Origin of the sequence: Streptomyces sp. R-07 (assembly GCF_049913175.1) — a bacterium.
In the GTDB taxonomy this organism is placed as follows: domain Bacteria; phylum Actinomycetota; class Actinomycetes; order Streptomycetales; family Streptomycetaceae; genus Streptomyces.
Genome location: NZ_CP183978.1, coordinates 3,067,742 through 3,292,869, shown reverse-complemented (window position 1 = coordinate 3,292,869; position 225,128 = coordinate 3,067,742). Strand labels below are relative to the sequence as shown.

The window sequence follows — 225,128 nt, the reverse complement described above, 5'->3', positions numbered from 1 at the left end:
GGCAAGGCGGCCTGGGTCCTCGGGGCCTCGTTCATCTCCGAGGGCGCGATCCCCTTCGCCGCCGCCGACCCGCTGCGGGTCATCCCGGCGGCGATGGCGGGCGGCGCGGTCACCGGCGCCCTGTCGATGGCCTTCGAGTGCACCCTGCGGGCCCCGCACGGCGGCGTCTTCGTGATCCCGCTGATCGGCAACCCGTTCCTGTACCTGCTGGCGATCGCGGCCGGCACGGTCGTCGCCGCCGGTCTGGTGATCGTCCTCAAGAGCGCGCGGAAGACCGCTCCCGAGGCGGCCCCCGCGGGCGAGCCGACCCGGGCCGACACGAAGGTGACCGTGGCGGCCTGACCCCGGCTCCTGGACAGGAGGAGCCGGACGAAGAGGGGCGGTGCGCACCGCGAGCGCACCGCCCCTCCGTCGTGTCACCTGTCCGTCAGGGGCGCTTCAGGACCGGGGGACGAGGTTGCGGGCCGCGCCCGGAGGCAGGGCGCGCTTGAACTTGCCCGCGCGGAGTGCCGCCGGGGTGGGCGTCGTCTGCTTGAACCAGCCTTCGGTCCAGTTGAAGACCTGTCCGTTGATGTCGCCGTGGGTCTGCCACACCTCGCCGTTCGTCCGGACGATCTTGACGAAGGCGTCGATGCCCTGTGCCTCGATGGAGATCCCGCACGCGTTGCCGGGGAAGGCGGTCCCGGCCGCCACGGAGCCGTTGGCGGGATCGGTCATGGTCGCGGTCAGGTTGGTGAGGTCCTGCCAGGCGATCGTCCCGCCCGGCACGGACGCCTTCCCGGCATACGCCTTCCCGCCGGTGAGCACGGCCTGGAAGTCCTCGTCGTTCGAGGGGCTGTAGGTGTCGATGTCGGAGCAGGGCCCGGTGGGCCCGGTGGCGCCGGTGTCACCCGTCGCACCGGTGTCACCCGTGGCTCCGGTGTCTCCGGTCGGGCCGGTGTCGCCGGTCGGTCCGGTGTCGCCGGTCGGTCCGGTGTCTCCGGTGGCTCCGGTCTCGCCGGTGGCGCCCGTGTCGCCCGTCGGGCCCGTCGGTCCTGGCGGGCCCGTCGGGCCGACCTTGCAGTCGTCGTCCCCGTATCCGTCGCCGGCCAGGGCAGCCGCGGTCAGGGCGCGGGGCTCGTGCTTCTCCACCAGGGGCTGGATCTGGTGGTCCAGGAAGGCCGTGAGGTCACCCTGCGGGGACGGGTCCTGCTCCCAGGGCGGCGGGCCGTCCTCCTTGCCCGGCGTCGGTCCGTCCTGCTCCCACGGGGGAGGACCGTCGTCGTGGCCCGGCGGCGGGCCGTCCTCGTGGTGCGGCGGTCGCTCCTCGCAGGGGGCGCCCGTCGGGGGGCCCGCCGTCGTCACGCCCTGGGCGCCGAGTTCGGGGGAGTCCCCCCACGTGGCGGCCGTGGCCGGTGACGCGAAGCCGGTGAGGACGAGCGCGACCGAGGCGACGGCCCCGCCGCCGAGCCATGCGCGCCGCCGGGGCAGCGGGCCGAGCGGGGACCTTGTCCTGGGGTCAGGACGCATGCATGCTCCTTCCTCCACCGGCGCCGCGGCCGGTGCGTGTGAGGTCGAGGGGGAGTCGTTCTCGCTCCCGTTAGTCGGATCATCGGATCGCGCATGCAAAGACTTGATGATTTCTCAACACTCTCAACGCCATGGCCTAGCACGGACAGTCGAATGGATGCGTACGCAACGGCGAACTTCGAACGGCCCGTCGGCGCGTCAGCGCGGCACTTCTGGAGCCCGTACGTAGGGTCGCCCCCCACCGACCGCCCCGACCGCTCCCCCGACCCCCACCGGAAGTGGTGTTGCCGTGCGTCCGTCCATCTGCCTGTGCATGATCGTCAAGAACGAGGCCGCGGTGATCGAGCGCTGCCTCGCCTCCGTCCGCGGCCTCGTGGACACCTGGGTCATCTCCGACACCGGCTCCACGGACGGCACCCGGGAGCTCATCCGCACCGCCCTCGACGGCATCCCGGGGGAGCTGCGGGAGGAGCCGTGGGTGAACTTCGGCCACAACCGCAGCCTGAACATCGCGCACGCCCGGGGCCGGGCCGACTACCTGCTGCTCCTCGACGCCGACCACGTCCTGCGGCAGGACGGCCCGCTGCCCGCCGCCGGCGGCCCGCTGGCCGACGCGTACATGATCCGCCACCGGGGGAACGTCGAGTACCGCATCAAACGCCTGGTCAGAGGCGATCTGCCGTGGCGGTACGAGGGCGTCACCCACGAGTACCTGACGGCCGACCGGGACCATCGTCAGGAGAACCTGGACGCCCTCGTCATCGAGGACCACGCCGACGGCGGCTCGCGCCACGACAAGTTCGAGCGCGACGCCCGCCTCCTGGGCGCCGAGCTCGACCGGGACCCGACGAACCCCCGTACGGTCTTCTACCTCGCGCAGACCCTGCGGGACATGGGCCGCCCCGAGGAGGCCGTCGCCCTCTACGAGCGGCGCGCGGCCATGGGCGGCTGGGGCGAGGAGGTCTACTTCGCCCTGCTCCAGTCCGGCGTCCTGCGGGCCGAGGCCGGCGACTGGCCGGCCGGGATGGACGCCCTCTCCCGGGCCTGGGAGGCACGGCCGGCACGTCTGGAGGCCTGCTACGAACTGGTGGCGCGGCTGCGGAAGATGCGGCGCCACCACGCCGCCCACGCGATCGTCTCCGCCGTCCTGGACCGGGAGCCGCCGGACGACGTGCTGTTCACCCAGCCGTGGGTGTACCGGTGGGGGCTGCTCTTCGAGTACTCGATCACCGCGTACTGGGTCGGTGACCACGCCGCCTCGCTCGCCGCCTGCGACCGGCTGCTCGCCCTGCCGGACCTGCCGGAGACCTACCGCGAACAGACCCGCGCCAACCGGGTGTTCGCCGTCGAGCGCCTGACGGAGGCCACCCCCGCCCTCGTCCCCTGAACGGACGGAGCGGGGGCGCGCGGCCCGGTCACGGGCCGATCCCCGTCAGCGGACCCGGGAGCGGGACTGCCCGTCAGCGGACCCGGAGCGGGACTCCCCGTCAGCGGACCCGGGAGCGGGACTCCATCGCGCCGCGGGCCGCGTGCTCGTCCTCGTACACCTCGCACATGTGCCGGCCGTCCGGCGTCGCCGTGTGCTCGACCTCCCAGAGACTGACCTCGCTGCCGTCGAGCAGCAGGAACTGGTGCTCGTAGAGGGTGAAGCCGGCGTCCCGGCCGCCCTCCACCGGGCAGTGCCGCCCGAAGGCCTGCGTGATGTGGTGCGCGAAGGCCAGTCTGAGGCGGCGGGCCGTCCGCTCGCCCGGCCGGTCCGCGTTCTCCGCGCGGCGCAGGACACGGCGCGCGTGGTCGGCGGAGTTGTCCGGCACGTACATCCGGGGCTGGGCGGGTATCGGGCGGGCGAGCAGGGCGCTCAGCAGCTCCAGGTCGTCGTCCTCGTCGGGGGCGCGGCCGTCGGAGCGCTCCGCGGTCCAGCCCGGCAGCGGTCCGGTCGGCAGACGGGAGGCGGCGAGCCGCGCCTCCGACTCCTCCGCGTACAGCTCGTGCTGCTCGGTGCCGTCCCGGCCGGCGTTGTGCGCGAGCTCCCAGAGGCTGAGCGCGCTGCCGTCGGCGAGGAGATAGGTGTGGCGGTGGGTCGTGCGGTGCAGCGACGCGCTGTGGTGCGAGGAGTGCAGCGCGCTGGAGTGAGCGAGCGCCGTGCCGAGGCGCTCGACGGTCGAGTCGGGCAGGTCGAAGGAGTTGAGCGCCCGGCCGAGGAGCCGCTCAAGGTGCGTCTCGGTCGTCTCGTACGGATCGTGAGGATCCTGCGGATCGTTCAAGAGGGTCTCCAGGCCGTCGCCGCATGTCACTTGGTGCTTGCTTAACGTAGTCCCTGGGTCTGACATCGTGTCCGGGTTCCGGAAAACGAAGGGCCCGCGCGCGAAGTTCCCGCCCGGTTCCGCCAACTCCCGTGGGCTTACCGGAAGTACGCGTCCGCATCCGCTCCGTACAGCTCGCGGTACGAGGGGAAGTCGCCGCCCGGTCCGCGCCGGCCGCCCGGGGCCGCGAGGACCGCCCGGACGATCGCCCGGGTCACCAGGTCCGCGCCCGCCGCCAGGATCTCGTTCAGGGCGAGCGGGCCCGGCCCCTCCGGCAGCTCCCGCACCCCGGTGGCGAGCGCGAAGACCGTGTCCCCGTCGTTCATCAGGTGCACCGGACGCACCGCGCGCGCGATGCCGTCGTGCGCCGTACCCGCGACCTTCCGGGCCTGCGCCCGGGTCAGCACCGCGTCGGTCGCGACGACGGCGAGCGTCGTGTTCAGCGGGGGCGGGGCGGACGCCTTCCGCGCCTCCGCGAGCCGCCGAAGGGCCGCCTCGTGGACCGCGGTGTCCGGGAAGTCGGGCCTGCCGGCCTCGAAGTAGCTGCCGTACGGGACGCCCGTCGTCGGGTCGACGGGCGAACCCACCGCGTTCACCACCACGAGCGCGCCGACGGTGATCCCCGACTCCAGAACGGTGCTCGCCGTCCCCACCCCGCCCCGCAGACCGCCGGCCACGGCCCCGGTGCCCGCGCCGACCGCGCCCGTCTCCACGCGCGCGTGGTCCCCGCTCGCCGCGGCCTCCTCCACCGCCGCCCGTCCCGTCGCCGCGTCCGGACGGGCCGTGAAGTCGCCGCCCCGGCCCAGGTCGAAGACGCACGCGGCGGGCACCACCGGCACCACGTGGGACGGGTCGGGGCCCACCCGCACGCCCCGGTTCCGCTCCTCCAGCCACGCCATCACCCCGCCGGCGGAGTCGAGGCCGTACGCGCTGCCGCCGGTGAGGACGACCGCGTCGATCCGCTGGACCACGTTCCGCGGGTCCAGGGCGTCCGTCTCCCGCGTGCCCGGCCCCCCGCCCCGTACGTCCACGGCGGCGACGACCCCGCCCTCCGGGGCCAGGACCACCGTCGTGCCGCTCAGCGCCCCCGGCCCGGCCACGCGCGCGTGGCCCACGCGAAGCCCCCCGACGTCGGTGATCGCGTCCTGACCGCTCGCCTGTCCGGGAAGTGTCATGTCCCCTGCCTACCACGAGGCTTGGCTCAGCGCTTGGGTCCGAGGTAGGTGCCGCCCGAGGCGTCGATGACGGTGCCGGTGACCCAGCGGCCGTCCTCCGAGGCCAGGAAGGCGACCGGGTCGGCGATGTCCTCCGGCTGCCCGACCCACGGCAGCGCCTGGCCGCCGATCAGCATCCCCTCCAGCGCGGGCATCGCCGCCATGGCGGCGGTCAGCGAGGCGGTCTGCGTCGGGCCGGGGGCGACGGTGTTGACGGTGATCCTGCGCTCCCCGACCACGTTGGCGAGCGTCCGCGTGAAGGTCTCCATGGCCCCCTTCGTCATCGCGTAGGCCAGCTCGTCGGCGAGTGCGATCCGGGTGACGGCCGAGCCGATGTTGATGATCCGGCCGCCGTCCCGCAGCACCGGCAGCAGCCCCTGCACGAGGAAGTACGGCGCCCGCACGTTGACCGCGAAGACCCGGTCGAACTCCTCCGGGGTCTCGTCCGCGAGGTGCCCTCCCGAGCCGGTCGCGGCGGCGTTGTTGACCAGGACGTCGAGCGCCGCCTCGCCGGTGTGCGCGGCGAGCCCGGCCCGGACGCCCTCGACCAGCGCGAGCACGCCGTCGTGCGTGGCCAGGTCGGCCCCGACGGAGAACGCCCGCCCGCCGTCCCGGACGATCAGGTCCACGGTCTCCTGCGCGGCGGCGGCGTCCCGCCCGTAGTGCACGGCGACGACCATCCCGTCGGCGGCGAGCCGCCGTGCGACGGCCCGCCCGATCCCCCGGGAGGAACCGGTGACGAGGGCGGTACGGATGGTGGTCGTGGTGCCGGCGATGTGCTGCTGCATGACGGTCTCCTCGGGCTTCCCCTGCGGCCCGGGGCGACTCCCCGGGGCACGGGAAGAACACTCGCGCGGGGCACTGACGAACCACTGACGGAGGACTGACGGCGGCGGTCAGGGGCCCACGGTGAGGGAGCCAGCCCACCCCGTTGTGGGCACCCCCATCGCCCCTGCGGGACGATCGCCCACACGGCGGGTGGGCGCCGCTCCGTGGGCGCGCGTCCACGCGGTGGGGGCGGTTCGGCCGGGTGGGCGTGGCCCACACGGCGGATGGGTACCGCCCCACGGGCGGTGGGCGTTCAGGGACCCGGCGGGTGGGCTGGGGGCAGGAGCGTGCTGGTCTTTGCCGTCAGTGTGGCGAGCGTGTCCGCCGGGACCGGCCGGGTCGTGTCGACGACCAGCGGGCCGTCGCCGAGGCCGAGCGGACCGGGGCGGGCGGTCCAGGCGGTGACGCGCTCCGCGAGCTCCGCGGGGGAGAGGTCCTGGTCCAGGTGGCCCGGGTGGCGCCGGCGGGCCCGGAACCGCTCCGCGACCAGCGCGGGGTCGCACGCGCAGTGCACCTCGACGAGGCGGGCGCCGAGCGCGTGGAGGCGGGCCGGGGCGGTGTCGGGGCGCCACCAGTTGACGAGGACGGCACGCCCGGCATCGGCGGCCAGCGCGTACAGCACGTCGTCTGCGGCCCGGCTGAGCCGCCGCCGCCACGCCTCGTCGCCGACGCCGAGCGCGTCGTACAGCGACTCCAGGATCACGTCCTTGTCGACGAGCGGCAGCCCGAGCCCGGCGGCGAGCCCCCGCGCCAGGGTCGTCTTTCCACTCGCGGGGAGGCCCGAGACGATCACGAAGGCGTTGTCGTTCACGTGGACAGGCCCGCCCGGCGGGCCGTATCCGTCGCGCGGGCGCGGTCGGTCGCCGCCGACGTGGGGTCTCCGGCGGCCTCGTGGACGGCGGCGCGGCGGTGGAGGAGGTCCACGACGTCCTCGGCGACGCCCAGCGACTCGAAGAGTTCCAGGGCCTCCGCGAGCAGGGGCAGCGGCTCGGCGGAGTGCGCCGCGAGTCCCTCCAGGGCGGTCGCCGTCCCCCACCGCTCCCCGAGCGCCCGGAATCCGGCGAGGGCCTTCGTGAAGAGCGCCTCCGCGGTCGCGGGCGCGGACGCCAGGTGGGCGTGACCCACCTGGCCCAGGGCGCGGGACCAGGGGTCGTCGCCGAGGCGGAGGCCCTCCAGGGGGCCGATGGAGGTCGACCAGAGGAAGGCCGTGTACGGCTGCCGGAGCGGAGCCGTACGGGCGGCGAGGAATCCCCGGGCCCGGTCGACGGGTTCGCCCTCCCGCAGGCCCGCGGCGAGCACGCACAGCGCGTACTCCTCGCCCAGTTCCGCCGTCGGCTCCACCCGGTCGAGCAGCTCCGCGACCGGCGCCGCGACCCGGCCCCGGAGCCCGCGCAGCCACCAGTACGGACTGAGCGCGGCCACCATCCGCAGTCCGTCGTCCGCAGTGCCGCGCCGCAGCGCCGCCCGCAGGTTCGCGTCCTCCGCGTCCAGCCGGGCCAGCCACTCCAGCTGCCCGGCCCCGCGCAGTTCGGGGTCGGCGGCGACGGCCAGGTCCCGGTAGTACGCGTGGTGGGCGGCGAGCGCCGGATCGGCGTCCGGCAGCCGCTCGGCGGCGTACGCGCGGATCGTCTCCAGCATCCGGTACCGGCCGTCGTCCCGTACCTCCACCAGCGACTTCTCCACGAGCGAGGCCAGCGGGCCGGCGCCCGCCCCGCACACCCGGGCCACCGCCTCCGCCGTCGCGCCGCCCCGGAACACCGAGAACCGCGCGGCGAGTTCCCGCTCGCCGGGTTCGAGAAGCGACCAGCTCCACTCCACCACGGCCCGCAGCGTGCGGTGCCGTTCCGGCGCCGTGCGGTCCCCGCGCGACAGCAGCTCGAACCGCGCGCCGAGCCCGTCCGCGAGCTCCTCCACGGACAGCGTCCGCAGCCTGGCCGCCGCAAGCTCGACGGCGAGCGGCAGCCCGTCGAGCCCCGCGCAGAGCTCCGCCACGCGCGCGTGGCCCGTGAATCCGGGCCGGACCGCCGCCGCCCGCCGGACGAACAGCTCCTCCGCCGCGTCCGGTGCGAGCGCGCTGAGCGGCAGCAGCGACTCGCCGGTGATCCCGAGCGCCTCCCGGCTCGTCGTCAGCACCCGCAGCCCCGGGCAGGCCGCGAGGAGACGCCGTACGAGGACCGCCGTCTCCCCGACGACGTGCTCGCAGTTGTCCACGATCAGCAGCACCGGCCGCCCGGCCAGGGCCGTTTCGAGCCGCGCCGCCCCCCGTACCCCGAGCGCCGCCGCGAACGCCTCGGCGACCTCCCCGGACGAATCGCCGGTACGCGCGCGCGTACGTGGGGCCTCCGCACCTGCGCCGCCCGGTGCCACCGCGCCCGCCCCCGGCGCCCCCGCCACCGCCCCCAGGTCCACGAAGCGCACCTCCCCCGGCAGCCCCGCGCCCACCTCCAGCGCGAGCCGGGTCTTGCCCGCGCCGCCCGGGCCCACCAGGGTCACCAGGCGGGCGGCCGCCACCAGGGAGGCCAGGTCCTCTCGCTCCCGCGCGCGGCCCACGAAGTCCGTCAGGGGCGCCGGCAGCGGCGGAGACGTTCGCTCCGGCGCCCGGACCGCGCCCCGCAGCAGCTCCAGGTGTACGGCGGACAGCTCGGGCGACGGATCGGCCCCCAGCTCCTCGGCGAGGGCCGCCCGCACCTCCTCGTACACGGCGAGCGCCTCCGCCTGCCGCCCCGCCGCGCCGAGCGCCCGCATCTGCAGCCCGCGCAGCCGCTCCCTCAGCGGCTGCTCCCGGGCCGCCCCCGCCAACTCCCGCACGACCTCGGACAGGTCGCCGCCCGCGGCCAGTACGGCCGCCGCCCACTCCTCCGCCGCGTCGAGCCGCAGCGCGTCGAGCCGGGCCGCCTGGCCCGCCGCGAACGGCGCGTCCCGTACGCCGGCGAGCGCGGGCCCGCGCCACAGCCCGAGCGCCTCCCGCAGCAGACCGGCCGCGCGGGCCGGGTCGGCCGCCGCGCGGGCCCGCGCGCCCTCCCGGGCCAGGGCCTCGAACCGCAGGACGTCCACGGCCCCGGCGGGGTCCCCGACCGTCAGCCGGTACCCGGTGGGCGAGAACTCCACCGCCACGCCCGGCGGGAGGGCCCGGCGGAGCCGCGAGACCTGGGCCTGGAGCGCGCCCTGGGCGCCGGCCGGCGGCTCGTCCCCGTACAGCCCGTCGACGAGCCGCTCCACCGGGACGGTCCTGCCCGCGTCGAGGAGGAGCCGGGCGAGCAGGGCGCGGACCTTGGGGCCGCCGACGGCGGGCACCGGGGCGCCGGTGGTGTCGGTCACCGTGAGCGGCCCGAGGAGACGGAAGATCATGTGCCGGATTGTGTCCCAGCGGACGGCGGCCCCTCCAGGGGCCGTTCGTCAGGACACGCTTTGGTCCGACACCGCGCGCGTGCTCGGGTTGCGGGCGGTCAGGGTGACCCCGACGGCGACCGTGGCCGCCGCGACGAGCCCGGCCGCGAGGACCGCCCAGCGGCCCGCGAACGAGCACATGAGGATCGCCAATGACGAGACCGGAAGGACCAGTTGCTGGGCGATGCCGATCTTGAAGTAGCGGGCGTGCAGCAGCCACACCGACAGCAGGAACACCGCCGACGGGATCGTCACTGCGGCGGAGGCGGCCAGCGTGGAGATGTGGGCCTTGCCCACGGCCTGCTCGACGGCGATCTCCAGACCCGCGCCGACGGCGGCGGCCGACGCGAAGATCACGTAGTGGCCGTAGCCCCACAGGAAGCCCTGGCGGCTGGAGGTCAGCCGGTCGTGGGCGGGCACGACGAAGTAGATCCACCAGGCGGCGAAGACCAGCAGCAGACCGCCCGCGGCGATCGGGAGCACCTCGCCGAGGGCGTCGTTCTCGACGATGCCCGTCTTCACGGCGACGGTCGCGGCGGCGACGGTCTCACCGAGCACGATGATGGTGAACAGGCCGTACCGCTCGGCGATGTGGTGCGGGTGCCAGGCACTGGGGGCGTCCTTCTCCGCGTACACCGGTACGGCCATCTCGGCGAGCGCCATGACCAGGAAGACCCACGGGCGGGCCGACTCGGGCGCCAGGAGCAGCGCCAGCCAGCCGACCTGACAGGCCAGGACCCCGCCCGCGTACCGGCGGCACATCGTCCGCTCGGCCGGGGCGGTGGCGTGGTGGGCGGCGCGCAGCCACTGCGAGGCCAGCGCGAGCCGCATCACGAGGTAGCCGAGGTACACGACGAGGAACTCGTGCTCCTCGAAGGCGCGCGAGACGCCGGCGGCGAGGATGAGCACGCCGGCGATCTGGACGAGGGTGACGACCCGGTAGAGGACGTCGTCGTTGTCGTAGGCCGAGGCGAACCAGGAGAAGTTCATCCAGGCCCACCAGATCGCGAAGAAGATCATCGCGTAGTTGATGATCCCCTCGCCGGCGTGACCCTCGGCGACCGCGTGCACGAGCTCGGCGCCGGCCTGGGCGACGGCCACGACGAAACACAGGTCGAAGAAGAGCTCCAGGGGCGTGGCGGCCCGGTGCGACTCCTCGCGGGAGCGAGCGGTGAGGGGCAGGAACGGTTGTGTCATGCACCCCAGCACAGCAGAGCGGGCGGCGGGCCATGTCGCATGCCACGCCCGGGGTGTTGCGTCCCCGCGCACCGGGCGGCCACGAGGCCGCCGGGAGCGGGTTGGCCGGCGAGCGGCTCCGTGACCGCCCAGGCGCCCGGGACGCCGGCCAGGGTGCCGTTTCGTGAGGTCCGCCGGTGACGGGATCCAGGCCCGCCGATGACGGACCAAGGCCCGCCGGTGCCGACGACCCGCCGGTGACGGGACCAAGGCCCGCCGGTGCCGACGACCCGCCGGTGACGGGACCAGGCCCCGTTGGTGCCGACGACCCGCCCATGACGGGACCAAGGGCCGCCGGACCGGACGACCTACGCCCGCCCGTCCGGCGACCATCGGCACTCACGTCCCCCTCATGCCGCGGCGCAGCCTGGAAGAGCAAGGAAAGCCCCGCAGCATCAGGGCCCCCAGAAGTCAGGGAAGCGCCATGAGTTCCGTAGTCCAGGACAGCAGAAGGACGGGCGGGCACGCCCCCGCCTCGTACGACACGGAGCAGTACCGCCCCGGCAAGCCGATCACCGACTGGGAGCCGGAGAACGAGCTCTTCTGGAAGTCCATCGGCAAGAAGGTCGCCGCCCGCAACCTGTGGATCGCGGTGCCGGCGCTGCTCGTGGCCTTCGTCGTCTGGCAGGTGTGGTCGGTCACCGCGACCAACCTGAAGGACGTCGGCTTCGGCTTCTCGACCTCACAGCTGTTCTGGCTGACGGCCATCCCCGGCCTGACCGGCGGCACGGCCCGGATCCTCTACACGTTCCTCGGCCCGATGATCGGCCAGCGCCGCTTCACCGCGCTGTCGACGGCCGTCCTCGTCGTGCCGCTGATCTGGCTCGGCATCGCCATCCACGACCCGACGACCCCGTACGGCGTGATGGTCGCCATCGCCGCCCTCTGCGGCATCGGCGGCGCGAACTTCGCCTCCTCCCTCGCCAACATCGGCTTCTTCTTCCCGAAGGCGAAGAAGGGCAGCGCGACCGGCATCAACGGCGGTCTCGGCAACCTCGGCGTCTCCGTCGTCCAGCTGCTCACCCCGATCGTCATCACCTGGTCGACGATCGCGATCGGCTCCGCCCAGCACAAGGCCGACGGCACCCCCGTCTTCCTGCAGAACGCCGCGTTCCTGTGGGTCCCGGTGCTGCTCGTCCTCGCCGCGATCGCCTGGTTCGGGCAGAACGACCTCAAGGTGGCCTCCACCCCCTTCCGCCAGCAGAAGATCATCTTCAAGCGCAAGCACAACTGGCTGATGACCTGGCTGTACGTCGGCACCTTCGGCTCCTTCATCGGCTTCGCCGCCGCCCTGCCGATGCTGATCAAGACCACGTTCCCGGACCACTCGGTCGCCACCTACGCCTGGATGGGCCCCGCCGTGGGCGCCCTGGCCCGCTGGGGCGGCGGCTGGATCGCGGACAAGTGGGGCGGTGCCCGGGTCACGATCCTGTCCTTCGTGGGCATGGCCGCCTCGATCGTCGGAGTGATCACCTTCCTGCCCTCGGGCGGTGACGGCGGCAACTTCTACGGCTTCTTCTTCTGCTTCCTCGCCGCGTTCTTCTTCTCCGGAATCGGCAACGGCTCCACCTTCCGACAGATCCCGGTCATCTTCCGCGGCACCCACCTCAAGGGCCTCGACGAAGGCACCCCGGAATACGCCAGGGCCCTGAAGCAGGCGGAGATGGAATCCGGCGCGGTCACCGGCTTCACCTCGGCCATCGCCGCCTACGGCTTCTTCTTCATCCCGGCCCTGTTCGGTTCGGTGGCCGTGACCAGCGCGATGTGGGGATTCGTCGCCTTCTACCTCAGCTGCACGGTCGTGGCCTGGTGGTTCTACGCCCGCAAGAACGCCGAGGCGCCCAGCTGAACCGGAACTCCCGTGAAAGGCCCCGCCGTGAAAGGCCCCGCCACGGCGGGGTCTTTCCGCATGCAGGGGACGGGACCAAAGCCCGTCGACCGGTGACCAATGGCGCCCGAAATGATCGATCAAAAGGGGTGGAATGAAGGTGGGCAACGACGCGATCGAATGATTCGAAGAAGGCGGTGCGGGCAGTGACTGCGACCCCTGCTGAGGCAACGGTGAACGAGCGGGCCTGGAAGGGCTTCAAGGGCGGACTCTGGCGCGACGCCGTCGACGTCCGCGACTTCATCCAGCAGAACTACACGCCGTACGAAGGTGACGACTCCTTCCTCGCCGGGCCCACCGAGCGGACCACCGCCGTGTGGAAGGCCATCACGGACAGGTTCCCCGAGGAGCGCGCCAAGGGCGTCCACGACGTCTCGTACGACATCCCCTCCACCATCACCGCCCACGCCCCCGGATACATCGACCGCGACAAGGACCTGATCGTCGGCCTCCAGACCGACGCCCCGCTGAAGCGCGCGATCATGCCGTACGGCGGCTGGCGCATGGTCGCCGGCGCCCTGGAGACCTACGGCTACCCCGTCTCGCCCGACCTGGAGAAGGTCTTCACCGAGTACCGCAAGACCCACAACGCCGGTGTCTTCGACGCGTACACCCCCGAGATCCGCGCCGCCCGCACGGCCGGCGTCGTCACCGGACTCCCCGACGCCTACGGCCGCGGCCGCATCATCGGCGACTACCGCCGCGTCGCCCTCTACGGCGTCGACCGCCTCGTCGAGGTGAAGAAGGAGGAGAAGGAGGAGCTCAACTCCCTCCCCGCCGGCAACCGTTCGATCGAGGAGACCATCCAGCTCCGCGAGGAGCTCGCCGAGCAGATCCGCGCCCTCGGTGAACTCAAGGCGATGGCCGCCTCCTACGGCCACGACATCTCCGGCCCCGCCACCACCGGCCGCGAGGCCATCCAGTGGCTGTACTTCGCCTACCTCGCCGCCGTGAAGGAGCAGAACGGCGCCGCGATGTCCCTCGGCCGCACCTCCACCTTCCTCGACGTCTACCTCCAGCGCGACATCGAGGCCGGACTCCTCACCGAGGAGCAGGCGCAGGAGCTCGTCGACGACTTCATCATCAAGCTCCGCATCGTCCGCTTCCTGCGCACCCCCGAGTACGACCAGGGCTTCTCCGGCGATCCGACCTGGGTCACCGAGTCCCTCGCCGGCATCGGCGAGGACGGCCGCCCGCTGGTCACGAGGACCTCCTTCCGCTACCTCCAGACCCTCTACAACCTCGGCCCGGCCCCCGAGCCGAACATGACCGTCTTCTGGTCGCCGCGGCTTCCCCAGGGCTTCAAGGAGTTCTGCGCGAAGGTCTCCATCGACACCTCCTCCGTGCAGTACGAGTCGGACGAGCTGATGCGCCCCCGCTTCGGCGACGACACCGCCATCGCCTGCTGCGTCTCCGCGATGCCCGTCGGCAAGCAGATGCAGTTCTTCGGCGCCCGCGTGAACCTCGCCAAGACCCTCCTGTACGCGATCAACGGCGGCCGCGACGAGAAGTCCGGCGTCCAGGTCGGCCCCGCCACCGGCGCCATCACCGCGGACGTCCTCGACCACGACGAGGTCATGGCCAGGTTCGACGAGCAGATGGAGTGGCTCGCGAGCGTCTACGTCCACGCCCTGAACGTCATCCACTACATGCACGACAAGTACGCGTACGAGCGCATCGAGATGGCGCTCCACGACCGCGACGTGCGCCGCACCATGGCCTGCGGCATCGCCGGCCTGTCGGTGGCCGTCGACTCGCTGGCCGCGATCAAGTACGCCGAGGTCACCGTGCACCGCGACGAGACCGGCCTGGCCACCGACTACACCGTCGAGGGCGACTACCCGGCCTACGGCAACAACGACGACCGCGCCGACGCGATCGCGGTCTGGCTGGTCGAGGAGTTCATGAGGAAGGTGCGCAAGCACCCCACCTACCGGAACGCCGAACACACCCAGTCCGTCCTGACCATCACCTCCAACGTCGTCTACGGCAAGAAGACCGGCAACACCCCGGACGGGCGGCGCGCCGGAGAACCGTTCGCCCCGGGTGCCAACCCGATGAACGGCCGCGACACCCACGGCTACGTCGCCTCGGCCCTGTCGGTCGCCAAGCTGCCGTACGAGGACGCGGAGGACGGCATCTCGCTGACCAACACCGTCACCCCCGACGGCCTGGGCCGCACCCCCGAGGAGCGGATCAGGAACCTCGCGGGCGTCCTCGACGGCTACATGGCCAGTGACGGCTTCCACATGAACGTCAACGTCCTCAACCGCGACGTCCTGCAGGACGCCATGGAGCACCCGGAGAACCACCCGCAGCTGACCATCCGGGTCTCCGGCTACGCGGTCAACTTCGTCCGCCTCACCCGCGAACAGCAGCTGGACGTCCTGAACCGCACCTTCCACGGGTCGCTGTAGGCATCCCCTCCTCGCACCGCACCGCACCGCACCCGGGGCCGGTGGCCCTCACCCCGGCCCCGGGTCGCCCCACTCCCACGAAGGAGGCCCCGCCATGACCAGCCTCGCCCTCGGACCCACCCGGCCGGCCACCACCCGGGCCACCACACCGGCCGTTGAGCCGACCGCCACCCGGGCCACCACGCCGGCGACCACGCCGGCCGCCGCGCCGACCGCCACCCGGGCCACCACGCCGGCCGCCACCCCCGCCGCCGCGGCCACCCGGCGGCCCTCCGAGGGCTCGGTGCACTCCTGGGACCTGTCCACCGGTGTCGACGGTCCCGGCACCCGCTTCGTCACCTTCCTCTCCGGCTGCCCCCTCACCTGCCTCTACTGCCACAACCCCGACACCTGGAACATGCGCGACGGCACGCGCACCTCCGCCGACGCCGTGATCGCCGAGGCGTCCAAGTACGTCCGCTTCATCTCCGCCTCCGGCGGCGGCGCCACCGTCTCGGGCGGCGAGCCCCTCCTCCAGCCCGTCTTCACCGGCGAGCTGCTGCACCGCATGAAGCACGAGCTCGGTCTGCACACGGCCCTCGACACCTCGGGCTTCCTCGGCGCCCGCGCCACCGACGCGCTGCTGCGCGACACCGACCTGGTGCTTCTCGACATCAAGTCCTGGGACCCGGACACGTACAAGAAGGTCACCGGGCGGCCGCTGCGGCCCACCCTGGACTTCGCCCGGCGTCTCGCCGACCTCGGCCAGGAGGTCCACGTCCGCTTCGTGCTCGTCCCGGGACTCACCGACGACCCCGCCGACGTGGAAGGCGTCGCCGCCTTCGCCGCCGGCCTCGGCAACGTGTCCCGCGTGGACGTCCTGCCCTTCCACAAGCTCGGCGAAGCGAAGTGGCAGGCACTCGCCAAGCCGTTCACCCTGCACGACACGCCGTCCCCGACCCCCGAACAGCTCACCGCGGCCCGCGAGGTCTTCCGGTCCCACGGCCTGAACGCGGCCTGAGCGACGCCCTCACCCTCTTACCTGTCAAAACAGGGCGAAATGGGACGCACGGCCTTACCGTGGCCGCGTGACCGAGCCACCGCAGACCGCCGAGCCGACACCCCCGCCGAGCGAACCCACCCCCGCGGCTCCGCCCCAGAGCGCCCCGGCTCCGCCCCAGAGCGCGGGGGCTCCGCCGCAGACCCCCGCCGCCGTGCGCCGCCGCGCCTCCCTCGCCGGCGCGGTCGTCTCCGCCCTGCTGATCCTCGCGATCGTCCTCGGCAGCCGCCTGCTCCGCGACTTCGACTCGGCCCTCCTGCCGTACGCCGTGGCCACCGTCTTCCTCGCCTTCGGCGTCGCCTACCGCTACACGGTCTGGGTCTCCGCGCCGGGCGCCCGCCGCCTCTTCCGGCAGGGCCGGCGCTCCTTCTTCTCCGCCGCGAACTTCCGCAAGGCGCCCACCGCCCTGCCGAAGATGATCGCCACCTACCTCGGCTTCCAGAAGTTCCTCGGCGCCCGCTCGCACGCCCGCTGGGCCGCCCACCAGCTCATCTTCTGGGGCTGCATCCTGGCCGCGCTCATCACCTTCCCCCTCACCTGGGGCTGGTTCACCTTCACCTCGTCGACCGGCTCGGGCCCCGGCTACGAGATGCGGATCTGGGGCTTCAAGGTCCTCGGCTTCGACGCCCTCAGCGTCCCCGGCTGGCTCATGTTCCACGGCCTCGACATCGCCGCCGTCCTCGTCATCGCGGGCGCCGCCTACTTCCTGTGGCGCCGCTTGAAGGACCGCGGCGCCATCACCGGCCAGCGCTTCGCCTACGACCTGATCCCGCTGCTCGCCCTCATCGTCATCTCGGTGACCGGGCTGCTGCTGACCTTCTCGTCGATCTTCCTGCACGGCGGCGGCTACGAGTTCCTCGCGATCCTCCACATGGTGTCCGTGGTCTTCACCCTCATCTACATCCCCTTCGGCAAGTTCTTCCACATCGTCCAGCGGCCCGCCGCCGTCGGCATGCAGCTCTTCAAGTACACCTCCCGCCGCGCGGACGAGGAGGTCCTCACCTGCCGCCGCTGCCACGAGCCCATCGACACCGCCCCGTACGTGGAGAACCTCCAGGGCACCATGCGCGACCTCGACCTCGGCTTCGACGAGTGGGCCGAGTACTGCCCCCGCTGCAAGCGCGTCCTCCGCGGCACCGCCTACCTCGACCACGTCAAGAAGGGCTTCAAGTGACCGCGACCGACCCCGCGACCACCCCCGGACGGCCGCTGCCGCTCGACCCCTCCCTCGCCCCGCCCGGCACCCGTAACTTCCGCGACGCCGGAGGCATCCCCGCCGACCGCTGGCACGCCGACCAGAACGGGGAGACGCTCGTCCCCACCCACTGCTGCTTCTGCGGCGTGCAGTGCGGCATGTACCTCCGTGTCGACCGCCACGGCAAGGTCTTCGGCGTCGAGCCCCGCAACCACGACATCAACCGCATGCGGCTCTGCCCCAAGGGCATCAACGCCTACCAGCAGGTCAACCACCCCGACCGGCTCACCGCACCCCTCATGCGCAGGAACCGCGACGAGGAGTTCCGCGAGGTCAGCTGGGAGGAGGCCCTCGACCACACCGTCGCCGAGATCCGCCGCATCCAGGGCGCGTACGGCAACGACTCCTTCGGACTCCTCGGCGGCGCCAGCCTCTTCTCCGAGAAGACCTATCTCGTCGGCAAGTTCGCCCGCGTCGCCCTCAAGTCCCGGCACGTCGACTACAACGGCCGCCTCTGCATGGTCTCCGCCGCCGGAGCCAACAAGCTCGCCTTCGGCATCGACCGCGCGGGCAACCCCTTCTCCGACATCCTCCTCACCGACTGCCTCCTCATCGCAGGATCCAACGTCGGCGAGTGCTTCCCCGTCATGACCCAGTACCTGTGGGGAGCCCGCGACCGGGGCGCCACCCTCATCGTCGTCGACCCGCGCGAGACCGCGATCGCGCGCACCGCCGACGTCCACGTCGCCCTCAAGCCCGGCACCGACGCCGCCTTCTTCAACGCCGTCCTGCACGTCGTCGTCGCCGAGGGCCTCACCGACGAGGCCTACCTCGCCGCCCACACCACCGGCTGGGACGAGGTCAAGAAGACCGTCGCCGCCTACCCGCCCGCCCGGTCGGCCGAGATCTGCGGCGTCCCCGAGGAGCAGATCGTCCAGGTCGCCCGCATGTTCGCCGGCGCGGGCAAGGCCATGGCCTGGCACGCCCGCGGCGTCGAGCACCACTCCCAGGGCGTCGAGAACTGCCTCACCATCATCAACCTCTGCGTCGCCACCGGGAACATCGGCAAGCCCGGCGCCGGCTACGGCACCATCACCGGCCAGGGCAACGGCCAGGGCGGCCGCGAGCACGGCCAGAAGTCCGACCTCCTGCCCGGCGGCCGCTCCATCACCAACCCCGACCACCGCCGCCAGATCTGCGAGATCTGGGGCATCGACGAAGCCGAACTCCCACCCGCCGGCACCTCCATGATGGAGATGGTCTGGCAGATGCAGCGCAAGGAGATCCGCGGCCTCGTCGGCATCTGCAACAACCCCTTCGTCTCCCTCCCGAACTACGCCACCGTCAAGGACGGCTACGACACCCTCGAATTCCACGCCCAGTTCGACTTCTTCCTCTCCGAGACCGCCGCCAACGCGCACGTGGTCTTCCCCGTCACCGTGTGGGCCGAGGACGAGGGCGTCATGGCCAACGCCGAGGCCCGGGTCGTCAAGCACAACAAGGCCCAGGAACCACCGGCCGGCGTCCGCACCGACACCTGGGTCATCTGCGAACTGGCCAAGCGGCTCGGCGCCGCCGACAAGTTCGCCTTCCCCGACTCCCGCTCCGTCTTCGAGGAGCTCCGCATCGCCTCCGCCGGCACCGTCAACGACTACTACGGCATCACGTACGAGCGCCTGGAGGAGACCGGCGGCATCGCCTGGCCCTGCCCCACCACCGAACACCCCGGCACCCCCCGCCTCTTCGAGGACGGCCGCACCTACCACCCCGACGGCAGGATCCACCTGCAGGTCGTCGAATGGCACCCGCCCATGGACCCGTACAGCGAGGAGTACCCCCTCTCGCTCACCACCGGCCGCACCGTCGCCCACTTCCTCTCCGGCAACCAGACCCGCCGCCTCGGCGCCCTCGTCGAGCAGACCCCCCGCCCCTGGGTCGAGGTCCACCCCTCGCACGGCTTCCGCAACGGCGACCCCGTCCGCGTCGTCACCCGCCGCGGCAGCGAGGTCTTCCCCGCGCTCGTCACCGAGGCCATCCGCCCCGACACCGTCTTCGTGCCGTACCACTGGCCCGTCCCCACGGCGGCGAACGCCCTCACCATCGACGCCCTCGACCCGCGCTCCAAGATCCCCGAGTACAAGGTGTGCGCCGCCCGCATCGAAGCCGCCGAACGCATCGACGAGGTCCCCGCCCCGCCCACCGCCCCCGGACACCAGGCATACCCGGAGACCCAGGTCTCCCGCACCGACCCGCTGCCCCCCACCTCCCCCCAGGGCCGCGGCACCGGGGAGAGGAGCTGACCGCACATGATGGGCCGCACGATCTTCATCGACCCGGGCCGCTGCATCGGCTGCCAGGCCTGCGTATCCGCCTGCCGCGAATGCGACTCCCACCGCGGCAAGTCGATGATCCACCTCGACTACCCCGACGAGGGCCGCTCCGTCGCCTCCCTCCCCACCGTCTGCATGCACTGCGAGGACCCCGTCGCCCCCTGTGCCGAGGTCTGTCCCGCCGACGCGATCCTCGTCACCGCCGACGGCGTCGTGCAGCAGGCCGACACCACCCGCTGCATCGGCTGCGCCAACTGCGTCAACGCCTGCCCCTTCGGCGTCCCCAAGATCGACCTCCAGGCGAAGCTCCAGATGAAGTGCAACCTCTGCTACGACCGCACCGCCTACGGCCTCGCCCCGATGTGCGCCACCGTCTGCCCCACCGGCGCCCTCTTCTACGGAACCCTCGAAGAGCTCCAGGCCGAGCGTCCCGGCGTCCAGGTCGCCGACTCCTTCACCTTCGGCAGCACCACCGTCACCACCGGAGTGGCGATGGTCGTCCCCGCCGACAAGGTCCAGTGGCCGGTGCCGGGCGGGCTTCCCGTCGTCGAGATCAACGGAGTGGACGTGAGCGAAGCGAACTCGAACAAGGGTGGCGGCGGGCGACGGGAGGGCGTCCGTTGAGCGTCACCGACCCCCAGCCGCCCGCCCCGGACGCCCACGCCGACGCGGCCCAGGAAGCGCTCCACGACCGGATCGCCGCCGACTCCCTCACGACCCGCCGCGACTACCTGCGGATCGTCGCCACCGTCTCCGGCGGCCTCGCCGTCGGCGGCATCGCCGTCGCCTCCGGCATCCTGCACCGGCACGGCGACCCCGACGGCCTCCCCGCGATCAAGAAGATCGCCGACCGGATCGAACCCGGTGAGTCGCTCGCCTTCCGCTACCCCGGCGACGAGGACCGGGCGATCGCCGTCCGCATGGACGACGGCACCCTCGCCGGCTACTCCGCCGTCTGCACCCACCTCGCCTGCGCCGTGCTCTGGCGCAAGGAACGGGGGAGCGAGGGCGAGCTGTACTGCCCCTGCCACGAGGGGATCTTCGACGCCCGTACGGGAGAGGTCACCGCCGGCCCGCCCCCGCGCGGCCTGCCGAAGGTGATCCTGATCGAGCAGGTCGACGGCAGCGTCTGGGCCATCGGCACCGCCCGCTCCGGCGAGAGCCTCCAGGAGGGCTACTGCCGCCAGCGCGGCGTCGGCAGCCCCCTCTGCGCCCGCCTGGAGGGCGAGGCCACCGACACGCGCAAGGAGCGCGCGGCCACCGAGACGGGCAAGAAGCGCGCGGCCACCGACACGGGCAAGAAGCGCGCGGCCACCGACACGGGCAAGGAGCGCGCGGCCACCGACACGCGTGGCGGGGCCGAGAGGAGTGAGCGCGCATGACCGAGACGCCGTTCCCGAAGGACCCGGAGAGTCCAGGGGGGCCCTCCCCCTCCCCCTCCGCCCCCCTCCCGCCCCGCCCCTCCTACACCCCGGGCAGCGCTCAGCCCCGGTTGAACCGGCCCGTGCACGAGCGCTACCCCCAGATCCGGCCCACCAGCGGATACGGCGATCCCCGGATCCGGCACACCGGTCCGGGCCCCGGGGCCGGTACGGAGCAGGAGCCGGAGCGCTCCTCGAAGCTCTCGGCCCGCCTGACGCTGGCGCTCACGGTGGTCATCGGCCAGCTGTGGGGCCTGACGATCGTGGTGGACGAGTGGATGGCGGGCGACACCGGCACCGCCTGGTGGGGCGCGGGCTTCCTCGTCCTGTCGTTCCTGGTGGTGCTGGGCCTGTGGCTGATCGACCCGAAAGACCGCTGATCAGGGGGGTACGGGGCGGGCGAGCGGGCGTACCCTGAAGAGATGAGCACCGCCCCCGCCCACGGACCGCGAGACGCGAAGCAGCCCGGCCTGTCATCCAGCCCCGAGAACAGTCCGAAGCCGGTACTCGTCTTCGACGATCCGCTGGACCAGCAATCCGCGGACGACACGGACCGCGGGTGGGGAGAGCGGCCTCCGGCCGGCGGCAGCGCCGCCGACCTCGCGCGCTTCCTCGACGAGAAGCCGCCGCACCACCTCTGAAACCGGCCTCCGCCGGTCAGGAGGTGGAGTGCGCCTCGGCGCCCCCGCCGCCGACGACCCCGGAACCCGGAACCGGGGTGTGGTTCAGGGACGGGCCGCGCTGGGAGACCAGGTGGTCGCGGATCTCCTTGAGCACCTCCAGCTCGCTGACCTCCAGGGTCTCCTGGACTCCTTCCTTCACCTTCTCGTGCGCGGCGCGCTTGGCGAGGATCTTCGCCATCGGCAGGACCATGAGGAAGTAGACGACCCCCGCGGTGATCAGGAAGCTCAGCACCGCGCTGAGGACCAGACCCCACTGGATCTGGACGCCCTGCATCTCGCCGTTGACCACGACACAGTCGCCCTTGATGCAGGACGCGTAGCTCTCCAGGTCCTTGGTGCCGAAGGCGCCGACGATCGGGTTGATGATGCCCTTGACCACCGAGTTCACGATGTTCGTGAAGGCGGCACCGATGACGACCGCCACCGCCAGGTCGATCACGTTGCCCCGCATCAGGAAGGCCTTGAAGCCTCCCAGCAAACTTTCCTTCTTCTCGGCCACCGAGGTGCCTTTCGTCGCGTGAGATGTCGCGTGAGATGCCGCGTGTGAAGTCGCGTGTGAAGTCGCTTGTACCGCTGTGTGCGGAGCCATTAGGCCGTGAACGGCGCAGAGGCGTCCAATCCGTACACACGGGACGGTGACTTGACAGTGTGCCAGTGCGAATCAGCACACCGTCACCGCCAGTTGGGACGTGACTCCGGCACCTGCCAGCGTGGCCGCCGTCGACCGCGGCACGGACAGGACGACGAGCGCCCCTCCGTCCGATCGAGTCTCGCCCGGCGGCGGAACTTCGGCCACTCGGGCGCCCGTGGCGACCACCCGGGCCTCACCCTCCCCGCCGAGCGGGGAGTTGGGTGCGGCGATCACGTCGACCCGGTCGCCGGGCCGGAGCAGCCGTACGGTCGCGGCGTCGGCGATCCGTACCGGCGCGGACACCAGGGGCACGGCGGCGGGCGGCCGCGCGCGGGCGGGCGCCTGCGGGGGCGGCGCGGCCGGAGCGGCGCCCGTGTTCGCGACGGCCAGCGCGCCCGCCGTCAGGGCCAGGAGCAGCGCCGGTGCGCGCCGGCCCCGCCGGAGCGCCCGTCGTAGGCGGTGCCGGGCGCCCCGGACCCGTAGCGGCTCGAAGGCGGGCACCGTGCAGGGCGCGGGGACGGAGGAGGAGAGGGTCGTCGTCATGCGGGACACCGCCTGTCCGGTAGGGCTCGGGAAGAGGGACGCCTCCACTCTCCCGACTCCGCCACCGCCCCGCTCCGGCCTGGGGATCACCGCGCGCCTGTGGACAACTTCCCCACTCCAGGGGGTGGTTTACGGCAACCCGGGGGCATTGCGGCACCCCCCGGGCGTACGGCAACCCGGGGGCATTGCGGCACCCCCCCGGGCGCATTACGGCAGTTCGATCCCCAGGTCCCAGCCCTCGTGCGCCCGCGTGCACAGGCAGTCCCGGTCCACCGTCGCCGGCAGCGCCCCCACCGCGTCGAAGAGCACCTCCCGCAGCCGTCCCACGTTCTCGCCGAAGACCCGCAGCACCTCGGTGTGGGAGACGCCGTCGCCGGTCTCGGCGCCCGCGTCCAGGTCGGTGACGAGCGCGAGCGAGGTGTAGCAGAGGCCCAGCTCGCGGGCGAGGACGGCTTCGGGGTGCCCGGTCATGCCGACGACGGACCAGCCGGCGGCGGCGTGCCACCGGGACTCGGCGCGGGTGGAGAAGCGCGGGCCCTCGATGACGACCATCGTGCCGCCGTCGACCGGTTGCCAGCCCCGTCCCCGGGCGGCCTTGACCGCGACCCGTCGTCCGTCCGGGCAGTAGGGGTCGGCGAAGGTCACGTGGACGACGTTCGGCACGGCCCCGTCGGCCCGCCGCTCCCCGTCGAAGTAGGTCTGGTCCCGGCTCTTCGTACGGTCGACCAGCTGGTCGGGCACGACGAGGGTGCCGGGCCCGTGCTCCGTACGCAGGCCGCCGACGGCGCAGGGCCCGAGGACCTGCCGTACGCCCAGGGAGCGCAGCGCCCAGAGGTTGGCGCGGTAGTTGATCCGGTGCGGCGGGACGGTGTGGCCGCGGCCGTGCCGGGGGAGGAAGGCGACCTGCCGGCCGGCGATCTCGCCGACGAAGAGGGAGTCGCTGGGGCTGCCGTACGGGGTGTCGACGGACACCTCCGTGACGTCCTCCAGGAACGAGTAGAAGCCGGAGCCGCCGATCACGCCGATGTCCGCGTACACGTCATGGTTCGCCATGCGGGTCACCCTACGCACCGTGTACGGAAACGCCGAGGGCCCCGTCGCGCGCAGCGACGGGGCCCTCGGCGGAAGAACTAGGCGGCCGAGCTTCCGGTGCCCGACGAGGACGTCGAGGAGGAGGAAGCGGACGACGAAGCGGCCGGCTTGGAGTCCGACGACGAGGTCGACGGAGTCGACGTCGAGGTGGTCGAGGACTTCGACGAGGCCGGCGAGCTGCTGGACGACGAGCCGCGGCTGTCGTTCCGGTAGAAGCCGGAGCCCTTGAAGACGATGCCGACGGCCGAGAACACCTTCTTCAGGCGTCCCTTGCAGTTCGGGCACTCGGTCAGGGCGTCATCGGTGAACTTCTGCACCGCCTCGAGGCCTTCGCCGCACTCGGTGCACTGGTACTGGTAGGTCGGCACTTGACTTCCTCCTGGCACTCACACTCATCGAGTGCTAACGACGATCCATACTGACGTATTCCGTGGGTTCAGTCCACCGCCACCGGCACGCGGTGACCGATACCACGTGCCGCGACCCGGCTCGCCTCGCGCGGCTTCAGCCGCGACCGCAGGGCGAGCAGCGTGGCCAGGGCGAGGGCCGTGCCCGCCATCGGCACCAGGAAGCCGGTGCTCGCGCCGTGTGCGTCGGCGAGGCGTCCGGCGACCGTGACGGCCGCGGCCTGGCCGAGTGCGACGGCGCCGGTGAGCCAGGTGAAGGCCTCGGTGCGGGACGAGGCCGGGATGAGGGTCTCGACGATGGTGTAGCCGGTGATCAGGGCCGGGGCGATGCACAGGCCGACGACCAGGCCCAGGGCGCCGAGGAGCAGCACCGAGTGCGTGGTCCACAGCAGGGAGGCGGCGACGGTGAGGCCCGCGTAGCCCAGGATCAGGCGGCGGCGGGGGCCGGTCTTCCAGGCGACGGCGCCCATGGCGATGCCCGCGAGCATGTTGCCGGCGGCGAAGACCCCGTACAGCAGGCCGTTGGCGCCGGGGTTGCCGATCTCCTCGGTGAAGGCGGTGAGGGAGACCTGCATGCCGCCGAAGACGGAGCCGATGCCGAGGAAGGCGACGACGAGGACGCGGACGCCGGGGATGGACAGGGCGGACCGGCGGGGCTCGGCGGCGGCCGTGGTGGACAGGCCGTACGCGGGCTGGGTGGCGCGCTGCGCGGCGAAGAACAGGCCGCCGACGAGGGTGAGGACGGCCTCGGCGATCAGGCCGGCGGCCGGGTGGACGCCGGTGCACAGGGCGGTGGCGAGGACGGGGCCGACGACGAAGGTGAACTCGTCCGTGACGGACTCGAAGGCGGCGGCCGTCGGCATCAGCGGGGTGCCGTCGAGCTTGGCGGCCCAGCGGGCCCGGACCATCGGCCCGACCTGGGGCACGGAGGCACCGGCGGGGACGGCGGCCAGGAACAGTGCCCAGAGCGGGGCGCCGGCCAGGGCGAGGGCGACGAGCAGGGAGACGGAGGCCGTGTGGACGAGGACGCCGGGGATCAGGACGGCGCGCTGGCCGAAGCGGTCGGCGAGCTTGCCGCTCTGCGGGGCGAAGAGCGCCATGGAGACGCCGGTGACGGCGGCGACCGCGCCGGCGCTGCCGAAGGAGCCGGTGGTGTGCTGGACGAGCAGGACGATGCCGATGGTCAGCATCGCGAAGGGCTGCCGTGCGGCGAAGCCGGGGAGCAGGAAGGACAGTGCGCCGGGGGTGCGCAGCAGCTGCCCGTAGCCGGGCCGCTTGTCCGAGATGACCGTGGACGCCACGGTCCTGGCCTTTCTGCCGCCTGGTAGCGCGCCCTGGCACGGTGGTGCGGGTGTCGCCGAGAGCTGTCCTCATGCGCGTTACTGCGGTAGATACCGGGCCGGCCCCACTGCGGAGGGGCGCCACGGCCGCCATACGGTCGCGCCAGCTCTGCGTCAGGCAGAGTTGGTTCGATCAGGTGTGCCTTCATGGTACAGGGAAGAGCGTCTTCTCGCCTGGGAAAACGCTCCCGCACCCGAATTAATGCCTGGGATTAACCCTAGGTTTCCTTGTGGCGGTCGCTGCTCGGCAGGTGGAAGCGTCCCGTGGCGGCCGGCGGGGAGCTCGCCGTCGCGCCTCCCGTCCCGAGCCAGCCGGCGAGCTTGCCGCCCTGGCCGACGGCCCGCAGGCGCCGCTCGGTGGCGTCCCGCACGGGGTCGGTGGCGACGACGAGGAGCTCGTCGCCGTGCCGCAGGACGGTCGCGGGCCCCGGTACGAAGCTGCTGTCCTCCCGTACGACGAGGGTGACGGCGGCTCCGGCCGGGAGGCGCAGCTCGGCGACCTCGACGCCGTGCATCCGGGAGCGCTCCGGGATGGCGACGGAGAGCAGGTGTCCGCGCAGCCGCTCCAGCGGGGCGGACTCGACGCCGAGGTCGGCGGCCTCGGCGGAGTCGCCCAGCTTGAGGGCCTTCGCCAGCCAGGGCAGCGTCGGGCCCTGGACGAGGGTGTAGACGACGACGAGGACGAAGACGATGTTGAAGATCCGCTCGCTGCCCTCGATCTTCGACACCATCGGGATGGTGGCGAGGATGATGGGGACGGCTCCGCGCAGGCCGGCCCAGGACATCAGGGCCTGTTCCTGCCAGGGGATCCGGAAGGGCAGCAGGCTGACCAGGACCTCCATGGGCCGCGCGACCACCGTCAGGACGAGGCCGATGACGACGGCGGGCCAGAAGTCGTGGCCGAGCTCGTGCGGGGTGACGAGCAGGCCGAGCAGGACGAACATGCCGATCTGGGCGATCCAGCCGAGTCCCTCGGCGAAGCCGCGGTTCGCGGGCGCGTGGGGCAGCTTGGCGTTGCCGAGGATCATCGAGGCCAGGTAGACCGCGAGGAAGCCGGAGCCGTGGGCCATGGCGCCCGCGGCGTACGCGACGACGGCGATGGCCATGACGGCGATCGGGTACAGGCCGGAGGCGGGCAGGGCGATGTGCCTGAGGCCGTAGGCGCCGACGAAGCCGACGGCGAGGCCGACGGCGACGCCGATGGCGAGTTCGAGGGCGATCTCGGCGACGAGCAGGTACCAGTGGTCGACGGGTCCGGCCGTGGAGAAGGCGACGACGAGGATGACGACGGGGGCGTCGTTGAAGCCGGACTCGGCCTCCAGGACACCGGTGACCCGCGAGGGGAGGGGCACCTTGCGCAGTACGGAGAAGACCGCGGCGGCGTCGGTGGAGGAGACGACGGCGCCGATGATCAGGGCCTGTCGCCAGTCGAGACCGACGAGGTAGTGGGCGCCGGCGGCGGTGATGCCGACGCTGACGGCGACGCCGACGGTGGAGAGGACGACCGCGGCGGGCAGCGCCGGCTTGATCTCCTTCCACTTCGTGCCGAGACCACCCTCGGCGAGGATCACGACGAGGGCGGCGTAGCCGATGACCTGCGTGAGTTCCGCGTTGTCGAAGGCGACGTTGCCGATGCCGTCCTGCCCGATGGCGATGCCGATGCCCAGGTAGAGCAGGAGGCTGGGGAGCCCGCTCCGGGAGGAGATCCGCACGGCCGCGACGGCCACGAGCAGGACGAGGGAGCAGACGAGCAGGAGTGCGTTGAGCTGGTGGACAGTCAGTGGCCGTTCCTTCCCCTCACGTGCGGCTGGATCGTTCCTCCAGCGGCCGGTACTTCGTTACCTTACCTAATCTTTAACGTTTTCTTGACGCGATCTTTGCGTCCCCTCGCTCATCAGTACGGTTCTCTTCCTGACACCGCGTCCGGGCCGTCCGGACGCTGCGCCTAAGGTTGCTCCCGTACTCCAGGACCACCCTGCCCCTCGAAGGACAGCGATGCCCTCCAACACGTCCGCGCCCCCCGGCAAGAAGACCGCCAAGAAGAAAGGGCGGCGTGCCCGCCTGCTCCTCCTCGTCCTGGTCCTCGCACTGGTCGTGGGCATCGGCTTCGGCGGGTACTGGGGGGTCAGCACCGTCCGGGCCTCGTTCCCGCAGACGACCGGCGAGATCCGCCTCGACAGCCTCTCCGCCGACGTCGAGGTGAAGCGGGACGCGAACGGCGTCCCGCAGATCTACGCCGACAACGAGACGGACCTCTTCCGCGCCCAGGGATACGTCCAGGCGCAGGACCGGTTCTACGAGATGGACGTCCGGCGGCACGTGACCGCGGGCCGGCTCTCCGAGATGTTCGGCGAGAGCCAGGTCGACACCGACGCGTTCCTGCGCACCCTCGGCTGGCGCCGGGTCGCGCAGGAGGAGTACGACAAGGTCCTGTCGCAGGAGACGAAGAAGTACCTCCAGGCGTACGCGGAGGGCGTCAACGCCTATCTGAAGGACCGCGACCCGGCGGACGTCTCCGTCGAGTACGCGGCGCTCGCGTTCACCGGCGACTACACGATCGAGCCGTGGACCCCGGTCGACTCGGTGGCCTGGCTCAAGGCGATGGCCTGGGACCTGCGCGGCAACATGCAGGACGAGATCGACCGCTCGCTGATGACGAGCCGGCTGAGCGCGAAGCAGATCAAGGAGCTCTACCCGGAGTACCCGTACGCGCTCCATCAGCCGATCCTGGACAAGGGCACGGTCGACGGGTCCACCGGCAAGTTCGACCCGAAGGCCGACGCGACCGAGGGCGACGGCACGACCACCGGGGACACCCCCGGCACGGGCCCCGGCGGCTCCTCCGGCGGTGTGGCGTCCCAGCTCGGCGCGCTCTCCGAGGTCCTCGACACCGTCCCGGCCCTCCTCGGCCCCAACGGCAACGGCATCGGCTCGAACTCCTGGGTCGTCTCCGGGCGGCTCACGACCTCCGGCAAGCCGCTGCTCGCCAACGACCCGCACCTCGCGCCCCAGCTGCCGTCCCTCTGGTACCAGATGGGCCTGCACTGCCGCTCGGTCTCGGCCACCTGCCGCTACGACGTCGCCGGCTACACCTTCTCCGGCATGCCCGGCGTGATCATCGGCCACAACGACAAGGTCGCCTGGGGTCTCACCAACCTCGGCGCCGACGTCACCGACCTCTACCTGGAGAAGATCGGCCCGGACGGCTACCTCGTCGACGGCAAGGTCAAGCCGTTCACGAGCCGCGAGGAGACCATCAAGGTCGCCGGCGGCGCCGACCGCAAGATCACCGTCCGCTCCACCGAGCGGGGACCGCTGGTCTCCGACCGTTCCTCCGAGCTGGAGAAGGTCGGCCAGAAGGCCCCCGTCGGCAACGCCGCCCCCGACCGCGGCACCGGCTACGGCGTCTCCCTCCAGTGGACCGCGCTCCAGCCGGGCAGGTCGATGGAGGCGATCTTCGCGCTCGACCGCGCCAAGGACTTCAGCACCTTCCGGGCCGCCGCCAAGAACTTCGAGGTGCCGTCCCAGAATCTGATCTACGCCGACACCGAGGGCAACATCGGCTACCAGTCGCCGGGCAAGATCCCGCAGCGCGCCACGGGCGACGGCACCCTCCCGGCGCCGGGCTGGGACTCGAAGTACCGGTGGAAGGGCTACGTCCCCTTCGAGAAGCTGCCGTACGAGTTGAACCCGGACCGCGGCTACATCGTCACCGCCAACCAGGCCGTCATCGACCAGAAGACCTACCCCGACCTGCTCACCAAGGACTGGGGCTACGGCTCGCGCAGCCAGCGGATCAACGACCTCATCGAGTCGAAGACCAAGGACGGCGGCAAGATCTCGCCGGACGACATGCGGACCATGCAGACGGACAACCGCAGCGAGATCGCGACCCTGCTCAACCCGCTCCTGCTGAAGATCGACATCTCCGACCCGTACGTCCGCGAGGCGCAGAAGCTCCTCGAGGGCTGGGACTACACCCAGGAGCCGGACTCGGCCGCCGCCGCCTACTTCAACGCGGTCTGGCGCAACGTCCTCAAGCTCGCCTTCGGGAACAAGCTGCCCAAGGAACTGCGCGCCGAGGGCGACTGCATCAACGTCCGCCCGGCCGACGCCACCGGCCCGGTCGACGAGCAGAACAAGCTCGTCCGCGAGTGCGGCCAGCGCGACCCCGACTCGGCGCAGCCCGACGGCGGCGACCGCTGGTACGAGGTGGTCCGCCCGCTCCTCAAGCAGGAGAAGAACGAGTGGTGGACGACCCCCGGCAACCGGCTCGACCAGGCCACCGAGACCCGTGACCAGCTGCTCGCCCGCGCCATGAAGGACGCCCGCTGGGAGCTGACCGCCAAGCTCGGCAAGGACGTCTCCACCTGGAGCTGGGGCCGGCTGCACCAGCTGACCCTGAAGAACCAGACCCTCGGCACCGCGGGACCCGGTTTCGTGCAGCAGCTCCTCAACCGCGGCCCGTGGAACCTGGGCGGCGGCGAGGCGGCCGTCGACGCCACCGGCTGGAACGCGGCCGGCGGCTACGAGGTCATCTGGGTGCCGTCGATGCGGATGGTCGTCAACGTCGGCGACTGGGACAAGTCCCGGTGGGTCAACCTGACCGGCGCCTCCGGCCACGCCTTCCACTCGAACTACACCGACCAGACGGACGCCTGGACCAAGGGCGAGCTGTACGACTGGGCCTACGGCAAGGCGGCGGTCGACGCGACGGCGAAGGACACGCTCACGCTGAAGCCCTGAACCGGGTGACCCCCTCCGGGGTCACCACCGCGTGCACGGGGTGGTCGTGCGGTTCCTCCGGGACCCGGGCGACCACCTCGTCCGCGTAGAGGAGCACCACCAGGGCCGGATCCACGCCCGCGCGTGCGAGCCGGGCGAGGACCCGGTCGTACGAGCCGCCGCCCCGTCCGAGCCGCATCCCGCGCCCGTCGACCGCGAGGCCCGGAAGCAGCACCGCGTCGGCGGCGCACACCGCCTCGGGGCCGAGCCGGGGTCCGGTCGGTTCGAGCAGGCCGCGGCCGGCCTTCGCCAGCGACTCCCGTCCCTCGTACACCGCCCAGTCCAGGTCGTTGTCGGGGAGCAGGACGGGGAGCAGGACCCGGACCCCGCGCGCGTGGAGGGCGTCGAGCAACGCGCGCGTGCCCGGTTCGCGGCCCACGGACACATAGGCGGCGACGGTGGCCGCCTCCGCGAGTTCGGCGAGTTCCATGCCCCGCCGGGCGAGGGATCCGGCCGTGTCCGCGAGGGAATCGGGGGTCAGGGCGGCGCGGGCGGCCAGAAGTCGGCTGCGCAGCAGGGTCTTTTCGGACATCTCAGGTGTCATGGCGGCCTCATGTACAGGTACGAAATTCTTGTAAGTGTCTTTATGTGAAGGAAGTTAACCGAAGCCACATCTTCTTCTCATTCCGAACGACTAAGGTGCACCGCATGAATCAGTCGCTCCCCAGGCTCGGCCGGATCAGCAAGGCTGTCATCCCCGCCGCCGGTCTCGGTACCCGCTTCCTCCCGGCGACCAAGGCGACGCCGAAGGAGATGCTGCCGGTCGTCGACAAGCCGGCGATCCAGTACGTCGTCGAGGAGGCCGTAGCGGCCGGCCTCTCGGACGTTCTGATGATCACCGGCCGGAACAAGCGTCCCCTGGAGGACCACTTCGACCGGAACTACGAGCTGGAGGAAGCTCTGATCCGGAAGGGCGACGAGGAGCGCCTCTCCAAGGTCCAGGAGTCCAGCGACCTCGCCACCATGCACTACGTCCGCCAGGGCGCCCCGCGCGGCCTCGGCCACGCCGTGCTGTGCGCCGCCCCGCACGTCGGCGACCAGCCCTTCGCGGTGCTCCTCGGCGACGACCTGATCGACCCGCGCGACCCGCTGCTCGCGCGGATGGTGGAGGTCCAGGAGCGGGAGGGCGGCAGCGTCATCGCCCTGATGGAGGTCGAGCCCTCGCAGATCCACCTCTACGGCTGCGCGGCGGTCGAGGCGACCGTCGACTCGGACGTCGTCAAGGTGACGGACCTGGTGGAGAAGCCGGACCCGGGCGAGGCGCCCAGCAACTACGCGATCATCGGCCGTTACGTACTGGATCCGGCCGTCTTCGACACGCTGCGGGAGACCGAGCCGGGCCGCGGCGGCGAGATCCAGCTGACCGACGCCCTGCAGAAACTCGCCTCGGACGAGAAGATCGGCGGCCCCGTGCACGGCGTCGTGTTCAAGGGGCGCCGCTATGACACCGGTGACCGCGGGGACTATCTGCGTGCCATTGTCAGACTCGCGTGCGAACGTGAAGATCTGGGACCGGACTTCCGGGCCTGGCTCCGGAGATACGTCAGCGAGGAGATGTAGCACTTTGAGCAGCAGCGCGGCACCGTCGCCGTCCCACGACGACCACGACCACGAGGCCGGGGCGGCCGACCCCTGCGCGGGCCCGGCCCGCGGCCTGTGGTCGGTGGACGAGCACCTCGCCGACATCCTCGCGACGGTCGGCCCGCTCGAACCCATCGAGCTGCAACTCCTCGACGCCCAGGGCTGCGTCCTCGTCGAGGACGTGACGGTGCCGGCCGCGCTGCCCCCCTTCGACAACAGCTCCATGGACGGGTACGCGGTGCGGGTCGCCGATGTCGCCGGTGCCACCGAGGAGTTCCCCGCCGTCCTCACCGTCGTCGGCGACGTCGCGGCGGGCGCGGGCGGCCTGCCCGAGGTCGGCCCCGGCGAGGCCGCCCGGATCATGACCGGCGCCCCGCTGCCGCCCGGCGCCGAGGCCGTCGTCCCCGTCGAGTGGACCGACGGCGGCACGGGCGGGGGCGCGGCCACCGGCATGACCGCCGCGAGCACCGCCCCCGAGGGCGCCGGGGGCGAGGTCCGGGTCCACCGGGCCGCCGAGGCCGGCGCCCATGTCCGCAGGGCGGGCAGCGACGTACGGGCCGGGGAGCTCGCCCTCGCCGCGGGCACGGTCCTGGGGCCGCCGCAGATCGGCCTGCTCGCCGCGATCGGCCGCGGCACCGTGAAGGTCCGCCCCCGCCCGCGGGTGGTCGTCCTCTCCACCGGCAGCGAGCTGGTCCAGCCCGGCGAGCCGCTGGGCGAGGGCCAGATCCACGACTCCAACAGCTTCGCGCTCGCCGCCGCCGCGCGGGACGCCGGCGCCCTGGCCTACCGGGTGGGGGCCGTCGCCGACGACGCGGAGTCGCTGCGCTCCACCATCGAGGACCAGCTCATCCGGGCCGACCTGATCGTGACCACCGGTGGGGTGAGCGTCGGCGCGTACGACGTGGTGAAGGAGGCGCTGACCGCTGACGGGCAGGTCGACTTCCGCAAGCTGGCCATGCAGCCGGGCAAGCCGCAGGGCTTCGGCGCGATCGGCGCCGAGCAGATCCCGCTGCTCGCCCTGCCGGGGAACCCGGTCTCCTCGTACGTCTCCTTCGAGCTGTTCGTGCGCCCCGCGATCCGCGCGCTGATGGGCGTCGAGGACCTGCACCGGCCCCGGGTGCGGGCGGTGCTCGACGCGGAGAAGGCCCTGTCGTCGCCGGCCGGCCGCCGCCAGTTCCTGCGCGGCAGGTACGACCGGGAGGCGGGCACCGTCACACCCGTGGGCGGTGCCGGTTCCCACCTGATCGCGGCCCTCGCGCACGCGGACTGCCTGCTCGTGGTCCCGGAGGAGACGGAGAGCGTGGAGCCGGGCGCCGAGCTGGAAGTGGTCCTCCTCGGCTGAGGGGGCGACGCTGGGGGTACGGTGTCGTCCTTCACACAGCGACCGGGAGTGTCACGGCCATGAGCACGCAGCAAGGTCTCACCCACATCGACGAGGCGGGCGCGGCCCGCATGGTCGACGTATCGGCGAAGGACGTCACGTCCCGCACCGCCCGCGCCAGCGGGCGGGTCCTCGTCTCGCCGCGCGTGATCGAGCTGCTGCGCGGCGAGGGCGTCCCGAAGGGCGACGCGCTCGCCACCGCCCGCATCGCCGGGATCATGGGCGCCAAGAAGACCCCGGACCTCATCCCGCTCTGCCACCCGCTGGCCGTCTCGGGCGTCACCCTGGACCTGGCGGTCACGGACGAGGCGGTCGAGATCCTGGCGACCGTGAAGACCACGGACCGCACGGGCGTCGAGATGGAGGCCCTCACGGCCGTCTCGGTGGCCGCCCTCACCGTCGTCGACATGATCAAGGCGGTCGACAAGGGCGCGGTCATCTCCGACGTACGGGTGGAGGAGAAGACGGGCGGCAAGTCGGGCCACTGGACGAGGGCCGAGGCGTGACGCGCGCGGGCCGGGTGGCCGGGGCGCACGAGCACCAGGAGCAACCGGTCTCGGCCGGGGAGGCCCCGGCGGTGGCCTACCGCGCGCTCGTCGTCACCGCCTCCAACCGGGCGTCGGCCGGGGTGTACGAGGACAAGGGCGGTCCGCTGATCGCCGAGGGCCTGACCCGGATGCGCTTCGCCGTGGAGGGCCCGCAGGTCGTCCCGGACGGGGCGCCGGTCGAGGCGGCCCTGCGCGCGGGGGTCGCCGCCGAATACGACGTGATCGTCACCACCGGCGGTACGGGCATCTCGCCCACCGACGAGACCCCCGAGGCGACCCGCCGGGTCCTGGAGCGGGAGATCCCCGGCATCCCGGAGGCGATCCGCGCGTACGGCCGCGAGAAGGTCCCGACGGCGGCGCTCTCGCGCGGTCTGGCCGGGGTCGCGGGAGGCACGCTGATCGTGAACCTGCCGGGCTCCCCGGGCGGGGTGCGCGACGGGCTCGCCGTCCTGGAGCCGCTCCTGCGCCATGCCGTCGACCAGATCCGCGGCGGCGACCACCCGAGAGCGTCGTGATCCCGTCCTGGCCGGTGATCCTCGTCGACGGCGAGGTGCTGCTCCGACCGATAAAGATGCGCGACCAGGCGGCCTGGCGCGAGGTGAACCGGCGCAACCGCGAGTGGCTGCGGCCCTGGGAGGCGACGGTTCCGCCGGCGCCTCCGGGCGCCCCGGTGGCGCACCGGCCCACGTACCGTCAGATGGTGCGCCATCTGCGGTCGGAGGCGAACGCCGGGCGGATGCTGCCGTTCGTCATCGAGTACCGGGGGCGGCTCGTCGGCCAGTTGACGGTGGCCGGGATCACCTGGGGCTCGATGTGCTCGGGGCACGTGGGGTACTGGGTGGACAGCGAGGTGGCCGGGCGCGGGGTGATGCCGACGGCGGTCGCGCTCGCCGTCGACCACTGCTTCCGGGTGGTCGGGCTGCACCGCATGGAGGTGTGCATCCGCCCGGAGAACGGGCCTTCGCGCCGGGTGGTGGAGAAGCTCGGCTTCCGCGAGGAGGGTCTCCGCCCCCGCTATCTCCACATCGACGGCGCGTGGCGGGACCATCTGGTGTTCGCGCTGACGGCGGAGGAGGTGCCGGAAGGGCTGCTGAGGCGCTGGCACCACGCAAGAATGCAATAAGTGTTCGAATTTAATCGCCAGTTGGCGGTCAATCGATCTGAACAATCACAAAAAAGTTCAGTGATATCAGCCAGATCGTGCGACACACCGGGCCAATTGGCCGATGCGTGTTACGGAACCCCTCTACCGTGTGAGGCGTGAGCAGCAGCGGCCTCATCTACGCAGTCATCGTCGGGGCCTGGGCCGCCTACTTGGTGCCGATGTGGCTCCGCAGGCAGGACGAGCTGAACGAAGCCCGTCCGACGGAACGCTTCAGCACCGCCATCCGGCTGCTTTCCGGACGGGCGGGCATGGAGCGCCGGTACGCCAAGGAGCTCAAGGAACGGGACCGTACGGCCCAGGGACCGACGCCCGACGTGGACCCGGACGCGGAGACCGAGCATCTGAGCTCGGTCGACGTCCGGGCCTTCTCCGCGCCCGCGGCCAGGACGGAAGCGCGCCTGGAACTCCCGGAACCCGAACCGGAACCGGCGCCGAACCCCGCGCCCGCCCACCCCGCACCGGCCCGGCCCGCCCAGGGCGCCGCCGCCCAGGGGGCCGCCGCCGAGCGCGCCCGCCGCGGCAAGGTCCTCGCGCGCCGCCGCCGCACCACGACGCTCCTCTTCGCCGGCTTCACCCTCGGCGCGGTCGTCGCGGCCGTCGGCGGCATCGCCTTCCTGTGGGCCCCGGCTGCCCCCGCCCTGCTCCTCAGCGCGTACATCGTGCACCTGCGGATCCAGGAGCGACGCCGCTTCGTGTACGTGATGGACCGGCGCCGCGCCGAAGCGGCCGCCGCCCGGCTGCGCGAGAGCCGGCGGCCCGCCCCGACGCCGGAGCCGGAGGCCGACCCGTCCCCCATGGCCCCGGCGGTCTCCCCGCAGGAGGCGGACCGGCGGGCCCTGGTCGAGCAGACCGACCACGCGGAGTGGGTGGACCAGCAGCGCGAGCGCGGCCCGGCCCGCGGCGACAGCTGGGACCCGGTCCCGGTGCCGCTCCCCACGTACGTCACCGCCCCGGTCGCCCCGCGCGCCACGAGCGGCATCGACATCACGGACCCGGAGACCTGGAGCGCGGCCCGCTCCTCCACGGCGGCCGACCCGGCCCCCACCCCGTCCCCGGCCCCCCGCCAGCGCACCGCCCCGCCCCGCCGGGGCCGCGACCACGGCCGCACCCCGCTCTTCGACCAGTACGCGGACGACGACCGCCCCCGCGCGGCCAACGAATGACCCCGGCCGGGGGCCCGCGACGGCCCCCGGCTGACCTGCGGCGGAAGCGATTTTTGTTCTCCGCGATCGGGATGCTAATGTTTCACACGTCGCAAGGGCCTGTGGCGCAGTCTGGTAGCGCACCTCGTTCGCATCGAGGGGGTCTGGGGTTCAAATCCCCACAGGTCCACAGACACGGAAATCCCGTCCGATCGAAAGATCGGGCGGGATTTCTGCTTTCCCGTGAGGGAGCCGGACTTCTTGCCGGTGCGGACGGAGTGACACGGTCGGCCGCGACCTGACGGCCGGTCGGGCCGTTGGACGGGCATGATCACCGCATATGCCTCCGCACCTCACCCGTTCACGGAGCCGTCCGGTCCGGGCGGATTCCCCGACGCGTTGTTCGTGTCCGGGCTGGAGTGCGTCGAAGGTCTTCCATGACCGGGATGAGCCCGCTCGGCGTCGTCAGGTCCGTGAAGGCGTACGAGGCGGCGCGGGCCGCCCTGCGTCGCCTTCCCGCGCGGTACCGGCTCGGTGCCGGGCATCTCATCGGGTACGCCCCCGACCTCGTCGCCCGGGAGGCCTGCCGGAGGCTTCTGCCCGTGGCCGGCCCGCACGACGAGCGGTCGCGCTTCGACTGGCACGGCGTCATCGAGCGGCGGCTGCCGATCGAGGTCGAGCGCACGGCCGTCGATCTCGTCCGGCGCTACGTGGTCGTGCACGAGGGGCTCGGGGGCAAGCAGCGCTACACGGGCGAGGTCGACCGACTCGACGTCTGGCAGGCGATCCTGGCCCAGAAGTGACAGGTCACGTCAGGGCAGGGCAGGGCAGGTCACGTCAGGGCAGGTCGGTCAGGTCAGCGGCTTCGCGAAGCAGCGGCTCGTGGGGTAGGTGCGGTAGTGGCCGAACTTGGGGCAGGGGGCGTAGCCGCTGGAGGTGTAGAGGGCTATCGCCTCCGGCTGGGCGATGCCCGTCTCGAGGACCATGCGGGTGCGGCCGGCGGTGCGGGCGTCGGATTCCAGGGCGGCGAGGATGCGGCGGGCCAGGCCCAGGCCGCGGGCCTCGGGGACCACGTACATGCGCTTGAGTTCGGCGTCGCCGTCCTCGTAGCCCTCGGCGTTCTTGTTCTGGGTGCGCCAGCCGCCCGTGGCGACCGGGCGGCCCTCGGGGTCGTACGCGAGGAGGTAGAGGCCCCGGGGCGGGACGAACATTCCGGCGTCCAGCGGTGTGGCGTCGCCCTCGTCGCCGTAGCGGACGGCGTACTCCGCCTGGACCGCGTCGTTGAGCTTGACGGCGTCGGGGTGGTCATACGGCGTGGGCTGAATTTTCATACGATGAAGTGTATAGGTGTGCATCGGGGGCGTGTCTGTATTCTCCCGGGATGCTCACTGTCACGACCGCGAATGTCAATGGTCTCCGCGCCGCCGCCAAGAAGGGCTTCGTCGAGTGGCTGGCCGGCACCTCCGCCGATGCCGTCTGCCTCCAGGAGGTCCGCGCCGAGGAGACGCAGCTGCCCGCCGAGGTGCGAAGCCCCGAGGGCTGGTTCACCGTCCACGCCCCCGCCGCCGCCAAGGGCCGCGCCGGAGTCTCCCTCTACACGCGGCGCGAGCCCGACGCCGTACGCATCGGCTTCGGGTCCGCCGAGTTCGACTCCAGCGGCCGGTACGTCGAGGCCGAACTCCCCGGCGTGACCGTCGCGAGCCTCTACCTGCCCTCCGGCGAGGTCGGCACCGAGCGCCAGGACGAGAAGTACCGGTTCATGGCCGAGTTCCTGCCGTACCTGAAGGAGCTGCGCCAGAAGGCCGCCGCCGACGGGCGCGAGGTCGTCGTCTGCGGCGACTGGAACATCGCCCACCGCGAGGCCGACCTCAAGAACTGGAAGGCCAACAAGAAGAACGCCGGATTCCTGCCCGAGGAGCGGGAGTGGCTGAGCCAGGTCCTCGACGCGGGTGACGGCGGGTACGTCGACGTCGTGCGGGAGCTCCACCCCGAGCAGGAAGGGCCCTACTCCTGGTGGTCCTACCGGGGGCGCGCCTTCGACAACGACAGCGGCTGGCGCATCGACTACCAGATCGCCACCCCCGGACTCGCCGCCAAGGCCGTCAAGGCCTACGTCGAAAGGGCCGCGACCCACGAGGAGCGGTGGAGCGACCACGCACCCGTGACCGCCGTCTACGAGATGTAGTCCCTTTTCGCGCGGTACCGTGCTCGTGAATTGCCGAACCGGGTGGGGGCATCGTTGAACGCGCGCATTCTCATCGCCGAGGACGACGAAAAGCAGTCACGGCTGATACGGATCTATCTGGAGCGGGAGGGGAATAGCGTCCAGGTGGTCGGCGACGGGCGTTCCGCATTGGAACGCGTCCGTTCCGTACGGCCGGATCTCGTCGTGCTCGACGTGATGCTGCCCTTCGTCGACGGGCTCGACGTGTGCCGCATCCTGCGCTCCGAAGGTTCCGACGTACCGATCCTGCTGCTCACCGCCCGCAGCACCGAGGAGGACATGCTCCTCGGCCTCGACCTCGGCGCCGACGACTACCTCACCAAGCCGTACAGCCCGCGCGAGCTCACCGCCCGGGTCCGCGCGCTGCTCCGCCGCTCCCGGGCGGCCGGCGCCGCCGCCCGGGACGAGCTGCTCCGGGTCGGCCAGGTCGAGCTCGACACCGCCCGCTTCGAGGTCCGGGTCGCCGGCCGGCCGGTGGCCCTCACCTCCAAGGAGTTCTCCCTCCTGGAGGTCCTCGCACGCGAGCCGGGCCGGGTCTTCACCCGGGCGCAGATCATCGAGCGGGTCTTCGGCTTCGACAGCGACGTCCTCGCCCGCACGGTCGACGTCCACGTCCGCAACCTGCGGCTGAAACTGGAGGCCGACCCGGCCCGGCCCCGGCATCTGGAGACCGTGTACGGGCGGGGATACCGCCTCTCCGAAGGGCCGTGACGGCGTGAGTTTCCGGCTGCGGGTCTTCGCCCTCGTCCTGCTCGTCGCCGTGGCCGCCACCGCCGCCACCGCCTGGCTGACCCTGCGGCAGGTCACCGACCAGCTCCGCGAGTCCGCCGCCGCCGACCGCCAGTCCGTGGCGGCCATCACCGAGGAGCTGCGCGCGTACGGCGCCGATCACGGCGCATGGGACGGTGTCGCCGCGACCGTGCGCACCCTCGCCGAGCGGACCGGGCAGCGCATTCGGATCAGCACCGACCGGCAGGGCCAGATCGCCGACTCCGACACGCTCCTCGGCCGCGACCCGCGCCCCGGCGGCACCGCGCCCCCGCTGCTCGTCGACCCCCGACCCACGCTGGCCTTCCCCTCGGGCTGGGACGCCGGATCGATGCGCAAGGTGACGCCCACCTTGATCGGGCGCTACACCTCCAACGTGACCTACGCGGCCTGCCTGACCCGGCTCGGACAGCCGGTCACCGTCCTGCCCGGCAAGTTCGGCATCCCGTTCTTCCAGGACGGCGGGAACGCCCCGGGCGGCACACCGTGCGCCGAGACCGGCTCGAACGCCCTGCACCGGGCCGACGTCGCCGCGGCCGAGACCTGCCCCACCACAGGGAAGGCCGCGGCGCTCGCCTGCCTCCAGCGGGTCTTCACCGAACGGACCGCCGCCGTCGGCCCACAGCCCCTGACCGTGCGGCTCGGCGCGGTCGACGACGCCGGGCAGACCCTGGCCGCGGGCCCCACCGCGCTCGTCGCCGCCGGGGTGGCCGCCGCCGCGCTCGCCTGCGCGCTGCTCCTCAGCCGGGCCGTCCTGCGCCCCGTACGCGCCCTCACGGCGGCCTCCCGGGGCCTCGGCGAGGGCGACCTGGGGCGCAGGGTGCCCGCCGCCGGCAAGGACGAGATCGGGGAGCTCGGCCGGTCCTTCAACCGGATGGCCGGCTCCCTCCAGGACAGCGAGGAGCGGCAGCGCCGGCTCGTCGGGGACATCGCCCACGAACTGCGCACCCCGCTCGCCAACCTGCGCGGCTACCTGGAGGCCCTCCAGGACGGGGTCCTGGACGCCGACGCCGAACTGTTCGACTCGCTCCACGAGGAGGTGCTGCTCCAGCAGCGGATCGTGGACGACCTCCAGGACCTGGCGCTCGCCGAGGCCGGCGCCCTCACCTACCACCGCAGGACGCTGGACGCGCGGGAGCTGGTCGAGGCCTGCCGGACCGCGCACAGCGCCCGGGCCGCGGCGGCCGGGGTCGCCCTGGAGGTGGTGGGCGCCCGGCCCGGCACCGTACGGCTGCACGGGGACCCGGACCGGCTGCGGCAGGCGCTCGGCAACCTCGTCGGCAACGCGGTGCGGCACACGGCCCCCGGGGGCGGGGTGCGGCTCGAACTGGACGAGCGGGACGAGCGGGTGCGGATCGCCGTCAGGGACACCGGCAGCGGCATCCCGGCCGCCGACCTGCCGCACCTCTTCGACCGCTTCTGGCGGGCGGACGCGGCGCGCGGGCGGGCCACCGGCGGCAGCGGGCTCGGGCTGTCGATCGCCCGGCAGATCGTGGCGGACCACCACGGGGCCGTCGAGGTGGCCTCCGAGGTGGGCGTGGGGTCCGTGTTCACGGTGGTGCTGCCGGCCCCGCGGGGCGGGACCGGCAGCGGGGTGCGGGATCAGCACGGAACGCTGGACCCGTAACCGTTCAGCAGGCTGTCCTTGATCCAGCCGGAGACGCCGGTGCTGTTGTCGCGGACGTGCGACCACGTGCCGTCCTGACCGGACACCCAGCAGTGCAGGGTGAGGCCGTGGCTCGCCTGCGCCTGGCCGAGCGAGACGCACTCGGTCGTCGGGCCGGTGCGGATGTTCACGTAGTTCGTGTTCGTGCTGCCGGCACTGCCGTCCCTGTTGGCCCAGCCGGGGCTGTAACAGGCGGCGGCACCCTCCGGCGCGGCCACGGCCCCCGTGGCCGGCAGGACCAGGCCGCCGGTGGCCGCGACGGCACCGAGGGCCACCGCGGCGAGCTTCGTCCGAAGACGCATCGATCTCTCCTGAACTCTTGGTCGTTCCCGCCCGGCGCTGCGCCGGGCGGGCCGGTTCGTTCGAGTGCGGAGAAAGAATTGCCCGCCGGAGAGAAATCGTTCAATGGGCGGACGCGGTGTCGGCTCTTTTTCGGCGGTGGATATCCGGTGCGGGATGGGGGAGCGTTTCAGGACTGTCGCCCGAGGAGTCGGAACGCGTTCTCCGGCTCCGGTCGCGGGGCTTCCGGAGACCGTGACGGGGGCGCGGAGAGAAAGGAATCGGATTCCGGTCCGCCGGATCTACCGATTCCGTCCGGGCGGGAAAAGACGGGAAACGGCGGGGAAACAGCGGTAAGCCGCCAACCCGGTCCCGTGCGGTACCCGGACCAGGTTGGCCGCTTCCAGAGGGGCGCTTTCAGGGGGCGCGCGTCAGGTGCCGGACAGCGCCACCGTCGGCGCCAGGCGGCTCGCCCGTACCGCCGGATAGAGCCCCGCGATCATCCCGATCACCAGCGTCGCGCCCACCCCGGCCGCCGTCGCCCACACCGGGACGACCGTCGGCCAGCCCCGGCTCAGCGCGTACGCGGCGGTGATCAGCGTCCCCAGGACGGTGCCGCCGAGACCGCCGATCACCGACAGGAGCAGCGACTCCGTGACGAACTGCGTGCGGATCTGGCCCCGGGTGGCGCCGAGGGCCCGGCGCAGTCCGATCTCCGGGCGGCGTTCGAGGACCGAGATCACCATCGTGTTCCCGACACCGACCCCGCCGACGAGGAGCGCGACCCCGCCGAGGCCGAGGAGCAGACCGGTCAGCGCCGACTCGGTGGCCTCGCGGGCCGCGAGCGCGTCCGAGGGCCGGGAGACCTGCACCTCCGCGGGCTTCTCCGGGTTCGCCGTCGCCGGGAGCACCGCCCGTACCGCCGTCACGGCGCTGTCCTCCGTACGGACGTACACCGTCGAGGGATGGCCGTCGAACCGCAGGTACGTCCGGGCCGCCGGCCGGCCGACGAGCGCGGCGCCGTCCAGCTCCGGAGCGAGCGGTACGGGGTCGAGGACGCCGACCAGCGAGAACCAGCGGCCGCCGATCCAGAGCCGGGTCCCCGGGGTGTACACGTCGAGCCGCTGGGCGGCCGTCGCGCCGAGCACGACCGCCGGATAACGCTCGGTCGCCGCGTCCAGCCAGCGGCCCCGGCGCACCTGGCCGCCGACGGCCGGAAGCAGACCGTCGTCCGCCGCAAGCACGGTGAGCGAGCCGGTGCGGCCGACCGCGATCCGCTCGTTGCGGTAGACCTTCGCGTCGGTCGTGCCGGTGGCGGCGACCTCACGGACCGGCGGGATGCGGCCGATCATCCGCACCGCCTCGACCGGGAGCCTCGTCTTCTGCCCGCCCAGGGTGGCGCCGGGCGAGACCCTGAGCAGATTGGTGCCGAGCGCGTCGAGCCGGCGGTCCACCTCCGCCTGGCCCGAGCCGGAGATGCCGACCACCGCGATCATGGCGGCGACGCCGATCGCGATGCCGAGCGCGGAGAGGAACACCCGCAGCGGGCGGGTGCGCAGGCCGGTGCCGCCGAGCCGGACGACGTCGGCGGGGCGCAGCCGGGCGGGGCGGAGGAGGGTCCGCCGCTGCCCGTCGCGTCTGTCTCGGGGGGCGGGGATCATCCGTGCGCTCCGATCGCGGGGAACCGGCCGGGTGTCGACGTGTCCGCGACCACCCGGCCGTCGCGCATCTCGATACGGCGGGGGAGCGCGGCCGCGATCTCCCGGTCGTGGGTGATGACGACGACGGTCGTGCCCGAGGCGTGGAGCTCCCGCAGGAGCGCCAGGACGGCCGCTCCCGACGCGGAGTCCAGGTTCCCCGTCGGTTCGTCGGCGAGCAGGACGGCCGGTCCGCCGACCACCGCCCGCGCCACGGCGACCCGTTGGCGTTCGCCGCCGGAGAGCTGGTGCGGCAGATGGTGGACGCGGTGGCTGAGCCCCACCCGGGCGAGGGCCGCCGCCGCCCGGGCCCGGCGGCGGCGCAGCGGGATCCCGGCGTAGAGGAGCCCGTCGGCGACCGAGTCCAGGACCGGAACCCCGACCGCCAGATGGAACTGCTGGAAGACGAAACCGATCCGGGTGGCCCGCAGCGCCGACACCTCCCGGTCCGTCAGCTCCGCCACGTCGTGGCCGTCGACCAGGACATGGCCCGACGAGGGCCGGTCCAGGCTGCCCATCAGGTTCAGCATGCTCGACTTGCCGGAGCCCGACGGGCCCACGATCGCGACGAGTTCGCCCCGCCGGACCCGCAGGCTCACGTCCCGGACCGCGGCCACCCCGCCGGGATACGTCTTCGAGACCGCCCGGAACTCCACGACGGCGGCACCGGTGTCGTCGGCGCTCACTGCGGGATCCTCACCCTCAGGCCCGCGCGGAGCGCCGGGCCGCTCACCTCCACCATGCCGTCGGCGAAGAGGCCCGTGCGGGCGGTGACGAACCGGCCGTCCTCGGTCTCCAGGCCGTGCCCGCCCTCGGCGAGCGCCACCAGGGCGGCCACCGGGACGGCCAGGACCTGCTCGCGCTTCCGGCCCACGTACTCGACGGAGACCGGGCCCCGCTCCAGGCGGCCCAGGGAGTGCTGGTCGGGGACCGTGATCGTGACCGGGACCGTGGGCGGCGCGCCGTCGCCGCCGCCTCCCTCGGGTGCGCTCGCCTGCCTGCCGACCGAGGCGACCTCGCCCTTCACGGGGGTGCCGTCGGGCAGGCCGATGGTGACCTCGGCGCCGCGCACGGCCCAGGAGGCCTCCTGGGTGGAGGCGTTGACGACGACCTTGCGGGTCGTGCCGGTGTAGCCGAGGACGTTCTCGCCGGCCGCCGCGCCCAGCCGGACGCTCGCCTGGCCGAGGCGGATCCGGCCGGAGGCGTACACGACGTCGCCGAGGCCGACCCGGCCGGTCTCGGGCAGGCCCAGGGACTTCTGCCAGCGCTTGACGGCCCGTTCGGTGCCGGAGGTGAACCGCTCGTCGACGGTGAAGCCGGTGTAGCCGAGCGCGGCGAGGTTGGACTCGAACTGGAGGACGTCCATGCCTCGTTGAGGTCGGGGTTGGGGCTGTGGCGGCGGTTGCGGGAGCGTCGATGTCGGGGGCGCGGGGGTCGGGCCCGTGCCCTTGCCCGTACCCCTGCCCGTTCCCGTACCGCCGTCCGTGCCGCCGTCCGCGCCCGTTCCCGTACTACCGTCCGTGCCGCCGTCCGCGCCCGTTCCCGTACCGCCGTCCGTCCCCGCCGTCATGCCCAGCTCGCGGTACATCGGCAGGGCCCCGTAGAGCAGGACCACCGGCCGGTCGTCCACGCGGAGCAGGGTGTCCCCGCGCTCGGCGACCGTGCCCGCGTCCGGGAGCCAGGTGACGGTGCCGGAGGCCTTGGCCGGCAGCGGGATCTCCGTCCCGTACCCCAACTCACCGTCCACCTTGGTGCGTTCGACGAGGGTGGTGCGGGTGACCGCGACCGTGGAGCCCGCCCTCGGCGGGGCGGTGGAGCCCTCGTCGCCGTCGCCGCCGAGGCCGAGCGCGCCGACCGCGGCGACCGCCGTGACCGCGACGACGGCGGCGGCGACGAGGACGGTACGACTCCGCCGGCGGCCCGGGGCACGCGGGGGAGCCGTCCCCTCCTGCACCGGCTCCCCCTCCGCCCCGCCGGATCCGGCCTCGTCCGTGTCCCTCTCCGTGAACATCCCGCTCATCGCTCAGCCCTTGCCCGGGCCCTGCTCGACGGGGTCGCCGATGATCGGCGCGCACGTGCGGGCGGCCTGCTTGGCGGCGGCGGTGGTGGAGTCCCACTGGACGTCCCCGTACACGTTGCCGTCGGCCTCGGGGTCGGGGAAGTCGGGGGCGCCGTGCTTCTGCATGCACTCGGCGTACGCGAACTGGGTCTTGATCTGCTCGGGCGTGAGTCTGGGGGCGAGCCTGCGCTCGATCTCGGCGGGGACCGGCGGGTTGAGCGGGGAGCATTTCTCCGAGGCCTTGACGAAGACCGGGTTCTTCTTGAGGGTCCTGGCGTCGCCGAGTTCGACCTGGCCGTTCGCGTCGGGGTCGGGGGCGTCGATGTGGTTCTCGCGCAGGCACGTCACCCAGGCGCGCTTGGCCTCGACGTACGCGGCGACTTCGTCGTTGCCGCCGCCGCTGTTCCCGCCCCCGGCGGTGGTCCTGCCCGTGCCGGTGGAGGCGGTCCCGTCGGCGGCCGTCGGGATCCTCCCGGCCCCGGCCCCGTCGCCTCCGCCACCGCCGCAGCCGGTCAGCGCGAACGCCGTGACCGCCGCGGCGGCCAGCAGCACCCGGTTCGTCCTCATCGGTTCTCCCGTTCCTCGGTGGGTGCGGCGACCGTAGGACGGAGGTGATGAAGAACTTTTGAAGAACCTGTCAGGCGATCATGAGGCCGGTTCGCCGGGGTTCAGCCGCCGGTCGAGCGCCATCGACAGTTCGGCCTCCACCACGCTCTTGGCGAGCGGGCGCAGCCGCCACAGGTCGTCCTCGGCCGTGTGGGTGCGCAGGAGGTCGGTGAAGAGCTCGGCGAGGGCGTCTGCGTGTTCGCGGACGCGGGCGCCCGCCTTGAGGACCTCGGCGAGCGGGACGCCCTCCCGGACGAGGGCGGCGGAGACGTCGAGCAGCCTGCGGCTGATGTGGATGATCTCCTCGCCGTCGGTGACGAGGTAGCCGAGGTCGAGCGCGGCGGCGAGGTTCTCGGCGGTGACCTCGCCGGCGAAGTGGTCGGCGAGCTCCTCCGGGGTGAGGCGGACCGGCTCCTCCTCGGAGGGCGCGGGGAGGGCGAGGACCTCGCGGACGTTGCGGCCGCTCTCGAAGGCGGTGGTGAGGTCGGCGATGCCGTTGAGGGTGTGACCGCGCTCCAGGAGGGCGGCTATGGTGCGCAGCCGGGCCAGGTGGCCGTCGTCGTACCAGGCGATCCGGCCCTCGCGGCGGGGCGGCGGGATCAGGCCGCGTTCGCGGTAGAAGCGCAGGGTGCGCACGGTGATGCCGGCGGCGGCGGCCAGCTCCTCCATGCGGTACTCGCGTACGCCGTCGTCCGCGCTGTCCTGTGTGCCCGTGTCGGGACGTGATCCTTCTGCCACACCCGCCAGCCTATGTTGTACCGCCGGTAACTTTCCCTCGTCGTACCCCTACCGCTCGGTATGGAGCTGCTCTACAGTCCCGACTGTGCCAGTGATTGCTGGCGGAATGGGCCAGGCGCACGGGAGGCGGCATGGCGAAGCACGAGCACGTACGGGTGGCGGTGATCGGGTCGGGATTCGGCGGCATCGGGGCCGCCGTCCGGCTGCGCCGCGAAGGGATCACCGACTTCGTCGTCCTGGAGCGGGCCGACTCCGTGGGCGGCGCGTGGCGCGACAACAGCTACCCCGGCTGCGCCTGCGACGTCCCCTCCCACCTCTACTCCTTCTCCTTCGCGCCCAACCCGGACTGGCCGCGCACCTTCTCCGGACAGCGCCACATCCGCGCCTACCTGGAGCACGTCACGGACACCTTCGGGATCCGTCCGCACCTCCGCCTGAACCACGAGATGCTCCAGGCGCGGTGGGACGCGGAGGCGCTGCGCTGGGAGATCGAGACCAGTGGCGGCACCTTCACCGCCGAGGTCCTCATCGCCGCCGCAGGACCGCTCTCCGACCCCAAGATCCCCGACATCCCCGGTCTCGCCGACTTCCCCGGCAAGGTCTTCCACTCGGCGCAGTGGGACCACGACTACGACCTCCGGGGCAAGCGCGTCGCCATGGTCGGCACCGGCGCCTCCGCCATCCAGATCGTGCCCGAGATCCAGCGCGAGGTCGGGAGGCTCACCCTCTTCCAGCGCACGCCCCCGTGGGTCATGCCCCGCATGGACCGGGCGATCAGCGCCCCCGAGCGCTGGCTCCACCGCACGCTCCCCGCGACGGCGACCCTGCGCCGGGGCATCCTCTGGGGCATCCGCGAGCTCCAGGTCGGCGCCTTCACCAAGCACCCGAACGAACTCGGCCTCGTCGAGAAGCTCGCCAAGGCCAACATCGCGCGGGCGGTCAAGGACCCCGAGCTGCGGGCCAAGCTGACGCCCTCGTACCGCATCGGCTGCAAGCGCATCCTGCTCTCCAACACGTACTACCCGGCGCTCGCCCAGCCCAACGTGGACGTCGTCGCCTCCGGGCTCCGCGAGGTCCGCGGCTCGACCGTGGTCGCCGCCGACGGCTCCGAGACCGAGGTCGACGCGATCGTCTTCGGCACGGGCTTCCACGTCACCGACATCCCGATCGCCGAGCGCGTCGTCGGCGCCGAGGGGCACACGCTCGCCGAGTCCTGGAAGGACGGGGTCCAGGTGCTGCGCGGGGCCACCGCCGGCGGCTTCCCCAACCTCATGATGATCATCGGCCCGAACACCGGCCTCGGGAACTCCTCCATGATCCTCATGATCGAGTCCCAGCTGAACTACATGGCCGACTACCTCCGCCAGCTCAAGGTCCTGGGAGGCCGCGCCGCCCTCGCCGTCCGCCCCTCCGCCGTCGGCGCCTGGAACCGCAAGGTCCAGTCCCGGATGGAGCGGACCGTGTGGAAGGCCGGCGGCTGCAACAGCTGGTACCTCGACGCCAGCGGCCGCAACACCACCCTGTGGCCGGGCACCACGGCCGAGTTCCGGCGCGAGACCCGCCAGGTCGACCTCTCGGAGTACGAGGTGATCCGCGCCGCCAGGGCCGAACCCGCCGCCCGTCGTACCGCCAAGAAGAAGGAGGCCGCCCAGTGAGCCGGCACCTGACCTCGCTGCCCGAGTCCCGCGCCCTCACCGCCGTCTCCGCCGACGGCACCCCGATCCACGTCGAGGTGTACGGCCCCGAGGACGCGCCCGCCGTCGTCCTCTCCCACGGCTGGACCTGCTCGATCGCCTTCTGGGCCGAGCAGATACGGTCCCTCGCAGCCGATCACCGGGTCATCGCCTACGACCAGCGCGGCCACGGCCGGTCTCCCGCGCCCGCAGCAGGGGGCTATTCGACCACCGCGCTCGCCGACGACCTGGAGGCGGTGCTCGCGGCCACCCTCGGCCCCGGCGAGCGGGCCGTCCTGGCCGGCCACTCCATGGGCGGCATGACGATGATGGCGGCCGCCGGGCGGCCCGCCTTCCGGCAGCACGCCGCCGCCGTCCTGCTCTGCTCCACCGGGCCCTCGCGGCTGACCGCCGAGGCCACCGTCGTACCGCTCCGGCCCGGCGGCCCGCGCACCCGGCTGACGAAGGCGGTCCTCGGCGCGAAGGCGCCGCTCGGCCCGGTCAGCGCCGTGTCGAAGAAGGTCCTGAGGTACGCGACGATGGGACCGGGTTCGGCACCGGAACGGGTCGAGGCCTGTGCCCGGATCGTGCACGCCTGCCCACGCGGCGCCCGCTACGGCTGGTCGCAGGTCCTGGCCGGACTCGACCTCGAAGCGGGGCTGCGGGAGCTCCGGCTGCCGGTGGCCGTGCTCGTCGGCACCGCCGACCGGCTCACCCCGCCCGTCCACGCCCATGTGATGGCGGAGGCGCTGCCGCACTGCACGGGGCTCGTCCAGCTGGCCGGCATGGGCCACATGACGCCGGTGGAGGCCCCCGAGGCCGTCACCGCACAGATCCGTGAACTGACCCTCACGTACCTGGGCGTGAAGGAGAACGAGGAGGCAGGGGCGTGAGCAGGGTGAGCCTGGAAGGACAGGTCGCGGTCGTCACCGGAGGTGCCCGCGGTGTCGGGGAGCTCCTCGCCCGCAAGCTCTCCGCACGCGGCGCGAAGATCGCGCTCGTCGGTCTGGAGCCGGAGCAGCTCAAGGAGGTCGCCGGGCGTCTGGACACCGAGGCCGACTGGTGGCACGCCGACGTCACCGACCACGAGGCGATGGCCCGGGTCGCGGCCGAGGTGAAGGAACGGTTCGGGAAGGTCGACATCGTCGTCGCCAACGCCGGTGTCGCGGCGGGCGGTCCCTTCGTCGACTCCGACCCGGCCGCCTGGCGGCGGGTCATCGAGGTCAACCTGATCGGCGGCGCGGTGACGGGCCGGGCGTTCCTGCCGGTCCTCATGGAGTCCCGGGGGTACTTCCTCCAGATCGCCTCGCTCGCCGCTCTCACGCCGGCCCCGATGATGACGGCGTACTGCGCCTCCAAGTCGGGCGTCGAGGCCTTCGCGCACAGCCTGCGCGCCGAGGTCGCGTACAAGGGGGTGAAGGTCGGCGTCGGCTATCTGTCCTGGACCGACACGGACATGGTGCGGGGCGCGGACCAGGACGACGTGATGAAGGAGCTGCGGCAGCGGCTGCCGTGGCCCTCGAACCGCACGTACCCCCTCGGCCCGGCCGTCGACCGGATCGTCGCGGGCATCGAGCGGCGCTCGGCCCATGTGTACGCGCAGTGGTGGCTGCGCGGGATGCAGTCGGTCCGCGGCTACCTGCCGGGCCTGATCGCCACGGTCGGGCAGCGCGAGATGCGGCGCTTCGAGCCGCGCCTGAGCTCGGTCTCCAAGGGCCTGGTGGGCGCGGGCGGCGCGGCCGACGAGCAGGCGCGGACGGGCGGGGCCGCCGCGGGTAACCGTCCGTAACTGATCGAAATGCGTGGAATGTTCGCTCGTGCAAGGCTGATCGAGGCCCGAGGAGCACATCGCCCCGGGCCCCCTCACACCCTTCTAGGAGTGAACCCTCATGGGCATGCAAGACCAGATCAAGGGCAAGACGAAGCAGGCCGCGGACAAGGCCAAGCAGGCGATGGACGACGCGAAGGGCAAGGCGTCCGATCGTGCCCAGCAGGGCCGCGAGCGCTCCGAGGAGGAGACCCGCCGGGCCCAGCAGGAGGCCCAGGACCGCATGGACCAGGACTACGACGCCTGACCTCGGCCCGTCCTTGACGGAGGCGCACCCGGGAGACCGGGTGCGCCTTCGTGCGTGCCCGAGAGCTGCGCCCGGGATGCCGGGTGCGCCTTCGCGCGTGCCCGAGAGTGGCGCCCGGGATGCCGGATGCGCCGCCTTCGCGCGTGCTCGAAAGCGGATCTTGGCCAGTAACTCACGCGCGCCCGCGGCCGGATCTTCGTACCGTGACCGCCATGGCCGTACTTGAGCGACTCCGACCCGACCACGCGCCCGCCCTGCTCGTCTTCGAGCGGGAGAACCGGGGGTACTTCGCCGCGTCCGTGCCCGACCGGGGGGACGCGTACTTCACCGACTTCGCGGAGCGGCACCAGGCGCTGCTCGACGAGCAGGAGACCGGGACCATCCGATTCCACGTGCTCGTGGGGGAGGGCGGGGAGATCCTCGGGCGGTTCAACCTGATCGACGTCGCCGACGGGGGCGCCGAGCTCGGGTACCGGGTGGCGGAGAGGGCGACCGGGCGCGGGGTGGCGACGGCCGCGGTGCGGGAGCTGTGCCGGCTGGCCCGGGAGGAGTACGGGCTGAGCCGGCTGACCGCCGTCACGACCCTCGACAACGCGGGGTCGAGGGCCGTGCTCGGGCGGGTCGGCTTCGGAGTGGTCGGGAGCGTGACGCTCGACGGGCGGGCCGGCGCCGCCTACGAACTCGACCTCGGACTGGCCTCCTAGGGGGTCTCCGGCCTCGGCGGCAGTTTCGGGCGGGAGCGGTCCGGGAGGGACTCGTAGCCCGGGGGGCTCGCCGCCGGGGTCTCGTCGAGGAGGGCGAGGGCGACGTGGACCGCGTCGTCGAGCTGGGCGTGCCTCCCCTCGGCCCAGTCCAGCGGCGTGCGGAGCACCGCGAGGTCGGGTTCGACGCCGTGGTTCTCCAGGGACCAGCCGTACTCGGGGAACCAGGCCGCGTTCATCGGGACGGTGATCTGGGTGCCGTCGCCGAGCCGGTGGCGGCCGGTCATGCCGACGACCCCGCCCCAGGTGCGCTGCCCGACGACCGGGCCGAGGCCGAGGAGCTTGAAGGCGGCGGTGATCATGTCGCCGTCGGAGGAGGTGGCCTCGTCGGCGAGGGCGACGACGGGGCCGCGCGGGGCGTTGGAGGCGTACGACACGGGCTGGGCGTTGCGCGTGAGGTCCCAGCCGAGGATCCGGCGGGTCAGCTTCTCGACGACGAGTTCGCTGATGTTGCCGCCGGCGTTGCCGCGCACGTCGACGATGAGGGCCGGCCGGGAGACCTCCATGCGCAGGTCGCGGTTGAACTGGGCCCAGCCCGAGCCGCCCATGTCGGGGATGTGGAGGTAGCCGCAGCGGCCGCCGCTGATCTCGCGGACCACCGCGCGGCGTTTGGCGACCCAGTCCTGGTAGCGCAGCGGGCGTTCGTCGACGAGCGGGACGACGGCGACGCGGCGGGCCCGGCCCTCGCCCTCGGCGGGGGTGAAGGTGAGCTCGACGGTGGTGCCGCCGGTGCCGGAGAGCAGGGGGTACGGGCCGGCGACGGGGTCCACGGGCCGGCCGTCGACGTGGGTGAGGACGGCGCCCTCGCGGATGCCGGTGCCGGCGAGCGGGGAGCGGGCCTTGGAGTCGGAGGACTCGCCGGGCAGGATCCGCTTCACGGTCCAGCCGGCCTCGCGGGGCACGAGGTTGGCCCCGAGGAGGCCCATGGGCCGCTGGTAGTGCGGTGGGCCCTCGTTGCGGCGGGCGGGAGTGACGTACGCGTGCGAGGTGCCGAGTTCGCCCATCACCTCGCGGAGCAGGTCGGCGAACTCGTCGGGGGAGGCGACCCGTTCGACGAGCGGCCGGTACTGGTCGAGGACGGCCGTCCAGTCGACCCCGCCCATGCCGCGCTCCCAGAAGTAGGCGCGGACGATCCGGCCGGCCTCGTCGAAGGCCTGCCGCCACTCGGCGCCCGGGTCGATCTCGTGCAGGATGCGCCGCAGGTCCAGGTAGACGGTGGAGTCGCCGTCGCCGGACTCGGTGGCGGGCACGGCCCGCAGTTCGCCCTCGTCGGCGACGACGAGCCGGGTGCCGTCGCCGCTGACCGCGAACCAGTCGAGGTCCTTGGCGAGTTCGCTCTTGCGGGCCTTGGTGATGGAGAAGTGCTCCAGGGTGGGTTTGCCGGAGGTGTCGGCCGGGTTGGCGAAGGTCTCGCCGAGCGCGCCCGAGATGGGCCAGCGCAGCCAGACCAGGCCGCCGCCGCTGACCGGGTGCAGCGCCGAGTACTTGGAGGCGGCGACGGGGAAGGGCGTGACCCGGTCGGGGAGCCCTTCGATCTCGACGGTGACCGTGCCGTCGGCGGTCTCCGTGTCGTCGTCGGCGGGGTCGAGGCCGCCGGCGGCCGGGCGTCCGTCGGGGAGCAGCGCGAAGGGGGAGGGGGTGGCGGAGGAGAGCGGGACGAGGTAGGGGCGGCAGCCGAGCGGGAAGGACAGGTCGCCGGTGTGCACGTCGTACACCGGGTCGAAGCCCCGCCAGGAGAGGAAGGCGAGGTAGCGGCCGTCGCGGGTGAAGACGGGGTTCTCGTCCTCGAAGCGGCCGTTGGTGACGTCGACGACGGTGCGGGCGCCGGGGCCGGAGATGCGGGCCATCTTGATGGAGCGCAGGGAGCGGCCGATGCCCGGGTGGGACCAGGTGAGCCAGTCGCCGTCGGGGGAGAAGGCGAGGTCGCGGACGGGCCCGTTGACGGACCTGATGAGTTCGGTGACCTCGCCGTTGGAGTCCTCGGTGGCGTCGAGGAGGAGGAGCCGGCCGTCGTGGGCGGCGATGGCGAGGCGTTCGCCGTCGGGGTCGGCGATCAGTTCCTCGACCCGGCCGAGGTCGCCGGAGGCGAGGCGGCGCGGGGGCCGGTCGCCGCTGGCGCGCGGCAGGTAGGCGACCTCGACGGCGTCCTCGCCCTCGGCGTCGGTCACGTATGCGACCTGGCCGCCGCTGCCGAGCATCTCGGGCAGCCGGACCCGGACGCCCGGGGTGTCGATGATCGTGCGGGCGGGGCCGTCGCGGTGCGTCAGCCAGTACAGGCTGCCGCGCACGGAGACGGCGGAGGCCCGGCCGGTCTCGTCGACGGAGAGGGCGTCGATGTGGTGGGCGGCCGGCACCTGGTAGGAGCGGCGGCCGACGCGCTGCCCGCCGAGCCGGACCTCCAGCCTGCGGGGGCGGGAGTCGGCGGTGAGGGCGTCGACGATCCACAGCTCGCCCGCGCACTGGTAGACGACGCGGTGCCCGTCGCTGGAGGCGTGCCGGGCGTAGAACTCGTCGTGGTCGGTGTGGCGGCGCAGGTCGGTGCCGTCGGGCTGGCAGGAGTAGAGGTTGCCGACGCCCTCGTGGTCGGAGAGGAAGGCGATCCGCCCGCCGACGGCCATCGGGGCGTCGAGGTGGCCGCCGATGTCGGGCAGCAGCCGCTCCCCGTGGAGCCAGAGGCGGCCGGTGGCGCCGCCCAGGTAGCGCTTCCAGGCGGCCGGTTCGTGCGGGGGCTTCCCGGTGAGGAGGAGGCTGCGGCGCTCGCCGTCCTGTCCGGTGATCGCGGTGTCGTCGGTCACGGCTATGTCCGAGACGGGGCCCCAGGGCAGGCGGAGGCCGGGGGCGCCGTCGGTGGGGACGGTGTAGGCCCAGGAGTAGTACGAGAAGGGCTGGCCGTGCGAGGAGACGGCGAGGATGTCGGAGCGGCCGTCCTTGTCGGGGGGCGTCCAGCCGCAGACCCGGGTGTCGGTGGAGCCCCAGTAGGTGAGCCGCCGGGCGGGGCCGCCGTCGATGGGGACGAGATGGATCTCTGGGTCGAGGCTGCGCCAGTTCGTGTACGCGATGTGCCGGCCGTCCGGCGAGAAGCGCGGGTGGCCGACCCGCGTGCGGTCGACGGTGAGGCGCCAGGCCCGGCCGGGGCTGTGGCCCTCGGGGACGAGCGGTGCGAGCCACAGGTCGTCCTCGGCGGCGAAGCACAGCAGGTCGTCGTGGAGGTGCGGAAAACGGAGATACGCGACGTCGTCACTCACCTCCTCATGCTTTCCGCGCGGAGGGGGTGAGGCAACTCGTACGTGTATGCGGGCGTCCTGTGGGGTGGGGACGCCGTGTGGCCCAGGACACGTACGAAACGGTTTCGTTTCGCTGGGGGCGGGGGTATCTTCGTACTGTACGAAACCGTTTCGTTCGGTCCGGAGGTTCCGCATGGCCCGCAGCAGACTCACCCCCGAGCGGGAGTCCGAGCTGCACGGAGCCGTGCTCGACCTCCTCCGCGAGGTCGGCTACGACGCCCTCACCATGGACGCCGTCGCCGCCCGCACCCACTCCAGCAAGGCCACCCTCTACCGCCAGTGGGGGAGCAAGCCGGAGCTGGTCGCCCGGGCGCTGCGCGCCAACAAGCCGGCCGATCTCTCCGAGATCGACACGGGCTCGCTGCGCGGCGACTTCCACGAGCTGATGGCGAGGACCGACGACTGCCAGATGGAGAAGGACTCCGCGCTGATGCGGGGCCTGGCCCATGCCGTCCACACCCACCCCGAACTGCACCGGGCACTGCGCGAGCTGCTCATCGAACCCGAGATGAACGGCCTCGACGAAGTGCTGCGCAGAGCGGTCCGCCGGGGCGAGGTCGACGCCGACAACCCGGCGCTGAAACTCGTCCCGCACATGCTGATCGGTGCGTTCATCGCCCGGCCGCTGATCGACGATCAACCGGTCGACCGCGCGTTCCTCAGCGCCTACATCGACGCCGTCGTGCTCCCCTCACTCGGCGTCTGATCCCGCACCACCTCTGATCCCGCACCACCGCTTTCTCTCCACCTGACGTCGAACCGCTCACGCCGTCGGGCCGGCTCCCCATGCCCTGTCCCGCCCCACACTGGGAGTACGCCCCCGTGGCCACGTTCCTCTACAAGTTGGGCCGCACCGCCTTCCGGCGCCGACGGCTCGTCGCCCTCCTCTGGGTGGCGCTCCTCGCGATCGCCGGCGTCGGTGCCGCCACCGCGCCCACCCCCACCTCCAGCTCCTTCTCGATCCCCGGCACCGAGGCCCAGCGCGCCTTCGACCTGCTCGAAGAGCGCTTCCCGGGCGCCGGAGCCGACGGGGCCACCGCCCGCGTCGTCTTCAAGGCCCCCGAGGGCGAGAAGATGACCGACGCCGCGCACAAGGCCGTCGTCGAGGAGACCGTCGCCGCGCTCAAGTCGGGCTCGGACCAGATCGTCTCGGTGACCGACCCGTACACCGCGCACGCCGTCTCGCAGAACGGCTCCACCGCCTACGTCTCGGTCTCCTACAAGGTCAACGCCATGGAGCTGACCGACGAGACGCGCGAGGCCCTCAAGGAGGCCGGACACAACGCGCAGGGCAAGGGGCTGACCGTCGAGGTCGGCGGCGACGCCCTCCAGACCATGCCCGAGCAGGGCGCGAGCGAGGCCATCGGCATCGTCCTCGCGGGCATCGTGCTCGTCATCACCTTCGGCTCGCTCGTCGCGGCCGGACTCCCGCTGCTCACCGCGGTCATCGGCGTCGGCATCGGCGTCTCCTCGATCACCGCGCTCGCGAACGTCCTGGACCTCGGCACCACCACCTCCACGCTCGCGTCGATGATCGGCCTCGCCGTCGGCATCGACTACGCCCTCTTCATCGTGTCCCGCTACCGCGCGGAGCTCGCCGACGGCCGGGACAACGAGGAGGCCGCGGGCCGCGCGGTCGGCACGGCCGGCTCCGCCGTCGTCTTCGCCGGACTCACCGTCGTCATCGCCCTCGTCGGCCTGGCCGTCGTCAACATCCCGATGCTGACGAAGATGGGCTTCGCCGCCGCCGGCACGGTCGTGATCGCCGTACTCATCGCGCTCACGCTGATCCCCGCCCTGCTCGGCTTCGCCGGGAACAAGGTCGTCGGCCGCAAGCAGCGCAAGGGGCTCGTGAAGGACGAGGGCAAGCCCAACGGCGGCACCCGCTGGGCCCGCTTCGTCATCCGCCGCCCGCTGATGGTGCTGATCGTCGGCGTCCTCGGCCTCGGCGCGATCGCCGTGCCCGCCGCCTCCCTGGAGATGGGCCTCCCGGACGACGGCGTCAAGCCGACCTCCACCTCCGAGCGCCGCGCGTACGACACGCTGTCCGACGGCTTCGGCCCCGGCTTCAACGGCCCGCTGCTCGTCGTCGTGGACGGCGACAAGGCGACCGCCGACAGGACGGTCTCCACGATCAAGGGCCTCGACGGCTGGGCGGCGGTCACCCCGGCGACCCCGAACAAGGCCGGCGACGCCGCGATGATCACCGTGGTCCCGAAGGACCGGCCGTCCTCCGCCGAGACCGAGAACCTGGTCCACGACATCCGGGACGCCACCGGCGACGACGTCCTCGTCACCGGCGCCACCGCGCTGAACATCGACTTCTCGCAGAAGATGAACGACGCCCTGGTGCCCTACCTGGCCCTCGTCGTCGGCCTCGCCTTCGTGCTCCTGACCCTGGTCTTCCGCTCGGTCCTCGTCCCGCTGAAGGCGGCCCTCGGCTTCCTGCTCTCGGTGGTCGCGGCCCTCGGCGCGGTCGTCGCGGTCTTCCAGTGGGGCTGGCTCGGCAGCCTCTTCGGGGTCGAGCAGACCGGCCCGATCATGTCGATGATGCCGATCTTCATGGTGGGTGTCGTCTTCGGTCTCGCGATGGACTACGAGGTCTTCCTCGTCACCCGGATGCGCGAGGCGTACGTGCACGGCGAGCGTCCCGGCGAGGCGATCGTGACCGGCTTCCGGCACAGCGCCCGGGTGGTCACCGCCGCCGCGGTGATCATGATCGCGGTCTTCTCCGGCTTCATCGGCATGACCGACCAGATGATCAAGATGATCGGCTTCGGCCTGGCCGTCGCGGTCCTCTTCGACGCCTTCGTGGTCCGGATGGCGATCGTCCCGGCCGTCCTCGCGCTGCTCGGCCACAAGGCCTGGTGGCTGCCGAAGTGGCTGGACCGGATCCTGCCGAACGTGGACGTGGAGGGCGAGGGGCTCGCGAAGTCCGCCGACGGGCCCGGCGCCGAAAGGCCGGACCTCGTGAAGGTCTGAACCTCCCGGTCCTGAGGCCGTACGCCGTCAGTGTGTCGTCATCGACGTACTGGCGGCGTACGTGTGCTTCAGGAAGCGGAGGAGGGCCGTCGTGTCGAACTGCACGACGGTGACCCCGTCGTCCGTGTGGAGCTCGACGACCGTCTGGACCCGGCCGCAGGGCCAGACCCCGATGTCGCCGCGACGGGTAGGCGCGCGCAGGCCGGTCTCCAGGAGCGCGCGCGGGAAGGACCACTCGACGGCGCCGGGGAAGCCGAGACGGACGGTCGCGGGGGAGGACTCGGGGTCGTAACGGAGGGACACCGGGACGGGCCGGGAGAGTGGGGCGTCGCTGATGATCCGTCCCTTGGCGTGGTCGTCGACTTTTCGGTCGTGCGCGCCGGCCATCGGGGGCTCCTCACGTTTTGTCCTCTTATCGACTAATGTCCCACTCCTTCCCGGTGACCGCCGGGTGCATGCGTGTACGGCGACGGGTGTGCGCGGGGTCACGTGCGTCCCTGCGCCGCCGTCCTGTGACCCATGCGCTCTTGCAAGCTCTTTGCAGGAGCGCTCTATCATTCGGGACGTGCATGTACCTGACGGATTCATCAACGCCCCCGTATCGGCGGCCGCCGGTGTCGTCGCCGCCGGCGCCGTCGCCGCCGGCCTGCGCGGAGCCCGGCGCGAACTGGACGAGAGGACGGCGCCCCTCGCCGGCCTCGTCGCGGCCTTCATCTTCGCCGTCCAGATGCTGAACTTCCCCGTCGCCGCGGGGACCAGCGGACACCTCCTCGGCGGTGCGCTCGCCGCGATCCTCGTCGGGCCCTGGACCGGCGTCCTGTGCATCGCCGTCGTCCTCCTCATGCAGGGCATCCTCTTCGCCGACGGCGGCCTCACCGCCCTCGGCGTGAACATCACCGTCATGGGCGTCGTCACCGTCGTCGTGGCCTACGCCCTCTTCCGCGGCCTGGTCCTCGTCCTGCCGCGCACCCGCCGCTCGGTGACCGCCGCCTCGTTCGCCGCCGCGCTCGTCTCCGTACCGGCCGCGGCCGCCGTCTTCACGCTCATCTACGCGATCGGCGGCACCACCGACGTACCGGTCTCCAAGGTCCTCACCGCCATGGTCGGCGTGCACGTCCTCATCGGCGTCGGCGAGGCCGTCATCACCATGCTGACCGTCGGCGCCGTCGTGGCCGTCCGCCCCGACCTCGTGTACGGCGCCCGCGGCCTCACCGCCCCCCTCAAGCTCCGCGTCGACGGCGAGCTGATCGACGCGACCCCGGCCCCGGTGGCCGCCCGCCCCCCGAAGAAGCTGTGGATCGGCGGTCTCGTCACCGCCCTCGTCCTCGCCGGCTTCGTCTCCTTCTACGCCTCCGCCAGCCCCGACGGCCTGGAGAAGGTCGCCGCCGACAAGGGCATCGACGCCAAGGCCGAGGACCACGCCGCCGCCGACTCCCCGCTCGCCGACTACGGCGTCAAGGGCATCGAGGCCCCCCGGCTCTCCGGCGGCCTGGCCGGCGTGATCGGCGTGGGCGCGACCCTCGCCGTCGGCACCGGCGCCTTCTGGATCGTCCGCCGCCGCAAGACCGCTGTGAACGCCTGACATGGGAGCGGGGCACGCGCACAAGCTCTACCGGCACGCACCGTCGCCGGTCCACGAGCTGCCCCCGCACACCAAGCTCGTCGCCGTCCTCGGCTTCGTCGTGGTCGTCGTCTCGACGCCCCGCGAGGCCGTCTGGGCCTTCGCCCTCTACGCCGCGCTCCTCGCGGCCGTCGCGGCGAAGGCCCGGATCCCGGCCGGCTTCCTGCTCAAGCGGCTGCTCATCGAGATCCCGTTCGTCGCCTTCGCGCTGCTCATGCCCTTCGTGGTCCCCGGCGAGCAGACGACCTTCCTCGGGGTGTCGCTGAGCGTCCCCGGCCTGTGGGGCGCCTGGAACGTCCTCGCCAAGGGCACCCTCGGCGTCGCCGCCTCCGTGCTCCTCGCCTCCACCACCGAACTGCGGGCCCTGATCCTCGGCCTCCAGCGGCTGAAGCTGCCGCCGCTGCTCGTCCAGATCGCCTCGTTCATGATCCGGTACGGGGACGTCATCACCGACGAGATGCGCCGCATGTCCGTCGCCCGCCGCTCGCGCGGCTTCGAGGCGAAGGGCGTCCGCCACTGGGGCGTCCTCGCCAAGTCCGCCGGCGCCCTCTTCATCCGCTCGTACGAGCGCGGCGAACGCGTCCACCTCGCCATGGTCAGCCGCGGCTACGCCGGCACCATGCCGGTCATCGACGAGGTGACCGCCACCCGCGCCCAGTGGACGTACGCCGCCGCGCTGCCGCTCACCGCACTCCTGATCTGCCTCCTGGGATGGACCCTATGACCGCCCCCTCGCTCGACGTCACCGGCCTCGCGTACGCCTACCCCGACGGCCACCAGGCCCTCTTCGGCGTGAACCTGACCGTCGGGCGCGGCGAACGGGTCGCCCTCCTCGGCCCCAACGGCGCCGGCAAGACCACCCTCGTCCTCCACCTCAACGGCATCCTCACCGGCGGCGCGGGCACGGTCACCGTCGCCGGGCTGCCGGTCGGCAAGAAGCACATGGCCGAGATCCGACGCAAGGTCGGCATCGTCTTCCAGGACCCCGACGACCAGCTGTTCATGCCGACCGTCCGCGAGGATGTGGCCTTCGGCCCGGCGGCGGCCGGTGTCCGGGGCGCCGAGCTGGAAGCCGTCGTGCGCAGGGCCCTGGACCGGGTCGGCATGGCGGAGTTCGCCGACCGGCCCCCGCACCACCTGTCCTTCGGACAGCGCCGCCGGGTCGCCGTCGCGACCGTCCTCGCGATGGAGCCGGAGATCCTCGTCCTCGACGAGCCGTCCTCCAACCTGGACCCGGCCTCGCGCCGCGAGCTCGCCGACATCCTCCGCACCCTCGACGTCACCGTCCTGATGGTCACCCACGACCTGCCGTACGCCCTGGAGCTCTGCCCGCGCTCGCTGATCCTCAGCGAGGGCGTGATCGCGGAGGACGGTCCGACCGCCGCGATCCTCTCGGACGAGGAGCTGATGGCCCGGCACCGCCTTGAGCTGCCGTTCGGCTTCGTGCCGAGTTCCGTGGCCTGACTTTGCTCCGACCGGCTGGACATGCCGGTGGGTCGTGCCGGGAAGCTCCGAGCGGTGGCGGCGCCGAGGTTATGAAGGGAATCGGATGACAGTTCGTCGTTCGATCCCCTTCATGGACATCACCCTCAGGAGTCGCACTATGCGCCCCATCAGAGCCGCCTGTCTCGGCACGGCCACACTGGTCGCCCTTCTCACCTGCACATCTGTAGCGGGCGCCGCCGCGACGGACACCGGTTCCGCCCAGACCACGGGCAAAGCCCGGGTCATCACCCTCACGGGCGTGGTGCAGGAGGTGCACCGCTTCCCCGTATCGACCACCCCCGGCGTCGTCTCGCAGGGCGATCGGGTCGTCGTCCGCTCGATCCTCTCCGACCTGGACGGCAACGAGGTCGGCGAGACCAACGGCACCTGCACCACCACCCGGGGCGGCAGCGATGAAGCCGAGCAGTGCCTCGTGACCTACACCCTCGCGGACGGCCAGCTCGTCGTGGCGGGCATGTTCTACAACTACCTCGACCCGGACGCTTCCTTCGACAACGCGATCACCGGCGGCACCGGGAGGTACGACAAGGCTCGTGGCTCGGTCCACGCCGAGCTGCTGAATGGCGTGAGGACGTTCACGATCAGCCTCGTCTGAGGCCCCCCCGGCGTCCACCTGACCCCGGAATCCGACCGTCCCCCCTCGCGTTGCACCATGGGAGCCGGTCGAACGAAAGAGAGTGTGGGTCAGGTGGACGTCCAGGGCACGGTGGCGGCGGGCTGGGAGCCGGTCAGGGACGCGTTCCTGCGCAACTTCGAGCAGCGGGGGGAGCGCGGCGCGGCCGTCGCCGTCCACCGGGACGGCGTGAAGGTCGTCGACCTGTGGGCGGGCACCAAGGATGCCGACGGCCAGGACATGTGGTCCGAAGACACCGCCCAGGTCGTCCGCTCGGCCACCAAGGGCGTCGCCGCCGCCGTCCCGCTGCTCCTGCACCAGCGCGGCCTGCTCGACCTGGACGCCCCCGTCGCCTCGTACTGGCCCGAGTTCAAGGCCGCCGGCAAGGACCGGGTGACCGTACGGCAGCTGCTCGCCCACCGGGCCGGGGTGCCCGTGCTCGACCGGCCGCTCACCCTCGCCGAGGCCGTCGACCTGCCGACGGCGACGGCCGCGATAGCCGCCCAGGCCCCCGTCTGGGAGCCCGGCACCGCCCACGGCTACCACGCCCACACCTTCAGCTGGCTGCTCTCCGGCCTCGTCCAGCGGGTCACCGGCCGCACCATCGGCCAGTGGGTCGCCGAGGAGATCACCGGCCCCCTCGGCCTCGACCTGTGGATCGGCCTGCCCGAGGCCGAGGCCCACCGGGTCGGCCGGCTCGGCCCCGTCGAGGAGATCGACCCGCCCGGCAGCGGCGCGCTCAAGCTCCGCCCCAAGCGCTCCGTCACCGAGGCCTACCAGGACCCGGACTCCCTCACCCGGCGGGCCTTCGGGGTCATCGACCCCAAGCCCGACGAGAACGACCCCGTCTACCGGGCCGCCGAACTGCCCGGCTCGGCGGGCGTCGCCACCGCCCGCGCCCTCGCCCGCTTCTACGCCGCCACCCTCGGCCCCGTGGACGGCGCCGAGCGCCTCCTCACCCCGGACACCCTCACGCTCGCGCGGACCGAGGAGTCGGCGGGCCTGGACAAGGTGCTGCTCGTCGGCACGCGCTTCGGCCTCGGCCACATGCTGCACGGTCCGGCCTCCCCGCTCCTCGGCCCGTCCTCCTTCGGCCACCCCGGCCGCGGCGGCTCCCTCGGCTTCGCCGACCCGGACGCGGGGATCGCCTTCGGGTACGTCACCAACGGCATGCGGAAGACGGTCACGGCCGACCCGCGCGCCCAGGCGCTGATACGGGCGGTGCGGTCGGTGACGGGGGCCTGAGTTCCGGGCCTCACCCACCGGGACGGGCGACCTGACATTGTGAGCGGTCGCCGGCAGTCGACCGGCCACCTGGCCGATACCGTGTGGCCGCTCCACCGACCGATGGAGCGGGCACGGGGGTGCAGGGTGATCGAGATTCCGCCGCGGCGGACCGGGTACGGGACGGTCCGGATCGCCGACAGCCGACTCTGGGAGACGTACGGCAGCATCGGGCTGCTCTCCACACGACAGGGGCTCGCGCCCTGGCCGTACACCAACTGGGACCGGGCGGCCCGCCGTTCACTGACCCGGGCCGGGGTGACCATCCCGGGCTGGCTCGCCCCTCTCTACCGGATCCGCGGTGGCGCCCTCCCGTCCTTCCTCCTCGTCGTCCCGTCCCCCGCCTTATCGGCCGGGCGCGACCTCGCGGCGGACCTCGCCCCGCTCCGCGCCGTCTCCCCGGCCCGTGTCCGGGAGGAGCTCGACCAGTGGTTCCCGCAGGGCGTGCCCGCCGAGGTGCGCCCCCTGTACGAGGACCCGCGGGCGCGCCTCGCCGAACTCTGCGAGTTCCTGCCCCGGTACTGGCACGCCGCCCTGGCCCCGTACGCGGCACCCCTGCGGGTCGCGACGGAGGAGGACATCCTGCTGCGCGCCCGGATCCTCGCCACCCAGGGGCCGGAGCGGCTCCTCGGCTCCCTGCGCGGACGGCGGCTCGCGCGACACGGCGACACGCTGAGGCTGCACGTCGCCGGGGCGAGCGGCCGGATCGCGGTGCCGGACGTCTCCCGACTGGTCCTCGTCCCCCTGGTGTTCGGCCGGGGAGCCCCGTACGCGGCGTCCGCGCCGGACGGGACGGCGGCCGTGGCGTACCGGGCCGAGGGGGCCGCCGTACTCGTCGGGGAGACGCCGCCGGACCGGCGGGGCCCCGCCGGCGGCCCGGCGCGGGGCGACCGCCTGGAGATCCTGCTCGGCCGCAGCCGGGCCGGCGTCGTCCGCGGCCTCGTCGCGCCCACCACCACCTCGGACCTGGCCGCGACCCTGGGCCTCGCCCCGAGCACCGTCTCCGAACACCTCGCGTCCCTGGTCGCCGCGGGCGTGGTGCGGCGGCGCAGGGAGGGCGTGCGGGTGCTGTACGAGCTGGACGGCCCGGGTGTCGCGCTGCTCCGGCACATGGACACCAGGCGTAGGGTCAACGCACCGGAAAACCGAACCAGTTGAAACCAGTTGAATCCAGGAGGAACAGAATGACCACGGATGCCACGGGTGTCGAGGCGGACACGTACGGGAAGCTGCTCGCCCTCCTCGACGAGCGCGGCGCGGCCTACCGGGTGATCGAGCACGCCCCCGAGGGCGCCACCGAGGCGGTCAGCGCGCTGCGGGGCCACGAGCTCGACCGGGCGGCCAAGTGCATCATCGCCATGGTGAAGATCGGCAAGAAGGAGAAGCGCTTCGCGCTCGTCGTCGTACCGGGCGACCGGCGCATCGACCTGGGCGCCGTGAAGGCGCTGTACGGCGGCACGTACGTCTCCTTCGCCTCCCCGGAGATCGCCGAGGAGCTCGCGGGCTCCCCGAGCGGCACGATCCTCCCGTTCGCCTTCGACGAGCGGCTCGAACTGATCGTGGACCCGGACCTGCTGGTCCACCCGGAGTTCTTCTTCAACGCGGCCCGGCTCGACCGCTCGATCGCCCTCTCCGCCGAGGACTACCGGGCGATCGCCGAGCCGCGCGTGGAAAAGGTCTCGGCCGTCTGACCCCTGGGCTCAGGCGACGGCCGGGGTGAGGGCGAGCACCATCCCGAGCCCGACGAGCACGGTCCCGATGACCTTGTTGAGCACGCGCTGCCGCTGCAACAGCCGGGTGCGCAGGCTCTGGTTGGAGAAGAGCACCGCGGCCAGCGCGAACCACACCAGGTGCGCGAACGACATGAACAGGCCGTAGCCGATCTGCTGGAAGACCGGGGTGTCGGCGCTGACGACCTGGGTGTAGGTGCTCAGTACGAAGAGCATGGTCTTCGGGTTGAGCGCGTTCGTCAGGAATCCGGTGCGCAGCGCCCCCGCCTTCGAGAGACCGGCATCGGCCGACAGGTCGATGTCCACCTGGGCCTTGGCGACGAAGGTCTTGTATCCGATGTACACCAGGTACGCCGCGCCGATCAGTTTCATCGCGGTGAAAAGCATCGGGGTCCGCGTCACCAGAAGTCCCACGCCCAGCATGGTGTAGGTGACATGGACGAGAACACCCAGGGAAATACCGACGGCGGCGAGAACGCCGGCGGTCCGCCCGTACAAATAACTGTTCCGGACGGTCATCGCGAAGTCCGCGCCGGGACTGATGACTGCCAGAATGGTGATGACCGCTACGGCGATGAGCTGACCCATTTTCCCGTCTTCTCACTCGGGTGGAATGCGGGCGCGGGGGACGCCGTAGTGGCCGCCCCCCGCGCCGCACCGGACACTTACGGCTTGTGACGGTAGGTGATCACGAGCACGTCGCGCGAGGCCGGGAGGGCGGGATCGATCTGCTCGATGGGCGTGACGCCGTGGAAGACCCGCTCGTCGTTGACGAGCGCCACGTCGAGGACGTCGGTGAGGGAGAACTTCTCCACCGGCTGCTTGTCCAGGTTGAAGACGGTGCTCTCGCCGCCGGTGGCGTTCGAGCGGCCGATCATCGCCATCAGGACGAAGGTGACGCCGTCGCGGTGGACGCCCTCGGGGGTCGGCAGGCCGACCTCCTCGCCGTTCACCTCGATGCGGAACTGGTGGGCCTCGATGTGCCAGCCCGAGTAGGGGGCGAGGCGGCCGAAGACGTCGCAGCCCAGCGTGAGCAGGCTGTCCATGGTGCGGCCGCGCAGGCTCTGCTCCTCGAACGGCTCGTAGTGCCGGGCGACGCCGCCGTTGAGGTTGTTGTAGTCGAGGCCCTGGTAGTGCGGCTGGTGCTCCTCGATGCGGTAGTCGGCGCTCGCCCGGGGCGCGCTGAGCGTCGCGTGGCGGCGACGGCGGTAGCGCCCGCCGTCCGCCATGTACCCGTCGAGCGGCATGCGGGACCAGCTGTCGCGGAAGGACTCCAGGTCGTCGATCGCGGTCTCGGAGCGGCGGAGGAGGAGCTGCTTCACCTTGTCACCGGTGATCAGGTCGAAGCTCCGGGAGGAAAGCGATGCGCAGATCTCCTCGACACCGGATTCATACGAGCCGTACGTATCGTGTGCATGCTGCTGCGAAGCCATTTCTTCCCCCTGGGTCAAAAAGTGATCGTCGACGGGGTCGATCGTGGTATTCGCATCGGGTGGGTGTCAAAGTCTTTCGGCCCTGGCCGAATCGCCGAGAGTCCGCTTTCTCTGGGTATTCGTCCGCGAATTCGGTGAACGCCATGTTGCGAAAAGGTTTCCTGGGGTGCTGGGATCGGCCCATGGGCATCGGCGAACGCTTCGACGGGTACGCGGTACTGATCACGGGCGCGGCGCGCGGCATCGGCGCGGCCACCGCACGGCGGCTCACGGCGGAGGGCGCCCGGGTCCTCGTCACGGACATCGACGAGGAAGCGGCCCGGAGGACGGCCGGGGAACTCCCCGGGGCGGTGGCGGCGCGCTGCGACGTGGGCGACCAGGAGTCGGTGGACGCGGCCGTCGCGTGCGCGGTGGAGACCTTCGGCGGCCTCGACGTCCTCGTCAACAACGCCCTCGCCCCCGTCGCCGCCGACCGGGACCGCTTCGAGGACGAACCCGACACGGGCTGGTCGGGTCAGCTGGACGTCACGCTGATGGGCGCCGTCCGCTGCTCCCGCGCGGCCCTGCCCCACCTCGCGGCGGCCGGCGGGCGCGGGGCGATCGTCACGATCGGCTCGGTCAACGCGGAGGCGGACTTCGGCAACCACGCCTACAGCGCCTCCAAGGCGGCCCTCGCCTCCCTCACCCGCACGCTGGCGGGCGACGCGGCACCGCGCGGAGTCCGGGTCAACCAGATCAACCCGGGCACGATCGCGACCACGGCCTGGGCGGGCCGGGAGGCCGACCTCACGGCCCTCGCCACCCGCGTCTACCCGCTGGGCCGCGTCGGCACCCCGGAGGACGTGGCGGCCGCCGTCGCCTTCCTCGCCTCCCGGGACGCGTCCTGGATCACGGGCACGACCCTCCGTGTGGACGGCGGCCTGCTGGCGGTGAACACCCACTTCGCGGAGGTGCTGGGCGAGCGCTAGGGCCTGAGCGCGCGCAGCACCCATTCGATCGCGGGGGCGGGACTCTCGGGCGGGGCCCATCCGTTGACGACGGCGAGCAGCTCGAAGTACCGCTCGCGACGAGGATCGACGAGCCCCTCGAGCCGCCGCACCAACTCGACCCGATCGACCGCGCAACGGTCCAGCACATTCCGTACGACGGGCTCGGCCCCGGAGGACCGGGGATCGAGCCCGGTGGCGAGGGCGGGCCCGGCCACGTCCCGTACGACGGCGGCGAGCCCGGGCCGGGGCACGCCGCCGAAGCCCTCCGCCTCCCCCACGGCCGCCCGGCGCACGGAGTCCCGGAACCCCGGCTCCTGGCACAGCTCGGCCAGTTCGACCCAGGCGCCGATCTGCTCGGGCCCGGGATCGTCGGGCAACTCGGGCGTCAGGGACCGCCTGACCCCCGCGAACACGGTCTCGGCGCCGAGCCCGCCGAAGACGGAGTCGAGGAAGTCCCCGACGAGACGGCGACGTTCATCCTCGGAAAGCCGGGCGAGCCTGTTCATGAGTTCCGTCTCCTCGGGAGTAGATCCACGCGAGGCCACCGCCGTCAGCACGGCCCGCCGCAACCGCAGGGCCCTGATCTGCACGTCGAGCGCCTCGGCATGCAGCGCGGCGACCTCCGGCAGCGCGACCTCCCGGTCCAGCACCCGCCGGATCGTGGGCAGATCGATCCCCAGGTCCCGCAGGGTCCGCACGAACGCGAGCCGCGCGACGGCGTCGGCGCCGTACAGCCGGTACCCGGCGGCACTGCGCCCGGCGGGCCTCAGGATCCCCTCGTCGGAGTAGAACCGCACGGTCTTCACCGACACCCCACCCCGCCGCGCCAGCTCCCCGATCCCCAACCCGGTGTCCTCGTCCATGCCCCCACCCTGGGGTCTCCCCCTACGGGAGACGCAAGTCCGGGTCAGGAGCGGGACGTCGGCCGAGGCACCGTCAGGTTCTCGGGCTCACCCCGCGTGCAGCATCAGCCCGATGCCGACCACCATCAGGCCCGCCGCCGCGACCCTCGGGGCGCCGAAGCGTTCCTTGAAGAAGAGGGCGCCGATGGCCGCGCCCACGATGATCGAGGACTCGCGCAGGGCGGCGATCGGGGCCAGCGGGGCCTTCGTCTGGGCCCACAGGACCAGGGCGTACGCCGCGACCGAGAGGGCCGCGCCGAGGAGGCCCCGGGCCGCGTACGGGCGGAGCTGGGGAAGGAGGGCCGCGCGGCGGGTCCACAGGGCGTACGCCGGGATCGCCAGGCCCTCCATGATCATCAGCCACCCGATGTAGCCGAGCGGCGTGCCGGAGGCGCGGACGCCGACCCCGTCGACGACCGTGTACAGCGCGATCGACAGGCCCGTCGCGCCCGCCGCCAGCAGCGCCGGCCAGTGCGGACGGCTCCCGCCGCCCCGGATGCCCCACAGCGCGAGGCCCGTCAGGCCCGCGCACGCCACCGCCACCCCGAGCAACTGCCAGCCGCCCGGCACCTCGTGCACGAAGACCGCCGCCAGGACGGTCACGACCAGCGGGGCCGTACCGCGCGCGATCGGATACATCTGGCCGAAGTCGCCGAGCGCGAACGAGCGCATCAGCAGGACGTAGTAGCCGATGTGGAGCAGCGCGGAGGCGAGCAGGTACGGCCACGCCCCCGCCGCCGGCAACGGGACGAACAGCGCCACGGTCAGGCCGATCAGCGCCCCGCCGCCCGAGATCAACGTGAACGAGAGCAACTGGTCCTTGATGCCGTGCGCGATCGCGTTCCAGCCGGCGTGCGTGACCGCCGCGACGAGGACCGCGAACGTGACGAGCGGCGTCACGCCGACGGCTCGCGGACGTCCACCAGCGTGCCGCCCGCGTGCGCCACCAGCGACTTCGGGTCCATCGCGAAGACCGTGTGCGGGGTGCCCGCCGCCGCCCACACCACCTCGTGGTCCAGGACGCCCCGGTCGGCGAGGACCCGCGTCCGGGTCCGGTGACCGAACGGCGGCACGCCCCCGATCGCGTACCCCGTCGTCTCCCGGACCACCTTCGCGTCCGCCCGGGTCACCTTCTCCGCGCCCAGCTCCTGCCGTACCCGCTCCACGTCCACCCGCGAGGCGCCGTCCATCAGGACGAGGACCGGCACCCCGTCGGCCGCGAAGATCAGCGACTTCACGATCTCCGCGACCTCGCAGCCGATGGCCTCGGCGGCCTGCTGCGCGGTGCGCGTCTCGTCCGGGAAGCGCCGGATCTCGACGTCGAGCCCCAGCTCCCGGAGGGCTGCGGCGAACTGGGGGTGGGCATCAGCGTGTGGGGTCGTCATGGCCCGCACGCTAGCGGTCGGTGTACGGGACACGCGACCGGGTTCCGGAGGTCTCAGTCCGCGTTCAGCACCCGCGCCACGATCGGGCCGGCGGCCGTCGACCCGTGACCGGCGCCCTCCACGAAGGCCGCCGCGGCGAGATCGTCCGCGAACGCCGTGAACCAGCTGTCCGACGTCGTCTGGCCGCCGACCTCCGCCGAACCGGTCTTGGCGCCCTTGTCGCCGCGCACCGAAGCCATCGGGCGGACCGCCGTGCCATAGCTCGCCGTCGCTGTGGTGCGCATCATGGCGCGCAGCTGCCGGGCCACCGACGCCGGCAGCTCCCGCTCGGCCTCGGCGAAGGTCCGGTCGTCCAGGTCCGCCGCGACCAGGTACGGCTGCCGGAACCGTCCGTCCTTCGCCGTCGCGGTGATCGAGGCCATGGTCAGCGGGTTCATCTGCACCGTGCCCTGGCCGATGTACTGCTCGGCCGCCCCGCCGCCCGTCGCCTCGGGGACCTTGCCGTCGAACGACCGGATGCCGGTCTTCCATTGGAGATCGATGCCGAAGACCTCCTTGGCCTCCTTGCCCAGCGCGGAATCGTCGCCGACGTCGTCGATCTTCTTGATGAAGGCGGTGTTGCAGGAGCGGGCGAAGCTCTCCCCGAAGGTCGCGCCGTTCCGCGAGAAGCCGTTCAGGTTCTCGATGGTCCGGCCGTAGTACATGGCGTTCGGCGGGCACTCGGCGACCTGGTCCGCCTTCACCAGCCCCTTCTCCAGGAGCAGCGCCGCCGTGACGATCTTCATCGTGGAGCCGGGCATCTTCTGGCCCTCGAACGCCGCGTTGAAGCCGCCCGCCGGGCTGTTGGCGACCGCCCGTACGGCCCCCGTCGACGGCTGGACCGCGACCACCGACGCCTTGTCGTACTGCTTCACCGCCTTCTCCGCCGCCGCCTGCACCCCCGCGTCGATCGTGGTCCTCAGCGTCCCCGGCTTCCCCTTCGCCAGGACGAGGAGCGTGGTGTCGGCGACGGCCTCGTTGCCCGAGTCGATGTACGTCTCGACGCCGGTCGAGCCGTCGACCTTCGCCCCGTACCGCTTGCGCAGCTCGTCCAGGACCGGTCCGAGCGAGGGGTACTTCTCCGCCGTCAGCTCGACCCCGTCGTGGTCGACGGCCTTGATGGCGGGGGTCTTCGCCTCACCCGTCCGCAGCGTGCCCGTCGCCGTCAGCCTCGGGTGCAGCACCGTCGGCTGCCACTTCACCAGCGGCCGGCCGGTGGTCTGCCCCCGCACCACGGTCAGTTCGGAGGCGTACGACCAGTCCTTCGACACGCCCTTGTACGTGACGGTCGCCTTCACCGTGAACGGCACCTTCGCCCCGACGGGCGCGCCCGGCGTGATGACCGCCTTCGAGACGCCCGCGCCCGCCCGGTAGCCGGCGACCGCCGGTCCCGCCGTGACCGGGTCGTTCGTCAGCTGTGCCGCCCGGTCCGAGTCCCCGGACGCCCAGGCGGCCAGGAAGTCCTTCGCGGTGGCCGTGACCTCGTCGGTGGTGACGGGTCCCGTCTTCGGCGCGTCACCGGCCTTGGTGTCCACGGAGGTCTCGCCGCCCGTGACCCCGTTCCAGAGGTTGTAGCCCCCGTACCCGACCCCGCCCGCCACGACGGCGAACACGCCTCCGACGATCGCGACCTTGGCTCCACTGCGCATGGCTGCGCCTCCCCTCCCCAGGTGGACCCAAGAGTCAAGCAGCGGTCACCTGCGGGTGTCGAGCAACTTCCACGTCATCCGTCACACCGGAAGCACTCGACGCACTCGACGCACTCGACGCACGCGACGCACGCGACAGAATTTCACCGTGGATCACGTACAACCGTTCGTGGCGCACGTGTGTCTTACGGGTGAATGAGAGCGCGGCGGGGGGTCTGCCCGCTCTCCCCAACACACGTGAATCCGGGGGGATTTCCATGGCACGCATGCGTTCGGCAGTGGTGGCGGCGACGGCTCTGGTGGCCGCTGTCGCACCGGTGGCGCTCGGAGGAGCGCAGGCCGTCGCGGTCACCGTTCCGGTGCCGGCCGCCGCGGCGGCCGAGGCCCAGGACATCGGCGGCATCACCCAGCCGGGCGGCCGGCTGACGGTGCCCGCCGGTGCCGAGGGGCCCGTGACGCTCAAGTTCACGGCCTCGCTGATGCCCGACACGACGGGGCAGCTGAAGGCCCGCGTCACGCTGCCCATCACCAACTGGCCGGTCGGCGGCTGGACCGACTACCGCACGGCCGCGCAGATCAAGTCCACCTGCTCGGTCGACGGCGCCGCCGCCGCGCCGTGCTCCTGGAAGGGCACGAGCCTCGACGAGGACGGCCCGGCCCGTGTCGTCCTCGACCTGCCCGTGAAGCCGGCCGCGGACCGGATCTTCTACGCCGTGACGCTCGACCTGCCCGACACCCTCGCCTGGATCGGCTCCCTCGACGCGCCCGTCACCCTCACCGACGAGACCGGCAAGGTCGTCGCCGACGGCACGGTCGGACTCGACGTCGTCCAGGGCACCCCGGACGCCTGGCGCCGCGCCGCCCTCCACGCCCGTGACAAGGACGGCGTCCTGTGGCGGTACGAGGGCACGGGCAAGCTGAACAGGCCGTTCGGCACCCGTACCAAGGTCGGGGGCGGCTGGGGGGCCTACACGGCCGTCACCCCGGTCACGACCGCCACGGCGGACGGCCGGGGCGACCTCGTCGCCCGCGACAGGTCCGGAGTCCTCTGGCTCTACAAGGGCACCGGCAAGCCCTCCGCGCCCTTCGCGCCCCGCGTGCGCGTCGGAGGCGGCTGGAACGAGTACACCGCCCTCGTCGGCCGCGACGGCCACCTGGTCGCCCGCGACAGGTCCGGGGTGCTGTGGCTCTACAAGAAGACGGGTGACGTCACCAAGCCCTTCGCTCCCCGTGTCCGGGTCGGCGGCGGCTGGAACACGTACGACGCGCTGACCCCGCAGGACGGTGGCGCCCTCGCCCGAGACACGACCGGCGTGCTCTGGAAGTACGCTCCCGAAACGGTCACGCCGTCCACCACGCAGCCCTACAAGGCGCGCCTGCGCGTCGGCGGCGGGTGGAACACGTACACGGCGATCGCGGGCACCGCGGACCTCGGTGTGTACAGCGCCCCGGACGTCGTCGCCCGGGACGCCTCCGGCACGCTCTACGCGTACGAGGGCATCGTCAGGGGAGGCACCGTGGTGCCGGGCGGCCGCACGCTGGTCGGCGGTGGCTGGAACATGTACGACCTCATCTTCTGAATCTTCTGACGCCCTCGCGGTACCTCCGCACGAAAGGCCGCGGGCCCCGGGAACTCCCCGGGGCCCGTGGCCTTTTCATGACTCAGAAGATCAGGTCGTACGCGTTCCAGCCGCCGCCTACGAGGCTGCGGGTGGGGCCGGGAACGACGCTGCCCCAGGACGAGTAGGGCGAGGGCTTGCGCACTCCCTGGTAGAGCCAGAGCCTGCCGGCGGCGTCGCGGGCGACCAGGTCGGGATTCTCGTCACGTCCGAGTTCCGTCGTGCCGGCGAGGGCGGTGTAGACGTTCCAGCCGCCACCGACGCGCTGCCTCGGCTCGAAGGGCGCACAGGGGGCGCAGCCTTGGCGTTCGTACTTCCACAGCACGCCGTCCTTGTCACGGCCCACGATCCCTTCGTACCCGCCCGGCATGGTCAGCGCCGTGTACGTGTTCCATCCGCCGCCGACCCGCTGTCGCTGTTCGAACGGGCCTTCGTACCGCCACAGCACGCCGTCCCCGTCCCGGGCGACCAGACCCCGGTAGCTGTCCCCGACGAGGGAGGTGTAGATGTTCCAGCCGCCGCCGACCCGCCGCCGCGGTGCGAACGGGGCGTCGGGCTTGCCGGTGCCCTCGTAGTACCAGAGCACCCCGGCCCGGTCGCGGGCCACGAGGCCGCCGGTCCCCCCGGCGGTGGGGCCCTCCACCGGAGTGACGGCCGTGTACGCGTTCCAGCCGCCGCCGACGCGCTTGCGCGTCGCGAACGGCCGCGTGACGTCACCGGTGCCCTCGTACCGCCACAGCACGCCGTACTTGTCCCGGGCGTGCAGCGCGCCGCGCTGGTTCGGAGGGGGCGTCCCGGGGACGAAGTCGAGGCCGACCGTCCCCTCGGCCACCACCGCGCCCGTGCTGTCCTTCAGCTCGACCAGGGTGTCCGGGTGGCCCAGGACCAACGCGGTCCGGTCCGCGTCCATGGTGACGGCGTAGGCGAGGGTGCCCGCGGCCGTCACGGTCGGAAGGGCGAGGGACGGCGGAGGCTTCTCCTCTCCTCCGTAGCGCACATAGGGCATGTCCCACAGACACTCGCCGTACGCCACGCCGTTGACCGAGCAGGTGGAACGGATCACGTTCTCGCTCACCGGCGAGCCGCCCGCGACCGCGGCCAGCGTGTAGGGCAGGCGCAGGACCGCGGTCACCGGCCCCCGGACGCCCGCCGGCAGCGAGGCCGTGAACCGCAGCGTCACCGGCCCTTCCTCACCCGCCGGGACCTTCAGCCGGCCGCCCTCCTGGACGACGGTCCCGACCGTCCCTGCCTCCGCCGCCGTCCCGGTGACCGCCGCCGTCGCGGGCGCGGCGACGGCCGCCGCTCCCCCGAACGCCGGCGGCGCCAGGGCCGCGACCAACGCCGCCGCGACCACGGCCGTACGCACTCGTGCCACGAAGTCCTCCAAGCCCTCGGATGCTGTACACCCGTTCGACCCCGTGACGCCGCGAAAGGTTGTACTAGACCCAGGTGTCGAGCCACATCCGGTTGCGCCATTGGTCCAGCGGAATGGGCGTGCCGGTGTAGAGGGGCCAGAAGTAGATGAAATTCCAGACGATGAGCAGGACGAGACAGCCCGCCGCCACCGCGCCGAATGTGCGGCGTCTTTCCGATGAACCCGCGGGGCCGATGATCGCGCCCAGCATCATCGCCACCGCCAGGCACAGGAAAGGCACGAACACGACCGCGTAGAAAAGGAAGATGGTGCGTTCCTGGTAAAGGAACCAGGGGAGCCAGCCGGCCGCGATGCCGCAGGCGATCGCGCCCGCGCGCCAGTCGCGGCGGAACGCCCAGCGCCACAGGACGTACAGGATCGCGAAGCACGCCGCCCACCACAGGAGCGGGGTGCCGAGGGCCAGGACCTCCTGGGCGCACTTCTCCTTCGCGGTCGCCGGGCAGCCCGCCGTGCCCGGGGCGGGGGACTCGTAGAAGTACGAGACGGGGCGGCCGAGGACGATCCACGACCAGGGGTTCGACTGGTAGGTGTGCGGCGAGGTCAGGCCGACGTGGAAGGTGTACACCTCGGACTCGTAGTGCCAGAGGCTGCGCAGCCAGTCCGGGAGCCAGCCCCAGGTGCCGCCGCCGACCGCCTTGTCGTGGTCCTCCGCCCAGTGCCGGAAGTAGCCCTTGTCGGAGACGAGCCAGCCCGTCCAGGTCGCCAGGTACGTCGCGATCGCCACCGGCACCACCGACACGAACGCCGGGACCAGGTCCTTCTTGAACACGGAGGCGTACGGGCGGACCGCGCCCGACGTGCGCCGGGCACCCACGTCCCACAGCACCGTCAGCAGGCCGAAGGCGACCATCACGTACAGGCCGTTCCACTTGGTGGCCGCCGCGAGGCCGAGGGACACGCCGGCCGCGAGCCGCCACGGCCGCCAGCCGAGGCGCAGGGTCTCCGCGATCTCCGCGTCGGGCCGCAGCACCCCCTCCTCGTCCTCCGGGAGCGCCGCCGCGAGCCGCGCGCGCGTGCGGTCCCGGTCGAGGACGAGGCAGCCGAAGGCGGCGAGCACGAAGAACATCAGCACCTGGTCGAGGAGCGCGGTGCGGCTCATCACGAAGTGCAGTCCGTCGACGGCGAGCAGCAGGCCCGCCAGGCAGCCGAGGAACGTGGAGCGGAAGAGGCGGTGGCCGATCCGGCACAGCATGAGCACCGACAGGGTGCCGAGCAGCGCCACCATGAAGCGCCAGCCGAAGGGCTCGAAGCCGAAGAGCTTCTCGCCGACGCCGATCACCCATTTGCCCATCGGCGGGTGGACGACATATCCCGGGTCGGTCGGGATCAGGACCGACCCGGGGTCCTTCAGGATCGTCTTGTCGATGTCCTTCGGCCAGGCCCCCTCGTACCCCTGGTTGATCAGGGCCCAGGAGTCCTTCGCGTAGTACGTCTCGTCGAATATCACCGCGTGCGGCTTGCCCAGGTTCCAGAACCGGAGCAGGCCCGCGACCGCCGTGACCAGGAGCGGACCGCCCCAGGCCATCAGCCGCCACAGCCGCTCGGCCAGGTGGGGGCCGATGCCGAGGAGCGACCACGTCCGCTCGGACGGGCGGGTGTACGGGGGGACGAGCCGCTCCCGCAGCCCGACGGGGGTGGCGTCCGGGGCGGGCGGCGCGTAGCCGAAGCGCCGCAGCCTCTGCTGCCATGAAGAGGGCTCTGCCACGGGCGCCGCCATGGGGTGCTGGCCCTCCAGGGCCTCGGGTGCGGTACTGGTCACCGCGCCATCGTAGGGAACGCGCCTGTGCGCGTCGCCTGTCCGGGCTGGGAGGATGTCCCGTGTGACAGGAACGCTGGTACTCGCAGGGACCCCCATCGGCGACATCGCGGACGCCCCGCCCCGGCTCGCCACCGAGCTGCAGAGCGCGGACATCGTGGCCGCCGAGGACACCCGGAGGCTGCGCGGCCTCACCCGGGCGCTCGGCATCCACACCACGGGCCGGGTCGTCTCGTACTTCGAGGGCAACGAGTCCGCCCGTACGCCGGAGCTGGTCGAGGCCCTGGTCGGCGGCGCGCGGGTGCTGCTCGTGACCGACGCGGGCATGCCGTCCGTCTCGGACCCCGGCTACCGGCTGGTCGCCGCCGCCGTCGAGCAGGACATCAAGGTGACGGCCGTCCCCGGCCCGTCCGCCGTGCTGACCGCGCTCGCCCTCTCCGGTCTCCCCGTGGACCGCTTCTGCTTCGAGGGCTTCCTGCCGAGGAAGGCCGGCGAGCGCCTCGGGCGGCTGCGCGAGGTCGCGGACGAGCGGCGGACCCTCGTGTACTTCGAGGCCCCGCACCGCCTCGACGACACCCTCGCCGCGATGGCCGAGGTCTTCGGCGCCGAGCGCCGGGCCGCCGTCTGCCGCGAGCTGACCAAGACGTACGAGGAGGTCAAGCGCGGCCCGCTGGCCGAGCTGGCCGCCTGGGCCGCCGAGGGCGTGCGGGGTGAGATCACCGTCGTCGTCGAGGGTGCCCCGGAGACCGGGCCCGCCGAGCTCGACGCGGAGGAGCTGGTGCGCAGGGTGCGGGTGCGCGAGGAGGCGGGGGAGCGCCGCAAGGAGGCGATCGCCGCGGTCGCCGCGGAGGCGGGACTTCCCAAGCGGGAGGTGTTCGATGCCGTGGTGGCGGCAAAGAATGCGGACGCGTCGGGCCCCGGAAACGGTAAAGGACTAATCTGAAAGGCAAAGCCGAACCCGGCGCCGGGACCCTCTTCTGGGCGCTTGGCAAGGGAAGGGCCAAAAGCCTTCCATGGTTCTTCCCCCGCTGATGCGCTCGGGCCCGAAAAGGCGTCCACTGATCAGTGGAGAGGAGCTGGCATGAGCGAGATCACCGGCACCGGCATATCCGTCGCCCATGAGGCGTACGCCTTCGCCTGCATGCGCTGTGGATACGGCTGGGAGCAGGCGTACGACATCGAGCACCACGTCGACGCCGCCGGCCAGGAATTCGTCGTCTACAAGGCCGACGGAGAGCGGGTCCCGTCCCCGCTGTCCAGCCCCACCTGCATGAACTGCGGCGGCCACGTCGTCCGCATCATGCGCGCGGGGCAGGTGTCGTCGGTGCTCGACCTGATCGCCGCGACCGAGAAGCACCAACACGGGGCGCGGGCGACGAAGCCCGTCTCACCGGCCGGACCCATCGGCCAGGAACTGACCGAGGACACTCCCGAGAAGCCGCCGGTACCGCACCACTGGCACCTGTCGGACCTCTTCCACCCCTTCCGGCGTCACCAGTAGGCCACGCGCCGGCACTCATGGTCCTCGTACGATCGGGGCCATGAGTGCCAAGGACGCCCCGCCGCCGCTGCCCGAACCCCTCCTCGTGGAGGTCGCGGACTCGCACACCCACATGGACCTGCAGTCCGGGACCGTCGAGGAGGCCCTCGTCAAGGCCGCCGCCGTCGGCGTGACCACGGTCGTCCAGGTCGGCTGCGACGTGAAGGGCTCGCAGTGGGCCGCCGAGACGGCCGCCGCCCACGAGAACGTGCACGCCGCCGTCGCGCTGCACCCCAACGAGGCTCCGCGGATCGTGCTCGGCGACCCCGACGGCTGGTCCCGCCAGGGCGCCCGTCAGGGAGGCGGAGACGCGGCCCTCGACGACGCCCTCGACGAGATCGACCGGCTCGCCGCCCTGCCGCACGTCCGCGGGGTCGGGGAGACCGGCCTCGACTTCTTCCGCACGGGACCCGAGGGCATCGCCGCGCAGGAGCGTTCCTTCCGCGCCCACATCGAGATCGCCAAGCGGCACGGCAAGGCCCTCGTCATCCACGACCGCGAGGCCCACGCCGACGTGCTGCGCGTCCTGGACGAGGAGGGCGCCCCCGAGCGGACCGTCTTCCACTGCTACTCCGGCGACGCCGCCATGGCCGAGATCTGCGCCGCCAAGGGCTACTACATGTCTTTCGCCGGCAACGTCACCTTCAAGAACGCCCAGCCGCTGCGCGACGCCCTCGCGATCGCCCCGCTGGAACTGGTCCTCGTCGAGACCGACGCCCCCTTCCTCACCCCCGCGCCCTTCCGGGGCCGCCCGAACGCCCCGTACCTGATCCCGGTCACCGTCCGGGCCATGGCCGAGGTCCGCGGCATCGGGGAGAACGAACTGGCCGGGGCGATCGCCGTGAACACGGCCCGCGCCTTCGATTACTGATCCATAACGGTTACGTGTCGTAGCCGGGTCGCCGCACGGAGTGATCGGCGCCCCGGCTAGGGTCCCGGCCTCGTGAGCACTTCCCAGGGCAGTCACCGCGCCGGACGGCGGGCCGCGACCCTGCCCGTCCACGAGCAGCCGACCCAAGCAGCGCCGCTCGTCGTCCCAGGTCCGGTCCCCGGGGGCACCGTCCCCGGAGGCACCGTCCCCGGGCAGGGCTCCCGCGCCGGGGCCCGCCGTGCCGCCCGGCGCCGCAGGACCTCCGGCGGCGGCACCGCGGCGGACGGGCTGCGCAGGCTCGTCCCGCAGGCCCTCGTCGTCGCCTTCCTGGCCGGCGGCACCAGCGCCTTCCTCGCCGACGACAAGGCCGTCGAGCTCACCGTCGACGGCGTCCCGCGCACCCTCCACACCTTCGCCGACGACGTGCGGGAGCTCCTCGCCGACGAGGGCGTCGCCGTCGGCGCGCACGACATCGTCGCCCCCGCCCCTGGGGAGGCCCTGGCCAGCGGCGACGAGATCGTCGTCCGGTACGGGCGGCCGGTCTCCCTCACCCTCGACGGGCAGCGCCGCCAGATCTGGACGACGGCGGAGACCGTCGACGGCGCCCTGCGCCAGCTCGGGGTCCGCGCCGAGGGCGCCTTCCTCTCGGTCTCCCGCGCCGCCCCCATCTCCCGCCAGGGCCTCGCCCTCGACGTCCGCACCGAGCGGGCCGTCACCTTCCTCGCCGACGGGCGCGAGCGGACCGTCCGCACGAACGCCGCCACCGTCCGGGAGGCCCTCGCCGAGGCCGGGATCACGCTCTCCGCGCAGGACACCACCTCCGTGGCGGGCGGCTCCTTCCCCCGTGACGGCCAGACCGTGAACGTGCTGCGGATCACCGGCGCCACACAGGTGCGGGAGGAGTCCGTCCCGTACGCCGTCGAGCAGGTCCGCGACCCGGAACTGTTCGCCGGCACCGAGGTCGTCGAACGGCAGGGCGTCCCGGGCGTCCGCCGCGTCACGTACAGCCTGCGCACGGTCAACGGCGTCCGGCAGCGGCCCCGCAGGACCGGCGAGGAGATCGTCCGCGAGCCGGTGAGCCGCAAGGTGCGGCTCGGCACCCGGCCGCTGCCCACCTCCGTCGCCGGCGCCGACGGCCTCGACTGGGGCGCGCTCGCCGCCTGCGAGTCCGGCGGCCGCCCGAACGCGGTCGACGCCTCGGGGACGTACGGCGGGCTCTACCAGTTCGACCCCGGCACCTGGCACGCCCTCGGCGGCAGCGGCACCGCGCAGAACGCGCCCGCCGCCGAGCAGACGTTCCGGGCGAAGAAGCTGTACGTGCAGCGGGGGGCGAGTCCGTGGCCCCACTGCGGCCGCCGGCTCACCAGTGGGTAGCCATCCGCAGTCGTTCGGTGACATGTTGTCACGTGCGCCCGGCGCCCAGGCGACGTCGGGCACCCTCCTCAGTCGGGCCACGCGGCTTGATCGACCAGCGTCCGGGGGGACGTGCCACGAGGGCTGACGGCGCCTGCCGCACAGCACCAGGGCACGAAGGCGATCTGCTCGTACCTTGCGCAACGCTCAAGGGCACTGAGCCAATCAGAGACGCCGTACCGGTGAGCGCCGACGGCCTCGCGGCGGCCTGTACGGCTGGTCGGGGCCGGGCAGGGCCTACGCTGTACCGGTGAGCACCACCACCGGCCCCGAAAGCCCCGACGCCCTCCTCGGCCCCGCCGACATCCGTGAGCTGGCCGCCGCCCTCGGCGTGCGCCCCACGAAGCAGAAGGGCCAGAACTTCGTCATCGACGCCAACACCGTCCGGCGGATCGTCCGCACGGCCGAGGTCCGGCCCGAGGACGTGGTCGTGGAGGTGGGTCCCGGACTCGGCTCCCTCACCCTGGCCCTCCTGGAGGCCGCCGACCGCGTGACGGCCGTCGAGATCGACGACGTGCTCGCCGCCGCGCTGCCCGCCACCATCGCCGCCCGCATGCCCGCGCGCGCCGACCGCTTCGCGCTCGTCCACTCCGACGCGATGCACGTCCAGGAGCTGCCGGGCCCGCCGCCGACCGCGCTCGTCGCGAACCTGCCGTACAACGTGGCCGTGCCCGTCCTGCTCCACATGCTGGAGCGGTTCCCGAGCATCGAGCGGACCCTCGTCATGGTCCAGGCCGAGGTCGCCGACCGGCTCGCCGCCAAGCCCGGCAACAAGGTGTACGGCGTCCCGTCGGTCAAGGCCAACTGGTACGCCGAGGTCAAGCGCGCCGGCTCCATCGGCCGCAACGTCTTCTGGCCCGCGCCGAACGTCGACTCCGGCCTCGTCTCCCTCGTCCGCCGCACCGAACCCCTCGCGACCACCGCCACCCGCCAGGAGGTCTTCGCGGTCGTCGACGCGGCCTTCGCGCAGCGCCGCAAGACCCTGCGCGCGGCCCTCGCGACCTGGGCGGGCTCCCCGGCGGCGGCGGAGGAGGCCCTGGTGAAGGCCGGGATCTCGCCGCAGGCGCGGGGCGAGTCGCTGACGGTGGAGGAGTTCGCGCGGATCGCGGAGGCGAAGCAGCAGTGAGCGTGACCGTACGGGTACCCGCCAAGGTCAACGTGCAGCTCGCGGTGGGCGCGGCCCGCCCCGACGGCTTCCACGACCTGGCGAACGTCTTCCTCGCCGTCTCCCTCCACGACGAGGTCACCGCCACCCCCGCCGACGAGCTGACGGTCACCTGTGAGGGCCCGGACGCCGACAAGGTGCCGCTGGACCGCACCAACCTCGCCGCGCGCGCCGCCGAACTGCTCGCCGCCCGGCACGGCATCTCCCCGGACGTGCACCTGCACATCAAGAAGGACATCCCGGTCGCCGGCGGCATGGCGGGCGGCAGCGCGGACGGCGCGGGCGCGCTGCTCGCCTGCGACAGGCTCTGGGGGCTGGACACGCCCCGTGACGTGCTCCTGGAGATCTGCGCCGAGCTCGGCTCCGACGTGCCGTTCAGCCTGGTCGGCGAGGCGGCGCTCGGTACCGGGCGAGGCGAGAAGCTGACGGGGCTGCCCGTCGGCGGCACCTTCCACTGGGTGTTCGCCGTCGCCGACGGCGGGCTCTCGACCCCGGCCGTGTACGGCGAGTTCGACCGCCTCGCCGAGGGCGTCGAGGTCCCCGAGCCGGCCGCCTCCCCGGCCCTCCTGGAGGCCCTGCGCACCGGCGACCCGGCCGCCCTCGCGGGCGCCCTCGCCAACGACCTCCAGGCTCCGGCGGTCTCCCTGCGGCCCTCGCTCACCGCGACCCTGACGGCCGGGACCGAGGCGGGCGCCCTCGCGGCCCTCGTCTCCGGCTCGGGCCCGACGACGGCGTTCCTCGTGAAGGACGCGGAGGCCGCCGAGCAGGTCGCGGCGGCCCTGACCGCGTCCGGCACGTGCCGTGCGGCGCGGGTGGCGACCTCCCCGGCGGCGGGTGCGACGGTCCTGTAGGACCTACAGCTTGTTCTTGGAGATCCTGGCCAGGAGCAGGTTCGGGTCAGGGTCCGTGGTGTCGAAGAAGGCCGAGCTGTTCACGTAGACGGTCTTCGCGCGCACGGCCACGGAGGTCGGGTTGTCGAGCCCGTCCGCCGCGGTGAGCACCGTCTTGTGCGTGCCGTCCGGGCGGACGAGCTCCAGCAGGTTGGCCGAGTTGAGCGCGGCGAGGGCCGTGTCGCCGTGGCCGGTGAACGCGAAGTCGTCGATGCCGTCGAGCCCGGTGGCCCTGGTCTCGATCGGGCCGGCGGTGTCGTCCTGCCCGAACGGGATGCGGAGCAGCGTGCCCTGGGCGGTGTTGGACACCCAGACGGCGCCGTCGTGGAGCTTGAGGCCGTTGGCGCCGAAGGGGAGCTCCGGGGACGGCGCGAGGGCCGCGCCCGAGGCCCAGACGGCGGGGTCTCCGCCGTCCAGCGGGATGCTCCACACCTCGCCCCGGGCCGAATCGGCGGCGTAGAGGGTGCTGCACTTCTCGTCGAGGGCGATGCCGTTGGGGAACGCGTCGGCCGGCAGCTGGGCGATCTGCTCCGGTGCGCCGCCGCCGGGGACGACACGCCAGATGCCGGTCTCGGCCGTGCCGGTGGCGTAGGCGACGTACAGGGTGCCGTCGTGGGCGCGTGCGATCCCGAGGGCGACGGCCGCGCCGATGTTCGGCGTCTGCGGGTTCGCCACCTCGGGGAGCGTGGCGACGATCGTCGTGGTGCCGTCCTTGGCGACGCGGGCGACCTGATGGGCGAACGCGAAGGTGATGTCGGCGGAGCCGTCGGGTTCGAGGGCGATGTTCTCCGGGGTCTGACCGGTGGCGAAGTCGAAGTGGGCGACGATGCGCGGGTCCGACACGGTGGGATCGACCGCCGACGCGGGGCCGGCGGCGAGCACGGTGAGGGCGGCGGTGGCGGTGGCGACGGCGGCCAGACGGGGAAGGCGGCGCATGAGCCTCTCCTCGGGAATCGGTGACATGGGACGACCATGGCGACCCACCGCCCCGGCAGCGGTGCAGCCCCGCCCGGGCGTCGCCCGCGTGGCCGACGGCATGGGGCCGGTTGGCACTGCGGACGACCGGCGTCGGGCCGGCGCACGCCCACGGGCCGGTCTCGTGCCCATGGGCCGGCGCGCGCCCATGGGCCGGCGTCGCGCCCACGGGCACCGCGCCCACCGGCTGGCGTCGCGCCCACCGGCCGGTCTCGCGCCCACCGGCTGGCGTCGCGCCCACGGGCCGGTCTCGTGCCCATGGGCCGGCGCGCGCCCATGGGCCGGCGTCGCGCCCACGGGCATCGCGCCCACCGGCCGGCGTCGCGCCCACCGGCGTCGCGCCGGGCGGCCGGCCCTGCGCCCGGCGGGCGCCCCGCCCCGTACTCAGCCGCCGGTTGAGTACCCGCGCCCTGTCGCCCCGTGGGGCCCGCGCGGGACCGTGCCCGTATGGGAATCAGCGCGCGTGAACTCGCCGCCGCCACGCCGGCGACGCGGGACCGGTACGTCGATCTGCTCCGGGTCGCCTCGCTCGCGGTCGTGGTCCTCGGCCACTGGCTGATGGCGGCGGTCGGCGGGGACGGGCAGGTGGGGAACCTGCTCGCCGTGGTGCCGGAACTGCAGGTGGTGACCTGGGTGTTCCAGGTGATGCCGGTGTTCTTCTTCGTCGGCGGGTTCTCGCACGCCCTCGCCCACCGCTCGCGCCCGCGGTACGCGGCGTTCCTGCGGGCCCGGCTCCAGCGGCTGCTGCGGCCGACGATGGTGTTCGTCGGGGTGTGGGGCGCGGCCGCCCTGGTGCTCCAGTCGTCCGGCGGGGACGGGGGGCTCACCGGGGTCGCGCTGCGGCTCGTCACACAGCCGCTGTGGTTCATCGGGATCTACCTGGCGATGGTGGCCTTCACCCCGCCGCTGCTGCGGCTGCACGAGCGGTGGGGCTGGGGCGCGTTCGGCGCGCTCGTGGGCGGGGCGGTCGCGGTGGACGTGCTGCGGTTCGCGGCGGACGTCCCCTTCGTCGAGTTCCTGAACTTCGCGTTCGTGTGGCTCGCGGTCCACCAGCTCGGCTTCCTCCGCGCCGACGGCATGATCCGCCGCCCGGCCCTCCTCGCCGGCGCGGGCCTGGTCGGCGCGACCGCGCTCGTCGCCCTCGGGCCGTACCCCCTGTCGATGGTGGGGATGCCCGGCGAGAAGGTGTCGAACATGGCCCCGCCGACCCTCGCCCTGCTCTGCCACGGCCTGTGGCTGGTCGGCGCGGTCGAGCTCCTGAAGGGCCCGGGGGCGCGGCTCGTCGCCCGCGCGGGGGTGTGGCGGGCGGTGGTCGCCGCCAACGGCATCGCGATGACGGCGTTCCTGTGGCACCTGACGGCCATGCTCGGTGTGTACGGGGCGATGCTCGGGTCCGGTCTCGAGCTCCCGGCCCCGGCCTCGGCCGCCTGGTGGGTCCAGGTGCCGCCGAGGTTCCTCGCGGCGGCCGTGCTCACGGCCCTGCTCGTCGCCGTCTTCCGCCGCTTCGAGGCCCCGGTCCCGGCCGCCCCGGCGACCGACGGCGGCGGGCCCCTCGCCGCCCTCGGCATCACCCTCGCGCTCTTCGGCGTCCTGGGCCTGTCCCTGACGGGCTTCGCCGGGCTCCTCGACGGTCACACGGCGACCCTGATCGCCGTCCCCGTCACCGCCCCGGCGGCCGTCGGCCTGGCCCTGGCGGGCTGGCTGCTGGTGGAGCGGGCGGGGAGGATCAGATCGCGATGACGGTCGCCCGGCGGCCACAGAGGGCCAAGAGGTCCTCGGGGTCCGAGGTCAGTACCGTGACGGGGCCGGGCGCCGTGAGGGCCGTCGCGGCGACCATCGCGTCGATGGCGTACTTGTGCCCGTGCAGCCCGGTCTCGGCGAGGAGGGCTGCCGCGCGGCGGGCCACGGCGTCCGTCACGGGCTCGACGACGAGACGGGACAGGGTCCATTCCAGGGCCGCGCGGTTGATCCGCGGGTGCATCACCTCCACCAGTGTGGCCGCGCTGGTCACGACCCGCAGGTCGTCCGCCCGGGCCAGGGCCAGCCAGCCGGTGACGCCGCGGTCGCGCGACACAGCCTTGGCGAGTCCTTCGCTGTCGAGCACGAGCGTGCCGCCGGGGACGGCCTCGGCACGAGGAGGGGTCACGCCGCGCTCGCCTCGCCCGGCGTCGCGCCGCCCTGCTCCTCGCGTGCGCGCCTCAGCTGGTCGCGCCGGGCCTGGATCTCCTCGTCGGTGACGGGGCCGTGCTCGGCCTCGGCCACCGCGATGAGCTCGTTGAGGTCGTCCCGCTCGATCTGCCGGGCGACCGCCGCGGCGACGTAGGCCGAGAGCCCGGACGGGCCACCGCGCGCGCGTGCGGCCTCGGCGACGTCCCGGGGCATGCTGATCGAGTACTTCTGAGTAGGCTCGCTCATACTCCTCATGCTACCGCTCATGCCACCCGTCCGTGGGGGAGGATGCGGCGACGTACCCTGGGACGTCGATCGATCCCCCGTACAGGAGTCAACGTGGCCGTCAACCTGGTCAATGTCGAGGCCGTCAGCAAGGTGTACGGCACCCGTGCCCTGCTCGACGGAGTCTCGCTCGGGGTCTCCGAAGGGGACCGGATCGGGGTGGTCGGACGCAACGGCGACGGCAAGACCACCCTCATCCGCATGCTCGCCAAGCTGGAGGAGGCCGACACCGGCCGCGTCACCCACAGCGGCGGGCTCCGCCTCGGGGTGCTCACCCAGCACGACTCCCTCGACCCGAAGGCCACCATCCGGCACGAGGTCATCGGCGTCATGGCCGACCACGAGTGGGCGGGCAGCGCCAAGATCCGCGACGTGCTCACCGGACTCTTCGGCGGGCTCGGCCTGCCCGGCTTCGAACAGGGCCTCGACACCGTCATCGGCCCGCTCTCCGGTGGCGAGCGCCGCCGCATCGCGCTCGCCAAGCTCCTCATCGAGGACCAGGACCTGCTCGTCCTCGACGAGCCCACCAACCACCTCGACGTCGAGGGCATCGCCTGGCTCGCCAAGCACCTCCAGGAGCGCCGCTCCGCGCTCGTCTGCGTCACCCACGACCGCTGGTTCCTCGACCAGGTCTGCACCCGCATGTGGGACGTGCAGCGCGGTGACGTGCACGAGTACGAGGGCGGCTACTCCGACTACGTCTTCGCCCGTGCCGAGCGCGAGCGGATCGCCGCCACGGAGGAGACCAAGCGGCAGAACCTGATGCGCAAGGAGCTGGCCTGGCTGCGGCGCGGCGCCCCCGCCCGTACGTCCAAGCCGCGCTACCGCATCGAGGCCGCGAACGAACTGATCGCCGACGTGCCGCCGCCGCGCGACACCAGCGAGCTGATGAAGTTCGCCAACGCCCGCCTCGGCAAGACGGTCTTCGACCTGGAGGACGTGACCGTCACCGCCGGACCCAAGGAGCTGCTCAAGCACCTCACCTGGCAGCTCGGGCCCGGCGACCGCATCGGCCTCGTCGGCGTCAACGGCGCCGGCAAGACCTCACTCCTGCGGGCTCTCGCCGATGCGGCCGTCAGCCAGGGCGAGAAGCAGCCCGCCGCCGGGAAGATCGTCGTCGGCAAGACCGTCCGGCTCGCTTACCTCTCGCAGGACGTCACCGAACTCCCCGCCACGCTGCGCGTCCTGGAGGCCGTGCAGCAGATCCGCGACCGTGTCGACCTCGGCAAGGGCCGTGAGATGACGGCCGGACAGCTCTGCGAGCAGTTCGGCTTCAGCAAGGAGAAGCAGTGGACGCCGGTCGGTGACCTCTCCGGTGGCGAGCGCCGCCGTCTCCAGCTGCTGCGCCTGCTGATGGACGAGCCGAACGTCCTCTTCCTCGACGAGCCCACCAACGACCTCGACATCGAGACCCTGACGCAGCTCGAGGACCTCCTCGACGGCTGGCCGGGCTCCATGGTCGTCATCTCCCACGACCGGTTCTTCCTCGAGCGCACCACGGACCGGACGTTCGCGCTGCTCGGCGACCGGGCCCTGCGGATGCTGCCGCGCGGCATCGACGAGTACCTGGAGCGGCGCCGGAAGATGATCGAGGCGTCGGTCCCGGCGCCCGCCGCCGCGCCCGCGCAGCAGAAGGCGGGCGTCTCCGCCTCCGATACCCGCGCCGCGAAGAAGGAGCTGCAGAAGGTCGAGCGGCAGCTCGACAAGCTCTCCGACAAGGAGACGAAGCTGCACGCGCAGATCGCCGACAACGCCACCGATTTCGAGAAGGTGGCGAAGCTCGACGCGGAGCTCCGGGAACTCGCGTCGGAGCGGGAGGAATTGGAGATGCGCTGGCTCGAACTGGCCGAGGACGCGTAGCCCTCCGCCGGGCCTGGACGCATAACGAGGGCATCACAGGCCGGTCCTCCCTTGGGTACAAGGGGCGGACCGGTCGCTTTTGTGTCATCGCGTGAGTGGTAGAAAGAAAACCCGTTCACGTCAAGGGGGAAACCGCTGATGACCCAGCCGCCCAGCAACCAGCCGCCGGGGGGCTTCGGAGCCCCTCAGGACCCGAACCAGGGTGCCGGCCAGAGCATGCCGCCCGTGCCGCCGGTCCCGCCGCAGGCACCGCAGACCCCGCCCGCGCCGCAGTCCCCGCCGCCCGCCGCGCCGGGACCGTACGGGCAGGCACCGCAGCCTGGTTACGGATACCCGCAGCAGCCGGGCCAGGCCCCGCAGCCCGGCCAGCCCCCGTACGGGCAGCCGGGCCAGCCCGCTCAGCCGCCGTACGGCCAGCCGCCGCAGGCCGGTCCGTACGGTCAGCCGGCGCCGCAGCCCTACGGCTACCCGCAGCAGGGCCAGCCGGGCCAGCCCGGCCCGTACGGTCAGCAGCAGAACCCCTACGGCGGCTACCCCACCCAGCCCGCGTACCCGGGCGGCCCGACCCCGCCCCAGGGCCCCGGTGGCGGCGGCCCGTTCAAGGGCAGGACCGGTGTGGTCGCCGGCGTGGCCGCCGCGGCCGTCCTGATCGCCGCCGTCACGACCTGGGCCGTCGTCGGCGGCGACGACGACAAGGACCCGGTCGCCAAGCCGACCGCCACGGCCACCTCCTCCTCCGGCGCCCCCAAGCCCACCGAGTCGGTGGACGAGGGCGACGGCACGGGCGACGGCCGCAACGGCGAGGACGACCTCAACGCGGGCCGCCAGGCCGGCGAGGCGAAGGTCGACTGGCTGCTCAAGAACAACGTGGACCTGCCCCGCAACGGCTCCGACGTCTTCGGCCCGTGGATCGTCGGCGACACCGTCGTCAAGGCGATGTACAAGGGCGTCGACGGCTACGGCCTGACCGACGGCAAGCCCAAGTGGCACGTCGACCTGCCGTTCGAGCTGTGCGCCGCCCCGCCGGAGCCGGGCGCCGACGGCTCCATGGTCTTCGGCTACGCCGAGAGCGCCAAGGACGGCGCCAAGTGCACCCAGCTCCAGAAGATCGACCTCAAGACCGGCAAGGCCGGCTGGAAGAAGGCCGTCCCGAAGGCCACGGGCCTGTTCGCCTTCTCCGACAACACCCTGTCCATCAGCGGCAACACGGTCACCGCGGCCGGCTCCAGCAGCGCGTACGGCTTCTCGATGACCGACGGCCGGCAGCTCTTCAAGGGCGCCACCACCGGCTGCAAGCCCTTCGCCTTCGCGGGCGGCAGCAAGCTGATCGCCGCCATGGACTGCCCGTCGGGCAGCACCACCAAGAAGATCCAGGCGGTCGGCCAGGTCGACCCCAACACCGGCAAGCCGAAGTTCACCTTCCAGCTGGAGGCGAACTGGGAGGTCGACAAGGTCTACTCGGTCGACCCGCTGGTCGTCTCGGCCACCCAGCGCGAGCAGAAGAAGTGGACCATCTTCGCGCTCGACGGCAACGGCAAGCTCCGCTCGCAGATCCAGGGCGGCAAGGACAAGTTCGCGCCCTCGTGCGGCGGCAGCTTCGTCATCTTCGGCAAGAACCTCCAGGGCTGCACGGGTGTCGCGGCCGACGCGAACACCTTCTACATGGCGACCGAGACCGGCTACGGCACGCCCAACGAGGTCGTCGCCTTCGACCTGAAGACCGGCAAGCAGAAGTGGCGCTCGAAGGCCCCCGGCGACCAGTCGATGACGCCGCTGCGCATGGAGGGCGGGCAGGTCCTGCTGTACGTGGACCCGTCGTACGACAAGGGCGGCGCCGTCGCCACCCTCGCCCCGACCGGCGGCGCGCCGAAGATCCTGCTCCAGCACCCGGCCTCGACCGCCGAGATCGAGAGCAGCTTCTACAGCGCGGGTTACGCCTACGGCAGCGGCACCTTCGTGGTGGCGGCCGGACGTGTGTCGGCGTCCAACGACAAGGACGAGATGCAGGTCAAGACGATGATGGCCTTCAGCAAGTGAGGTACACGGACCGATGACGCAGCCACCCCCGCCCCCGCCGAACCAACCGCCGGACCCGCAGGGAGGCTTCGGCGCCCCGACGCCTCCGCCGCCGCAGCAGCAGCCGGAGCCGGGCTACGGCTACCCGCAGCAGCCGGAGCCGGGTTACGGCTACCCGCAGCAGCCGCCGACCCAGGCCGACCAGGGTTACGGCTACCCGCAGCAGCCCCCGACCCAGCCCGACCAGGGCTACGGCCAGCCGCAGCAGCCGCCGGCGCCGCAGCAGCCGTACGGCTACCCGGCCGCGCCCCAGCAGCCCCAGCAGCAGCCGTACGGCGGCTACCAGCAGCCCCAGCAGCCGGGCCAGCCCCCGTACGGCTACCCGACGCAGCCTCAGCAGCCGCAGTACGGCGGCTACGCCCAGCCCACCCCGCCCCCGGCCCCCGGCGGCGGCAAGAAGCTGTCGGCGCAGCTGCAGATCGTCATCGCGGCCGTCGTCGCCGTCGTCCTGATCGTCGGCGTCGGCTTCTGGTACGCCAACTCCGACGGCGGTGACGAGGGCAACGAGGCCAAGGGCACGGGCGGCACCTCGCAGGGCTCCACGGGCGGTGGCGACACCGGCGGCAAGGGCCTCGGCGGCGGCGGCAAGGAGAAGCCGGCGGCCGACACCCAGGCGAAGATGGCCTTCCAGGTCGCCCAGCCGAAGGTCCCGGACGTCACCGACGTCTCCGGTTCCTGGATCACCGACAAGGCGTTCGTGAAGTCGGGCGTGAACTCGATCGTCGCCTACGACCTGGACAAGGGCAGCGTCCTGTGGACGCTGCCGCTGACCGGCCAGGTCTGCGGCGCCTCGCGCCACGTCACCGCCGACAACAAGGTGCCGATCCTCTTCGAGGCCACCAAGCGGGTCGCGCCGCGCTACTACCAGGCGTGCACCGAGGTCGGCCTGGTCGACCTGAACACCGGCAAGCTGCTGTGGTCCACCTCGGTCACCGGCGGCTCCGCCGGCGACCAGAAGGCCCGGTTCGGCGAGGTCACGCTCAGCGGGACGACCGTCGCGGCCGGCGGCACCGACGGAGGCGCCGCCTTCGACCTCGCCAACGGCAACCCGCGCTGGAAGCCGCAGGCCAACGACCAGGGCTGCTACGACCTGGGCTACGGCGGCGGCGAGGGCCTCGTCGCGGTCCGCAAGTGCGGGACGTACGACAGCCCGAGCGTGATGATCCAGAACCTCAACCCGACCACGGGCGCCCCGGTCTCGCAGTACAAGATGCCCGCCGGCGTGAAGTACGCCTCGGTCGTCTCCACCAAGCCGCTGGTCGTCGCGGCCGACGTCGGCGACACCGCCGGTGACGGCAGCGGCATCTCGGACTTCTTCTCGATCGACGAGAAGACCGGGAAGCTGAAGGCGAAGATCACGGCGGACGCCGACCAGTACGCGGCCCGCTGCCGCTCGACCAAGGTCGAGGCCTGCTCGCAGGCGCTCGTCGGCAACGGCCGGCTGTACGTGCCGACCGAGGAGCACGAGGGCAGCACCGGCGAGTACGGCGACGAGACCAACGAGATCATCGCCTTCGACCTCGCCACCGGGCGCACGGTGCCGGAGAAGGCCGACGCGGGCGACAAGTACACCTTCGTCCCGCTGCGGATGGACGGCGGCAACCTCATCGTCTACAAGGCCCCGCCCTACGACAAGGGCGGCCGGATCGTCTCGGTCGACGGCGGCACGATGAAGGAGACGCTGCTCCTGGAGAACCCGGCGGACAAGACGGTCCACAACGCCGAGAACAGCTTCAGCCTGAACGGCGCCGAACTCCTCTACGGGGACGGCCGGTTCTTCCTCTCGGAGACGATGGTCAGCAAGCCCCGGGAGTCGTCCTCGTCCAGTGACATCAAGGAGTACCTGATCGTCTCCTTCTCCGTCGGGCACTGACGACCCGCCAGACGGCCGTGGGCCCCTCCGGTGATCCGGAGGGGCCCACGCGCATGTCGGCGGCCGGGGCGGGGGAGCGTGTAGCTTGCCGGTTCGGGCCGCCGGGGCGTCCGGCCGGCCAGGTCGAGGGGGGATGACCGGGATGGGCGTACGCCTCGTGGTGGTGGACGACCACCGCCTGCTCGCGGAGGCGCTCGCCTCGGCGCTGAAGCTGCGCGGGCACCGGGTGCTCGCGGCGGCCGCGCCGGTGGCGGGGGCCGCGGAGCTGGTGGTGAGCCGGGCGCCGGAGGTCTGCCTCCTGGGCACCGCGGCGCCGGACGCGCCGGGAGCCTTCGACCCCGTCGTACGGATCAAGCGGGAGCGGCCGCAGGTGGCCGTGGTGGTGCTCGGCCCGGTGCCGTCGCCGCGCGGGATCGCGGCGGCGTTCGCGGCCGGGGCCTCGGGATACGTCCGGCACGACGAGCGCATCGAGGGCGTCGAGCGCGCCCTGGTGAAGGCCCGGGCGGGGGAGTCCGCGGTGGCGCCGCAGCTGCTCCAGGGGGCCTTCGCGGAGCTGCTCAACCCCTCGGCGCAGCCGGACGACGAGGCGCAGCAGTTGCTCCGGCTGCTGACGCAGCGGGAGGTGGAGGTCCTCGTGCGGGTCGCGGAGGGTGAGGACACCCGGCTGATCGCGGTGGGCATGGGGATCGCGCCGAGCACGGCCCGGACGCACGTCCAGCGGGTCCTGATGAAGCTCGGGGTCGGCTCGCGCCTGGAGGCGGCGGCGCTCGCGGCCCGTACGGGACTGCTCGACCGGGCGGTGCCGGGGCAGCGCGGCCCGCACTGAGGTGTCTCTTCGGCCCGGCCCGTCCGTGTGACGGGCCGGGCCTCGCCATTGACGCGTATGTTGGAATGTGATTCTTTGTGCGTGGTTCTGTTTGATCGCGCCCGGAGGGCACCCCCGTGAAGAAGACCGTCACCACGCTCGCCGACGGGCGCGAGCTGATCTACTACGACACCCGCGACGACACCGTCCGCACCGCCGTCGACCCCCGCCCCCTCACCCCCGTCGTCTCCCGCTCCGAGATCCGGTACGACGAGCTCACCGGCGACCCCGTCGCCGTCGCCTCGCACCGGCAGGCCCGCACCTACCACCCGCCGGCCGACGCCTGCCCGCTCTGCCCCGCCAAGGACGGCCACGAGAGCGAGATCCCGGAGGAGAGCTACGAGGTGGTGGTCTTCGAGAACCGCTTCCCCTCCCTCTCCGGCGGCGTCGGCCGCTGCGAGGTCGTCTGCTTCACCGACGACCACACGGACTCCTTCGCCGACCTCACCGAGGAGCGCGCCGCCCTCGTCCTCGACGCCTGGGCCGACCGGACCGCCGAACTCTCCGCCCTGCCCGGCGTCGAGCAGGTCTACTGCTTCGAGAACCGCGGCGCGGAGATCGGCGTCACCCTGCCCCACGCCCACGGCCAGATCTACGCCTTCCCGTACGTCACGCCCCGGACGGCCGCCGTGCGCCGCCGCGCGGACGAGCACCGGGCGGCCACCGGACGGAACCTCTTCGACGACCTCGTCGCCCGGGAGCAGGCCGACGGCGAGCGGGTGGTCCTGGAGACCGAGCACTGGATCGCCTTCGTGCCGTACGCCGCCCACTGGCCGTACGAGGTCCACCTCCACCCCAAGCGCCGGGTCCCCGACCTGCTCGCCCTGGACGCCGCGGCCCGCACAGAGTGCGCACAGGTCTACCTGGAACTCTTGAGGCGCTTCGACCGGATCTTCGGCCCGGACGAGCCGCCGACGCCCTACATCGCCGCCTGGCACCAGGCGCCGTTCACGGACGAGCGGCGCGAGGACCTCGGACTGCACCTGGAGCTTTTCACCGTCCGACGGGCCTCTGGCAAGCTGAAGTTCCTCGCGGGCACCGAGTCCGGCATGGGCGCGTTCATGAACGACGTACGGCCGGAGGACGCGGCCCGACGACTCCGAGAGGTGGCGAGCAAGTGACCACGGCAGCGAAGAAGTACCTGGTGACCGGAGGTGCCGGGTACGTGGGCAGCGTGGTCGCCGCCCACCTCCTGGAGCGGGGCCACCGGGTCACCGTCCTCGACGACCTCTCCACCGGCTTCGCCGAAGCCGTCCCCGACGGCGCCGAGTTCATCGAGGGCCGCATCCAGGACGCCGCGAAGTGGCTCGACGGCTCCTACGACGGCGTCCTGCACTTCGCCGCCTTCTCCCAGGTCGGCGAGTCCGTCGCCAGGCCCGAGAAGTACTGGGAGAACAACCTCGGCGGCACCATGGCCCTGCTCGCGGCCATGCGCGACGCCGGAGTCCGCAGGCTCGTCTTCTCCTCCACCGCCGCCACCTACGGCGAACCGGAGACCGTGCCGATCACCGAGACCGCGCCCACCGCGCCCACCAGCCCGTACGGGGCGAGCAAGCTGGCCGTCGACCACATGATCGGCGGGGAGTGCGCCGCCCACGGCCTGGCCGCCGTCTCGCTGCGCTACTTCAACGTGGCCGGGGCGTACGGCTCGCTCGGCGAGCGGCACGAGCCCGAGTCCCACCTGATCCCGCTCGTCCTCCAGGTCGCCCTGGGCCGGCGCGAGGCGATCTCCGTGTACGGCGAGGACTACCCGACCCCGGACGGCACCTGCGTCCGCGACTACATCCACGTCGCCGACCTCGCCGAGGCCCACCTCCTCGCGCTGGATGCCATGACCCCCGGCGAGCACCTCGTCTGCAACCTGGGCAACGGCAACGGCTTCTCCGTCCGCGAGGTCGTCGAGACCGTCCGCGAGGTCACCGGGCACCCGATCCCGGAGCTCACCGCCCCGCGCCGCCCCGGCGATCCGGCGGTCCTGGTCGCCTCCGCCGACGCCGCCCGCGAGCGGCTCGGCTGGACGCCGTCCCGCCCGGACCTGGCGGACGTCGTCGCCGACGCCTGGGCGTTCGCCCGTACCCGCCACGAGGAGGAGGGCGCATGAGCCTCGCCGCCGACTTCGAGGCGCTGTACGGCGCCGCGCCCGACGGAGTCTGGGCCGCCCCCGGGCGGGTCAACCTCATCGGGGAGTACACCGACTTCAACGACGGCTTCGTGCTGCCGCTCGCGCTGCCGCACACCACCGTCGCCGCCGTCTCCCGCCGCGACGACGGCGTCCTGCGCCTGCACTCCGCCGACATCGACGGCGGGATCGTCCAGCTGGACGTCGACGCCCTGGAGCCGCTCTCCGGCGGCGGCTGGGCGGCCTACCCGGCCGGTGTCGTCTGGGCGCTGCGGGAGGCCGGGCACCCGGTGGCCGGCGCCGACGTCCACCTCACCTCGACGGTGCCGACCGGCGCCGGGCTCTCCTCCTCGGCGGCCCTGGAGGTCGTCACCGCGCTCGCCCTGAACGACCTGTTCGGGCTCGGGCTCTCCCGCCCCGAACTCGCCCGGCTCGCCCAGCGCGCCGAGAACGCCTTCGTCGGCGTGCCCTGCGGGGTGATGGACCAGATGGCCTCCGCCTGCGCCGAGGAGGGGCACGCCCTCCACCTGGACACCCGGGACCTCTCGTACCGTCAGGTCCCCTTCGACCTGGCGAGCGAGGGGCTCCGGCTGCTCGTCGTCGACACCCGTGTGAAGCACGCGCTCGGGGACGGCGCGTACGCGGAGCGGCGCGCCGGGTGTGAAGCGGGTGCGCGGGCGCTCGGCGTACGCACCCTGCGCGAGGTGAGCGCCGCGCATCTACCGGAAGCGCTCGCACGTTTGAGCGACGAGACGATTCTGCGGTACGTGCGGCACGTCGTCTCCGACAACGCCCGGGTGGAGCGGACCATCGCCCTGCTCGACGCCGGCGCCACCCGTGCCGTCGGCCCGGTCCTCACCGAGGGCCACGCCTCCCTCCGCGACGACCTGCGGGTCTCCTGCCCCGAACTGGACCTCGTCGTCGAGGCGGCGAACGCGGCCGGGGCGCTCGGCGCCCGGATGACCGGCGGCGGCTTCGGCGGCTCGGCCGTCGTCCTGGTGGAGACCGAGCGCGCGGAGGCGGTGGCCGCCGCCGTCGGGAAGGCCTTCGCCGAGGCCGGATACGCGGCCCCGGGAATCTTCCCGGCCGTACCGGCGGCGGGCGCGCGCAGGCTCTGAACGACTCCCCCCGACCACCGCTCGCTTTCCCACGACTTCGGACAGTTCCGCGATTCGGCCCCCACCGCGGCGCCCCGCCCCTACTCTGAGGGGCAGCGCCGGTGGGGGCCGGTGCTGTTCAGGGGGCGTGACCCGTCGGGTACGGCGCCAGAAGCGGGGTAACAGTCAACGCACGGCGGCGGCCGTGCCTTCGACGGACCCGCCTCCGGCGCCGTACCCGCGTCGGTCCGTTCCTCGACACTTGGGAGTGTCCGTGGCACGCATCCGCGTCCTGGTGGTGGACGACCACCGCATCTTCGCCGAATCGCTGGCCGCCGCCCTGGCGGCGGAGCCCGACGTCGACGTCGCCGCCGCCGGCAGCGGCCCGGCGGCCCTGCGCTGTCTGGAGCGCGGCGCGGCGGAGGGCCGCCGGTTCGACGTCCTGCTCGTCGACGCCGAGCTGGGCGCGGGCCCCACCGGGGCGGCCGTGGCGCGCGCGGTGCCCGATGACGCCGAGGGCGCCGTGGACGGGATCTCGCTGGTCACGGGCGTACGAAGGATGCAGCCCGCGCTCCGCACGGTCGTCCTCGCGGAGAAGGACGACCCGCGCAGGGCCGCGCTCGCGCTCCAGGCCGGGGCCTCCGGCTGGGTCGCGAAGGACTGCTCGCTGCAGCGGCTGCTCGCGGTGGTGCGGGGGGTGCTGCGGGACGAGACGCACCTGCCGCCCGCGCTGCTCACGGGCGTGCTGCGGGAGCTGACGGAGGTGCGGAAGCACCGGACGGACAGCGAGCGGCTCGTGGAGTCGCTGACCCCGCGCGAGCGGGAGGTGCTGCGCTGCATGGTCGCGGGCCTGGGCCGCAAGGCGGTCGCCGAGCGCCTCTTCCTCTCCCCGCACACGGTCCGTACGCACATGCAGAACGTGCTCGGAAAGCTGGGCGTGCACTCGACGCTCGCGGCGGTGGCGCTGGCCCGCCGGGCGGGCGTGGGCCCCGCGGAGCCGGTGCTAACCGGGGATGTTGTCGAACGGGGCGGTCAGCCGGCGTAGCAGCGCGGCCAGTTCGCCGCGCTGGCCGCGGGAGAGCTGGGCCAGGATGGCGCGCTCCTGGGCGAGGAGTCCGGCGAGCGCCTCGTCGGCGCGGTCGCGGCCCTCGGGGGTGAGCCGGACCAGGACCCCGCGCCGGTCGCTGGGGTCGGGAAGCCGCTCGACGAGGCCCTTCTTGGTGAGCCGGTCGATGCGGTTGGTCATGGTGCCGGACGTGACCAGGGTCTGGGTGAGGAGCTGGCCGGGAGAGAGCTGGTACGGAGCTCCGGCGCGGCGCAGCGAGGTGAGGACGTCGAACTCCCAGGGCTCCAGCTGGTGCTCGGAGAAGGCGAGTCGACGGGCGCGGTCGAGGTGGCGGGCGAGCCGCGAGACGCGGCTGAGCACCTCGAGCGGTTCCACGTCGAGGTCGGGGCGCTCGCGGCGCCATGCTGCGACCAGTCGGTCGACCTCGTCCTCCATGACGATCAGTGTAGAGGGTCTGTTGACATAAAGTCTCTTGTATTCGAGTTTCTCGATATCAAGTATCTTGACCTCAAGATATATTTTCCTGGACTATGGGGAAGGGACCCGGCCGGAACGCCGTTCCGCTTGGGCAACTCGTGCCAGCAAGGGGGCTTCGAACATGCATTCCGTTGAATCCGCCGCACCGACCTGGGATCCACAGCAGTACCTCCGTCACTCCGGCCACCGCACCCGTCCCTTCCTCGATCTCCTCGCCCGAATACCGCGCCTGCCGGCCCAGGACCGGCCCGCCCGCATCGCCGACCTCGGCTGCGGACCCGGCAACGTGACGGTCCTCCTCGCCGACCGGTGGACCGACGCGCACATCACCGGATTCGACCTCTCGCCCGACATGCTGGAACGCGCCGAGAAGGACTGGGCGGGCACCACCCGGGGCGGCGGCTGGCTCGACTTCCGGACCGCCGACGCCGCCCACTGGACGCCGGGCGAGCCCTACGACCTGATCGTCTCCAACGCGGCCCTCCAGTGGGTGCCCAACCATCCCGAGTCCTTCGCCACCTGGATCGACGGACTCCGCCCGGGCGGCACCCTGGCCTTCCAGGTCCCCGGCAACTTCACCTCGCCCAGCCACGCCCTGCTCGGCGAGCTCTGCGAGACCCCCGAGTGGCGGAGCCGCCTCGGCGACCAGGGCCGCCGCTTCGTCCACATCCTCGACACGGCCGACTACCTCACCCGCCTCACCGACCTCGGCTGCGAGGCGGACGTCTGGGAGACCACGTACTGCCAGCTGCTCCAGGGCGAGGACCCGGTCCTCGACTGGGTCAAGGGCACCGCGCTGCGGCCCGTCCTCACGACCCTGGGCGACGACCAGGACGCGGTCGACGCCTTCCTCGCCCAGTACCGCGCGCTCCTCCGCGAGGCCTATCCGCCCGGCCCGCACGGCACGGTCTTTCCCTTCCGGCGGCTGTTCGCCGTCGCCCGCAAGGGCTCGTGACACGCGAGGGCGCCCCGCACCGGAGGACCGGTGCGGGGCGCCCGCCGTGCGCGATCCGATGCCTACGACATCGCGTTGTAGACCTGGTAGCCGTGGCCGATGTTCACCCGGGCGGTGAACTTGCCCGGAGCGATGTTCAGGTAGCGGTAGAGGTCGCCGCCCGAGGTCACGCCGAGCAGGTCGCCCTTGCCGTCGGCGTTGAGGTCACCGGGGGCGACGATCTTGCTGTACGTGTTCCAGCCGGTGCCGATCTTCACCCGCGCCTTGAACGGCGTGGCCGCGACGCCCGTGCCCGCGTACAGGTACAGGTCGCCGCCCGAGGTGCGGGCCACGATGTCCGTGCGGCCGTCGCCCGTGTAGTCACCGGCGCCGAGGATCTTGTTGTACGTCCCCCAGCCGGAGCCGACCTTGATGCGGGACGCGACGGCCGTGCCCGCGCCGTTGCCCTGGTACAGGTACAGGTACCCGGAGCCGTCGCGGGCCAGCAGGTCGCCCTTGCCGTCGCCGGACAGGTCGCCGGGGCCGACGAGCGCGTTGTAGACGCCCCAGCCGGCGCCGATCTTGTTGCTCTCGATGTAGAGGTTGCCCTGGTAGATCTGCGCCAGGTCGGACGAGCCGTCCGTGTTCATCGAGGACAGGTGCGTGACGTTGGCACCCGCCCAGCCGCCCGTGTCGCCGACCTGGCTGCGGGAGCCGAGCTGGCCGGTGGTCCGGACGCCGTACCAGAACATCGTGCCGGCGGTGTCCCGCGCCAGGACGCCTTCCTTGTTGCCGGTGACCGGGATGTTGCCCGCCCCGCCGAACTGCGGGATCCCGTCCCAGCCGCCCGTGTCGCTGGACTGCTGACGGGCGGCGAAGGTGCCGTCGCCCTTGCCCGTGTAGTACCAGAGCGTGCCGTTCAGGTCGCGGGCGAGCAGCTCGCCGTTGCCGTCGCCGTCGTCGTCGCCGACGGGCACGATCTGGTTGTAGATGTTCCAGCCGGTGCCGACCTTCACCCGCGCCGCGAACGGCTGGGACTTGTCGCCCTTGCCGGCGTAGAACCACAGGGTTCCGGCGCTGTCGCGGCCGAGCAGGTCCGCCCAGCCGTCGCCGTTGTTGTCGCCGAAGCCGATCATCTGGTCGTAGATGTTCCAGCCGGTGCCGATCTTCACCCGCGTCGCGAACGGCGCGGTGCGGTTGCCGGTGGCGTAGTACAGGTACAGGTTGCCGTCGTTGTCGCGGGCGACCACGTCGGCACGGCCGTCGTCGTTCACGTCGCCGGGCGCGACGATCTTGTTGTAGATGTTCCAGCCCTTGCCCTGCCAGGCGAGGCTCGCCGTGGTGGGCGTGGCGTCCGCGTACAGGCTGAGGACACCCGTCTGCGACAGCGTCAGGACCTCGGGACCGCTGGCGTTCCCGTCCTGGTTGCCGATCGGGACGACGTCCTTCGGAGGCTCCGAGAAGGACCCGAACTGGCCGCCCTGGCCCGAGGTCGTGGCCGTGTTGACCGTACCGTCCCACTTGCGGAAGATCAGGTCGCCGCTGCCGTCGCCGTCGAAGTCCGACAGCTGAGGAGAGGCGCCGACACCGGTGGCAGCCGCGGCACCCTGACGGGCCGCGCCGGCGGACGGCCGCGTGAGCGGCGGCGTGGTGAAGTCGGCCACCGGCTTGTCGATCGCCGGGCGCGGGCCGGGCTGATCGGCCGAGGCCGGGGTCGCGAGCAGCATGCCCGCGGAGAGTACGAGTGCGGTGCACGCGCTGAGGCGCGCACGGGAGAAGTGCACAGAACGCAAGAGATCCCCCCCAGGGATCAGAATGTCGTCGGACCGGGGACGGGTCCGCGGCGCCTCGCTACGGAGGAAAACGCGTACGAAGGGCGGACACCCCGGTTGTGTGGGGAGCATACCTCCCGGCCCTGACACGGGTTCAACGAGAGGACCCGGCAACCAGGGCGCGCGCACGCTGCCGGTTCCGTCCCTTCCGAGCCCGCCCCCACGAGGGACGCCCCGCACCGGAGAACCGGTGCGGGGCGTCCTGAGTGGTGCGCGGTGCGCGGTACGACTAGTACAGACCGTTGTAGATCTGGTAGCCGGTGCCGATCGAGGCGCGCGGCTTGAACGCGTAGCCCGCGACGCCGGTGCCGGTGTAGCGGAACAGCTCGCCGCCCGCGTTCACCGCGAGCAGGTCGGCCTTGCCGTCACCCGTGATGTCACCGGGGGCGACCAGCTTCGGGTACACGTTCCACCCGCCCCCGACCCTGACGCGCGGCTTGAACGGGTAACCGGCCTGGCCCGTGCCCTGGTACAGGTACAGCGTGCCGTCCTTGGCGCGCGCCACGAGGTCGTTCAGACCGTCGCCGCTGAAGTCGCCCGAACCGATGAGACGGTCGTACGCACCCCAGCCGGAGCCCACCTTGACGCGGGCGCTCACGGCGGTGCCGTACGCGTTGCCGCGGTACAGGTACAGGACGCCGGAACGGTCCCGCGCCAGCAGGTCGCCGCGCCCGTCGCCGCTCAGGTCGCCCGCGCCCACGAGCTGGTTGTAGATGCCCCAGCCGCCGCCGAAGTCGGTGCGGTTGCCGTAGAGGTGCCCGTCGTAGATGAACAGGGTGTCGGAGATGCCGTTGTCATCCAGCGAGCTGGCCTCGAACATGTTGGCACCGGCCCAGCCGCCCGTGTCGCTGATCTGCGCACGCGGGGCCAGCTTGCCGGTCTCCCGCGTGTTGTACCAGAAGAGCGTGCCGGCCTTGTCGCGGGCGAGCATGCCCTCCTTGCCGTGCGCCGGGACGTTGCCCGCACCGCTCAGCTGGGGGCCCTCCGCCCAGGCACCGGCCTGGCTGGCCTGCCTGCGGGCGGCGAAGTGGCCGCCGCCGGTGCCCACGTACGACCACAGGGTGCCGTCGGAGCCACGGGCGAGCACGTCGCCGATGCCGTCACCGCTGAAGTCGTCGATGCCGAGGATCTGGTTGTAGACGTCCCAGCTGTGACCGACCTCCTTGCGGGCCTTCACCGTGTACGGGTTGCCGGTGCTGCCGTAGTAGAAGAGGACGCCGGAGGGCGTACGGGCGAGGAAGTCGCCCTTGCCGTCGCCGTCGCTGTCACCGAGACCGATCAGGTGGTCGTAGGCCCCCCAGCCGTTGCCGACCTTCTGACGGGCGTGGAACGGAGCACCGTACGAGCCGGTGGAGACGTACGCCCACAGCTCGCCGGAGGGCGTACGGGCCAGCACGTCGGCGCGGCCGTCACCGCTGATGTCACCGGGCGAGAAGACCTTGTTGTAGATCTGCCAGCCGGCGCCGCTCCAGCGGAACTCGCCGTAGGACTCGGTGGTGTTGCCGTACAGCGACAGGCGACCGCTGGTCGACAGCGTCAGGACCTCGGGACGGCTGCCGTTCGCGTCCTGGTCGCCGATCGGGATGATGTCCTTGGCGAACGTGGTGGAACCGTCGCCGCGGTAGACCTGGGCGCCGTCGATGTCGCTGGTCGGCACCGAGTAGATCTGGCCGTCGTAGCCGCGGTAGAGGATGTCGCTGACGCCGTCGCCGTCCACGTCGGCGCGCGGCGCGGTACCGGCCTCCGTGGCACCGGCGGTCCCGGCACGGGCACCGTCCGCCTTCGGCAGGATCGGCTTCGGCAGCGAGACACCGGCCGGAGCCGGCTTCTCGACCGCCGGGCGCGGCGACGGCGAGTCCGCCGACGCCGGACCCGCGAGGAGCATGCCCGAGGAGAGGGCGAGAGCGGTGCACGTGGCGACGCGACGGGCACGCTTGGAACGCAGGAAGAACAAAGGATCCCCCCCAGGGATCAGAGGTTCGACAGAACCAAACAGGGGGGCTCGAACAGGCGTCGAACGGCGTCAGCGCATGACAGAAGGCACGCGGAGACGACCTCGTAGGACGGTCGGAACACCCCCCCGGATGTTGAACACGAGTCTACTCTCGGGACGGCCGAGCACCAGATGTTTACTCCACCGAATCCGACCCTCCGGTCAGTTCTTCCGGTGCCCTATCAACCGCGGCTTCTGCTCCAGACCGTCCAGCCCGTGCCACGCCAGGTTCACCAGATGCGCCGCGACCTCCGCCTTCTTCGGCTTGCGGACGTCCAGCCACCACTGACCCGTCAGCGCCACACTGCCCACCAGCGCCTGCGCGTACAGCGGCGCCAGCTTCGGGTCGAAGCCGCGGGCCTTGAACTCCAGACCCAGGATGTCCTCCACCTGCGTGGCGATGTCACTGATCAGCGAGGCGAACGTGCCCGTCGACTGCGCCACCGGCGAATCCCGCACGAGGATCCGGAAACCGTCCGTGTAGTTCTCGATGTAGTCGAGCAGCGCGAACGCCGCCTGCTCCAGGAGCTCCCGCGGATGCCCCGCCGTCAGCGCCCCCGTCACCCCGTCCAGGAGCTGCCGCATCTCCCGGTCGACCACGACCGCGTACAGCCCCTCCTTGCCACCGAAGTGCTCGTACACCACCGGCTTGGAGACGCCGGCCTTCGCCGCGATCTCCTCCACCGACGTGCCCTCGAAACCCTTCTCCGCGAAGAGCGTGCGACCGATGTCGAGCAGCTGCTCCCGGCGCTCCGCGCCCGTCATCCGCACCCGGCGCCCCCGCCGGGGCTTCTGCTCTCCGCCGCTGCTGCCGGTACCGCCGGTCCTGCCCTCGATCGCCACGTCTTCCATCATGCCGCGTCTGCGGACGCGGCCTGGCGGCGGGCTTCGATGCGGGACTTCGTCGGCCAGCGCACATCCGTCGCCCAGCCCAGCTGCTCGAACCAGCGGATCAGCCGCGCACTGGAGTCGACCTGGCCGCGCAGCACCCCGTGCCGCGCCGAGGTCGGGTCCGCGTGGTGCAGGTTGTGCCACGACTCGCCGCAGGACAGCACCGCCAGCCACCACACGTTGCCCGAGCGGTCACGCGACTTGAACGGACGCTTGCCCACCGCGTGACAGATCGAGTTGATCGACCACGTCACGTGGTGCAGCAGCGCCACCCGCACCAGCGAACCCCAGAAGAACGCCGTGAACGCGCCCCACCACGACATCGTCACCAGACCGCCCACCAGCGGCGGGATCGCCAGCGACACGACCGTCCACAGCACGAACTGGCGCGAGATCGCCCGGATCGCCGGATCCTTGATCAGATCGGGGGCGTACTTGTGCTGCGGCGTCCGCTCCTCGTCGAACATCCAGCCGATGTGCGCCCACCACAGGCCCTTCATCAGCGCCGGAACCGTCTCACCGAACCGCCACGGCGAGTGCGGGTCACCCTCCGCGTCGGAGAACTTGTGGTGCTTGCGGTGATCCGCCACCCAGCGGACCAGCGGACCCTCGACCGCCAGCGAACCCATGACCGCGAGCGCGATCCGCAGCGGCCGCTTCGCCTTGAAGGAACCGTGCGTGAAGTACCGGTGGAAACCGATCGTGATCCCGTGGCACCCGATGTAGTACATCGCCACCATCAGCCCCAGATCCAGCCAGCTCACCCCCCGGCCCCAGGCCAGCGGGACGGCGGCGAGCAGCGCCACGAACGGCACCACGATGAACGACGCCAGAGCGATCTGCTCGACCGAACCTTTGCTGTCCCCGCCCAGCGTGGCGGAGGGCAGGGCCGCGGCGTCGTCCTGCGCCTCGGGCGCCGACATCAACTCGGGGCTCATGGTCATGGGTGTCCCTGGGGGGTGAGAGAAAAGGGGGGAAACGCGTCGAAGGGCGAAGCTGTGCCTACGCATCCGTAACCTACGGCGTCGTAAGTATGGCAGCGCCGTGGCGCGCGGCAAGAGGGCACAAGAGGACCCTGGCCGCCGTCCGGAACGTGGACACCTATCCTGGGTGCGTCGGACAGCGCGGTCCGCAAGCCTCCAGAACCCCTCCAGACGTGCTCAAACACTGCAAGGAGCCGCACCTGTGAGCAGTGCCGACCAGACCCCCACCGCCAGCACCGAGCTGCGCGCCGACATCCGCCGACTGGGCGATCTTCTCGGCGAGACCCTCGTACGCCAGGAAGGCCACGAGCTCCTCGACCTCGTCGAGAAGGTCCGCCGCCTCACCCGCGAGGACGGCGAGGCCGCCGCCGAGCTGCTCCGAGGCGTCGAACTCGAGACCGCCGCGAAGCTCGTACGCGCGTTCTCCACCTACTTCCACCTCGCGAACGTCACCGAGCAGGTCCACCGCGGCCGCGAGATGCGCGAGAAGCGCGCCGCCGAGGGCGGCCTCCTCGCCCGCACCGCCGACATGCTCAAGGACGGCGACCCCGAGCACGTCCGCGAGACGGTCAAGAACCTCAACGTACGGCCCGTCTTCACCGCGCACCCCACCGAAGCCGCCCGCCGCTCCGTCCTCAACAAGCTCCGCCGGATCGCCGCCCTCCTGGAGACCCCCGTCGTCCAGGCCGACCGGCGCCGCACCGACCTGAGGCTCGCCGAGAACATCGACCTCATCTGGCAGACCGACGAGCTCCGCGTGGTCCGCCCCGAGCCCGCCGACGAAGCCCGCAACGCCATCTACTACCTCGACGAACTGCACGCCAACGCCGTCGGCGACGTCCTGGAGGACCTCGCCGCCGAGCTCGAGCGCGTCGGCGTCGAGCTGCCCGCCGGCACCCGCCCGCTCACCTTCGGCACCTGGATCGGCGGCGACCGCGACGGCAACCCCAACGTCACCCCCCAGGTGACCTGGGACGTCCTGATCCTCCAGCACGAGCACGGCATCACCGACGCCCTCGAACTCGTCGACTTCCTCCGCGGACTCCTCTCCAACTCCATCCGCTACACCGGAGCCACCCAGGAACTCCTGGACTCCCTCCAGCGCGACCTGGAACTCCTCCCGGAGATCAGCCCCCGCTACAAGCGCCTCAACGCCGAGGAGCCGTACCGGCTCAAGGCCACCTGCATCCGGCAGAAGCTCGTCAACACCCGCGAGCGCCTCGCCCACGGCACCCCGCACCAGGACGGCCGCGACTACCTCGGCACCGCCGAACTCATCCGCGACCTCACCCTGATCCAGACCTCGCTGCGCGAGCACCGCGGCGCCCTCTTCGCCGACGGCCGCATGGACCGGGTCATCCGCACCCTCTCCGCCTTCGGCCTCCAGCTCGCCACCATGGACGTCCGCGAGCACGCCGAGGCCCACCACCACGCCCTCGGCCAGCTCTTCGACCGCCTCGGCGAGGAGTCCTGGCGCTACGCGGACATGCCCCGCGACTACCGGCAGAAGCTGCTCGCCAAGGAGCTGCGCTCACGCCGCCCGCTCGCCCCGACCCCGGCCCCGCTCGACGCCGCCGGCGAGAAGACCCTCGGCGTCTTCCACACCGTCAAGGAGGCCTTCGAGCGCTTCGGCCCCGAGGTCATCGAGTCGTACATCATCTCGATGTGCCAGGGCGCCGACGACGTCTTCGCCGCCGCCGTCCTCGCCCGCGAGGCCGGCCTCGTCGACCTGCACGGCGGCTGGGCCAAGATCGGCATCGTGCCGCTCCTGGAGACCACCGACGAGCTCAAGGCCGCCGACGTCATCCTCGACGACATGCTCGCCGACCCCTCCTACCGGCGCCTCGTCTCGCTCCGCGGCGACGTCCAGGAGGTCATGCTCGGCTACTCGGACTCCTCCAAGTTCGGCGGCATCACCACCTCCCAGTGGGAGATCCACCGCGCCCAGCGCCGCCTCCGCGACGTCGCCCACCGCTACGGGGTCCGGCTGAGGCTGTTCCACGGCCGCGGCGGCACCGTCGGCCGCGGCGGCGGCCCCTCGCACGACGCGATCCTCGCCCAGCCCTGGGGCACCCTGGAGGGCGAGATCAAGGTGACCGAGCAGGGCGAGGTCATCTCCGACAAGTACCTCATCCCGTCCCTCGCCCGCGAGAACCTCGAACTGACCGTCGCCGCCACCCTGCAGGCCTCCGCACTGCACACCGCGCCGCGCCAGTCCGACGAGGCCCTCGCCCGCTGGGACGCGGCCATGGACACCGTCTCGGACGCCGCCCACACCGCGTACCGCAGGCTCGTCGAGGACCCCGACCTCCCCGCGTACTTCTTCGCGGCCACCCCCGTCGACCAGCTCGCCGACCTCCACCTCGGCTCCCGGCCCTCGCGCCGCCCCGACTCGGGCGCCGGCCTCGACGGACTCCGCGCCATCCCCTGGGTGTTCGGCTGGACCCAGTCCCGGCAGATCGTCCCCGGCTGGTACGGCGTCGGCTCCGGCCTCAAGGCCCTCCGCGAAGCCGGCCTCGACCCGGTCCTCGGCGAGATGTACGAGCGGTGGGGCTTCTTCCGCAACTTCCTCTCCAACGTCGAGATGACGCTGGCCAAGACGGACCTGCGGATCGCCCGCCACTACGTCGACACCCTCGTCTCCGACGACCTCAAGCACGTCTTCGACACCATCGAGGCCGAGCACGCGCTGACCGTCGCCGAGGTCCTCAAGGTCACCGGCGGCGAGCGGCTCCTCGACTCCAACCCGGTCCTCCAGCAGACCTTCGCCATCCGCGACGCCTACCTGGACCCGATCTCCTACCTCCAGGTCGCGCTCCTCGCCCGCCAGCGCGCGGACGCCGAGCGCGGCGAGGACCCCGACCCGCTGCTCGCCCGGGCCCTGCTCCTCACCGTCAACGGCGTGGCGGCGGGCCTCCGCAACACCGGCTGACGGTCCTTCCGCACGCATGACGAAGCCCCCGTGGAATCCTCCACGGGGGCTTCGTCACGACGGAGTACGTCAGTTCTGCTGGGCCTTGCGACGGCGGGTCACCAGGACCGCACCGGCAGCCGCGAGGGCCAGAGCGGCGGCGGCGAGGATGCCGACCGGAGCGCTGGAACCGGTCTCGGCGAGGTTGCCGCCCTCGTCCTTGACCTCGCCGCCGGTGGTGGAGCCACCCGTGGCGGAGGTGTCACCGGAAGCCGAACCGCCGGTGGCGGTGGTGTCACCGGTGGTGGAACCGCCGGTCGCGGTCGTCTCACCCGTGGTGGAGCCGCCCGTCGTGGTGGTCTCACCCGTGGTGGTCTCGCCCGTGGTGGAGCCGCCGGTGGTCGTCTCACCGGTGGTCGAACCACCCGTGGTCTGCTCACCGGTGGTGGAGCCGCCCGTGGTCGTCTCACCGGTGGTCGAACCGCCGGTGGTCTGCTCACCGGTCGTGCCGCCGGTCGTGGAGGTGGCCACGCAGGTGTGGGACAGGTTGAACCAGCCCTGCTTGATCACGCCGTCGACCTCGGCCTCGGCCGAGACCAGCTTCGCGCCCGGCTCGGAGGCCACGTACGCGTGCTTGTCCGACGGCGGACCGAAGGTCGTGATGACCTGCTCGCCGCCCGGCTCGAAGGTCACCGTCAGCTTGGTGAAGTCCGCGGTGTTGCCGGGGATGACGAAGTGCCAGCCGTCCTTGTCCGCCGGGATCGTCGGGCAGTCGCCGTCGTGGGGCGCCTCCGACGCGAGGATCGGCGTCTCCTGGTGCAGCTTGTACGTGTGAGAGCCGTCCGACGCGAAGGCGGCGGGGGCCAGGGTCAGAGAGCCCGCCATGGCCGCGACAAGAGCGGCTGCGGGTATGAGGGAGCGTCGCATGTGCAGTCGTCCATCTGTGGGATGAGGATGCCGTGGGAGGTGGCTGGGGCAGCCTATCCGTCGCCTTAAGTCGCCTTTAAGTCAGCGGTCCATAACGATTGACCCAGGAACCGGGCGCAAACGGGTCAGAGTGCGAAGAACGCCGCCACCAGAACCGCCCCGCCAACCCCCGCCAGCGACCACGCCGTCCGCGGCAGCCGCATCCCGCCGCCCACCAACGGCGCCGCCAGCAACAGCGCCCCGCCCAGCGGGAGCCACGCGTGCAACCCGCCGCCCCAGCCCGTCCGTACGCCCTCGTCCGTGCCCGGCTTCACCACCACCGGGATCGTCACGCCCTTCTCCGCCGCCACCGAACGCGCGATCGTCAGCGTCCGGCGCGTCGACGACGGGTCCTCCGGGGCGTAACGGCCGCTGCACGTCTCGTCGGTGCAGTCGGTCACCGTCAGCGTCCCGTGCTCGCGGCCCTTGGAGAGCAGGACGTGCTGGGCCGAGTTCCACGAGGCCCAGGCGCCCGCGACGAGGAGGAGCAGGGCGACCAGGGCCATGGCTGCGTTACGGACGTGCGTCATGACCCGCGATCGTACAGTCGTACGTTCCGATCGCCAGACCCTACGAGTTGTACGCCGACTGGGCCCGCTCCAGACCCTCCGCCACCAGGCACTCCACCGAGTCCGCCGCCCGGTCCACGAACCAGTCCAGATCCTTGCGCTCCGCCGACGAGAAGTCCTTCAGGACGAAGTCCGCGACCTGCATCCGGCCCGGCGGCCGCCCGATCCCGCACCGCACCCGGTGGTACTCCGCACCCATCGCCTTCGTCATCGACTTCAGACCGTTGTGCCCGTTGTCGCCGCCGCCCACCTTCAGCCGCAGCATCCCGTAATCGATGTCCAGCTCGTCGTGGACCGCCACGACATGCGCCGTCGGCACCTTGTAGAAGTCCCGCAGCGCCGTCACCGGACCGCCCGAGAGATTCATGTACGACATCGGCTTCGCGAGGATCACCCGCCGGTTCTCCGGGCCGGGAGGCCCCATCCGTCCCTCGACGACCTGCGCCTGGGCCTTCTGCGCCCGCTTGAACGAGCCGCGGATCCGGTCCGCCAGCAGATCCACGACCATGAAGCCGATGTTGTGGCGGTTGGCCGCGTACTCGGGCCCCGGATTGCCGAGGCCGACGATCAGCCAGGGGGCGTTCGCGTCGTCCGTCATGTGCCTCAGGTCTCCTCGTATCCGTACAAGAGAAGTGTCCGTACAAGTGTCCGTACAAGAGAAACGGGGCGACGGGCCCGTACGGCCCGTCACCCCGTCACGTCAGGCAGAGCCTACGGCTCAGGCCTCGGCGACCTCGGTGGCCTCGGTCTCGGCGGCCGGCTCCTCGGCCTGCGCGGCCAGGACCTGCAGGACGACGGCGTCGGCGTCGGTCACCAGGGTCGAACCCTTCGGGAGGGCGATGTCACCGGCGAGGACGGAGGCACCGGCCTCCAGGCCCTCGACGGAGACCGTGACGGCCTCGGGAAGGTGGGTGGCCTCGGCCTCGATGGAGAGGGTGCTGAGCACGTGCTCCAGCAGGTTGCCACCGGCGGCGAGCTCACCCTCGGCCTGGACCGGGATCTCGACCGTGACCTTCTCGCCACGCTTGACGAGGAGCAGGTCGACGTGGACCAGGAAGCCCTTGATGGCGTCACGCTGGACGGCCTTCGGGATCGCCAGCTCGTTCTTGCCGTCGATGTCCAGGGACAGCAGGACGTTCGGCGTACGCAGCGCCAGCGCCAGGTCGTGGGCCGGGAGGGTGATGTGCGCCGGCTCCGAGCCGTGGCCGTAGACGACGGCGGGAACCTGGGCGGCACGGCGGATCGAGCGGGCGGCGCCCTTGCCGAACTCGGTACGGACGGCGGCGGCGAGCTTGACCTCGGACATGGTGCACTCCTCGTAGAAAAGGTGACGAAAGACGTGGTCACCCGGCCACGACTGGCGATGGCCTGCTACGAAGAGCGCGTCGATAACGGACCGCCGTGACCCTCTACGGGTACGGCCTCCCTCGCCGAGCAACTACGGCAGTCTACCGGCCGCCCGCCCTACCACCCAATTCGATCACTCAAACACGGCGGAGGGCCGCTCCCCCGAACGGGGAAACGGCCCTCCGCGACAGCCTCAGGCGGCTCAGTGCTCCTCGAAGAGGCTCGTCACCGAACCGTCCTCGAAGACCTCACGCACCGCGCGCGCGATCGTCGGCGCGATCGACAGCACCGTGATCTTGTCGAGCTCCAGGGCACCCGGCACCGGCAGCGTGTCCGTGAAGACGAACTCGCTGACCTTGGAGTTCTTCAGCCGGTCCGCGGCCGGACCCGACAGGATGCCGTGCGTGGCCGTCACGATGACGTCCTCGGCACCGTGCGCGAACAGGGCGTCCGCGGCCGCGCAGATCGTGCCGCCCGTGTCGACCATGTCGTCGACGAGGACACAGACGCGGCCCTTCACGTCACCGACGACCTCGTGCACGGTCACCTGGTTGGCGACGTCCTTGTCACGACGCTTGTGCACGATCGCGAGCGGCGCGTCCAGACGGTCGCACCAGCGGTCGGCGACCCGCACGCGGCCCGCGTCCGGCGAGACGATCGTCAGCTTGTCGCGGTCGACCTTCGCACCCACGTAGTCCGCGAGGACCGGGAGGGCCGAAAGGTGATCCACCGGGCCGTCGAAGAAGCCCTGGATCTGGTCGGTGTGCAGGTCCACCGTCAGGATGCGGTCCGCACCCGCCGTCTTCAGCAGGTCCGCCACCAGACGCGCCGAGATCGGCTCACGGCCGCGGTGCTTCTTGTCCTGACGGGCATAGCCGTACGACGGGATGATCACGGTGATGCTCCGAGCGGAAGCCCGCTTCAGAGCATCGATCATGATCAGCTGCTCCATGATCCACTTGTTGATCGGAGCCGTGTGGCTCTGGATCAGGAAGCAGTCCGCGCCGCGAGCCGACTCCTGGAAGCGGACGTAGATCTCACCGTTGGCGAAGTCGAACGCCTTGGTCGGAACGAGGCCGACGCCCAGCTGGTGCGCGACCTCCTCGGCCAGCTCGGGGTGGGCGCGGCCGGAGAAGAGCATCAGCTTCTTCTCGCCGGTCGTCTTGATCCCGGTCACAGCACTGTCTCCTCAGACGTGTTGTCTGGCCGCGTTCCACGAGCTGTCGTGCGCGTGTGCGAGCCAGCCGAATTTGTGTGCACGTATCACGGTACGCCGAGTTCGACGTACCCGTTTCCGGTCAGCTTTCGCCGGCGGACTCCTCCGAGGCGGCCTGAGCGGCCTGCGCGGCAGCGCTGCCGGGACGCTTGCGGGCCACCCAACCCTCGATATTCCGCTGCTGGCCCCGCGCCACGGCGAGCGAACCTGCCGGCACGTCCTTCGTGATCACGGACCCCGCGGCGGTGTAGGCCCCGTCCCCGATGGTGATGGGAGCCACAAACATGTTGTCCGAACCCGTACGGCAGTGAGAGCCGATCGTGGTGTGGTGCTTCGCCTCGCCGTCGTAGTTCACGAAGACGCTCGCCGCGCCGATGTTCGTGTACTCGCCGATCGTCGCGTCACCCACGTACGACAGGTGCGGGACCTTCGTCCCCTCGCCGATCGTCGCGTTCTTCATCTCGACGTACGTACCGGCCTTCGACTTCTTGCCGAGGTTCGTCCCCGGACGGAGGTACGCGAACGGGCCCACGGACGCGCCCTCGCCGACGGTCGCGGAGAAGGCCACGGTGTTGTCCACCCGCGCGCCCTTGCCCACGGTGACGTCCGTCAGACGCGTGTTCGGACCGACCACGGCGTCCTCGGAGATGTGCGTCGCACCGAGCAGCTGCGTACCCGGCAGGATCACGGCGTCGGCCTCGAAGGTCACGGTCACGTCCACCAGGACGGAAGCGGGGTCCTGGACCGTCACGCCCGCCATCATGGCCGCCTCCAGGAGACGCCCGTTCAGCAGCGCGCGGGCCTCGGCCAGCTGCACGCGGTTGTTGATCCCCAGGATCTCGCGGTGGTCGCCGGCGACCGAGGCACCGACCCGGTGACCCGCCTCGCGCAGGATCGACAGCACGTCGGTGAGGTACTCCTCGCCCTGACTGTTGTCCGTCCGCACCTGGCCCAGCGCCTCGGCGAGCAGCTTCCCGTCGAACGCGAACACACCGGAGTTGATCTCCCGGATCGCGAGCTGGGCCGCGGAGGCGTCCTTGTGCTCGACGATCTCGGTCACGGCGCCGGAACCGTCCCGGACGATCCGGCCGTATCCCGTGGAGTCCGGCACCTCGGCGGTCAGCACGGTCACGGCGTTGCCGTCCGCGGCGTGCGTGCCGGCGAGGGCCTTCAGCGTCTCCCCGGACAGCAGCGGAGTGTCACCGCAGACGACGACGACGGTCCCGTCGGGCACCGCGCCCAGCTCCTCCAGAGCCATCCGCACGGCGTGCCCGGTGCCGTTCTGCTGCTCCTGGACGGCGGTCCGGGTCCCCGCGTAGTGCTGCTCCAGGTGCCCCTTCACCTGCTCCCGGGCGTGCCCGACGACCACGACGAGGTGCTCGGGCTCCAACTCGCGGGCGGCGGACACGACATGCCCGACGAGCGAACGCCCGGCGATCTCGTGCAGGACCTTGGGGGTCTTCGACTTCATGCGGGTGCCCTCACCCGCTGCGAGGACGACGACGGCTGCCGGGCGGTTGGCGCTCACAGGAATGCCCTTCGGCTTTGGGTGGTGGACCCACGAAGGATACCGGGGGGCAAGGCGGCGGACATGAGTGCGGGTCCTGACCTGGACGGTCAGGACCCGCAGCGCATGGGCTCCCGGAGAAGGATTCGAACCCTCATTCAATGGACCAAAACCATTTGTCCTGCCCTTAGACGATCCGGGAAGGTTCGCCCTCTATGCCCGAATTCCCATTTGGGGGGTCCGGACGGCCCCTACTATGCCGCACCAGGCCCCTTCGATGCGACGGTAGAGATCGGCGCTCCCGAGAATTCGGATCACGAGGCAGCCGTGATAGCCGGCGTTCACGTTCTTGCGGTTGGTTCGAGGGTTGTGGCGCTTGATCGTCGCCTTGCCGAAGGCCGAGGGGGCGGCGCCGACGAGGTCGCCCCAGTAGCGCTCGGCGGCGGCCGCGTCCGCGGTCTCGTGGATCATCACGCCGTACTTCCGCCGCTCGGGTTCGACGCCGAGGAGGTCGAGCCATGCGGCGAAGACCCGGATCATCCCCGGGTCGCTGTTCACGAACACCACGCGTTCCCGGCGGGCGTGCGGCTTGTCCTTCGTGCCCTCCGCCCAGTAGAGGCCCACGCCCAGCAGGAACAGTTCGCGCTCCGACATCGCGCCGATCTCTTCGGACGCCTCGCGCTTGACGGTTTGCCGCTCCCCCTCGCGTCGGCGCAGGGTCGCCTCCCAGCCCCGCCTGGCGATCTCGGACGCCTCCTCCCGGGTCCGCGTCCGTTCCGGCTTCGGGAGATCCCGTACCCACAGGGAGATCGAGCTCTTCGAGCAGCCCAGTTCGACCTGGATCTGGTCGTAGGTCATGCCCTGGAGGCGCAGCTCGCGGGCCCGGTGGCGGAGGTCGTCCTTGGCGTTGGGGCGCTTCGTCCAGGCCGGTGGGGGTTCTCCTTCCAGGAGGCGGTTGAGGATGTCGTTGTTGTCGACGTGGAGGCAGTCGCGGATCTGGCGGCGGCTGAGGCCCTCGCGGCGGAGCGCGACCGCCTGCTCGCGCAGGTTCTCGAAGTCCGCGTACTTGCTGGTGGTGGCAGTCATACGAACACCATCGTCCGGAATGCGGACGTCCGGTTCGAAAATGCGGGCGATTCAATAGTTCGAGGGACTCGTGTGCGCCGCGTTGACGGCAGGGCTCGCCCGTAGGGTGGTGGGTATGACCACAACGGGGGCAGACCGGGACGCCGTGGGCGTCGGGAGTTGGTGGTGGTGGGGGAGACGGCGCAGCGCCGTGCTCGATGTCGGGCTCGCCGTCGTGTCCGCGCTGGAGTGCGCGGTCGAGGGCATCGGGTTCGCCGACAAGGCCTCGCTGCCCGTGCCCGTGGGCGTGCTGTTCGGGCTGGCCGTGGGATCCGTGCTGCTCGTGCGGCGCCGCTGGCCCATCGCCGTCGTACTCGTCTCGATCGCCGTCGCGCCCGCCGAGATGGGCTTCCTGATGGGGATCGTCGGGCTGTACTCGCTCGCCGCCTCCGAGGTGCCCCGGCGGATCACCGCCGTGCTCGCCGGGATGTCGACGCTCGCCGTGTTCGTCGTGACGGTGGTGCGGATGCGGCAGGACGTCGCCCAGGCCGACGTCGGTCCGCCGGACATCGATCCCAGCGGCTGGTACGTGCCGAGCGTCTCCCTCTTCATGACGCTCGGGCTCAACGCGCCCCCGGTGCTCTTCGGCCTCTACATAGGGGCGCGCCGCCGGCTCATGGAGAGCCTGCGGGAGCGTGCGGACAGTCTGGAGCAGGAGCTGTCGCTGCTCGCCGACCGGGCCGAGCAGCGGGCGCAGTGGGCGCGGCAGGAGGAGCGGACGCGGATCGCGCGCGAGATGCACGACGTGGTGGCGCACCGGGTGTCGCTGATGGTGGTGCACGCGGCGGCGCTGCAGGCGGTGGCGTTGAAGGATCCGCAGAAGGCCGTGAGGAACGCGGCGCTCGTGGGGGACATGGGCCGGCAGGCCCTGACGGAGCTGCGGGAGATGCTGGGGGTGCTCCGGGAGGGGGCTGCTCCGGCGGCGCCCGCGGTGGTGCCGCTGGCGGCCGTGGGGCGGGCGGCCGCTGCAGCCGCCGAGGCCGCGGCGGAGGACGGGCCGTGTCTGGACGCGGTGGAGGCGTTGTGCGAGCAGTCGCGGCTGGCGGGGGCGGTCGTGGAGCTGGTGGTGATCGGTGAGGCGCGTCCGTATGTCCCGGAGGTGGAGCGGACGGCGTACCGGGTGGTGCAGGAGGCGCTGACGAACGTGCACAAGCACGCGGCGGGCGCGAAGGTCGTGGTGCGGCTCGCGCACCGGGGTTCCGAGGTCGCGATGCAGGTGGAGAACGGGCCGTCGGACGCGGCGGTGGCCGATGTGGGGCTGCCGAGCGGGGGGAACGGGCTCGTCGGGATGCGGGAGCGGGTCGTGCGGCTCGGAGGCGTGTTCGTGTCGGGGCCGACGGACGCGGGCGGCTTCAAGGTCTCGGCGGTTCTGCCGACGGCGGTCTAGCGGGCCTCGGCGGCGCGGCGGAGGGCGGCCCGGCCGCGGGCCCGGCCGTCGGCCTGATGGTGGTCCAGCGGTCCGGCCGTCCTGTCGACGGGTCCCGGCCTCCCGCCTCCCGGTCGTCTAGCCCGCCGTGAGGCGGGTCGGCTGGGCTCCTGTGATCAGGGTCGACAGGGCCGCGTCGATGTCCTTGCCCAGGTACCAGTCGCCCGCGTGGTCGAGGCTGTAGACCCGGCCTTCGACGTCCATCGCCAGGACGGCCTGGTGCTCGCCCTCCTCGCCGAGCGGGGCGAGCTCGGTGTCCAGGGCGCGGCCGAGGTCGGCGAGGGTGCGGGAGAGGTGGAGTCCGGCGAGCGGGTCGAAGCGGACGGCGGCGGGCGCTATCTGCCGGCCGTGGCCGGGTGCGCTGATCCGCAGTCCGCCGAATTCGGCCCAGGCCTCGACGGCGGCGGGGAAGACGCTGTGCCGGTGGCCGGCGGGGGAGAGGTGGGCGCGCAGCGTGTCGGCCCATTCTTCGGCGAGCTTGATGTCCCAGCGGCCGGGCTGCCAGCCGGCCTCGCGGAGGGCGGCGTCGACGTTGACCGGGAAGCGCGTGGTGCTGAGGTGGTCGGGCATGGGGGTGCGGTCAGCCGTTCTCGACAGGCGTGGTGGGGTCGACGGTGCGGACACCGAAGTGGGCGAGCATCGCCGTACAGGAGCGGCAGGGTGCCGCGTAACTGCCGTGGAGCGGGTCGCCGTCCTCCCGGATGCGCCGGGCGGTGAGTTTGGCGTGTTTGAGGGAGCGGCGGGCCTCGCCGGGGGTGAGCGGCTTGCGTTGGGCGCGCTTGGAGCGGCTGTTCTCGGTGGCGGTGAGGTGCCGGGAGAGCAGGATCGCCTCGGGGCAGCGTCCGGTGAAGCGTTCCCGCTGGCTGCTGGTGAGGGTGTCCAGGAAGTCCTGGACGAGGGCGTGCAGGACGGGGGGCCGGTCGCCGCGGCCCGCGGTGCACGTGAGGGTCTCGCCGCGGACGGAGAGGGCGGCGCCGACGGTGGGAAGGATTCCGTCGCGACGGTGACGCAGTAAGGGTGCGCGCGTCGCCTCGGCGCTGCTGCTCCAGTTGAGGCGTGGGTCACCCTGTGTGGGCGTTGTTGTTGCGTGCATGGTGCTGGTCTTCCCCTCCTGCAATCCCCCGAGTTGCGTGGACAGCCTGCCAAATAGGGAGCCATATGGGGAAGCTGGGGCGCCGAAACACGTCTTCGGTGTGTCGGAATCATGGTGCACCTGTCATGACGTCGTGACAGTTGGTCACTGTCGGTCGTCGTCGGATCGGGCCCGGTCCGGCCTCTTGTGGCAGCGCATAGGCTGTGCGGCATCAGTCGGCCGCAGCCGTCGGCTGTCGGTAGCAAGCAGTCAGCGACGCCATGCAGGGGGCAACCGCCATGACGACAGGTCGGCTCGGGCAGGACACCGCGCCACCGAACGCGGCCTACGCCGGGCAGGTCGTGCATTTCCCGGATCCGGTCCGTGCCTCCCGTCACCCCAGAGGGGTACGGGTCGACGAGCATGGTCACCCGGACTTCTCGCCGTACGCGCGCGCGGCGGCGGAGATCGCCGATCCGCCGGAGGGTTTCGGTGTCGACGAGCTGCGTCTGACGGACTACGTGTCGGCGAACGCGGCGATGGCGGCGACCGGTCATGAGCTGTGGGACACGATCCCGTCGGTGGCGACCCCGCACGGCTGGACCTGGCATCACGTGGCGCGCAGTCGCCGGATGGAGCTGGTCCCGGTCGAGGTGAAGGCGCTGCTGCGCCACCACGGCGGGGTGGCGACGGCGGCCGTGGACCAGTCGAAGCGGGGTACGCGTCCGCTGCAGGAGACCCGGCCGGTGCACTTCGGGCTGCCGAAGGGTCTGGTGTCGGTGTCGGAGCAGCAGCTCCAGGGCGTCGAGGAGGATCTCGGCTACCGGCTGCCGGGGGCGTACCGCTCCTTCCTGCGGGCGGCGGGCGGGTGCGCTCCGGTGGGGGCGGCGCTCGACGCGGAGCTGGGGCTCCTGGTCGACCAGCCGTTCTTCACGGTGCGGGAGGAGGCGGGTGTCAATGACCTCGTCTATGTCAACAAGTGTCTTCGTGACCATCTGACGAAGGACTATCTGGGCGTCGCGTTCGTCCAGGGCGGTCTGATCGCGCTGAAGGTGCGGGGTGCGGCGGTCGGTTCGGTGTGGTTCTGCGCGTACGACGACGCGCGGGATTCCGGCGAGGTGGCGGCCGGCTGGACGGTGAACGAGCGGGTGGAGCGGCTGTTGATGCCCTGCGGCGCGGACTTCGACGCGTTTCTCGGGCGGCTGGCGGGCAATCCGCCGGAGCTGGAGACGGTGGCGAACCTGATGGTGGACGGCGGCTTCGCGCGCGCCGTGCCCGTGGTCCCGGTGGGGGAGTGAGCTGGCTGTGGTGACGTTCGCGCAGGCGCAGGAGCGCGCCGAGGAATGGATCAACGGCGACCTGCCGTCGTATCAGCACCGTGAGGTGCGGGTGCGGGAGTTCGAGCTGGGTTTCGTGGTGTGGGCGGAGGACCGCGAGGGTGGTCCGACGTCGGACGGCGGGCGTCAGCGGCTGGTGATCGCGCGGGACAGCGGTGAGGCGACGCTGTGGCCGGGGCTGCCGGTGGGCGAGGTGATCCGGCGGTACGAGGAGGAGTACGGGGCGGTGGACGAGGTTCCGGCCCAGGCGGCCGTGCCGGCGGCCCGGATCGATCTGAACCAGACGTCGTTCCTGCTGAGTCCGCCGGAGTGGCTGCAGGACGCGGCGGACAAGATCGGGCTGCCGAGGGAGGAGCCGCACGCGTCGCAGGAGAGCGCGAGCGCGTCGGCGCCTTCGGACGACGCGTCGGCCGGGGTGGGTGCGGGGGTGACGGGGCCTTCGGCTTCGGTGGCCTCGTCGTCGTCGGATTCGGTGGGGTCGTCGGTCTCGGCGGCGTCGCTTGCTTCCTCGGGCCCGGTTTCGGTGGCGCCTTCGGCGTCTTCGGCTCCCTCGGCGTCTTCGGCCTCCTCGGCTCCCTCGGCCTCCTCGGCTCCCTCGGCTTCCTCCGGGGTGGCGTCCGAGGCCGCGACGGCTCCCGTTGCGGCTGCGCCGGCAGTGCCCGTACCGGCTGCGGAGCCGGTTCCGGCCCCGGATGCCGAGGCGTACGAGCCGACGGCGATGGACGGCGTACCGGCGGCGACGCCCGCGCCGGTGGCCCCGCCGGTCGCGCCTCCCGCGCCCCCGGCGCCCACGCCCCCGGCTCCTTCTGCTCCCGCTCCCGTGTCCGACAGTCCGTGGGTGGACGCGAACGCCAGCTCCGGCGGCGTCGACGGGGCGGTGCCGCTGCCCGCGACCGTCTTCGCGCCGGCGCTGTCGGGGACGGACGACGAGGACACCCCGCCGCTGTCGGTGGGTGCGGACGCGCCGACCGCCCTGATGAAGGGGGGCAGCGCGCTGCCCCCGACCGCGATCGCGCCCCGCCTCGATCCGGCCGCGCCGGCCCCGGGTGCCGTTCCGGCTGCCGCGCCGGTCGCGCCCGTTCCCCAGCCTTCGCCGGCTCCCGCGCAGGCCGGTGCGGGTGCGCCGCCGTTTCCGCCGCCCGCGCCCTCGGCGCCGGGTGCGAGGGACATCGCGGACGCCGCGACCAGCAAGGCCGGCCTGCCGCCGAAGGCGGGGCGCGGCCCGACGCCGCCTCCGCCGCCGGGTGTGCCGGGTGTGCCGGGCGCCTCGTCGGGCGGCAACGCGTACATCCCGACGCAGCTGGTGTCGCAGCTCGGGCCCGAGGGGCTCAAGCCGCCGGCGCAGCCGGGTCCGCCCGGTCCGCCGCCTCCGCCGGCCCCGCCGGGTCCTGTGACGCCGCCGCAGCCCGTGCACCACGCGGCGACGATGCTGGCGCACCCGAACCAGGGCGGTCCGGGCGCGCCTCCGCCGCCTCCGCCGCCGCCGGGTGTGCCCGGTGGTACGCCCGCCGGTGGTGTCGCGCAGGCCGCGACGATGCTGGCGCACCCCGGTCCGGGTGGTCCGGCGGGGCCGCCGCCTCCGCCCGCTCCGGCGCCGCCGGTGCACGGGGGGCACGTGCCGCCGTCCGCGCCCGGTCCTCAGGCGCCGGTGCCTCCGGCGTACGGCTATCCGCAGCCCGCGGGTCAGCCGACGGTCGGCCCGGGCTACCAGGCGGTGCTGCGCTACCGGGCGCCCGACGGTTCGGAGGCGCAGATCATCCGGCGTTCGGCACCGGGCACCCCGCATCCGGAGTGGCAGATCCTGCACGAGCTGCGTGCGATGAACGTGCCGCCGCAGCAGGTGCTCGAACTCCACACGGAGCTGGAGTCCTGTGAGCTGCCGGGCGGGTACTGCGCGCGGATGATCCGGGAGACGTGGCCGCAGGCGCGGATCACGAGCATCGCTCCGTACGGCCGTGATCACGCGGGCCGGCAGCAGGGCATGCGGCAACTCCTGACCCATCAGGGTGAGTTGCATCAGGTCGCGGACGGTCCGGCGCGTCCGGCTCCGGTGCGGGCGCCGCTGCCGCAGGTGCAGCCGGCGCCGCCGATTCCCCCGGAGGGGATCGCGCAGGAGCTGGCGGGGGCGTTCGGTCCGGGCGTGCTCCGTTTCGACCAGCGGGCGGTGTCCCGGCAGGGTGTGCCGGAGGTCGTGGCGCGCACGCTCGTGTGGGCGGGGCTTCCGGCGGACTTCGGTCCGTTCTTCTGGGCGCAGCCGGCGGTGCCGGTGGTGCCGACGCTGGCGGAGCTCGCGGCGCAGCGGCAGGTCCAGGCGGCGCCGGACGCGAGCTCGTACCTGGTGCTCGGTTCGGACTTCGGGCGGGCGATCTGTGTCCAGTACGGGACCGCGCACATCGTGGCGGTGCCGGTGGAGGCCGGTCCGGGCGGGCAGTCGGTGCCGCCGCAGTTCGTGAACACGGGGCTGCCGGAGTTCACGCGTTCGATGGCGCTGCTGGGCCGGATGTGGCGGCTGCGGTTCGGGCTGAATCCGGAGCAGGCGGGTCGCTGGACGGTCGATTTCCAGGCGCAGTTGGCGATGCTGGACCCGGCGGCGCTGTCGTCGCCGGAGAACTGGTGGTCGGTGCTCCTGGAGCAGATGTGGGACGGCCTTCTGTAGACACAGATGGACCGAATGTGACGAAAGGCGCTCGACGTGTAGCCACGTTGGGCGCCTTTTGTCCGTTCTGATGCCGCATTCTTTATGGGTCGGGCTTCGTGGGTCGGCCGGAGAGAAGGGGCGTCAGGGATGAGTTTCGCCGTCGGGCGGGGGCGCGGGTACCGCCCCGAGCAGGTCGACCGTCACCTCGCAGAGCTCTCCGAGGAGCGCGACGCCGCCTGGGAGCGGGCGGCGCGGCTCACGGTCCTCGCGAAGGAGATGGAGGTGGATGCCGCCGGGCTCCGCCTGGCCGTCACGCAGCTCGCGCCGCAGCGGTACGAGTCCCTCGGCGAGGCCGCGCAGAAGATCCTGGAGCTCGCCGAGCAGGAGGACGAGCGGCTCGTACGGACCGCCGAGGCGGAGGCGCAGGACCTCGCGGAGGCCGCCGAGCGGGCGGCCCGGGAGGCGTCGGAGGCGGCCGCGGCGTACGCGGAGGGCGTCAGGACGGCGGCGGACGCGGCGGCCCGGGCGGCCCTGGAGGAGGCCCGCGCGCGGTCCGAGGAGATGGGGACGATCGCCCGCCGGGACGCGGAGGGCGAGCGGGAGGCGGCGCGGGAGGCCTTCGAGGAGACCGTGCGCCGGGCGGAGGCGCTGCTCGCGGAGCAGCGGGAGGAGCAGCGGACCGTACGGGACGAGGCGGAGCGTACGGCCGAGGCGGAGGCGACGGCCCTGGACGCCCGCCACGACGAACTGATCGCGGCGGGCGAGGCCCGGCTCGCGGAGGCCCAGAAGTCCCTCGCGGAGACCGAGGAGCAGGCCCGGCACGGCCAGGAGGACGCGGAGGCCCGCGCGGAGGAGCTGCTCGCCGAGGCCCGGATGAAGGGGGAGCGGGTCGAGCGCGAGACGGAGCGGGTGCTGCGGGAGCACGAGGAGGCGCGGGACGAGATCCACTCCCACATGGAGCACATCCGCAACTCCCTCGCGGCCCTGACGGGCCGCACGGCGGCACCGGAACCGGAGCGGAAGCAGGGCGACTTGGAGGCCGGTGAGGGCCCCGAGGACGCCGACTAGGCTCCCGCCCCATGCTCGTGGAGGCGACGGCGGTGACGCCCGACGGCGCCGATCAGGCTCCCGCCCCATGCTCGTGGAGGTGACGGCGGTGACGCCCGACCGCGCCGACTAGGCTCCCGCCCCATGCTCGTGGAGGTGACGGCGGTGACGCCCGACCGCGCCGACTAGGCTCCCGCCCCATGCTCATGAAACTGACGGCGGTCACGCTCGACTGCGCCGACCCCATGGCACTGGCCGCGTTCTACCACCGCGCCACGGGCATCCCGCTCGCCGACCGGTCCGACGGTGAGTTCGCGGGGCTTCGCGGCGCGGACGGCCTGTTCCTCGGCTTCCAGCGCGTCGACGGCTACCGTCCCCCGTCCTGGCCGGACCAGGAGGTCCCGCAGCAACTGCACCTCGACTTCGACGTCGACGACCTGGACGAGGCCACGGCCCGCCTCGTGGAGTGGGGTGCGACGGTCCCCGCCGTCCAGCCCCGCCCGGACCTGTGGCGGGTGGTCCTGGATCCGGCGGGGCACCCCTTCTGTCTGACGACTCCGCGCCGACCTCTCGACATATAGTCTCCGCAGAGATAATCTGTGGACACATCATCTGGTCGAGGAGGCCCCGCATGTGGGAGTACGAGCACGGCATCGAGACCACCGCCACCCCCGAGGCGATCTGGCGGCTGTGGGCCGACGTCGAGAACTGGGGCACCTGGAACGCCGAGATCGAGAAGATCGAGATCAGCGGCCCGTTCGAAGCGGGCGCGCGGATCACGATGACGCCGCCCGGGGACGACCCGGTGGAACTGCGCGTCGCCGAGGCCGTCGAGGGCGAGCTGTTCGTCGACGAGGCCCGCTTCGGCGACCTGCTGCTGCGCACCGTCCACCGGATCGACCGGCTCGACAAGGACCGGGTGCGGGTGGTCTACCGCATGGAGATCACCGGCGCCGGCGCGGACGAGGCCGGCCCGCAGATCGGCCCCGGCATCACCGCGGACTGGCCCGACACCATGGCCTCGCTGGTCGAACTGGCCCTGCGCTGATGGCCCTCGATCCCGGCGAGAGCCCCGGATTCCTGCTCTGGCACGCCACGCTGCGCTGGCAGCGTGACATCGCTGCGGCCCTCGCCCCGCTCGATCTCACCCATGTGCAGTTCGTCCTGCTCGCCTGCGCCTGGTGGCTCAACTCCCAGGGCGAGCACCCCAACCAGCTGGCCCTCGCCCGCCAGGCGGGCACCGACGTCAAGATGACCTCCCAGGTGCTGCGCACCCTGGAACAGAAGGGACTCGTCGAGCGCGAGGTCGACCCGGCCGACACCCGCGCCAAGCGACTGCGCGTCACCGACACCGGCGCCGCCCTCGCCCCCCGCGCGATCGCCGCGGTCGAGCAGGTCGACGCGCTGTTCTTCCGGCCGGTGCCCGTCGACGACGCGATCGCCCTACTGGGCCGCCTGGCCCACCCCGAACGCTGAACGCCGGGCCCCAGGGGGCGCCTTGCCGGGCCGGCCGGGCCCTCCTAGGAGGCCCGTCCCAGCAGCGCCCGGCCGAGTTCGCTCGCCCGGTAGTACACCTCGCGCCGGTACCGGTGCGAGGTCACCAGGCCCGCGTCCCGCAGCACCGCGAGGTGCTGCGAGACCGCCCCGGCGCTCAGCCCGGTCTGCAGGGCGAGACCGGTGGTGGTCGTCGGGGTGCTCGTACGCCCCAGCAGTCCGGCCCTGCTGCGCCCGAGGAGCCGCGCGAGCCCGTCGCCCGGCTCGGCGTTCCGCTCCCACAGGGTGCCGACGGCCCGTACGGGATAGACGAGGCACGGCGCGACGCCGTACCGCCCCGGGAGCAGGACGCAGCGGGCCGTGAAGGCGCTCGGGGCGAGCGTGATCCCGCCGCCGTCCAGGGTGAGGCCCCCGGCCCCGAGGCCGGCCGCGGTGAGCCGGTCGTCGGCCCACCGCAGGCTCGGGTGGAGGTGGGCGAAGACCTCCTGGATGCCGTCCTCGGCGAGCTGCCGGGTGCGGTACGCGAGATCGGCCTCCAGTACGGCCCTGATCCGGGGCCAGTACGGACGCACCCCCGCCCGCCACCAGGCGGTCAGCGCCTCCGCGCGTTCCGGCGGTCCCGGGAGGGCGGCGAGTTCCTCCTCGAACTCGGCCAGGGGACAGCGCGGGGGAGGGACAAGGGCTTCGAGCTCCGGCAGGTGCGGGAGCAGGTCGGTGCGCTCCCGGCCGACGGTCAACGCCTGCTTGATCCAGGGGAGATGGAGGGCGTGGCGCCCGGGGTCCGTGGAGGCCCGCAGCGCGGCGACGGTCTCCCACAGGGGTGACACGGCGAACCTGAGCTGCGCCAGGTCGTCGACCCCGAACCGTATCTCTCCCACCGGACACCACCCCTACGAGCTTTTCGCCCAGACTAAAACAATGGTCGGCACCGGCCGGGGGTGATGGTGTTCGCCGACATGACCACCACGTCCCTCACCTCTCCTCCGCGGCCCGCCCTCCTCCGGCTGCCGGACTTCCGCCGGCTGTGGATCGGCGACACCGTGAGCCAGGCCGGCACCGCCGTCACCGTCCTCGCGCTCCCCCTCGTGGCCATCGGCCCGCTCGACGCGTCGCCCTTCGAGGCGGGGCTCCTGGTGATGTGCGAGTACCTGGGCTTCCTGCTCCTCGGGCTGCCCGCCGGGGCCTGGGTGGACCGGATGCGGATCCGACGGGTCATGATCGTGGGCGACCTCGGCCGGGCCGCCCTCCTCGCCACGCTGCCGCTCGCCGCCTGGCTCGACGTCCTGACGCTGCCGCAGCTGTACGGGGTGGCCTTCGGGCTTTCGGTCTGCACGGCCTTCTTCGACATCGCGTACCAGAGCCACCTGCCCCGACTGGTCGACGAGGAGCGGCTGGTGGAGGCGAACGTGGCCCTGGAGGCGACGCGTACGGTCACGGCCGCCGGCGGTCCGGGCGCGGGCGGCGCGCTCGTCGCGGCGGTGACGGCCCCGGTGGCGCTCGTCGTCGACGCCGTCAGCTTCCTCGCCCCCGCGCTCCTCCTCTCCCGGATCCGGCGTCCCGACCCCCGGCCGGCGCGGGCCCCCGGGGCCCGGCTGCGGGACGAGATCGCGGAGGGGCTGCGGTTCGTGTTCCGGGACCGGCTGCTGCGGGCGCTGACGCTGACGGCCGCGATCTCCAACCTGTGCGGCACGATCGGCACGTCCATGCTCCTCGTACTGCTCGCGGGGGAGCTGGGCCTGTCGCCGTTCCTGTGCGGGCTCGTGTTCACGGCGGAGGCGGTCGGCGGCTTCCTCGGCAGCCTCCTCGTGACCCGGATCGCGGCCCGTCTCGGCGAAGGGCGCGCGATGTGCGCCTCCGTCGTGGTCAGCGGGGTGCTGTGGCTGCTCGCGCTGCCGTTCTTCCACGCGGACGGGCGGTACGCGGTGGCGTGCGTGCTCCAGGGGCTCGGCTGGACGGCCTTCATGACCTTCAAGATCAGCTCGGTGGCCCTCCGCCAGCGCCTCACCCCCGCCCCGCTCCTCGGCCGGGTGACGGCGACCTTCCGCTTCGTGGTGTGGGGCTGCATGCCCCTCGGCGCCCTGGTGGGCGGGCTGGTGGGGCAGTACGCGGGGGTGCGTACGGCGCTGTGGACGGGAGCCGTGGGCGAACTGCTGGCGGTGGTACCGCTGTTGCTGGTGGTGGTACGGGGGCGGCGGGAGGTGTGACCGGAGGGGCGGCTAACGTCGACCCTTCAGGGAGGGGAACCCGTACATGAACCACGCACGCACGCGCGGCCGCCGACTCGCGGCCGCCGCCGTCACCATCGTCCTCGCCGCCACGGGCGGCACACTCACCGCACTCCCGGCCACCGCCGCCGCGCCGGGGGCCGCCGCCCAGGAGGACCAGCAGGCCACCACCGTGCCGTTCCCGCGCAACGCGGACGTCATCGGCGCGGGCCCGAGCGGCTTCCTGTCGAAGACCCGCGGCACCACGCCGGAGTTCCGCTGGACCTGGTACGCGGACGGGTCGTCGGTCGTGCTGCCCGGCGCCACCACGGCCGCCGCCGGCGGCGGCTCGGACCTCGTCGTCACCGTCGACCGGTCCGCCCCGGTCGCAGGCCGGGTGGTGCGCGTCTACGACCTGTCGACACCCGCCACGGCCGCCCCGGCCCCACAGGAGGTGAACCTCGACGCGCTCGGCGACGGCTACTTCTTCGAGGGCCTGGCCGGCAAGACCCTGCTCCTCGGGCAGTACGAGAACGGCGACACGGTGAAGCAGTACGCCGCCACGCTCGACGGCGGCACGCCGAAGCCCCGATGGCTGGCCGGAGCGGCCGGACTCGAGTGCTTCGACAGCGAGGAGGGCTGGACCGACACCGCTTCCGCTCTCTACGAGTGCCAGCTCGATCAGGTGGGGGTGAACGCCAAGGTCCTCGTCGACCTCGCGTCGGGAGCCACGACCACCTACCTGCAGACCCAGGACCAGTGGGCCCGGCCGGGCGCCGTCTCCGCCACGCACGTGGCCTGGCGGGAGGCGCGGATGTCGGGAGGCAGATCCGTCCACGGGATCGTCGCCCACCGGCGCGGCAAGCCCGACGAGCTGTGGTTCCCGTCGGACGACGACCTGACCGACCCGTTGTACCTGGTCGGCAGCTGGATGGCGTCCGGCCAGAAGGTCCACATCGACCAATCCACCTACGTCGACGGCGGGTCCAACCCGACGATGCGGCCGTTCACCGTCCAGTCGATCGAGACCGGGGAGAAGGCCGTCCTCCTCACCGCGTTCTCCTCCGCCGTCCCCGGCCCCGGCGGCAGCCTCCTCGTACGCGGTGGCACCCCCGAGCAGGGGGAGGGCCTCTACCGGATCTCACCGCGCGCCGACGGCGGACGGCCGGACGTCGAACGGGTCGCGTCCACGGGGCAGTCGACCGTCGTGACCCTCACCGGTTCCGCCACGCCGAAGACGCTCACCGGCGACCAGGTCGCGAAGGGGGTCGACTTCGGCTGGGACCTGTCCCGGGCGGACAGCCGGGTGCGGCTGACGCTGACGCATGTCCGCAGCGGGAAGACCGTGTACGCCGGGTGGCACGTCCCGTACGGCGTCACCGCCGGGACGCCGCGGCGGATCACCTGGCACTGGGACGGCAAGGACCTGGAGAGCCCGGACTGGGCGCGTCCCGCCCGCAACGGCGAGTACGAGTGGAAGCTCACCGCCCGCCCGGACGAGGGCATCGGCCCCGAGCTGGTCACCACCGGCCGCTTCACCGTGACCCGGCCCGCAGCCCCGCACGACTTCGACGACGACGGCACGGCCGACCTCCTCGTCCGGGGCACGGACGATGTGCTGTGGCGCTTCGGCACCCGGCCCACCGCCCCGGGCGGTTCCCTGGCGGACGCCGGTGCCACGCGGGTCGGCAGCGGCTGGGGGATCTACGACCGGCAGGAAGCCGTCGGGAACATCGCGGGCACGGCCGCACCCGATGTCGTCGCCCGGGACCGCGACGGCGTCCTCTGGCTCTACCAGGGCACCGGTGACCGGTACAAGCCGCTCACCGCCCGTACGAAGATCGGTGCCGGCTGGCAGACGTACGACCAGCTCGCGGGCGGCAGCGACCTGACCGGCGACGGCCGGGTGGACCTCGTCGCCACGGACAAGGCCGGCGACGTGTACCTGTACAAGGGCACGGGCTCGGCCACCGCGCCCTTCGCGCCGCGCAAGAAGATCGGCTACGGCTGGGGCGTCTACAACCAGCTCACCGCCACCGGCAACCTCGCCGGCGGCCCGGCCGGTGACCTCCTCGCCCGCGACAGGGCGGGCGTCCTCTGGCTCTACCTCGGCAAGGGCGACGGCACCTTCACGGCCCGTACGAAGGTGGGCGCCGGGTGGGGCGCCTTCTCGGGCCTCACCGCCGTCGGTGACGCCAACGGCGACGGACGCGCCGACCTGGTCGCCTCGAACGGCGACGAGACCTTCTACGCGGGCACGGGCAGCTGGTCGGCTCCCTTCAAACGCGGCGTGGCCGTGTCCCTGACGCAGGACTCGTCCTACAACGCCGTCTTCTAGCCCGCCCCTTCAGGTGAGGGCGCACTCCGCCCACACCGTCTTCCCCGGCGCGCCGAGCCTCGGGCACCAGCCCCAGCGCTCGGCGAGCCCGTCGACGAGCAGCAGCCCCCGGCCCCCGTCCGCCAGTTCCGGACCGGGGCCGGTGAGCTGTCCGGGCCGGGGCGGTACGCGCTCGGCGCGGGTGTCGCTGACCTCGATCCGCGCGACGGGCGGGGGTCCGTCCGTGACCCGGAGCGAGAGGTGGAAGTCCCGCCCCGGCACATGCCCGTGCCGCACCGCGTTCGCCGTGAGCTCGGCGGCGACCAGGACGACGGTGTCGTGCGCCCCCGTCCCGTACGGGACGCCCCACTCGTCAAGCCGTACGGCGACAAGCCGACGGGCGAGCCGCGCGCCCCGGGTGGTCGACGTGAAACGGAGGGTGAAGACCCTGCTGCCCAAGTAAGGGGAGACGGCCGAGAGTTGGGTGGTGCAGGTGGGGCTGCCGTTGTTGCTCGTCATGCCTACCAAGCTCCTCTTGGTGGCGTAGCGTGACCAGTGGTGACGCACTGACGCGACGGTGTTGTACGTGGGGTGTCGGTGCCGGTACGAGGGGCAGGGCGCGATGACGGAAGAGCAGCCGGGTGCGGTGCCGGAGCCCGCGGCGGCGGACAAGTCCGGCCAGGGCGTGGTGGCGGCGTTCGGGCAGAGCCTGAAGACGCTGCGGGTGCGGGCGAAGATGGAACGTGAGGAGCTGGGCAAGCGCCTGGGCTACTCGGCGTCCACGATCGCCTCGTTCGAGCAGGGCCGGAGGATCCCGCCACCGCGCGCGATCGACCGGGCGGATGAGGTGTTGGACGCGGGCGGGTTGCTGAAGGTCTGGAAGGACCAGTTGGAGCGGGCGCAGTACCCGGCGTTCTTCCAGGGGATGGCGCAGCTGGAGAAGCAGTCGATAGAGCTGCTGGCGTACGACACCTTGGTGGTCAACGGCCTGCTCCAGACCGAGGAGTACATGCGGGCCCTGTTCGGCAACCGACGCCCGCTGTTCGATGCGGAGACCTTCGAACAGCGGGTGACCGCACGGCTCGCCCGGCGGGACATCTTCGACCGACGCCCGGAACCGCTGCTGAGCTTCGTCATGTGCGAGTCGGTGCTGCGGCGGAAGTTCGGCGGCAGCGAGGTGTTGCGCGGACAGCTGGAACAACTCCTCCTCATCGGCCAGCTGAGGAACGTCGAGCTCCAGGTCATGCCACTCGACTGCGAGGACAACTCGGGGGTGGACGGGCCGTTCAGCGTCATCACACGTGAGGACGGCAAGAGGTTCGTCTACTCCGAGGCGCAGGGGGCCAGCGCCCTGGAGACCGATCCCAAACAGGCCGTTCTCGGCGCCGCCCGCTATGGGATCATCCGGTCACAGGCTCTCACCCCGCGAGAGTCGCTGGCGTTCATCGAGAAGTTGCTGGGAGAGCTATGAACAACACGGAATCCCTCGCCTGGTTCAAGAGCAGCTACAGCGGTGGCGAGGGCGGCCAGTGCATCGAGGTCGCGACCGGCGCGGGAACCGTGCACGTGCGTGACTCCAAGGACGTGGCCCGGCCGGCCCTCCGGGTCTCGCGTGAGGCGTGGGCCGGGTTCGTCGGGCTCGCCTCGGCGGAGTAGTACAGCCCGCTGTTGTACGCGTGAGAGCCCTGCCCGTCCGACTCGGACGGGCAGGGCTCACGTGGTGGGGCGTGCCTTCTTCGTCGGGTCTCCCCGGAGGCCTCGGTAGGCGAGGCCGAGGAGGAAGGAGTGGAGCAGGGCGGAGAGGGCCAGCGCCGCGAAGAAGTAACCCGTCGCCAGCGCCGAGTCGCCGTTCGCGAAGTCGGGGACGAGCAGGAGCATGCTGGTCGGTGCGGTGATCAGGAGGAGCCAGACGGCCGCGAAGCTGTCGTCCGCGATCACGGGGGCGAACACCACGGGGAGCGCCGCCACGGCCACCAGGCCGAGGTAGACCAGCGAGGCGGGGTTGGCGAACGTGAGCCGGACGAGTGTGCGGAAACGGCTGTCTCGCATGATGATTCCTCCTGAGCGCATCGGTTCCGTCGTGTCGACGGCGGTTCCATCGTGCGGCGCGGCGGCCCTCGGCGCCTGAGTAGCGCTACCCAAACCATCCTGGGCACCAGTGCGTTGGGGAATGCGTCGCACGCCGGTCGGCGCCGGTCGCGTACGGGTCCCGCGCGAGACCGGTGACGTGCGCGCGGGCCGGGACGGACGGGCGGCGGACGGCGCGCGGGCTCATCGGCGTACGGGCGCGTACTCAGTCGGCCAGGCCTCGACGAGGCAACTCCTGGTTCTCCTCCTTCAGGACCGGGAAGCGGCGGGGGGCCAGCGTGAGGAGGGCTAGGAGCGCGAGGGCCGCCGCTGCCGCCGCGCCCAGGTAGACCCAGTCCACGGCCGCGTCGACGGCCCTGCGGATGTCGTCGGTGGTGCCGAGGGAGCCGGCCAGGGAGTCGAGGTCCGTGTCGGCGCCGAGGCGGGCGGCGAGGACGCCGTTGGCGACGGCGCCGAAGAGCGCGGCGCCGACGCTCTGGCCGACCTGGCGGCAGAAGAGGACGGAGGCGGTGGTGGTGCCCCGCTCCTCGTACGGGACGGTCGACTGCACGCCGACGATCAGGGGCAGCTGGAAGAGGCCGAGGGCGCCGCCGAGCAGCAGCATCAGGAGGGCGGGCTGCCAGGGTTCGCCGGGGAACGGCAGGAACGGGAACGCGAGCAGCAGGAGCAGGGCGAGGGAGATGCCGAGGACGGCGGTGAGGCGGAAGCCGATGCGGGTGTAGACGCGGTTGGAGAGCGCGGCCGTGATGGGCCAGCTCAGGGTCCAGGAGGAGAGGACGAAGCCGGCGGCTATCGGGCCCAGGCCCAGGACGGACTGGGCGTACGTGGGCAGGAAGACGGTCGGGGCGACCATGAGCAGGCCGAGGGCGCCGAGGGAGAGGTTGACGGCGGCTATCGTGCGGCGCCGCCAGACCCAGCCGGGGATGATCGGTTCGGCGGCGCGCCGCTCGATGGCGACGGTGAGGGCGGCGAGGGCGGCGGCTCCGCCGAGGAGGCCGAGGGACGGGGCGGAGAGCCAGGGCCAGGCGACGCCGCCCTGGACGAGCGCGGTGATGAGGACGGCTCCGGTGGCGAAGATCGCGAGCGCCCCGGCCCAGTCGATCCGTACGCGCGCGCGGGGTGCGGTGCGGGCGGGTTCCACCAGGTGGCGGCCGATCAGCCAGAGGGCGACGAGGCCGACCGGCAGGTTGATGAGGAAGATCCAGCGCCAGTCGGCATAGCCGGCGAGGAGTCCGCCCACGGCCGGTCCCGCGATGGACGAGGCGGCCCACACGGAGGACAGCTTCGCCTGGATCTTCGGGCGTTCCTTCAGGGGGTACAGGTCGGCGGCGATGGTCTGGACCGTGCCCTGGAGGGCGCCGCCGCCGAGGCCCTGGACGATGCGGAAGGCGATCAGGGAGGCCATGTTCCAGGCGCCGGCGCAGAGCACGGAGCCGATGAGGAAGAGGACGGTCCCGGCGATGAGGACGGGCTTGCGGCCGAAGGTGTCGCTGAGCTTCCCGTACACGGGCAGGGTGACGGTGACGGCGAGCAGATAGCCGGAGAAGAGCCAGGAGAAGACGGAGAGCCCACCGAGGTCGCCGACGATCTGGGGGACGGCGGTGGACACGATCGTCCCGTCGAGGGCGGCGAGCCCCATGGCGAGCATGAGCGCGATGACCACGGGGCCGCGGCGTGCGGCAGCCTGGGCGGGAGAGGGCGCGGGATCGGCGTCCGCCCGGGTCGTCGACGGTTCCGTCACCGCGCACCCTTCCTTTCTTCGTACACCTAAATGTGCGCGGACAGGGTCTCACCGGACGGGCGGCGCCGGATAGTCGTCGACGGTCACGGAGTCGTACAGGCGCGCGCTCCTGGTGGTGAGGCGGACGAGGGCGCGGCTGGGCCCGCGGGCAGGGCGGAGGCCGGTGAGCCGTTTCTCGCCGTCGACGACATCGCATGGCCCAGCCGCGGAACCAGCGCGTTCCTCATGCCTTCGGGGAGGCGGGTCTCCCGCCACGGGTGGAGAAACCCCTAGGGGCTCCTCCCCCATGCGGGCCAGGGGTCGTTCGTACCGGCGGAGGAGGAGAAGCGCGGTGGCCGGTTCTTAACTTGAACCTACAGACCCAACCCACCGCTCCAAGGAGAAACACCGTGACTTCGGCTCTGACCATCCCCAGGCACGGGGGTACTGGAGAGGGAACGGCCGTCGCCGCGCGGGCGCGTCAGGTCGTCAAGGCGTACGGGTCGGGGGAGACCCGGGTCGTCGCGCTCGACTCCGTCGACGTGGACATCGCCCGCGGCCGGTTCACCGCGATCATGGGGCCTTCGGGTTCCGGCAAGTCGACCCTGATGCACTGCCTCGCCGGGCTCGACACCGTCACGAGCGGGCAGATCCACCTCGACGAGACCGAGATCACCGGGCTCAAGGACAAGAAGCTCACCCAGCTGCGCCGGGACCGGATCGGCTTCATCTTCCAGGCGTTCAACCTGCTGCCCACCCTGAACGCCATCGAGAACATCACGCTGCCGATGGACATCGCCGGCCGGAAGCCGGACGCCGAGTGGCTGCGGCGGGTCGTCGACACCGTCGGCCTCTCCGACCGCCTCAAGCACCGGCCGAACCAGCTGTCCGGCGGTCAGCAGCAGCGTGTCGCCGTGGCCCGCGCGCTCGCCGCCAAACCGGAGATCATCTTCGGCGACGAGCCGACCGGAAACCTCGACTCGCGGGCCGGCGCCGAGGTCCTCGGCTTCCTCCGCGCCTCCGTGGACGAGCTGGGGCAGACGATCGTCATGGTCACCCACGACCCCGTCGCCGCCTCCTACGCGGACCGGGTGCTCTACCTCGCCGACGGGCGGATCGTGGACGAGATGGAGCGGCCCACCGCCGACGCCGTACTCGACCGCATGAAGGACTTCGACGCGCGCGGGCGGACCTCATGACCGTCCTCAAGACCTCGCTGCGCAACTTCTTCGCGCACAAGGGGCGGATGGCGCTCTCCGCCGTCGCCGTCCTCCTCTCCGTCGCCTTCGTCAGTGGGACGCTCGTCTTCACCGACACCATGAACACGACGTTCGACAAGCTCTTCGCGTCGACCGCCTCGGACGTCACCGTCAGCCCGAAGAGCGCGGGCGGCAACGACGACATCCCGCAGAACGGCCGCCCCGAGTCCCTGCCCGCCTCGGTCGTCGAGCAGGTCAGGAAGGTCGCGGGCGTCAAGGACGCGCAGGGCTCGGTCGCGTCGACGAGCGTCACCGTCGTCGACGCGAAGAACAAGAACGTCGGCCCGACCGGCGGCGCCCCGACCATCGCCGTCAACTGGACGCCCAACGAGCTGCGTTCGGTGGAGATCGCGTCCGGCCACGAGCCGCGCGGCCCGACCGAGGTCCTCGTCGACGGCGCCACCGCCGAGAAGCACGGCCTGAAGCTCGGCGACGAGCTGCGGACCATCGCCGTCACCGGCGACTTCACCGCGAAGATCTCCGGCATCGCCGAGTTCAAGGTCACCAACCCGGGCGCCACCGTCGTCTACTTCGACACCGCCACCGCGCAGCGCGAACTCCTCGGCAAGGAAGGCCTGTTCACCCAGGTCTCCGTGGACGCGAAGCCCGGCGTCTCCGACGACGCGCTCAAGGCGGACGTCGCCGCCGCCCTCGGCGACCGCTACAAGCTGCAGACCGCCGCCGAGGTCGCCGACGCGGGCCGCGCGAGCATGGCCGGCTTCCTCGACGTCATGAAGTACGCGATGCTCGGCTTCGCCGGGATCGCCTTCCTCGTCGGCATCTTCCTCATCGTCAACACCTTCTCCATGCTGGTCGCCCAGCGCACCCGCGAGATCGGCCTCATGCGGGCCATCGGCTCCAGCCGCACGCAGGTGAACCGTTCCGTCCTCGTCGAGGCGCTCCTCCTCGGCCTCGTCGGCTCGGTCGCCGGTGTCGCCGCGGGCGTCGGTCTCGCCGTCGGGCTGATGAAGCTCATGTCCGCGGTGGGCATGGAGCTCTCCACCCGCGACCTCACCGTGAAGTGGACGACCCCGGCCGTCGGCCTCGCCCTCGGCATCGTCGTCACCGTCCTCGCCGCGTACATCCCCGCCCGCCGCGCCGGGAAGGTCTCCCCGATGGCGGCCCTCCGCGACGCGGGCACCCCCGCCGACGGCAAGGCCGGCCGGGTACGGGGCGTCATCGGGATCGTCCTCACGGGCGCCGGAGCGGCCGCCCTGGTGGCGGCGGCCCGCGCCGCGGAGGCCGGACCCGGCTCCCTCTGGCTCGGCCTCGGCGTCGTCCTCTCCCTCCTCGGCTTCGTCGTCGTCGGCCCGCTCCTCGCGGGCGGCGTCGTCCGTGCCCTCGGCGCCGTCGTCCTGCGGATCTTCGGCCCGGTCGGCCGGATGGCCGAGCGGAACGCGCTGCGCAACCCGCGCCGCACCGGCGCCACCGCCGCCGCCCTGATGATCGGCCTCGCGCTCGTCGCCGGCCTGTCGGTGGTCGGGTCCTCGATGGTCGCCTCGGCCACCGAGGAGCTGGACCGCTCCGTCGGCGCCGACTTCATCGTGCGGTCCGGTACGGGTCAGCCGATCGTGCCGCAGGCGCAGGCCGCCCTGGCGAAGGCGCCCGGCCTGGACCACGTCACCGCGTACAAGTGGGTCGACGCCGAGGTCACCGACCCGCGCGGCAAGGTCTCCGCGGCCGGCCTGGCCGCCACCGACCCGACGTACGTGAAGGACCTGCGCCGCGAGATTACGGCGGGCACCCTCACCGACGCGTACGGCAAGGACGCGATGTCCGTCGGCAGCGACTACGCCACCGAGCACGGCGTGAGGGTCGGCGACGTCCTGACCGTCGCCTTCAAGGGCGGCGAGACGGCGAAGCTGAAGGTCGCGGCGATCACCGCGGACACCGGCCAGGTCGACAAGGGGGCGATGTACACCGGCATCTCCACCGTCACCCGCTACCTCCCGGCCGACCGGGTGCCGAACAGCCTGCTCCTCCTGGCCAGCGCCAGGGACGGCCAGGAGACCCAGGCCTACCAGGCCCTCAAGGACGCCCTCGCGCCGTACCCGCAGTACAAGGTGAGCAACCAGGCCGACTACAAGGAGGAGCTGCAGAAGCAGGTCGGGCAGCTGCTCAACATCGTGTACGGGCTCCTCGCCCTGGCGATCGTCGTCGCGGTCCTGGGCGTCGTGAACACCCTCGCGCTCTCGGTGGTCGAGCGGACCCGCGAGATCGGCCTCATGCGGGCCATCGGCCTCTCCCGGCGGCAGCTGCGCCGCATGATCCGCCTGGAGTCGGTGGTCATCGCCCTCTTCGGCGCCCTCCTCGGCCTCGGCCTGGGCATGGGCTGGGGCACGGCCGCGCAGAAGCTCCTGGCGCTCGAAGGCCTCGGGGTCCTGGAGATCCCCTGGCCGACGATCGTGACGGTCTTCATCGGCTCGGCGTTCGTGGGCCTCTTCGCGGCGCTGGTCCCGGCCTTCCGGGCGGGCCGGATGAACGTCCTGAACGCGATCGCGAGCGAGTAGCGGTCGCGGGACGGAACGGGGGCGTGCGGCCCCGGTGGACCCTGCCAGGTCCACCGGGGCCGCACGGCTGTCCGGACGGTTCGGATGGTTCGTAGGGTTCGTACGGTTCGGGTGGTTCGTATGGTTCGGGTGAAGGGGGCCGGTGCGCCGGCGGCTTCACTCGTCGACCCCGAAAGCCTCGTCGAAGGCCTCGGGGAGATCGTCGAAGTCGTCGGAGACGTCGATGCGGCTCTTGAGGGATCCGTAGTCGTTCCGGCGGCCCTTGCCGGCCGGCGGGACCACCTTCGCGACCGGTACGCCGGACTTGCTGATGATCACCTCCTCGCCGGTGGCGACCGCCTCCAGGATCTTGGAGAAGTGGGTCTTCGCCTCGTGGGCGTCGTACTGCCGGGCTGCTTCCATAGCGGCCCCTCACAGCGGGGAGGGCTCACAGCTGGGTGTGCGCGGGGTGGACCGAGTTATGGACTAAAGCGTAATGCGAAACGAGCTGCCGGGCCGTCTGCCCGGGCACCTCCGAGTGGCCCCCTTCCTTCGGGCGGGTGACGGTGGCACGTCGTAGGCTGGGGACGCACCGGGCCGTACGCGCCCGGGACCACCCGGCCCGTGACACGTGTCGGGCTGTTCGCGTTGCCCGACCCGTCGTACGAACCCGGGATGGAAGCTCCATGAGTCTGCACGGTCTGCTCGATGTCGTCGTCAAGGACGCGGCCCTCGCCGAGGCGGTGAAGGCCGCCGCCGACGGGAACCGCCCGCACGTGGACCTGGTCGGGCCGGCGGCCGCACGGCCGTTCGCCGTGGCCGCGCTCGCCCGGGACTCGGGGCGGCCCGTGCTCGCGGTGACCGCGACCGGCCGGGAGGCCGAGGACCTCGCCGCCGCGCTGCGGTCCCTGCTCGACCCTGAGACGGTCGCCGAGTACCCCTCCTGGGAGACCCTGCCGCACGAGCGGCTCTCGCCCCGCTCCGACACCGTCGGCCGCCGGCTCGCCGTGCTGCGCCGCCTCGCGCACCCGCGCGACGACGACCCGGCGGCCGGCCCGGTCAGCGTGGTCGTCGCGCCCATCCGCTCGGTGCTCCAGCCGCAGGTCAAGGGCCTCGGCGACCTGGAGCCGGTGGCGCTCAGGAGCGGGCAGACGGCGGACCTGAACGAGATCGTGGAGGGCCTGGCGGCCGCCGCGTACTCCCGGGTCGAGCTGGTCGAGAAGCGCGGCGAGTTCGCCGTGCGCGGCGGCATCCTGGACGTCTTCCCGCCGACCGAGGAGCACCCGCTCCGGATCGAGTTCTGGGGCGACGACGTCGAGGAGATCCGGTACTTCAAGGTCGCCGACCAGCGGTCCCTCGAGGTCGCCGAGCACGGTCTGTGGGCGCCGCCCTGCCGCGAGCTGCTGCTGACGGAGGACGTGCGCGAGCGGGCGGCGGCGCTCGCCGAGGAGCACCCCGAGCTGGGCGAGCTGCTCAACAAGATCGCCGAGGGGATCGCGGTGGAGGGCATGGAGTCCCTCGCGCCCGTCCTCGTCGACGACATGGAGCTGCTGCTCGACGTCCTGCCCAAGGGCTCCATGGCGGTCGTCTGCGACCCCGAGCGGGTGCGGACCCGGGCGGCGGACCTGGTCGCCACCAGCCAGGAGTTCCTGCAGGCCTCCTGGGCCGCCACCGCCGGCGGCGGCGAGGCCCCGATCGACGTCGGCGCGGCCTCCCTGTGGGGGATCGCGGACGTACGGGACCGGGCGCGCGAGCTGGGCATGGCCTGGTGGTCGGTGTCGCCGTTCGCGGCGGACGAGACCGTGTCGGGGGACACCCTGACCCTCGGGATGCACGCCCCCGAGTCGTACCGAGGGGACACCGCCCGGGCGCTCGCCGACACCAAGGGCTGGCTGGCCGACGGCTGGCGCACGGTCTACGTGACGGAGGCCCACGGCCCCGCGTCCCGCACGGTCGAGGTCCTCGGCGGCGAGGGCATCGCGGCCCGTCTCGACGCCGACCTGGCGGAGATCTCGCCGTCCGTGGTGCACGTGTCGACCGGTTCCATCGACTACGGCTTCGTCGACCCGGTGCTCCAGCTGGCCGTGCTCACCGAGACCGACCTCTCCGGGCAGAAGGCGGCCGGCAAGGACGGCCAGCGGATGCCGGCCAAGCGCCGCAAGACGATCGACCCGCTGACCCTGGAGGTCGGCGACTACATCGTGCACGAGCAGCACGGTGTCGGCCGGTACGTCGAGATGGTGCAGCGGACCGTGCAGGGCGCGACCCGCGAGTACCTCCTCGTCGAGTACGCGCCCGCGAAGCGCGGCCAGCCCGGCGACCGGCTGTACATCCCGACCGACCAGCTGGAGCAGGTCACCAAGTACGTGGGCGGCGAGGCGCCGACCCTGCACCGGCTCGGCGGCGCGGACTGGACGAAGACGAAGCAGCGGGCGAAGAAGGCGGTCAAGGAGATCGCCGCCGACCTGATCAAGCTGTACTCGGCCCGGATGGCGGCCCCCGGGCACGCCTTCGGCCAGGACACGCCGTGGCAGCGGGAACTGGAGGACGCCTTCCCGTACGCGGAGACGCCCGACCAGCTGTCCACCATCGCCGAGGTGAAGGAGGACATGGAGAAGACGGTCCCCATGGACCGTCTGATCTGCGGCGACGTCGGCTACGGCAAGACGGAGATCGCGGTGAGGGCGGCCTTCAAGGCCGTCCAGGACGGCAAGCAGGTCGCGGTCCTGGTGCCGACGACGCTGCTCGTGCAGCAGCACTTCGGCACGTTCAGCGAGCGGTACTCGCAGTTCCCGGTGAAGGTGCGGGCGCTGTCCCGGTTCCAGACGGACACCGAGTCGAAGGCGACCATGGAGGGGCTGCGGGAGGGTTCGGTCGACGTCGTCATCGGCACCCACCGCCTCTTCTCCTCCGAGACGAAGTTCAAGGACCTGGGCCTGGTCATCGTCGACGAGGAGCAGCGGTTCGGCGTCGAGCACAAGGAGCAGCTGAAGAAGCTCCGGGCGAACGTCGACGTGCTCACCATGTCGGCCACGCCCATTCCCCGTACGCTCGAAATGGCGGTCACGGGCATCCGCGAGATGTCGACGATCACCACCCCGCCGGAGGAGCGGCACCCGGTCCTCACCTTCGTCGGCCCGTACGAGGAGAAGCAGATCGGCGCCGCGATCCGGCGTGAACTCCTGCGCGAGGGCCAGGTCTTCTACATCCACAACCGGGTCGACTCGATCGACCGGGCGGCCGCCCGTCTCCGCGAGATCGTCCCGGAGGCGCGGATCGCCACCGCTCACGGCCAGATGTCCGAACAGGCCCTGGAGCAGGTCGTGGTCGACTTCTGGGAGAAGAAGTTCGACGTCCTCGTCTCGACGACGATCGTCGAGTCCGGCATCGACATCTCCAACGCCAACACCCTCATCGTCGAGCGCGGCGACAACTTCGGGTTGTCGCAGCTCCACCAGCTGCGCGGCCGTGTCGGCCGTGGCCGCGAGCGGGGCTACGCGTACTTCCTGTACCCGCCGGAGAAGCCGCTCACGGAGACCGCGCACGAGCGGCTCGCGACGATCGCCCAGCACACCGAGATGGGCGCCGGCATGTACGTCGCCATGAAGGACCTGGAGATCCGCGGCGCGGGCAACCTGCTCGGCGGCGAGCAGTCCGGCCACATCGCGGGCGTCGGCTTCGACCTGTACGTACGGATGGTCGGCGAGGCCGTCGCCGACTACCGGGCGCAGATGGAGGGCGGCGTCGAGGAGGAGGCGCCCCTCGAGGTGAAGATCGAGCTTCCGGTCGACGCCCACATGCCGCACGACTACGCGCCGGGGGAGCGGCTGCGGCTCCAGGCCTACCGCTCGATCGCCTCCGCGAACTCGGAGGAGGACATCAGGGCCGTACGCGAGGAGCTCACCGACCGGTACGGCAAGCTCCCCGAGCCGGTGGAGAACCTGCTCCTGGTCGCGGGCCTGCGGATGCTCGCGCGCGCGTGCGGGGTCGGCGAGATCGTCCTCCAGGGCTCCAACATCCGCTTCGCGCCGGTGGAGCTGCGCGAGTCGCAGGAGCTGAGGCTGAAGCGCCTGCATCCGCGCACGGTCATCAAGCCGGCCGTCCACCAGATCCTGGTGCCGCGCCCGACGGCCGGCAAGATCGGCGGCAAGCCGGTCGTGGGCCGTGAACTCCTGTCGTGGACGGGCGAGTTCCTGACGACGATCCTCGGAGGCTGAGGCCGCACGGCGGCGCCCCCTTGCTGCGGGGCGCCGCCGTTCGGCTGCTACAGCTCGTCGAGGTCCAGGGCCCCGGCCATCGCGTGGTAGCCCGCGTCGTTCGGGTGGAGGTGGTCGCCCGAGTCGTACGCGGGGAGGATGCGGTCCGGGTCGGCCGGGTCGGCGACGACGCGGTCGAAGTCGACGACTGCGTCGTACGCGCCCGAGGTGCGGACCCAGGTGTTGAAGGCCTCCCGCTTGGCCTCGTTGACGGGGGTCTCGTAGAAGGAGCCCCCGACCGGGGTGAGGGTGGCGCCGACGACCTTGAGGCCCTTGGCGTGCGCCTGCCGGATCAGGGTGCGGTGGCCCTCGATGAGCTGGTTCACGGACACCTCGGGGGTCGGGCCGCCCGGGAAGGACGGGCCGCTGCCGCCGATGTCGTTGAGGCCCTCCAGGAGGATCACCGTGCCGACGCCCTTCTCGGTGAGGACGTCCTTCTCGAACCGGGCGACGGCCTTCTCGCCCGCCCAGGTGGTGTCGTTGACGACCTGGTTGCCGCCGATGCCGTGGTTGAGGACGGCGCGGGGCCGGCCGGCGGCGGCGAGGCGCTCGGCGAGCTCGTCGGGGTAGCGGTTGTCGGCGTCGGTCGTGGAGCCGACGCCGTCGGTGATGGAGTCGCCGAAGGCGACGATGCCGTCGCGGCGGGCGGTGTCGCGGCCGCCGGTGACCTCGACGCCGGAGAGGAAGTACCAGGAGCTGCTGGTCTCCCGGAAGGCGGCGCCGGAGAGGTCGGCGCGGTGGTCGCCGTCGGCGCGGTAGCTGGTGGCCGAGGAGAAGGAGTGGAAGGTCGCCGGGCCGGTCGCGTCCGCGAGGTAGAGGGTGACGGTCAGGTTCTCGAAGGCGTGGACGGGGAGGTTCACGGCGTCGCTGAGGAGGGTCTCGCCGGCCGGGATCGTCACGGACGGCCGGTGGCCGAAGCGGAGCGTGCGCACGGAGCCGGGTTCGACCGTGCTTCCGGCGGCGGTACGGGCGACGGTCGCGCCGGTGATCCGCAGCGGGCCGGTGCCGTAACGGTTCGTCAGCTCGATCCGGGCCCGGGTGCCGGTCGCGGTCACGCGGACGACCTGGCGGACCGTGTGGTTGTCGAAACCCTGCTGCGACCAGTTGGGACCGAACGGCGCGGTCGCCGACTGCGGGGACGCGGCCCAGGCGCCGCGCCAGGCGGGGCCGTGGGAGCCGGTGTCGGCGAGGGCGGTGGGGGTTAAGGCGAGGGCACCGGTGGTGAGGAGGGCGAGGGCGGCGCGGCGGAGGGTGTTCGAGGTTCGCATGTTTCTGTCAATTGCGGGCTGACGTGGGCTATTCCCATTCCCCGGTGGCCGGTTGAGCCGAGAAGAGCAGGCCGGTGAGCGAGCGGAAGTACTCCTCCGGGTCCCGGCCGCCCATGGCCGCGTCCACGTTGTGGGTGAGGAGCAGCGTCGCGAAGCCGTGGGCGAGCGACCAGGCGGCGATGCCTGCCGTACGGGCGTCCGGGACGTGCTTCACGTCGGCGACGCCCGCGCGGAGTTCGGCGGAGGCGCGGTCCTTGGCGGCGAGGAGGTCCGGGTCGTCGGCGCGGAGCAGCTCCGGCTGGAACATGACCTGGAAGTGCGCGGGGTGGGCGGTGGCGAAGCGGACGTAGCGCACGCCGCGTTCGCGCAGTTCGGGGGCGTCGGCGAGGGCCTCCGCGAGGAGGCCGTACCCCTCGGTGGCGATGGCCGTGAGCAGGCCCGTGCGGTCCTTGAAGTGGTGGGCGGGGGCGGCGTGCGAGACGCCGGCGCGGCGGGCGAGGTCGCGCAGGCTCAGTGCCCCGGGGCCCTCGGCGGCGATCACGTCGAGGGCGGCGGCGAGGACGGCCTGCCGCAGGTCGCCGTGGTGGTAGGTGCTCCGACTCGTCATGGCAGCAGCTTAGCCGTCATCTAGGCATTGACAAGTTCACTGGGGCGGGTGCAATCTTGTCAGTGTCAAGTTCGAAGGCGATGTGAAGGAGCACCCCATGGAGACCGCTCGCGTACGTCAGATGTGGCACCTGCTCGAACCCCTGCACGCCGTGCTCTACTACGCCCCCGAGGCCTTCGACGAGGCCGACGCCCTCGGCTACGAGACCGCCGACCGCTGGCCCTCCTACTTCGCGTGGCGCGCCGCCGCCCTCGGCCCCGCCGGCCCGGCCCGGGTCGCCTCCGCCTTCTACAGCTTCAGTTCCGAGAAGGTCGCCCGGCACGTCCCCGCCGCCTGGAAGGTCGCCGACCCCTCCGACGTGCTCGCCGCCCGGCTCCGCGCCGTCGACCGGACCTACCGGACCCTCCTCGGCGAGGAGACGCTCGACGGTCCCGCCCTCGCCGAGGCGGCCGGGCTCGCCCGCCGCGCCGCCGAGTCGGCCGGCCTCGAAGGCCGCCCGCTCGCCGCCGCCCACGCCGAACTGCCCTGGCCCGACGCCCCGCACCTCGTCCTCTGGCAGGCGGCGACGATCCTGCGCGAGCACCGGGGCGACGGCCACATCGCCGCCCTGATCGCCGCCGGCCTCGACCCGGCCGAGTCGCTCGTCTCCTTCGCGGCCGTCGGAGCCGCGCCCGAGCCGGTCTTCGAGAGCCGGGGCTGGAGCGAGGGCGACTGGGCCGCCGCGCGTGACCGGCTGACCGCCCGGGGCCTGCTGGGTCCGGACGGCGCCGCCACCGAGGAGGGCCGCGCCCTGCGCGCCGAGGTCGAGCGGCGCACCGACGAACTGGCCGCGGGCCCGTGGGAGGCCCTCGGTCCGGAGGCCACCGCCCGGCTCTCGGACCTCCTGGGCGGCCCCTGGCTCACCGTCGTCGGCTCCGGCCTCCTGCCCTCCGAGAACACCCTCGGCATCGGAAAGATCTGACGGCGCCTCAACCCCCGGGCCTTCCGCCCGTCCGATTCGGGACCGAAGATCCGAAGGGTCCGGCACTCCCGGGCCTAGGATCCCAGGGTGCTGACACGTCGAACGATCCTGCCCGCGGCCCTGGCCGCCACCGCCGTGCTCCTGGCCGGCGCCTGTTCGCCGAGCGGAGGAAGCGACTCGGCCGGCGGCGCCGGCGGGAGGCCCGTCGCGCGCGGTACGGCGCTCGCCGCCGTGAACACCCTCACGGTCAAGGGCCGTGCGCCGAAGACCGGTTACGAGCGGGAGAAGTTCGGCCGCGCCTGGGTGGACGTCGACGGCAACGGCTGCGGCACCCGTGACGACATACTCAAGCGCGACCTGACCGGCGTCCGCTTCACGGACGGCCACTGCAAGGTCGCCTCCGGCACCCTCACCGACGACCCCTACACCGGCACCACCGTCCGGTACGTCCGGGGCCGCTCCAAGGTCGACATCGACCATGTCGTCGCGCTCTCCGACGCCTGGCAGAAGGGGGCGCAGAAGTGGGACGGCGAGACCCGGCGCCGCTTCGCCAACGACCCGCTCAACCTCCTCGCCGTCGACTCCGCCACCAACCGCGGCAAGTCCGACGGCGACGCCGCGACCTGGCTGCCGCCGAACAAGGCCTACCGCTGCACGTACGTGGCCCGGCAGGTCGCGGTGAAGAAGAAGTACGGGGTGTGGGTGACGGCGGGCGAGCGGGACGCGATGAAGCGGGTCCTCGGCACCTGCCCGAAGCAGAAACTTCCGTAGGCCCGGGACCCAGTCCGGAAAAAACGTTTGGGTGGCCGGTGAACGGTCTCTAACCTGGCCGCATGGACCTGAACATCACGACCCTCGCCGAACGGCCCGCGCTCGAAGGGGCGATGTGGTCCATGAAGGACCTGTGGCCCGAGTTCATGATGTACGACCCGGTCGGCTGGGCCAACATGGGCCGGATCGTCCGGGAGTTCCCGGAGTTCGTGCTCGTCGCCACCGACGCGACCGGCGCGGTCGTCGCCCGTGGCTTCAGCGTGCCCTTCCGGCTCGACGCGGAGGGCCGCCGCGCGCTGCCCGCCCGCGGCTGGGACGAGGTCCTCAACTGGGCCTTCTCCGACCTGCGGCACGGCCGGGAGGCCGACACCGTGAGCGCGATCGAGATCACCGTCGACCTCGGCCACCTCGGCCAGGGCCTCTCGCACCGGATGCTGGCCGCCATGCGGGAGAACGCCGGCAACCGCGGCTTCGCCGAGCTGGTCGCCCCGGTCCGGCCCAACGGCAAGCACCTGGAGGCCGAGGCCTCCATGCACGAGTACGCCTTCCGTACGCGGGAGGCGGACGGCCTGCCGCACGACCCGTGGCTCCGCGTCCACGTGCGCGCGGGCGGCGTGATCGAGGCGGTGGCCCCGGCCTCGATGACCGTCTCCGGCTCCGTCGAGCAGTGGCGGGAGTGGACCGGCCTGCCCTTCGACACGGACGGCCCGGTCGAGGTCGAGGGCGCGCTCGTCCCGGTCCACTGCGAGGCCACGCGCGGCTACGCGGTCTATGTCGAGCCCAACGTGTGGGTCCGGCACCGCATCTGACGCGTCCGATGTGCACGTGAGGGGGCCGTCACCCGGTGACGGCCCCCTCCGCACGTATCGGTCAGTCGGTCTTGACGACGTCCTTCGCCGCCGGGACCGTCGCCACGACCGGCTTCCCGAAGTGCGAGAAGGTGATCGTCCCCGGCTCCTCGCCGCCCTTCGTGACGATCCTCAGGACGTACGGGGTGCCCTGCGTGGCCACGTAGACCGTGCTGGTCTCGCCGCCGTCGCCGGGCTCGGTCAGGGCCAGCGCCTTCTGACCGCCGACGGTGGTCTCCGCGCCCTTCACGATCCCGCTCGCGCCCTGCTCGAACCCGCCGAGGAGCCCCTTCAGGTCGCAGAGCGCCAGCATGTCCTTGGCGTCGGGGTCGGAGACGGGCGACTTCATCCAGCGGCCCTTGAGCTCCTTGATGGTGGCCTCCTGCACCTCGGGGCTCTCGTCCTTGACCTGCTCGCGCAGGAAGGCCTCGTCGAAGCGCATGTAGACGTTCTTGTCGTCGGCCTTGACCAGTTCCGCCGTGCTGGCGGTGCCGACGGACATGGTGCCGGCGCACTTCCCCCGGGTGTCGAGCGAGAGGTAGCCCTTCGTCGGCTCGTCGGCGGACTTCAGGTCGACGTCCACCGTGAGGGACTTCGCGGTCGTCGTCGCCGCGAAGGCCTTGTCGACGATCTGTGAACCGGTCAGTTCCCCGAAGGGCCCGGCCGGCTTGGCGTCGTCCGAGGACGGGCCGCAGGCGGTGGCGCCGAGGGCGAAGGCGGCGCACAGGAGGGCCGTGACGGCGGTGCGGCGGGTGCGGGGCTGGGCGTGCATGGGGGCGTCTCCGAGGGATGGTGCGGGGGTGTCACGGGGGCGGCGTACGGGGGTGAGGGGGAGCACGGGGGTGGGGCCCCGAAGGGCCCCGGTTCCTTGGGGTGCGTGTCCCGGTGGTGCGTGTCCGGCCGGGTCAGCCGACCTTCAGCTCCCACTGCGAGGCGTTGTAGTCGAAGCCGGGGTGGACCTCGACGGTCAGGTTCTTGGCGTCCTTGGGGGCGTCGAAGGCGACGGTGATGGTGGCCTTCTTGCCGGGCAGGACGCTGCCCTGGAAGCCCGTACCGACCTTGCCGTCGATGATCTGCTCAGCCGTGACGCCGTCCTTGCCGGCCCGCCCGGTGAGGGAGACGAGCGTGGCGTCGAACTTCTTCTTGCCGCCGTTCTCGATGACCACGGTCACCTGGTAGGCCTTGTTGCCCTTGGTGTGGCCGACCGCGAACTCGCCCGGGGAGTACGCCTTCGGGTCCGAGACCGTGACCTTGAGGTCGTCGTCGTAGACCGAGCTGTCGCCGTCCGCGAGGTTCTTGGCCGCCGGATCCTTCGGGGCCGAGTCCTTGATCCCCTTGTCGATCTCGTCGACCGCGTCGCTGACGGCCGTGACCACGATGACGATGCCGACGACCGAGAGGACCAGGGACGCGAGGCCCAGGATCGCGCCGGTCAGCGCCACTCCCTTGTTGTTCGCCTCGCCGCGCTTCACGCGGCCCTTGCCGACGAGACCCAGGATCAGGGCGATCACGCCGAGGATTCCGGCCAGCCAGAAGAGGAAGGGCATGAATCCCGAGACCGTGCCGATGATGCCGAGGATCAGGGCGGCGGTGCCGAGGCCGTTGCGCATGACCCGGGGGGCGGCGGCAGGCGGGACCTGGGTGTCGTACGACATGGGTGTGTCCTCCCGGACATTGACGATGTCTGGTGCGATGGGTCAATCACAGCAGAGCCTGTGAACCGAGTCAACACGGTTCACGGAAAACGAGTCGACTCACACTGTGAAGTGGTGCCGTGCGCGTTCGTCGGTAGGATTGGTGTCACAGCCAGAGGGGCGAACCAGGGGAGTTGGGTCACGTGCCGGAGAACGCAGCAGAGGCGGGTGCGGAGCACACGGGTGGCACGGAACCCGGTGCCGCAGAGACGACCACCGCCGCCGAGGTGACCGCCGCCGGGATCGCCCGGCTCGCCGGGGTCGGCCGGGCCGCCGTCAGCAACTGGCGCCGCCGCCACCCCGACTTCCCCAAGCCCGTCGGCGGCACGGAGAGCAGCCCGTCCTTCGCCCTCGCGGACGTCGAGCGGTGGCTCCGCGCCCAGGGCAAGCTCGCCGAGGTCCCCCTCAAGGAGCGCGTCTGGCAGCAGGTCGCGGGCCACCCGGCCGGCGCCGTCACCGCCCTCGTCCACGCGGGCTGCGCCCTCCTCCTCGTACGGGACCGGTCCGCGGCCTGGCCCGCGCTCGCCGAGCTCCCCGACGCGCGGCTCGCGGAGGTGCTGCCCGTCGCCCTGGAGGAGGCGCTCACCGAGCGCCTCGGCCCCGAGCGGGCCGTCCTCACCCCCACCGCCCCCGGGCTCGCCGCCTCCGTCCCGCTCCTGCGCGGGGCCGCCGAGCTCGCGGCCGAGACCGGGGTCCGCCAGGCCTTCGAGTTCCTGCTCGGCCGTCACCTCGACGCCAACCCCCGGCAGTACACGCTCACCCCGCCCGGCCCCGCCGCCCTCATGGCGGCGCTCGCGGCCACCCCGAGGGCGGGGCGCGGAGGCGTCCCGCTCACCGTCCTCGACCCCGCCTCCGGGACCGGCGGCCTGCTGAGCGCGGTCGAGCGCCCCGGCGCCGTCTGCGGCCAGGACGCCGACTCCGACCTCGCCGCGCTCACCGCCCTGCGCCTGGCGCTCGCCGGCGACGCCGACATCCGCGTCCGGTCCGGCGACAGCCTGCGCGCCGACGCCTTCCCGATGCTCGCGGCGGACGCCGTCCTGTGCCACCCGCCGTTCAACGAGCGGAACTGGGGCCACGACGAGCTGGCCTACGACCCGCGCTGGGAGTACGGCTTCCCGGCCCGCACGGAGTCCGAACTGGCCTGGGTCCAGCACGCCCTGGCCCGGCTCCGCCCCGGCGGCACCGCCGTCCTCCTCATGCCGCCCGCCGCCGCCTCCCGCCGCTCCGGCCGCCGCATCCGTGCCGACCTGCTCCGCCGGGGCGCCCTGCGCGCGGTCGTCGCGCTCCCGGCCGGCGCCGCTCCGCCGTACGGCATCGCGCTCCACCTCTGGGTGCTGCGCAGGCCCGTCCAGGGCGAGCGCCACACCGGCGAACTCCTCCTCGTGGACGCCGCCTCCGAGCAGGCGGGGCCGGGCCGGGAGGGCCGCGACCGGCTCGACTGGCCGGCCGTGCAGGCCGCCGTACTGGACGCCTGGACGCCCTTCGACCGGGACGGCACCCTCGCCGGGACCCCGGGCGCGAGCCGTTCCGTGCCGGTCATCGAGCTCCTCGACGACGACGTCGACCTGGCGCCCGCCCGCCACCTCCCGCCGCCGGCCGCCGCCGAGGGCGCGGTCCAGCTCGCCGGGGTCCGCGAGCGGCTGACCGAGACCCTGCGCCGGACCCGCGAACTGACCCCGCCGCCCGTGACCGACCCGGCCTCCGGCGGCGGCGCGGCCGTCGGCCGGCCCACGACCACCGTCGGCGAACTCGCGCGCGCCGGGGCGCTGGCCCTGCGCGCGGGAGGCGCGGGCACCGCGCCCGCCTCCGCCCCGGTCGCCGTCCTCACCGACCACGACGTCCTCGCCGCCCAGCCGCCCTCCGGGACGCTGCCCGACGGCCCGCCCGAGGAGCCGGTCCTCCTCGAAGCCGGGGACGTCGTCGTCCCGGTCCTCGGCGGCGGCGCGGCCGTCCGGGTCGTCGACGCCTCCGCCGAGGGCGCGGCCCTCGGCCGCAACCTCCAGCTGCTGCGCCCCGATCCGGCGGCGCTCGACCCCTGGTTCCTGGCCGGTTTCCTCCGGGCCACCGCCAACACCCGGCAGGCCAGCAGCTACGCCTCCACCGCGACCCGGCTCGACGTGCGCCGCCTCCAGCTGCCGCGCCTGCCCCTGGCCGACCAGCGCAGGTTCGGGGAGCGGTTCCGGGCGCTCGCCGAGTTCGAGGAGTCGCTGCGCCTGGCCGCACGCCTCGGCGACCAGCTGGTCCAGGGCCTGTACGACGGTCTGGCGGACGGCACCGTCGCACCCTGACGGGTCGCCTCGGCCGATCGGTTCGACAACGGTTCCGGGTATCCCGGAACCGTTGTCCGCGCGGGTGTATACGCTCGTCCTCGCACCCGATCCGTCCGAGCAGGAGCAGCAGGATGTACGGCCCCCCGCAGGCCCCGCAGGTTCCGCAGCCGCCGAAGAGCCCCGCCTCCGGTGGCCGGATCGCGCTGATCGTCCTCTTCTCGGCCCTCGCGCTGCTGAGCTGCGGCTTCCTGGCGTGGGCGCCGCTGCTGCGGCTCGCGGTCGTGTCCCGCAGGGCGCTCGACTGGGTGCTGTTCGGCGGGACGTTCCTGCTGGCGGCGGGCCTCTTCACGTACGCGGGCGTCACCGGCGACGAGGAGCCCACCACCGCGGAGGCCTTCATCGCGGTCGGCGTGATGGTGCTCCTGGTGGCGGGCTCGCTCACGTACTACCTGGTGAAGGAGATCCGTCACCTGGACCGGAGCGGTGCGGCGGCTCCCGGGTTCCGCCCGCCGGGGTACGACCACGGCGCCGCCGTCACGGTCCCGAGCCCGGGCGGCAGCCCGAACCCCTACCTCTACGCGGCCCCCGTGCCCCAGCCCGTCACCCCCGAGCTCCCGACGCCCCCCGCCGCCCGCATCGACCAGGTCCGCGCCGAGCTCGACGAGCTCAGCGACCTGCTGCGCAAGGAGCCGCGGGAAGGCGAAGGCGGCCGGTGAACGGGCGGGTCATCGGCGGGCGTTACGAGCTCGCCACCGTCATCGGCCAGGGCGGGATGGGCCAGGTCTGGACGGCGTACGACGGACGCCTCGACCGCCGGGTCGCGGTGAAATTGCTCCGGCCGGCCACCATGACCGGCCCCGCGACCGCCGCCGAGGAGCTGCGGCGCCGCTTCGTGCGGGAGTGCCGGGTGACGGCGCAGGTCGATCACCCTGGCCTGGTCACCGTGCACGACGCGGGCAGCGACGGCGACGACCTCTACCTCGTCATGCAGTACGTGGAGGGCGCGGACCTCGCCGACCACCTCGCCGAGCACGACCCGTACCCCTGGGAGTGGGCGGTCTGCGCCGCCGCGCAGCTGTGCGCGGTGCTCGCCGCCGTGCACGCGGTGCCGATCGTGCACCGCGACCTCAAGCCGCGGAACGTGATGATCCGCCCGGACGGCACGATGACCGTCCTCGACCTGGGCGTCGCCTCCGTCCTGGACACGGACACCACCCGGCTCACGCAGACCGGTTCGCCCATCGGCAGCCCGGCGTACATGGCGCCGGAGCAGGCCATGGGCGGCGCCGTCGGCCCGTCCACGGACCTGTACGCGCTGGGCGTCCTGCTCCACGAACTCCTCAGCGGGAACGTGCCGTTCGCCGGATCCACCGCGCTCGGCGTGCTCCACCGCCACCTGTACGAGCCGCCCGCGCCGCTCCGGCAGCTGCGCCCCGAGGTCCCCGAGGCGCTCGAAGCGCTGGTCCTGCGGCTGCTCGCCAAGGACCCGCAGGCGCGGCCGTCCGGCGCGCACGAGGTGTACGAGCAGCTGCTGCCGCTGCTTCCCGCGCGCGGGACCCCGGCGGGGCCGATGGACCCGACCCGGCCGTTCCTGCGCCCGCACGCGCCCTGGCCGGACCGGGCGGCGGCGAGGACCGTGCACGTACCGCCGGTTCCGGTGACGCCGCCGCGCCCGCAGGCCGATCCCCGTACGGATCCCCGGGTCTACGGGAGCGGCGGGCCGCCTGCGCGTCCCGACGTGGCCGCGGCCGTCGACGAGGTGAAGCGGCTGCTCGGGGAGGGCTCGCTCACGCAGGCCGTGGACCTGCTCGGCAGCATCCTGCCCGCCGCCGCGGCCGAGCACGGCGAGCGGTCGCCGGTCGTCCGCATCCTGCGCAAGCAGTACGCGTCGACGCTGATGGACGACGGCCAGTACCGGCGCGCGCTGCCGGAGCTGCGACGGCTCGCGGAGGACCGCGGCGCGGAGGCGGGCCCGGCGGACCCGCAGTTCCTGCAGTTCCGCTACGACGCGGCCCTGTGCCTGGAACAGCTGGGGGAGACGGCCGCCGCGCTCGGGGAGTTCCGCGCGGTCCTGCCGTACTACGAGCGGGACCTGGCGAGGGCCTTCGACATCCGGCAGCGGATCGGGCTGCTGCTCCTGGCGGTGGGCGAGCACGCGGCCGGCCAGGAGGAGCTCCAGCGACTGCTGTTCGACGCGGAGCGCGCGTACGGCCCGTATCACCCGCTTCCGGTGGACTTGCGGCGCGCGCTGGACCATCAGCGGCAGCTGGGACCGCGCCCCTGAAGGGGTTCTGACGGCGTGCCAGGGTCACGACTCGACAACTGATCGGGAAGTGGATCTTCATGATCCTTTTTGCCTGTTTTGGCGCATGTAACGTTCGCGTCTGATCATGTCCGCGCCCCGCAAGGAATCCCCATGACGACGCCGTCCGCGCCCCTCACCCCCGAGCAGCAGCCCGCCGCCCCCGCCCCGGCCAAGAAGGGTGGCGCCCTCCTCAAGAAGGTCGGCGGTTTCGTCGTCCTGATCGTCGTCGCCGCCGCGGTCAAGCTCGGCATCCCGTACCTCACGGGCGACGCCCCGGTGCACGCCGAGGCCGGCGAGTGCGTCACGGTCAGCGGCCCCGACAACGACCCGAAGGTCGACACCGTCGACTGCTCCTCCGGGAAGAAGGACCTGTTCAAGGTCGTCAAGGTCATCGACAACACCTTCGACGTGAACAAGTGCGGCGAGGAGCTCTCCGCGCTCGCGCAGCAGCTGGACTCGGACAAGTTCGTCCTCTGCCTGGAAGAGGTCGCCGCGAAGTAGTCGCGCGCGTCACTTCGCGGAGAAGGGCCGGAACCCACGGGGGGTTCCGGCCCTTCTCCGTGTCATGGCGACTCCACCGGCCTGGGCGCCGAGACGGACGGGACGACCGGGACCCCGGGGGCCGGCGTGGGCACCGGGGGCGCGTCGGTGTGCACCGGGGTACGGGCGGGCAGCACCGGGTCCGGGGCCACGGGCCCGTCCGGGAGCAGCACCAGGACGCACACGGCGGCCACGGCGGCGGCCGCCCCGAGCGCCGTGAAGGCGAGCGCGCGCACCCGGCGCGTGCCCCAGCGGCGCCCCCGCGGAGGCGCGGCGCGGCGCAGGTCGCGCGAGGTGACGAGGGCGGCGCGGGCGGCGAACGCGGCACGCAGCCGGTCCTCGACAGGGGATGTCATCGATCCGCCTCCAGTCTCTTCTCCAGGGCGTCCAGGGCGCGGCTCGCCGTGGACTTCACCGTGCCGCGCGAGAGGCCGAGCGTCTGCGCGATCTGCGCCTCCGTCAGCTCCGACCAGTAGCGCAGCACCAGCACCTCGCGCTGCCGCCGCGTCAGCTCCGCCAGCGCGTCGAGCACGTGCCGGTGCTCCTCGGCGAGCAGCAGTCCCTCGTCGACGGGCGCGCCCGCGCCCGGGTGGGGCGGGGTGTACGCGCGCGCCGTACGGCGCCGGCGCAGCACGGAGCGGGCCGCGTTGACGACGGCGGTGTGCAGGTACGCCCCGGGGTCCTGGAGCCCGTCGAGGGAGGTGCCGTAGGCACGGCACAGGGCGGCGAACGCGTCCTGCACGACGTCCTCGGCGGTCGGGAGGTCGTCCACGAGGAAGAGCGCGAGCCGCACCATGTCGAGCCGCCGCGCTCCGTACAGCTCGGTGAGCGTGGGCGCGGGCCCTTCGCCGAAGGGAGCGCCGACGACGCGCAGGTGGCGTTCCCGTACCGGCGCCCGCCCGTCCCGGGCCGCACGGGACACCCGCGCGAGCAGCCGGGACCACCAGGGCGGTGCCAGGGGCAGGGCAAGGGCGTACGGCATGGGCCTCGATCCGTCGGGGGAGGGAGGAAGGACGGGTGCGGGAGCGGGCGGATCCGGGAAGCGGACCCGCCCGCCCGCCGGGCATTGCTGCTTGCCGGGCGCTGCTACTTGCCGGGCGCGATCACGCGGGGCGCGTCGGCGGGGGCGGGAACCGGTGCGGGGACCGGCGCGGGGACCGGCCTGGGCACGCCGGCCTTCGGCGCGGCCGGCACGGGGACCGGCTTCGGTGCCGTGGCCGGCGTCGGTGCCGTGACCGGCTTCGGCACGGTCACCGCCTGGGGCGCGGCCACGACCTCCGGCGCGACCGGCTGGGCCACCGGCCTGGGTGCGGCCACCGGCTTCGGCGCGGCCGGGGCGGACTCCGGGGCGGCGGGGGCCGGCTTCGGGCCGGAGTCGGCGACGGCCTGCGCGGCGAAGCCGCCGCCGAGGAGCAGTGCGGCGCCGGTGACGACGCCCAGGATCCGGGGACGGGGGCGGCGGTTCCGCTTGACGTGGCTGGACATGGGGTTCTCCCGAGGAAGTGTCGGAAACACGGTCTGGAACATCAGCTGAAGGGCGCCTTCAACCCACCAGACGTGCGGCACCGCCCGAGGTTGCGGCTCGCGTCCGAAAACTTTCCGGCCCCTGGACCGACACGTCCGAAGGGGCGGGAGAGGGAGAGGAGAGGGGAGAGGGAGTACGCACCTCTCGCACCTTCAACGTATAGCGCACAGGGGGGCTTGCGGCAAGGCCCCCGTCGTGGCGCAGAATCGCTCCTCGAAAGCCAGCAGATGCGAAAGCGAGCGATTCACTACATGACGTCCCTCATTGCCGGTGTGTTCGACCTCTCCGGCAACCTCTCTCCCAAGGCCGACGCGGCGCTCATCGCCGCCGACGAGCAGCATTTCGCGGCCATCGCCGCGTGCCTCGACGAGACGATCGCCGAACTGTCGGCGCGTCTGGACGCCGAGCGGAAGGCGCCCGGCGGTGCCGGCCGGGAGGCGATGGACCGGGACGCGGAGATCCACCGGCTGTCCGGCCGCCTGCGGACGCTGCGCCGCTTCGGCCTGGACCTGTGCCTGGGGCGCGTGGTCGGTGCCGACGGCCCCGAGCCCCTGTACATCGGGCGGCTCGGTCTCACCGACAGCACCGGTCGCCGGCTGCTCGTCGACTGGCGTTCCCCGGCGGCGGAGCCCTTCTTCGCGGCGACGCACGCGAACCCGATGGGTCTGGCGAGCCGCCGCCGCTACCGCTGGTCCGGCGGCCGGATCACCGACTACTGGGACGAGGTGTTCACCGCCGAGGGCCTCGAAGGGCACGCGGCGCTCGACGACCAGTCCGCGTTCATCGCCAGCCTGGGCGGCAACAGGTCGCCCCGGATGCGGGACGTGCTCGCGACGATCCAGTCCGACCAGGACGCCATCATCCGCGCGGGCTCGCGCGGCGCCCTCGTCGTCGACGGCGGCCCGGGTACGGGAAAGACGGTCGTCGCCCTGCACCGCACCGCGCACCTCCTCTACTCCGACCCGCGGCTCGGGCACCGCCGCGGCGGCGTGCTGTTCGTCGGCCCGCACCAGCCCTACCTGGCGTACGTCGCCGACGTCCTGCCCAGCCTCGGCGAGGAGGGCGTACGGACCTGCACCGTGCGCGACCTGGTCGCCGAGGGCGCGAAGGCGGCGGCGGAGACCGACCCGGAGGTGGCCCGCCTGAAGTCCTCGCGGGACATGGTCATGGCCATCGAGAAGGCCGTCGCGTTCTACGAGGAGCCGCCCACCGAGGGCATGACCGTCTCCACCCACTGGTCGGACATCCGGCTGACCGCCGCCGACTGGGCGGAGGCCTTCGACGCGGCGGAGCCGGGGACCCCGCACAACGAGGCGCGCGACCAGATCTGGGAGCACCTGGTCTCGCTCCTCTTCGACAAGTACGACGGCGAGGAGATCCCGGAGGCGCAGTTCCGGAAGTCGCTGCGCCAGGACCGGGAGCTGACCGGGGCCCTCAACAGCGCGTGGCCGATGCTGGAGGCGGCCGACCTCGTCGGCGACCTGTGGACGGTCCCCGCGTACCTGCGGATGTGCGCGCCCTGGCTGACCCCCGACGAGGTGAAGCGGCTGCGGCGCGCGGACGGCCAGGCGTGGACGGTGTCGGACCTGCCGCTCCTGGACGCGGCCCGGCAGCGGCTCGGCGACCCGGGGACGGCCCGGCTCAAGCTGCGGCGCAAGGCCTCCGTCGCCGCCGAGCGCGAGCGCATGGCCGGCGTCATCGACAGCATCATCGCGGCCGACCCCGACGGCGAGGGCGCGGTCACGATGCTGCACGGCAAGGACCTCCAGGACAGCCTGGTCGACGAGAGTGCCCTGCCGACGGCCGAACTGGAGCCGCTGGACGGCCCGTTCGCGCACATCGTGGTGGACGAGGCGCAGGAACTGACCGACGCGGAATGGCAGATGCTGCTCCTGCGCTGCCCGTCGAAGAGCTTCACGATCGTCGGCGACCGCGCCCAGGCCCGGCACGGCTTCACCGAGTCGTGGCGGGAGCGCCTGGAGCGGGCCGGCTTCGACCGCATCGAGATGACGTCCCTGAGCATCAACTACCGCACGCCGGAAGAGGTCATGGCGGAGGCCGAGCCGGTCATCCGCGCCGCGCTCCCGGACGCCAACGTGCCGACGTCCATCCGCAGCAACGGCATCCCGGTCGCCCACGCCCCGGTCGCGGACCTGGAGGACATCCTCGACACCTGGCTCGCCGAGAACGCCGAAGGCGTCGCCTGCGTCATCGGCGCCCCCGCCTTCCGCGAACGCCCCCGGGTCCGCTCGCTCACCCCCTCCCTCTCGAAGGGCCTGGAGTTCGACCTGGTCGTCCTCGTCGACCCGGAGTCCTTCGGCGAGGGGATCGAGGGCGCGGTCGACCGCTACGTGGCGATGACCCGCGCGACCCAGCGCCTGGTGGTCCTGACGAGCGACTCGAACGGCCGTCTCTGAAAAGGAAATGAAAGGCGGCAGGGCCGTTGCTACGGTGGCCGGATGACATCGATCAAGGAATTCCAGGTCACCATCGACTGCGCGGAGCCCGTGCGCCTCGCCGCCTTCTGGTGCGAGGTCCTGGGGTATGTCCTGCCGCCGGCCCCGGAGGGCTTCGGCACCTGGGAGGAGTACCGCCTTTCGGTGCCGATCGAGGAGCAGGACCGTTACTTCGCATGCAGCGACCCCTCGGGCAAGGGCCCGCGCGTGCTCTTCCAGCGCGTCCCCGAGGGCAAGGTCGTCAAGAACCGGGTGCACCTCGACGTGCGGGCGGGCACCGGGCTCGTGGGTGACGAGCGCCTGGCCACGCTGGAGGCCGAGTGCGAGCGCCTGGTCAAGCTGGGCGCGACGCACCTGAAGACGCTGTACGCCGACGGGGAGAACGAGTCCTGCATCAACATGCAGGACATCGAGGGCAACGAGTTCTGCCTCGACTGAGCGTCTTCTGAGACGGTACGAAGCGCCCTCCGCCCGCAACGGGCGGAGGGCGCTTCGGCGTACCGGGTCGAGCGGTTCCGCACCCGGCGTGCGCCGACATCCTTTAGGCACCGGGTCGGTGAACCGTACGGGTGTCGTGCGCAGTCGTGCCCGGTGGTGGGGACCAGCACGCGACGGACGGCCGATGGAGGGTTCTCCGCCGGTCGTCCGTCGTGTGGGCGCTCGCGCCGGGTCAGTGGCTGCCGGTCGCGACGAGCTCCAGCACCTCGTCCTCGTCCCTGGCCCGCAGCGGAAGCAGGATCCTTGAGGAAAGCCATGGCCGGGGGGACTCCCACTCCTCCGGCGAAGGCGAAGGTGAAGACGAAGGCGCGGAGCGCGATCAGATGGAGGCGTACTTCGCCTCGCTCCCTCCCGAGCGGTTCCCGCATCTCGTGGCCCTCGCCGGCACACTGATGACCGGTGACGCCGACGAACGCTTCGACTTCGGCCTCGACGTCGTCGTGGCCGGACTCGCCGCCCACGCGGGGCGTGACTGAGGGCCCTGCAGCCGAGCCCGCGCAGTTCGCTCTCGAGCCTCTGGAGGGACCCCTCTGCGTCCACCACCCCTTGAGACCGTCTCCTCAGTCGCTCCGCCAGGGACGGAGCTTCTCGGGGTTTCGTACCGCCCAGATATGCCTGATCCGGCCTTCCGCGATCTCGAACGCGTACACGGTCGCGATGCTGCCGCCCTGCCGCGCCACCAAGCCGGGCAGGCCGTTGACCGCGCACTCCACGAACGTCGTGCGGCCGTCCCACAGACGCGCGATCTCGGCGTAGGCGCGTGCGATCCGCTCACCGCCCACGATCGGGCGCAGGTGGGTGGGGGCCAGCCCGCCGCCGTCGGCGGTCGCGGTGGCGTCGGGGTCGAGCAGGCTGATCAGGGCGTCGATGTCCTTGACCTCCCACGCCGTTCTGAACTGCCTGACGACGACAGCCTGCCCGGCACCCGGGCCCGCCGGAGACTGCGCCGTGCGGATGCGACGGCGGGCGGACGACGCCAGTTGGCGGCACGCCGCCGGAGTGCGGCCGACGATCTCGGCGACCTCGCCGAAGGGGTAGCGGAAGACGTCGTGCAGGACGAACGCGACCCGCTCGGCCGGAGTCATCGCATCGAGGACGACCAGGAAGGCCATCGTCACCGACTCGTCGAGGGTGACTCGATCCGCCGGGTCGATCCCGTCGGCGCCGGAGCGCCCGGTGGTCCACTCCGTGGGCTCGGGCAGCGGTTCGGGGATCCAGTCGCCCACGTACGTCTCCCGCCTGGCCCGCGCCGAGCCGAGCAGGTTCAGGCAGATGCGGCTGGCGACCGTCACCAGCCAGGCGCCGGGCGACTCGATGGCCCGCTGCTCCCGCGCGGACATCGCGTACCAGCGGGCGTAGGTCTCCTGCACGACGTCCTCGGCGTCGGCGAGGGACCCGAGGAGCCGATAGCCGAGGTTGATCAGCCGGCGCCGCTCGCTCATGATCGCGCTGAGGCCCGGATCGCTCTCATCGCCGCCGGGCTCGGCTCTGGTGGTCATGGTCTGGCCGTCTCCCTCGCTCGCTTCCGCCCCCTACCCGCTACCCGTTACGACAGGACAGCGCACCGGAATGTGAGGCCGACGCGCCGCCTCACATTCCGCAGGGCCGCGTTGTCGTACCGGCGAGGACGAACGACACGACGGAGAGGCGACTTCGATGAACGACTTCCAGGCCACCGCGGACCGCGTCGAGATCGAGGCACTGCGCGGCGAGTTCACCGACGCGGCGATGATGCGCGACCGACCCCGCATGGCGTCGCTGTTCACGGCGGACGGCGCCCTGCGCATGCCCGACATCCCCGCCGAGATGGTCGGCCGCGAGGAGATCCGTGCCGTGGGCGAGCGGCTGCAGAGCAACTGGGACTTCTTCGTACAGACCACACACCCCGGCACGATCACGCTCGACGGCGACACCGCGACCGGCCGCGCCTACATCCAGGAACTCGGGCGCGCTCTCGACGGACGCCAGGGTGTCAACTACGCCGTCTACCACGACCGTTACCAGCGCACTGCGGAGGGCTGGAAGTTCGCCGAGCGGGTGTACGAGATCAGGTACCTCGACACCTCCCCGCTGGCGGGCACGGCGCCCCGTGCGGCACAGAGCCCCGGGACCAGCCCGGCAGACGCCACGGCCACCCCGGCGGACGCCACGGCCACCCCGGTTCCGGCCGCGTCCTTCGCCGACCCGGCATCGGCCGAACGGCTGGAGCGGGTGGCCGCCGCGCTGCGCGCCAACGGCTTCGCCGCCGAGATCCTCGACGACGCCGCGGCCGCGCGCGCCCGCGTCAAGGACCTGCTCCCCGAGGGCGCCGGCGTGCTCACCGGGGCCAGCGAGACCCTCCGACTGTCCGGCATCGACGAGGACATCAACGCCGGCGGCCAGTACGACGCCATCCGGCCGCGCGTCCTGGGCATCGACCGTGCCACCGGCGCCGACGAGATCCGAAAGCTGGTCGCCAGCCCCGATTTCGTCGTCAACAGCGTCGCCGCCGTCACCGAGACCGGCTCGCTCGTCCTCGCCTCGGGCAGCGGCAGCCAACTCCCCGCCAACGCGGGCGGCGCCGCCCACGCGGTCTGGATCGTCGGCGCGCAGAAGGTGGTGCCCGACCTGAGCACCGCGCTGCGCCGCGTCGAGGAGCACGCCCTCCCGCTGGAGAACGTCCGCGCCCAGGCGGTGTACGGGATGCCCAGCGCCGTCAACCGCCTGCTCATCCTCAACGCGGAACCCCGCCCGGGGCGCGGCACCGTGCTGCTTCTCCGGGAAGCCATCGGATACTGACCCGGCCCGGAGTCCGCGCTGCCTCGACCAGTGTCGGAACGTCGGCTCAGGGCCTGCGCTTGACCTCAATCACGCTTGAGGTGTGACGGTGATCCACATGACCACGTGATCCACATCCCGCGCGACGGACATCGAAGCGATCAGCCGGCTCGTCGCCACCGTCGAAGGGGACGCCGGGCCCTATGTGATGATTCGGCCGGTCGGTGGGGGCGCGAGTGGCAGGCGGGTCCCGCCGATCTGCGCCCGGCCACGCCCGCCGAGCGGCTGAGCGCGGGCGTGCGGGCGGCCAACGGGCGGGCCAGGGCGGGGGTGGCGGGGCCCGTACCCGACCTGAGCCGCCCGCCGGAGCCCGTACCGCACTGTGTCGCGTGTGCGCTGTTCGTACGGGAACGGCGGGAGGCCCGGGAGCGGTTCGACCACAGTGCGGTGACGGACGCGAACGTGCTGCTCCGGCGCCACCTGTGGCAGGGCCACCCTTAGGCGCGGGGCTCGCGCTTCATGGACCACAGGACCGGCCCGCCGCCCGGCAGTTCGAACTCGTCGCGTACGACGAAGCCGAAGTGCTCGTACACCGGCAGGTTGTCCGGCTTCGAGGACTCCAGGTAGACCGGCAGGCCCGCCGCGTCCGCCTTGGCGAGGCCCGAGCGGAGGAGGGCCGAGCCGTGGCCCTGGCCCCGGGCGGCGGGGTCGGCGCCGATGACGGCGAGGTACCAGTGGGGCTCGGTCGGCCCGTGCTCGGCGGCCGCCATCACGGCCTCCTGGAAGACCGGGGCGCGGTCGCCGAGGATCTCCACGAGCTGCTGGATGGTCTCCGCGTCGGGGACGGCCTTGTCCGCGCCCTCGGGCGACACCCAGAAGGCGGCGGCCGACTCGGTCCGCTCGCAGACGCCGTGGAGGCCGTACTGCCGGGTGAAGAGGGTCGTGAAGTAGCGGACGAGGTCCGTCTCGCGCGAGGTGCCGTCGGGGAAGAACCAGCGCATCATCGGGTCGTCGCCGAAGGCGGAGGCCAGTGTGTGGCCGACCGTGCGAGCGTCGTCGATCGTGGCCGTCTTCGGTGTGTTTGCTAGGGGCATACGGGTCATTCTGCACCCGTGATGATCTTGGTCGGCGAGGGGGTGGCCCCGTCGCACTCGGGGCCTGGTCAGGCGGCCCTGGGTGCGGTGCGGAGCAGGCGCACGGCCGCCACGGCCGGCAGGGCGATGCCCACGGCGAGGATGACGAGCAGCTCCATCGGGTCGAAGCGGGCGGCCAGGAGGAACGCGCCGAGCGCGACCACGACCGGGGTCGCGAGGGTGAGGGCGGTCGCCAGGACCTTGGTGCCCCGGTCCCACGCGCCGGACGTCCACAGCAGGACGAGACCCACGATCAGGGCGGCCACGGCGGGCAGGGAGCCGCCGAGGCCGGAGAGCCCCGTGATGCCGATCAGGACCGCGGTGACGACGTTCCGCGTCGGGGTCTTGCCCTTCGGGGCCTCGGGCGCGGCCGACGCCTCCGGCTCCTCCGCGCGGGCGGCGGCCACGATGGCCGAGGGGCTGCCGAGCCGTTCGAGGGCCGTCCGGACGGCCTCGGGGTCCTGCTCGTCCCCGACGGCGACCGCGAGGTGTTCGCGCAGGTCGGCGAGGAGTTCCTCGCGGCGCCCGGCGGGCAGGAAGGACGCCTCCCGCGCGATCGTGGCCAGGTAGTCGGTCACGAGGGGGTGTTCGGTGCCGGTCATGCGGAGCCTCCGTGGGGTGCGGTCAGGAAGTGGTCGACGCCGTCGCGGAAACGCGGCCAGCTCTCGGTGAACTCGGCGAGCGCGGTCCTGCCGGGCGTGGTGAGCGTGTAGTAGCGGCGGGCGGGCCCGGTGGCCGACTCGCGCAGTTCGGTGTCGACGAGACCGTCGCGGCGAAGTCGGGACAGCAGGGGGTAGATCGTGCCCTGGCTGGTGGTCATGACGCTGACGGCGGCCAGTTCGTCGAGGATCTCGACGCCGTAGCGCGGACCGTCGCGCAGCAGGGCGAGGACGCAGTACTCCAGCACGCCCTTGCGCAGCTGACTGGCGACCTTCCCGGTCGCCTCTGATCTTGCTTCGCCAGGAACCATGTAATGCAAGATACCCCCGAGCGTGCCCCCGATCAACGGAGAACCGCGTGCGAGGATGCCCGGGTGCGAGAACTGCGTGGACTGAGCGAGCTGACCGAGGTCGACGAGCCGGCGTGGCCGCCGCTCGAAGCGGAGCTGCGGGCGGCGAAGGTGCCCGTCGAGGTGCTGCAGCCCGACCCCGGGCGGGCGGCGGCCACGCTCCTCCAGACGCAGGTCACCGTCCGCTCGTACCTGGGGGCGTTCGTCCTGCACACCGGCGGGATGCTCGTCGACGACGGCTGGCTGCGCGTGTACGGCAGCCCGGCCGCCCACAACCCCCGGCGCCTGCCCGGCCTCGCCCGCGTCAACGCCTACCCCGCCGAACCCGACGCCGCCTGGCGCCCCGAGGCCGGGCTCGTCGTCGCGCACGACGTGCTCGGCGGGACCTTCGCGATCCAGGGCGGCACGGAGGAGGAGACCGGACTGCCGGGCCGGCCCGGCGAGATGGTCTACTTCGCGCCCGACTCACTGCGCTGGGACGCGATCGGCGCCGGGTACGGCGCCTGGCTGTCGTGGGTGCTCGGCGGGGGCACCGAGGAGTTCTACGAGGGGCTGCGCTGGCCCGGCTGGCGGGACGAGGTGCCGGGACTCACCGGAGGGGAGGGGCTCAGCCTCTATCCGCCCCTGTGGTCCGCCGAGGCACACCAGGACCTGTCCGCGACCAGCCGCGCGGTCGTCCCCCTGGAGCAGCTGCTGGGCCTCGCCAAGGAGACGGGCCTGCAGTTCGACGGGACCGATCCCGGCTTCCTCGGGGACGTCTAGGGGGTGTCTTGTCGATCAGGCCGGGCTCGCGGCGTGATCGGCAAGGCACCCCTTAGGGCCTGTCTTGTCGATCAGGCCGGGCTCGCGGCGTGATCGGCAAGGCACCCCTTAGGGCCTGACGGGTCCCGCCGTCGCGAGGGCCTTCTCCCGCATGGTCCGGAGCGCGGCGAGCTCGTCCGCGTGGCCCGCGCCCAGCTTCTTCTCGGCGTCCTTCTGCGCGGCCGAGACGGCGGCGGTGAGTGCGGCCCCGGCCTGGCAGTCCGCGTCCGCCCTGGACAGCTTCAGCTCGACCCCGGCGACCGCGTGCAGCTTGGCCTGGTCCTGCCCGGCCTGCCGGAGCTGCCGGTCCACCGCGCTCTGCGGATCGCCGAACGCCTTCGCCTCCGCTCCCGCCTCCTTCATGCAGGCGCGCCAGGAGTCCTGCGCCGCGAGGTACCGGCGGTCGGTCCTGACCTTCTCGACCACCGCGTCGCCCAGGACCTGGAAGGTGTTGTAGAGCTTGTAGTAATCCGGCCCGAAGAGGCGGGACTTGGCGTCGCTGACGCAGGAGTCCGAGTGGTAGAAGAACGTCCGCTTCAGCGGCATCGCCAGGTCCACCCGGTGGGCGGGGGTGCCGAGCAGCGCCTCCTTCCAGCGCTTGTTCCTGCCCTCGGCGGCGTTGACGTCCGCCGGCGGGCGCAGCGAGAGCGCGGTGCTCGTGATGCCGTAGCCGTCGTTCACCGCCTGCGGGACGCTGAGCAGCCCGTACGGGTTGAGGTCGGAGAGGTGGTCCCCGGTGGCCAGCGGCTGGGGGCGGTACGTGAATCCGCGCCGCTTCATGCAGGCGGCGACGAGGTCCTCCTCCGCCGCGTGCAGGGCCGCGTTCTGCGGCGCGGGGTAGTGGGTGACGCCCTGGAAAGGGCGCGGGGCGGGGAGCGGCGCGGGGCCGGGTGCGGCGGTGCCGCCGGACGTCGAGCATCCGGCGGCACCGAGACCCAGAAGCAGCGCCACGGCTGCGGTGCGTCTCCTGGAGCTGCTCATCGAACTAGTACGTGCACCACTTGTTGGAGCCGATGGTGCTCAGGTTGTCGCCGATGTCCGTCCAGCCGGTGCCACGGTCGAGCGCCCAGCCGGTGCCCTGGTAGTTCGTGGCCTTCCAGAGCACCACGTTGCAGCTGTTGCCGTTGTTGAAGGCGGAGCCGTGCAGCGCGGTGTTGAAGTTCGCGTACCCGGTGAGGTCCGCGTTGTTCTGGTAGACGGTCTGGACGCTGCCCTGGTAGTTGGTGTTCCAGTACACGCACAGACCACCGCTGGCGCAGCCGGCCGGGGCGGCGTTCGCGGCCGGCGCGACGGCCGCGGCGCCGAGGGCAACGCCCGCCGCCATGCCGAGGGCGACGAGGGATCGCTTGAAGTTCACGAGGTGCTCTCCGTTTCTCATGGACCGGGTCTCCGGTTCGGCATGAGGCTGTCAGCGGCGGCCAACGGAAGGTCAATCAACGTTCAACATCCCCTCAACGTGCGACCGTTGAAGCGCAGGTCAGGTGGCGTTCCGGACGCGCCACGCCGAGCGGGAAACCCGGCGACAAACGCGATCGCGCCGCTGCATTCTGGCCGCTGACTGACGGCAAGATCGATCGGGGGAGCGTGTGATGTGGTCAGTGGTCTCAGCGGAGGAACTGCCCGCGCGGGAACGGTTCGACTGGTTCGCGGACCTGGTCACGCGGGAGGTGATGCCCACCGCGCTCAGCGTCGAGCGGCCCGCCGACTTCCAGGCCGAGGCGGCCGTGCTGGACCTCAAGACCGTCCGCGTCGCACGGTTCGCCTTCTCGCCCCTGCGCTCACGCCGTACGCCCGCCCTGATCCGGCGCGGCGATCCGGAGCAGTACCAGCTGGGGCTGATCCGGCGGGGCGCCACCGTCCTGTCCCAGCACCGGAACGACTGCAGCGTCGGCGTGGGCGACCTGGTCTTCTGGGACACCTCGCGGCCCTCCGACGCGGCCATGCCCGCCGCCTCGGGGCCCGTGCACCTGACCATGCTCCAGCTCCCGCGTGACGTCCTGCCCCTGCGCGCCCGGCGGATCGACCGGCTGCTCGCCAGCCGGATCCCCGGCGGGCACGGACTCGGGGCGGTCCTCGCCGGCTTCCTCGGCTCCCTGGAGGGCCACGCCGGCCAGTGCGCGCCCGAGGACCTGCCGCGGCTCGGCTCCGTCGTCGTCGACCTCGTCGCCGCCTGCCTCGCCCAGAACCTCGACGCCGAGGAGCAGCTCCCCGCCGAGGCCCGGGCGCGGGCCCTCCTCCAGCGGATCCACACCTTCGTCGACGCCCACCTCGGCGACCCCGACCTCACCCCGGCCGCCGTCGCCGCAGCCCACCACATCTCCGTACGGACCCTCCACCAGCTGTTCCGGGCGCACGGCGACGGAGAGACCGTCCACGCCCGCATCCGGCGCCGCCGCCTCGCGCGGTGCCGTGACGACCTCGCCCGCCCCGAGCTCCTCGGGCTTCCCGTGCAGGCCGTCGCCGCGCGCTGGGGGTTCAGCGGGCCGGCCGTCTTCAGCCGTGCCTTCCGGGCGGCGTACGGACTCACCCCCACGGAGTTCCGCGCGCTGAGCGTCAAGGAGGCCCGCGCCGGGTGCACAGCGGGACGGGTGGTGCCTTCCTAGGCTCGGAGCCGTTCGGCCGACTGCGGGAGGAGGGAACACAATGACCGGGAACAACGACCAAGGGATCTGGGACTTCGACGCGTGAAGAACGAAGAGAGGACAGGCGCGGGCGACCTCGCGCCCGCGACCGAACGGAATCGGGGCGTGGCCGACGTCGCCGCCGCAACCGTACGGAATCGGGGCGTGGGGGGCCTCGCCGCCGCGACCGTACGGACCCGGCGGCTCGACCTCGTGCCGCTCGCCGTCGCGCACGCCGGCGAGATGGCCGGGGTCCTCGCCGACCCCGCCCTCCACGCCTTCATCGGCGGCGCCCCGCTGACCGCTCCCGAGCTGCGTGCCCGGTACGAGCGGCTGGTCGCCGGGTCGCCCGACCCGGCGGTCGTCTGGTGCAACTGGGTGGTGCGGCTCCGCGCCGAGGACCGGCTCGCCGGGACCGTGCAGGCGACGGTCACCGACGGCGGGCGGGCCGCCGAGGTCGCCTGGGTGATCGGGACGGACCGGCAGGGACGGGGGATCGCCCGCGAGGCGGCCCAGGGGCTCGTCGGGCTGCTCGTCGACCGGGGCGTCCGTACCGTCGTCGCCCACGTCCACCCCGACCACGCGGCCTCGGCGGCCGTGGCCCGCGCGGCGGGCCTCGCGCCGACGGACGAGCGGCAGGACGGCGAGGTCCGCTGGGAGCTGCGGAACGCCCCGTAAACGAGATGCGGTCGGGCGGGGCGGCTGTGCAGACTCGCCCCCGTGCTCACCGACCACTGGCCGCTGATGGCCCTCCGCGTACGGTCCGCCCGCCTGGAGCTGCGGCTCCCCTCCGAGGAGGAGCTCGCCGAGGTGGCCGACGTCGCAGCCCGGGGCGTCCACGCCCCGGGCGCCCGGCCGTTCCTGACGCCGTGGACCGACCTGCCGCCCGCCGAGCGGGCCCGGCACGTGATCCAGCTGCACTGGAGCCGCCTCGGGCGGTGGACCCCGCAGAACTGGGAGCTGAACCTCGTCGCCTTCCACGAGGGGCGCCCCATCGGTGTTCAGGACGTGCGGGCCGTGGACTTCGGCGTCCGGCGCGAGATCATCTCCGGATCGTGGATCGGCCTCGACCACCAGGGCAGGGGCCTCGGCACCGAGATGCGGGTCGCCATGCTGCACCTGGCGTTCGCGGAGCTCGGCACGGTCTCGGCGACGTCGCTGTCCTTCACCGACAACCACTCCTCGGCGACCGTCTCCCGCAAGCTCGGCTACCGCCCCGACGGCATCACCCGCGACGTCCTCCACGGCGAGGTCGTCGAATCCCTCCGCTTCCGCCTCTCCCGCGAGGACTGGGCCGCCCAGGACCACCTGCCGGTGACCGTGACCGGCCTGAAGGGCAGCGAGGAGTTCTTCGGGGTCGAGGGGCCGTGAGCGCGGAGACGTTTCTCTTCCGGTTCGTGGACGGCGAGTTCGCAGGCCTCGACGTCGAGCGGTTCGCCCGGGTGGTCGAGCCGTACGTGGTGGCGGGGGCGCCGGACCTCGGGGAGGTCCTCCTGCGTGCGGAGGACGGAGGTACGGCGGAGATCGACGTCCGGGGCGGAGGAGCCGACGACCCGGCGTACCTGACGGCGATGCACATCTCGCGCGGCGCCGTGCTCGACGTGCTCGCCCGGCTCGCCGACGCGCTGGGGGCCGTCATCCTGCCCGTGGGCTGCCCCGCCCTCCTCTTCCACGAGGACCGGCGGCGTCACCTGCCGCCGGCGCTCCGGGAGGCGGCGCTCGTCATCCCGCCCACCGGCGCGGCCGTCAGCGAGGCGATCGCCCGGTCGTGACGGGTCCGGCGCCCCGCCAGGACCACGCCCAGGAGCAGCAGCGCCGCCAGAGCCCCCGCCGCCAGGCCCGCCCGCAGGCCCGGGGGGCGGAACGCGCAGGAGAGCCGGCCGTCGCGGACCGGGACGGCCAGGAGGCCGCCGTACGACGTGGCCGGGGCGCCCTCGCAGTGCCAGCCCGCGATGCGCGGGGCGGCGATCACCGCCGTGCCCCCGCCCGGGGGGAGGGTGGCCCGGATGCCGGAGGAGGTGACGTGGATCGAGGTCGCCGAGCGGGCGCGCAGGGCCGTCACCGCCGCTCGCAGGCGGTCGTGGTCCAGGCAGCCGAGTTCCCCGCCGGGGTCCGGCAGGTCCGGCTTCACGCCGGGCACGCGCTGGACACCCAGGGACGCCAGGGCCGCGCGCCGTTTCGGTCCTCCGCCCAGGAGGCGGGTCTCGTGGTCGCCGAGGCGGGCCGTGCCCGTCGCGTCCGGGGACCAGACGAAGACCTCCGTACCGACCGGGCACGCGCCCGCGTGCGGGGACGCGTACACCCGGGCGCCGAGGAGGAGTTCCTGGTTGCGGAAGGGGGACGGGCCGTAGACCGGGGGCGGGCCCGGCGGCCGTACCGTCACCAGCGGCAGGTGCGTGTCCGTACGGACGACCGCGCCGTCCCGCCACCGCGCGCCCACCCCGAACAGCGCGTCCGTGACCGGGTTGTCCAGGCTCAGCAGGTTCCGGCCGCGCGAGGTCCAGCCGCCGCCGAGCGCCGCGAGCGTCTCCGTCAGGACCGCCGGGGTGTGGCTGCTGTAGTACGCCGCGCCCTGACCGCCCAGGAGCAGCGGATCGTTGCCCGCGACCCGGGGAAGGCCGGAGTCCGTGCGGTACGCGGGCCAGCCGTCGGCCGCCGCCAGGGCCGCCGCCCGCCGCTCGTGCTCCGCGCCCCACGGCGGGTAGTCGTCGAGCCGGGAGAGCCGCTCCCGGTCCGCGTACGCCGTCGTCGCCGCCGCCTGCCCGAGCAGCGTGCCCGTGACCAGGAGCGCGGCCAGTACCCCGTACCGGCCCCGCCCCGGCAGCAGCAGCGCACCCGCCACCGCCGCCAGACCCACGCCCGCGAGGAGCAGCGCCCAGGGGGTGACGAGGGGGCTCGGCAGGGCCCCCGCCGTGAGGGCCAGGACCGCCGCCGCCCCGCCGAGCAGCGACCTGCGGTCCGGGAGTCCGTGGGCGAGGCCCGACCAGGCGGCGAGGACGAGGACGCCGGACAGGACGAAGGTCTGGCGGTACGGGCTGCCGTTCGGGGTGGCGAAGACGTGCCAGACGAGATGTGTGGGGCCCCACTGCATCGACAGGGCCACCGCCGCGCACAGGCCCGCCCACAGCCACCGCTCCCTGCCGGGCACGTCCCGGCGGAACAGCAGGGCCCCCGCGAGCAGCGGCACCGCCGTGCTGACGAAGGCCGCCGGGGTCGCGAAGCTGTACGTCACCGGGAGCAGCCGGGCCAGGAAGTCCGTGCCGGCCGCCGGGGCGAAGTCCCGGACCACGCCCGGGTAGGCGTGCCGGGAGCCGAGGAAGACCGGCACCAGGACGGGGGCCGCGAGACCGATCCCGAGGGCCGTCGCCACCGCCGCCCGCAGCACCGTCCGCCACCGGAAGGAGTCCGTGAGCGCCAGGCGGACCAGGAGCACCAGGGCGGCGCCGAGGGTGGCCATGTAGGCCGTGTAGAAGTTCGCGAGCCAGCAGACCGCCACCACCAGGGGGCCCAGGAGCGGCCGCCGGCCCTCCCGTACCCACTCGCCCACCAGGCAGAGCAGCGGGAAGGCGATCAGGCCGTCCAGCCACATCGGGTTGTACGTGCCCTCCGCGAGCGACCAGCCGCACAGCGCGTACGCGGCGCCGAGCACGGACGCCCACCACCACACCCCGGCCGGGCCGATCCGCCGCAGCAGGAACGTCATCGCGGCCGCCGCGACCGCCGTCTTCAGGACGGTGATCCCGTACACCGCGTACTCGATGTCCCCGCGCGGGAAGAGCGCGACCAGCGGTGCGAAGGGGCTCGACAGGTAGGTGCCGTAGTCGGGCAGGAAGCTGGTGCCCCAGCCGCCCTGCCAGTCGAGCAGCGGCCCGCCGTCCGCCCGGCCCCGCAGCAGGTCCCACAGGTGCGCGTGGAAGGGCACGAACTGGTTGGCGAGGTCGTTGACGGCCCGGTGGCGCGGCCCGAAGGGGAAGACCCGGGCGACGGCGTCCCCGCCGCAGACGGCGACGACGCTGAGCAGCGCGGCGAGAGCCGGGGCTTTCGGGCCGACGGGGCCGACGGGGAGGGCGGGGCCGACGGGGAGGGCGGAGAGCGGCTGGGAGCGCGTGACGTTCGGCATGACGCATCGAATATGCCAGCGCCCCCACGGGAAGGGACGGGCCCGGCAGGCCAGTTCACGCGATGGTCGTCTGAAGGTCATCCACCCGGACCGGCCGGGACACCGGGCTCCGTTGTCGTGGTCCGCGTGCTGCTCTCGATCGTCGTCCCGTGCTTCAACGAGGAGGACGTCCTCGCCCGCTTCCACGACCATGTGACCGCCGAACTCTCCCGTCTCGACGGGGAGTTCGAGCTCGTCTACGTGGACGACGGAAGCCGGGACGGGACCCTCCCGCTCCTCCAGGAGCTCGCCGCCCGCGACCCGGAACGGGTCCGCTACCTCTCCTTCAGCCGTAACTTCGGCAAGGAGGCCGCGATGCTCGCCGGGCTCCGGCACGCCGCCGGCGACGCCGTCGTGATCATGGACGCCGACCTCCAGCACCCGCCGGAGCTGGTGCACCGCATGGTCGCCCTGCACGCCGAGGGGTACGACCAGGTCGTGGCCCGCCGCACCCGCGAGGGCGACCGGGTCACCCGTACCCTCACCGCCCGCCTCTACTACCGGGCGATCAACCGGCTCGTCGACGTCGAGCTCGTCGACGGCGTCGGCGACTTCCGGCTCCTGTCGCGGCGCACCGTCGACGCGGTCCTCGGCCTCGGCGAGTACAACCGCTTCTCCAAGGGCCTCTTCTCCTGGGTCGGCTTCCGCACCACGACCTTTTCCTACGAGAACGCCGTCCGTGAGCAGGGCCGCTCCAAGTGGTCCTTCGGCAAGCTCCTCAACTACGGCCTCGACGGACTCCTCTCCTTCAACAACAAGCCCCTCCGGGCCGCCGTCTACCTGGGGCTGCTCCTGGTCTCGGTGGCGCTGGCCTACGCGGCCTGGATCGTCGGCGACGCCCTGGTCAACGGCGTCGACACCCCCGGCTACGTCACCCTCCTCGTCACCGTCACCGCCCTCGCCGGTGTGCAGATGGTGATGGCCGGACTGATCGGCGAGTACGTCGGACGCATCTACTACGAGGTGAAGCGGCGCCCGCACTACCTGCTGAAGGAGACGTACGAGGGGCCCGGGACGGGGCCCGAGACACGCGCGGTACGGGCCGACACCCGGGCGACGGGTGAGTCGTTGTGGGAAACAGTCGCTCCGAAGTAGTGGCTCCGGCCCCGGCGACTCCCTACCATCGATCACCGCAAGGTCGTTCAACTGACGCACGACCAGCCCGGGAGGCTCCTTTGCACCGCCGCACTGCGCTCACCGTCTCCGCCGCACTCCTCGCCGCGGCCCCGCTGCTCACCGCCTGCGGCAGTGACGCCCACCCAGGAGCGGCAGCCGTCGTCGGCGGCGAACGGATCGAGGTCTCCAGCCTCCAGGCCCAGGTCAAGGACGTGCGGACCGCGCAGGCGGCCTCGCCGCAGTCCGCCCAGCTGGTCGCCGCGACCGGCGACCTCAGCCGCCGCAAACTCAACGTCATGATCTTCGACCGGGTCGTCGACAAGGTCGCCCGGGACAACGGCGTCACCGTCACCCGCGCCGAACTGCAGCAGACCCGGACCTCCTTCGTCCGCCAGGGCGGCGGCGAGGACCAGCTCGCGGCCGTCCTCCTCCAGGAGCAGGGCGTGGCGCCCGACCAGATCGACGCCTTCGTCCGCCGCAACGTCCTCATGAACAAGATCGCCCAGAAGCTGGGCGTCACCGACAACGCCGAGGGCCAGAAGAAGCTGACGGAGGTCTTCTCCAAGGCCTCCGAGGAACTCGCCATCGACGTGAACCCGCGCTACGGCGCCTGGGACGACGCCCAGGTCCGCCTCGCCGACACCAAGGCCCCCTGGCTCCGCCAGATCAGCCAGGACCCGGCAGCCGCCCCGGCCGGTGCGTAGGGGGCGCCCGGCGGCCCCAGACCCGGGGTAGGTTCGAGGGGTGACTTCTGAGAGCCCCGGCCGCATCGTCCTGCTCACCGCCAGCCACCGCGTGGCCCCCGGACTCCTGTCCTGGCCCGCCTGGCAGGCGCTGCAAGGTGCCGACCGGGTGCTCTGCCCCGACGAGGACCACCCCCAGCTGCCGTACCTGCGGGAGGCCGGCGTCGCCGTCGAGCACGTCCGGCCCACCGCCGAGGAGCTCGTCGAGGCCTGCGCCGGAGACCGTACGGTCCTGCTGCTGCCCTCCGGCGAGGGGGACAGGGCGCTGACCGACGGCCTCGCCCGGCTCGCCGGCTCCGGCCGCGTCTCCATGCCCGACCTGGAGCTGCTGCCCGGCTCGTACGACCTGCCGGGCGCCCGTCTCCTCGACCTCGTGCAGATCATGGACCGCATCCGCCGCGAGTGCCCCTGGACCTCGCGCCAGACCCACCAGGGGCTCGCCAAGTACGCCATCGAGGAGGCGTACGAACTCGTCGAGGCGATCGAGGAGGGCGACCGGCGGGAGCTGCGCGAGGAGCTCGGGGACGTCCTCCTCCAGGTCGTCTTCCACGCCCGGATCGCCGAGGAGGACGCGGAGGAACCGTTCTCCGTGGACGACGTCGCCGGGACGCTCGTCGAGAAGCTGATCCACCGGCACCCGCACGTCTTCGGCGACGCGACGGCCGAGACCCCCGAGGACGTGGCGGCGCACTGGCAGCGCACCAAGGCGATCGAGAAGCAGCGGGAGTCCGTGACGGACGGGGTGCCGCTCGGGCAGCCGGGGCTCGCGCTCGCCGCGAAGCTCGCGGGGCGGGTCCGGGCGGCGGGCCTCGACGTGAAACTCCCGGCGGGCGAGGGCATCGGCTACGAACTGCTCGCCCTCGCCGCCCGCGTGGAGGCCTCGGGTGTGGACCCGGAGGCGGCGCTGCGCGCTGCGGCCCGGACGTACCGGGACGCGATCCGGGCGGCGGAGGGGCTGTGAGCGCGGCGCCGGGCCCGCGGAAGCCGCGCGTCGCCGAGGCGTCTGGTGTGACGGCCCTGATGCTCCTGTTCTCCGGGTGGGAGGCGGCGAGCGGCGGCAGTCCGGGGTGGGTGCGGATCGGCTGCGGGCTGCTCGCGCTGTGGGCCGCCGTGGAACTGGCGCGGTTCGCCGTATGGCGCCGGCGCACCCGCGCCCGGGGCCCGGCCCGGAACTGACGCCCGGCTCAGGCCTCGTGCGGTGCCCGGGCCTCCGGGTTGTGCCAGAGGGGGGTCGGGGGGCCCAGGAGGCGTTCGGCGGCGGTGCTCGGGCGGGTGGAGAAGCGGCCCACGGACGGCAGGGTGTCGTGGTGGATGCGCGCCGGGTCGGTGCCCAGCTCCTCCAGGACCTCGGAGACCTCCGTCACGAAGGCCGGCGGCCCGGCGAGGTACACGTCGTGCGCGGACCAGTGGACGCAGGCCCGCAGCGCCTGGAGCAGCCGCTCGGTCGCCTGGTCCCGGCGCTGCCGGGGCGCGGCCGTGATGTAGGTGACGCTGAGGCCGGGGAGGCGTTCCCCCAGGAGCTCGGCGTCCGCGCGCCCGTACAGGTACTCCTTGGCGCGGGCCACCACGAACAGCCGGCCTTCGAGCTCCGGCTCGGCCTCGGCGGCCTCCGCGAGCAGCGCCCGCACCGGGGCCCAGCCCGTACCCCCGCATATATAGGTACGGAGTCCGCCGGGCGGCGTCCGGGTGACGAGCCCGCCGCCGGGGGCACTGAGCCTCAGGACCTCGCCCGGACCCGTCTCCTCGACCAGCGCCGTGCTCATCGCGCCGCCCGCGATCCGGCTCACGTGCAGCTCCACGGTGCCGTCCGGGCGGGGCGCGTCCGCGAGGGAGTAGGTGCGCCAGACGCGCGGGACCCGCAGCGAGCTGACGCTGACGTACTGGCCGGGGCGGAACGGCAGCGGCTGCCGGGGCCGCAGGGTCAGCACGGCCAGGTCCGCGCCGTACCGCTCGTGCCGGACGACGTCCGCGTCCCACCAGGCGGGCTCCCCGGCCCCGGCCGCCGCGTCGGCGCCCGCGAGCATGAGGTCGGCGACGTGCCCGTACGCCTCGCCCCAGGCCTTCTCCGCCTCGATCGTCCAGGCGGCGCCGGCGGCGTGCGCGAAGGCGGCGAGCAGGCTCGACCCGACGGCCGCGTACAGCGCGGGGGAGGCGAGGAACTTGCGGTGGTCACGGCCAAGTTGGCCCAGGTACACCGCGAGCCCCGGGGACTCCAGGTGGGTCACCACATGGGTGAGCGCGGCGAAGAGCCGGTCCCGCTGGGGGAGCATGTCCTCGGGGAAGAGCTCGCGCACACCGGGGTTGTGCCAGAAGAGGTGCGAGTAGAAGAACGTGACGGCGTGCTCGGCGCGTCTCTCGACGATCGCGAACGTGCTTCTGAGCAGCTGAGGATCCACTGACAAGAATCTAGGGCACGAGCTGTCCCGCTTGATCACGGGTTCTCCGTGAACGTGCCTCCCGGGTTCCGCCCGGACGTTTCCTCCGGGGCCGCCCTGTACGGTCGTGGCGTGAGTACGACCCCCGGCCCCGCCCCCGCCCCCGAGCTCTTCACCTGGGAGTTCGCCAGCGATCCGTACCCCGCCTACGCCTGGCTGCGGGAGCACGCGCCCGTCCACCGGACGAGGCTGCCCAGCGGGGTCGAGGCCTGGCTCGTGACCCGGTACGCGGACGCCCGGCAGGCCCTCGCCGACCAGCGGCTCTCCAAGAACCCCGCGCACCACGACGAGTCCCCGCACGCGAAGGGGAAGACGGGCATCCCGGGCGAGCGCAAGGCCGAGCTGATGACGCATCTGCTCAACATCGACCCGCCGGACCACACCCGGCTGCGGCGGCTCGTGTCGAAGGCCTTCACCCCGCGCAGGGTCGCCGAGTTCACGCCGCGCGTGCAGGAGCTGACGGACCGGCTCATCGACTCCTTCGTCGCGAAGGGGAGCGCCGACCTCATCCACGAGTTCGCCTTCCCGCTGCCCATCTACGCGATCTGCGACCTGCTCGGCGTGCCCGAGGAGGACCAGGACGACTTCCGGGACTGGGCCGGGATGATGATCCGGCACGGCGGCGGTCCGCGCGGCGGGGTCGCCCGGTCCGTGAAGAAGATGCGCGGCTATCTCGCGGAGCTCATCCACCGCAAGCGGCTCGACCCGGGCGACGACCTGATCTCCGGGCTCATCAAGGCCTCGGACCACGGCGAGCACCTCACCGAGAACGAGGCCGCCGCCATGGCCTTCATCCTGCTCTTCGCAGGCTTCGAGACGACCGTGAACCTCATCGGCAACGGCGTGTACCAGCTGCTGCGCCACCCGGAGCAGCGCGAGCGGCTCCAGGCCTCGCTCGCCGCCGGGGAGACCGGCCTCCTGGAGACCGGCGTCGAGGAGCTGCTGCGGTACGACGGGCCCGTGGAGATGGCGACCTGGCGGTACGCGACGCGGGCGCTGACCGTCGGCGGGCAGGAGATCCCGGCGGGCGACCCGGTGCTCGTGGTGCTCGCCGCCGCCGACCGGGACCCGGAGCGGTTCGACGGGCCGGACACCCTCGACCTCGCTCGGCGCGACAACCAGCACCTCGGGTACGGACACGGCATCCACTACTGCCTGGGCGCGCCGCTCGCCCGCCTCGAAGGGCAGACGGCGCTCGCGACCCTGCTGACTCGGCTTCCGGACCTGCGACTTGCCGCCGATCCGGCCGAACTGCGGTGGCGCGGAGGGCTCATCATGCGTGGTTTGCGCACGCTTCCGGTGGAGTTCGCCCCTTCCGTACCACTCCTTACCACTGACGAGCCATCAGAAATGTGATCTTCGTGTGATCGTGGCGCCATCGACTTGTGACGGACGTTCGAATGCGGCTACGTTCGCCGCAGTCTCAGCCGTCACGCGAAAGGCGCTTCTATGCGTTCCGGGAACGGACGACACCGTCGCCCCCGTCAGGCCCCCGCCCTCGTCGTCGCCGCGGGCGTGACCGGATCCGCCATGGCGCTGCCGCTGCTCGCCACCGGATCCGCCTCCGCCGCCGACGCCTCCACCTGGGACCGGGTCGCCGAGTGCGAGTCCGGCGGCCAGTGGAGCGCCAACTTCGGCAACGGGATGTACGGCGGCCTCCAGTTCACCCAGGACAGCTGGGAGCGGAACGGCGGCCTGGCGTACGCGCCCAGCCCCGACCTCGCCAGCCGCGCCCAGCAGATCGCGGTGGCCGAGAAGGCGTTCGTCAAGGGCAGCACCGAGTGGGCCACCTGCGCGCCGATCGCCGGCCTGAAGAACGACGGCAAGGCCACCGGCGTGGACCCGGGCCCGACAGTCGTCCCGACGGCCCCCACGGGCCCCCTCCCGGAGTCCGACCGCACCGCGGGCGCGCCGACGGCCCCCGCGGGGACAGGAAAGGCCACGGAGGGGTCCACCCCGTCCGCGACCCCCGCGACGCCGACCGCTCCGGCGGGCTCCGCCGCGCCGACGACCCCGGCCGCGCCCACCACCCCGGCGGCCCCGGGCACGCCCGACGCGTCCGTTACGCCCGGTACGCCGGTTTCGCCCGACGCGCCGAAGGGTGACGCGCCGTCGGCCACGCCCGGCACCGGCAAGCACCGGGGCGACGCCGCACCGGAGGAATCCGACAAGAAGGGCGACTCGGTCGAATCGGGCCGTCATGCATCGGGCGCGGACAAGCCCGCGGATAACGTCGACGCCACTCCGGTGACTGACGAATCGAAGAATACGGACGCAACGGACAGTCAGGGCACTTCGGGCGAGTACACCGTGCGGCCGGGTGACAGCCTGTCCGACATTGCGCAGGAGAACGAACTCCCCGGCGGCTGGACCGCCCTCTATGACGCCAACCGGCAGACGGTGGGCCTCGATCCGGACCTCATCCTGCCTGGTCAGAGCCTCGACCTGACGGCGGGTTCGGCGGCGACGGCAGGTTAGTTCGCGGGCTTATGTCCGGTTCTGGGCAAGTGAGACATGAGTCTCTTCGTCCCAACTGGCGTGTCACGTCCGCAAACTTTGCTTCTGTCACCTCTCACCTGCACAAACGCCGCCCACCGGAGGGCAAGCAGGGGCGATATTTCCGCAATGGGCCTCTTTGAACATCCGGTGGGTCTGTGTCTACGGTCGTCACCGCTCGCCACCGCGGGCCCCGTCGACCGAAACGCCGAATCCTGCCGTCGGCCGATGGGAACAGTCGTCGCGCAAGCGCCGAAGGCAGGAGTGGGGGACCCAAGGTAAGTGCCGGGCCCGGCCGTTGAGACAGACGGCCGACGACCGGCTTGGGGTGAAGCCGCGTGCAAGGACACGCGGCCGGGCAACTTTCCGGCCCGAACCCGACAGCTCACCTCACAGGCGTCGGTGAGGAGAATTCCCATGCTGTTTTCCGCCAAGGGCAAACACCGTCGTCCCTCGAAGGCCACCAAGGTCGCCACGCTCGTCGGCGTCACCGGTGTCGCCGTCGCCGCCCCGCTGCTGACCGCGGGCACCGCCTCGGCCGCCACCGCTTCCGAGTGGGACGCCGTCGCCCAGTGCGAGTCCGGTGGCAACTGGGCCATCAACACCGGCAACGGCTTCTACGGCGGCCTGCAGTTCACGAACTCCACCTGGGCCGCCTTCGGTGGCACCGCCTACGCCGCGCGCGCCGACCTGGCCTCGAAGTCCCAGCAGATCGCCGTCGCCGAGAAGGTCCTCGCGGGCCAGGGCAAGGGTGCCTGGCCGAGCTGCGGCGTCGGCCTCTCCGGCGCCTCCTACGACGGCGGCGCCGCCGAGACCCCGCAGCAGAGCGAGCCCCAGCAGGCCGCTCCGCAGCCGCGCGAGACCGAGCAGCCGACCACCCGCAGCCAGCAGCGCCAGGCCCCCAAGAAGGTCACGCAGCAGGCCGCGCCGAAGGCCGCCAAGAAGACCGTCACCACGCCGACCGGCAAGAAGGTCGAGAAGGGCGACGGCGAGTACAAGGTCGTCGCCGGCGACACCCTCAGCAAGATCGCCCAGGCGCACGGCGTCAAGGGCGGCTGGGCCAAGCTCTTCGAGCTGAACAAGGACGTCGTCGAGAACGCCGACCTCATCTACCCGGGTCAGCAGCTCCACCTGAAGTGAGCCAGGCGGCTCGCGTGAGTCCGGCGGCTCACGCGGCCCCGACGACCCTCCCGCGGTGACCACCCCGGTCCGGCGTGCCCTTCCCCCGTGCACGCCGGACCGGGGTTCCCCCGTTTCCGGACCGGGGTTCCCCCGTTCCGGGGCGACTCCGCGATTACTGCCCAGTAGATCTGGGGTCCTTCGTCCCGGGATGCATGCCCTTGGGTCCTTTTTCGTCCCAGGGGGCGGGCGCACGGGGGGCGGGAGCCCCCGAGCCGGTTAGGCTCTTGTCGCAAGGCCGAGCGACCCTGCACCGGCCATGCGTCACATCCAGCGTCACATCCCAAAAAGGAGATGCTCGTGCCGTCCATCGACGTCGTCGTAGCCCGGGAAATCCTGGACTCCCGAGGCAACCCCACGGTCGAGGTCGAGGTCGGCCTCGACGACGGCAGCACCGGCCGTGCTGCTGTTCCGTCCGGCGCCTCCACCGGTGCCTTCGAGGCCATCGAGCTTCGCGACGGTGACCCCAACCGTTACCTCGGCAAGGGTGTCGAGAAGGCCGTCCTCGCCGTCATCGAGCAGATCGGCCCGGAGCTCGTCGGCTACGACGCCACCGAGCAGCGCCTGATCGACCAGGCCATGTTCGACCTGGACGCCACCGAGAACAAGGGCTCGCTCGGCGCCAACGCCATCCTCGGCGTCTCCCTCGCCGTCGCGCACGCCGCCTCCGAGGCCAGCGACCTCCCGCTCTTCCGCTACCTGGGCGGCCCGAACGCGCACCTGCTGCCCGTTCCGATGATGAACATCCTCAACGGTGGGTCGCACGCCGACTCCAACGTGGACATCCAGGAGTTCATGATCGCCCCGATCGGCGCGGAGTCCTTCTCCGAGGCCCTCCGCTGGGGCGCCGAGATCTACCACACGCTCAAGGGCGTGCTGAAGCGCAAGGGCCTCTCCACCGGCCTCGGCGACGAGGGCGGCTTCGCCCCGAACCTCGAGTCGAACCGCGCCGCCCTCGACCTCATCGTCGAGGCCATCAAGGAGGCCGGCTACACCCCGGGCTCCGACGTCGCGCTCGCGCTCGACGTCGCCGCGTCCGAGTTCTACAAGGACGGCAAGTACGAGTTCGAGGGCAAGTCCCGCTCGGCCGCCGAGATGACCGAGTACTACGAGGAGCTCGTCTCCGCGTACCCGATGGTCTCCATCGAGGACCCGCTGTTCGAGGACGACTGGGCCGGCTGGAAGGTCCTCACCGACAAGCTGGGCGCCAAGGTCCAGATCGTCGGCGACGACCTCTTCGTCACCAACCCGGAGCGCCTGGCCCGCGGCATCGAGGAGGGCACCGCGAACGCCCTCCTGGTCAAGGTCAACCAGATCGGCTCGCTGACCGAGACCCTGGACGCCGTCGAGCTGGCCCAGCGCAACGGCTTCAAGTGCATGATGTCCCACCGCTCCGGCGAGACCGAGGACGTCACCATCGCCGACCTCGCGGTCGCCGTGAACTGCGGTCAGATCAAGACCGGCGCCCCGGCCCGCTCGGACCGCGTCGCCAAGTACAACCAGCTGCTGCGCATCGAGGAGATCCTCGACGACGCCGCCGTCTACGCCGGTCGCAGCGCCTTCCCGCGCTTCAAGGGCTGACAGCGTCACACCCGGTAGTTCCGTCCGTCCCCGCACTCGGTCCCGTACCGTGTGCGGGGACGTACGCGTGAACAGGGGAGGCGACACGACATGGCCGCGAAGGACCGGGACCGGTTCTCGACCGCGACCCGGATCAGGCTGCTCGGTGAGCAGACCGCCGCCCGTGTCTACCGCTCCCAGACCCGCCGCCAGGCCCGCCGCTCCCGGCTCACCGGCCGCGCGGCCTTCCTCGCCCTCGTGGTCTGCTCCCTCGTCGTGGCGCTCGCCTACCCGATGCGCAGCTACGTCTCCCAGCAGGGCGAGATCGCCGAGCAGGAACGCAGGGCCGCCGAGGCCGCCCGGCGGGTCGAGGAACTGAAGGACGAGAAGGCCCGCCTCCAGGACCCCGCCTACGTCCGCCGCCTCGCCCGCGAGCACCTGCACTACGTGCTCCCCGGCGAGACCGGCTTCACCGTGAACGACCCCGACGCGGAGCAACGGCCCCGCGCCGACCAGGGCGCGGCCGACCGACCCTGGTACGACAACCTCTGGGACGGCGTCGACCACGCCGACCGCCCGTAACGACCTGACGAGCAAGGCAGACATGGAAACGCCCCCTCCGCAGACCGAACGCACCGAGCCCACCGGGACGGACATCGCCGCCTTCGAGCTCCAGCTCGGGCGCCCGCCCCGCGGCCTGCGCGCCATCGCGCACCGCTGCCCGTGCGGCAACCCGGACGTGGTCGAGACCGCGCCCCGGCTCCCCGACGGCACGCCGTTCCCCACCACGTACTACCTGACCTGCCCCCGGGCGGCCTCGGCCATCGGCACCCTGGAGGCCAACGGGGTCATGAAGGAGATGCAGGCCCGGCTCGCCACCGACCCGGAGCTCGCCGCCGCCTACCGGGCCGCGCACGAGGACTACATCGCCCGCCGTGACGCCATCGAGGTCCTGGAGGGCTTCCCGAGCGCCGGCGGCATGCCGGACCGGGTCAAGTGCCTGCACGTCCTCGTCGGCCACTCGCTGGTGGCCGGCCCGGGTGTCAACCCGTTCGGCGACGAGGCCCTCGCGATGCTGCCCGAGTGGTGGGCGAAGGGCCCGTGCGTGAACCCGTGCGCGGAGAAGGAAGAGGACGCGAAGTGACTCGGGTCGCCGCGATCGACTGCGGTACGAACTCCATCCGCCTCCTCGTCGCCGACGTACACCCGGACACGGGTGACCTGATCGAGCTGGACCGGCGGATGACGATCGTCCGGCTCGGGCAGGGCGTCGACAAGACCGGCCGGCTCGCGCCCGAGGCGCTGGAGCGGACCTTCGCGGCCTGCCGCGAGTACGCCGAGGTCATCAAGGAGCTGGGCGCCGAGCGGCTCCGCTTCGTCGCCACCTCCGCCTCCCGCGACGCCGAGAACCGCGCGGACTTCGTGAACGGGGTCGTGGAGATCCTGGGCGTCGAGCCCGAGGTCATCACCGGCGACCAGGAGGCCGCGTTCTCCTTCACCGGCGCCACCGGCTCACTGGGCGGCGACGACCGGCGCCTCGTCGTGGACATCGGCGGCGGCTCCACCGAGTTCGTGGTCGGCAACAAGCACGTCGAGGCCGCCCGCTCCGTCGACATCGGCTGCGTCCGGCTCACCGAGCGGCACGTCCGCCACGACCCGCCGACCGCCGAGGAGGTCGCCGCGATCCGCGCCGACGTCCGCGCCGCGCTCGACCTGGCCGCCGGAACCGTGCCGATCGACACGGCGGAGACCCTCGTCGGGCTCGCCGGCTCGGTCACGACGGTCGCCGCGATCGCCCTCGGACTGCCGGAGTACGACTCCGAGAAGGTCCACCACTCCCGGATCTCGGCCGCACAGGTCGCCGAGGTCACCGAGCGGCTCCTCGCCTCCACCCACGACGAGCGCGCCGCGATCCCCGTCATCCACCCCGGCCGGGTCGACGTGATCATCGCCGGGGCGCTGGTCCTGCGGGAGATCGTCGAGCGGGTCGGAGCCCACGAGGTCGTCGTCAGCGAGCACGACATCCTCGATGGGATCGCCCTATCCGCGGCATAGCGGGCATCTATCGACGCCCCCGGCGAGATGTCGTCGGGAAAGTTCGTGAAGTTCTTCACAAGGAAAAGGGCCCCGATGGCGCCCGAGGAAGGTCTTTAGGCCCTCCGAGGGGTGTCTCGGGGTCCTTTCGCAGGTGCGGAGGCCGATTCGCTCGTTGTTTCCATCGTGTGAACCAGGGCTCTGGTTCAGCGTTAACAAGGGCTCTCCAGGCCAGTTCACGAGGGGTGAACAACGTTCGCCAGTGCACCCCGGTTCCTTTGCAGCACCATGACGTGGATCACGTGGGCGGCGGAGTGTAGCAGAGGTGTCCAGAGACCTTGTGAAGGGGCGCACGAGCACCCCCCTCAGGAGGGGTGGATACTCGATCCCATGAGCACCACGGAGCGTCCCAGGATCCTCGTAGTAGGCGGCGGGTACGTAGGCCTGTACGCAGCTCGGCGCATCCTCAAGAAGATGCGCTACGCGGAGGCGACCGTCACGGTCGTCGACCCGCGGTCGTACATGACCTACCAGCCCTTCCTCCCCGAAGCCGCCGCCGGCAGCATCTCGCCGCGCCACGTCGTCGTCCCGCTGCGACGCGTCGTGCGCGGAGCGGAGGTGCTCACCGGCCGGGTCACCACCATCGACCAGGACCGCAAGGTCGCCACGATCGCGCCGCTCGTCGGCGAGGCGTACGAGCTGCCGTTCGACTACCTGGTCATCGCCATGGGCGCGGTCTCCCGCACCTTCCCGATCCCCGGCCTCGCCGAGCAGGGCATCGGCATGAAGGGCATCGAGGAGGCCATCGGCCTGCGCAACCACGTCCTCGAGCAGCTCGACAAGGCCGACTCGACCACCGACGAGGAGGTCCGCCGCAAGGCGCTGACCTTCGTCTTCGTGGGCGGCGGCTTCGCCGGCGCGGAGACCATCGGCGAGGTCGAGGACCTGGCCCGCGACGCCGCGAAGTACTACCAGAACGTGTCGCGCGAGGACATGCGCTTCGTCCTGGTCGACGCGGCCGACAAGATCCTCCCCGAGGTGGGCCCGAAGCTCGGCCAGTACGGCAAGGAGCACCTCGAGGGCCGCGGTATCGAGATCTACCTCGAGACCTCGATGGACTCCTGCGTCGACGGCCACGTCGTGCTGAAGAACGGCCTCGAGGTCGACTCCAACACGATCGTGTGGACCGCCGGCGTGAAGCCCAACCCGGCGCTCTCCCGCTTCGGTCTGCCGCTCGGCCCCCGCGGCCACGTGGACTGCAACGAGAAGCTCCAGATCAACGGCCTCGACTACGCCTGGGCCGCGGGCGACAACGCCCAGGTCCCGGACATGGTCGGCCGCAAGGCGGGCAACCCGAACGCCTGGTGCCCGCCGAACGCCCAGCACGCCCTGCGCCAGGCCAAGGTCCTCGGCGACAACGTGGTGGCCGGCATGCGCGGCTTCCCGCAGAAGGAGTACAGCCACGCCAACAAGGGCGCGGTGGCCGGACTCGGTCTGCACAAGGGCGTCGCGATGATCGTCATGGGCAAGGTGAAGATCAAGCTCAAGGGCCGTCTCGCCTGGTACATGCACCGCGGCTACCACGGCATGGCGATGCCGACGTGGAACCGCAAGATCCGCGTCTTCGCCGACTGGACCCTCGCGATGTTCCTCAAGCGCGAGGTCGTCTCCCTCGGCGCCATGGAGACGCCGCGCGAGGAGTTCTACGAGGCCGCCAAGCCCGCCCCGGCGCCGGCCGCCCCGGCGCAGGAGAAGGCCAAGGCCTCCTGACCCCGTAGTACACCCCGTAGTACACGCAAGGCCGTAAAAGGGCCGTCCGCCATCCGTGGTGCGGACGGCCCTTCGCGTGTTTTGCCGACTCGTTGCGCTGCGCCGGGACTGCAAACGCCTACTGACGGTGTTCCCTTGGTGACGAACATTTCTGGGGCACGAAGATCACGGAGGTGTGCACCATGGCCGACGCCGCGTCGCGGCTGACGACCCTCGCCGAGGAACTCCTCGGAGGACCGCTCCCGGTTCGCCTGCGAGCCTGGGACGGCAGCGAGGCCGGGCCCCCCGGCGGCCCCGTCCTGATCGTCCGCGACCGCCGGGCCCTGCGGAGGATGATCTGGAAGCCCGGCGAACTGGGCCTGACCCGCGCCTGGGTGGCCGGTGAGATCGACGTCGAGGGCGACCTCTACGCGCTCCTGGACAGCCTCTCCGGCCTCCTGTGGGAGCGCGGCGAGGAGACCAGGAGCCTGCTCGAATCCGCACGCGATCCCAAGCTCCGCGCCGCCGCCCGCGCCCTGCTGCGGCTCGCCGGGCCGCTGCCGCCGCCGCGGCCCCCGGCCGAGGAGATGCGCGGCCGCAGCGGCAGCCGGCACAGCAAGCGCCGCGACAAGCAGGCGATCAGCCACCACTACGACGTCGGCAACGACTTCTACGAGCTGGTCCTCGGCCCCTCGATGGTCTACTCCTGCGCGTACTGGACGGAGGACGGGACCCTGGAGGAGGCCCAGCGCGACAAGCTGGACCTCATCGCCCGCAAGCTGAACCTCAAGGAGGGCGACCGGCTCCTCGACGTGGGCTGCGGCTGGGGCTCCATGGCCATCCACGCGGCCCGCGAGTACGGCGCCCGGGTCGTCGGCGTCACCCTCTCCCGCGAACAGGCCGCCTTCGCCCGCAAGCGGATCGCCGACGAGGGCCTCACCGACCTGATCGAGATCCGGGTCCAGGACTACCGGGACGTCCCCGACGGCCCGTACGACGCGATCTCCTCGATCGGCATGGCCGAGCACGTGGGTGCCGTGAAGTACCGGGAGTACGCCGACACCCTGTACGGCCTCCTCAAGCCCGGCGGGCGGCTCCTGAACCACCAGATCTCCCGGCGCCCCGAGCCCGACGAGGAGGCCTACGAGGTCGACGCCTTCATCGACGCGTACGTCTTCCCCGACGGCGAACTCGCCCCGATGGGCCGCACCCTGACGACCCTGGAGGACGCGGGATTCGAGGTCCGGGACGTGGAGGCGATCCGCGAGCACTACGCGCTCACGCTGCGCCGCTGGGTGGCCAACCTGGAGGCGGACTGGGACCGGGCGGTCCGGCTCACCTCGCCCGGGCGGGCCCGGATCTGGCGGCTCTACATGGCGGCCTCGGCGGTCTCCTTCGAGCGCAACCGGATCGGCGTGAACCAGTTCCTCGCCGTGAAGACCCCGGTGTCGGGTGCGAGCGGGACGGCGCTGCGACCGCGCGTGTGGAACGAGAAGATCTGACGCACGCGCGCGAAGGGCCGGTCCCCCTGGTGGGGAGACCGGCCCTTCGGCTTCGTACGGGTGCTACTCGGCCTTGATCGCGGAGAGCATGTTCAGCTTCGCCGCGCTCCGGGCCGGCCACAGGGAGGCGAGGACGCCGACCAGGGCCGCCAGGACCAGGAAGAGGCCGATCCGGTCCCAGGGCAGGACCAGGGCGTAGCCCGGCAGGCTGTTCTTGAAGGTCTCGCCGAGCGCCCAGCCGAGGAACGAGCCGAGGCCGATGCCGACGACCGCGCCGAACACCGCGATGACCACGGCCTCCAGACGGACCATCCGCTTCACGCGGCGCCGGTCGAGACCGATCGCCCGCAGCATGCCGATCTCCTGCTGGCGCTCGAAGACGGACATCGCGAGGGTGTTGACGACACCGAGGACGGCGATGATCAGGGCCATGCCGAGCAGGCCGTAGACGATGTTCAGGAGCATGTTGATCGGGCCGCCGAAGGCGTCACGGATCTCCTTGTGGTCCATGACCTGGATCGCCGGGTTGTCACCCATGGCCTTCGACAGGGCCTGCTGGTGGGCCGCGCTCGCGCCGCCGTCCGTCGAGACGAAGATCTGACGGATCTCCGCCTGCTCCTCGTGCGCGGTGACCAGCTCGGTGTCCGCCAGGACCGGCGAGACGAACTCGTTGGCCTCGTAGACCGCGCCGACCGTCAGCTTCCCCTTCTGCCTGTCCAGGAACTCGACCGGGACGGTGTCGCCGACCTTCAGGCCGCGCTTGGCGGCGACCTCGTCGTCGACGGCGATCGTGTTCCCGCCGAGGGAGGACAGCGAGCCGTTCACGACCTCCAGCTTGAGGACCTTCTCGACGGCGCCGGGGGTGACACCCGAGACCGAGGCGAACGAGCCCTTCAGGTCGAAGGCGCCCGCCTGCTGCGGGGAGACGGCGGAGACGCCGGGAGCCTTCTCCAGAGCGGTCAGTGCCTCCTGGCTCAGACCGTTGCCGCTGGCCATGGTGACCATGTAGTCGGCCTTGATCTGGTCGGTCGTCGCCTTGTCGATGGCCGAGCCGACCGTGGCGCCGATCACCGAGAGACCGGTGACGAGGGTCAGGCCGATGGCGAGCGCGGAGGCGGTGGCGCCGGTGCGGCGTGGGTTGCGTTCCGCGTTGAGGCCGGCGAGCTTGCCGGAGACCCCGTAGACGCCCACGAGAACGGGGCGGAGCAGGGCGATCACGGGCCGGGACAGCATCGGGATCAGCACGATGACGCCGATGAGGGTGAGGAACGCGCCGCCCGCGATGTACATGCGGCCGTCGTCGCCGCCCGTGCCGGCGCCGAGCACGATCAGCACGACACCGATCGCGGTGAGCACGGCGCCGATGGAGTTCCGCACGACGAGCGACTTGGTGCTCTGGGTGGCGTGGACGCTGCTCATCGCGGCGACCGGAGGGATCTTCGCGGCGCGGCGGCCGGGCAGCCAGGCGGCGAGCATCGTGATCAGGACACCGACGGCGAAGGCGGCGACGGCCGGGGTGGCTTCGAGGACCAGGTCGCCGGCCGGGACCTTCAGGTCGAAGGCGCTCATGGCCGAGCGGAGGCCGACGGCCAGGCCGATGCCGAGGACGTAGCCGACGGCGGAGGCGACCAGACCGACGAGACCGGCCTCGGCGAGGACGGAGCGGGTGATCTGCTTGCGCGAGGCACCGACCGCGCGCATCAGGGCCAGTTCCTTGGTGCGCTGGGCGACCAGCATGGTGAAGGTGTTGGAGATCAGGAAGATCCCGACGAAGAGCGCGATGCCCGCGAAGCCCAGGAGCACCTGGTTGAGCGCGCCCATGCCGGACTCGATGTCCTTGGCCTGCTGGTCGGCGAGGGCCGTGCCGGTCTGTGCGGTGGCCGCCTTCGGGACGACCGTCAGGACGTCGTCGAGGAGCTTGCCGGTGTCGGCGCCGGGCGCGGCGGTGACGGTCAGGCTCTGGAAGTACCCGGGCTTGAGGTAGAGCTTCTGAGCGACGGGTGAATCGAACAGGACGAGGCTGCCGCCGGCGTTGACGGCGCCGTCCTCGGTGGTGAAGACACCGGCGAGCTCGTACTCCTTCACCGGGCCGTTGGTGGCGACGCGGACGGTGTCGCCGACCTTGTATCCGCCCTTGTCTGCGGTGTCCTTGTCGAGCGCGATCTGCGTGTCCTGGACCGGCCCGGCACCCGTGGTGAAGGTGTACGCGCGGTCCTTGCCGTCCTTGCCGGGGGCGAAGTTGGCGCCCTTGTTGGCCCAGCCGGCGCCGATCAGTTTGCCGTTCCGGTCGGGCACACCGGCGAAGCCGTCGACGCGCGGGGAGACGGAGGCGACCCCGTCGAGCTTCGCGACCTTGTCGACGACCTGCTGGGAGAGGCCGGGGGTCTTCCGGGCCTCCTCGGGGTTCGGGTACATCTGGACGGCGACGTCGACGTCGTCGAAGCTCTTGGCCGACTGGTTGCGGAAGGCCTGGGACAGGGTGTCGGTGAAGACGAGGGTGCCGGAGACGAAGGCCACGCCGAGCATCACGGCGAGGACGGTCATCAGCAGTCTCGCCTTGTGCGCGAGGACGTTGCGCAGGGCGGTACGGAACATGGGTGGGTCCTGGAGTTCGAGGAGGCTGCGGGCGGGGGCGGCTCGGGTCCGCGTCAGCTCGTACGGCCCTTGGCGTCGAAGGCCTTCATGCGGTCGAGGACGCCGTCCGCCGTCGGGCGCAGCATCTCGTCGACGATCCGGCCGTCCGCGAGGAAGATCACGCGATCCGCGTAGGAGGCGGCCGTCGCGTCGTGGGTGACCATGACGACGGTCTGGCCCAGTTCCCGCACCGAGTTGCGCAGGAAGCCGAGGACCTCGGCGCCCGAGCGGGAGTCCAGGTTTCCGGTGGGCTCGTCGCCGAAGATGATCTCGGGGCGGGAGGCGAGGGCGCGGGCCACGGCCACGCGCTGCTGCTGGCCGCCGGAGAGCTCGGACGGGCGGTGGCTGAGGCGGGCGGACAGGCCGAGCATGTCGATGACCTGCTGGACCCACTGCTTGTCGGCCTTGCGGCCCGCGATGTCCATCGGCAGCGTGATGTTCTCCAGGGCCGTCAGCGTCGGCAGCAGGTTGAAGGCCTGGAAGATGAAGCCGATCTTGTCCCGGCGGAGCTGGGTGAGCTGCTTGTCCTTCAGGGTGGAGAGCTCCGTCTCGCCGATCCGGACCGAGCCGGAGGAGAAGGAGTCGAGGCCGGCGACGCAGTGCATGAGCGTCGACTTGCCGGAGCCGGAGGGGCCCATGATCGCGGTGAACTCGCCCTGCCGGAAGTCGACGGTGACATGGTCGAGCGCGACCACCTGGGTCTCGCCCTGCCCGTAGACCTTCGAGAGATCCGTGGCGCGGGCGGCCACCGCGGTGGCGCGGGACACGGTGGGGGTGGTGGTCACGGAGGACTCCTGTCACTGCGGGGTTGTTTCGGGAACCCCTCCATCGTGTCGAGCGTTGTGGCCCCGGTCGTCCGTCCACATGCCCGTTCCGAGGGCAGTCTCGAGTCTGACCGGGGGCCGGGATCGTCCTCCTGAGGTATGACGGCACCCCTGAGAGGCACCCCCGCGCGGAGGGTCCGGCGGAGGTGACAGACCTGCGACGACTTTTCGTCATTCCGGGGGGTGCGGCTTTGCGCCTGCGACCCCCGTCACAGTTTGGCGAAAGGGCCCCCACCTGCACTGACGCACCCTCAGACGTCAATAAAATAAGACAACATCGGGCCGACGTTCCGCTGATCGGGGGAAGGGGCCCCGATAGGCTCATGTGCCAACGCGGAGCTTCGCGGCGACGCCCGGATGGTGGAATGCAGACACGGCGAGCTTAAACCTCGCTGGCCTTCGGGCCGTACCGGTTCGAGTCCGGTTCCGGGCACCACGGTTTCGCACGGTTGCGCTACGACGGCAGGCGGTCGAGCAGCCAGGAGTCGTACTCCTCGGAGAGCAGCGGGCCGCCGGAGGCGGCCGTTCCGCCGGTGATCGTGTCGTCCGCGGCCTCCTCGTCCAGGCCGTCGCCCTTGCCCTCGTCCACGAGACGCAGGAAGCGGGGGATCCGGGGACGCTCTCCCATCCGGCTCAGCTCGGCCTCGTCCTCCAGTTCCGGCGCGGCGCCGTCGTGGGAGAAGAAGACGCCCGTCCGGTGGTCGATCCGCTGGTACTCCATGCCCGCGAGGGCGTAGCGGGCGGCGAGGGCGCCCTGCCCGGTGCCGCCGACGGCCAGCGGGGCGTCGCCCGCGCACTCCGCGATGGCGCGCGTGACGGTGTTCTGGACGGTCCCGCCGTCCCCGGTCATGGACCCGTCGTCGGGCAGCCCGAGCAGGATCAGGTCGTGGCCGCGCGCCGCCAGTTCCGAGCGGAGCGAGTACGAGCCGTGGTCCGCGCGCGCGGCGAGGTCGGCGAGCTCGGTGCCGGCGTCGCCGACCAGGATCACGGGCCTGGTGAGGTTCCCGTTCGCGGTGAAGACCCACGCGGTCGCGTGGCGCAGGGTCCAGATCTCGTGCGGTTCGGCAGTCATGGGGATCTCCCGTGGAGGGGGTGGTTCCGTACGGGAGGAGCCTGGCCGGGCGAGGGGGGCCCGCGTCGACGAAGATCGAAAACTTACGGGAAAAGATCCTCCCCGAGCACTAGGGAGTTTCTTTTGCCTACCCATTACTCTTGACGCAAGACCGCGCCGTGCGGTCTTGCCATGGAGGAGTGAGATGAGGAGCAGCAACCCGGTCTTCTCGCGACGGGGGTTCAGCCGCGACGCCGGCTACGCGGGCTTCAACGCGCAGCAGCCGCAGGCCGGGGGCCCCGCCGTCGGAACCAACCCGTACGCCCAGGGCGCGGCGAACCCGTACGCGACCAACCCGTACGCCCCGCAGGACGTCCAGCTCGGTGCCCCGCAGCAGGCCCGCGGCAACGTGATGACGATCGACGACGTCGTGAGCCGTACGGCCATGACGCTCGGCACGGTCGTGGTCACCGCCGTCCTGTCCTGGCTGCTGCTGCCGGTCGACCCGGCGAACCTGGGCAAGTCCTACGGCATCGCCATCGGCGCCGGCCTGGTCGCCATGGTCCTGTCGCTCGTGCAGTCCTTCAAGCGCAAGCCGTCGCCCGCGCTGATCCTGGGGTACGCCGCCTTCGAGGGCGTCTTCCTCGGCGTGATCTCCGCCGCCGTCTCGACGTACATCGCCGACGGCGTGGTCATCCAGGCGGTCCTGGGCACGATGGCGGTCTTCGCCGGCGTGCTCATCGCCTACAAGATGGGCTGGATCCGCGTCACCCGCCGCTTCTACGGCTTCGTGATCGCCGCCGCGATGGGCTTCGTGCTCCTCATGGCGGTCAACATGCTGTTCGCCGTCTTCGGCGGCGGTGACGGCCTCGGCTTCCGCAGCGGTGGTCTCGGCATCCTCTTCGGCGTCGTCGGCATCATCCTCGGTGCCTGCTTCCTCGCCCTCGACTTCAAGCAGGTCGAGGACGGCGTGACCTACGGCGCGCCGCGCGAGGAGGCCTGGCTGGCCGCCTTCGGTCTCACCATGACCCTGGTGTGGATCTACCTGGAGATGCTGCGCCTCCTGTCGATCCTGCAGGGCGACGACTGACGCACCCCCTGACTCGGGGGGAAGGGCCCGTCCGGCTTCGTGCCGGGCGGGCCCTTCCGCTTGCCTAGGCGGCGTCCAGCAGGACCTTCGCCGCCGCCTTCGCCTGCGCGGCCGGTTCGGGGGAGCCGGTGATGCCCGCGACGGCCATGGCGCCGTTGGCGAGCAGGGCCAGCTGGTCGGCGAGGACGGGCGGGGCGCCGAGGGCGTCCGTCTGCTCGGCGAAGTACGCCCGCAGGGCCTCCTTGTGGTCGCGGGCGATCGCGGCGACCGAGGGGGTGACCCCGCCGAGCTCCCCGAAGGTGTTGATGAACGCGCAGCCGCGGAACCCGGGCTCCGCGAACCAGCCGGCCAGCCAGTCGAAGACCGCGAGCGCCCGCTCGTACGGGCCCTCCGCGGTCCGTGCGCCATGGCCGGCGAGGGCGCCCCGGACGGCCTCGCCGCGGCGCCTCAGGACGGCCTCGACCAGGAGGTCCTTGGACGGGAAGACCTGGTAGAGCCGCTTCAGCGAGACCCCGGACGCGGTGCGGATGGCGTCCATGCCGACGGACTGCACCCCCCGCTCGTCGAAGAGCCGCTCCGCGGTGTCGAGCAGCTGCAGCTCGGCGGTTTCCGCGTCCATCGTCCGATCACCCCTTGCGTGGAGAACCATCGTTCTCCTAGTCTACAGGTCATCGGGAGAACGCTCGTTCTCTCGATCGGAATCGAAACGGGGAGTCCCTCATGTCCGCCTTCGCCCTGCGCGCCCGCACCGTCACCGTCGACGGGCTCGACGTCTTCTACCGGGAGGCCGGCGACCCGGCGAACCCCACCCTCGTCCTGCTGCACGGCTTCCCGTCCAGCTCGCACATGTACCGGGGGCTCATCGCCGACCTCGCCGACACGTACCACCTGATCGCCCCGGACCACATCGGCTTCGGAGCCTCCGCCGCACCGGCCGTCGAGGACTTCCCGTACAGCTTCGAGAAGCTCACCGAGATCACCCTCGGGCTCCTCGACCACCTGGGCGTCGAGCGGTTCGCGCTCTACCTCCAGGACTACGGCGCGCCGATCGGCCTGCGGATCGCCTCCCGGCACCCCGAGCGCGTCACCGCGATCGTCAGCCAGAGCGGCAACGCCTACCTGGAGGGGTTCACGCCCTTCTGGGACGTGCTCTTCGCGCACGCCGAGGACCGGGCGGCGAACGAGGCCGGGGTGCGCGAGCTGCTGACCGCCGAGGCCACCCGCTGGCAGTACACCCACGGCGTGCCCGCCGACCGGCTCGACCGGATCTCCCCCGAGACCTGGACCCTGGACCAGGCCGGCCTCGACCGGCCCGGCAACAAGGAGATCCAGCTCCAGCTCTTCTGGGACTACCAGTTCAACCTGGACGGCTACCCGGCCTTCCAGGAGTACTTCCGCACCCACCGGCCGCCGCTGCTCGCGGCCTGGGGGCGCGGTGACGAGATCTTCGGGCCGGCCGGTGCGGAGGCCTTCGCCCGGGACCTGCCGGACGCCGAGATCCACCTCCTCGACGCCGGACACTTCGCCCTGGAGACGCACGGCGAGGAGATCGCCGCACTCGTCCGCGACTTCCTCGGCCGGCACGTGAAGTGACCCCGCCGGGGCGGGGCCGGCGCGCGGCTCAGAGCAGTCTGCGCGCCGCCCGCCGCAGGTCGTACTCGTGGATGATCGCCTTCGCGTGGCCGTACGCCAGCTCGTGCGCCCCGCGGAGCCAGCTGACGCGCTCCTCGAAGCGGAGGAGGGAGGGGCCCTCCTCGACGGTGCGCATCCATTCGGCGATCTCGCGGCCGGTGCGGCGCGGGATGCGGGCCAGCATGTTGCGGTGGGTCTCTTCGGAGAATGTGTGGGACATCGGCGCCTCCGGACGCGTCGTACCGTGAACTGCTCCTCGTACTCCTTCACGTCACCGTGCCGAAGGGTTCGCCCGTTGGCAAGGGGCCCGGGAGGGCGCGTAGGGTCGCGGCGTGCACGATACGAGTGAACTGACCGCCGCCGTCGAGCGGTTCGCCGACCGGCTGCGGGCCGCCCCGCACAGCCGCCTCCAGCGCGGCGCGGCGGCCGAAGGGCTGGCCCTCGCCCGGGAGTTGGCGGTACGCGCCCAGCGCGCCGAGGACCCGGACCGGGAGCCGCGGATCATGCCGGACGCGGGTCTCTTCACGGTGGCCGACCAGCTCGCCGTCGCCGGGAACGATCTGGCCGAGATCCTGCGAACGGCCCCGGCCGACTCCCGCGCGGGGGAGCTGGACGAGGCCGTGAGGCTGGTACGGGAGGCGGCGGAGCGCTCGGGGCTCTGAGGGGGCTCCGGGGGCCTTGAGGGGCTCCGCGTGATTCTGGGGGCCCTGGCGTCTCTAGAGAAGCTCTACGGGCCTCTGGGGGCCCTACAGGGAGGCGATCACGCGGTCGGCGAGGATGTAGACGTTCTCCTCGTCCGTGTCGCCGTACGAGAAGGTCAGGGCGAAGGCGCCCGAGACGCCCGAGCCGCCGAGCAGAACCGGGGTCCGGCCCGCGCGCAGGGCCTCGGCGAGGCGCTCCGCGGTCTCGCGGTGACCGGGGGTCATACAGAGCGTGGTGCCGTCCGCGAAGACGTACACGTCGAGCGTGCCGAGCGGACCCGGACGCACGTCGGTGAGCGCGGTACCGGTGTCCGCGAGCTCCTCCAGGCGGGCCACCGTCCGCTCGTGGTCGGTGACGACGGGGGTCTGCACCGGCACGAAGTCCGGGTGCGAGGGGTGCCGGCGGCGGGCCGCGGCCAGCTCCGCCGAGTCCTCGGGGTACTCCTCGAAGGAGTCGAGCGCGTCGGCGCCGTCCAGCGCGGCGGCCTCCGCCTCCATCGCCTCCAGGGCCATCGCCTCGAGACCCGCGAAGTCCGCCTGGCGCGGCACGAAGAAGGTTCCGTCGTCGACCGGGCCGCCGAGACCGCCGAGCAGGGACGGGGCGTCGGCCGCGTCACGGGCCTCCTGCGCGGCCCAGAAGGCGCGCGCCTCCGCGAGCTCGCGCTCGCGCTCCTCGGCCAGCGCCTCGGCGACCGCGGCCCGTATCTCGGCCGCGGGCGTGGCCCGGGCCGCCGGGACCGTGACGCCGTGACCGGCGGCCAGCTCGCCCCGCAGGGCGGTGACCTCCTTGCGGAGACCGTGGACGGCGTGCAGGGCAGCAGCGCCCACGGCCGTGGCAGCGGCCGTGGTCAGCAGCAGGGCAAGAGACATGGCGCTCACTGACGTACTCCCGATTCCGAGTCGATCCCCCGACTTCCTACATCAGCTTGTCCTGGGGTGGTGCCCGCTGTCAGTGCATTACGTCACGAATTGGACAGGTATTTCTGCCAGGCGTTTAGTCCCGAAACCGCTCTGACCTGGGAAAACGAACTCCCCCGGGATGTAGGTCACATCCTGGGGGAGATTCGGTCACGGCTGGGACGCGGAGCGGTTGACGCGCTCGGCGCGTGGAGAGCGGGGGCGGGTCAGCCGAGGCGCTCGCTTCTTCGGCCGCACTGAGCTTCGCCACCGCTGCGGGCAGGTGCCGCCTTCGTTCCTCAGGCGACCCCTACCCTCCGCTACGGCTCAGCTCAGCCGCTCGTTCCCTTGGTCGCGCTGAGCTTCGCCACCGCTGCGGGCAGGTGCCGCCTTCGTTCCTCAGGCGACCCCTACCCTCCGCTACGGCTCAGCTCAGCCGCTCGATGACCATGGCCATGCCCTGGCCGCCGCCGACGCACATGGTCTCCAGGCCGAACTGCTTGTCGTGGAACTGGAGGCTGTTGATCAGCGTGCCGGTGATCCGGGCGCCGGTCATGCCGAAGGGGTGGCCGACGGCGATGGCGCCACCGTTGACGTTCACCTTGTCCAGGTCCAGGCCCAGGTCCTGGTAGGACGGGATCACCTGGGCGGCGAAGGCCTCGTTGATCTCGGCCAGGTCGATGTCGCCGATCGTCAGGCCGGCGCGCTGGAGGGCCTGCTTCGAGGCCTCGACCGGGCCGAGGCCCATGATCTCGGGGGAGAGGCCGGAGACGCCGGTGGAGACGATCCGGGCCAGCGGGGTCAGGCCGAGCTCGCGGGCCTTGGTGTCGGACATGATCACCAGGGCGGCGGCGCCGTCGTTCAGCGGGCAGCAGTTCGCGGCCGTGACCAGGCCGTCGGGGCGGAAGACCGGCTTGAGGCCCTGCACGCCCTCCAGGGTGACGCCGGCGCGCGGGCCGTCGTCCGCCGAGACGACCGTGCCGTCCGGCAGGGTCACCGGGGTGATCTCGCGCTCCCAGAAGCCGTTCTTGATGGCCTGCTCGGCGAGGTTCTGCGACCGTACGCCGAACTCGTCCATCTCCTGGCGGCTGATGCCCTTGAGGCGGGCCAGGTTCTCCGCGGTCTGGCCCATCGCGATGTAGGCGTCCGGGACGATGCCGTCCTCGCGCGGGTCGTGCCAGGTGGAGCCCTCGGAGGCGGCGACCGCGGCGGTGCGGGCCTCGGCCTCGGCGAAGAACGGGTTGTGCGTGTCGGGCAGCGAGTCCGAGTTGCCCTTCACGAAGCGGGACACCATCTCGACACCGGCCGAGATGAAGACGTCGCCCTCGCCCGCCTTGATCGCGTGCAGCGCCATGCGGGAGGTCTGCAGCGAGGAGGAACAGTAACGGGTGATCGTGCAGCCCGGCAGGTGGTCCATGCCCATCTGCACGGCGACGATCCGGCCCAGGTTGTTGCCCTGCTCGCCGCCGGGGAGGCCGCAGCCGAGCATCAGGTCGTCGATGTCGCGCGGGTCCAGCTCGGGCACCTTGGCCAGGGCGGCCTGGACGATGGTCGCGGTGAGGTCGTCCGGCCGCAGGTCCTTCAGGGAGCCCTTGAAGGCCCGGCCGATGGGCGAGCGGGCGGTCGAGACGATCACGGCTTCGGGCATCACGGCTCCATGAGGGTGCGGAGTGGGCGGACTGAAAGGGAAGTTACCCGTACGTACCGCACGGGTCACCGCCCGGACGGTGTGACGCGGACCTCTTTTCTAAGCGAGCGCTCAGCGCCGGGCGCCGGGCGGGGTGTCCGGCGCCCCTGCGATGCGGGCCACCGCACGGGCGTCCGGCGCCTCCCGCGCGGGCGCCCGCCCGCAGCCCGGGCCCCGTGTGGGCAATCGTCCCGCTCGAGCAGGGGGACCCCCATCGCCCCAGCGGAACAACTGCCCACAACGGGGGCGGCGGGGGCGCCAGCCCGGCGGGGCGGCCGCCACGGCCGGGCGGTGGGTGCCGCACCGCCGGAGCGAGGGCCCGCTCCGGCCGGCGGTGCGGGGGAGCACGGTCGAGGGTGCCGCCCCCCCCGGTGGCGCGGGGGCCCCAACGGTGTGGGCGCCGCCCAGGCGGTGCGGGGGGCAGCGTTCGGGGCGTCGCAGCGGCGGACCGAGGGGTCGCCCCGCCGGGGTGGTTACGGGTGGGGGGCGTCCTCCGGGGAGGGGGCCGGGGAGTCCGGGGTCGGGAGGCGCCGCCGGCGGCGGTGTTTCAGGAGGGCCCAGGGCGCGCGGACGCCCGTGACCTCCGTGCCCGCCTCCCTCACCGCCTCCGCCGCCGCCTTCGCCACCGGCAGCACGTTCTCGTGCCGGGCCGGCTCCAGGCCGTCCGTTTCCGGCCAGACGCCGAGCGCCGCGCAGAGGGTCGGCAGGACCGCCATCGCCGCCGTCGCGTACCCCTCCGCCGAGGGGTGGAAGTTGTCCACGCCGAACATCTCGCGCGGGTTCGCCGCGAACTCGGGCCCGAGGAGGTCGCCGAGCGACACCGTCCGGGCGCCCTGTTCCACCACGACGATCGTCTGCGCGGCCGCCAGCTGCCGTGAGGCCCGCCGCGCCAGCCAGCGCAGCGGCTGGTAGACCGGCTCGATCGTGCCGAGATCCGGGCAGGTCCCGACCACCACCTCCGCGCCCGCGGTCCGCAGCCGCCGTACGGCCGAGGCGAGCAGCCGTACCGATTCGGTCGGTGACAGGCGGTGCGTGACGTCGTTCGCGCCGATCATGATCACGCACACGTCCGGCGGCCCGAGCGGCTGGGCGAGCAGCAGCGAGACCTGGCGCTCCAGGTCGTCCGAGCGCGCCCCCGAGAGCGCCACGTTCCGCAGCACCACCGGCCGCTCCGCCACAGCCGCGAGCCCGGAGGCGAGCAGCGCGCCCGGTGTCTGACCCGTGCGGCGGACCCCCTGGCCCGCCGCCGTGGAATCACCCAGAAGGGCCAGCCGCAGCGGGTCCTCCGTGCCGAACGCCCGGCCGTAGAGGCCGTCCGCCACCGGCGGCAGCGGTGCGGGCGCTCCGTAGACCGTGCGCTTCGCGAGCTGTGCCTCGGCCAGGAGGACACCCACCGCCGCCACGCCGATCAGTCCGATGCTCCCGCCGCCGTACGCCGCACCCGCGGCGATCCGCCGCGCCACCCTCGCCCTCGACATGGGGGCCGTCACCTCCTTCAAGCCGTTCAGGGTCTAACTGCCCCGTAACCCGCTCCGACTACGCATACGCTGGCCACACCATTACGGAGACCCCGGAGATTACGGTGCAATTCCACGACTCGATGATCAGCCTCGTCGGCAACACCCCGCTGGTGAAGCTCAACAATGTGACAGCGGGCATTCAGGCGACCGTTCTGGCCAAGGTCGAGTACTTCAACCCCGGAGGCTCGGTCAAGGACCGGATCGCCCTGCGCATGATCGAGGCGGCGGAGCAGAGCGGTGAGCTCAAGCCCGGCGGCACCATCGTCGAGCCCACGTCCGGCAACACCGGCGTCGGCCTGGCGATCGTGGCGCAGACGAAGGGCTACAAGTGCATCTTCGTCTGCCCGGACAAGGTGTCGCTCGACAAGATCAACGTGCTGCGGGCCTACGGCGCGGAGGTCGTGGTCTGCCCCACGGCCGTCGACCCCGAGCACCCCGACTCGTACTACAACGTCTCGGACCGGCTCGTCCGTGAGACGCCGGGTGCCTGGAAGCCCGACCAGTACTCGAACCCGAACAACCCGCGTTCGCACTACGAGACCACCGGTCCCGAGCTGTGGGAGCAGACGGACGGGAAGATCACCCACTTCGTGGCGGGCGTCGGCACCGGCGGCACCATCTCCGGCACCGGCAACTACCTCAAGGAGGTCAGCGGCGGGGCCGTCAAGGTCATCGGCGCCGACCCCGAGGGCTCGGTCTACTCGGGCGGTTCCGGCCGGCCGTACCTGGTCGAGGGCGTGGGCGAGGACTTCTGGCCCACCGCGTACGACCGGAACGTCACGGACCGGATCGTCGCCGTGTCCGACAAGGACTCCTTCCAGATGACCCGCCGCCTCGCCAAGGAGGAGGGCCTCCTCGTCGGCGGTTCCTGCGGCATGGCCGTCGTCGCGGCCCTGGAGGTCGCCAAGGAGCTCGGCCCCGACGACGTCGTCGTCGTGCTGCTGCCGGACTCGGGCCGCGGCTACATGTCGAAGATCTTCAGTGACGAGTGGATGGCCGGGCACGGTTTCCTGGAGGACACCTCCACCGCCACCGTCGCGGACGTCCTGCGCCACAAGGAGGGCGTCATGCCCTCGCTCGTCCACATGCACCCGGACGAGACCGTCGGCCAGGCCATCGAGGTGCTGCGCGAGTACGGCGTCTCCCAGATGCCCATCGTGAAGCCCGGCGCCGGCCACCCCGACGTCATGGCCGCCGAGGTCGTCGGCTCGGTCGTCGAGCGCGAGCTGCTCGACGCCCTGTTCACCCAGCGCGCCTCCCTGGAGGACCCGCTGGAGCGGCACATGAGCGCGCCGCTGCCGCAGGTCGGCTCCGGTGAGCCGGTCGCCGACCTGATGTCCGTCCTCGGTGACGCCGCCGACGCGGCGATCGTGCTCGTCGAGGGCAAGCCGACCGGTGTGGTGAGCCGTCAGGACCTGCTGGCCTTCCTGGCCAACGGCGGTACGAAGTAGCACCGCCGGCCTTCCTGGCCTACGGCGGCACGAAGTAGCACGAAGGCAGTTCGTGCAACCGGTACGAGGGCGACACGTACCCGCAGCACGTGCTTAACACGCGTCCGGCACATTGGTGGTTGTCGGCGTCACGGACTTCCGGAGCGGCTCCCGGGCCTCCGACAGACGCCGCGGACGCGGAGGCCGGCCCTGACCCGGGCCCGTGTCCCTCGCGGGGACCGCCGTCGTCCCGCCCCCCGGTGACGGGGGTGCGGCGGTCCCCGCGTCCACCTCTTCGCACGACCGATCGGGCCCCTCGCTCACGCGGGGGGCCCGATCGCGTGCGGGCGTGATCATGCTCTGGTCAACGAGCCGGGCGGGCACTACTGTCGCAACGCTCCTGAAGATCAACTCCGTTTCGCGGAAAGGCATCGTCATGCGTGCAAAGGGCACCGTCCGACTCGGTGGAACCGTCGCCGCCTTCGCGCTGGCCGCGCTGGGCGTGGCCGCGCCCCAGGCGCAGGCAGCCGCCACCGGCGCCTCCGTGGCACCGGACTGCCACGGGATCTGCGTGCTCGGCGTGCGCGCCGCGACCCACCCCGACTTCGACCGGATCGTCATCGACCTCGGCGAGGGCACGATCCCCACGTGGACGGCGACCGAGTCGACCGAGCCGCTGACCTGCTGCGCCGACCCGGAGCCGCAGATCATCCCGATCACGGGCAAGACCTACCTGCGGATCCAGGTCGCCTCGGCGGGCACCTTCGACTGGAACACCAGCACCTCGGTCTACACGAGCCCGCGCTGGGAGACGTACGGCTTCCCGAGCCTGAAGGGCCAGGGTCTCTACGGGACCAACGACCCCGAGAACCGGGACTTCCCGCTCGGTCTCGCGCTCGGCGACCACTCCTCGTACAAGATCTTCAAGCTCACGTCGCCCAACCGCATCGTGGTCGACATCAACCACTGACCAGCGCGTTCCGGGACGTCCCACGGGTCGGGACCCCGGGACGTCCCGACTCCGTCCGGCGCTCTTGACGGCCACCGCTGTCATGATCATGATCTCGCGTGGCGCGGACGCACGGCCACCGTTCCGGGGGTCGTCCTCCGCGCCGTACGAGCCTCTAAGGAGCGCAGTTGAGATTCCTCCGCACGACGCGGGCACCCCTGGCAGCGGTGGCTGCCGGTGCTCTGCTCGCGGGACTGACCCAGACCTCGGCATGGGCACAGCCCGGGCCCGCCGCCCCGCCGGCGCCCGTCACCTCCGCCACCACCCCGGCCGAGGACCGCGTCCCGGCCGCCGACCGGGCCGAAGTCCTCGGCAAGGACTGGGAGAAGTCCGCGGACGTCGCCTGGACCACCACCGGCGACGCCCAGGGCTTCCACCTGCTGACCGCGACCGAACAGAGCGGCTACGCCTGGAAGACGCTCGCGTCCCTGGCCGAACCCGGCTTCGACGTCGACCAGTGGATCGGCAACGCCTGCGTCACCGGCTCCGGCAAGCGCGCCGTCGTCGTCTACGCACCCCGCACCTTCACCAACGACCCCCGCCTGATGGCCCGCGGCGGCTTCACCGCCGTCGTGGACCTCACCAGCGGCGCCGTCACCAAGCTGAAGGTCAACGCCTCGCTGTCGTACTACAACCCCGGCTGCGGCACCGGCGAGGAAGCGGTCCTGACCCAGTCCCCGGGCGAGGACCAGAAGCAGACCCGTCTCTTCCGCGTGAACACCGCCACCGGCACGGTGAGCGAGCCCGTCGTCGTCGACGGCCAGATCACCTCCTCGGTGCCCGTCGACGGCGGGAAGATCGCCGCCGCCTCCGGGCGCACCCTCGTCGAGATCGACGGCAAGGGCGCCAGGAAGAAGCTCGCGACGACCGGCTCCGTGCCGTACCGCATCAGCAAGGACGACGACGGCGGCTACGTCTTCCTGGAGCGCGTCCAGCGCGACAGCCTCCAGGAGAAGGAGACCGCGCTCGTCCGCCGCTGGACCGGCAAGAAGGTCTCCCAGCTCGGCCACGGGCCCCTCGCGAACGCCGGCGTCACCCGGGTCGGCGGACAGGTCTACCTGACCGGCGACGTCACCCCCGAGACCGGCGCCGTCCTGCCGAAGTCGGTCACGCGGCTGTCCGGGGTCCACAAGGACGCCACGCTCTCCACCAAGGGCACCGCGATCGTCCAGCACACCGTCTGGGCGGACGGCATCGGCTCCCCGAAGTACCTCCAGCGGGACAAGGCCACCGACGCCCGGCCGGTGAAGATCGACACCACCCTGCGCGACACCGGCAAGAGCGTCGGCTTCACCGTCATCCCGATGGAGACCACCTCCCCGAAGTGGGAGACCTCCCGGACGCCTTCGCCGCTGCTCGGCACCGCCAGGAGCGGCAGCACCGACGCCGACGCGGGCGGTCCGACCACCCAGACCGCCGGCATGCGCCCCCTCACCGCGACGGCCGCCGCCGACACGGCCGGCTCCTCCGACGAGATCGTCGAGTCGGAGCGCACCTGCTCCGTGCCCCGCAACGACCCCCGCAACCAGGCCATGCAGCCCAAGCCGCGCCAGGTCGAGTGGGCCGTCGACAAGGCCATCACCGGCAAGCTGAACATCGGCGCCTCGCGCCCGGCGAACTGGAAGAACCTCGGGATGCCGGCGTACTCGCCGCAGACCCTCTTCCCGAACCCGGTCCTCGAAGGCGGCGGCCGTGTCCCCGCGCAGGTCCTCCTCGGCATCACCGCCCAGGAGTCGAACATGTGGCAGGCCTCCCGCTCCGCGGTCCCCGGTGTCACCGGCAGCCCGCTGATCGGGAACTACTACGGCGTCGACTACTACGACGGCAACTCCGCCAACGACTGGGACGTCAACTGGTCCAAGGCCGACTGCGGTTACGGCATCACCCAGGTCACCGACCACATGCGGCTCGCCGGCCGTGAGCACGACAAGGGCGGCACCGCCTGGGAGTACCAGCAGCAGCGCGCCGTCGCCCTCGACTACGCGGCCAACGTCGCCGCCGGCATCGGCATCCTCGTCGAGAAGTGGAACCAGACCAGGCGCGCCGGACTCGCCGTCCACGACGGCAACCCGGCCAAGCTGGAGAACTGGTTCTTCGCCCTGTGGGCGTACAACTCCGGCTTCTACGAGAACGTCAACGGCAACGACGCCTGGGGCGTGGGCTGGGCCAACAACCCCGCCAACCCCGAGTGGGACGCCGGACGCCTGCCGTTCATGGAGGACCGCCTCGGCAACGAGGACGCCTCCGCCGCCGCGCGCCCGCAGTACTGGCCGTACCCCGAGAAGGTGCTCGGCTTCGCCGCCCACCCGCCGTCGTTCCTGGAATCCCCGGGCGTCCTGGTCGCCGCGTTCCGCGCCGCCTGGTGGAACGGCACCACCGAGGACGCCACCGTGGCGGGCTCCGCGAAGTACAACCGCGCGCGCGTGAAGCCGCCGGAGGACCTCTTCTGCGGCGTCTACAACTGGTGCGAGCCCTCGAAGATCTCCGACGGCGCGAAGAACGAGCCCGGAGCCGGTCCCTGCACCCGGGACGACTTCCACTGCTGGTTCCACCTCTCCGTGCAGTGGAAGACCGACTGCTCCTACTCCTGCGGCAACGAGCTCTTCCGCTTCACCTCGCCGGACTACGACGCCGAGCAGGCCGACGGCACCGCCTACCCGCCGAACTGCACCCGCACCGGCCTGCCCGCCGGCGCGCTGATCGTCGACGACCTCCCCGGAGGCACCCCGTCGGTGCGGCCGGGCTGCGCGAACAGCGACTGGTCCAACTCCGGCAGCTTCAGCGCGAACTTCACCGGTGAGTCCGGCATCGCCCACGACGGCACCGCCGCGACGGTCTACCCCGGCAAGATCGACATGCACCAGCTCGGCGCCGGCTTCGGCGGCCACTTCTACTTCGGCCACACCCGGGACATCACCGCGAAGGGCGACCGCCTCAACTTCACCGGCACCTGGACGCTGAACCAGGCCCGCACCGACTGGATGCGCGTCCTGGTCCACATACCCGACCACGGGGCCCACACCCAGCAGGCCAAGTACGACATCGACACCGGCGGCGGTTACTTCAACCGCCACCGGTACGTCAACCAGAAGCGCGGGACCAACGGCTGGATGTCCCTCGGGTCGTTCCAGATGAGCGGCGTGCCGCGCGTCCAGCTCACCACGGAGACCGAGGACGGCACCGGGGACGACGACGTCGCCTTCGACGCCGTCGCCTTCCAGCCGCTGCCGGGCAAGCCCCAGCAGGTCGTGCAGATGGGCGACTCGTACTCCTCCGGCGAGGGCGCGGGCTCGTACGCCAGGGAGTCCGACAACGACGTGACCGTCGCCTCGCGCTGGAACGCCTGCCGCCGCAGCGCCAACTCCTGGTTCCGCAAGACCACCCTGCCGGGCCGGTCGGCGTCCACCGGGACGCTCGCCGACAACTGGTCCTCCGAGCTGGAGTTCCAGAACGTCTCCTGCTCCGGCGCGCGCTCCTGGCAGATGGAGACGGGCCACGCCGTCGACGGCAACGGGAACGAGGTCTGGGGCAGCGACGGAAACTTCCACGAGCGGTTCCAGATCGACTCCGGCGTCCTCAGCAGTGACACCGACCTGGTGTCCCTCACCGTCGGCGGCAACGACGCCGGATTCCCGCAGGTCATGCAGGCCTGCGCCACGCTCGGCTGCCCGGCCGAGGAGGACGTGCACAAGGACATCGACGACGCCATGGCCGGAGTCGAGGACCTGCTGCGGAAGATCCACACCGAGGCGGACCACGCGAAGATCGTCCTGCTCGGCTACCCGCAGATCTTCAACGAGAACTCGCTCACCTGCGTGAGCGGCGTCGGCGGCGCCGGAATGATCCGCATCAACGACAACGCCGTCTACATGGAGGGCAAGCAGCGGGCCGTCGTCGACAAGCTCAAGGCGGAGGGCCTGCCGGTCTTCTTCGAGTCCCCGGACGGGGACTTCGCGGGCAGGCGGGCGTGCGACGACCCCGAGGGCATCAACAAGATCGTGACGGCGGGGAAGGGGCCCGGTGACTTCGAGTGCACGCTCGGCGGCACCTGGTGCGTCAGCCGCGAGAGCTACCATCCGAACACCACCGGCACCTCCGCCTACTCCGCGGCCTTCCGCCGGGCACTGGACAACCTCCCCAAGTGACGTCAGGAACCCGTGACAGCTGAGCGAGAAGGAAGGACCGCACCCTGGGCCAAGGCCCTGGGTGCGGTCCTGCTCGTCGTGGTCGTGGCGCTCGTCGCCCTGTTCACCCTCGCCCACCTCCGTGAGGCGGCCGGGGAACGGGACGCGTTCGAGGCCACCCGGGCGGACGCGGCACGGTTCGCCGACGCCCTCGTCGCCACCAAGGGGGTCACCCCCTCCGACCAGGACGTACGGGACGCCCTGGACCAGTACGCCGACGGCGGCCCGCACCTCGGGGCGCTCGTCGAGGTGCGCCCCACGGGGCACGGCACCCGGGTCTTCGTCCAGTTCTCCCGCAGGTACGAGCGGACCCTGGTCGTGTTCGGCCCTGCCGACGCCATGGCCACCCGCTGCTTCACCCTCGACCTCCCGCAGACCGACCGTGCCGCCCGGCCCCGGGTCACGGCCCACGGCCCCGAGAAGTCCTGCGCGGCCGTGGCCGCCTCCACCCCGAACTGACGGGAGTCACCACCCATGTCCGACGCCGACGACGTGCTCTCGGCCTGGTCCAGGATCACCCGCTGGCTGGAGAAGCACGCCCCCGCCGGCGCGCGGGCGCTGCGCCCACCCGCCACGGACGCCGACATCGCGCTCCTCCAGGACGCGCTGGGGTGCCCCGTTCCCGGGGAGCTGGAGGCCTGGCTGCGCCGGAACAACGGCAGCACCGCCCTGGACACCCGTACCGCTGTCCCCGGGGGCGACCGCTTCGTCCCCCATCGGGACTCCGGGCTGTTCCCGGGCGGCGAGGTGTTCCTCGACTGCGCGAGCATCGCGGAGCGGTACCGCCGCCACCTGGCGATCGCCGCCGACATCGGTGACGAGGACTGGTGGCTGCCGACGTGGATCCCGGTCCTCGCCGAGGTGGACGCCCACTACGGGCTGCTCCTCGACGCGGGCGCCGCGACAGCCGAGGCCGCGGTCTCCGCCCCCGTCCTCGTCTACCGCGAGACCGACTACGCCAGGGCCTACGCCCCGTCCCTGGGCGCCGTCCTGACCGCCGTGGCCGACATGCTGGAGCGCGGCGGGGGAGACTCCGCGCTCACCCACGGGCGGCGTCCGTCCGTCCAGGACGGGCACCTGGTCTGGGACTGACGGTCCCGGTCCTTACACGCGGGCGGGGGCCCGGTGAGGAATCACCGGGCCCCCGCTGTCGTGCGGTGCGCGTGTTACGGCTTGGGCGCGTCGACCCAGTAGTTGTCGCCCTCCAGGACGCGGTTGTCCTTGCGGAAGGTCGGGAACAGGGACATGGACTGCGTGTTCTGGTTGTTCGACATGCTGGAGCGGCCGCAGGGCTCGGTCCAGGTCGGCAGGTGCGACCGGGTGTCCGGGACGAGTCGCCACACACCGCCCGCGTCACGCTGCGCGATGGTGTTCACACACCCCTCGCCCGAGGTCACGGAGCTGAGGTTCTTGCCGCCCCAGCTGCTCGGGATGGCCCCGCTCTGCCAGCTCGACGCGAACGGGAACTCGTCGCAACTGGGCACGTCGTTGGCCCCCAGTTCGGGCGACATGGTGGCCAGCGGGCTGCGGGTCCACGAGCTGGGGCAGATGGTGTCCCGGTTGTGGTCCACCAGCAGCTTCGTGCTGGTGGGGGGACTGGGCACGTAGATGTCGTTGGACAGGAACGTGAGCGGCTCCTTGCCCTTCAGCCCGTACCCGCCGGGGAGCTTCTGCTGCATCAGCCAGATGTGGGCGGACGCCGCGGGGAACTTCTTCTCGTTGATGCGGTAGGTCGGCCGGTAGTGGGAGAAGATGCAGCCCGGGGTGGTCTTGACCTCGACGTCGCAGCGCACGTCGAGGTCGCTCTTCTCGACCTCCAGCGGCATGCGGACCGTCGCGCCGTTGATCGAACCGCTGAACCTCCAGTACGGGGTGAGCAGGTTGCGCTCCGCGCCGGCGGTCGGGGTCCACTTCATCCGGGACACCTTGATCGCCGAGTGGATGTCACCCTTCGCCCAGGTGTTGAGGCCGGTCCACGGGGTGTCGTTCATCTGGCAGTAGCCACGGCACAGGAAGTCCAGGTTGATCGTGGCGGTCGTGATGTCCGCGTCCATGGACTTGAGGCGCAGCGAGGCCGTCTCGGTGACCGTGTCGGTGTTCACATCGGTGTCCACCTCCAGCCGGTAGATGAACGTGGCGTTGCCCCTGGGGACGTCGTTCACGAGCCAGGTGACGATGAGGTCGTCGACGACGCAGGAATCGGTCCGGGTGTACGTGATCGAGTTCGAGGCCACGGAGCAGCTCGCGGTCTCGCCCGAGGTGGCCATCGTGGTCGCCGTGGAAGCGACCCCGGCCCCGGCCGTGGACGGGGTGGTCCACCGGGCGGGCTCCGCCGCCGACCGCATCAGGCCGGTCGCCTTCGCCGGACGGGTGGCCGATCGCGTCGTGCCGGGGGCCGGCTTCGCCGACCCGGTGGCCGACGTCCCCGGACCGACCGTCGATCGCGCCGCGCCGGCGGTCGACTGAGCGGCGGCCGAGTTCAAGGTCGGGAAGAACGAGTCGCTGGCGCTCTGCGGCTCCTGGACGTTCGCCGGCTCCGGGGCGTTCGGGTCCGGGTCGCCGAAGGTCAGGTCCGCCGGGATGCCGGAGAAGTCGCCGGGGACGAAGGCGATCGCGTCCCACGCGATGTCCTTGCTGCCGTCGCCGTCGCTGGTGAAGTTCGACAGGCTGACCTGGGGCAGGGTGTCGCCGAACTGGTAGGCGCCCAGGTCGACCCACTTGTTCGACGCGTTGTCCGCCTGGGAGATCGTCTTGGTGACCGTGCCCCCGACCGTCTCGATCTGGTAGTCGGCGATCTTGGTCTGCGCCCCGTGGTCCGGGATGTGCGCGTAGACCCTGGCCTGCCCGCCGGGGACCGGCCGGCTCAGCTTCCACACGCCGTTGATGTACAGCCGGTGGCCGTAGTCCGGGTCCGGCTTGCGGGTGTGGGTGAACCAGAAGTGGTTGCCGTACGCGGCACCGATCTGGTGGGTGTCCATCTTGCCCGGGTAGGTGCCGTCCATCCAGACGTAGTAGTTCAGGTTGAAGGTTCCGTCGGACTTCACCGCCCCGCAGCTGCGCGCGTCGGAGCCGGCCGGGACCACGCCGTTCGCGACGTCGTCGACGATCAGCGCGTCCGCCGCCAGGCCGCTGGAGCAGCGCGGCGGGTACGAGTTGGCGTCCGGCTGCTCCGGGTACGTGGTGTTGAAGCGGTGGACCTGGTTGCCGCACTGGGCTCCGGAGCCGCAGTTCTTCCAGGTCACCGGCTTGTTCCACCAGCAGTGCAGCCAGTTGGGGTTGGTGGTCTTGTCGCCCGAGTCCAGGGTGCAGGCACCCTGGCCCTGGTTGTTGGAGTCACCGTCCGCGATCTTCGACGGGTCGCACGAGTTGGACGCGTCGCAGAACAGGTCGATCGGCGGCTTGGCGTGGGTGCGGTCGTAGCTGGTGGTCCAGTTCGCCGAGCGGTATCCGGCCTGCATGTCACCGGGGGCGAACATCGCCGTGATGGGCCGGGCGGCCCAGCCGATGACCTTCTCCTCGTACGGCCAGTCCTGCGGGTGCGCGGCGTCGGCGTAGTTGTCGCCGCCGAGGGCGTTCTCCAGGAACGGCAGCCGGTTGGCCTTCCACAGCGGGTTGGCCGGGTTGTTGGTCCAGCCCACGCCCCAGCGTCCGGCGCTGTCGGGCTCGGACTGCGGGTAGAAGCCGGAGTTGTACGCCCACAGGGCGAAGAACCAGCTCTCGATCCACTTGGGGTGGCCGTCGTTGACCTTCATCCCCGCGTTGTACGTCTGGTTCCACTTGTCCGAAAGGATCTGCGCGCCCGCCGCGATGTTGGCGGTGTAGTCGAGCGCGATGGCCTCCTGCTGGAGGACCGACTTGGTCGGCTGGTCGTGGCCGGGCAGACGCATGCCGTCGGTCGCCTGGGTGATGCCGTAACCGCAGTCCGCCTTCGACCAGTTGATCGCCCACGGGTCGAGCTGGGTGCCGCTCGCGCTGAAGTCGACGCCGTAGTAGTTGCCGATCAGGCTGTTGGAGGTGACGCCGGGCACCGCGTACCGGGTGGCCTGCCACATGTTGGACTCCTGGGCGGTGACGCCGAGGAGGATCTGTGCCGGGATGTGCCAGCGGTCGTTGGTGCCGTCCTCGGTGTCGAGCCGCCCGTTCGGGTCACCGGCGAGGACGATCGGCGGGAAGAGGCCCTGCGGCTGGTAGCCGCCCGTGCCGGTGTTCTTCCAGTCCGGGTTCCGGTAGAAGTCGAGACGGCCGACGACGGCCTGGTCCACCGCCCACTCGACCTGGCGCGGGGTCGGCTGGAAGGCCTGCTTCTTCACGTTGTTGCGGGGCACGGCGCAGGTGCGCTCGGAGGCGTCCTCGCTCGGGTCGTCCGGCGCGGAGGCGAGCGTCTGGGTGCCGGTGGTGGCCGCGGTGCCGGCGCCGGCCCTCCCGGCGGCGCCCGTCTTCCGCGGCTGCGGCAGCGCCGGGGACGTCGTACGGCCCTGCTCCTCCGCCTTCGCGCCGCCGATCCGGCTCTGGCCGGGCAGGGCGTCCAGGGTGACGGTCCGGCCCGTGCCCAGGAGCCGCAGGGTGGTCCGGGCGGTGCGCTCGGTCAGCGCCTCCTCGGGCCGGATCCGGCTGTCCTTGCCGTCCGCCCAGGCGGTGGTGACCGCCGCGTGGCCGTGGCTGGAGAGCAGTGCCCCCTTGGCGATCCCGCCGGGGTTCCGCACCGACCGCGGCGGCGTGCCCTCGGTGGTGGCCCGGCCGGTGACGTAGACCGTGCCGTCGGCGGAGGACGCGAGGTCCCACGCGGCGAGCGCGCCGGAGGCCACCGTGGTGGCCGCGGCCCCGGAGCGCAGGAGCTGTGGCGCGTCCAGGTGCCGGGCGTCACTCGTCGACGCCTTCTTGGAGTCGGTGCTCCGGGCGCGGTCGATGTAGGTGAGTCCGCCCGTGGCGTCCACCGTCAGCTGGAAGGGGACGGACCGGGTGCGGGCGATCTCCCGGAGCCGGCCCTTGGGGCCGGCGGCGACCAGCCGGTTGCCGCGGGCGGCGACCACACCCGCCTTCGTCGGCACGGCGGAGGTCAGCTGACCCGGGTACACGACGGGGGCGCCGGCCCGGCCCGAGGCGGCGTCCACGGTGATCAGCCGGGTCCGCTGCGCGGTGTCGCCCTCGTACGAGAGCTGGGTGAACACCGCCTGCTCGCCCGTGCCGCAGCCGGGGCTGAAGTACGCGAGGGAGACCTGGAAGGGGAGCTTGGTGACCTTGCCGGTGGTGAGGTCCACGGTCGCGGCGAAGGCGCCGCGGGCCATCAGCTCCGGCTTGTTGGTGAACGTGCGCGGCGCGTACGCCACGGCCGCCCGCCTGCCGGAGGCGGTGAGACACGCGTTGCCGATCCAGGCGTCGGCCTCGAAGCCCGGCTCGGACAGGGAGGCCGCGGTCTTCCAGGCGTACCCGTTCTTCTCGTCGGCGACCATGAGGTGGAAGCCCGTGCCGTCACCGGACGTGGTGAACGCCGTGTCGGTGGACTTCGCGTAGGCGCCGCCGAGGACGGCGGAACGGTCGGCGGGAGACACGGCGCGGGGCCGGGCGGGGTTCGTGGCGGCCGGGGCCGGCCGCTGGGCGGTTCTCTTCGGGGGTGCGGGCTCGGATGCCATGGCCGGCATCGAGAGGGGCACGGCCAGCGCTGTGGCCAGCGCGACCGTGAGCGGCGCGGTGCGCCGCATGCGTATGGACTTCACGCTCTTCCTTCGTCGGTGGTGCTCGCGCACCGGTGGACCTTCCGGAGGCACGGCCGGCCGGGTCCGTTCGGACCGGGTCGGCCGTGAGGCTTGTGGGGGACGGAAGCCGGAGGTCAGCGGCGCAGGGCCTCGACGGGCTGGATGCGGCTGGCGCGCCAGGCCGGGTAGAGCCCGGCCAGCAGTCCGGTCAGGAGGCCGATCACCGGGGCGGCGACGACCGTGGTGGGCTGGATGACGGGTGTCCACGCGCGGGCCATGGCGACACCGACGACGACGCTCACCCCGAGCGAGGTGCCGATGAGGCCGCCGAGCGCCCCCAGGACACCCGACTCGGTGAGGAACTGGGCGAGCACGTGCCGCCCCCGCGCGCCGAGCGCGCGGCGCAGCCCGATCTCGCCGGTCCGCTCCATGACGGCGACGAGCGTGGTGTTGGCGATGCCGACCGAGCCGATGAAGAGGCAGACGGCGGCGAGCACCAGGAACAGCTGCCCGAGGTCCCCGCTGACCCCGCTGCGCAGGGTCCGCGGATCCGGCGGCGGAACGGCCCTCAGATACTCGGGGTGGTCCGGGCGCAGCGCGACCGGCACCTCGGTCGCGACCTGCTGCGCGGCCCCCACCCGCGTACTGACGAGCATCTCGGCCCCGTCCTTGGGCGGGCCCCACAGCTCCTGCGCGGTGCTGCGCGGGACGATCACCGACAGCAGCAGATCGGCCTTGCGCTTGGTGTCGTCGACGATCCCGATGACGGAGAACGCCTCGTCGCCGATGAACAGGGCCGGCTGGGTCTCCAGGGTGGTGATGCCGAGCCTGGCCGCCATGCCCACGCCGATCACCGCGACCCGCTGCCGCGTCGCGTCGTGCCAGCGGTCGTACACCCGCCCTTCCCGTACGGAGGGCTCGGCCGCGAGCAGCGCCCCCGAGGAGGCGGCGACGACCTGGATCTGGCTCGCGGCTCCGGCACCGGCGACGGGCGCCGAGCGCACCTCCTCGCCCTCGCCCAGCTGCACCGTCCACAGGACTCCGCCGTGGGCGACGCCGTTGAGGCGCTCGACCCGCTGGTCGGCGTCGCCGGGGAAGGCCAGGTCCTCGAACTCGGTGTGCTCGCCGCTGATGTCCTGGACGGTCACCTCGGTCGCGCTCAGATCGCTGAACCGCGCGTCGATCTGCGAGGCGGCGGTGGCGGTGAGGCCGAGCACGGCGACGAAGGACCCGACGCCGAGCACCGTGCCGAGGGCCGTGAGCGCCGCCCGCGCCGGGCGCTGGAGCAGGCCGGCGGTGGACTCCGAGACGAGGTCCCGCCAGTGGAAGCGGGACGGCTCGATGCCCTCCGTACGGCGGAGGATCCGCATCTTCACGCCGGCCGTCCCTCGGTCAGCACGCCGTCCCGGATGGCGAGGGTGCGGGCGCCCCGCCGGGCGACGGCCGGGTCGTGCGTGATGATCAGGACGGTCATGCCGTCCCGGTGCAGGTCCTCCAGGAGCTCCATCACGGTCGCGGCCGTCGCGGTGTCGAGGTTGCCCGTCGGCTCGTCGCACAGCAGCAGCGAGGGGCGCGCGGCCAGTGCCCGCGCGATCGCCACGCGCTGCCGCTCGCCGCCGGACAGGGTCGTCGGGACGGCTTCGAGGCGGTGCCCGAGGCCGACGCGGACGAGGGCGTCCCGGGCCGCGCGGACCCGCTCCTTGCGGGGGGCGCCGCCGTACACCATGGACAGCGTCACGTTCTCCACGGCCGTGCGGTGCGGCAGCAGGTGGAAGGACTGGAAGACGAAGCCGATGCGGCGGCCCCGCAGCGCCGAGCGGTCCGCGTCGCTCAGCGCACCGGTGTCGATGCCGTCGAGGAGGTACCGGCCCTCGGTGGGGGAGTCGAGGAGACCCGCGATGTTGAGGAACGTCGACTTGCCGGAGCCCGAAGGCCCCACGATCGTCACGAACTCGCCCTTGCGCACGGTCAGTTCGCACGGCTTGAGAGCCGAGACCGCGGGCGGTCCGGGGTACGTGAGCCCGGCCCCGCGCATCTCGATCACGGGCGGGGCGGCGGTCTCGTCCGCGGCGGCGTCCACGGCCGGGTCCGCGGAGGGGGCCACGGCTGGGGCGGCCGTATCGTCCCCTGTCGGGTCCACGGCGGGGTCCACAGTCGGGTCCACGGCGGGCGCCGTCAGCCCGTTCACGAAGCGCCGACGCCCGTGGAGGCGGCGCCCGCATCGGCGCCCGCGCCCGCGGCCACGCCGGTGATGACCTGGTCGCCCGCGGACAGCTCGCCCTCGCGCGCCGGCCGGACCTCGACATAGCCGTCACCGGTCCCGCCGGTGCTCACCGGGACGCGGAGCCGCTTCCCGTCCGCCCGGAGGACGGTCACCGCGGTCCTGCCGTCGGCGCCCGCCGAGATGGCGGTGACCGGCACGACGAGCACCGCGCCGTCGGTGGCGGCGGTCTGCACCGTCAGCCGGACGTCCTGCCCGGCCATGGACGCGTCCAGCGGCTTGTCCGGGGCCACGACCATGGCGTACCCCTGGGCGGCGGACTTGTCCGGGACGCCCTCTCCCGCACCGGCGGCGGGCTGCGGCCGGGCGAGGCCGGTCGCGACGGAACGCACGGTCGCCCGGGCCGACTTGCCCTCCCACTCGGAGAAGATCTCCACCGGCTGACCGGGCCTGACCAGGCCCCGCTGGTGCTTCTGCAGGAAGCCCTCGACGACCAGGACGCCCGCCGACACGGTCAGCGCGTTCCCCTGCGCCTTGCTGCCGACCCCGGCCGAGACCGAGTCGACCCGGGCCGGGAAGCCCTTCAGGTACACGACCTCGGAGGCGGGCAGCATGGGGCCGGTCTTCGCCTTGACGCGGTCGAGCCGGTCCTGGGCCTTCGCCAGGTCCTCGCGGGCGCGCCGGAGTTCGACGGCGGAGTCGCCCAGGTCCCCGAGGCCTGCGCCACCAGCGGTGCTCGCGGTGCCCTTCCCGTCGGCCTCCGCGCCGCCCCGCGTACCTTGCGCACCCCGCGCCGCGGCCTGGATGTCCTCGATCCGGCGGGCCGCCTCGGTCACCGCCTCCTGCGCGCCGGTCAGCTCCTCCTCGCCGCCGTCCTCGGCCGGCAGCGCGTCGTATCCGACGCTCCGGTAGAACGCAGAGAGGGCGGCCTTCGTCCCGGGCCCGAAGAGCCCGGAGCGGTCGCCGCCCGTGTCGTGGCCCCGCTCCCGCAGCGCGCTCTGGAGCTGGGCGACGTCCTCGCCCTCGGCGCCGGGCTTGAGGTCCCGGTACACCGGCACGCTGCCCTTGAGCGCGATCACGGGCCGGCCGGACACCTCCATCAGGACGCGGCCGGAGCGGAAGGTGTCCCCCGCGCCGACGTTCATCTTGGTGATGACGGGCGCGCCGCCCGCACCGCCGGAGACGGCGGCGGAGATCTCCACGGTCTGCGAGGCGTGCACGGACCCCCGGAGGATCACCGCCTCCTCGAGCACGCGGTGCTCGACCGCGGCGGTGATGACGCTGGGCGGCGGCGCGGCGGTGTCGGCGGCGGCCTGGGCCGGCGACTTGATGACCCGGGCGGCGACGATGCCGAGGCCCGAGACCAGGACCGCGGCGGCGGTCACGGCCCCGAGCAGGCGTCGGCGGCGGGCCAGGGCGTTGCCCGGTCCGCTCGCCTTCGGCTCCGCGTCCTGCGGTGTGCCGGCCTGCTCCCACGCCTCGTCGACGGAGGTCGGAGCTTCGGGTCCGTTACCCACGGCTGTTCCCCATATCTGCGCGCCGCCCTGCCGGGCGGCGGCGTCAGGCCGTGGCGGGGGGCCGGTACGGCCGCACCGTCCGCCCGCCACGGGCCGTTTCATCCCCGGAGTGCCGCCTCGGCGGCCTTGACCGCGTGGGCGTTCTTCTCCTTGAGCTGCTGCAGGGCGAGCTGGTTCCGCTCGACCTGACGGGTCTGGATCGCGGCTTCGGCGGTGTGCCAGACGCGGACGAGGTCCGTCTCCTTCTTGCAGTCGATGTCCGCCAGGGCGGCGGAGATCTCCTTCGTGGAGGTGGTGCCGCCCTCGACGCGGGGGACGAGGTCGATCGCCGCGTAGGGGTCGGCGACCTCGTACCCCTTCTTCTTCATGCAGCCGGACCAGGCCGTGACGACCGCCCGGACCTCGGGGGTCTCCTGGGACTTCACGAGGCTGTCGCGGTCGAGCCGGCTGGAGAGGCCGAAGTCGATGCGCGCCCCGATCCTGTCGAACGACGAGCCCTGGCAGCCGTCCTTGGGGATCTTCTTCCCCCGGTACGTGGCCGGTGCGGGTTCGGCGCGGGGGTTGAGGCCCTTGCGGCCGGTGAGGACGGCGACGGCGGCGGCCGTCAGTTTCGGCGGTGCCGGGTGCTCGACGGTGTCCGGCGGGATGCCGAAGCCGTACTTCTCCGCCATCGCGCGGTCGCTGATCCCGTACCGCCGGGACATGTTGGCGTCGTCGGCGTTCGGCGGCGGGTTCGTGCCCACGGGCGGGAAGACGATGGTGAAGCCGAAGTCGGCCATGCACCGCGTCTGGAGACTGCGCGCGGCCCGCTCGATGACGACGGAGTCCTGGTACGTCTGCATGTACTGCTGGAGCGGCAGGACGAGCCCGCGGGCGAGCCCGGTCTCGGGCGTCGCCCTGGGCCACTTCGACTCGTCGACCTCGGTGTCCGCGCCGGCCCGCGGCGCCGGCCCGGCGGGGGCCGTGTCTCCGCATCCCGTCAGGGCGGTCAGGGCGAGCCCGGCCCCGGCCAGGGCCGCGAGGGACCGCGCGAGCGGTCCCGGCGTCCCCGGCCGGAGACGGAGCCCTGCCTGCTCACGCGAAGTGCGAGGAGGCATTGTTGTTCTTCAGGGTGGCGTCCAGATTGGTGCTGGTGCCGCAGGACCAGTAGTGCGGGATGGACTGCGAGTGGCCCGCGTAGCCCGAGTTGTAGTAGACGCGGTAGCCGTCCACCGCCGAGCAGTTGTTGGCCGCGGCGGCGTTGTTCTTCACCAGCTGGCCGGAACCGTCGCCGTAGTTGGCGGCGAAGACGTACACGTAGTTCACGGTGCCCGAGTCCGTGCCGTTGTACGAGACGGTGGTGCCGGCGTGGTTGTAGATGTTGCCGTAGAACCGAGCCCAGCTGCCGCTCGGGTCGCCGCTCTCGGTGGTGAGCGAGTGGTAGTACATGTAGAGGTCGCCCTCGGTGCAGTTCATGAAGTCGCAGTTGTCGCTCACGTACTCCGTGGAGACGGCGGCGGCGGGCGTGGCGCCGTACAGCATGGTGAGGGCGGCAGCGGCGGCGGCAGCGGCCGTGGCACCCACGCGCGCACGAATGGAACGGATCTTCATGGCTCCCCCCGGAGTCCTTCGATTTCCCCATGTCCGGAGCCGACGGGATCCGGACGGGCAGACGGTAACCGGAGGCCGGGGCGGGGGTCTATGCCAATCGGCGGGGCCCGGGGTGTCTGGTTTTTCGGATCTTGTTGTGATCATGATGGATGCGTGACACCAGGCCGGCGGCGATGCCCGCGAGGCCTGATGGGCGATCAACTAGCTGGCGGGGGCGGGTGAGTTGATGTTCGCGAAGGAGTGTCGGGCCTCGCGCGTGGGGCAGGGCGGCGGAGGGCGCCAGGGGGACTCGATGTGACGCAGGTCACCGCAACCGTCTCGCGGGTCGGATCCTCCGGGGCCTCGCCGGGGGGTGTCGCGCCCCGCCCGGTATGCATATCCTTATGCAAAGGCTTTGCGAGTGAATAGGTGGAAGGGGGCGGCATGAGCGACAGCCCGGCCGGCCGGCTGCAGGTGCTCTTCGAGGGGCACCGGCTGACGCCGACGCAGCGGCGGATCGCGCACTGCATGGTGCGCCGCGCCGCCGACGTGCCCTTCCTGTCCAGCGTCGAGCTCGCCGAGCTCGCCGGGGTCAGCCAGCCGTCCGTCACCCGGTTCGCCGTCGCCCTCGGCTTCGACGGGTACCCGGCGCTCCGCAAGCACCTGCGCGAGAGCATGCCCGCGGCCGCCGAGGAGACCTCGGGCCACAACGAGTACCAGCAGGCCGTGCTCGCCGAGATCGAGAACCTCCAGCACCTCGCCCGGCTCCTCGCCGACCCCGCGCCCGTCGAGCGGGCCGGGCGGCTCCTGGCCGGGTCCCGGCCGCTGCTCGTGCTCGGACTGCGGGCCGCCTCCTCGCAGGCCCGCGGCTTCGCCTACTTCGCCGCCAAGGTCCACCCGGACGTCCGGCTCCTCGACGAGGGCGGCTCGATGCTCACGGACCGCGTCGACGCGGCCGTACGGGCCGGGGCCACCGCCCTGCTCTGCTTCGCGCTGCCCCGGCACCCCCGGGAGGTCGTCGAGGCCCTGGAGTACGCGCGGGCGGCCGGGCTCACGGTCGTGACCGTCGCCGAGTCGGCCTTCGCGCCCGTCGCCGCCCACAGCGACCTGCTCATCCCGGCCGCCGTCGGCACCGGGCTCGCCTTCGACACGGCCTGCGCGCCGATGCTGCTCGGCCGGGTCCTCCTGGAGGCCATGGCGGACGAACTCCCCGACGCGCAGGCGCGCCTGGAGGAGTTCGACACCAAGGCGGCGACCCGGGGCCTCTTCGTCGAGTAGGTCCGGGTCTCAGACCTCCAGCTCGTTCTCGATCTTCTTCAGCTGGTGGCGCGCCATCGCCAGGTTGGAGCGGTCCTTGTCCAGGGCCAGGTAGAGGAACAGGCCGTTCGTGCCGCGCCCCTTGAGCAGCCGGATCAGGTGGTACTGCCTGCCGAGGGTGATCAGGATGTCCTCGATCTCGTCGCCGAGTCCCAGCATCTCCATCGCCCGGACCTTGGCCCGGACGACGTCGGTGTTGCCCGCCGCGGCCATGTTCAGGTCGAGCTCCTTGCCGCCGCCGATCGTGCCGAGCGCCATACCGCTGGTGTAGTCGACGAGGGCAGCGCCGATCGCGCCGTCGATGGAGGCCGCTTCCTTGAGGGAGGTCTCGGTGTTCGCCATGGTGTCGTACTTCCTTCTCGAGTGTGCCGTTCGGATGCGTCAGTTCAGGTCTCTGCGGTCCAGCGCGCCGTCGACGAGCTCCCCTATCCGGGCGCTGGACCTGCGGGCCTCCAGATGGAGCCGCCCCACGTTGATCCGGGGTTCGGCGAGCAGCGTCAGGACGGCCGAGCCGCCCGCCGCGTACGTCGCCACGTAGCCGTTCTCGCCGCGTACGAGCAGCTCACGGAAGCGGCCCTGCCCGGTGGAGTCGGTCAGCCGCTGCCCGACGCCGAGCGCCGCCGCGGTCAGCGCGGCCACGCTCTCCGCCTCGCCGTCCACCGTGTCGTGGGCCAGCACGAGCCCGTCGGCGCTGGCCGCCAGGGCTCCGGTGAGCTGGGGCAGCCGCGCCCGCAGCCGTCTGAGCTCGCCGAGGACCTCGGCTTCTGCCGTCATGAGCTGTCTCCTCTCGGCGCGCATGCGCAGGGCACGCCTCATCACAGGTGTGCCTCCAGGGCGTCACGGAGCCGGCGCAGCAGGGCGATGTCGGGATCGGCCACCGGCAGGGCCGATAACGGGGAAGGTGGCGGTACGGAGTCGGGTTCGGGCGGGGTCTCGACGAGCCCGGCGGCGGCAAGGCGTCGCACGTCGAGCAGCGTGTGGAAGGCGGGGCGGCCGAGCAGCCGGGCGAGCTCGGCCGGGCTCCGCTCCCCGTCGGCGGCGGCGAGCAGCGCGCGCTGCCGCGCCCCCACGGTCTGGCCGGGGGCGGCGGGGCGCGGCACGACCGGGGCGGTGTCGACGGAGGCGTACGGCCAGACGGCGTCGAGGAGTTCGCGGCGGCGTACGGTCTCGCGCTCGACGGCCTCGGCGGAGACCGGCCGCACCGTCCCGAACCAGTGCCCCACCCCGTACCGGAAGCGGGTCGGCCCGCTGGTGGGGGAGAGGGCGAAGAAGGCCGCGTCGAAGACGGCGCCGAGGTGGCAGATCTCCAGCTCGCCGTCGTGCAGCCGTCCGCTGTCGACGAGGAAGCGGCCGACCGCCCGGTGCGCCCCGGCCCGGTCGACGGCCTCGTCCCAGCCCTCGCGGGGCAGCCGGCCGCCGGTGGTGAGGAGGACGTCGACGCCGGGGGCGGCGGGGCTCTCGGCGTGCACGACCCGGCCGTCGACGAGGTAGAGCGTGCCGTGGTCGCGCAGCAGGGCACCGGTGGCCTTCTCGGCGGCGAGCCGGACCAGCATCGGGGAGACGGGGGTGGCCGCCCGGGCGGTGTCGGGGGTGGCGACCGGGCTCATCCGAGGACCAGTCTCTCGGCGAGGTCGCGGAGCCGGATCCGGGCGAGGGCGAGGTTGCCGGATTCGCGGTCGAGCCAGAGGTGGAGGAAGACGCTGCTGTCGAAGGAGGTCTCGACGAAGCGGAGGACGTGGTAGCCGGCGCGGGTGGTGACGATCAGGTCCTCGACGGGCGGGCCGTCCTCAGGGCTCCCGTCGGCTGTCGTGAAGGAGTCGAACTCGGCTGCCGAGCGGGCGAGTTCGGCGGTCTCGGCGGCCGTCGTCTCGTGGTCGCCGACCGGTGAGTCGCCCGCCGTCCCGAGCGCGAGCCCGCTGGTCCAGTCGACCAGGGAGGCGCCCCGGGCCCCCGGCAGGGCCATGGCCTCCAGGAGGCACTCGTCGATTCCGGGCACGCGGATTCCCCTCCCGATGCGGCGCGCGAACGTAAGGCAGTGACGGTGACGCTACTGAACGTTCCGGCCCCGGGGAGGCGTTCTGGCATTTTCCATCGGAACATGCCGCTGTCTGACGCGAATTGATCCAGAGGGGTCCACGGCCGGACGATCAGCCGCGCGACTCCACGGCGTTCGCGATGTCGGACAGGTCCTTCGCGAGCGCCTTCGCGACGGCCTTCGTCCCGAAGCGGGCGAGGAGCCGGGCCATGAGCCCGGGGGTGCGGCCGCCGGCGGGCCGCGCGGAGAAGGTCATCCGCAGGGTGGTGGCCCCCGCGCCGTCGGGCGTCAGGGTGAGCTCGGAGACGTAGTGCATGCCGTGCGAGTCGGCGACCGTGACGTACCGGTCGGGCGGCTCGCACTCGGTCACGGTCATCTCCTCGGTGGCCTCCTTGCCCAGCATCCGGCGGGTCTCGCGCCAGCGCGTGCCCACGCCGAAGCCGCCTTCGGTGAGCACCTCCACCCGGTCGACGCCGGAGAGGACCCGGGGCATGTCCCGCAGGTCGGTGATCGACTCCCAGACCCGCCCGGGGGAGGCGGCGACCCGGCGTTCGGCGACGACGGAGGTGGTGTCCGTACCCGTTCCAGTCATGGCTTCATCGAAACCGGGCCGCCGCGCCCGCGCTACCGGACGGGCCACCCGACCTCCTGCCGGACCAGTGCGTCCGCCCGGTCCCCGCCCGCCTCGGCGACGATCTCGTCGAGCGTCTGGGGCCTGCGGACGGTCGTGAACGCCACGGCCCCGTCGCCGTCGACCGTGAAGCCGTGGATCCCGGGCCGGGGCAGGCTGTTGTACGCGTAGTGGTGGGCGAAGTAGTACGCGCCGGTGTCCGGGACCGCCACGACGTCGCCCGGGTGCAGCAGCGGCAGCGCCCGGCCCGTGGCGAGCAGGTCCCCGGCGAAGCAGGCGGGGCCCGCCACGTCCTGGACGACGTCCTCCCCGGCGCGGGGCCGGCCCTCGGAGTCGTACGCGAGGACGCGCAGCGGCCAGGACTCGGGGGCGTAGACCGTACGGGTGGCCAGCTGCACGCCCGCGTGGGTGACGGCGATCGGGCGGCCCCCGGAGGTCTTCGTGTACTCCACCCGGGCGAGGACGGTGCCGTGCTTGGCGAGCAGGGAGCGCCCGAACTCGGTGACGAGCCGGTAGCGGCCGTCGAAGAGCCCGGGGACGGTGTCGGCGAGCAGCCGGGCGTACGCCGCGTACGTCGGCGTCTCCTCGTCGGAGGTGAAGTTCACCGGCAGCCCGCCGCCGATGTCGAGGGTGTCGATCTGCTGCCGGCCGGCCGCCCGGTTGATCTCCTCGGCGAGCGCGTACGCCTCCCCGACCCCCTCGGCCATGAGGGCGAGCGGGACGCCCTGGGAGCCGGTGTGGGTGTGCAGCCGCGTCAGCCAGGGCCGCTCCAGGTAGGCCTGGACGACGGTCTTGCGGGCGCCCTCGTCGCGGAGTGCCACGCCGAACTTGGAGGTGGCGGTCGCGGTCGAGAGCGCCCCGATGGAACCGGCTCCGACCTGCGGGTTCACCCGGAGTCCCAGCGGTGAGGCGGTGGGCGCGGAGGCGACGAGCGCGTCGATCCGGCCGAGTTCCTGGAGGTTGTCGGCGTTGACGGCGATCCCGAGCGCGAGGGCCTGGCGGAGCTCGGCCGGGGTCTTGGCGGGGGAGTCGAGCACGGTGTGACCGGGCGGGATGCCGGCGGCGCGGGCGAGGGCCAGCTCGCCGGGGCTCGCGACCTCGACGCCGAGCCCCGCCTCGTGGAGCAGGCGCAGGACGGGCACGAGCGGGGCGGCCTTCACGGCGAAGGCGTGCAGCACGTGGGCGTCGGTGACGGCGGCGAAAGCGCTGGTCAGGGCGGTGGCGGAGGCGCGGATGCCAGCGGTGTCGAGGAGGGCGACGACCGGTTCGGCGGGGGAGAGGAGTCCTTGATCGACGGAGGCTCGGACGGCGAGATCGCGACGGGAGGAGGCCATGCGGCCCATCCTCGTCCATGGCGTGGCCGGTACGCCCTGTTGACTACAACTATTCAGCGAGACACTATGTGAATATCTGAACGACATTCGAGGAGGCACCCCCATGTCAGGACCCCGCCCCGTGCGAGCAGCCCGCGGTACGGAACTGAGCGCCCTGGGATGGCAGCAGGAAGCCGCCCTCCGGATGCTCCAGAACAACCTCGACCCCGAGGTCGCCGAACACCCCGACAAGCTCGTCGTCTACGGCGGCACCGGCAAGGCCGCCCGCGACTGGCGCTCCTTCGACGCCATGGTCCGCACCCTGCGCACCCTGAAGCAGGACGAGACGATGCTCGTCCAGTCCGGCCGCCCCGTCGGCGTCATGCAGACCCACGAGTGGGCCCCGCGCGTCCTCCTCGCCAACTCCAACCTGGTCGGCGACTGGGCCAACTGGGAGGAGTTCCGCCGCCTGGAGCACCTCGGCCTCACCATGTACGGCCAGATGACCGCCGGCTCCTGGATCTACATCGGCACCCAGGGCATCCTCCAGGGCACCTACGAGACCTTCGCCGCCGTCGCCGCGAAGAAGTTCAACGGCACCCTGGCCGGCACCATCACCCTCACCGCCGGCCTCGGCGGCATGGGCGGCGCCCAGCCCCTCGCCGTGACGATGAACGACGGCGTCGCCATCTGCATCGACGTCGACCCGCGCGCCATCGAGCGCCGCATCGAGCACCGCTACCTGGACGTCAAGGCCGACAACCTCGCCCACGCCCTCCAGCTCGCCACCGAGGCCCGCGACGCCCGCCGCCCGCTCTCCATCGGCCTCCTCGGCAACGCCGCCGAGCTGCTCCCGCAGATGCTCGCCGAGGGCGCCCCGATCGACATCGTGACCGACCAGACCTCGGCCCACGACCCGCTCGCGTACCTCCCGATCGGCGTCGCCTTCGACGACATGGCCGACGCGGCGGCGAAGGACCCGGCCGGCTTCACGCAGCGGTCGCGCGAGTCGATGGCCAAGCACGTCGAGGCCATGGTCGGCTTCATGGACGCGGGCGCCGAGGTCTTCGACTACGGCAACTCGATCCGCGGCGAGGCCCAGCTCGCCGGCTACGACCGCGCCTTCGCCTTCCCCGGCTTCGTCCCCGCCTACATCCGCCCGCTGTTCTGCGAGGGCAAGGGCCCGTTCCGCTGGGCCGCCCTCTCCGGCGAGGCCTCGGACATCCACAAGACCGACAAGGCGATCCTCGACCTCTTCCCCGAGAACGAGTCCCTCCACCGCTGGATCAAGATGGCCGGCGAGCGCGTCCACTTCCAGGGCCTGCCCGCCCGCATCTGCTGGCTCGGCCAGGGCGAGCGCGACAAGGCCGGCGACATGTTCAACGACATGGTCGCCGACGGCACCCTCGCCGCGCCCCTCGCGATCGGCCGCGACCACCTCGACTGCGGCTCGGTGGCCTCCCCGTACCGCGAGACCGAGGCCATGCTCGACGGCTCCGACGCCATCGCCGACTGGCCGCTGCTCAACGCCATGGTGAACGTCGCCTCCGGCGCCTCCTGGGTCTCCATCCACCACGGCGGCGGCGTCGGCATGGGCCGCTCCATCCACGCCGGCCAGGTCTCCGTCGCGGACGGCACCAAGCTCGCCGGCGAGAAGATCCGCCGCGTGCTCACCAACGACCCCGGCATGGGCGTCATCCGCCACGTCGACGCGGGCTACGACATCGCCGAGCGCGTCGCCGACGAGAAGGGCGTCCGCGTCCCGATGCGCGAGGGTGACTCCGCGTGAGTGCGAGTTTCCACGCCATGTGGCGGTCGCTGCGGCCCATCGGCCGCAGCGACGCCTCGGGTGGATACCGCCGCTACGCCTGGACGGGCGCCGACGCCGACTGCCGCCTCTGGTTCCGCATGCAGGCCGAAGCCCGCCGCCTGGACGTCGAGACCGACCGCAACGGCAATCAGTGGGCCTGGCTCGGCGACCCCACGGCCGGCGACGCCGTCGTCACCGGCTCCCACCTGGACTCCGTCCCCGACGGCGGCGCCTTCGACGGCCCCCTCGGCGTCGTCTCCTCCTTCGCCGCCCTCGACGAGCTCCGCGCCCGCGGCGTCTCGTTCAAGCGGCCCCTCGCCATCGTCAACTTCGGCGACGAGGAAGGAGCCCGCTTCGGCCTCGCCTGCGTCGGCTCCCGCCTCACCGCCGGCCGGCTGACGAAGGAGCAGGCGTACGAGCTCCGCGACGCGGACGGCATCAGCCTCCCGCAGGCCATGGAGGCGGCCGGGTACGACCCCGCCGGGATCGGCGCGGACCCCGAGCGGCTCGCCCGCATCGGCGCCTTCGTCGAGCTCCACGTCGAGCAGGGCCGGGCCCTGGACCTGTCCGGGGACGCCGTCGGCATCGCCTCCTCCATCTGGCCGCACGGCCGCTGGCGGTACGACTTCGCCGGCGAGGCCAACCACGCCGGCACCACCCGGCTCGTCGACCGCCGCGACCCGATGCTCACCTACGCGGAGACCGTCCTCGCGGCCCGCCGCGAGGCCGAACTCGCGGGCGCCGTCGCCACCTTCGGCAAGATCGCCGTCGAGCCGAACGGCGTCAACGCCATCCCGTCCCTGGTCCGCGGCTGGCTCGACGCCCGCGCCGCCGACCAGGGCTCCCTCGACAAGGTCGTCGCGGGCGTCGAGGCGGAGGCCCGCGCCTACGCCGAACGCCACGGCATCGACCTCACGGTCGTCCAGGAGTCCTTCACCCCGATCGTGGACTTCTCGCACGCCCTGCGCGACGAGCTCTCCCGGATCCTCGGCACCTCGGGCAAGGTGCCGGTCCTCGGCACGGGCGCGGGACACGACGCGGGCATCCTGTCCGAATCGATCCCGACCGCCATGCTGTTCGTACGGAACCCCACCGGCGTCTCGCACTCCCCGGCCGAACACGCGGCCGAGGACGACTGCGTGGCCGGGGTCCTCGCACTCGCCGACGTACTGGAGGAGCTGGCGTGCCGCTGACGACGTACTGGCTGGAACACGCCTGGCTCGACACGAACGTCGAGCCGGGCGTGGCCCTGGACGTATCGGCCGAGGGCCGGATCGAGGCCGTGCGCACGGGGGTGGAGACGCCCCCGCCGGGCGCGACCGTCCTCCGCGGCCTCACGATCCCCGGCCTCGCGAACGCCCACTCGCACGCCTTCCACCGCGCCCTGCGCGGCACGGTCCAGGTCGGCTCCGGCACGTTCTGGACCTGGCGCGAGATCATGTACACCGTCGCCCAGCGACTCACCCCCGACAGCTACTTCGCGCTCGCCCGCGCGGTGTACGCGGAGATGGCCCTCGCGGGCATCACCTCCGTCGGGGAGTTCCACTACCTGCACCACGCGCCCGGCGGCAGCCCGTACGCCGACCCCAACGCGATGGGCGAGGCGCTCATCGCCGCCGCCGCCGAGGCGGGCATCCGCATCACCCTCCTCGACACCGCGTACCTCTCCTCCGGCTTCGGCGCCGCCCCCGAGCAGCACCAGCTCCGCTTCACGGACGGCACGGCCGAGAAGTGGGCGGAGCGGGTCTCGGCCCTCAAGGAACGGGACGGCGTACGCGTCGGGGCGGCGATCCACTCCGTACGGGCCGTCCCGGCCGAGCAGCTGGCGACGGTGGCGCAGTGGGCGGAGGGCCGCAGGGCCCCGCTGCACGTCCACCTGTCCGAGCAGACGGCGGAGAACGACGCCTGCCTCGCCGCCCACGGCCGCACGCCGACCCAGCTCCTCGCCGACCACGGCGTCCTCGGCGCCCGCACCACGGGCGTCCACAACACCCACCTCACCGACACCGACATCACCCTGCTCGGCTCGTCGACCACCGGCACCTGCATGTGCCCGACGACCGAACGGGACCTCGCGGACGGCATCGGCCCCGCCGTGGCCCTCCAGCGCGCCGGCTCGCCGCTCTCCCTGGGCAGCGACAGCCACGCCGTCATCGACCTCCTGGAGGAGGCGCGGGCCATGGAGCTGAACGAGCGCCTGCGCACCCGCACCCGAGGCCACTGGACAGCGGCGGCGCTGCTGCGGGCGGCGACGGCGGACGGCCACGCGGCGCTCGGATGGCAGGACGCGGGCGCGCTGGAGCAGGGCGCCCTGGCCGACTTCACGACGATCACCCTGGACTCGGTCCGCACGGCCGGCCCGGTGCCCCGCCTGGGCGCCGAGACGGCGGTCTTCGCGGCGACGGCGGCGGACGTGCACCACGTGGTGGTGGGCGGCCGGGTCGTCGTACGGGACGGCGCGCACGTCGCCGTACCGGACGTGGGCGAGGCCCTCGCGACCGCGATCGCCACGCTCAGAAGCTGACGGCGGGGTCGTGGGCATGCGTTCCGCGGGGCGGAACGGATGGGCACGACCCGACCACCGGCCCGCACCCGAACGACCCGCCCCCACGGAGAGCAAGATGACGACGACGCTCATCAAGAACATCGCCACCCTCGTCACGAACGACCCGACCCTGGGGGACGGTTCACCGCTGGGCCTGATCACGGACGCGGCCCTCGTCCTCGACGGCGGCACGGTCGTCTGGGCGGGCCCGGCGGCCCAGGCCCCGCCCGCGGACGAGGCCGTCGACGCCGGCGGCCGCGCCGTCATCCCCGGCTTCGTCGACTCCCACTCCCACCTCGTCTTCGCGGGCGACCGCACCGCGGAGTTCAACGCCCGCATGTCCGGCCAGCCGTACAAGGCGGGTGGCATCCGCACGACCGTCGCGGCGACCCGCGCGGCGAGCGACGACGCCCTCTCGGCGAACGTGGCCCGCTACCTCCGCGAGGCCCTCGCCCAGGGCACGACCACCTTCGAGACGAAGTCCGGCTACGGCCTGACCGTCGAGGACGAGGCCCGCGCCCTGCGCATCGCCGCCGAGCACACCGACGAGGTCACCTACCTCGGCGCGCACATCGTCTCCCCGGACTACGCGGACGACCCGGCGGCGTACGTGGACCTGGTCACCGGCGAGATGCTGGAGGCCTGCGCCCCGTACGCCCGCTGGGTGGACGTCTTCTGCGAGAAGGGCGCCTTCGACGGCGACCAGGCCCGCGCGATCCTCACCGCGGGCAAGGCGAAGGGCCTCCACCCCCGGGTGCACGCCAACCAGCTCACGTACGGCCCCGGCGTCCAGCTGGCGGTGGAGCTGGACGCGGCGAGCGCGGACCACTGCACGCACCTGACGGACGCGGACGTGGACGCCCTGGCCTCCGGCAACACGGTCGCCACGCTCCTCCCGGGGGCGGAGTTCTCCACCCGCGCGCAGTGGCCGGACGCCCGCCGCCTCCTGGACGCGGGCGTGACGGTGGCCCTGTCCACGGACTGCAACCCGGGCTCCTCCTTCACCTCCTCGGTGCCCTTCTGCATCGCCCTCGCGGTACGGGACATGGGCATGACGCCCGACGAGGCCGTCTGGTCCGCCACGGCGGGCGGCGCGGCGGCCCTCCGCCGCACGGACGTCGGCCGGCTGACGCCCGGCGCCCGCGCGGACCTCACCGTCCTGGACGCCCCGTCCCACGTCCACCTCGCCTACCGCCCGGGCGTCCCGCTGGTGACGGAGGTCTGGCGCAAGGGCGTACGGACGGTCTGAGTGGGAACAGAGGGGGATTGAGTAGCCGTACTCAGGCGGGGCGGGGCCGGTGCGGCCGACACTCGGACCATGAAGCCAACTCCCGTACGTAACAGTCGAGTCGGTCGCGGCCTGGCGCTGGCGGCCCTGTGCGCGCTCGCCCTCACGGCCTGCGGGACGGAGGGGGCGGGGAGCGGAACCCCGTCCGGGTCGGGGGCCGGGCGGGTGGCCGACCCCGCCGCGAGCCAGTCCCCGACACCCACCCCGACACCCACCGCGCCGGCCACCGACCCCGCCGACGACCCCGACCGCACGCCTGAGGAGCAGGCGGCCGAGCTGCGGTTCATGCAGCTGATGGTCACCGTCGCCGAACCGTGCAGGGCGGAACTCGGACTCCCCACCGAGCCGCCGATGGAGCCGGACGGGCCGCCGCCCACCGACGTCCCGTCGGAGGCGCCCCCTGTCGACCTCCCGCCGCCGCCCTCCCCGAGTCCCTGGAGCTTCGAACGGGCCAGGCAGGAGGTCGAGTTGGAGGCGGGCGACACGTGCGTGGCGCCGCTCCACGCCAAGCGCATCGCGAAGGCGCTGGAGGGCGGGACGGCTGCGACGCCGGCCGCTGTGGAGAAGGCCCTGAAGGGCATCGGCTTCGACGTGGGCTATCGCGTCCACGGCCCCCGGCAGGTGAACGGAAAGGTCGAGTTCACGCTGGACCTGCGGTCCATGGGCGACTCCCTGTGCCTCTCCGGGAGCTACGACGGCACCCGGACGCGCTTCGACCCGTACGGCGCCTCCCCGGAGGTACGCTGCCCGGACGTGAAGCGCCGCGGCTGACGGCGAGGCCCTACCCTCAGGCGCATGACCGTCACCACCGCGCTCTGGTCCTTCGCCCTGGTCGTGGGTCTTCTGACCCTCACCCCCGGTCTCGACACCGCCCTGATCCTCCGTACGGCGGCCCTGGGCCACCGGGCGCGGGCCTGGGGCGTCGTCCTCGGCATCCAGACGGGCGTCCTGGCCTGGGGCGCGCTCACCTCCCTGGGCGTGACCGCGCTCCTCACGGCCTCCCACCTGGCGTACGAGACGCTGCGCTGGGCGGGAGCGGCGTACCTGGTCTGGATGGGCATCCAGATGCTGAGGAAGACGTTCGGGGGCCACCCGGCACAGGAGGCGCCGGAGGGAAGCACCCCGGACACCTTCAAGTCCGGTTGGCGCCAAGGCACCTTCACGAACCTCCTCAACCCGAAGGTGGGCGCGTTCTACGTGGCGGTGCTGCCGCAGTTCCTCCCGGCGGACACGAACCACCTGGCGATGGGCCTGCTCCTCACCACGGAGCACATCCTCCTCGGCCTCCTCTGGTCCACCGCCCTGATCGCCGGCGCCCGCCTCCTCTCCACCTGGCTCCGCCGCCCCACCGCCCGCCGCACCCTGGACCGCCTCACGGGCACGGTCATCACGGCCTTCGGCCTCCGCCTGGCCTTCGGCGACTGAGCGTCCGCCGACCCGTAGCATGACCCGATGCCACCGTCAGACGACGATCTGTCCCGAGCGCTGCACGATCCCGCCGACCCGCCGCTCCACCCGCTGCCGCAGGCCGTGGCGGACCTCCTCCGCACCCTCGACGCGCCTCCGCGCCTGGCGGCCCACCTGCGGGCCGTCCACGACGTGGCACGGCGGCTGGTCACCTGGGCGGAGGACCGCTACCCCGGCCTGGCCGTCGACCGCGAGGCGGTGCTGTTCGGAGCGGCGACCCACGACATCGGCAAGGTCGTGCACCCCACCGAACTCTCCGGACCCGGCTCCCTCCACGAGCAGGCGGGCGAGGAACTCCTCACGGCCCACGGCTTCGCCCCGGAACTGGCCCGCTTCGCGGCCACCCACGCCACGTGGACGAACCCCGGGGCGACCCTGGAGGACCTGCTGGTCAGCACGGCCGACAAGATCTGGAAGAACAAACGGGTCCCCGAGCTGGAAGACCTGGTCGTGGCCCGCCTGACCGAGGCGACGGGCAGGCCCCGCTGGGAGGAGTTCCTCGCCCTCGACGAACAACTCGAACACCTCGGCGCCGCCGCGGACCACAGACTCGCCTTCCAGGCGTCGTTCCCGACGGCCCGGGTCAGCGGTGGCCGAGCACGTTGACCACGCGGCCGTCCGGGTCGCGGACGAAGAAGCGGCGGACGCCCCACTCCTCGTCGGTCAGCGGGTGGACGATCTCGGCACCCGCCGCCCGCATGGTCGCGTACGCCGCGTCGACGTCCTCGACCTCCACGCTGAGGTCGGGGACGACGGGCGCGGTCAGGTCGGCGGCCATCAGGCTGATCTGGGCGGTGGGGGCGGACGGCGAGGCGAGCGTCGCGATCCAGCCGTGGTTCATGACCTCCTCGAACCCGAGCAGACCGTAGAAGTCGCGGTTCTCGGCGGGGGCGTGGGTCCGCAGGTTGGGGACGACACGGCGGACGGTCATCGGGGGCTCCGGAACGTCGGGAACGGCGGACAGGGAGGTGGTCCCATGGCCCGCACCCTAAGGCGCGGTCAGCGGAACTCGTGGACGACCTCGATCTCGCCCACGATGTGCGCGTTGAACTCGTCCAGCTCCTCCGCCGGCACCCACAGCTCCAGGATCGTCCGTCCGCCCGCCTGCTGGACCGGGTACCTGCGCAGGAACTCCGTGTCGACCTCGAAGCGGGTGACGTAGCCGACGCCGCTTTGCTTCACGTTCCAGTCGCGCGCGATCCGCACCGCGTACTCCTCGTTGAGGACCGGGTAGAAGATCGGCTGGTCCGGCAGCCGCGGCGGCCAGGCGCGCAGGCCGAGCTCCCGGACGAGCGCCAGCTCCTCGGGGCCGGTGGGGCGCCACAGGGTCGTCGTCGGGCGGGGGCGGCCGGTCATGGTGGTTCGCTCTCTGCGCGTCGGGAAGTCGGGGTGCTCGACCGTACCGGCGCTGCCGCGCGGCAGTCACCTCGTTTCCGGCGCCGCCCGCCCGCCGGCGGGCTACTCCGACAGCGCCCGCACCAGTTCCTCCGCCGCCCCCAGCGCCCCCACCTCACCCGCCGTCAGGTTCGGGTCCGCCGCGCGCCGGGCGCGGGCCGCCGGGAGGTGGGGGAGGACGGGGCCGCGGGTCGCCGACAGGAGGGCGGCCAGGCCCGCGCGGGCGCCGGGTGCGTACGGGGCGGAGGAGACGGCCACCTCGGCGAGGATCAGCGCCGACATGGCGCGGTCCAGGCCCGGCGGGCGGCCCTCCTCCGCCGTCTGCCAGTCGATGACGACGGGGCCACGGGCCTCCGTGAGGATCACGTTCCCGGGGTGCAGGTCCAGGTGCACCACGCCGCCGCCCGGCAGCGCGTGCAGACGGGCCAGGAGGTCCGCGAGGAGCGCGCCCGCCGGTTCCGGCTCGTACGTCCCCGCGAGCAGCGCGTCCAGGAGGGACGGTCCCGTCAGGCGCTCCATCACCAGGTCCGGGCCGTCCGCGTGGAGGACGGCCGGCACCGGGTAGCCCTGGTCCGCGAGCCGGGCCATCACCGTCGCCTCCCGGGTCGCGTCCCCGCCGTCCCGGTACCGCCGCAGCACCCGCTCCTCGTCGAGCGCGTGCACGTCCGCCGTCCTGCCCTGCCCGATGATCTCCAACTGCCCTTGCCCTTCCGTTCCTTGGGTGACAGGAAGGGCCCGTCCAGGGTCGGTAGACCGTGAACGGGCCCTTTCCGCCGCCATTTTGGCGGCTCAAGAGTGCCGGTGGAGGTCACTCCTCCAGCGTCAGGCCCCGGCGCAGCCGGCCCAGGGTGCGGGCGAGCAGCCGGGAGACGTGCATCTGTGAGATGCCGAGCTCCGCGCCGATCTCCGACTGGGTGAGGCCGGTGACGAAGCGCAGGGAGAGGATCTGCCGTTCGCGCGCGGGCAGCGAGGCGATCATCGGCTTGAGGGAGGCGATGTACTCGATCCCGGTGAGCCCGTTGTCCTCGTAGCCGAGGCGGTCGGCGAGCGCGGCCTCGCCGCCGGCGCCGTCCTCCTCGTCGGGCTGCGCGTCGAGGGAGGTCGCGGTGTAGGCGTTGCTCGCGGCCATGCCCTCGACGACCTCCTCCGGCGCGATGCCGAGTTCCTCGGCGAGTTCGGCGACGGTCGGGGCGCGGTCGAGGCGCTGGGCGAGCGCGTCACCGGCCCGGGCGAGGTCGAGTCGGAGCTCCTGGAGCCGGCGGGGCACGTGCACGGACCACGAGGTGTCGCGGAAGAAGCGCTTGATCTCGCCGATGATCGTCGGCATCGCGAAAGTCGGGAATTCGACGCCCCGGGTCAGCTCGAAGCGGTCGATCGCCTTGATGAGGCCGATGGTGCCGACCTGGACGATGTCCTCCATCGGTTCGCTGC

Annotated in this window: 206 protein-coding genes, 3 tRNA genes and 1 riboswitch (2 of these 210 running past the window's edge); of the genes, 116 read left to right on the top strand and 93 right to left on the bottom strand. The window is 72.4% G+C overall.

All coding sequences use genetic code 11. The features are described 5' to 3' along the window. A protein-coding gene (locus ACN9M0_RS14825; protein WP_399698602.1) for a fructose-specific PTS transporter subunit EIIC crosses the window boundary here: on the top strand, positions 1-342 show its end. It extends 1,698 nt beyond the left edge of the window; only the last 342 of its 2,040 coding nucleotides appear in the window; its start codon lies beyond the left edge, outside the window; its stop codon occupies positions 340-342. Between the two features lie 96 nt (positions 343-438). On the opposite strand, the gene ACN9M0_RS14820 is transcribed toward ACN9M0_RS14825, so the two are convergent. Further along, on the bottom strand, positions 439-1,509 hold the full coding sequence (locus ACN9M0_RS14820) for a hypothetical protein (RefSeq protein WP_426403728.1): 1,071 nt from the start codon (positions 1,507-1,509) through the stop codon (positions 439-441). Between the two features lie 289 nt (positions 1,510-1,798). On the opposite strand from ACN9M0_RS14820, the gene ACN9M0_RS14815 reads away from it, so the two are divergent. Continuing rightward, positions 1,799-2,896 carry a glycosyltransferase gene (locus ACN9M0_RS14815; RefSeq protein ID WP_366039112.1) on the top strand — a complete coding sequence of 366 codons (1,098 nt, stop codon included), beginning with the start codon at positions 1,799-1,801 and terminating at the stop codon, positions 2,894-2,896. A gap of 100 nt (positions 2,897-2,996) precedes the next feature. Here the strand turns inward: ACN9M0_RS14815 and ACN9M0_RS14810 are convergent, their stop codons facing one another. From ACN9M0_RS14810 to ACN9M0_RS14785, 6 genes are all read right to left on the bottom strand, one after another. After that, positions 2,997-3,839 carry a DUF6227 family protein gene (locus ACN9M0_RS14810; RefSeq protein ID WP_399698607.1) on the bottom strand — a complete coding sequence of 281 codons (843 nt, stop codon included), beginning with the start codon at positions 3,837-3,839 and terminating at the stop codon, positions 2,997-2,999. Positions 3,840-3,910: 71 nt separating this feature from the next. After that, positions 3,911-4,987 carry a P1 family peptidase gene (locus tag ACN9M0_RS14805; RefSeq protein WP_399698609.1) on the bottom strand — a complete coding sequence of 359 codons (1,077 nt, stop codon included), beginning with the start codon at positions 4,985-4,987 and terminating at the stop codon, positions 3,911-3,913. 26 nt (positions 4,988-5,013) lie between these two features. Beyond that, a complete protein-coding gene (locus ACN9M0_RS14800) occupies positions 5,014-5,814 on the bottom strand; it encodes an SDR family oxidoreductase (protein ID WP_426403727.1) in 801 nt (266 codons plus the stop codon). Between the two features lie 293 nt (positions 5,815-6,107). Next, positions 6,108-6,665 carry an AAA family ATPase gene (locus ACN9M0_RS14795; RefSeq protein WP_426403726.1) on the bottom strand — a complete coding sequence of 186 codons (558 nt, stop codon included), beginning with the start codon at positions 6,663-6,665 and terminating at the stop codon, positions 6,108-6,110. Beyond that, positions 6,662-9,202, bottom strand: coding sequence for an ATP-binding protein (locus tag ACN9M0_RS14790; RefSeq protein ID WP_366039120.1), 2,541 nt, complete (start codon positions 9,200-9,202; stop codon positions 6,662-6,664). The genes ACN9M0_RS14795 and ACN9M0_RS14790 overlap by 4 nt, the downstream gene beginning before the upstream one ends. A 48-nt stretch (positions 9,203-9,250) precedes the next feature. Further along, the gene (locus ACN9M0_RS14785) at positions 9,251-10,438 is read right to left on the bottom strand and encodes a low temperature requirement protein A (protein ID WP_366039121.1); all 1,188 of its coding nucleotides are present in this window, start codon (positions 10,436-10,438) and stop codon (positions 9,251-9,253) included. A gap of 463 nt (positions 10,439-10,901) precedes the next feature. Between ACN9M0_RS14785 and ACN9M0_RS14780 the strand changes: the two genes are divergently transcribed. From ACN9M0_RS14780 to ACN9M0_RS14740, 9 genes are all read left to right on the top strand, one after another. After that, positions 10,902-12,326, top strand: a complete 1,425-nt coding sequence (locus ACN9M0_RS14780) for an MFS transporter (protein WP_426403725.1) — start codon at positions 10,902-10,904, stop codon at positions 12,324-12,326. 185 nt (positions 12,327-12,511) lie between these two features. Further along, positions 12,512-14,782, top strand: coding sequence for a formate C-acetyltransferase (pflB, locus tag ACN9M0_RS14775; RefSeq protein ID WP_399698619.1), 2,271 nt, complete (start codon positions 12,512-12,514; stop codon positions 14,780-14,782). Positions 14,783-14,876: 94 nt separating this feature from the next. Further along, a complete protein-coding gene (pflA, locus tag ACN9M0_RS14770) occupies positions 14,877-15,782 on the top strand; it encodes a pyruvate formate-lyase-activating protein (protein WP_426403724.1) in 906 nt (301 codons plus the stop codon). A gap of 67 nt (positions 15,783-15,849) precedes the next feature. Continuing rightward, on the top strand, positions 15,850-16,995 hold the full coding sequence (locus ACN9M0_RS14765; protein ID WP_366039126.1) for an MFS transporter: 1,146 nt from the start codon (positions 15,850-15,852) through the stop codon (positions 16,993-16,995). Then, positions 16,992-19,316, top strand: a complete 2,325-nt coding sequence (locus tag ACN9M0_RS14760) for a molybdopterin oxidoreductase family protein (protein WP_426403723.1) — start codon at positions 16,992-16,994, stop codon at positions 19,314-19,316. The genes ACN9M0_RS14765 and ACN9M0_RS14760 overlap by 4 nt, the downstream gene beginning before the upstream one ends. A gap of 6 nt (positions 19,317-19,322) precedes the next feature. Further along, positions 19,323-19,970 carry a 4Fe-4S dicluster domain-containing protein gene (locus ACN9M0_RS14755; RefSeq protein WP_366039128.1) on the top strand — a complete coding sequence of 216 codons (648 nt, stop codon included), beginning with the start codon at positions 19,323-19,325 and terminating at the stop codon, positions 19,968-19,970. Continuing rightward, on the top strand, positions 19,967-20,728 hold the full coding sequence (locus tag ACN9M0_RS14750; protein WP_426403722.1) for a ubiquinol-cytochrome c reductase iron-sulfur subunit: 762 nt from the start codon (positions 19,967-19,969) through the stop codon (positions 20,726-20,728). Before ACN9M0_RS14755 ends, ACN9M0_RS14750 begins: the two co-directional genes overlap by 4 nt. Next, positions 20,725-21,147, top strand: coding sequence for a hypothetical protein (locus ACN9M0_RS14745; protein WP_426403721.1), 423 nt, complete (start codon positions 20,725-20,727; stop codon positions 21,145-21,147). The genes ACN9M0_RS14750 and ACN9M0_RS14745 overlap by 4 nt, the downstream gene beginning before the upstream one ends. 42 nt (positions 21,148-21,189) lie before the next feature. Then, complete coding sequence (locus ACN9M0_RS14740) at positions 21,190-21,408, top strand: hypothetical protein (RefSeq protein ID WP_366039132.1); 219 nt, start codon at positions 21,190-21,192, stop codon at positions 21,406-21,408. 16 nt (positions 21,409-21,424) lie between these two features. Here ACN9M0_RS14740 and mscL read toward each other — a convergent pair whose 3' ends face one another. From mscL to ACN9M0_RS14710, 6 genes are all read right to left on the bottom strand, one after another. After that, positions 21,425-21,949, bottom strand: a complete 525-nt coding sequence (gene mscL, locus ACN9M0_RS14735) for a large conductance mechanosensitive channel protein MscL (protein WP_366039133.1) — start codon at positions 21,947-21,949, stop codon at positions 21,425-21,427. A 162-nt stretch (positions 21,950-22,111) separates the two neighbouring features. Beyond that, a complete protein-coding gene (locus ACN9M0_RS14730) occupies positions 22,112-22,624 on the bottom strand; it encodes a hypothetical protein (protein WP_366039134.1) in 513 nt (170 codons plus the stop codon). 207 nt (positions 22,625-22,831) lie between these two features. After that, on the bottom strand, positions 22,832-23,677 hold the full coding sequence (locus ACN9M0_RS14725) for an S-methyl-5'-thioadenosine phosphorylase (RefSeq protein WP_366039136.1): 846 nt from the start codon (positions 23,675-23,677) through the stop codon (positions 22,832-22,834). Positions 23,678-23,754: 77 nt separating this feature from the next. Continuing rightward, on the bottom strand, positions 23,755-24,084 hold the full coding sequence (locus ACN9M0_RS14720; RefSeq protein ID WP_366039137.1) for an FmdB family zinc ribbon protein: 330 nt from the start codon (positions 24,082-24,084) through the stop codon (positions 23,755-23,757). Positions 24,085-24,152: 68 nt separating this feature from the next. After that, positions 24,153-25,424, bottom strand: a complete 1,272-nt coding sequence (locus ACN9M0_RS14715) for an MFS transporter (RefSeq protein ID WP_366039138.1) — start codon at positions 25,422-25,424, stop codon at positions 24,153-24,155. Between the two features lie 257 nt (positions 25,425-25,681). After that, the gene (locus ACN9M0_RS14710; protein ID WP_366039202.1) at positions 25,682-27,244 is read right to left on the bottom strand and encodes a potassium/proton antiporter; all 1,563 of its coding nucleotides are present in this window, start codon (positions 27,242-27,244) and stop codon (positions 25,682-25,684) included. 214 nt (positions 27,245-27,458) lie between these two features. On the opposite strand from ACN9M0_RS14710, the gene ACN9M0_RS14705 reads away from it, so the two are divergent. After that, positions 27,459-30,209 (top strand): penicillin acylase family protein, encoded by a 2,751-nt coding sequence (locus ACN9M0_RS14705; protein ID WP_366039140.1) that lies wholly within the window; start codon positions 27,459-27,461, stop codon positions 30,207-30,209. On the opposite strand, the gene ACN9M0_RS14700 is transcribed toward ACN9M0_RS14705, so the two are convergent. Then, complete coding sequence (locus ACN9M0_RS14700) at positions 30,193-30,792, bottom strand: 5-formyltetrahydrofolate cyclo-ligase (protein ID WP_399698630.1); 600 nt, start codon at positions 30,790-30,792, stop codon at positions 30,193-30,195. The two genes, ACN9M0_RS14705 and ACN9M0_RS14700, sit on opposite strands and share 17 nt — an antisense overlap. A 104-nt stretch (positions 30,793-30,896) precedes the next feature. Between ACN9M0_RS14700 and galU the strand changes: the two genes are divergently transcribed. From galU to ACN9M0_RS14660, 8 genes are all read left to right on the top strand, one after another. Next, entirely contained in the window at positions 30,897-31,808 is a 912-nt protein-coding gene (gene galU / locus ACN9M0_RS14695) for a UTP--glucose-1-phosphate uridylyltransferase GalU (protein WP_366039142.1), read from the top strand. A 4-nt stretch (positions 31,809-31,812) separates the two neighbouring features. Next, a complete protein-coding gene (gene glp, locus ACN9M0_RS14690) occupies positions 31,813-33,171 on the top strand; it encodes a molybdotransferase-like divisome protein Glp (protein ID WP_399698631.1) in 1,359 nt (452 codons plus the stop codon). A gap of 59 nt (positions 33,172-33,230) precedes the next feature. Next, positions 33,231-33,716, top strand: coding sequence for a cyclic pyranopterin monophosphate synthase MoaC (gene moaC, locus ACN9M0_RS14685; protein WP_030690225.1), 486 nt, complete (start codon positions 33,231-33,233; stop codon positions 33,714-33,716). Continuing rightward, a complete protein-coding gene (locus ACN9M0_RS14680; RefSeq protein WP_426403720.1) occupies positions 33,713-34,273 on the top strand; it encodes a MogA/MoaB family molybdenum cofactor biosynthesis protein in 561 nt (186 codons plus the stop codon). Before moaC ends, ACN9M0_RS14680 begins: the two co-directional genes overlap by 4 nt. Continuing rightward, positions 34,270-34,881, top strand: coding sequence for a GNAT family N-acetyltransferase (locus ACN9M0_RS14675; RefSeq protein WP_366039143.1), 612 nt, complete (start codon positions 34,270-34,272; stop codon positions 34,879-34,881). The genes ACN9M0_RS14680 and ACN9M0_RS14675 overlap by 4 nt, the downstream gene beginning before the upstream one ends. Positions 34,882-35,018: 137 nt before the next feature. Then, a complete protein-coding gene (glpR, locus tag ACN9M0_RS14670) occupies positions 35,019-36,086 on the top strand; it encodes a divisome protein SepX/GlpR (RefSeq protein ID WP_366039145.1) in 1,068 nt (355 codons plus the stop codon). 95 nt (positions 36,087-36,181) lie between these two features. Next, positions 36,182-36,255, top strand: a tRNA-Ala gene (locus tag ACN9M0_RS14665). A gap of 247 nt (positions 36,256-36,502) precedes the next feature. After that, positions 36,503-36,868: a hypothetical protein gene (locus tag ACN9M0_RS14660; protein WP_366039146.1), complete on the top strand. Its 366-nt coding sequence runs from the start codon at positions 36,503-36,505 to the stop codon at positions 36,866-36,868. A 48-nt stretch (positions 36,869-36,916) separates the two neighbouring features. Here the strand turns inward: ACN9M0_RS14660 and ACN9M0_RS14655 are convergent, their stop codons facing one another. Then, entirely contained in the window at positions 36,917-37,396 is a 480-nt protein-coding gene (locus ACN9M0_RS14655) for a GNAT family N-acetyltransferase (protein ID WP_426403719.1), read from the bottom strand. 50 nt (positions 37,397-37,446) lie between these two features. Here ACN9M0_RS14655 and ACN9M0_RS14650 point away from each other — a divergent pair, with 50 nt between their 5' ends. From ACN9M0_RS14650 to ACN9M0_RS14640, 3 genes are read left to right on the top strand one after another with little or no spacing between them, the layout of a single operon-like run. Continuing rightward, positions 37,447-38,250 (top strand): exodeoxyribonuclease III, encoded by an 804-nt coding sequence (locus ACN9M0_RS14650; RefSeq protein WP_366039148.1) that lies wholly within the window; start codon positions 37,447-37,449, stop codon positions 38,248-38,250. A gap of 54 nt (positions 38,251-38,304) precedes the next feature. Continuing rightward, positions 38,305-39,000 carry a response regulator transcription factor gene (locus ACN9M0_RS14645; protein WP_399698638.1) on the top strand — a complete coding sequence of 232 codons (696 nt, stop codon included), beginning with the start codon at positions 38,305-38,307 and terminating at the stop codon, positions 38,998-39,000. Between the two features lie 4 nt (positions 39,001-39,004). Then, on the top strand, positions 39,005-40,684 hold the full coding sequence (locus ACN9M0_RS14640) for a HAMP domain-containing sensor histidine kinase (RefSeq protein WP_366039150.1): 1,680 nt from the start codon (positions 39,005-39,007) through the stop codon (positions 40,682-40,684). On the opposite strand, the gene ACN9M0_RS14635 is transcribed toward ACN9M0_RS14640, so the two are convergent. From ACN9M0_RS14635 to ACN9M0_RS14610, 6 genes are all read right to left on the bottom strand, one after another. Further along, on the bottom strand, positions 40,660-41,025 hold the full coding sequence (locus tag ACN9M0_RS14635) for a hypothetical protein (protein WP_366039151.1): 366 nt from the start codon (positions 41,023-41,025) through the stop codon (positions 40,660-40,662). The genes ACN9M0_RS14640 and ACN9M0_RS14635 overlap by 25 nt on opposite strands. A 408-nt stretch (positions 41,026-41,433) precedes the next feature. After that, the gene (locus tag ACN9M0_RS14630; protein WP_366039152.1) at positions 41,434-42,663 is read right to left on the bottom strand and encodes an ABC transporter permease; all 1,230 of its coding nucleotides are present in this window, start codon (positions 42,661-42,663) and stop codon (positions 41,434-41,436) included. Next, on the bottom strand, positions 42,660-43,385 hold the full coding sequence (locus tag ACN9M0_RS14625) for an ABC transporter ATP-binding protein (RefSeq protein ID WP_399698641.1): 726 nt from the start codon (positions 43,383-43,385) through the stop codon (positions 42,660-42,662). The genes ACN9M0_RS14630 and ACN9M0_RS14625 overlap by 4 nt, the downstream gene beginning before the upstream one ends. Next, positions 43,382-44,719 (bottom strand): peptidoglycan-binding protein, encoded by a 1,338-nt coding sequence (locus tag ACN9M0_RS14620; protein WP_426403718.1) that lies wholly within the window; start codon positions 44,717-44,719, stop codon positions 43,382-43,384. The genes ACN9M0_RS14625 and ACN9M0_RS14620 overlap by 4 nt, the downstream gene beginning before the upstream one ends. Before the next feature lie 3 nt (positions 44,720-44,722). Further along, positions 44,723-45,325 (bottom strand): hypothetical protein, encoded by a 603-nt coding sequence (locus ACN9M0_RS14615; protein ID WP_426403717.1) that lies wholly within the window; start codon positions 45,323-45,325, stop codon positions 44,723-44,725. Positions 45,326-45,403: 78 nt separating this feature from the next. Continuing rightward, on the bottom strand, positions 45,404-46,033 hold the full coding sequence (locus ACN9M0_RS14610) for a MerR family transcriptional regulator (protein WP_399698784.1): 630 nt from the start codon (positions 46,031-46,033) through the stop codon (positions 45,404-45,406). 200 nt (positions 46,034-46,233) lie between these two features. On the opposite strand from ACN9M0_RS14610, the gene ACN9M0_RS14605 reads away from it, so the two are divergent. The 5 genes from ACN9M0_RS14605 to ACN9M0_RS14585 all read left to right on the top strand — a co-directional run bounded on the left by ACN9M0_RS14605 (position 46,234) and on the right by ACN9M0_RS14585 (position 50,554). Further along, positions 46,234-47,757 carry a flavin-containing monooxygenase gene (locus tag ACN9M0_RS14605; protein ID WP_426403716.1) on the top strand — a complete coding sequence of 508 codons (1,524 nt, stop codon included), beginning with the start codon at positions 46,234-46,236 and terminating at the stop codon, positions 47,755-47,757. Continuing rightward, complete coding sequence (locus ACN9M0_RS14600; RefSeq protein ID WP_426403715.1) at positions 47,754-48,668, top strand: alpha/beta fold hydrolase; 915 nt, start codon at positions 47,754-47,756, stop codon at positions 48,666-48,668. The genes ACN9M0_RS14605 and ACN9M0_RS14600 overlap by 4 nt, the downstream gene beginning before the upstream one ends. Then, positions 48,665-49,564 carry an SDR family oxidoreductase gene (locus tag ACN9M0_RS14595; protein WP_426403714.1) on the top strand — a complete coding sequence of 300 codons (900 nt, stop codon included), beginning with the start codon at positions 48,665-48,667 and terminating at the stop codon, positions 49,562-49,564. Before ACN9M0_RS14600 ends, ACN9M0_RS14595 begins: the two co-directional genes overlap by 4 nt. 100 nt (positions 49,565-49,664) lie before the next feature. Further along, positions 49,665-49,850, top strand: coding sequence for a hypothetical protein (locus ACN9M0_RS14590; RefSeq protein ID WP_366039159.1), 186 nt, complete (start codon positions 49,665-49,667; stop codon positions 49,848-49,850). A gap of 212 nt (positions 49,851-50,062) precedes the next feature. Continuing rightward, entirely contained in the window at positions 50,063-50,554 is a 492-nt protein-coding gene (locus tag ACN9M0_RS14585; RefSeq protein ID WP_399698651.1) for a GNAT family N-acetyltransferase, read from the top strand. Here ACN9M0_RS14585 and ACN9M0_RS14580 read toward each other — a convergent pair. Next, entirely contained in the window at positions 50,551-53,856 is a 3,306-nt protein-coding gene (locus ACN9M0_RS14580) for a S41 family peptidase (protein WP_366039161.1), read from the bottom strand. The genes ACN9M0_RS14585 and ACN9M0_RS14580 overlap by 4 nt on opposite strands. A 172-nt stretch (positions 53,857-54,028) precedes the next feature. Here ACN9M0_RS14580 and ACN9M0_RS14575 point away from each other — a divergent pair, with 172 nt between their 5' ends. Next, positions 54,029-54,601: a TetR/AcrR family transcriptional regulator gene (locus ACN9M0_RS14575; RefSeq protein WP_366039162.1), complete on the top strand. Its 573-nt coding sequence runs from the start codon at positions 54,029-54,031 to the stop codon at positions 54,599-54,601. 116 nt (positions 54,602-54,717) lie between these two features. Continuing rightward, positions 54,718-56,877, top strand: coding sequence for an MMPL family transporter (locus ACN9M0_RS14570; RefSeq protein ID WP_366039163.1), 2,160 nt, complete (start codon positions 54,718-54,720; stop codon positions 56,875-56,877). Positions 56,878-56,904: 27 nt separating this feature from the next. Here the strand turns inward: ACN9M0_RS14570 and ACN9M0_RS14565 are convergent, their stop codons facing one another. Continuing rightward, positions 56,905-57,264: an SsgA family sporulation/cell division regulator gene (locus ACN9M0_RS14565; protein WP_366039164.1), complete on the bottom strand. Its 360-nt coding sequence runs from the start codon at positions 57,262-57,264 to the stop codon at positions 56,905-56,907. A 178-nt stretch (positions 57,265-57,442) separates the two neighbouring features. Here ACN9M0_RS14565 and ACN9M0_RS14560 point away from each other — a divergent pair, with 178 nt between their 5' ends. The 7 genes from ACN9M0_RS14560 (at position 57,443) to ACN9M0_RS14530 (ending at position 63,592) form a co-directional block, all read left to right on the top strand. Further along, positions 57,443-58,459, top strand: coding sequence for an energy-coupling factor ABC transporter permease (locus ACN9M0_RS14560; RefSeq protein ID WP_399698656.1), 1,017 nt, complete (start codon positions 57,443-57,445; stop codon positions 58,457-58,459). 1 nt (position 58,460) lies between these two features. Beyond that, positions 58,461-59,222 (top strand): cobalt ECF transporter T component CbiQ, encoded by a 762-nt coding sequence (gene cbiQ, locus ACN9M0_RS14555; RefSeq protein ID WP_426403713.1) that lies wholly within the window; start codon positions 58,461-58,463, stop codon positions 59,220-59,222. Next, positions 59,210-59,962, top strand: coding sequence for an energy-coupling factor ABC transporter ATP-binding protein (locus ACN9M0_RS14550; RefSeq protein ID WP_399698659.1), 753 nt, complete (start codon positions 59,210-59,212; stop codon positions 59,960-59,962). The genes cbiQ and ACN9M0_RS14550 overlap by 13 nt, the downstream gene beginning before the upstream one ends. A 139-nt stretch (positions 59,963-60,101) precedes the next feature. Further along, positions 60,102-60,599: an allene oxide cyclase barrel-like domain-containing protein gene (locus ACN9M0_RS14545; protein ID WP_366039169.1), complete on the top strand. Its 498-nt coding sequence runs from the start codon at positions 60,102-60,104 to the stop codon at positions 60,597-60,599. 93 nt (positions 60,600-60,692) lie between these two features. Beyond that, positions 60,693-61,862, top strand: a complete 1,170-nt coding sequence (locus ACN9M0_RS14540; protein WP_366039206.1) for a serine hydrolase domain-containing protein — start codon at positions 60,693-60,695, stop codon at positions 61,860-61,862. 126 nt (positions 61,863-61,988) lie between these two features. Then, complete coding sequence (locus ACN9M0_RS14535; protein WP_426403712.1) at positions 61,989-63,059, top strand: ArsR family transcriptional regulator; 1,071 nt, start codon at positions 61,989-61,991, stop codon at positions 63,057-63,059. A gap of 26 nt (positions 63,060-63,085) precedes the next feature. After that, entirely contained in the window at positions 63,086-63,592 is a 507-nt protein-coding gene (locus ACN9M0_RS14530) for a YbaK/EbsC family protein (protein WP_366039171.1), read from the top strand. Positions 63,593-63,601: 9 nt separating this feature from the next. Here the strand turns inward: ACN9M0_RS14530 and ACN9M0_RS14525 are convergent, their stop codons facing one another. Both ACN9M0_RS14525 and ACN9M0_RS14520 read right to left on the bottom strand, forming a co-directional pair. Then, on the bottom strand, positions 63,602-64,219 hold the full coding sequence (locus tag ACN9M0_RS14525) for a LysE family translocator (protein ID WP_366039172.1): 618 nt from the start codon (positions 64,217-64,219) through the stop codon (positions 63,602-63,604). Between the two features lie 77 nt (positions 64,220-64,296). Next, positions 64,297-65,064, bottom strand: a complete 768-nt coding sequence (locus ACN9M0_RS14520; RefSeq protein WP_366039173.1) for a 2OG-Fe dioxygenase family protein — start codon at positions 65,062-65,064, stop codon at positions 64,297-64,299. Positions 65,065-65,246: 182 nt separating this feature from the next. On the opposite strand from ACN9M0_RS14520, the gene ACN9M0_RS14515 reads away from it, so the two are divergent. Next, on the top strand, positions 65,247-66,032 hold the full coding sequence (locus ACN9M0_RS14515) for an SDR family NAD(P)-dependent oxidoreductase (protein ID WP_366039174.1): 786 nt from the start codon (positions 65,247-65,249) through the stop codon (positions 66,030-66,032). Here the strand turns inward: ACN9M0_RS14515 and ACN9M0_RS14510 are convergent. From ACN9M0_RS14510 to ACN9M0_RS14495, 4 genes are all read right to left on the bottom strand, one after another. After that, positions 66,029-66,916 carry a MerR family transcriptional regulator gene (locus ACN9M0_RS14510; RefSeq protein WP_426403711.1) on the bottom strand — a complete coding sequence of 296 codons (888 nt, stop codon included), beginning with the start codon at positions 66,914-66,916 and terminating at the stop codon, positions 66,029-66,031. The two genes, ACN9M0_RS14515 and ACN9M0_RS14510, sit on opposite strands and share 4 nt — an antisense overlap. Before the next feature lie 87 nt (positions 66,917-67,003). Next, positions 67,004-67,855: an EamA family transporter gene (locus tag ACN9M0_RS14505; RefSeq protein WP_366039176.1), complete on the bottom strand. Its 852-nt coding sequence runs from the start codon at positions 67,853-67,855 to the stop codon at positions 67,004-67,006. Continuing rightward, on the bottom strand, positions 67,852-68,340 hold the full coding sequence (locus ACN9M0_RS14500) for a YbaK/EbsC family protein (RefSeq protein ID WP_426403710.1): 489 nt from the start codon (positions 68,338-68,340) through the stop codon (positions 67,852-67,854). Before ACN9M0_RS14500 ends, ACN9M0_RS14505 begins: the two co-directional genes overlap by 4 nt. Before the next feature lie 53 nt (positions 68,341-68,393). After that, the gene (locus ACN9M0_RS14495) at positions 68,394-70,028 is read right to left on the bottom strand and encodes a penicillin-binding transpeptidase domain-containing protein (protein ID WP_426403709.1); all 1,635 of its coding nucleotides are present in this window, start codon (positions 70,026-70,028) and stop codon (positions 68,394-68,396) included. Positions 70,029-70,294: 266 nt separating this feature from the next. Between ACN9M0_RS14495 and ACN9M0_RS14490 the strand changes: the two genes are divergently transcribed. Next, positions 70,295-71,608 carry a hypothetical protein gene (locus ACN9M0_RS14490; protein WP_426403708.1) on the top strand — a complete coding sequence of 438 codons (1,314 nt, stop codon included), beginning with the start codon at positions 70,295-70,297 and terminating at the stop codon, positions 71,606-71,608. 82 nt (positions 71,609-71,690) lie between these two features. Here ACN9M0_RS14490 and ACN9M0_RS14485 read toward each other — a convergent pair whose 3' ends face one another. Together ACN9M0_RS14485 and ACN9M0_RS14480 are read right to left on the bottom strand one after the other, a co-directional pair. Then, positions 71,691-73,022, bottom strand: a complete 1,332-nt coding sequence (locus ACN9M0_RS14485; RefSeq protein ID WP_426403707.1) for a hypothetical protein — start codon at positions 73,020-73,022, stop codon at positions 71,691-71,693. Positions 73,023-73,086: 64 nt separating this feature from the next. Then, a complete protein-coding gene (locus tag ACN9M0_RS14480; RefSeq protein WP_426403706.1) occupies positions 73,087-74,841 on the bottom strand; it encodes a dolichyl-phosphate-mannose--protein mannosyltransferase in 1,755 nt (584 codons plus the stop codon). Positions 74,842-74,893: 52 nt separating this feature from the next. On the opposite strand from ACN9M0_RS14480, the gene rsmI reads away from it, so the two are divergent. The 6 genes from rsmI to ACN9M0_RS14450 all read left to right on the top strand — a co-directional run bounded on the left by rsmI (position 74,894) and on the right by ACN9M0_RS14450 (position 80,678). Next, positions 74,894-75,781 carry a 16S rRNA (cytidine(1402)-2'-O)-methyltransferase gene (rsmI, locus tag ACN9M0_RS14475; protein WP_366039183.1) on the top strand — a complete coding sequence of 296 codons (888 nt, stop codon included), beginning with the start codon at positions 74,894-74,896 and terminating at the stop codon, positions 75,779-75,781. A gap of 138 nt (positions 75,782-75,919) precedes the next feature. Continuing rightward, positions 75,920-76,339 carry a hypothetical protein gene (locus tag ACN9M0_RS14470; protein ID WP_366039184.1) on the top strand — a complete coding sequence of 140 codons (420 nt, stop codon included), beginning with the start codon at positions 75,920-75,922 and terminating at the stop codon, positions 76,337-76,339. Between the two features lie 40 nt (positions 76,340-76,379). Then, entirely contained in the window at positions 76,380-77,249 is an 870-nt protein-coding gene (locus ACN9M0_RS14465) for a TatD family hydrolase (RefSeq protein ID WP_356905424.1), read from the top strand. 72 nt (positions 77,250-77,321) lie between these two features. After that, complete coding sequence (locus ACN9M0_RS14460) at positions 77,322-78,623, top strand: ubiquitin-like domain-containing protein (protein ID WP_366039185.1); 1,302 nt, start codon at positions 77,322-77,324, stop codon at positions 78,621-78,623. A 289-nt stretch (positions 78,624-78,912) separates the two neighbouring features. Continuing rightward, positions 78,913-79,788 (top strand): 16S rRNA (adenine(1518)-N(6)/adenine(1519)-N(6))-dimethyltransferase RsmA, encoded by an 876-nt coding sequence (gene rsmA, locus ACN9M0_RS14455; protein WP_366039186.1) that lies wholly within the window; start codon positions 78,913-78,915, stop codon positions 79,786-79,788. Beyond that, a complete protein-coding gene (locus tag ACN9M0_RS14450; RefSeq protein WP_426403705.1) occupies positions 79,785-80,678 on the top strand; it encodes a 4-(cytidine 5'-diphospho)-2-C-methyl-D-erythritol kinase in 894 nt (297 codons plus the stop codon). Before rsmA ends, ACN9M0_RS14450 begins: the two co-directional genes overlap by 4 nt. A gap of 3 nt (positions 80,679-80,681) precedes the next feature. On the opposite strand, the gene ACN9M0_RS14445 is transcribed toward ACN9M0_RS14450, so the two are convergent. Then, positions 80,682-81,653: a hypothetical protein gene (locus ACN9M0_RS14445; RefSeq protein ID WP_426403704.1), complete on the bottom strand. Its 972-nt coding sequence runs from the start codon at positions 81,651-81,653 to the stop codon at positions 80,682-80,684. 486 nt (positions 81,654-82,139) lie between these two features. Between ACN9M0_RS14445 and ACN9M0_RS14440 the strand changes: the two genes are divergently transcribed. Further along, positions 82,140-83,432, top strand: coding sequence for an acyltransferase family protein (locus ACN9M0_RS14440; protein ID WP_426403703.1), 1,293 nt, complete (start codon positions 82,140-82,142; stop codon positions 83,430-83,432). Here ACN9M0_RS14440 and ACN9M0_RS14435 read toward each other — a convergent pair. Beyond that, positions 83,419-83,838: a PIN domain-containing protein gene (locus ACN9M0_RS14435; RefSeq protein WP_426403702.1), complete on the bottom strand. Its 420-nt coding sequence runs from the start codon at positions 83,836-83,838 to the stop codon at positions 83,419-83,421. The genes ACN9M0_RS14440 and ACN9M0_RS14435 overlap by 14 nt on opposite strands. Continuing rightward, positions 83,835-84,107 (bottom strand): CopG family transcriptional regulator, encoded by a 273-nt coding sequence (locus ACN9M0_RS14430; RefSeq protein ID WP_426403701.1) that lies wholly within the window; start codon positions 84,105-84,107, stop codon positions 83,835-83,837. The genes ACN9M0_RS14435 and ACN9M0_RS14430 overlap by 4 nt, the downstream gene beginning before the upstream one ends. Before the next feature lie 93 nt (positions 84,108-84,200). On the opposite strand from ACN9M0_RS14430, the gene ACN9M0_RS14425 reads away from it, so the two are divergent. From ACN9M0_RS14425 to ACN9M0_RS14390, 8 genes are all read left to right on the top strand, one after another. Next, positions 84,201-86,006, top strand: coding sequence for an ABC-F family ATP-binding cassette domain-containing protein (locus ACN9M0_RS14425; RefSeq protein WP_426403700.1), 1,806 nt, complete (start codon positions 84,201-84,203; stop codon positions 86,004-86,006). Positions 86,007-86,144: 138 nt separating this feature from the next. Then, positions 86,145-88,043, top strand: a complete 1,899-nt coding sequence (locus ACN9M0_RS14420) for a PQQ-binding-like beta-propeller repeat protein (protein ID WP_426403699.1) — start codon at positions 86,145-86,147, stop codon at positions 88,041-88,043. 13 nt (positions 88,044-88,056) lie between these two features. After that, positions 88,057-89,955, top strand: coding sequence for a PQQ-binding-like beta-propeller repeat protein (locus tag ACN9M0_RS14415; protein ID WP_366039194.1), 1,899 nt, complete (start codon positions 88,057-88,059; stop codon positions 89,953-89,955). A 142-nt stretch (positions 89,956-90,097) separates the two neighbouring features. After that, positions 90,098-90,781, top strand: coding sequence for a helix-turn-helix transcriptional regulator (locus tag ACN9M0_RS14410; protein WP_366039195.1), 684 nt, complete (start codon positions 90,098-90,100; stop codon positions 90,779-90,781). Between the two features lie 116 nt (positions 90,782-90,897). Further along, the gene (galT, locus tag ACN9M0_RS14405) at positions 90,898-91,941 is read left to right on the top strand and encodes a galactose-1-phosphate uridylyltransferase (RefSeq protein WP_426403698.1); all 1,044 of its coding nucleotides are present in this window, start codon (positions 90,898-90,900) and stop codon (positions 91,939-91,941) included. Beyond that, entirely contained in the window at positions 91,938-92,921 is a 984-nt protein-coding gene (gene galE / locus ACN9M0_RS14400; RefSeq protein ID WP_426403697.1) for a UDP-glucose 4-epimerase GalE, read from the top strand. Before galT ends, galE begins: the two co-directional genes overlap by 4 nt. Continuing rightward, positions 92,918-94,057 carry a galactokinase gene (gene galK / locus ACN9M0_RS14395; RefSeq protein ID WP_399698689.1) on the top strand — a complete coding sequence of 380 codons (1,140 nt, stop codon included), beginning with the start codon at positions 92,918-92,920 and terminating at the stop codon, positions 94,055-94,057. Before galE ends, galK begins: the two co-directional genes overlap by 4 nt. Positions 94,058-94,310: 253 nt before the next feature. Then, a complete protein-coding gene (locus ACN9M0_RS14390; protein WP_366039199.1) occupies positions 94,311-95,081 on the top strand; it encodes a response regulator transcription factor in 771 nt (256 codons plus the stop codon). On the opposite strand, the gene ACN9M0_RS14385 is transcribed toward ACN9M0_RS14390, so the two are convergent. Further along, positions 95,040-95,537, bottom strand: a complete 498-nt coding sequence (locus ACN9M0_RS14385; protein ID WP_329853265.1) for a MarR family winged helix-turn-helix transcriptional regulator — start codon at positions 95,535-95,537, stop codon at positions 95,040-95,042. The two genes, ACN9M0_RS14390 and ACN9M0_RS14385, sit on opposite strands and share 42 nt — an antisense overlap. Positions 95,538-95,700: 163 nt before the next feature. Between ACN9M0_RS14385 and ACN9M0_RS14380 the strand changes: the two genes are divergently transcribed. Continuing rightward, the gene (locus ACN9M0_RS14380) at positions 95,701-96,534 is read left to right on the top strand and encodes a trans-aconitate 2-methyltransferase (protein WP_366039200.1); all 834 of its coding nucleotides are present in this window, start codon (positions 95,701-95,703) and stop codon (positions 96,532-96,534) included. A gap of 62 nt (positions 96,535-96,596) precedes the next feature. Here the strand turns inward: ACN9M0_RS14380 and ACN9M0_RS14375 are convergent, their stop codons facing one another. The 4 genes from ACN9M0_RS14375 to ACN9M0_RS14360 form a co-directional block, all read right to left on the bottom strand. Next, entirely contained in the window at positions 96,597-98,240 is a 1,644-nt protein-coding gene (locus tag ACN9M0_RS14375; protein WP_399698691.1) for an FG-GAP repeat domain-containing protein, read from the bottom strand. 334 nt (positions 98,241-98,574) lie between these two features. Next, positions 98,575-100,299 carry an FG-GAP repeat domain-containing protein gene (locus ACN9M0_RS14370; RefSeq protein WP_426403696.1) on the bottom strand — a complete coding sequence of 575 codons (1,725 nt, stop codon included), beginning with the start codon at positions 100,297-100,299 and terminating at the stop codon, positions 98,575-98,577. A 201-nt stretch (positions 100,300-100,500) separates the two neighbouring features. Next, positions 100,501-101,193, bottom strand: a complete 693-nt coding sequence (locus ACN9M0_RS14365; protein ID WP_189805565.1) for a TetR/AcrR family transcriptional regulator — start codon at positions 101,191-101,193, stop codon at positions 100,501-100,503. Next, positions 101,190-102,173 carry an acyl-CoA desaturase gene (locus tag ACN9M0_RS14360; RefSeq protein WP_426403695.1) on the bottom strand — a complete coding sequence of 328 codons (984 nt, stop codon included), beginning with the start codon at positions 102,171-102,173 and terminating at the stop codon, positions 101,190-101,192. The genes ACN9M0_RS14365 and ACN9M0_RS14360 overlap by 4 nt, the downstream gene beginning before the upstream one ends. Positions 102,174-102,414: 241 nt before the next feature. Between ACN9M0_RS14360 and ppc the strand changes: the two genes are divergently transcribed. Then, on the top strand, positions 102,415-105,144 hold the full coding sequence (gene ppc, locus ACN9M0_RS14355; RefSeq protein ID WP_426403694.1) for a phosphoenolpyruvate carboxylase: 2,730 nt from the start codon (positions 102,415-102,417) through the stop codon (positions 105,142-105,144). 69 nt (positions 105,145-105,213) lie between these two features. Here the strand turns inward: ppc and ACN9M0_RS14350 are convergent, their stop codons facing one another. From ACN9M0_RS14350 to ACN9M0_RS14315, 8 genes are all read right to left on the bottom strand, one after another. After that, positions 105,214-106,050: an LPXTG cell wall anchor domain-containing protein gene (locus ACN9M0_RS14350; protein WP_366037941.1), complete on the bottom strand. Its 837-nt coding sequence runs from the start codon at positions 106,048-106,050 to the stop codon at positions 105,214-105,216. Positions 106,051-106,175: 125 nt separating this feature from the next. Beyond that, positions 106,176-106,619, bottom strand: coding sequence for a hypothetical protein (locus tag ACN9M0_RS14345; protein WP_366037940.1), 444 nt, complete (start codon positions 106,617-106,619; stop codon positions 106,176-106,178). A gap of 40 nt (positions 106,620-106,659) precedes the next feature. Beyond that, positions 106,660-107,256 carry an aminoacyl-tRNA hydrolase gene (pth, locus tag ACN9M0_RS14340; protein ID WP_399698695.1) on the bottom strand — a complete coding sequence of 199 codons (597 nt, stop codon included), beginning with the start codon at positions 107,254-107,256 and terminating at the stop codon, positions 106,660-106,662. Between the two features lie 120 nt (positions 107,257-107,376). Further along, entirely contained in the window at positions 107,377-107,964 is a 588-nt protein-coding gene (locus ACN9M0_RS14335) for a 50S ribosomal protein L25/general stress protein Ctc (RefSeq protein ID WP_366037938.1), read from the bottom strand. Positions 107,965-108,207: 243 nt separating this feature from the next. Beyond that, positions 108,208-109,182 (bottom strand): ribose-phosphate diphosphokinase, encoded by a 975-nt coding sequence (locus ACN9M0_RS14330; protein WP_352026009.1) that lies wholly within the window; start codon positions 109,180-109,182, stop codon positions 108,208-108,210. A gap of 121 nt (positions 109,183-109,303) precedes the next feature. Next, entirely contained in the window at positions 109,304-110,749 is a 1,446-nt protein-coding gene (gene glmU / locus ACN9M0_RS14325) for a bifunctional UDP-N-acetylglucosamine diphosphorylase/glucosamine-1-phosphate N-acetyltransferase GlmU (protein WP_366037937.1), read from the bottom strand. Positions 110,750-110,859: 110 nt separating this feature from the next. Beyond that, positions 110,860-110,930: transfer RNA gene (locus ACN9M0_RS14320), tRNA-Gln, on the bottom strand. An 11-nt stretch (positions 110,931-110,941) separates the two neighbouring features. Next, complete coding sequence (locus ACN9M0_RS14315; protein ID WP_426403693.1) at positions 110,942-111,814, bottom strand: hypothetical protein; 873 nt, start codon at positions 111,812-111,814, stop codon at positions 110,942-110,944. Positions 111,815-111,929: 115 nt separating this feature from the next. Here ACN9M0_RS14315 and ACN9M0_RS14310 point away from each other — a divergent pair, with 115 nt between their 5' ends. Further along, the gene (locus ACN9M0_RS14310; protein WP_366037935.1) at positions 111,930-113,240 is read left to right on the top strand and encodes a sensor histidine kinase; all 1,311 of its coding nucleotides are present in this window, start codon (positions 111,930-111,932) and stop codon (positions 113,238-113,240) included. 117 nt (positions 113,241-113,357) lie between these two features. Here ACN9M0_RS14310 and ACN9M0_RS14305 read toward each other — a convergent pair whose 3' ends face one another. Next, positions 113,358-113,849 carry an SUKH-3 domain-containing protein gene (locus ACN9M0_RS14305; RefSeq protein ID WP_366037934.1) on the bottom strand — a complete coding sequence of 164 codons (492 nt, stop codon included), beginning with the start codon at positions 113,847-113,849 and terminating at the stop codon, positions 113,358-113,360. Positions 113,850-113,859: 10 nt separating this feature from the next. Then, complete coding sequence (locus ACN9M0_RS14300; RefSeq protein ID WP_366037932.1) at positions 113,860-114,372, bottom strand: YwqJ-related putative deaminase; 513 nt, start codon at positions 114,370-114,372, stop codon at positions 113,860-113,862. A 278-nt stretch (positions 114,373-114,650) separates the two neighbouring features. Here ACN9M0_RS14300 and ACN9M0_RS14295 point away from each other — a divergent pair, with 278 nt between their 5' ends. The 6 genes from ACN9M0_RS14295 (at position 114,651) to ACN9M0_RS14270 (ending at position 120,849) form a co-directional block, all read left to right on the top strand. Next, positions 114,651-115,649 carry an SMI1/KNR4 family protein gene (locus ACN9M0_RS14295; RefSeq protein ID WP_366037931.1) on the top strand — a complete coding sequence of 333 codons (999 nt, stop codon included), beginning with the start codon at positions 114,651-114,653 and terminating at the stop codon, positions 115,647-115,649. Positions 115,650-115,656: 7 nt separating this feature from the next. After that, positions 115,657-118,344, top strand: a complete 2,688-nt coding sequence (locus ACN9M0_RS14290) for an SUKH-4 family immunity protein (RefSeq protein ID WP_426403692.1) — start codon at positions 115,657-115,659, stop codon at positions 118,342-118,344. Between the two features lie 129 nt (positions 118,345-118,473). Beyond that, a complete protein-coding gene (locus ACN9M0_RS14285) occupies positions 118,474-119,394 on the top strand; it encodes a cellulose-binding protein (RefSeq protein WP_426403691.1) in 921 nt (306 codons plus the stop codon). A gap of 179 nt (positions 119,395-119,573) precedes the next feature. After that, positions 119,574-119,954, top strand: coding sequence for a VOC family protein (locus tag ACN9M0_RS14280; RefSeq protein WP_426403690.1), 381 nt, complete (start codon positions 119,574-119,576; stop codon positions 119,952-119,954). 50 nt (positions 119,955-120,004) lie between these two features. Further along, positions 120,005-120,421, top strand: a complete 417-nt coding sequence (locus ACN9M0_RS14275; RefSeq protein ID WP_399698707.1) for a polyketide cyclase — start codon at positions 120,005-120,007, stop codon at positions 120,419-120,421. Then, positions 120,421-120,849 (top strand): MarR family winged helix-turn-helix transcriptional regulator, encoded by a 429-nt coding sequence (locus tag ACN9M0_RS14270; protein WP_366037925.1) that lies wholly within the window; start codon positions 120,421-120,423, stop codon positions 120,847-120,849. Before ACN9M0_RS14275 ends, ACN9M0_RS14270 begins: the two co-directional genes overlap by 1 nt. A gap of 44 nt (positions 120,850-120,893) precedes the next feature. Here ACN9M0_RS14270 and ACN9M0_RS14265 read toward each other — a convergent pair whose 3' ends face one another. Continuing rightward, positions 120,894-121,745 carry a DUF5937 family protein gene (locus tag ACN9M0_RS14265; protein WP_426403689.1) on the bottom strand — a complete coding sequence of 284 codons (852 nt, stop codon included), beginning with the start codon at positions 121,743-121,745 and terminating at the stop codon, positions 120,894-120,896. 78 nt (positions 121,746-121,823) lie between these two features. On the opposite strand from ACN9M0_RS14265, the gene ACN9M0_RS14260 reads away from it, so the two are divergent. After that, positions 121,824-123,071, top strand: coding sequence for an MFS transporter (locus tag ACN9M0_RS14260; RefSeq protein WP_426403688.1), 1,248 nt, complete (start codon positions 121,824-121,826; stop codon positions 123,069-123,071). Between the two features lie 46 nt (positions 123,072-123,117). Beyond that, positions 123,118-125,409 (top strand): FG-GAP repeat domain-containing protein, encoded by a 2,292-nt coding sequence (locus tag ACN9M0_RS14255; RefSeq protein ID WP_426403687.1) that lies wholly within the window; start codon positions 123,118-123,120, stop codon positions 125,407-125,409. A gap of 9 nt (positions 125,410-125,418) precedes the next feature. Here ACN9M0_RS14255 and ACN9M0_RS14250 read toward each other — a convergent pair whose 3' ends face one another. Next, positions 125,419-125,907, bottom strand: coding sequence for an ATP-binding protein (locus ACN9M0_RS14250; RefSeq protein ID WP_426403686.1), 489 nt, complete (start codon positions 125,905-125,907; stop codon positions 125,419-125,421). Between the two features lie 103 nt (positions 125,908-126,010). On the opposite strand from ACN9M0_RS14250, the gene ACN9M0_RS14245 reads away from it, so the two are divergent. Then, complete coding sequence (locus tag ACN9M0_RS14245) at positions 126,011-126,859, top strand: helix-turn-helix domain-containing protein (protein ID WP_426403685.1); 849 nt, start codon at positions 126,011-126,013, stop codon at positions 126,857-126,859. Then, positions 126,856-127,044 (top strand): DUF397 domain-containing protein, encoded by a 189-nt coding sequence (locus ACN9M0_RS14240; protein WP_426403684.1) that lies wholly within the window; start codon positions 126,856-126,858, stop codon positions 127,042-127,044. The genes ACN9M0_RS14245 and ACN9M0_RS14240 overlap by 4 nt, the downstream gene beginning before the upstream one ends. 57 nt (positions 127,045-127,101) lie before the next feature. Here ACN9M0_RS14240 and ACN9M0_RS14235 read toward each other — a convergent pair whose 3' ends face one another. Both ACN9M0_RS14235 and ACN9M0_RS14230 read right to left on the bottom strand, forming a co-directional pair. Continuing rightward, positions 127,102-127,437 (bottom strand): SCO4225 family membrane protein, encoded by a 336-nt coding sequence (locus ACN9M0_RS14235; RefSeq protein WP_426403683.1) that lies wholly within the window; start codon positions 127,435-127,437, stop codon positions 127,102-127,104. Between the two features lie 244 nt (positions 127,438-127,681). After that, positions 127,682-129,217, bottom strand: a complete 1,536-nt coding sequence (locus tag ACN9M0_RS14230; RefSeq protein WP_426403682.1) for an MFS transporter — start codon at positions 129,215-129,217, stop codon at positions 127,682-127,684. A gap of 389 nt (positions 129,218-129,606) precedes the next feature. Between ACN9M0_RS14230 and ACN9M0_RS14225 the strand changes: the two genes are divergently transcribed. Both ACN9M0_RS14225 and ACN9M0_RS14220 read left to right on the top strand, forming a co-directional pair. Next, positions 129,607-130,395 (top strand): ABC transporter ATP-binding protein, encoded by a 789-nt coding sequence (locus ACN9M0_RS14225; protein WP_366037915.1) that lies wholly within the window; start codon positions 129,607-129,609, stop codon positions 130,393-130,395. Further along, positions 130,392-132,965 carry an ABC transporter permease gene (locus ACN9M0_RS14220; RefSeq protein WP_366037914.1) on the top strand — a complete coding sequence of 858 codons (2,574 nt, stop codon included), beginning with the start codon at positions 130,392-130,394 and terminating at the stop codon, positions 132,963-132,965. The genes ACN9M0_RS14225 and ACN9M0_RS14220 overlap by 4 nt, the downstream gene beginning before the upstream one ends. A gap of 156 nt (positions 132,966-133,121) precedes the next feature. Here ACN9M0_RS14220 and ACN9M0_RS14215 read toward each other — a convergent pair whose 3' ends face one another. Beyond that, the gene (locus tag ACN9M0_RS14215; RefSeq protein WP_366037913.1) at positions 133,122-133,367 is read right to left on the bottom strand and encodes a type II toxin-antitoxin system Phd/YefM family antitoxin; all 246 of its coding nucleotides are present in this window, start codon (positions 133,365-133,367) and stop codon (positions 133,122-133,124) included. A 263-nt stretch (positions 133,368-133,630) separates the two neighbouring features. Here ACN9M0_RS14215 and mfd point away from each other — a divergent pair, with 263 nt between their 5' ends. Continuing rightward, positions 133,631-137,161 carry a transcription-repair coupling factor gene (mfd, locus tag ACN9M0_RS14210; RefSeq protein WP_366037912.1) on the top strand — a complete coding sequence of 1,177 codons (3,531 nt, stop codon included), beginning with the start codon at positions 133,631-133,633 and terminating at the stop codon, positions 137,159-137,161. Between the two features lie 47 nt (positions 137,162-137,208). Here mfd and ACN9M0_RS14205 read toward each other — a convergent pair whose 3' ends face one another. Continuing rightward, entirely contained in the window at positions 137,209-138,468 is a 1,260-nt protein-coding gene (locus tag ACN9M0_RS14205) for an SGNH/GDSL hydrolase family protein (RefSeq protein WP_426403681.1), read from the bottom strand. A 28-nt stretch (positions 138,469-138,496) separates the two neighbouring features. Beyond that, positions 138,497-139,075, bottom strand: coding sequence for a TetR/AcrR family transcriptional regulator (locus tag ACN9M0_RS14200; RefSeq protein WP_426403680.1), 579 nt, complete (start codon positions 139,073-139,075; stop codon positions 138,497-138,499). Between the two features lie 97 nt (positions 139,076-139,172). Between ACN9M0_RS14200 and ACN9M0_RS14195 the strand changes: the two genes are divergently transcribed. From ACN9M0_RS14195 to ACN9M0_RS14185, 3 genes are all read left to right on the top strand, one after another. Then, positions 139,173-140,036: an SCO6745 family protein gene (locus tag ACN9M0_RS14195; RefSeq protein ID WP_366037909.1), complete on the top strand. Its 864-nt coding sequence runs from the start codon at positions 139,173-139,175 to the stop codon at positions 140,034-140,036. A gap of 87 nt (positions 140,037-140,123) precedes the next feature. Continuing rightward, positions 140,124-140,807, top strand: a complete 684-nt coding sequence (locus ACN9M0_RS14190; protein ID WP_366037908.1) for an HNH endonuclease family protein — start codon at positions 140,124-140,126, stop codon at positions 140,805-140,807. Positions 140,808-140,869: 62 nt separating this feature from the next. Further along, positions 140,870-141,616, top strand: a complete 747-nt coding sequence (locus ACN9M0_RS14185; RefSeq protein WP_366037907.1) for an N-acetyltransferase — start codon at positions 140,870-140,872, stop codon at positions 141,614-141,616. 61 nt (positions 141,617-141,677) lie between these two features. On the opposite strand, the gene ACN9M0_RS14180 is transcribed toward ACN9M0_RS14185, so the two are convergent. Together ACN9M0_RS14180 and ACN9M0_RS14175 are read right to left on the bottom strand one after the other, a co-directional pair. After that, positions 141,678-142,427 (bottom strand): hypothetical protein, encoded by a 750-nt coding sequence (locus ACN9M0_RS14180; RefSeq protein ID WP_426403679.1) that lies wholly within the window; start codon positions 142,425-142,427, stop codon positions 141,678-141,680. A 133-nt stretch (positions 142,428-142,560) separates the two neighbouring features. Beyond that, a complete protein-coding gene (locus ACN9M0_RS14175; RefSeq protein ID WP_366037905.1) occupies positions 142,561-143,310 on the bottom strand; it encodes a DUF4190 domain-containing protein in 750 nt (249 codons plus the stop codon). 266 nt (positions 143,311-143,576) lie between these two features. Here ACN9M0_RS14175 and ACN9M0_RS14170 point away from each other — a divergent pair, with 266 nt between their 5' ends. The 4 genes from ACN9M0_RS14170 to ACN9M0_RS14155 all read left to right on the top strand — a co-directional run bounded on the left by ACN9M0_RS14170 (position 143,577) and on the right by ACN9M0_RS14155 (position 148,425). Beyond that, a complete protein-coding gene (locus ACN9M0_RS14170) occupies positions 143,577-145,637 on the top strand; it encodes an N-6 DNA methylase (RefSeq protein WP_366037952.1) in 2,061 nt (686 codons plus the stop codon). A gap of 113 nt (positions 145,638-145,750) precedes the next feature. Then, complete coding sequence (locus ACN9M0_RS14165) at positions 145,751-146,335, top strand: hypothetical protein (protein ID WP_366037904.1); 585 nt, start codon at positions 145,751-145,753, stop codon at positions 146,333-146,335. Continuing rightward, a complete protein-coding gene (locus tag ACN9M0_RS14160) occupies positions 146,332-147,903 on the top strand; it encodes a serine/threonine-protein kinase (protein WP_366037903.1) in 1,572 nt (523 codons plus the stop codon). Before ACN9M0_RS14165 ends, ACN9M0_RS14160 begins: the two co-directional genes overlap by 4 nt. 132 nt (positions 147,904-148,035) lie before the next feature. Further along, a complete protein-coding gene (locus ACN9M0_RS14155) occupies positions 148,036-148,425 on the top strand; it encodes an LppU/SCO3897 family protein (protein ID WP_366037902.1) in 390 nt (129 codons plus the stop codon). A gap of 62 nt (positions 148,426-148,487) precedes the next feature. Here the strand turns inward: ACN9M0_RS14155 and ACN9M0_RS14150 are convergent, their stop codons facing one another. The 3 genes from ACN9M0_RS14150 to ACN9M0_RS14140 form a co-directional block, all read right to left on the bottom strand. Beyond that, the gene (locus ACN9M0_RS14150; protein WP_366037900.1) at positions 148,488-148,820 is read right to left on the bottom strand and encodes a hypothetical protein; all 333 of its coding nucleotides are present in this window, start codon (positions 148,818-148,820) and stop codon (positions 148,488-148,490) included. Next, positions 148,817-149,446 carry an RNA polymerase sigma factor gene (locus ACN9M0_RS14145; RefSeq protein WP_399698731.1) on the bottom strand — a complete coding sequence of 210 codons (630 nt, stop codon included), beginning with the start codon at positions 149,444-149,446 and terminating at the stop codon, positions 148,817-148,819. The genes ACN9M0_RS14150 and ACN9M0_RS14145 overlap by 4 nt, the downstream gene beginning before the upstream one ends. 104 nt (positions 149,447-149,550) lie before the next feature. Beyond that, positions 149,551-149,949: a hypothetical protein gene (locus tag ACN9M0_RS14140; protein WP_426403678.1), complete on the bottom strand. Its 399-nt coding sequence runs from the start codon at positions 149,947-149,949 to the stop codon at positions 149,551-149,553. Between the two features lie 291 nt (positions 149,950-150,240). Between ACN9M0_RS14140 and helR the strand changes: the two genes are divergently transcribed. The 3 genes from helR to ACN9M0_RS14125 all read left to right on the top strand — a co-directional run bounded on the left by helR (position 150,241) and on the right by ACN9M0_RS14125 (position 153,419). Beyond that, the gene (gene helR, locus ACN9M0_RS14135) at positions 150,241-152,406 is read left to right on the top strand and encodes an RNA polymerase recycling motor ATPase HelR (RefSeq protein ID WP_426403677.1); all 2,166 of its coding nucleotides are present in this window, start codon (positions 150,241-150,243) and stop codon (positions 152,404-152,406) included. Between the two features lie 42 nt (positions 152,407-152,448). Further along, a complete protein-coding gene (locus ACN9M0_RS14130; RefSeq protein ID WP_366037896.1) occupies positions 152,449-152,883 on the top strand; it encodes a VOC family protein in 435 nt (144 codons plus the stop codon). 131 nt (positions 152,884-153,014) lie between these two features. Next, positions 153,015-153,419 (top strand): TetR/AcrR family transcriptional regulator C-terminal domain-containing protein, encoded by a 405-nt coding sequence (locus ACN9M0_RS14125; protein ID WP_426403676.1) that lies wholly within the window; start codon positions 153,015-153,017, stop codon positions 153,417-153,419. Positions 153,420-153,503: 84 nt separating this feature from the next. On the opposite strand, the gene sigJ is transcribed toward ACN9M0_RS14125, so the two are convergent. Beyond that, positions 153,504-154,442 carry an RNA polymerase sigma factor SigJ gene (sigJ, locus tag ACN9M0_RS14120; RefSeq protein WP_426403675.1) on the bottom strand — a complete coding sequence of 313 codons (939 nt, stop codon included), beginning with the start codon at positions 154,440-154,442 and terminating at the stop codon, positions 153,504-153,506. A gap of 157 nt (positions 154,443-154,599) precedes the next feature. Here sigJ and ACN9M0_RS14115 point away from each other — a divergent pair, with 157 nt between their 5' ends. Beyond that, positions 154,600-155,721: an LUD domain-containing protein gene (locus ACN9M0_RS14115; protein ID WP_426403674.1), complete on the top strand. Its 1,122-nt coding sequence runs from the start codon at positions 154,600-154,602 to the stop codon at positions 155,719-155,721. Positions 155,722-156,197: 476 nt separating this feature from the next. On the opposite strand, the gene ACN9M0_RS14110 is transcribed toward ACN9M0_RS14115, so the two are convergent. From ACN9M0_RS14110 to ACN9M0_RS14100, 3 genes are read right to left on the bottom strand one after another with little or no spacing between them, the layout of a single operon-like run. After that, on the bottom strand, positions 156,198-156,803 hold the full coding sequence (locus ACN9M0_RS14110) for a GNAT family N-acetyltransferase (RefSeq protein ID WP_366037893.1): 606 nt from the start codon (positions 156,801-156,803) through the stop codon (positions 156,198-156,200). Between the two features lie 59 nt (positions 156,804-156,862). Then, positions 156,863-157,435: an HAAS signaling domain-containing protein gene (locus tag ACN9M0_RS14105; RefSeq protein ID WP_366037891.1), complete on the bottom strand. Its 573-nt coding sequence runs from the start codon at positions 157,433-157,435 to the stop codon at positions 156,863-156,865. After that, positions 157,432-157,803 (bottom strand): PadR family transcriptional regulator, encoded by a 372-nt coding sequence (locus ACN9M0_RS14100; protein ID WP_366037890.1) that lies wholly within the window; start codon positions 157,801-157,803, stop codon positions 157,432-157,434. Before ACN9M0_RS14100 ends, ACN9M0_RS14105 begins: the two co-directional genes overlap by 4 nt. A 63-nt stretch (positions 157,804-157,866) precedes the next feature. On the opposite strand from ACN9M0_RS14100, the gene ACN9M0_RS14095 reads away from it, so the two are divergent. Continuing rightward, positions 157,867-158,604 carry a DUF2625 domain-containing protein gene (locus tag ACN9M0_RS14095; protein WP_399698742.1) on the top strand — a complete coding sequence of 246 codons (738 nt, stop codon included), beginning with the start codon at positions 157,867-157,869 and terminating at the stop codon, positions 158,602-158,604. A 108-nt stretch (positions 158,605-158,712) separates the two neighbouring features. Here ACN9M0_RS14095 and ACN9M0_RS14090 read toward each other — a convergent pair whose 3' ends face one another. Together ACN9M0_RS14090 and ACN9M0_RS14085 are read right to left on the bottom strand one after the other, a co-directional pair. After that, positions 158,713-159,594, bottom strand: a complete 882-nt coding sequence (locus tag ACN9M0_RS14090; RefSeq protein WP_366037888.1) for a hypothetical protein — start codon at positions 159,592-159,594, stop codon at positions 158,713-158,715. A 34-nt stretch (positions 159,595-159,628) separates the two neighbouring features. After that, positions 159,629-160,000 carry a peptidase inhibitor family I36 protein gene (locus ACN9M0_RS14085; protein ID WP_366037887.1) on the bottom strand — a complete coding sequence of 124 codons (372 nt, stop codon included), beginning with the start codon at positions 159,998-160,000 and terminating at the stop codon, positions 159,629-159,631. A 232-nt stretch (positions 160,001-160,232) separates the two neighbouring features. Between ACN9M0_RS14085 and ACN9M0_RS14080 the strand changes: the two genes are divergently transcribed. From ACN9M0_RS14080 to ACN9M0_RS14065, 4 genes are all read left to right on the top strand, one after another. Next, positions 160,233-161,246: a helix-turn-helix domain-containing protein gene (locus ACN9M0_RS14080; protein ID WP_426403673.1), complete on the top strand. Its 1,014-nt coding sequence runs from the start codon at positions 160,233-160,235 to the stop codon at positions 161,244-161,246. Positions 161,247-161,429: 183 nt separating this feature from the next. Continuing rightward, positions 161,430-161,942 (top strand): GNAT family N-acetyltransferase, encoded by a 513-nt coding sequence (locus ACN9M0_RS14075; RefSeq protein WP_399698787.1) that lies wholly within the window; start codon positions 161,430-161,432, stop codon positions 161,940-161,942. 42 nt (positions 161,943-161,984) lie between these two features. Further along, positions 161,985-162,635, top strand: a complete 651-nt coding sequence (locus tag ACN9M0_RS14070; protein ID WP_366037884.1) for a GNAT family N-acetyltransferase — start codon at positions 161,985-161,987, stop codon at positions 162,633-162,635. Continuing rightward, positions 162,632-163,036 (top strand): hypothetical protein, encoded by a 405-nt coding sequence (locus ACN9M0_RS14065; protein ID WP_366037883.1) that lies wholly within the window; start codon positions 162,632-162,634, stop codon positions 163,034-163,036. The genes ACN9M0_RS14070 and ACN9M0_RS14065 overlap by 4 nt, the downstream gene beginning before the upstream one ends. Here ACN9M0_RS14065 and ACN9M0_RS14060 read toward each other — a convergent pair. Beyond that, a complete protein-coding gene (locus ACN9M0_RS14060; protein ID WP_426403672.1) occupies positions 162,952-165,384 on the bottom strand; it encodes a YfhO family protein in 2,433 nt (810 codons plus the stop codon). The genes ACN9M0_RS14065 and ACN9M0_RS14060 overlap by 85 nt on opposite strands. Positions 165,385-165,510: 126 nt before the next feature. On the opposite strand from ACN9M0_RS14060, the gene ACN9M0_RS14055 reads away from it, so the two are divergent. From ACN9M0_RS14055 to ACN9M0_RS14040, 4 genes are all read left to right on the top strand, one after another. Beyond that, the gene (locus tag ACN9M0_RS14055; RefSeq protein WP_366037881.1) at positions 165,511-166,518 is read left to right on the top strand and encodes a glycosyltransferase family 2 protein; all 1,008 of its coding nucleotides are present in this window, start codon (positions 165,511-165,513) and stop codon (positions 166,516-166,518) included. Between the two features lie 80 nt (positions 166,519-166,598). Next, entirely contained in the window at positions 166,599-167,243 is a 645-nt protein-coding gene (locus ACN9M0_RS14050; RefSeq protein ID WP_366037880.1) for a SurA N-terminal domain-containing protein, read from the top strand. Between the two features lie 40 nt (positions 167,244-167,283). Next, positions 167,284-168,243 carry a nucleoside triphosphate pyrophosphohydrolase gene (locus ACN9M0_RS14045; protein WP_366037879.1) on the top strand — a complete coding sequence of 320 codons (960 nt, stop codon included), beginning with the start codon at positions 167,284-167,286 and terminating at the stop codon, positions 168,241-168,243. Then, positions 168,240-168,458 (top strand): hypothetical protein, encoded by a 219-nt coding sequence (locus ACN9M0_RS14040; RefSeq protein ID WP_399698751.1) that lies wholly within the window; start codon positions 168,240-168,242, stop codon positions 168,456-168,458. Before ACN9M0_RS14045 ends, ACN9M0_RS14040 begins: the two co-directional genes overlap by 4 nt. 8 nt (positions 168,459-168,466) lie before the next feature. On the opposite strand, the gene ACN9M0_RS14035 is transcribed toward ACN9M0_RS14040, so the two are convergent. After that, complete coding sequence (locus ACN9M0_RS14035) at positions 168,467-169,678, bottom strand: globin domain-containing protein (RefSeq protein WP_366037877.1); 1,212 nt, start codon at positions 169,676-169,678, stop codon at positions 168,467-168,469. Positions 169,679-169,789: 111 nt separating this feature from the next. Between ACN9M0_RS14035 and ACN9M0_RS14030 the strand changes: the two genes are divergently transcribed. The 9 genes from ACN9M0_RS14030 to ACN9M0_RS13990 all read left to right on the top strand — a co-directional run bounded on the left by ACN9M0_RS14030 (position 169,790) and on the right by ACN9M0_RS13990 (position 180,237). Further along, the gene (locus ACN9M0_RS14030) at positions 169,790-171,073 is read left to right on the top strand and encodes a cytochrome P450 (protein ID WP_399698755.1); all 1,284 of its coding nucleotides are present in this window, start codon (positions 169,790-169,792) and stop codon (positions 171,071-171,073) included. Between the two features lie 93 nt (positions 171,074-171,166). Further along, positions 171,167-172,195, top strand: coding sequence for a transglycosylase family protein (locus ACN9M0_RS14025; protein ID WP_366037875.1), 1,029 nt, complete (start codon positions 171,167-171,169; stop codon positions 172,193-172,195). A 258-nt stretch (positions 172,196-172,453) separates the two neighbouring features. Further along, positions 172,454-172,627, top strand: a riboswitch (cyclic di-AMP (ydaO/yuaA leader). Positions 172,628-172,630: 3 nt separating this feature from the next. After that, the gene (locus tag ACN9M0_RS14020) at positions 172,631-173,353 is read left to right on the top strand and encodes a transglycosylase family protein (protein WP_366037874.1); all 723 of its coding nucleotides are present in this window, start codon (positions 172,631-172,633) and stop codon (positions 173,351-173,353) included. Positions 173,354-173,686: 333 nt separating this feature from the next. Then, positions 173,687-174,973, top strand: coding sequence for a phosphopyruvate hydratase (gene eno / locus ACN9M0_RS14015; RefSeq protein ID WP_189835128.1), 1,287 nt, complete (start codon positions 173,687-173,689; stop codon positions 174,971-174,973). Between the two features lie 90 nt (positions 174,974-175,063). After that, complete coding sequence (locus ACN9M0_RS14010; RefSeq protein WP_189805618.1) at positions 175,064-175,534, top strand: FtsB family cell division protein; 471 nt, start codon at positions 175,064-175,066, stop codon at positions 175,532-175,534. Between the two features lie 22 nt (positions 175,535-175,556). Then, positions 175,557-176,096, top strand: coding sequence for a DUF501 domain-containing protein (locus ACN9M0_RS14005; RefSeq protein WP_366037873.1), 540 nt, complete (start codon positions 175,557-175,559; stop codon positions 176,094-176,096). Beyond that, positions 176,093-177,007: a Ppx/GppA phosphatase family protein gene (locus tag ACN9M0_RS14000; RefSeq protein ID WP_366037872.1), complete on the top strand. Its 915-nt coding sequence runs from the start codon at positions 176,093-176,095 to the stop codon at positions 177,005-177,007. The genes ACN9M0_RS14005 and ACN9M0_RS14000 overlap by 4 nt, the downstream gene beginning before the upstream one ends. A gap of 369 nt (positions 177,008-177,376) precedes the next feature. Further along, positions 177,377-178,756, top strand: a complete 1,380-nt coding sequence (locus ACN9M0_RS13995) for an NAD(P)/FAD-dependent oxidoreductase (RefSeq protein WP_366037871.1) — start codon at positions 177,377-177,379, stop codon at positions 178,754-178,756. 182 nt (positions 178,757-178,938) lie between these two features. After that, the gene (locus ACN9M0_RS13990; protein WP_366037870.1) at positions 178,939-180,237 is read left to right on the top strand and encodes a cyclopropane-fatty-acyl-phospholipid synthase family protein; all 1,299 of its coding nucleotides are present in this window, start codon (positions 178,939-178,941) and stop codon (positions 180,235-180,237) included. A gap of 63 nt (positions 180,238-180,300) precedes the next feature. Here ACN9M0_RS13990 and ACN9M0_RS13985 read toward each other — a convergent pair whose 3' ends face one another. Beyond that, complete coding sequence (locus ACN9M0_RS13985) at positions 180,301-182,832, bottom strand: ABC transporter permease (protein ID WP_399698759.1); 2,532 nt, start codon at positions 182,830-182,832, stop codon at positions 180,301-180,303. Between the two features lie 53 nt (positions 182,833-182,885). Beyond that, positions 182,886-183,656: an ABC transporter ATP-binding protein gene (locus ACN9M0_RS13980; protein ID WP_366037868.1), complete on the bottom strand. Its 771-nt coding sequence runs from the start codon at positions 183,654-183,656 to the stop codon at positions 182,886-182,888. Between the two features lie 390 nt (positions 183,657-184,046). On the opposite strand from ACN9M0_RS13980, the gene ACN9M0_RS13975 reads away from it, so the two are divergent. Further along, positions 184,047-184,131: transfer RNA gene (locus ACN9M0_RS13975), tRNA-Leu, on the top strand. A gap of 18 nt (positions 184,132-184,149) precedes the next feature. Here ACN9M0_RS13975 and ACN9M0_RS13970 read toward each other — a convergent pair. Then, the gene (locus ACN9M0_RS13970; protein WP_426403671.1) at positions 184,150-184,767 is read right to left on the bottom strand and encodes a hypothetical protein; all 618 of its coding nucleotides are present in this window, start codon (positions 184,765-184,767) and stop codon (positions 184,150-184,152) included. Positions 184,768-184,951: 184 nt separating this feature from the next. Between ACN9M0_RS13970 and ACN9M0_RS13965 the strand changes: the two genes are divergently transcribed. Then, on the top strand, positions 184,952-185,836 hold the full coding sequence (locus ACN9M0_RS13965) for a Bax inhibitor-1/YccA family protein (protein ID WP_366037866.1): 885 nt from the start codon (positions 184,952-184,954) through the stop codon (positions 185,834-185,836). 64 nt (positions 185,837-185,900) lie between these two features. Here the strand turns inward: ACN9M0_RS13965 and ACN9M0_RS13960 are convergent, their stop codons facing one another. Continuing rightward, positions 185,901-186,455 (bottom strand): TetR/AcrR family transcriptional regulator, encoded by a 555-nt coding sequence (locus tag ACN9M0_RS13960; RefSeq protein ID WP_426403670.1) that lies wholly within the window; start codon positions 186,453-186,455, stop codon positions 185,901-185,903. A 101-nt stretch (positions 186,456-186,556) separates the two neighbouring features. On the opposite strand from ACN9M0_RS13960, the gene ACN9M0_RS13955 reads away from it, so the two are divergent. After that, positions 186,557-187,429, top strand: coding sequence for an alpha/beta fold hydrolase (locus ACN9M0_RS13955; protein WP_366037864.1), 873 nt, complete (start codon positions 186,557-186,559; stop codon positions 187,427-187,429). Positions 187,430-187,457: 28 nt separating this feature from the next. Here the strand turns inward: ACN9M0_RS13955 and ACN9M0_RS13950 are convergent, their stop codons facing one another. Further along, positions 187,458-187,688, bottom strand: a complete 231-nt coding sequence (locus tag ACN9M0_RS13950) for a DUF4287 domain-containing protein (protein ID WP_366037863.1) — start codon at positions 187,686-187,688, stop codon at positions 187,458-187,460. A 112-nt stretch (positions 187,689-187,800) separates the two neighbouring features. Between ACN9M0_RS13950 and ACN9M0_RS13945 the strand changes: the two genes are divergently transcribed. Then, positions 187,801-188,130: a hypothetical protein gene (locus tag ACN9M0_RS13945; RefSeq protein WP_366037862.1), complete on the top strand. Its 330-nt coding sequence runs from the start codon at positions 187,801-187,803 to the stop codon at positions 188,128-188,130. 84 nt (positions 188,131-188,214) lie between these two features. On the opposite strand, the gene ACN9M0_RS13940 is transcribed toward ACN9M0_RS13945, so the two are convergent. The 3 genes from ACN9M0_RS13940 to ACN9M0_RS13930 form a co-directional block, all read right to left on the bottom strand. Further along, positions 188,215-189,039 (bottom strand): hypothetical protein, encoded by an 825-nt coding sequence (locus tag ACN9M0_RS13940; protein ID WP_426403669.1) that lies wholly within the window; start codon positions 189,037-189,039, stop codon positions 188,215-188,217. 454 nt (positions 189,040-189,493) lie between these two features. Continuing rightward, the gene (locus tag ACN9M0_RS13935) at positions 189,494-190,714 is read right to left on the bottom strand and encodes an acetyl-CoA C-acetyltransferase (RefSeq protein WP_366037860.1); all 1,221 of its coding nucleotides are present in this window, start codon (positions 190,712-190,714) and stop codon (positions 189,494-189,496) included. Between the two features lie 512 nt (positions 190,715-191,226). After that, complete coding sequence (locus ACN9M0_RS13930) at positions 191,227-192,231, bottom strand: SGNH/GDSL hydrolase family protein (protein ID WP_366037859.1); 1,005 nt, start codon at positions 192,229-192,231, stop codon at positions 191,227-191,229. Between the two features lie 104 nt (positions 192,232-192,335). Between ACN9M0_RS13930 and ACN9M0_RS13925 the strand changes: the two genes are divergently transcribed. From ACN9M0_RS13925 to ACN9M0_RS13905, 5 genes are all read left to right on the top strand, one after another. Next, positions 192,336-193,724 carry a cystathionine beta-synthase gene (locus ACN9M0_RS13925; RefSeq protein WP_366037858.1) on the top strand — a complete coding sequence of 463 codons (1,389 nt, stop codon included), beginning with the start codon at positions 192,336-192,338 and terminating at the stop codon, positions 193,722-193,724. A 415-nt stretch (positions 193,725-194,139) separates the two neighbouring features. Further along, the gene (locus ACN9M0_RS13920; protein WP_366037857.1) at positions 194,140-194,673 is read left to right on the top strand and encodes an AMIN-like domain-containing (lipo)protein; all 534 of its coding nucleotides are present in this window, start codon (positions 194,140-194,142) and stop codon (positions 194,671-194,673) included. Between the two features lie 167 nt (positions 194,674-194,840). After that, complete coding sequence (locus tag ACN9M0_RS13915) at positions 194,841-198,857, top strand: hypothetical protein (RefSeq protein ID WP_366037856.1); 4,017 nt, start codon at positions 194,841-194,843, stop codon at positions 198,855-198,857. A gap of 12 nt (positions 198,858-198,869) precedes the next feature. Further along, the gene (locus tag ACN9M0_RS13910; protein ID WP_366037855.1) at positions 198,870-199,355 is read left to right on the top strand and encodes a hypothetical protein; all 486 of its coding nucleotides are present in this window, start codon (positions 198,870-198,872) and stop codon (positions 199,353-199,355) included. Positions 199,356-199,370: 15 nt separating this feature from the next. After that, positions 199,371-199,988 carry an SMI1/KNR4 family protein gene (locus ACN9M0_RS13905; RefSeq protein WP_366037854.1) on the top strand — a complete coding sequence of 206 codons (618 nt, stop codon included), beginning with the start codon at positions 199,371-199,373 and terminating at the stop codon, positions 199,986-199,988. Between the two features lie 74 nt (positions 199,989-200,062). Here the strand turns inward: ACN9M0_RS13905 and ACN9M0_RS13900 are convergent, their stop codons facing one another. The 6 genes from ACN9M0_RS13900 to ACN9M0_RS13875 all read right to left on the bottom strand — a co-directional run bounded on the left by ACN9M0_RS13900 (position 200,063) and on the right by ACN9M0_RS13875 (position 209,917). Beyond that, positions 200,063-204,610: a hypothetical protein gene (locus tag ACN9M0_RS13900; protein WP_426403668.1), complete on the bottom strand. Its 4,548-nt coding sequence runs from the start codon at positions 204,608-204,610 to the stop codon at positions 200,063-200,065. 113 nt (positions 204,611-204,723) lie between these two features. Then, a complete protein-coding gene (locus tag ACN9M0_RS13895; RefSeq protein ID WP_366037950.1) occupies positions 204,724-205,959 on the bottom strand; it encodes an ABC transporter permease in 1,236 nt (411 codons plus the stop codon). Between the two features lie 2 nt (positions 205,960-205,961). After that, the gene (locus ACN9M0_RS13890; protein ID WP_366037949.1) at positions 205,962-206,624 is read right to left on the bottom strand and encodes an ABC transporter ATP-binding protein; all 663 of its coding nucleotides are present in this window, start codon (positions 206,622-206,624) and stop codon (positions 205,962-205,964) included. A 149-nt stretch (positions 206,625-206,773) separates the two neighbouring features. Further along, on the bottom strand, positions 206,774-208,327 hold the full coding sequence (locus tag ACN9M0_RS13885) for a peptidoglycan-binding protein (protein WP_366037852.1): 1,554 nt from the start codon (positions 208,325-208,327) through the stop codon (positions 206,774-206,776). A 98-nt stretch (positions 208,328-208,425) separates the two neighbouring features. Continuing rightward, positions 208,426-209,424, bottom strand: coding sequence for a hypothetical protein (locus ACN9M0_RS13880; RefSeq protein WP_366037851.1), 999 nt, complete (start codon positions 209,422-209,424; stop codon positions 208,426-208,428). Beyond that, positions 209,402-209,917 carry a hypothetical protein gene (locus ACN9M0_RS13875; RefSeq protein WP_366037850.1) on the bottom strand — a complete coding sequence of 172 codons (516 nt, stop codon included), beginning with the start codon at positions 209,915-209,917 and terminating at the stop codon, positions 209,402-209,404. Before ACN9M0_RS13875 ends, ACN9M0_RS13880 begins: the two co-directional genes overlap by 23 nt. Positions 209,918-210,340: 423 nt before the next feature. Between ACN9M0_RS13875 and ACN9M0_RS13870 the strand changes: the two genes are divergently transcribed. Then, positions 210,341-211,174, top strand: a complete 834-nt coding sequence (locus tag ACN9M0_RS13870) for a MurR/RpiR family transcriptional regulator (protein ID WP_366037849.1) — start codon at positions 210,341-210,343, stop codon at positions 211,172-211,174. Between the two features lie 9 nt (positions 211,175-211,183). Here the strand turns inward: ACN9M0_RS13870 and ACN9M0_RS13865 are convergent, their stop codons facing one another. The 6 genes from ACN9M0_RS13865 to ACN9M0_RS13840 all read right to left on the bottom strand — a co-directional run bounded on the left by ACN9M0_RS13865 (position 211,184) and on the right by ACN9M0_RS13840 (position 215,222). Then, positions 211,184-211,555: a hypothetical protein gene (locus tag ACN9M0_RS13865; RefSeq protein ID WP_366037848.1), complete on the bottom strand. Its 372-nt coding sequence runs from the start codon at positions 211,553-211,555 to the stop codon at positions 211,184-211,186. 39 nt (positions 211,556-211,594) lie between these two features. Further along, positions 211,595-212,029, bottom strand: coding sequence for a roadblock/LC7 domain-containing protein (locus ACN9M0_RS13860; RefSeq protein ID WP_366037847.1), 435 nt, complete (start codon positions 212,027-212,029; stop codon positions 211,595-211,597). Further along, the gene (locus ACN9M0_RS13855; RefSeq protein ID WP_366037846.1) at positions 212,029-212,820 is read right to left on the bottom strand and encodes a transcriptional regulator; all 792 of its coding nucleotides are present in this window, start codon (positions 212,818-212,820) and stop codon (positions 212,029-212,031) included. The genes ACN9M0_RS13860 and ACN9M0_RS13855 overlap by 1 nt, the downstream gene beginning before the upstream one ends. After that, a complete protein-coding gene (locus ACN9M0_RS13850) occupies positions 212,817-213,209 on the bottom strand; it encodes a hypothetical protein (protein WP_366037845.1) in 393 nt (130 codons plus the stop codon). Before ACN9M0_RS13850 ends, ACN9M0_RS13855 begins: the two co-directional genes overlap by 4 nt. Positions 213,210-213,360: 151 nt before the next feature. Further along, on the bottom strand, positions 213,361-213,840 hold the full coding sequence (locus ACN9M0_RS13845) for an SRPBCC family protein (RefSeq protein ID WP_366037844.1): 480 nt from the start codon (positions 213,838-213,840) through the stop codon (positions 213,361-213,363). Positions 213,841-213,872: 32 nt separating this feature from the next. Beyond that, entirely contained in the window at positions 213,873-215,222 is a 1,350-nt protein-coding gene (locus tag ACN9M0_RS13840) for a diaminopimelate decarboxylase (protein WP_366037843.1), read from the bottom strand. 94 nt (positions 215,223-215,316) lie between these two features. Here ACN9M0_RS13840 and hutU point away from each other — a divergent pair, with 94 nt between their 5' ends. The 7 genes from hutU to ACN9M0_RS13805 all read left to right on the top strand — a co-directional run bounded on the left by hutU (position 215,317) and on the right by ACN9M0_RS13805 (position 222,908). Next, the gene (hutU, locus tag ACN9M0_RS13835; protein ID WP_366037842.1) at positions 215,317-216,981 is read left to right on the top strand and encodes a urocanate hydratase; all 1,665 of its coding nucleotides are present in this window, start codon (positions 215,317-215,319) and stop codon (positions 216,979-216,981) included. Next, the gene (locus tag ACN9M0_RS13830; protein ID WP_366037841.1) at positions 216,978-218,195 is read left to right on the top strand and encodes an allantoate amidohydrolase; all 1,218 of its coding nucleotides are present in this window, start codon (positions 216,978-216,980) and stop codon (positions 218,193-218,195) included. The genes hutU and ACN9M0_RS13830 overlap by 4 nt, the downstream gene beginning before the upstream one ends. Continuing rightward, entirely contained in the window at positions 218,186-219,526 is a 1,341-nt protein-coding gene (locus tag ACN9M0_RS13825; protein WP_366037840.1) for a formimidoylglutamate deiminase, read from the top strand. Before ACN9M0_RS13830 ends, ACN9M0_RS13825 begins: the two co-directional genes overlap by 10 nt. Before the next feature lie 97 nt (positions 219,527-219,623). Beyond that, positions 219,624-220,796 carry an imidazolonepropionase gene (hutI, locus tag ACN9M0_RS13820; protein ID WP_366037839.1) on the top strand — a complete coding sequence of 391 codons (1,173 nt, stop codon included), beginning with the start codon at positions 219,624-219,626 and terminating at the stop codon, positions 220,794-220,796. Between the two features lie 69 nt (positions 220,797-220,865). Further along, a complete protein-coding gene (locus ACN9M0_RS13815) occupies positions 220,866-221,606 on the top strand; it encodes a hypothetical protein (RefSeq protein WP_366037838.1) in 741 nt (246 codons plus the stop codon). A 24-nt stretch (positions 221,607-221,630) separates the two neighbouring features. After that, entirely contained in the window at positions 221,631-222,260 is a 630-nt protein-coding gene (locus tag ACN9M0_RS13810; protein ID WP_366037837.1) for a LysE family translocator, read from the top strand. A 27-nt stretch (positions 222,261-222,287) separates the two neighbouring features. Further along, the gene (locus tag ACN9M0_RS13805) at positions 222,288-222,908 is read left to right on the top strand and encodes an HD domain-containing protein (RefSeq protein ID WP_366037836.1); all 621 of its coding nucleotides are present in this window, start codon (positions 222,288-222,290) and stop codon (positions 222,906-222,908) included. On the opposite strand, the gene ACN9M0_RS13800 is transcribed toward ACN9M0_RS13805, so the two are convergent. The 4 genes from ACN9M0_RS13800 to ACN9M0_RS13785 all read right to left on the bottom strand — a co-directional run. Then, positions 222,886-223,233: a VOC family protein gene (locus ACN9M0_RS13800; RefSeq protein WP_399702066.1), complete on the bottom strand. Its 348-nt coding sequence runs from the start codon at positions 223,231-223,233 to the stop codon at positions 222,886-222,888. The two genes, ACN9M0_RS13805 and ACN9M0_RS13800, sit on opposite strands and share 23 nt — an antisense overlap. A gap of 68 nt (positions 223,234-223,301) precedes the next feature. After that, positions 223,302-223,658, bottom strand: coding sequence for a hypothetical protein (locus tag ACN9M0_RS13795; protein ID WP_426403667.1), 357 nt, complete (start codon positions 223,656-223,658; stop codon positions 223,302-223,304). Positions 223,659-223,760: 102 nt separating this feature from the next. Further along, the gene (locus tag ACN9M0_RS13790; protein WP_426403666.1) at positions 223,761-224,393 is read right to left on the bottom strand and encodes a phosphotransferase; all 633 of its coding nucleotides are present in this window, start codon (positions 224,391-224,393) and stop codon (positions 223,761-223,763) included. A 112-nt stretch (positions 224,394-224,505) separates the two neighbouring features. Further along, positions 224,506-225,128, bottom strand: partial view of an RNA polymerase sigma factor SigF gene (locus ACN9M0_RS13785; protein ID WP_366037832.1) — the 3' portion only. Its footprint extends 274 nt past the window's final position; 623 of the gene's 897 nt are visible here — the last part of the coding sequence; its start codon lies beyond the right edge, outside the window; the stop codon is at positions 224,506-224,508.

What these genes read in the sequence shown, in the direction of transcription:
- ACN9M0_RS14365 (WP_189805565.1), bottom strand. Translation starts at nt 101,193, where the DNA reads ATGATGGAAGACGTGGCGATCGAGGGCAGGACCGGCGGTACCGGCAGC.
- hutI (WP_366037839.1), top strand. Translation starts at nt 219,624, where the DNA reads ATGACGACGACGCTCATCAAGAACATCGCCACCCTCGTCACGAACGAC.
- ACN9M0_RS13920 (WP_366037857.1), top strand. Translation starts at nt 194,140, where the DNA reads ATGCGTGCAAAGGGCACCGTCCGACTCGGTGGAACCGTCGCCGCCTTC.
- ACN9M0_RS14490 (WP_426403708.1), top strand. Translation starts at nt 70,295, where the DNA reads ATGCGTTCGGCAGTGGTGGCGGCGACGGCTCTGGTGGCCGCTGTCGCA.
- ACN9M0_RS13970 (WP_426403671.1), bottom strand. Translation starts at nt 184,767, where the DNA reads ATGACTGCCGAACCGCACGAGATCTGGACCCTGCGCCACGCGACCGCG.
- ACN9M0_RS14255 (WP_426403687.1), top strand. Translation starts at nt 123,118, where the DNA reads ATGAACCACGCACGCACGCGCGGCCGCCGACTCGCGGCCGCCGCCGTC.
- ACN9M0_RS13960 (WP_426403670.1), bottom strand. Translation starts at nt 186,455, where the DNA reads ATGGACGCGGAAACCGCCGAGCTGCAGCTGCTCGACACCGCGGAGCGG.
- sigJ (WP_426403675.1), bottom strand. Translation starts at nt 154,442, where the DNA reads ATGACCACCAGAGCCGAGCCCGGCGGCGATGAGAGCGATCCGGGCCTC.
- ACN9M0_RS14235 (WP_426403683.1), bottom strand. Translation starts at nt 127,437, where the DNA reads ATGCGAGACAGCCGTTTCCGCACACTCGTCCGGCTCACGTTCGCCAAC.
- ACN9M0_RS14725 (WP_366039136.1), bottom strand. Translation starts at nt 23,677, where the DNA reads ATGGCGAACCATGACGTGTACGCGGACATCGGCGTGATCGGCGGCTCC.
- ACN9M0_RS13940 (WP_426403669.1), bottom strand. Translation starts at nt 189,039, where the DNA reads ATGTCTCTTGCCCTGCTGCTGACCACGGCCGCTGCCACGGCCGTGGGC.
- ACN9M0_RS13875 (WP_366037850.1), bottom strand. Translation starts at nt 209,917, where the DNA reads ATGAAGATCCGTTCCATTCGTGCGCGCGTGGGTGCCACGGCCGCTGCC.
- ACN9M0_RS14360 (WP_426403695.1), bottom strand. Translation starts at nt 102,173, where the DNA reads ATGACCATGAGCCCCGAGTTGATGTCGGCGCCCGAGGCGCAGGACGAC.
- ACN9M0_RS14700 (WP_399698630.1), bottom strand. Translation starts at nt 30,792, where the DNA reads ATGACACCTGAGATGTCCGAAAAGACCCTGCTGCGCAGCCGACTTCTG.
- ACN9M0_RS14150 (WP_366037900.1), bottom strand. Translation starts at nt 148,820, where the DNA reads ATGACATCCCCTGTCGAGGACCGGCTGCGTGCCGCGTTCGCCGCCCGC.
- ACN9M0_RS13890 (WP_366037949.1), bottom strand. Translation starts at nt 206,624, where the DNA reads ATGCGCGGGGCCGGGCTCACGTACCCCGGACCGCCCGCGGTCTCGGCT.
- ACN9M0_RS14245 (WP_426403685.1), top strand. Translation starts at nt 126,011, where the DNA reads ATGACGGAAGAGCAGCCGGGTGCGGTGCCGGAGCCCGCGGCGGCGGAC.
- ACN9M0_RS13800 (WP_399702066.1), bottom strand. Translation starts at nt 223,233, where the DNA reads ATGACCGTCCGCCGTGTCGTCCCCAACCTGCGGACCCACGCCCCCGCC.
- ACN9M0_RS14060 (WP_426403672.1), bottom strand. Translation starts at nt 165,384, where the DNA reads ATGCCGAACGTCACGCGCTCCCAGCCGCTCTCCGCCCTCCCCGTCGGC.
- hutU (WP_366037842.1), top strand. Translation starts at nt 215,317, where the DNA reads ATGTCAGGACCCCGCCCCGTGCGAGCAGCCCGCGGTACGGAACTGAGC.
- ACN9M0_RS14585 (WP_399698651.1), top strand. Translation starts at nt 50,063, where the DNA reads ATGGCCGTACTTGAGCGACTCCGACCCGACCACGCGCCCGCCCTGCTC.
- ACN9M0_RS14020 (WP_366037874.1), top strand. Translation starts at nt 172,631, where the DNA reads ATGCTGTTTTCCGCCAAGGGCAAACACCGTCGTCCCTCGAAGGCCACC.
- ACN9M0_RS14650 (WP_366039148.1), top strand. Translation starts at nt 37,447, where the DNA reads ATGCTCACTGTCACGACCGCGAATGTCAATGGTCTCCGCGCCGCCGCC.
- ACN9M0_RS14785 (WP_366039121.1), bottom strand. Translation starts at nt 10,438, where the DNA reads ATGACACAACCGTTCCTGCCCCTCACCGCTCGCTCCCGCGAGGAGTCG.
- ACN9M0_RS14080 (WP_426403673.1), top strand. Translation starts at nt 160,233, where the DNA reads ATGTGGTCAGTGGTCTCAGCGGAGGAACTGCCCGCGCGGGAACGGTTC.
- ACN9M0_RS14250 (WP_426403686.1), bottom strand. Translation starts at nt 125,907, where the DNA reads ATGACGAGCAACAACGGCAGCCCCACCTGCACCACCCAACTCTCGGCC.
- ACN9M0_RS13990 (WP_366037870.1), top strand. Translation starts at nt 178,939, where the DNA reads ATGGCCGACGCCGCGTCGCGGCTGACGACCCTCGCCGAGGAACTCCTC.
- ACN9M0_RS14140 (WP_426403678.1), bottom strand. Translation starts at nt 149,949, where the DNA reads ATGTCCAGCCACGTCAAGCGGAACCGCCGCCCCCGTCCCCGGATCCTG.
- ACN9M0_RS13935 (WP_366037860.1), bottom strand. Translation starts at nt 190,714, where the DNA reads ATGCCCGAAGCCGTGATCGTCTCGACCGCCCGCTCGCCCATCGGCCGG.
- ACN9M0_RS14105 (WP_366037891.1), bottom strand. Translation starts at nt 157,435, where the DNA reads ATGACCGGCACCGAACACCCCCTCGTGACCGACTACCTGGCCACGATC.
- ACN9M0_RS14100 (WP_366037890.1), bottom strand. Translation starts at nt 157,803, where the DNA reads ATGGTTCCTGGCGAAGCAAGATCAGAGGCGACCGGGAAGGTCGCCAGT.
- ACN9M0_RS13955 (WP_366037864.1), top strand. Translation starts at nt 186,557, where the DNA reads ATGTCCGCCTTCGCCCTGCGCGCCCGCACCGTCACCGTCGACGGGCTC.
- ACN9M0_RS14200 (WP_426403680.1), bottom strand. Translation starts at nt 139,075, where the DNA reads ATGACGAGTCGGAGCACCTACCACCACGGCGACCTGCGGCAGGCCGTC.
- ACN9M0_RS13905 (WP_366037854.1), top strand. Translation starts at nt 199,371, where the DNA reads ATGTCCGACGCCGACGACGTGCTCTCGGCCTGGTCCAGGATCACCCGC.
- ACN9M0_RS14275 (WP_399698707.1), top strand. Translation starts at nt 120,005, where the DNA reads ATGTGGGAGTACGAGCACGGCATCGAGACCACCGCCACCCCCGAGGCG.
- ACN9M0_RS14610 (WP_399698784.1), bottom strand. Translation starts at nt 46,033, where the DNA reads ATGGAGGAGCTGGCCGCCGCCGCCGGCATCACCGTGCGCACCCTGCGC.
- ACN9M0_RS13810 (WP_366037837.1), top strand. Translation starts at nt 221,631, where the DNA reads ATGACCGTCACCACCGCGCTCTGGTCCTTCGCCCTGGTCGTGGGTCTT.
- ACN9M0_RS13860 (WP_366037847.1), bottom strand. Translation starts at nt 212,029, where the DNA reads ATGAGGCGTGCCCTGCGCATGCGCGCCGAGAGGAGACAGCTCATGACG.
- ACN9M0_RS14295 (WP_366037931.1), top strand. Translation starts at nt 114,651, where the DNA reads ATGACGACAGGTCGGCTCGGGCAGGACACCGCGCCACCGAACGCGGCC.
- ACN9M0_RS14335 (WP_366037938.1), bottom strand. Translation starts at nt 107,964, where the DNA reads ATGTCCGAGGTCAAGCTCGCCGCCGCCGTCCGTACCGAGTTCGGCAAG.
- ACN9M0_RS14175 (WP_366037905.1), bottom strand. Translation starts at nt 143,310, where the DNA reads ATGTCGTACGACACCCAGGTCCCGCCTGCCGCCGCCCCCCGGGTCATG.
- rsmI (WP_366039183.1), top strand. Translation starts at nt 74,894, where the DNA reads ATGTCCCGTGTGACAGGAACGCTGGTACTCGCAGGGACCCCCATCGGC.
- ACN9M0_RS13985 (WP_399698759.1), bottom strand. Translation starts at nt 182,832, where the DNA reads ATGTTCCGTACCGCCCTGCGCAACGTCCTCGCGCACAAGGCGAGACTG.
- ACN9M0_RS14345 (WP_366037940.1), bottom strand. Translation starts at nt 106,619, where the DNA reads ATGACGCACGTCCGTAACGCAGCCATGGCCCTGGTCGCCCTGCTCCTC.
- ACN9M0_RS13880 (WP_366037851.1), bottom strand. Translation starts at nt 209,424, where the DNA reads ATGCCTCCTCGCACTTCGCGTGAGCAGGCAGGGCTCCGTCTCCGGCCG.
- cbiQ (WP_426403713.1), top strand. Translation starts at nt 58,461, where the DNA reads ATGGGAGCGGGGCACGCGCACAAGCTCTACCGGCACGCACCGTCGCCG.
- ACN9M0_RS14530 (WP_366039171.1), top strand. Translation starts at nt 63,086, where the DNA reads ATGACCACGGATGCCACGGGTGTCGAGGCGGACACGTACGGGAAGCTG.
- ACN9M0_RS14780 (WP_426403725.1), top strand. Translation starts at nt 10,902, where the DNA reads ATGAGTTCCGTAGTCCAGGACAGCAGAAGGACGGGCGGGCACGCCCCC.
- ACN9M0_RS14285 (WP_426403691.1), top strand. Translation starts at nt 118,474, where the DNA reads ATGAGTTTCGCCGTCGGGCGGGGGCGCGGGTACCGCCCCGAGCAGGTC.
- galK (WP_399698689.1), top strand. Translation starts at nt 92,918, where the DNA reads ATGAGCCTCGCCGCCGACTTCGAGGCGCTGTACGGCGCCGCGCCCGAC.
- ACN9M0_RS14820 (WP_426403728.1), bottom strand. Translation starts at nt 1,509, where the DNA reads ATGCGTCCTGACCCCAGGACAAGGTCCCCGCTCGGCCCGCTGCCCCGG.
- ACN9M0_RS13805 (WP_366037836.1), top strand. Translation starts at nt 222,288, where the DNA reads ATGCCACCGTCAGACGACGATCTGTCCCGAGCGCTGCACGATCCCGCC.
- ACN9M0_RS14745 (WP_426403721.1), top strand. Translation starts at nt 20,725, where the DNA reads ATGACCGAGACGCCGTTCCCGAAGGACCCGGAGAGTCCAGGGGGGCCC.
- ACN9M0_RS14525 (WP_366039172.1), bottom strand. Translation starts at nt 64,219, where the DNA reads ATGGGTCAGCTCATCGCCGTAGCGGTCATCACCATTCTGGCAGTCATC.
- ACN9M0_RS14415 (WP_366039194.1), top strand. Translation starts at nt 88,057, where the DNA reads ATGACGCAGCCACCCCCGCCCCCGCCGAACCAACCGCCGGACCCGCAG.
- ACN9M0_RS13865 (WP_366037848.1), bottom strand. Translation starts at nt 211,555, where the DNA reads ATGGCGAACACCGAGACCTCCCTCAAGGAAGCGGCCTCCATCGACGGC.
- mfd (WP_366037912.1), top strand. Translation starts at nt 133,631, where the DNA reads ATGAGTCTGCACGGTCTGCTCGATGTCGTCGTCAAGGACGCGGCCCTC.
- ACN9M0_RS14515 (WP_366039174.1), top strand. Translation starts at nt 65,247, where the DNA reads ATGGGCATCGGCGAACGCTTCGACGGGTACGCGGTACTGATCACGGGC.
- ACN9M0_RS14375 (WP_399698691.1), bottom strand. Translation starts at nt 98,240, where the DNA reads ATGCTGCTCGCGACCCCGGCCTCGGCCGATCAGCCCGGCCCGCGCCCG.
- ACN9M0_RS14500 (WP_426403710.1), bottom strand. Translation starts at nt 68,340, where the DNA reads ATGACGACCCCACACGCTGATGCCCACCCCCAGTTCGCCGCAGCCCTC.
- ACN9M0_RS14655 (WP_426403719.1), bottom strand. Translation starts at nt 37,396, where the DNA reads ATGAAAATTCAGCCCACGCCGTATGACCACCCCGACGCCGTCAAGCTC.
- ACN9M0_RS14520 (WP_366039173.1), bottom strand. Translation starts at nt 65,064, where the DNA reads ATGGCTTCGCAGCAGCATGCACACGATACGTACGGCTCGTATGAATCC.
- ACN9M0_RS14005 (WP_366037873.1), top strand. Translation starts at nt 175,557, where the DNA reads ATGGAAACGCCCCCTCCGCAGACCGAACGCACCGAGCCCACCGGGACG.
- ACN9M0_RS14805 (WP_399698609.1), bottom strand. Translation starts at nt 4,987, where the DNA reads ATGACACTTCCCGGACAGGCGAGCGGTCAGGACGCGATCACCGACGTC.
- ACN9M0_RS13840 (WP_366037843.1), bottom strand. Translation starts at nt 215,222, where the DNA reads ATGGGCCGCATGGCCTCCTCCCGTCGCGATCTCGCCGTCCGAGCCTCC.
- ACN9M0_RS14110 (WP_366037893.1), bottom strand. Translation starts at nt 156,803, where the DNA reads ATGACCCGTATGCCCCTAGCAAACACACCGAAGACGGCCACGATCGAC.
- ACN9M0_RS14495 (WP_426403709.1), bottom strand. Translation starts at nt 70,028, where the DNA reads ATGCGCAGTGGAGCCAAGGTCGCGATCGTCGGAGGCGTGTTCGCCGTC.
- ACN9M0_RS14195 (WP_366037909.1), top strand. Translation starts at nt 139,173, where the DNA reads ATGGAGACCGCTCGCGTACGTCAGATGTGGCACCTGCTCGAACCCCTG.
- ACN9M0_RS14145 (WP_399698731.1), bottom strand. Translation starts at nt 149,446, where the DNA reads ATGCCGTACGCCCTTGCCCTGCCCCTGGCACCGCCCTGGTGGTCCCGG.
- helR (WP_426403677.1), top strand. Translation starts at nt 150,241, where the DNA reads ATGACGTCCCTCATTGCCGGTGTGTTCGACCTCTCCGGCAACCTCTCT.
- ACN9M0_RS14155 (WP_366037902.1), top strand. Translation starts at nt 148,036, where the DNA reads ATGACGACGCCGTCCGCGCCCCTCACCCCCGAGCAGCAGCCCGCCGCC.
- ACN9M0_RS14605 (WP_426403716.1), top strand. Translation starts at nt 46,234, where the DNA reads ATGGCGAAGCACGAGCACGTACGGGTGGCGGTGATCGGGTCGGGATTC.
- ACN9M0_RS14215 (WP_366037913.1), bottom strand. Translation starts at nt 133,367, where the DNA reads ATGGAAGCAGCCCGGCAGTACGACGCCCACGAGGCGAAGACCCACTTC.
- ACN9M0_RS14300 (WP_366037932.1), bottom strand. Translation starts at nt 114,372, where the DNA reads ATGCACGCAACAACAACGCCCACACAGGGTGACCCACGCCTCAACTGG.
- ACN9M0_RS14575 (WP_366039162.1), top strand. Translation starts at nt 54,029, where the DNA reads ATGGCCCGCAGCAGACTCACCCCCGAGCGGGAGTCCGAGCTGCACGGA.
- ACN9M0_RS14410 (WP_366039195.1), top strand. Translation starts at nt 90,098, where the DNA reads ATGGGCGTACGCCTCGTGGTGGTGGACGACCACCGCCTGCTCGCGGAG.
- ACN9M0_RS14465 (WP_356905424.1), top strand. Translation starts at nt 76,380, where the DNA reads ATGAGTGCCAAGGACGCCCCGCCGCCGCTGCCCGAACCCCTCCTCGTG.
- ACN9M0_RS13930 (WP_366037859.1), bottom strand. Translation starts at nt 192,231, where the DNA reads ATGTCGAGGGCGAGGGTGGCGCGGCGGATCGCCGCGGGTGCGGCGTAC.
- moaC (WP_030690225.1), top strand. Translation starts at nt 33,231, where the DNA reads ATGAGCACGCAGCAAGGTCTCACCCACATCGACGAGGCGGGCGCGGCC.
- ACN9M0_RS13965 (WP_366037866.1), top strand. Translation starts at nt 184,952, where the DNA reads ATGAGGAGCAGCAACCCGGTCTTCTCGCGACGGGGGTTCAGCCGCGAC.
- ACN9M0_RS14220 (WP_366037914.1), top strand. Translation starts at nt 130,392, where the DNA reads ATGACCGTCCTCAAGACCTCGCTGCGCAACTTCTTCGCGCACAAGGGG.
- ACN9M0_RS13795 (WP_426403667.1), bottom strand. Translation starts at nt 223,658, where the DNA reads ATGACCGGCCGCCCCCGCCCGACGACGACCCTGTGGCGCCCCACCGGC.
- ACN9M0_RS14350 (WP_366037941.1), bottom strand. Translation starts at nt 106,050, where the DNA reads ATGCGACGCTCCCTCATACCCGCAGCCGCTCTTGTCGCGGCCATGGCG.
- ACN9M0_RS14025 (WP_366037875.1), top strand. Translation starts at nt 171,167, where the DNA reads ATGCGTTCCGGGAACGGACGACACCGTCGCCCCCGTCAGGCCCCCGCC.
- ACN9M0_RS14240 (WP_426403684.1), top strand. Translation starts at nt 126,856, where the DNA reads ATGAACAACACGGAATCCCTCGCCTGGTTCAAGAGCAGCTACAGCGGT.
- ACN9M0_RS14010 (WP_189805618.1), top strand. Translation starts at nt 175,064, where the DNA reads ATGGCCGCGAAGGACCGGGACCGGTTCTCGACCGCGACCCGGATCAGG.
- ACN9M0_RS13895 (WP_366037950.1), bottom strand. Translation starts at nt 205,959, where the DNA reads ATGCGGATCCTCCGCCGTACGGAGGGCATCGAGCCGTCCCGCTTCCAC.
- ACN9M0_RS14130 (WP_366037896.1), top strand. Translation starts at nt 152,449, where the DNA reads ATGACATCGATCAAGGAATTCCAGGTCACCATCGACTGCGCGGAGCCC.
- ACN9M0_RS14565 (WP_366039164.1), bottom strand. Translation starts at nt 57,264, where the DNA reads ATGGCCGGCGCGCACGACCGAAAAGTCGACGACCACGCCAAGGGACGG.
- ACN9M0_RS14185 (WP_366037907.1), top strand. Translation starts at nt 140,870, where the DNA reads ATGGACCTGAACATCACGACCCTCGCCGAACGGCCCGCGCTCGAAGGG.
- ACN9M0_RS13950 (WP_366037863.1), bottom strand. Translation starts at nt 187,688, where the DNA reads ATGTCCCACACATTCTCCGAAGAGACCCACCGCAACATGCTGGCCCGC.
- pflA (WP_426403724.1), top strand. Translation starts at nt 14,877, where the DNA reads ATGACCAGCCTCGCCCTCGGACCCACCCGGCCGGCCACCACCCGGGCC.
- ACN9M0_RS14385 (WP_329853265.1), bottom strand. Translation starts at nt 95,537, where the DNA reads ATGGAGGACGAGGTCGACCGACTGGTCGCAGCATGGCGCCGCGAGCGC.
- ACN9M0_RS14280 (WP_426403690.1), top strand. Translation starts at nt 119,574, where the DNA reads ATGCTCATGAAACTGACGGCGGTCACGCTCGACTGCGCCGACCCCATG.
- ACN9M0_RS14740 (WP_366039132.1), top strand. Translation starts at nt 21,190, where the DNA reads ATGAGCACCGCCCCCGCCCACGGACCGCGAGACGCGAAGCAGCCCGGC.
- ACN9M0_RS14430 (WP_426403701.1), bottom strand. Translation starts at nt 84,107, where the DNA reads ATGAGCGAGCCTACTCAGAAGTACTCGATCAGCATGCCCCGGGACGTC.
- ACN9M0_RS14630 (WP_366039152.1), bottom strand. Translation starts at nt 42,663, where the DNA reads ATGATCCCCGCCCCCCGAGACAGACGCGACGGGCAGCGGCGGACCCTC.
- ACN9M0_RS14800 (WP_426403727.1), bottom strand. Translation starts at nt 5,814, where the DNA reads ATGCAGCAGCACATCGCCGGCACCACGACCACCATCCGTACCGCCCTC.
- ACN9M0_RS13815 (WP_366037838.1), top strand. Translation starts at nt 220,866, where the DNA reads ATGAAGCCAACTCCCGTACGTAACAGTCGAGTCGGTCGCGGCCTGGCG.
- ACN9M0_RS14810 (WP_399698607.1), bottom strand. Translation starts at nt 3,839, where the DNA reads ATGTCAGACCCAGGGACTACGTTAAGCAAGCACCAAGTGACATGCGGC.
- ACN9M0_RS14315 (WP_426403693.1), bottom strand. Translation starts at nt 111,814, where the DNA reads ATGACTGCCACCACCAGCAAGTACGCGGACTTCGAGAACCTGCGCGAG.
- ACN9M0_RS14705 (WP_366039140.1), top strand. Translation starts at nt 27,459, where the DNA reads ATGCCCTCCAACACGTCCGCGCCCCCCGGCAAGAAGACCGCCAAGAAG.
- ACN9M0_RS14620 (WP_426403718.1), bottom strand. Translation starts at nt 44,719, where the DNA reads ATGAGCGGGATGTTCACGGAGAGGGACACGGACGAGGCCGGATCCGGC.
- ACN9M0_RS14660 (WP_366039146.1), top strand. Translation starts at nt 36,503, where the DNA reads ATGACCGGGATGAGCCCGCTCGGCGTCGTCAGGTCCGTGAAGGCGTAC.
- ACN9M0_RS13995 (WP_366037871.1), top strand. Translation starts at nt 177,377, where the DNA reads ATGAGCACCACGGAGCGTCCCAGGATCCTCGTAGTAGGCGGCGGGTAC.
- ACN9M0_RS14260 (WP_426403688.1), top strand. Translation starts at nt 121,824, where the DNA reads ATGACCACCACGTCCCTCACCTCTCCTCCGCGGCCCGCCCTCCTCCGG.
- ACN9M0_RS14615 (WP_426403717.1), bottom strand. Translation starts at nt 45,325, where the DNA reads ATGAGGACGAACCGGGTGCTGCTGGCCGCCGCGGCGGTCACGGCGTTC.
- eno (WP_189835128.1), top strand. Translation starts at nt 173,687, where the DNA reads ATGCTCGTGCCGTCCATCGACGTCGTCGTAGCCCGGGAAATCCTGGAC.
- ACN9M0_RS14755 (WP_366039128.1), top strand. Translation starts at nt 19,323, where the DNA reads ATGATGGGCCGCACGATCTTCATCGACCCGGGCCGCTGCATCGGCTGC.
- ACN9M0_RS14440 (WP_426403703.1), top strand. Translation starts at nt 82,140, where the DNA reads ATGGGAATCAGCGCGCGTGAACTCGCCGCCGCCACGCCGGCGACGCGG.
- ACN9M0_RS14445 (WP_426403704.1), bottom strand. Translation starts at nt 81,653, where the DNA reads ATGCGCCGCCTTCCCCGTCTGGCCGCCGTCGCCACCGCCACCGCCGCC.
- ACN9M0_RS14550 (WP_399698659.1), top strand. Translation starts at nt 59,210, where the DNA reads ATGGACCCTATGACCGCCCCCTCGCTCGACGTCACCGGCCTCGCGTAC.
- ACN9M0_RS13855 (WP_366037846.1), bottom strand. Translation starts at nt 212,820, where the DNA reads ATGAGCCCGGTCGCCACCCCCGACACCGCCCGGGCGGCCACCCCCGTC.
- ACN9M0_RS13870 (WP_366037849.1), top strand. Translation starts at nt 210,341, where the DNA reads ATGAGCGACAGCCCGGCCGGCCGGCTGCAGGTGCTCTTCGAGGGGCAC.
- ACN9M0_RS14205 (WP_426403681.1), bottom strand. Translation starts at nt 138,468, where the DNA reads ATGCGAACCTCGAACACCCTCCGCCGCGCCGCCCTCGCCCTCCTCACC.
- ACN9M0_RS14420 (WP_426403699.1), top strand. Translation starts at nt 86,145, where the DNA reads ATGACCCAGCCGCCCAGCAACCAGCCGCCGGGGGGCTTCGGAGCCCCT.
- ACN9M0_RS14730 (WP_366039134.1), bottom strand. Translation starts at nt 22,624, where the DNA reads ATGACGACGACCCTCTCCTCCTCCGTCCCCGCGCCCTGCACGGTGCCC.
- ACN9M0_RS14180 (WP_426403679.1), bottom strand. Translation starts at nt 142,427, where the DNA reads ATGCACGCCCAGCCCCGCACCCGCCGCACCGCCGTCACGGCCCTCCTG.
- pth (WP_399698695.1), bottom strand. Translation starts at nt 107,256, where the DNA reads ATGACGGACGACGCGAACGCCCCCTGGCTGATCGTCGGCCTCGGCAAT.
- ACN9M0_RS14790 (WP_366039120.1), bottom strand. Translation starts at nt 9,202, where the DNA reads ATGATCTTCCGTCTCCTCGGGCCGCTCACGGTGACCGACACCACCGGC.
- ACN9M0_RS14470 (WP_366039184.1), top strand. Translation starts at nt 75,920, where the DNA reads ATGAGCGAGATCACCGGCACCGGCATATCCGTCGCCCATGAGGCGTAC.
- galU (WP_366039142.1), top strand. Translation starts at nt 30,897, where the DNA reads ATGAATCAGTCGCTCCCCAGGCTCGGCCGGATCAGCAAGGCTGTCATC.
- ACN9M0_RS14510 (WP_426403711.1), bottom strand. Translation starts at nt 66,916, where the DNA reads ATGGACGAGGACACCGGGTTGGGGATCGGGGAGCTGGCGCGGCGGGGT.
- ACN9M0_RS14635 (WP_366039151.1), bottom strand. Translation starts at nt 41,025, where the DNA reads ATGCGTCTTCGGACGAAGCTCGCCGCGGTGGCCCTCGGTGCCGTCGCG.
- ACN9M0_RS14590 (WP_366039159.1), top strand. Translation starts at nt 49,665, where the DNA reads ATGGGCATGCAAGACCAGATCAAGGGCAAGACGAAGCAGGCCGCGGAC.
- ACN9M0_RS14380 (WP_366039200.1), top strand. Translation starts at nt 95,701, where the DNA reads ATGCATTCCGTTGAATCCGCCGCACCGACCTGGGATCCACAGCAGTAC.
- ACN9M0_RS14305 (WP_366037934.1), bottom strand. Translation starts at nt 113,849, where the DNA reads ATGCCCGACCACCTCAGCACCACGCGCTTCCCGGTCAACGTCGACGCC.
- ACN9M0_RS14545 (WP_366039169.1), top strand. Translation starts at nt 60,102, where the DNA reads ATGCGCCCCATCAGAGCCGCCTGTCTCGGCACGGCCACACTGGTCGCC.
- ACN9M0_RS14310 (WP_366037935.1), top strand. Translation starts at nt 111,930, where the DNA reads ATGACCACAACGGGGGCAGACCGGGACGCCGTGGGCGTCGGGAGTTGG.
- ACN9M0_RS13845 (WP_366037844.1), bottom strand. Translation starts at nt 213,840, where the DNA reads ATGACTGGAACGGGTACGGACACCACCTCCGTCGTCGCCGAACGCCGG.
- ACN9M0_RS14165 (WP_366037904.1), top strand. Translation starts at nt 145,751, where the DNA reads ATGTACGGCCCCCCGCAGGCCCCGCAGGTTCCGCAGCCGCCGAAGAGC.
- ACN9M0_RS14270 (WP_366037925.1), top strand. Translation starts at nt 120,421, where the DNA reads ATGGCCCTCGATCCCGGCGAGAGCCCCGGATTCCTGCTCTGGCACGCC.
- ACN9M0_RS14115 (WP_426403674.1), top strand. Translation starts at nt 154,600, where the DNA reads ATGAACGACTTCCAGGCCACCGCGGACCGCGTCGAGATCGAGGCACTG.